The sequence below is a fragment of the Pseudomonas sp. LD120 genome (assembly GCF_009861525.1).
In the GTDB taxonomy this organism is placed as follows: domain Bacteria; phylum Pseudomonadota; class Gammaproteobacteria; order Pseudomonadales; family Pseudomonadaceae; genus Aquipseudomonas.
This window is the reverse complement of the sequence record NZ_WVHL01000003.1, coordinates 55,689-286,374: the sequence shown is the minus strand read 5'-3', so window position 1 is coordinate 286,374 and position 230,686 is coordinate 55,689. Positions and strand designations below refer to the sequence as shown.

Sequence of the window (230,686 nt, the reverse complement as noted above, 5' to 3'; positions counted from 1 at the left end):
CCCAGTTCAATACGGATAGTGATCTCTTCCTGCTGCATGACCGCCGCGCCTTGGGCTTCGGTATAACTTGCAGCCCGCGCACCGCGGCTGGCGATACAGACGTCGCCAAGGAACACATCGATTTTGCTGACATCCAGGTCCGGCACGCCGGCGCGACCTACCGCAGCCAGAATGCGCCCCCAGTTTGGATCCGAGGCGAACAATGCGGTCTTGATCAGCGGCGAATGAGCCACGGTGTACCCCACATCCAGGCACTCCTGATGGGTGCCGCCGCCGTTGACTTGCACCGTGACGAATTTGGTCGCCCCCTCACCGTCGCGGACGATGGCTTGGGCAACTTCCATGCAGACGTCAAACACCGCCTGCTTCAAGGCGGCAAACAGCGGCCCAGTGGCTTCGGTGATCTCCGGCAGGTTGGCCTGACCGGTAGCGATCAGCATGCAGCAATCGTTGGTCGAGGTATCGCCGTCGATGGTAATGCGATTGAACGACTTATTGGCGCCGTCCAGGAGCAGATGCTGCAGCACCTCGCGGGAGACTTTGGCGTCCGTGGCAATGTAGCCGAGCATGGTCGCCATGTTCGGACGGATCATCCCCGCCCCCTTGCTGATGCCGGTCACGGTGATGGTTACACCCTCATGCTGGAACTGACGACTGGCCCCTTTGGGCAGAGTGTCGGTGGTCATGATCCCAGTGGCGGCTTCAGCCCAGTTGTCCTCGGACAGATCATCCAGCGCCGCTTGCAAGGCGCCTTCGATTTTTTCGACCGGCAGTGGCTCGCCAATGACCCCGGTGGAATACGGCAACACCGAACTGGCCTCAACCCCGGCCAACTCCGCCAACTTGGCACAGGTACGGCTAGCCGCAGCCAGACCCGGCTCGCCGGTGCCAGCATTGGCGTTACCGGTGTTGGTCAGCAGATAGCGCACCGTACCTTGCACGCGTTGCTTGGCCAGGATCACCGGCGCGGCGCAGAACGCATTCAGGGTAAACACCCCGGCAACGCTGGAGCCTTCAGCGCAGCGCATGACCACCACATCCTTGCGCCCCAGGCGTTTAATACCCGCCGAAGCGATACCGAGTTCGAAACCGGCAACCGGGTGCAACGTTGGCAAAGGACCAAGACCAACAGCCATGAATGCGCTCCTCTTATCAGGTGTCTGCACCGTCGTCACAAAAGACGGTGTCGCAAATGGAAAAACGCCGCGACGGCTGATGCCGTCACGGCGCGGGTGTTTCAGTGTCTGGCGGGGATCTTAGTTGATCTGGCCGTGACAGTGTTTGTACTTCTTGCCCGAACCGCAGTAGCACAGTTCGTTGCGGCCCAACTTCTGCTCGTTGCGCACTGGAGCGGAGGCCACCGCCACGTCGGCATCAGCGCCCTCTTCCAAGGCTTGCGGTTGGTCCAAGCCTGGGGCTTCAGCATGTTCAAACTGCATACGCTGGGCCAACGCCTCGGCTTCTTGACGCAGACGTGCCTCTTCCTCGACCGGATCTTCTCGACGGACCTGAACGTGAGACAGCACACGGATCGAATCGCGCTTGATGGAATCCAGCAATTCGGAAAACAGGGTGAAGGACTCGCGCTTGTACTCCTGCTTTGGATTCTTCTGCGCATAACCACGCAGGTGAATACCGTGACGCAGGTGGTCCATGGTCGACAGGTGGTCCTTCCACAGGTCATCCAGAACCCGCAGAACGATCTGCTTCTCGAAGCTGCGCAAGGCTTCGGCGCCGGCCTGGTCTTCTTTCTCGTTGTACGCCGCGATCAGCTCGTTGAGCAGTTTCTCGCGCAGGGTTTCTTCGTACAGGTGATCGTCTTCATCGAGCCATTGCTGGATCGGCAGGCTCACACCAAAGCCGCTCTGGATTGCTTCTTCCAGGCCAGCGACATCCCACTGCTCCGGCAGCGATTGCGGCGGAATATGAGCGCTGATGGTGGCGTTGAGCACGTCTTGACGGAAATCGGCAATGGTTTCGCCAATGTTGTCGGCAGCCAGCAACGTGTTACGCATGTGATAGATCACCTTACGCTGCTCGTTGTTGACGTCGTCGAACTCCAGCAATTGTTTACGGATATCGAAGTTACGGCCTTCGACCTTGCGCTGGGCCTTCTCGATAGCGTTGGTCACCATGCGGTGCTCGATCGCTTCACCGGACTGCATGCCCAGGGCCTTCATGAAGTTCTTCACCCGATCAGAGGCAAAGATGCGCATCAGGCTGTCTTCCAGAGACAGGTAGAAACGGCTGGAGCCGGCGTCACCCTGGCGACCGGCACGACCACGCAACTGGTTGTCGATACGCCGCGACTCATGACGCTCGGAAGCGATCACCTGCAAGCCGCCGGACTCCAGCACCTGCTGGTGACGCTTCTGCCAGTCAGCCTTGATTTGAGCGATCTGCTCCGGAGTCGGGTTCTCCAGGGAGGCAACTTCCACTTCCCAGTTACCGCCCAAGAGGATGTCGGTACCACGACCGGCCATGTTGGTGGCGATGGTCAGGGCGCCTGGACGACCCGCCTGGGCAATGATTTCTGCCTCTTTTTCGTGGAACTTGGCGTTCAGAACCTTGTGTTCGATGCCTTCCTTGTTGAGCAGGTTGGACATGTGCTCGGAAGTTTCGATGGTGGCGGTACCCACTAACACAGGACGGCCCTGGGCCATGCACTCCTTGATGTCGTTAATGATTGCGGCGTATTTCTCGTCCGCAGTCAGGAACACCAGATCGTTGTAGTCCTTACGAGCCAGCGGCTTGTTCGGCGGAATCACCATCACCTGCAGACCATAGATCTGATGGAACTCGAAGGCTTCGGTGTCAGCGGTGCCGGTCATGCCGGACAGCTTGGTGTAGAGACGGAAGTAGTTCTGGAAGGTCGTCGAGGCCAGTGTCTGACTCTCGGCCTGGATGTTGAGGTTTTCCTTGGCTTCGATGGCCTGGTGCAGGCCTTCGGATAGGCGACGACCTGGCATGGTACGGCCAGTATGCTCATCCACCAGGACCACTTGGCCATCCTGGACGATGTATTCGACGTTGCGATTGAACAGCTTATGGGCACGCAGGCCGGCATAGACGTGGGTCAACAGGCCCAGGTTATGGGCCGAGTACAGGCTTTCGCCCTCAGCCAGCAAACCAACCCGAGTCAGCATCTCTTCAATGAACTGGTGGCCGGCTTCGTTGAGCTCGACCTGACGGGTCTTCTCATCAACGGTGTAGTGGCCGGCCTTGGTGACCTGACCTTCCACTTCCTCGATGTGCTGCTCAAGGCTTGGAATCAGTTTGTTGATTTCGGTGTACAGGCGCGAACTGTCTTCAGCCTGACCGGAAATGATCAACGGGGTACGGGCTTCGTCGATGAGAATCGAGTCGACTTCGTCGATCACGGCAAAATTGAGCTCACGCTGGAATTTCTCTTCCATGCTGAAAGCCATGTTGTCGCGCAGGTAGTCGAAACCGAATTCGTTGTTGGTGCCGTAGGTGATGTCGGCGGCGTAGGCGGCGCGCTTTTCTTCAGGCGGCTGGAACGGCGTGACCACGCCAACAGTCAGGCCGAGGAATTCGTACAGCGGACGCATCCAGTTGGCGTCACGGCGAGCCAGGTAGTCGTTCACCGTCACTACGTGCACGCCCTTGCCGGACAGTGCGTTGAGGTAGACGCCCAGGGTTGCCACCAGTGTCTTGCCTTCACCGGTACGCATCTCGGCGATCTTGCCTTCATGCAAGGTCATGCCACCGATCAACTGCACATCAAAGTGACGCATACCCATGACGCGCTTACCGGCTTCACGGGCGACCGCGAAGGCTTCGGGAAGCAGTTTGTCGAGGGTTTCACCCTTGGCGATACGGGCCTTGAACTCGGCGGTCTTGGCACGCAATTGATCGTCCGAAAGGGCCACCATTTGCTCTTCGAAGGCATTGACGATTTGTACCGTCTTGAGCATGCGTTTGACTTCACGCTCGTTCTTGCTTCCAAAAAGTTTCTTTAACAAAGGCGCAAACATATCGGCAGGATCTTCCACACATAGGGTTGGAGGGCGGCCCCGTGAGTCGCCCGAGCAGCCCTCATGGCCGCATGCGAACGAGCATTCTACCCGGAAACGATGGTGAGGAAAGTGGCGTTATTCCACGATGCTGGCACAGCGCTGTGACGGGGCTTACTTAAAATAAGGGCTTTTGGCTGAACTTCAACCCCATTCACTACAGAAGTTAATGATAGCGATCAGCAAAACGTCACACAGTAGTCAACGTACGAAAAAGCAATGATCCCAGTGTAACGGGCACTTTCTGCTAACATGGCGGCTCTGTAACTTCAGGTTTCTGATCATGGCCTTTCGCCCCCTTACGGCACGTGCTCCCGCCGTTCTTCTTCGCGAAGCCAAGCCTCTAAAAGCCATACTCGGCCATGCTCAACGCCTAGCGCATTTGCAACGCTTGCTGGAGAGCCAGTTGCAGCCGGCCGCCCGCGAACACTGCCACGTTGCCTCCTGGCGCGAGGGCAGCTTGTTACTGGTCGTCACCGACGGCCACTGGGCCACGCGCCTGCGCTATCAGCAAAAGCGCCTGCAGCGCCAGTTGCTGGAATTCAACGAATTCAGCAACCTCACCCGCATCCTGTTCAAGGTTCAGCCGCCCACCGTTCAACAAGGCGCGACGGGACACACCATGGACCTCTCCAGCAGCGCCGCCGAAACCATCCAGGCCACCGCCGACGGCATCACCGATCCCAACCTGCGTGCCGCCCTGGAACGCCTGGCCAGCCACGCCAAATCACGGGGCTGACTCCGGCGCTACCGCTTTAGCGGCGCTTACTCCCGCCCAACAACGACCCCATCAAACCGCGGACCAATTGCCGCCCCAGTTGATTGGCTGCCTGGCGCATGGCCGATTTCAGCGCCTGCCCGGCCGCCGTGCCGAGGAACTCGCCGGCCCGGTCAGCCAGGCTTGGTTCTTCGGCCACCGCTTTGCCAGCTGTGGTTTGGGTCGGCGGCGCCAGCTCTTTGCGGCTCATCAGCACTTCATAGGCCGACTCACGATCAATAGGTTTGTCATAGCGCCCCAGTAGTGGCGATTGGGCGATCAGCGCCTTGCGCTCAGCTTCAGTGAGCGGCCCGATCCGTGATTGCGGCGGCGCCACCAGCACCCGCTGAACCCTCTCTGGCGTCCCCTTGTCTTGCAGGGTGCCCACCAAAGCCTCGCCAATACCCAGTTCGGTGAGCACTGACAAAGCATCAAAGGCCGGATTGGGACGAAAGCCATCTGCCACGGCACGCAATGATTTTTGTTCCTTGGCGGTAAACGCTCGCAAACCGTGCTGAATGCGCAAACCCAACTGCGCCAGTACATCGTCTGGCAGATCACCTGGCGATTGGGTCACGAAATACACCCCCACACCCTTGGAACGAATCAAGCGCACCACCTGCTCCAAGCGTTCCTGCAGGGCCTTGGGGGTGCCGGAAAACAACAGGTGCGCCTCATCGAAAAACAGCGCCAACAGTGGCTTTTCCGCATCGCCGCGCTCCGGCAACTGCTCGAACAACTCAGCCAGCAACCACAAGAGGAAGGTCGCATAGACCTTCGGCGCTTCGTGCACCAAGCGACTGGCGTCCAATAGATGAATCCGCCCGCGACCGTCAGCGGCCGGTTGCAGGATGTCCTCAAGCTGCAACGCGGGCTCACCGAACAGCGCCTGCGCGCCCTGCTGCTCCAGAGTGGCCAGGCGTCGCAACAGCGCCTGACTCGAACCTGTAGTCATCAGCGCGGCGTCATCGCCCAGCAATTGCGGATTGTCCTTGAGATGATTGAGCAACGCCTTGAGGTCCTTCAGGTCCAGCAGCAGCAAACCCTCACGATCCGCTACCTTGAATGCTGCATATAACGCCGACTGCTGACTGTCGGTCAGTTCCAGCAGACTGCCCAGTAGCAGCGGGCCCATTTCGCTCAAGGTGGTGCGCAAAGGATGGCCGGATTGCCCATGGATATCCCACAGCGTTACCGGATACGCCTGAGGCCTGTGTTCGAGCCAGGGCATGCCCGCGATGCGTTCAGCGACCTTGCCTTGAGGATTGCCGGCGGCCCCCAGCCCACACAGGTCGCCTTTGATATCCGCAGCGAACACCGCCACCCCGGCGTCACTGAAGGCTTCCGCCAGACGCTGCAAAGTCACGGTCTTGCCTGTGCCCGTGGCACCTGCTACCAGACCATGACGATTGGCCAGGCGCATGGCCTGGGTGATCGGTTGACCGCCTGGGTCGGCGCCGATTACGAGCTGCGATGCGTTAGACATTTTGTCACCTCTGGTTAATCTTTGGCCTTGCACGGTCGATATGAAGAAATGATGGATCAGAAGTATCTGAAATAAAGGTCAGGTAATTCCTTTGGGATAGATGGAGATATCAGCTTATTTATAACACTGCTTATTTTGCGCACCCTGCAACCCAATGCCCTGGACTCAAAGACCTTAGCGGACACCCCAAGCCATGAACAAAAATCTGCGCTTCAGCCACAAGATCCTGCTTGCCGCCTCGCTGATCGTCATAGCTGCCTTCGCACTATTCACGCTCTACAACGATTACCTGCAACGCAATGCCATTCGTGAAGATCTAGACAACTACCTTCAGGAAATGGGCGACGTCACGGCAAAAAATATTCAGACCTGGCTCACCGGTCGCGCGCTGCTGATCGAGAACCTCTCGCAATCGGTGGCCCTCAACCCCGAGCCGGCCAATGTCAGCAACCTGCTGGAACAGAAGGCAGTGAGCTCGACCTTCATGGGCGCCTACCTAGGCAGTCAGGATGGCAGCTTCATCATCCGCCCGGACAGCAAGATGCCAGACGGCTACGACCCGCGCGCGCGCCCTTGGTACAAGAGCGCCGAAAGCAGCAACGGATCAGCCCTGACCGAACCCTACATTGACCTGGCGTCCGGGGAACTGGTGATCTCCATCGTCGACAGCGTGCTCAAGGCCGGGCGGCGAATCGGCGTAGTGGGCGGCGACCTCAGCCTGCAAGTGATTGCCGACAGTATCAACGCCCTGGATTTCGACGGAATGGGCTACGCCTTTCTGGTCAGCGCCGACGGCAAGATCCTGGTACACCCGGACAAAAACCTGGTGATGAAAAACCTCAAGGACATCTACCCTCAGGACACCCCGCGCATCAGCAGAGACCTCAGCGAGATCAGCGTTGACGGTAAGCCACGTATCGTCACGTTCACGCCCATCAAGGGTCTGTCATCCGTGAACTGGTACATCGGCCTGTCGGTGGACAAGGACAAAGCCTTCGCGATGCTCAGCCAATTTCGCACCTCGGCCATCATCGCCACCCTGACCGCCGTGGCTCTGACCATTGCCCTGCTGGGCCTGCTTATCCGCCTGCTGATGCAGCCCCTGCACGTGATGACCCGTGCCATGCAAGACATCGCGGACGGCGAAGGCGACCTGACCCGACGCCTGGACATCCACACTCAAGACGAATTCGGCATCCTCGGCAGTGCCTTCAACCGCTTTGTCGAACGCATTCATGGCTCGATCCGCGAAGTCTCGTCTGCCACCGAGCACGTCAACGAAGTCGCCCTGCGCGTGGTCAGCGCATCCAACTCGTCAATGCTCAACTCCGACGAGCAGGCCAGCCGCACCAACAGTGTCGCCGCCGCCATCAACCAACTGGGGGCCGCGGCTCAGGAGATCGCCCGCAACGCCGCTCAAGCCTCACAGCAGGCTAGCGATGCCCGCAACCTGGCCGAAGACGGCCAACAAGTGGTGGACCGCAGCATCCAGGCGATGAACCAGCTATCGGACATGATCAGCACTTCCAGCAGCAACATCGAGACCCTCAACAGCAAGACTGTGAACATCGGGCAGATTCTCGAAGTCATCACCAGCATTTCCCAGCAAACCAACCTGCTGGCGCTCAACGCTGCCATCGAAGCCGCCCGGGCCGGTGAAGCCGGACGCGGATTTGCCGTGGTCGCCGACGAAGTGCGCAATCTGGCGCACCGCACCCAGGAGTCCGCGCAGCAGGTGCAGGGCATGATCGAGGAGCTGCAAGTGGGCGCCCGCGAGTCGGTGACCACCATGAGCAACAGTCAGCGCCACAGTCAGGACAGCGTGGAAATCGCCAACCAAGCAGGGGAGCGCCTGAACAGCGTGACTCAGCGCATTGGGGAAATCGACGGCATGAACCAGTCCGTGGCCACCGCCACTGAAGAGCAGACCTCCGTGGTGGAGTCCATCAACATGGACATCACCGAGATCAATACGCTGAATCAGGAAGGCGTGGAAAACCTGCAGGCGACCCTGCGAGCCTGTTCCGACCTGGAGCAGCAAGCGGCGCGTTTGAAGCACCTGGTAGGCAGTTTCAGAATCTAAAGGAACAGCCGAGCTGGCCCCAAGGCCAAACCCTCACCGCGATGGCGGCGGGGGTTCGCGCTGCAACTGCTCCCACAACTGGACGGCACCGGGAAACTCGGTACCGTCGTTCGCATCAAGCTCGTCAGGGTCGTAACGGCTCAGGCACCCTTCGCCGAGGGTAGCCGGTGCCTGGGAGGTGGCTTTATCCAGAGGATCGGTCATTGCACTGACCTCATGAGGCGAAGAACCAGGACCGGGACATAGCGCCCGCTCCTGTTTTTTTCAATCAGAACACCACGGTCTTGTTGCCGTGTACCAGCACACGGTCTTCCAAGTGATAACGCAGGCCGCGAGCCAGCACCATCTTCTCCACATCGCGACCGAAACGCACCATGTCCTCAATGCTGTCGCTGTGGCTGACCCGCACCACGTCCTGTTCGATGATCGGACCGGCATCCAGCTCTTCGGTGACGTAGTGGCAGGTGGCGCCAATGAGTTTCACCCCACGCAAGGAAGCCTGGTGATACGGCTTGGCCCCCACGAAGGACGGCAGGAAGCTGTGGTGGATGTTGATCACCTTGTGGGCATATTCGCTGCACAGTTCCGGCGGCAGAATCTGCATGTAGCGGGCCAGCACCACCACCTCGGCAGCGTGCTGTTTGACCAGACGCGAAACCTCGGCGAACGCCGGCTCCTTGTCCTGAGGATTGACCGGCACATGGTAATAAGGAATGCCATGCCACTCGACCATGCTGCGCAGGTCATCGTGGTTGGAAATCACACAGGCGATCTCACAGTCCAACTCATCGCTGTGCCAGCGGTGCAGCAAGTCGGCCAGACAATGGGATTCCCGGCTGGCCATCAGCACCACGCGCTTTTTCTCGGCAGTGTCGGTAATCCGCCAGTCCATCGAGAACTCTTCGGCGATCGGCGCGAAGGCCTCACGGAAGGCCTCCAGGCCAAAAGGCAGGGAATCGGCACGAATCTCGTGGCGCATGAAGAACCAGCCACTGAGGTTGTCCGAGTGGTGGCTCGCTTCGGTGATCCAACCGTTATGGGAGGCCAGAAAGTTACTGACTTTGGCAACGATGCCAACGCGGTCAGGGCAAGAAATCACCAACCGAAAGGTGCGCATGAGGGGAAAACTCCAGAACTTCGCAAAGGTCGCCATTCTAGCCATTACGCAGCAAAACTGCAGTATTCATTGCGCCACAGCTCCTGATTAGAGTGGCAACAGCGCCTTGCTCCTGCTTATCGAATGGCACTCACAGCAGCAACGCAGAGACTTGCAAATAGCGCATAACTAATTTGTGGATATCGCAACCGACTGCGTTCGGCTATTAAATTGCGAAATGGCTTTTACGTCTAAACACACTAAGAGGGGCGAATAAAGCGGCGGTATTTTGTTTACTTGCACAAACTCCGTGACTATTATTGCGACATTGTCACCCTGCCACTCAGCGCCCAATAAGGTAGTCCTCATGTCCCTGATCAACGAATACCGTGCTACAGAAGAAGCCATCAAAGAACTGCAAGCACGTTTGAAGAACCTGTCCCAAGACGACAAACTGAAAACCGAACTGGAGTTCGAAGGCAAACTGCGCAGCCTGATGGGCGAGTACTCCAAGTCCCTGCGCGACATCATCGCTCTGCTGGATCCGGATTCGAAAGTTAAAGCACCTCGCGCGGCTGTAAAAACCACTGGCACCAAGCGCGCACGTAAAGTTAAACAGTACAAAAACCCGCACAACGGTGAAGTGATCGAAACCAAAGGCGGCAACCACAAAACTCTGAAAGAGTGGAAAGCCAAGTGGGGCGGCGACGTCGTTGAAGGCTGGGCAACCCTGCTGGGCTAAGCCTTACGGCGTGTGCCCAGGCTTTTTCAGCCTATATAGAAAACGCCAGCTTGCTGGCGTTTTTTTGTCCCCCGCAGACGCGTTCAGGGCCTTGGACAGCCTCTCAAAGAGCCAGACGCTGGGCTAAGGCACGAACATATTCCTGCCACTCCTCCAAGACCTTACGTTGCATAGGGTCAGCACTTACCAAGGATTGTTCAAGGCCCTGCTGGAAACTTTCCAGGGTATTGGGCGCCCCGAACTGGGGATCTAGCAAACGCTGCCGACAGAATTCTTGCCAACGCTCTTGCTCGGCTTTATTCAATGTTTCTGCAAAGTTACGGGCACGGTAGCGGAAAAGTAGTTCCGGCAAGCGCCCATCATCGAAGGGCCATTGTTCCTGCGCCAAGTGCTGCGGATCCGCCGAACGCACTTGCTCACACAAACGCCGGTCACGATCGCCAATAAAGCCGTCGTACAACTGTTGCTCCGGGTCTTCACTGGCCGCGAATTCATCGGGGCCATAAACCAGAGAAAGTTTATCCCGCCAAACTTCTTGAGCCTGAGTCAACAGCAAAGCACGACGCTGATACAGCGCCATGTCCAACTGCAGTCGCTGTTGATCAGCGTCACGCAAGACACTCAAGGGCGCCACTACCGGGCAGCGATTGATGTGGATGAGTTTCAGCGGCACCGGCAACTCGCCAGCGGCCAGCTCTTCGCGGCGGGTATATAAACGCTGACGCAGCGTCTCGGCGTCCAGGTCCAGCAGACCCTGAGGGTCCATGTGCAGATCACAGACAATCAGCGCATTGCGGTTGCGCGGATGCCAGGCCAGCGGCAGGACCACCCCAACGTAATGTCGCGCTGCGGAGAAGCGTCCGGAAATGTGCACCAAGGGTTGCAGCAAACGGATCTGATCCATCACCCGTTGCTTGCTGCGCAGTTGGAACAGCCAGTCATAGAGCTTGGGCTGCCGGTCGCGAATCAGCCGTGCCAGGGCAATGGTCGCCCGCACATCGGACAAGGCGTCGTGCGCCTGGCCATGATCAATCCCGTTGGCCGCGGTCAGGCGCTCCAACTTCAGGGTCACCTGCCCCTGCTCCTCAGGCCAGACGATGCCCTCGGGACGCAGCGCATAAGCAGTACGCACCACATCAATCAGATCCCAGCGACTGTTGCCGCCCTGCCACTCCCGGGCATAAGGGTCGAAGAAGTTGCGATACAGGCTGTAGCGAGTCATCTCATCGTCAAAACGTAGGGTGTTGTAGCCAGCGCCACAGGTTCCGGGACGCGCCAGTTGCGCGTGGACCCGAGTCATGAAGTCCGCCTCGCTCAAAGCTTGCGCGGCCAGGCGGCTCGGGGTGATGCCGGTGATCATGCACGCGACGGGATGGGGCAGGATATCGTCGCTGGGCTGGCAGTAGAGGTTGACCGGCGCGTCGATTTCATTGAGCGCCAGGTCGGTGCGAATACCGGCCACTTGCAACGGACGATCACAGCGCGGATTGATGCCGGTGGTTTCGTAGTCGTACCAAAAGAGGGAAGTCACGGCCTGTTCCTGAACTGAAAGACCGCCGCAGTCTAGGCGCTCAAGCATCACCAGGGCCAGCCGCTCGTGGCCGCAACGGGTGCAAGAACAGGGCTAATTCGCAGTTAATGATGTCGTTAGCCCCCCAGACACTGCTAGCATCGGCGCTGGTTTTTTTCTCCACCAGGCCAGCCGACAAGTTGCCCATGCTTGAGACCACAGCAACGCCAAGGAATGCATCGCTGCACTCGCCACTGGATACGCGGTATCAGGTCGAAACCCCCGAGGGTATCGATCTGCCTCTGCGACCTGCAGGGTTGCTGGTCCGCACCCTGGCTTTCACCCTCGATCTGGGTATCCGCGGGCTGGTCATGGGCCTGCTGCTCATCGTCCTCGGCTTTTTCGGCAAAATCGGCATCGGTCTTGGTTCGATCCTGCTGTTTCTGATCAGCTGGTGGTACATGGTGCTGTTCGAGGTCTTGAACCAGGGCCGCTCCCCCGGCAAGCAACTGATGGGGCTGCGGGTGGTGCAAGACGATGGCACGCCGATTGGCTGGAGCGCATCCCTGACCCGCAACCTGCTGCGTTTCGTCGACATGCTGCCCTTCGGCTACTTCCTCGGCGCCATCAGTTGCCTGCAGCACCCCACCTTCAAGCGCCTCGGCGACCTCGCGGCCGGGACACTGGTGATTTACCGCGAGCAGCCCGGCAAACGGCCAGAGCTGCCCAGCGCCGAGCCCCGCGTAGCGCCTTTTCCCCTGAGCCTGCATGAACAGCGGGCGATCCTCGGTTTCGCTGAGCGCCAAGGTCAACTGTCGGCCGAGCGTACTCAAGAGCTGGCAGCCATTCTCGCGCAACCACTGCACGTACCCACCGCCCAGGCCGCCGCCGAACTCAATGGCATCGCCCGTGGTTTTCTGGGAGCCACATGAAACAACGCCTTTTTGAAAGCCGCCACCAGGCACAGTGGCAGCTCTTCGAGCAGTTGCTCGACCAACTTGAGCGCGGCGTGGCGAAAACGGCCGATTGCCAGACCTTTGTCCAGGACTATCGCCGCCTGTGCCAACACTTGGCCCTGGCCCAGGAACGTGGCTACAGCAGCTATTTGATCGATCCACTGCAACAACTGGCATTGCGCGGTCATCAGCAGCTGTATCGCCAGCGCAGCGCCATCAGCGGCCATGTTCTGAGTTTCCTGCTGGCCGGGTTTCCTCGTTTGGTGCGCCAGGAATGGCGTCTGGTGCTGGTCGCCAACCTGCTGTTTTTTGGTAGCCTGCTGGGCATCGGGCTGTTGGTGTACCTGTTTCCCGATTTGATCTACAGCCTGGTAAGCCCGCAGCAGGTGGCAGAAATGCAAGGCATGTATGACCCCAGTGCCGGGCACCTGGGACGCGCCGCCGAACGCGCCTCCAGCGAAGACTGGGCGATGTTCGGCTACTACATCATGCATAACATCGGCATCGCCTTTCAGACCTTTGCCAGCGGCCTACTGTTTGGCCTGGGCAGCGTGTTCTTCCTGTTTTTCAACGGTTTGATGATTGGCGCTATCGCCGGGCACCTGACCCAAATCGGCTTCGGCCAAACCTTCTGGCCCTTCGTCATCGGCCACGGTGCCTTTGAACTGAGTGCCATTGCCCTGTCCGGCGCGGCCGGCCTGAAACTGGGCTGGGCACTGATTGCTCCTGGCCGCCTGACCCGAGGCGAAGCCTTGTTGCAAGCCGCACGCATCAGTGTGCAGTTGATCTACGGCGTGATCGTATTCCTGCTGATCGCCGCCTTTATCGAGGCCTACTGGTCCTCCATGACCTGGCCCGCGGCGTGGATCAAATACAGCGTCGGCGCCGCCCTCTGGGGCCTGGTGCTGGCCTACCTGACCTTAGCCGGACGTAAATCCCATGCGCCTGAGTGACGCCAGTGTGGTGATCCGCCCACGCAACGCCTGGGAAGCCATGGACCTGGGGGTGCTGCTGAGCCAGCGCCACCGGCGCTTGCTGATGACCAGCTGGGCGATTGTCAGCCTGCCGGTCTTCGCCCTGCTGAGCCTGTTGTTATGGGAATCGCCGTCGCTGGCGGTGTTGCTGTTCTGGTGGCTCAAGCCAGCCTTTGAGCCCCTGCCGCTGTTCATTCTGTCCAAGGCCCTGTTCGGCGAGACACCCAGCCTCAAGCAGGCCCTGCGACAATGGCCGCGCCTGCTCAAACCGCAGTTGCTGGCGAGCCTGACCTGGCGTCGTTTCAGCATGAGCCGCAGCTTCATCCTGCCGGTGATGCAACTGGAAGGTTTGAGCGGCGATGCCCGGCAACAGCGCCTGGCAGTGCTGTTGCAGCGCAATGCCGGCGCCGCACGCTGGCTGACGCTGATTGGCATGCACCTGGAAGGCGCCCTGTGGATCGGCCTGATGCTGCTGTTCTACCTGCTGCTGCCGCAACAGATCGAGCTGGACTGGAACTGGCAGAGCTTGATCATTGCCGCCCAGCACGACTGGCTGTGGCTGGAGCACCTGACCAACGCGTTCTACGCCCTGGTCCTGGTGATCTGGGAGCCGATCTACGTCGCCTGCGGATTCAGTCTCTACCTCAACCGTCGCACCGAGCTGGAAGCCTGGGACATCGAGCTGGTCTTTCGTCGCCTGCGCCAACGACTGGCTGGCATTGCGGTACTGCTGCTGAGCGTGGGCCTGCTGCTCGCTCCCAGCCCGTCGCTCTGGGCCGCGGCCCCCAGCAGTTCCGTGGCCGGCCCCGAAGCACCGCGTCTGTTGCTGCAACCCCTGACCAGCAAGGCTTCGAAAGAAAGCATCCAGGGCATCCTGGACAAACCACCGTTCAAGAATCAGGAGTCGGTTACCCGCTATCGCTTCGGCGATGAACAAACAAAGGACAAAGACGCAAAGAGCACGTCGCCTGAACAGCTCAAGAGCGTGCTGGAAGGCCTCGACAAAAACAGTTTTTCCAGCCTCGCCACTGGCCTGGAAATCCTCCTCTGGGGCTTGCTGCTGGGGGCGCTGGGCTGGCTGATCTGGCATTACCGCGAGTGGTCACGGGCCTTCGTCAGTCGCCGTTCACTGCCGCGCAAAAAACGCCCAGCGGCCATGCCCCAGCAACTGTTCGGCCTGGAAGTCGGCAGCCAGACCCTGCCCGCCGATGTCGCTGCCCGCGCCGCAGAGTTGTGGTCCCGCCAGCCTCGGGAAGCCCTGGGGCTGCTCTACCGGGCGCTGCTCAGCCGCTTGCTGGAAGACTTCAATCTACCCCTCAGCGCGGCCGATACCGAAGGCCAGGTACTGCAACGGATCAAGCACCTGCAACAACCGCAACTGGAAGCCTTCAGCCGCAACCTGACCCTGCATTGGCAGAACATGGCCTACGGACATCAAGTACCCGACATCGAGTTGCAATCGCAGTTGTGTGATGGCTGGCGCGAGCTGTTTGGCCCCGGAGCACAATCATGAAGCGCTATCTGTGGGGGACCCTGGCGCTGCTGCTGGCCCTGGTGCTCGGTGCAACCGGTTACTACCTGTACCGTCAGGCCACGCCGTATCAGGAACAGGTCGATCATGGCCCCTCGCCGGAGGCCCAGGCCAATCCCTACTTGGCCGCCGAAATGTATCTGCGCCAACGCGGCCTCCAGGTAGAGCACACCAACGGCCTGGAAGTGCTGGCCACCTTGGAGCCCGCCGGCAACAGCCTGTTGATGCTCGCTGAACGATCGAACATGAGCCCGCATCAGGTCGATCAAGTACTGGACTGGGCCCGTGCCGGTGGTCACCTGGTGTTTGTCGCCGAAGCCCTGTGGGATGCGGACACCCAGCACAGCGGCGACCTACTGCTGGACCGCGTACAGATCCATCAACGATTGAGCGAGGACCTCGAGGAGCCGCCAGAACAGCAAGCCGACGATGCCTATCCGAAGCTGACCAAGGTCTATCTGGAAGGCGAACAAGCGCCCGCCTACATCGGCTTCGACACCGACTTTCACTTGGATGACCCGGAGCACCTTGCGCAATCCTGGGCCAACAGTGGCATGGCCACTCACATGATCCAGCTGGACTACGGCAAGGGCTCGGTCACCGTCCTGACCGACGCCGATATCTGGAAAACTCCGAACATTGGCTTGTACGACAACGCCTGGCTGTTGTGGTACCTGAACGCCGACACCGCGGTGACGCTGCTGTTCAACACCGATCACCCAAATCTTGGGCAACTGCTCTGGCGCAACTTTCCCCAGGCTCTGGTAGCCCTCGCCCTGCTGGTCGGCCTCTGGTTATGGCATTCGGGGGCCCGCCAGGGTCCGCTGCAGGCGCCCCCCGCCAAGGCCCGACGCCAATTGCTTGAGCACCTGCGGGCCAGCGCCAACTTCGTGCTGCGTCATGGTGGCCATGCTCCGCTGCTGCACGCTTTGCATGTGGATATCCGACGCCGGGCGCGACGCCGTCATCCAGGTTTCGAACAGTTGGACGAGCGCGCCCAATACGAGGTGCTCGCCCTGCTCAGCCAACAGCCCGTCAGCGCCGTTGAACACGCCTTGCAACCCTTGTCCGAAAAGCGCCTTAGCGCCGTTGACTTCAGCCACCAGGTCGCCCACCTGCAAACTCTCAGGAATGCCCTATGAGCGAACAACCCGTCGAACCCCTTGAGCCCTTAGCGTCCTCAGAGCCTACCGAACCGACTGAACGAACCGAGCCAACTGAGCCTAGCGAGCCGACTGAAGCGCAGGTACAGGCACAGGCAAAAGCCCATGCGGCGCAACAGCGGCAAAGGGCCAGCCAACTGGCCCAGGCGCTGCGCCTGGAGCTGCAAAAGGTGGTGATCGGTCAGGACACCGTGATCGACGATGTACTGACAGCATTGATCGCCGGCGGCCATGTGTTGCTCGAAGGGGTTCCTGGCCTGGGCAAGACCCTGCTGGTAAGAGCCCTGGCCCGGTGCTTCGGCGGTGAATTCGCGCGCATCCAGTTCACCCCGGACCTGATGCCCAGCGACGTCACCGGGCACGCGGTGTACGACCTGCAGACCGAGCAGTTCAAACTGCGCAAGGGCCCGCTGTTCACCAACCTGTTGCTGGCGGACGAGATCAACCGCGCACCGGCCAAAACCCAGGCCGCCCTGCTGGAAGCCATGCAGGAACGCCAAGTGACCCTCGAAGGCCGAGCCCTGCCGATTGCCCAGCCGTTCATGGTGCTGGCCACGCAGAACCCCATCGAGCAAGAGGGCACCTACCCGCTGCCGGAGGCCGAGCTGGACCGTTTCATGCTCAAGTTGCGCATGGACTACCCGGAAGCCGAGGAAGAATTGAACATGGTTCGTCAGGTGGCGCGCTCGACTCGCGCCGACATGCTCGACGTGCAGCCCCTGCGCACCGTGCTCCAGGCCAAGGACGTACTGGCCCTGCAGCGCATCGCCAGCGACCTGCCTCTGGACGACCAGGTGCTCGACTATGCCGTGCGCCTGGCGCGGGCCACCCGGAGCTGGCCAGGCCTGACCCTCGGCGCCGGACCGCGTGCCTCCATTGCCCTGGTGCGCGGGGCGCGGGCCCGGGCACTGTTACGCGGTGGCGAGTTTGTGATCCCGGATGACATCAAGGGCTGCGCCATGGCTGTGCTACGGCACCGGGTCCGGGTGGCCCCGGAACTGGACATCGAAGGCCTGTCGGTGGAGCAGGTCCTCAAGCAGATGCTTGAGCAGATCCCCGCACCGCGTCTGTGAGCGGCCAACACCCATGAAGCCAACCCGTCTGCTGCTGATCTGGCTGGGCACCCTGGCCGGCCTGGACATGCTCCTCGGCACCGCCCGCGCCCTGGGGGTGAACCTCACCCCACGCCTGGATTCCATTGCCTGGGGCCTGTTGCTGGCGCTGTTGCTGCTGGCCCTGCTGGACGCCCTGCGCCTGTTGCGCCTGGCCTCGCCAGACGTGCGTCGCCAATTGCCCGGCAGCCTGCCCCTGGGACGCTGGAGCGAGGTGCAACTGGAGATCCGGCACGGGTATCAGCAAGCCCTGGAGGTGCAGGTCTTCGACCACCCGCCTCAGGGCCTGAGTTTCGAGAATCTGCCGCAATCGGTCAGCCTCGAACCCGGTCACGTCAGTCGGATCGGCTATGGCGTGCGACCGCTGCAGCGGGGCCACTTCAACTTCGAGCAGTGCGAACTCAGCCTGCCCAGCCCCCTGGGCCTGTGGAGCGCCAAACGCCTGGTGAAGGTCCACGACAGCACTCGGGTCTACCCGGATTTCGCCCGCCTCTACGGCGCGCAATTGCTCGCGGTGGACAACTGGCTCAGTCAGCTTGGGGTACGCCAGCGCCAGCGTCGTGGCCTGGGACTGGAGTTCAATCAGCTAAGAGAGTTTCGCGAGGGCGACAGTCTACGCCAGATCGACTGGAAGGCCACCGCCCGCCAACGCACCCCGATCGCCCGGGAGTATCAAGACGAACGCGATCAGCAGATCATCTTCATGCTCGACTGTGGACGCCGCATGCGCAGCCAGGACGGTGAACTGGCGCACTTCGACCATGCCCTCAACGCGTGCCTGCTGCTCAGCTATGTCGCGCTGCGCCAGGGGGATGCCGTGGGCCTCTACAGTTTTGCCGGAGAACGCTCGCGCTACCTGGCGCCGGTCAAGGGATCGGCCCAATTGAGTGTGCTGCTCAATGGCGTCTACGACCTGGACAGCAGCCAACGCCCCGCCGACTACCAGGCCGCCGCCAGTGAATTGCTGGCACGCCAGAAGCGTCGGGCGCTGGTGGTGCTGGTCACCAACCTGCGGGATGAGGACGACGAAGAACTGCTGACCGCAGTCAAACGCATCGGCAGTCGGCATCGAGTGCTGGTGGCCAGCCTGCGCGAGGAAGTCCTCGACCAGATGCGCCAGACCCCGGTGCAGACGCTGCCCGAAGCGCTGACCTACAGCGCAACGGTGAATTACCTCAATAGCCGGACCGAGCTGCATGACCGGCTCAACGCCCACGGCATCGCCCTGCTCGACGCCCGACCGGGAGCGCTGGGGGCAGAACTGGTCAGCCGTTATCTGAGCTGGAAAAAAGCCGGCAGCCTGTAGCGGCCGCCGTACGCCTCAGGCGGACGTCTGCAACGGATGAAAGCTGAAGTAATGGTGCAGGACCTGTTCCAGTCCGGCGAACTCCGGCGAAGCTCGCAGCAAGCTGAAACCGCTGTCGTAATGGTGCGGTGTAAGGTCCTCGTGGCACCACAGGCAACAGGCACTGAAGTCAATGAACTGTAGCTGTCCATCCCCCGAGGGGACTTTGATCCGCAACTCGAATTCGGCGCCAATCAGCATCGGCAACTGGCTGATCAGCATCAGTCCATCAGCGGATAGATTGCCCAGGAAACCGACAGGCTTGTCAGTAAACCGATTGAAGACCTTCAAATAAGACGGCAGTTGATGCCGCTCAATCCGACGTTCCGTAAACATGCTGGGTATCGCTATGGAAAGGTCATTAAGCATGACCGCACTAGTGCTTCGGAACGGTCCGTAACTGCAGACTCGTTCTCCCGGATTCGATGTACGAGAAGATCGCCAGAAGAATTCCAACCCTTGCCACAGGCCAGGCTGAGACGGTGCTCGAACACCCTTTGCAAATGTTAGCTCAAGCGCGAGGGGCGATGATCACGCCCCGGATAAACATCCATCACAAGGCGGTGCGGCGAACCTGAGCGGCACCATTTGATGGGTAGTGTCCCAGTTGCTGCAACGTCTCCAGACGCGCCTTGGCCCGATAGGCATATTCGCTGGAAGGGTGCTGGGTAATGATGAACTGGTAGGTCTGGATCGCATCGACGTACAACTTCTGACGCTCCAGGCACTGCCCGCGCAACATCGACACTTCTGGCTGGATATAACGTCGCGCACGGCTGTCACGGTCAACCTGGCTCAACTCGAGCATCACACTCTCGCAGTTGCCGCGGTCATAGGCGCGGTAGGCATTGTTCAAGTGATGGTCCATGGACCAGCGGGTGCAGCCGACAACACTGACGGCCAGGATAGCAATGAGTACGAATCGCATGGGGTATCTCCTGTCTTGTGCAGTGTATCGACTCATTGGCAAAAATCTTCAAGGTTGTTGCAGTAAACAAACAAAGCAATAAGTAGTGCAAACGAACAATGACTACAACTTCGGAGCATAGTAGCCTCTCGCTGCGCTTGAACTCAGGAGTCCGTGCATGTCCGTTCGTCGTACCAAAATCGTTGCCACCCTTGGCCCGGCCAGTAACTCGCCGGAAGTTCTCGAACAGTTGATTCTCGCAGGCCTGGATGTTGCCCGTCTGAACTTCTCCCACGGCACGCCGGACGAGCACAAGGCTCGCGCCCAACTGGTCCGCGACCTGGCCGCCAAGCACGGCCGCTTCGTGGCCATCCTCGGCGACCTGCAAGGCCCGAAGATCCGCATCGCCAAATTCGCCAACAAGCGTATCGAACTGAAGATCGGTGACAAATTCACCTTCTCCACCGTGCACCCGCTGACCGAAGGCAACCAGGATATCGTCGGCATCGACTACCCGGATCTGGTCAAGGACTGCGGCGTCAATGATGAGCTGCTGCTGGACGACGGCCGTGTGGTGATGCGCGTGGAAACCGCCACCGCCACCGAGCTGCACTGCGTGGTGACCGTCGGCGGCCCGCTGTCCGACCACAAAGGCATCAACCGTCGTGGCGGCGGCCTGACCGCTCCGGCCCTGACCGAAAAAGACAAGGCTGACATCAAGCTGGCCGCCGAAATGCAAGTCGACTACCTGGCCGTGTCCTTCCCTCGCGACGCTGCCGATATGGAATACGCGCGCAAACTGCGTGACGAATCCGGTGGTACGGCCTGGCTGGTGGCCAAGATCGAACGCGCCGAAGCCGTGGCCGACGACGAAACCCTCGACGGCCTGATCAACGCCAGTGACGCGGTGATGGTGGCCCGTGGCGACCTGGGCGTGGAAATCGGTGATGCCGAGCTGGTGGGCATCCAGAAAAAAATCATTCTTCACGCGCGCCGCCACAACAAGGCCGTGATCGTCGCGACCCAGATGATGGAGTCGATGATCCAGAACCCGATGCCGACCCGTGCCGAAGTGTCCGACGTGGCCAACGCCGTGCTCGACTACACCGACGCGGTGATGCTCTCGGCGGAAAGCGCCGCCGGTGCCTACCCGCTGGAAGCGGTCCAGGCCATGGCGCGGATCTGTGTCGGTGCGGAGAAGCACCCCACCAGCAAGACCTCCAGCCACCGCATGGGCAAGGTGTTCGAAAGCTGCGACCAGAGCATCGCCCTGGCCGCTATGTACACCGCCAACCACTTCCCGGGCGTGAAGGCGATCATCGCCCTGACCGAAAGCGGCTACACCCCGCTGATCATGTCGCGCATCCGTTCCTCGGTGCCGATCTATGCCTACTCCCCGCACCGTGAAACCCAGGCGCGTGCAGCCATGTTCCGCGGCGTCTACACCATCCCGTTCGACCCGGCTTCCCTGCCGCCAGAGCAGGTCAGCCAGGCTGCGATCGACGAGTTGCTCAAGCGCGGCGTAGTAGAGAAAGGCGACTGGGTGATTCTCACCAAGGGCGACAGCTACCACACCACCGGCGGCACCAATGGCATGAAGATCCTGCACGTTGGCGACCCGATGGTCTGAGCCCTGGCTCGCTGAACGCAAAAGCCCCGGTGGTGGAAACCCCGGGGCTTTTTTCTGTCCGTCCTTCCCTGTAGCGACAGCTATCAGCCTTTGGCGAAAAAACCCGACAAGGCGGCGATGGCTTCTGGTGAACGCAGGCGCTGAGTGAACTGCGCGCCCTCTTCTTCTATTACCTGGCGCAGTTGCTCACGATAGGGAGCCTTCATCAGGCGCTTGCTCACCTGCACCGCTTCCGGCGCCAGTTGGCTGAAACGCAAGGCGGCCTCCCTGGCTTTGGCCAGGGCTGCCGCGCCATCTCCCAGGGCCGCAGTGGCAATACCCCAGGCCGCCGCCTGTTCACCACTGAAGCCTTCGCCGAGCAGTAACAACTCAGCGGCCTTGGCCTGCCCCAACAAGCGCGGCAGGAGCAGGCTCGAGCCAAATTCCGGGCACAGCCCGAGGTTGACGAACGGCATGCGCAGCCGTGCGTCACGGCTGACATAGACCAGATCGCAATGCAGCAACAAGGTGGTGCCAATGCCCACGGCCGCTCCGGCCACCGCAGCCACCACCGGCTTGCGGCAATCGAGCAGGTTGCGCATGAACTGGAACACCGGGCTGTCGAGGTCCCTGGGCGGCTGTTGCAGGAAGTCGGCGATGTCGTTGCCGGCGGTAAAGCATTCGCTGCTGCCACAGATCAGCAGGGCATTGATTTGCGGATCGGCGTCCGCCTCGGCCAGGGCTTGCGCCAGACGACTGTACATGGCGCGGGTCAGGGCGTTTTTCTTCTCGGGGCGGTTCAGGCGCAGGGTCAGCAGCCCGCCCTCGCGTTGCAGCTCGATGGCATCGGTCATGGAGATCTCGCTTTGGAAAAATCAGTGCTCAACCACGAGGCAGGAACACATCGGCCAGCAGTTGATTGCGCGGCAGCCCCGCCAGATACAGACGCCGGGCAAAGGCCTCGACACTGTCGGGGTGCCCGCAGAGTAAGGCCTGGGTTTGCCGGGAAACAAGCCGCAGTTGCGCCAACGCCGCCGCCAGCTGCGCCCCCTGCCACAGCTCGACGGACAACTGAGGACGGTTCGCCGCCAGGGCTGCCAAGGGTTTGGCCAGGTAATGCTCGGTGGCGTCATGGGCCAGGTGAATGATGCGGATAGGGCCTTGGTGATCCTGACGCAGGGCCTCGCGCAGTACGCCAAACAACGGCGCCAAGCCGGTCCCAGACGCCAGCAGCCAGAGCGGTCGCTGCTGCCAGTCCGGATCGTAGTGCAAGGCGCCGCCGCGCAACTCACCCAGGCGAATCGGATCGCCCAGTTGCAACTGGCGTGCGGTGTCGCTGAATTGTCCCGGATGCCGGCAGTCCAGATGAAACTCCAGGAAGCGGTCCTCTTCCGGCAGGCTGGCCAGGGAATACGGCCGGGCGATCTGGCTGGTGGTCCACAGCACCAGGTGCTGGCCGGCGCGATAACGCAATGGCCGCTCAGGTTGCAGACGCAAGCGCAGGACTGTGGGCGATAGCCAGTCGAACCCGACCACCTGGGCCGGCAGGCCATCGCGCAGCGGATCGAACGTCTCGACCTGCAGGTCCTCCACCACCTGGCACTGGCAGGCCAGGCGCCAGCCTCGGCGGCGCTGTTCATCGCTCAGGGCATCCGGCCGACTGTCGTTGGGCAGGCCCTGGACGCAATGCACCAGGCAAGCATGACAACTGCCGGCGCGACAACTGTAGGGCACCGCCACACCGGCCTGATTCAAGGCATCCAGCAGGTTGCTTGCAGGGGCCACCGACCAGCGCCGGCCGCCCACGGTCAATTCAGGCATCGAGGTTTTCCCAGGCGGCGGAACAACGATTGCGGCCGTCGCGCTTGGCCCGGTACAGCGCCTGATCGGCGCGTTGCAGGGCATTGTCCAGATCATCGCCGGCCTGCAGTAGGGTCATCCCTGCCGACAGGCTCAGGTCACGCACATTCAGGCCCACCAGTTGCACTTCCATGAAGGCCTGGCGCAGGCGCTCGCAACAGGAGGTCAGGCGCTCGGCATCACACTCGGGCAGTAGCACCACAAACTCCTCACCGCCGTAGCGGGCCAGTACATCACCGTCCCGCAGGCAGGCCGTGGCCACCGCGGCGAACGCCTGCAGCACCTGATCGCCTGCCGCATGGCCGTGAAGATCGTTGATGCGCTTGAAATGATCCAGGTCGATCAGCGCCAGCCCATGCATCTGCTCCTGGTCCATGGCCTGCAACTCACGGCTGGCGATACGCAGGAAGTGCCGGCGATTGAACAGCCCGGTCAACTCATCGGTAGCCACCAGATCCTCCAGTTGCCGCATCATCCCCCGCAGGGTGTCCTGATGGGCCTGCAAGGCAAAACGCCGCTGCCGCATGCGCGAGCGCGAGGCTTGCACATAGGCCGCGTATAGGCACATCCACGCCAGCATCACCAGCAGCACACAAACTTGCAGCGCCGCCAACTGGGGATCGTCGAGGGCAAAGCGATACCCGTCCCACAGGTTGACCCCGGCAAAACAGAAGAAGATCAGCGCCGCGCAACGCAGGTAGGCCCGGCGGGATAAATGAAACAGGCCGAACAGCAGCGGCAGAATGTAGAACACCAGGAAAGCCCCCCGGGCCTGATCCAGGTGGGCGATCAGCCAAGTTTGCCAGGCAATGCCCAGGACCACTTGGACTTCAGTCAGGCTGGGATCGGCAAAGCGCAGGTTGCGCCCGCTGGTGAACACCCAGCACAGCAGGCCCTGAGTGGCCAACACCAACCCCGAGGCTAACAGCGCGCTGCTGGTGGAGGCGCGATAGTGCCCCGCGAGAACCGCCAGCCAGAACAGCAGCAGGATCAGTCCGTAAGTGCCCGCAGCAATGGTGAAGCGCTTGAATAACAAGCTCTGGATGGCTTTATGGGTCAATCGTTGACTCACCGTGAGAAAGGAGGCTTAAGGAGTTTCCTACCCTGCAGGCCAGTTGCAACTTTAGTGCTGCGCCCGGCAAATGACTATCCAAATTTTAAGCCGTGTTCTGCGGTTTTACCGCTGATTCACGCAAGAACAGTGCCCATCCGATAGGCGACTTTCGTTTGCCAGGCTGGCGGGTGTGCCGGGCCCCCAGGCGCGGTATACTGCCGCGCCTTTTTAGCCTCGCGCCAGTTGTCTGTCCGGCGTGCCTTAGAAGGTGCCTGCAACCGACCGATACACCCTGCTGCAGCCACCTTATTAAATGTTCCCGTCTTTTAGAGGAGCGCGACTCATGACCGTGATCAAGCAAGACGACCTGATTCAGAGCGTTGCCGACGCCCTGCAGTTCATTTCCTACTACCACCCCGTGGACTTCATCCAGGCGATGCACGAGGCCTACCTGCGCGAGGAATCGCCAGCCGCTCGTGACTCCATGGCACAGATCCTGATCAACTCGCGCATGTGCGCCACCGGCCACCGGCCGATCTGCCAGGACACCGGGATCGTTACCGTGTTCGTGCGCGTGGGCATGGATGTGCGCTGGGACGGCGCCACCATGAGCCTGGACGACATGATCAACGAAGGTGTGCGTCGCGCCTACAACCTGCCGGAAAACGTCCTGCGCGCCTCCATCCTGGCCGACCCGGCAGGCGCACGGAAAAACACCAAGGACAACACCCCGGCGGTGATCCACTACTCCATCGTTCCCGGTAACACCGTGGAAGTGGACGTGGCGGCCAAGGGCGGCGGCTCCGAGAACAAATCGAAGATGGCCATGCTCAACCCGTCCGACTCCATCGTCGACTGGGTACTCAAGACCGTACCGACCATGGGTGCCGGCTGGTGCCCACCGGGCATGCTGGGCATCGGCATCGGCGGCACCGCCGAGAAAGCCGCAGTGATGGCCAAGGAAGTGTTGATGGAGTCCATCGACATCCACGAGCTCAAGGCTCGCGGCCCGCAGAACCGCATCGAGGAAATGCGCCTGGAGCTGTTCGAGAAGGTCAACCAACTGGGCATCGGCGCCCAGGGCCTGGGTGGCCTGACCACCGTGCTCGACGTGAAGATCATGGACTACCCGACCCACGCCGCCTCCCTGCCGGTGTGCATGATCCCCAACTGCGCCGCCACCCGCCACGCGCACTTCGTACTCGACGGCTCCGGCCCGGCTGAACTGGAAGCGCCGCCCCTGGATGCCTACCCGGAAATCGTCTGGGAAGCCGGTCCGTCGGCGCGTCGGGTCAACCTCGACACCCTGACCCCGGAAGACGTGCAAAGCTGGAAGCCGGGCGAGACCGTGCTGCTCAACGGCAAGATGCTCACCGGCCGCGACGCGGCGCACAAGCGCATGGTGGAGATGCTGAACAAAGGTGAAACCCTGCCGGTGGACCTCAAGGGACGCTTCATCTACTACGTGGGCCCGGTTGATCCGGTGGGCGACGAAGTGGTGGGCCCGGCCGGTCCGACCACCGCCACGCGGATGGACAAGTTCACCCGGCAGATCCTCGAGCAGACCGGCCTGCTGGGCATGATCGGCAAGTCCGAGCGTGGCCCGACCGCCATCGACGCGATCAAGGACAACAAGGCCGTGTACCTGATGGCCGTCGGCGGCGCCGCCTACCTGGTGGCCCAGGCGATCAAGAAGTCCAAGGTCCTGGCCTTCGCCGAACTGGGCATGGAGGCGATCTACGAGTTCGAGGTCAAGGACATGCCAGTGACTGTCGCCGTCGACAGCAAGGGCGAGTCGGTCCACATCACAGGTCCCGCCATCTGGCAGAAAAAGATCAGTGACAGCCTGGCGGTAGAAGTGCAGTAAGCCCTTCACCCGTTTGGCCAAAGCGGCGGCGCTGTTGCGACAACAGCCCGCCGCTTTTTTTGTGCCGCCACCTGGCATGGGACTGTCGACGATCAACGCGGCGTCCGGCGCTCATGCTATCGTTCCCGCCCCCTTTTTCAGCCTGCCCTGACTCATGGCCCAGATCTCACGCCCCCTCCGCCTGACGTTCTACATCCTGGTGATTCTCGCTGGCACCGTTATCAGCGCCGGTTTAGCCATGCGCCATGCCGAACGGCAGACGCTGGTGGAAGATGCCGCCCGAGCCAATGAACAGCTAGGGCTGTATGCCAACTCCCTGCACACCTTGATCGAACGCTATCGCGCCCTGCCGGCCGTGCTGGCCCTGGACCCGGAACTGCGCGCGGCGCTGCAAGGACCGGTGACCGCGCCGACCCAGGATGCACTGAACCGCAAGCTGGAAAAAATCAACGGCGCCGCCCGTTCCTCGACCCTGGAATTGCTCAACCATGAAGGCCTGGCGGTGGCCGCCAGCAACTGGCAGTTGCCCAGCAGCTACGTGGGCCACAACTACGGTTTCCGCCCCTACTTCAAGCAGACCCGCAGCCAGGGCAGCGGACGCTTCTACGCGGTGGGCGTGACCAGCGGGATTCCCGGGTATTTCCTGTCCAGCGCGGTCAAGGACGACAACGATGACTTCCTCGGGGCCATGGTGGTCAAGCTGGAGTTCCCTGAACTGGAACATGAATGGAGCCAGGGCAGCGACACCCTGCTGGTGAGCGACGCCCGGGGCATCATTTTCATCGCCAACCAAACCGGATGGCGCTACCGGCTGTTGCAGCCACTGTCCGCAAACGACCTGGCGGAAATCAAACTGACCCGCCAATACGACAAGCAACCGCTGACGCCGCTGCAACACTCGACGCTGCAAACCTTTGACAACAACAGCCGCCTGACCCGGGTCGACGGCCCCGAAGGCATCGCCAATTACCTCTGGGAATCCCTGCCGCTGAGCGCCGAAGGCTGGACCCTGCACTTGCTGCGCAAACCGGCGAGTGCCTTTGAAGAAAGCCGCAATGCCGGCCTCGCCGCTGCCGGTACCTGGCTGACCCTGGTGTTTCTGTTGCTGTTTCTCAGCCAGCGCTGGCGCCTGGGGAAAATACGCCAGCGCAATCGCGAGGAATTGGAACAACTGGTACAGGAGCGCACCCGAGACCTGCGCACCGCCCAGGAAGGCCTCGTGCAATCGGCCAAGCTCGCTGCGCTGGGGCAGATGTCCGCTGCCCTGGTTCATGAAATCAACCAACCCCTGACCACCCAGCGCATGCAGTTGGCGACCCTGCGCCTGCTACTGGATCACGGGCGAGTGGATGAAGCCTACAAAGCCCTGCGCCCGCTGGACGATATGCTGACCCGCATGACGGCCCTCACCAGCCATCTCAAGACCTTCGCTCGCAAAAGCCCCAGCGGCCTGCGCGAACGCCTGGATCTGGCCGCGGTGGTGGATCAGTCATTGCATTTGCTGGAGGCTCGGCTGCGCGCCGAGGAGGTCGACGTACACCTGCACTTGACCCGTCCGGCCTGGGTGCGCGGCGATGCCATCCGCCTGGAGCAAGTGCTGATCAACCTGCTGCGCAATGCCCTCGACGCCATGCAAGACAAGGCTTGCAAACGCCTGGAGATCCACCTCGAAGCCGAAGAGCAACTCTGGCAATTGCGGGTCATCGACAACGGCGGCGGGATCGCCGAGGAACACCTGTTGAGCGTGTTCGACCCGTTCTTCACCACCAAGCCGGTGGGCGATGGCCTGGGGCTGGGGTTGGCGGTGTCCTACGCCATCGTCCATGAACTGGGGGGACGCTTGAGCGCCGCCAACCAGGATCAGGGCGCGGTGTTCACCCTCAGCCTGCCCATCGATCTGGAGGCGCACATCCAATGCTGAACTCGGTAATCGTGGTGGATGACGAGGCCAGCATCCGTACCGCCGTCGAACAGTGGCTGAGCCTGTCGGGGTTCGAGGTCCAGCTGTTCAGCCGCGCCGAGGATTGCCTGGCGCAACTGCCGAAGAACTTCCCCGGGGTGATCCTCAGCGATGTGCGCATGCCCGGTATCAGCGGCCTGGAGCTGCTGGCCCAGGTCCAGCGCCTGGACCCCGACCTGCCGATCATCCTGCTGACCGGTCACGGTGACGTGCCCATGGCGGTCGAGGCCATGCGCGACGGTGCCTATGACTTCCTGGAAAAACCCTTCAGCCCCGACACCCTGCTCAGCAGCCTGCGCCGGGCCCTGGACAAACGCCGCCTGGTCCTGGAGAACCGTCGCCTGCACCAGCAGGCTGACAGCCGGGCCAAGCTCGACACCACCCTGCTCGGCATGTCCCGGGCCCTGCAGACCCTGCGCCGCCAGGTACTGGATCTGGCCGCCTTGCCCGTGAATGTGCTGATCCGAGGTGAAACCGGCAGCGGCAAGGAATTGATCGCCCGCTGCCTGCATGATTTTGGTCCCAGGGCCGCCAAGCCCTTCGTGGCCTTGAACTGCGCAGCGATCCCCGAACAACTGTTCGAGGCCGAGTTGTTCGGCCATGAAAGCGGCGCCTTCACCGGCGCCCAGGGCAAGCGCATCGGCAAGCTGGAGTACGCCCATGGCGGCACGCTGTTTCTCGACGAGATCGAAAGCATGCCCCTGGCCCAGCAGGTCAAGCTGCTGCGGGTGCTGCAGGAGCAGAAACTGGAACGCCTGGGTGCCAACCAGAGCATCAAGGTCGACCTGCGGGTGATCGCCGCCACCAAGCCCGACCTGCTGGAGGAGGCCCGGGCCGGACGCTTTCGCGAAGACCTGGCCTATCGCCTGACCGTCGCCGAACTGCGCCTGCCGCCACTGCGTGAGCGCCGCGAGGATATTCCACAGCTCTACGAACACTTCGCCCGGGCCGCCGCCGAGCGCCTGGGGCGCAACGTCGCGCCCTTGAGTGGCCCGCAGTTGAGCCGCCTGCTCAGCCATGACTGGCCGGGCAACGTGCGCGAACTGGCCAACGTCGCCGAGCGTCAGGTGCTGGGCCTCGGAGAGCCGGAGGCCGAAGTCCTCGAAGCTGGCCAATCCCTGGCCGCGCAGCAAGAGGCCTTCGAAGCCCAGTGCCTGCGCGCTGCCCTGACTCGCCACAAGGGCGAGATCAAGGCCGTGCTCAACGAACTGCAACTGCCTCGCCGGACCCTGAATGAAAAAATGCAGCGTCACGGCCTGACCCGGGAAATGTTCCTCAAGGACAACTGAAGCAACAACAGCAGCAGAAGCGACAAGCGGCAAGCCAAACGCCAAACGCCAAACGCCAAACGCCAAGCTTGCGGCTTGCGGCTTGCGGCTTAAAGCTTGCCACTGCCCCCATCTGGCAGATTTCCGCTCATGAGATCGCTGCCAATCGGCGGATTTCCGCTCATCATTTTCGCCAAACCCTTGTATTCCGGGCTTCCCGGCCCTGGCACAGGTCCTGCTATAGCCCCAGCAGGCTGCGCTTGCGCGCGCTCCACAAAAACAATGAATAGAAGGGTCCGTCATGGATATCTCTAATACCCTGCCTGCCGGGTCGGCGGCTGCGCCCGCCCAAGAAAAAACCACCGCTGGCCGCTTGAAATCAATCTTCAGTGGCTCTGTGGGCAACATGGTCGAATGGTACGACTGGTACGTCTACGCCGCGTTCTCGCTGTACTTCGCCAAAGTCTTCTTTCCCAAGGGCGACACCACCGCACAATTGCTGAACACCGCCGCGATCTTCGCCGTGGGCTTCCTGATGCGTCCGATCGGTGGTTGGCTGATGGGGCTGTATGCGGACCGCAAAGGCCGTAAAGCCGCGCTGATGGCGTCGGTGCTGCTGATGTGCTTCGGCTCGCTGATCATCGCCCTGACCCCGGGTTACGAAACCATCGGCGTCGGTGCACCGGTCCTGTTGGTGCTGGCGCGCCTGATGCAGGGCCTATCGGTGGGCGGCGAATACGGCACCTCGGCCACTTACCTCAGTGAGATGGCAACCAAGGAGCGTCGCGGCTTCTTCTCCAGCTTCCAGTACGTGACCCTGATCTCCGGCCAGCTCATCGCCCTGGCGGTGCTGATCGTGCTGCAGAACGTGCTGACCACCGAAGAACTACAGTCCTGGGGCTGGCGGATTCCGTTCGGCATCGGCGCCCTGTGTGCGGTCGTGGCCCTGTACCTGCGTCGCGGCATGGAAGAAACCGAGTCCTTCACCAAGAAGAAAGAGAAGCCCAAAGAAAGCCTGATGCGCACCCTGATGCGTCATCCCAAGGAACTGATGACCGTGGTCGGCCTGACCATGGGCGGCACCCTGGCCTTCTACACCTACACCACCTACATGCAGAAATACCTGGTGAACACTGTCGGCATGAGCATCTCCGACTCCACCACCATTTCTGCCGCGACCCTGTTCCTGTTCATGTGCCTGCAACCGGTGATCGGCGCGCTGTCGGACAAGATTGGACGCCGGCCGATCCTGATAGCCTTCGGCATTCTCGGCACCTTGTTCACCGTGCCGATCCTCACCACCTTGCACAGCGTTCAGTCGTGGTGGGGGGCGTTCTTTTTGATCATGGCGGCGCTGATCATCGTCAGTGGCTACACCTCGATCAACGCCGTGGTCAAAGCCGAGCTGTTCCCGACGGAAATTCGCGCGCTGGGCGTGGGCCTACCGTACGCCCTGACCGTGTCGATCTTCGGCGGCACCGCCGAATACATCGCCTTGTGGTTCAAGAGCATCGGCATGGAAACCGGCTACTACTGGTACGTCACCGCCTGTATTGCCTGTTCGCTGCTGGTCTACGTGACCATGAAAGACACCCGCAAGCACTCGCGGATCGAGACTGAGTGAAAAAAAACGCCCGGGCGCAAGGCCCGGGCGTGCGTTGCTATCCAGGGTCAGGACAGTTCTGCCGCGCTCTGGCGCGAATAACGGTTCTGCACCCAGGAGGCGCCGACGATCAACACCAGCAGAATACCCGCCAAGACCGCCGACGAGCCGACGGTGCCGAAGTCCAATCCGCCCTGTTGGTGAGACTTGGTGAGGAAATCACCCAGGGTCGCCCCGAACGGCCGGGTCAGCACGAACGCGACCCAGAACAACAGCACCGACGAGAGTCGGGTGAAGTATTTGAGCAGGACCACTGCCGCGATGGTCGAGCCAATCAACAACGCCCCGCCGGCAAACCCCAACCCTGAGTCGTCCGCCAGGTAATCACCCAATGCGGTGCCCAGGGTGTTGGAAAACAAGATCGCCAGCCAATAGAACAGTTCGCCACGAAGGCTGCGGATCTGATTGACGTTGAGTGAGTCGCCGCTTAAACGCCAAGCCGCGAAGATCACCAACAAGATCCCGATCAGGATCAGCGAACCACTGGCATAGCCCAAGCCCAACGTGCGATCCATGAAATCCGACATCGTGGTGCCAGCGGTGCTGGTGGCGAGGATGACCACCCAATACAACAGCGGGTTGTAGGTTCTCGAAAACAGCTGGGTCACCAGCGTCAGCAAAAACACGCTGATGAGAATCATCGAGCTGATGGCATACCCCACGTTCAGGGTCATCGACAGCAAATCACCCGCGGTTTCACCGAGGGTCGTCGCACATATTTTCATCACCCAGAAGGCCAGGGTGATCTGAGGAAGTTTGTTCATTAGCAAGGAAGCTCCAAGGGTCACATTCAAGATCGCCTGTCTTGGGTTGCAGGCTTGCGCGAAGGCTGAACGCCGCGGAGTGAAAAATAGGTAAGGCTTGAATGAAAAAACCGTTGGAGTGTTTCGCGACCCAACAACGGGTCAATTAATGAACAATTAATGCCCGGCATTCAACCTGCGACTGAATCCAGGTTGAGACTGGATCCGTATACACAGTGAGGCTTGAACGCGGCAACTGACCGTGCATGGCGACCCCTTACACATCGATAAAAACGATATTAACAAGCATATATTTGCGCTTTTTAATCAATTTATCGGGAGTAAGATTCATCCCATGCACAACGCGCACACCTCAACGAACTCCGGAGTCACCCTCATGAAAAGCACACTGATCCTCGCCCTGACCCTCTCGGTACTGGCTGCCAACACCTTCGCCGCTGATGGCTACGACCGCACCGGTTCCGCCACCCTCGCCGCCGATGGCTACGACCGCACCGGTTCCGCCACCCTCGCCGCCGATGGCTACGACCGCACCGGTTCCGCCACCCTCGCCGCCGATGGCTACGACCGCACCGGTTCCGCCACCCTCGCCGCCGATGGCTACGACCGCACCGGCTCCGCCACCCTCGCCGCCGATGGCTACGACCGCACCGGTTCCGCCACCCTCGCCGCCGATGGCTACGACCGCACCGGTTCCGCCACCCTCGCCGCCGATGGCTACGACCGCACCGGTTCCGCCACCCTCGCCGCCGATGGCTACGACCGCACCGGTTCCGCCACCCTCGCCGCCGATGGCTACGACCGCACCGGTTCCGCCACCCTCGCCGCCGATGGCTACGACCGCACCGGCTCCGCCACCCTCGCCGCCGATGGCTACGACCGCACCGGCTCCGCCACCCTCGCCGCCGATGGCTACGACCGCACCGGTTCCGCCTACATCGGTTGATCAATCCCACTGACTTCACAGCCCGGCTTAGGCCGGGCTTAGTTTTTCCAGTCTGGACACCTCCTGCGCCCCTTGCTCATCCCGTTAGCGCCACGCTGGAATTGGACGAATGCACACTGCACTATGGCGCCCTTCACTCGTACCCAAGCAGGAACCTTGCGCTATGCCCGACGATATCCATTTTACCAACCCGCCCTGGGCCACGGCCTGCCCCACGACCCATTCAACGCCATCGTCGGCCCGCGCCCTATCGGCTGGATCTCTTCCCAGGATGAACAAGGTCACCTGAATCTTGCGCCCTACAGCTTCTTCAACGCCTTCAACTACATTCCGCCGATCATTGGTTTTTCCAGCGTCGGACGCAAAGACAGCCTGAACAATATCGAAAAGACCGGTGAGTTCGCCTGGAACCTGGCCACCCGCCCCCTGGCCGAACAGATGAATCAGAGCTGCGCCGCCGTACCCGCCGAGGTCGATGAGTTTCAGTTGGCCGGGCTGACAACGGTGGCTTCAAAAGTCATCAGCGTGCCCCGGGTCGCCGAGAGCCCGGTGTCCTTCGAGTGCAAGGTGACGCAGATCATTCAACTGCAGCGGGCGGACAAGGAGCTTGTGCCGAGCTGGCTGATCCTCGGCGAAGTGGTGGCGGTGCATATCGCCAAATGGCTGCTCAAGGACGGGGTCTACGACACCGCCGCGGCAGAACCCATTCTGCGCGGCGGTGGACCGGCGGATTACTTCCAGTTGGGGCCAGAGGCCCTGTTCAAGATGCACCGCCCGGGGGCGCTCAAGTAGCGTTCAGATCACTGGGCACTCCAGCTCAGTTGACCGTCTTGATCGACATCGACCAGCTGTTCGAGTTGCTGCGCGGCCGCCTGGTCGGCGTCATGGGCGGTCTTGAACGTCTGTCCATCCAGGACTTTGTGAAAACGCGGAGCCCCCGAGGCACCCAGGGCCTTGACGGCGATGGCGGCGCTGTATCCCCCTTCCCCCGGAACCACAGCGGAAACTGCTTCGTAGTGTGCAAACTCTTTGCGTGCCATGTTGCTGATCCTGGCCAATGAAAAGTCGGCCATTCTAAACCCTCAACTGGCCAGCCGCTGCAGCGGTGCACATTGTGGTTGCGAGTATTCGCCATGGGCCTCAAGTGCTGAAACCGTGCTGAAGGTGTGGAAATCCAGGCTGTTGACCACCAGGTCCTGGACCAGCTCGGCGAAGATCGCCATGGCCGGCGAACTGAAGTAAGCCGTCATGGTGTGCTGACTGCTCCAAAAGCCCGACACCAACCACAGATCGGCATCGCATTGCGAATGCTGCAAGGCAAAATGCAAACAGCCGGTGGCTTGGCGCGACGGTTCGATCAGGCTGCTCAAGCGCGCTCCCAACTCCGTGGAGCGCCCGCTGCGGGCACGAACAAAAGCCATGTGGCTGACGGGACTCTGCGTGAACATGTACAACCCTCCCAGGGTGTTGACGAGGCAGCCATGGAACGGGCTGCGACAGGGTCAACGATACGGACGGGACGGCCTACGGCGTTAGTCGATTTCTGCTGCGGATTTGCCCAATCCTGCGATAAGGCATGGCAGCGGCCGATGATTTCGCGGCCAGCCAACAAAAGCGCTACAGCGACGTTTCAAGCAAGCGAGTCGCCCTGCCATCAGTGCCTGTTGTCTATCGCGCGTACAAGCAGCAGGATCAGGCAAGTTTTACGCAGGAATCGCCTAGCTCGACCTCTTGCACAAACTTATGCTGTGCCGATTGATCCCCCCCGGAGGCTGCCCCCATGTCATCACTGCCGAACCTGCAGGCGCCCCTCGCCCCGGAGATGGAAAGACAACGTGTGGAGCTGGCCGCGATCATCGATCGCCACACCGTCGAGGACGGCAGCTACGCCACGGCCATCGACTCGCTGCTGGTTTCGCGCCACAGCAGCTCCCATCATTTCGCCCCGGTACTGGCCCAACCGGCGCTGTGCATCATGGCCCAAGGTCGCAAGGAAGTGCACCTAGCCGATGAAACCTACAATTACGACCCGTTGAATTACCTGGTGGTATCGGTGGCCGTGCCCTTGAGTGGCAAGGTGGCGATAGTCTCGCCAGAGGAACCGATCCTGGCCTTGCGCCTGGACATCGACCCGGGCGAGATCAACGCGCTGATTGCCGATGCCGGTCCCCTGGGCGTTCCCACCCGTCCCACCGGGCGCGGCCTGTATGTCGAGCGCCTGGATCCGGCCATGCTGGATGCGGTGCTGCGCCTGACCCGGTTGCTGGACACTCCCAAAGACATCGCCATGCTGGCGCCATTGGTGCGTCGGGAGATTCTCTATCGCCTGCTGCGCAGCCCTCAGGGCCACCGCCTGTATGAGATTGCCACCACCAACAGCCAGAGCCACAGGGTCAACCAAGCGATCAAGTGGCTCAACAGCCACTTTGAACAGTCCTTGCGCATCGATGATCTGGCTCGGGAAGTGAACCTCAGCGTGTCGACCCTGCACCACCGCTTCAAGGCGATGACCGCCATGAGTCCGTTGCAGTACCAGAAGCAACTGCGCTTGCAGGAAGCCCGTCGGCTGATGCTGGCCGAAGGCCTGGAAGCCTCGGCGGCCGGCTACCGGGTGGGCTATGAAAGCCCATCGCAGTTCAGCCGCGAATACAGCCGGCTGTTCGGCGCGCCGCCCTTGCGGGACATGGCGCGCCTGCGGCTTGGCGGATAAGGCCCGCGACTATCGGGCGCGGATCACGTGCTTGATTTCCTGGAATGCGTGCAGCCCCCAGGGGCCCAGTTCACGACCGATACTGCTCTGTTTATAACCACCCCAGGCGGTCTGGGGAAAGATCACCTGAGGCGCGTTGATCCACACCAGGCCCGCCTGTAGGGCATTGGCCACGCGCTCGGCGTGCTCGACATCAGCGCTCACGACGCTGGCCACCAGCCCGAACTCGCTGTCATTGGCCAAGGCAATGGCCTCCTGCTCGCTGCTGAAACGACGCACGCAAAGCACCGGACCAAAAATTTCTTCGCACCACAGGGCACTGTCCAACGGCACCTCGGTGAACACCGTGGGCTGGATGAAATACCCCTGCGCCAACCCGGCCGGCCGCGCGCCACCGCACAGCAGCTTGGCGCCGATATGCAGACCACGATCGATATGCGCCTGCACCCGCTGATATTGCGCCTTGCTCACCAGCGCGCCCATTTCCACCTCGGGGTCCAACGGCTCGGCCACGCGAATAGCTTCGGCCCGGGCCTTGAGCCGCAGGAGGAACTCATCGGCCAGTTCATCGGCCACCAAAACCCGACTGGTGGCAGAGCACATCTGCCCGGCGTTGAAAAACCCGCCGCCGCAGGCCAGTTCCACCGCCCGATCCAGATCTGCGTCTGCCAGCACCAACAAGGACGACTTGCCCCCCAGTTCCAGGCTTACGCCCTTGACCGTTTCCGCCGCCCGTTGCATGACTTGAACGCCCACCGCGTTGCTGCCGGTGAAGGAAATCTTCGCCACCCGTGGGTCCGCCGCCAACGGTGCGCCGACCGCCAGCCCGGTGCCACAGACCAGGTTGAACACCCCCTGAGGCAATCCGCTTTGGGCAATGATCGCCGCCAGTTCCAGCTCCGGCAGAGGCGTCACCTCAGACGGCTTGAGCACCACGCTACAACCTGCCGCCAAGGCAGGGGCGAGTTTCCAGGCAGTGGTGACCATGGGAAAGTTCCACGGCACGATCAGCCCGACGATGCCACAAGGCTCACGCCGCAGGCGGGCGCTGAACGCCTCACTGGGCAAGGGCACATTCGCATTCTGGGCGGCGTCCAGGCCCTCGGCGAGCCCGGCGTAATACTCGAAGGTGGCGATCACATCGTCCACATCCATGGCAGCCTCGAACAGCGGCTTACCGTTGTTGCTCGACTGCAAGTGCATCAGTCGCTGACGACGCTCGGCCACCCCAGAAGCGATCTTGCGCAGCACCGCGGCACGTTCGGCAGCGCTGCTGAGCGACCACCGCGCAAGCCCCGCCGTGGCGGCGTGCAGCGCTTGATCCACGGCCTCGGGACCTCCAGCGGCCACCTGTGCCAAAGGCGCCTCGGTGGCGGGATTGATCACCTGTAGACGTTCACTGCCCGCCGACCACCGACCGTCGATGTACAGCCCGTCCAGCAATGTTGGCGTGCTCATGCCGGTACTCCCAGGGTCCAGCGTTGCTGATCAATCTCAATCAGTGTCGGCCCCTGGCGATCGACGGCCCTGCGCAGTGCCGCTTGCAGTTGCTCGACCTCATCGATGCGTTCGGCGGCGCAGCCCAGGCCCTTGGCCACAGCAATGAAATCGGGGGTGTAGATATCGACCCCCACCGGTTCAATGGCGCGATTGACCATGTATTTCTTGATCTCTTCATAGCCCTGGTTATTCCACAGCAGGACGATGACCGGGATCCGCGCCTCCACGGCACTGGCCAGCTCCGACAGGGTGAACTGCAAGCCGCCATCGCCGATCAGGCAAGCCACCGGCCGACGCTGACTGGGTTGCACCGCGCCGCCGAGCCAGGCTCCGATGGCGGCAGGCAGGGCATAACCCAAGGTGCCGTAGCCGGTGGAGGCATTGAACCAACGGCGTGGTTGCTCGGGATTGAAGGTCAGATTGCCGCTGTACACCGGTTGGGTCGAGTCCCCCACCAGAACGATCTCCGGCAACGCCTGGACCACCCTGTTCAGGAACAGGGTTTGGGCCCGGGTCGGTGCGTCCCAGAGGCCCTCCAGCTCAGCGCGCAAGGCAGCGGCTCGAGACGCTCCCCAATCACTGCGGCGCGGTGCCAATGCGAGCCGGGACAGTTCGCTCAGCAAGGCTTGGGCGGCGATCTGCGCATCCGCCACCAGGGCCACGTTCGGCGCATAGTTACGCACCGTCTGATCGACGTCGATGTCGATCCGCAGCAAGGTGCCGGGGATCTCGAAGCCACCGGCAAAGGTCACGTCATAGTCGGTCTCCGCCAATTCAGTGCCAATGGCCAGCACCACATCGGCCTCGGCCACCAGGGCTCGGGTCGCCACCAGCGACTGGGTGGAACCGATCAACAACGGGTGGGCCGAGGGCAGCATGCCCTTGGCATTGATAGTCAGGGCCACCGGCGCCTGCAACAGCTCCGCCAACCGGGTCAGGGATAGCGCTGCGTCGATGGCGCCGCCGCCGGCGAGAATCAGTGGCCGCTCGGCCTCCGCCAGCCATTGGCTCATCTGTGCTACAGCCGCCGGCGCAGCGCCGGCCCGAGTGACATTCACTGGCTCACAGGTCAGCAGGTGATCGGCTGGCTGCACCAGCACGTCGAGGGGGATTTCGATGTGCACCGGCCGTGGACGACCGGCCTGGAACAAGGCAAAGGCCCGGGCCAGCACCGCGGGCAGCTCGTCAGCGGACATCAGGGTATGAGAGAACGCCGCCACGCCACTGACCAACGCGCTCTGGTTCGGCAACTCATGGAGTTTGCCGCGCCCGCCGCCCAGTTGACTGCGGGTCTGTACGCTGGAAATCACCAGCATGGGAATCGAGTCGGCATAAGCCTGGCCCATGGCGGTAGTAATGTTGGTCATGCCGGGGCCGGTGATGATGAAACACACACCCGGCTTGCCACTGGTGCGAGCGTAGCCGTCGGCCATGAAGCCGGCACCCTGCTCATGGCGCGGAGTGACATGGTTGATGGGCGAGCGGGCCAGACCGCGATACAACTCGACAGTGTGCACCCCGGGAATGCCGAACACCTGATCGACCCCATAACCTTCAAGTAACTTGACCAGTACTTCGCCGCACGTCGCCATCACAATCGCCCTTCTTATTGGTTGAACACCATACGTCTGACGCCAGGCTTGTAAACGCCATCAGACGCAAGAGGGGGCTATTGGAACGGCGGCCCGGTAGCCGCAACAATGGATAAAAAGTCATACTAGCCATGTCCTTACGTCATGCCTTGGCTGCCCATGAAACGCCTTCCTCCCTTGCCCGCGCTGCACACATTTCTGATCACTGCCCAATGCTGCAATTTCACCCGCGCCGCCGAGCAGTTGCACATCACCCAAGGCGCCGTGAGCCGACAGATTGCCGGCCTGGAAAGCCATCTGGGTTATCCATTGTTTCAGCGTCAAGCCCGGGGTCTGAGCCTCACCGCCGAAGGCCTGGAATGGCTGCCGCGCGTGCAGCAGGTGTTCGAATTGATCCATGGCGCGGTGGATGAGATCGGCGTGCAGAACCGCAACCTGCGCCTCAAGGCGCCAACCTGTGTGATGCGCTGGCTACTGCCCCGGCTGTTGCAATGGCAGAAGGAGCGCCCGGATGTGCCAGTGCAGTTGACCACCACCATTCAGCACGGCGTGGACTTCAGTCGCGAACCCTTCGACGCCGCGGTCATGTATGGCGCCCCGCCGACACCGACCCTGGGCTCGCGGCACTTGTTCAACGAACAACTGACGCCCGTCTGCTCTCGCCCGCTGCTGGAAAGTTCAGTACCCCTCACGACCCCGGCGGACCTGCAACAGCACCTGCTGCTGCATCCCTCCCATGATCAGCGGGACTGGCAAACCTGGCTGAAAGCCGCAGGCACGCCGCTCAATACCTTGGGCAAGGGTCAGCACTTCGAAACATTGGACCTGGCAATGTCCGTGGCGTCCCAGGGAACGGGCGTGGCGATTGGCGATTGGGCGTTGATTGGCGATGACCTGAGCGCCGGGCGGCTGGTCATGCCGTTTGAACTGAAGGTCGCCACGGGACAGGCGTATTACCTGGTCTACCCGGAGCGTCCGGGGCCTTCGGCGTCCTTGCAGCAATTGCTCGACTGGCTGGTGGAGCAGGCTCAGCGGCGCTGAATGCACCGAGTATGACGTAGCCACCGCCGCAAGCGGCAGTGGCTAAGGCGTGATCAGTATCCGACCGTGAAACGCTGGCGGCGGTGAGCCGGGTTTTCCAGTTCGTCGATCAGGGCAATGGCGTAATCGGCGAAGGTAATCCAGCTACGCCCTTCGGCGCTGACCAGCAGCTCGTCCTGGCCCAGGCGGAAATGCCCGGTGCGCTCACCCTCGACAAACTCCGCCGATGGCGAAAGGAACGTCCAGTCCAGATCCTGTTCCTGGCGCAAGGCGTCGAGGTACTGGCTTCCGGCGCTGGCTTCGGCCTTGTACTCCTCGGGAAAACCGGGGCTGTCGATGACTTGGGTGCCGCCCGGCAACAGCAGTGAACCGGCGCCGCCGACCATCAGCAGGCGTCCGACACCGGCTTTTTTCAGCGGCTCGATGATGGCGTTGTAGGGGATGCTGGAAAAGTGCGCGGCACTGATCACCGCGTCATGACCGACCACCGCCGCTTGCAGCGCGGCACGGTCGGCCACATCCACATCACGCTTGAGTACGCCAGCGCGCTGGCCGAGCTTTGCGGTATTACGGGCGATGGCGGTGACGCTATGACCGCGACGCAGGGCCTCTTCCAGCAGTTGGCTACCGGCGCGGCCAGTGGCACCAATGATTGCGATCTTGCTCATGACATGTCTCCAGTTGGCTGAGCGCTGTACGAAAACTGCCCGCGCTTCGATCATGCTGCGTACTGCACGCCTTCAGCGCTACCTAGAAACAGGCTCGGGCGCGAGTCCGACCGGAAGGCTCAGGTAGGGCTCTACAATCGAACACGCCCCTGGCCGGTGCTCGCCTATTTTTACCTTGCCTGATCTTTGTTCGGCGAGTTTTCGTACAGGCCCTGAAAGAGTACAGGGGCATCCGCTCCCGAAAGGGAGCGGGTCAAACCGGTTTCACCACTTCATTTCGCCCTTGGCGACCTTGGCGCTCAGCTCCAGGGAACTGTCTTCGCCCAGGTCCGGGTAACGCTTCTTCATGGCCGCGATCAGCTCGGCGGAATCCTTGGCCTTGGCGGTCTCCTCGTCGAAGGCCTTGATGTAGTCCGCCGTAAAGCGCACCGGGGCCAGGGAACGCGCGCTGTCACCGAGGAAGTGCCCCGGAATCACGGTCTTGGGCTGCAGGCCCTCGATGGTTTTAAGGGTGCTCAGCCAGTCCTGATGAGACTGCGCAGTCTGGGTGTCGGCCATCCATACGTGGATATTTTCCGCAACCACCACGCCACCGGCCACGGCCTTGATCGACGGAATCCAGACAAAGCTGCGGTCCGGCTGCTTGCCGTCCAGGCCGATGATTTCGAGCGTTTGCCCTTCCAGGGTCAGGCTGTGACCCTTGAGCACGCTGGGCACGATGGTTTTGGCAGGCACGTCAGCACCCATTTTCGGGCCCCAGAACGCCAGCTTGCCATCCACCGTGGCCTTGATGTGATCCACCGTTGGCTGCGAGGCCACGACCTTGGCGTCGGGGAAGGCGGCGGTCAGGGTGTCGAGGCCGAAGTAGTAGTCCGGGTCACCGTGGCTGATGTAGATGGTGGTCAGGTGCTTGCCGCTGGCGCGAATCTTGTCTACCAGTTGCTGGGCCTGGGACTTGCCGAACTGGGCGTCCAGCAAAATCGCGTCCTGCTTGCCGCTGACCAATACCGAGGTCACCGGGAAGATAGCGTTGGCCCCCGGGTTGTAGACATCCAGGTTCAGGGTGGGCTCGGCGGCTGCGGCATGGGCGGCAAAGCCCAGGGTAGCGGTGGCTAGCAACAGGCGTTTGAGTGAGGTCAATCCGATCATGAAAGCAGCTCCAGCAGGTGTTGACTTGGTTGGGAATGGACAAAGCTTAGTTGCCTGACTCGTTACAAAAAATGCGATGCTTGAACATAGTTTGTTTCTGAAAGCGGGCAAATCATGGATCGTCTCCAAGCAATGCGGGTCTTCGTCAGCGTCGTCGACCTGGGCAGTCAATCGGCCGCCGCCGACCACCTGGACCTATCGCGGCCGGTGGTTTCACGCTATCTGGCGGAGCTGGAAAACTGGGTCGGCGCCCGGCTGATGCACCGCACCACGCGCAAGCTCAGCCTGACCACCGCTGGCGCCGAGATCCTGCCGCGCTGCCGGCAGATGCTGGAGCTGTCCAATGACATGCAGGCAGCGGTCGGCGAACCTGATGATGTACCGCGCGGGCTGCTGCGTATCAGCGTCAGCACCTCGTTCGGCCAGGCGCAACTGGCAGATGCCATGGCTGACTACGTCAAACGGCATCCCGGGGTCAGTATTGATCTGCAAATGCTCGATCGCACGGTGAATCTGGTGGACGAACGCATCGACTTGGCGATCCGCACCAGCAACGACCTGGACCCGAACCTGATCGCCCGGCGCCTGACGGTGTGCCGGTCGGTGATCTGTGCGTCACCGGCCTATTTGCGAGAACACCCGGTCCCCCAACGGGTAGAAGACTTGAGCCGGCACAACTGCCTGACCCACTCTTACTTCGGCAAGAGCCTGTGGCATTTCGAGCAGGACGGCGAACCCGTGTCGGTGCCGGTACAGGGCAACATCAGCGCCAACGAGGCCAGCACCCTGTTGCGCACTACCATGGCCGGCGCCGGCATCGCCATGCTGCCCAGCTATCAGGCAGGGAAATACATCAAGCGTGGAGACCTGGTGCGCCTGCTGGCCCATGCCGAACCACGCACGATGAACATGTATGCGGTCTATGCCTCGCGCAAACACATGCCGACGGCCTTGCGCAGCATGCTCGATTTCCTGGTCCTGAGATTTCCCCAGGAACCGCTCTGGGACGAAGGTTTATAGGGCGTCGCGCAGCGCTGGTCGGGCAACTCGACCCCACTGCTGAATACCTTGCCAACCAGGCCACGCGCGGGTCTGGCAAGCCCCCACTACTGACCTATGCTGATAGCAGTACCCCCTTAAAACAAAGGGGTATCGGTTAAGAGGTCGTTACCATGAACGTCAAAACAAGACGCTACCTGGCCATCTTCATGACCTGCACCATCACCTTGGCGCTGTACGGCACTGCCGCTTATCGCGTTGAACAAGCCCGCATGCAACCGCGTAACTACGCCAGTTGCAGCTTGGAACACTGCATTCCCCACAACGCCACGTTGAATGCCCTCAGGTAAATGATGATGTTTCGGGATCGCTGGTTTGATCGGCCTTCAAGCGGTCCCGAAACACTTTGGGCGAGATCCCTTCCCGACGCCGGAACAGCCGGGTGAAGTTGGTCGGGTCGGAAAAGCCCAGGTCCTCGGAAATCTCATAAATGGTCATCCCGGTGTAAGTCAGCAGGCGCTTGGCTTCCAGTAACTGGCGATCGTGGATGATCTGCAGCGCCGGTTGTCCCGCCAGTTCGCGGCAAGTGCCATTGAGGTGCGACACAGAAATGCCCAGCTTGTGAGCCAGGGCCTCCACCTTCACATGTTCGCGATAGTGGGTTTCCACCAACTGGATAAAACCGTTGAAATACTCCCGGGCCCGCTGCGGACGCTGATGAGCACTGCTGCGCCGCAATGCCTGACGTACCAACCAGACCACGATCATGCTCACCTGCGCATGCATGAGCATTTCCCGGGACGGTTGCTGCCCCTGGTATTCATGCTGCAAGGCCGCGAACAGGGTGTTCAGGTAATCCTCGTCAGTGCCGGCCGGATAGCTGGCGGACTGCTCCAGGATGTTCTCCGAATACCCTGACTGGCCTTGCAGATGGCTGACCAGCGGCGCCGCCAGGGTCAGCACATAACCTTCAATGTCTTCGGAGAAACGAAACACGTGCGCCGACAACGGCGGTAGAACCTGGACCGCCGATTGCGCCAGCAAGGTCCGCTGGCCTTCCACCTGCAACTGCACCTGCCCCCGGCGTACAAACAGCAACTGGCACAGGTCGGCCTGTCGATGGGGCTTGATGTCCCCATGATGCTCGCGACTGCGCTGGCTGATGGGCTCGCAATGCAACAGGTCGGGAGTGGGCCACTCAAGACTCTCGTCATAGCGTTTGAACAGGGGAATGGCAGTCGGGGCAGGCTTGTTCATCACTGCAGTCCAGGCCTCAGCGGGGCGGGTGCTCATCGCACCGACAGGAAGGGATGAGCGGATACCCGCCGGATTGTGTCGCTCAATGGATAGGGTCACCCAGGAAGCATGCAAGCAGCGACAAGATAAATGAACCTCCATCCTGTCGCTTCCAGGAACATAACGCACTATACAGAATGCTTCCCATTTCGCATTCAAAGAAACATGCAGAGCCATTTACTGGCGCAATGCACTGACCGGCAAAAGCCTGGAAAATCCACAGACCACTTCCTTGCAAGGCTATCTAGTAGGCACCTATCTAGTACACTGGCGCCCATTCCAGCCGGCCTTGTCCTGGCGAATCAATCACTGCACGCAGGTTCTTTCGTGTCCCACCTCCAGCAACCTGACCCGCCCAAACCGGCAATTCGCAGCGTGCTGATCGCCCTGATGCTGGCGATCTTTCTCGGCGCCCTGGACCAGACCATCGTCGCTGTCTCCATGCCGGCCATTTCCGCCCAGTTCGAGGATGTCGGCCTGCTGGCCTGGGTGATCTCCGGCTACATGGTGGCCATGACCGTTGCCGTGCCCATCTACGGCAAGCTCGGCGATCTCTACGGCCGCCGCCGCTTGATGCTGTTCGGCATGGGGGTGTTCACCCTGGCCTCGCTGTTCTGCGGCCTGGCTCAGAACATGGAACAACTGGTGCTGGCGCGGATTGTCCAGGGCATCGGTGCCGGCGGCATGATTTCAGTGAGCCAGGCGATCATCGGTGACATCGTCCCGCCCCGGGAACGCGGCCGTTACCAAGGCTACTTCAGCAGCATGTACGCGGTGGCCAGCGTCGCTGGCCCGGTACTGGGCGGCTACATGACCGAATTCTTGTCCTGGCGCTGGATGTTCCTGATCAATCTGCCCCTGGGCCTGGGCGCTTGGTGGGTGGCCCATCGCACCTTGCTGGGGCTGCCAGTGCCGCAGCGCAAGCCGATCATCGACTACCTGGGCACCGTCCTGCTGATCACGGGCCTAAGCGCCCTGTTGCTGGGCATCACCCAGGTAGGCCAGGGTCATTCCTGGCGCAGCGCCGAAGTGTTCGACCTGCTGGCCATCGCCCTGGTCGTCCTGACGACCTTTGTCTGGCATGAGCGTCGGGCTCGCGAGCCGCTGCTGCCAATGCACCTGTTCACCAACCGCAACGCCCTGCTGTGCTGGTGCACGATCTTCTTCACCAGTTTCCAGGCGATCTCGCTGATCGTCTTGATGCCCCTGCGCTTTCAAAGCATTACCGGCGCCGGAGCCGACAGCGCCGCCCTGCACTTGCTGCCGCTGGCCATGGGCTTGCCCATGGGCGCGTACTGCGCCGGACGCCTGACGTCGGTCACCGGACGCTACAAGCCGATGATCCTCGGCGGAGCGTTACTGATGCCGTTCTCGATCCTTGGCATGGCCTTGGCGCCCCCCCAGGCGGAACTGCTCAATAGCCTGTTCATGCTGCTCTGCGGGATCGCCAGCGGAATGCAGTTTCCCACTTCGCTGGTGGGCACCCAGAACGCGGTGGCGCAACGGGACATTGGCGTCGCCACCAGCACCACCAACCTGTTTCGCGCCCTAGGCGGCGCCGTCGGCGTAGCGCTGATGTCGGCACTGTTGCTGGCCTTGCTGCAAGGCTCCAGCCTGGCGCATTTGAGCGGATCAACGCTCAGCGAAGGGCACTCTGGCAACGCCCTGCTGGAAGGTCTGAATGCCGCCCCTGGAGCGGCGCGAGAGGCACTGCGGGGCGAGTTACTGCAGACCTTCCAGCATCTGCTGCTGATCAGCGCCGGCGTTTCCCTGCTGGGGCTGGCGGCCGCAATCGCCATGCCCGACAGGTTGCTACGCGGTCGTGAAGATAAGGCGCGTTGATCGCGCCGCTGGCTTGATGTCGCGTCAGGGACTGTAATACCCCACCGCCACCAGCAAGTGCCCGACCTTGCGCAGATAGGCGTGCTTGTCCTCAATCTTGCCGGTCACCGGATTCTTCCAGCGGTATTCATACTCCCCCTGATTCTCTCGGGCCATGAGCGCCAGCATCGGTTCCCCCACCGGTTTGCCCTGGGGGTCCTTGATCTTGCCGAAGTCGGTATTGAGCAGACGCAGATTGGTGCCGTGGGCCAGGTAACGCCGGCTGTCCAGATCCACCACGAATACATACAGGTCATCCTGAAGAAAACCGCCCTTTAGATCATTGATGGCCTTGAGCGTGCCTGCTTGATCCTTGTTCAAGGCCGTGGCCGCCCGATCCAGCAAGGCCTTGGCCTGTTCCGCCGAGGCGCGGGGCAGGTAGTACCCGACGGCCAGGATGCGTTCGCCGATGCGCTGGAAATACACGTGTTTGCGTTCGATCTTGCCATCCGCCCAGTTCTGCCAACGGTATTCGGCTTGCTGGATGCCATCGGCCTCGGGAACCTTCAGCGCGTCCTTGAACGCCTTGCGAACATCCGGCCCCAGTACCTCGGAGACATCACGGCCGATCAACGCCGAAGAAGGACCGCCACTGGCCAGCATCACCCCTCGGGTGTCCACCACGAACACATAACGGTCATGGTCGACAAACTCGCCCTGGCGACTGAACGCGGCAAACGCCTTGTCGCCCCGGTCGTGGTAATAGCGCAAGGCCTTTTCCAGCAGCGCCCGAGCCGCTACGCCATCATCCACCACCGGTGCCGCCTGGAGCGTGCTGACACACAACAACAGCAGCCAGCCCAGCCAGGTTTTTTTATGCAACAGCCTCATCGTCCGCTCCTTGTTCTTGTTGGCGTTTGAAGAGCGTAGACGGCCGTGGAGCAGATACGAGCTAAACGGTGCTCAGTGCTGCGCAGATTACCGCTTGGGTGACGCAATAATCTGTTCCTGCAAATTCCGGATCTGGCTCTGCAGGGTGTTGATGTTGCGGGTGACCTGACCACGAAACACATCGAACTCGGCGGTGCTGGCCGCGCTCTGCACAGGCGCCGGACGACTGTCCAACTGACTCTTGAGCACGATCATCTCTTGCTCCAGGCGCTCGATGGCGGCGCTCGGATTGCCCTGTTTCTTCAGCACCGCCAGTTCGCTGCCCAAGCTCTTGAGCTGGGCATCGACCTTGCCGTCATCGGCCTGTGCGTTTTTCAGGCTGGCCAACTCGCCACTCAAGGCCTTCACCTGAGCCTGCAACTGGGTGTTGGCCGTCTGCTGCTCGGCGGTCTGTGCAGCCATCTGCGCCAAGCGCTTGTCCAGGTCCGTAGCCTGCCCCACGACACCCTGCTGCTGTCGGCGCTGGTCCTGCACCTGGTTCTCCAACTGCTTGATCTGCAGCTTCAGCGCTTCGCTGTCGGTGGTGACATAGGTCTGGCTGGCCACCACTTTGCCGGAGATGTCCTGCAGACGGCCAGCGGCCTCCTCGCTGATCCTGGCGAAGCTTTCCTGGGTCGCCACCAACTGCTGCTCCATCAGCGAAATCTGCTGAAAGCTCCACCACGCAAGACCCATGAAGGCAAAGAACAGAGCACCGACCAACGCCCACAACGGCCCGGTACTGGGGCCTTTGACCTTGACCAACGGGGCACTACGTGAATGCACCGTGGTGCGCTCACGAGCACCGCTGGTAAGGGGGAAAACATCGTCATCGAGGGGGTCGGCGCGCAGACTTGGAACATCATCGAAGTCATCGTGTGCATCGTTACGCATGGGGAAACCTTTCTCAAACGCGGTAATAGCTGAGTGCGGCGAGTATAAACCGCCAATTCGCCCGGCCAATGGACCGGACCGATGCACACTCGGTTCAGTTTTGATGTCAGCTCAAGTCCTGAGCCTTCCACCAAGCGCAGAATTCATCCAGGGCGGCCCACAGACTGACTTTAGGCTCATAGCCCAGATAATGCCGGGCCCGGCTGATGTCGAGGGTGAAATTTTTGTGCATCACCAGCATCCCCAGACGCGACAGGGTCGGCTCCGGGCGCCCCGGCCACACCTTGCACAGCCCCTCGTTGAGCGCCGCCATGCTGTAGGCCAGGCCAAAGGAGCGGTATCGAGTGACTTGCGGCACCTGCATCTGGCGCATGACGTAATTGACCACGTCCCACACCGGCACCGGCGCGCCGTTGCTGATGTTGTAGACCTTGCCCAGGGCCGAGCCCGTGGCATGCAGGCAGCTGAACAGCGCGTCGTTGAGGTTGTGCACGCTGGTGAAGTCGACCTTGTTCAAGCCGTTGCCAATGATCGCCAGACGGCCCTTGCGCTGCAGCTTCAGCAAGCGCGGGAAGATGCTCATGTCGCCGGCACCGGTCACGAAACGCGGGCGCAAGGCAATCACTTCCAGACCGAACTCCTGAGCGCCAAAGACCTTCTGTTCAGCCAGGTACTTGGTGGCGGCGTAAGGGTGCTTGAAACGCTTGGGTACTTGCTCTTCGGTCAGCCGCAAATGGTCACGGCCATCGAAATAGATCGACGGTGAGGACAAATGCACCAAGCGCCGCACTCGTTGCTTGAGGCAGGCCTCGACCACGTTTTCGGTCACCAGCACGTTGCCCTGGTGGAAGTCCTGGTAGCGCCCCCACAACCCCACGGCACCGGCGCAATGCACCACCGTGTCGACATCGTGGCAAAGTTCGCGCACCCGTTGCGCATCCTCCAAGTCGCCCGGGACAAACTCCGCGCCACGCCTCACCAAATGCTCCACCGCTTCGGCGCGGCGTCCATTGACGCGCACCTCCAGGCCCTGCTCAAGGGCAAAACGGGCGAAGCGCCCGCCAATGAAGCCGCTTGCGCCGGTAACCAGAATTTTCATGAGTTTTCCTAAAAAACAGTGACGCGTTAAAGGCCACAAACCGCACGTTAAAAATCACAGTGCAAGCGCTCTGCTTGCAGCTTGTCGCTGACGCCTACGGCTGCTGCCAAGGCACCAGCCATTGTGCGGATAAGCGTGCCAGGTGCTCGGTCAGCAAGCCCAGCAGTTGCCCGCCGTTGCGCCAATGATGCCAGTACAGCGGCACATCAATGGGTTTATCAGGCAAAAGCTCCAGCAGCACACCCCGCTCCAGTTGCTCGCGAACCTGCAGTTCAGGCACCAATCCCCAACCAAGACCGGCTTCAGTCAAGCGGATGAAGCCTTCGGAAGACGGGCACAGATGATGCTCGAAACCGCCATCGACCCCCAGGGACGCCAGGTAGCGATGCTGCAGGAAATCATCGGGGCCGAACACCAGCGCCGGCGTCCTGGCCAACTGCTCGGCGCGCACGCCCTGAGGAAAGTGCCGGGCGATAAAGGCCGGACTGGCCAGGGCACGGTAACGCATGGCCCCCAGCAATAGACTGCGTGCCCCGGCCACCGGGCGCTCGCTGGCGCAGACGCAAGCCGCTACTTCCCCGGCGCGCATGCGCTTGAGGCCAACGGTCTGGTCTTCTACCACCAAGTCCAGAAGCAAATGCTGCTCGGCACAAAAATCGCCCACCGCCTCGGCCCACCAGGTAGCCAGACTGTCGGCGTTGAGAGCGATGCGCAAGCGCTCCGGCCCCCCTTCCTCGTCCAGCGCCGGCACCAGGCTCTGCAAGTCGCGCTCCAGCAAGCGCACCTGTTGCACATGGTTGAGCAGGCGCCGGCCGATTTCGGTGGGCGCCGGAGGGGTCGCCCGTACCAGCACCGGCTGCCCGACCCGCGCCTCAAGCAATTTGACCCGCTGGGAAACCGCCGACTGCGACAAGCCCAGTACCTGCGCCGCCCGCTCAAACCCTGCCTGTTCGATCACCGCGGCCAGCGCGGAGAGCAACTTGTAGTCGAACATCAGTTTTCCTAATGAGAGATCAGCAATATTGGTTTTTCTTATACAGCGGCGCGGCGGAAAATAGCCAGCGTAAAGCCTCTGCAATACCTCTTCGTTCAAGGATCATCTTCATGGCTGGTGAAACCTCCCTCGCAACCCTGCTGCGCAGCATGAGCCCGCAGCTCAATGACGGTCAGTACGTGTTCTGCTCCATCACTGACCGCAGCCTGCTGCAGGACTGCGAAGTGCTGGGCAGCTTTCAAGAGCGCGAGGGCCTGACGGTGATTCTCCAACGCCAACAGGCCGAGCGCCTGGGCTTGAGCTTCGACTACGTAGCCGCCTGGATCACCCTTGACGTGCATTCAGCCCTGGATGCCGTGGGCCTGACCGCAGCCTTCGCCGGCGCTCTGGGGCAGGCCGGAATCAGTTGCAACGTGATCGCCGGCTACTACCACGATCATCTGTTTGTCGGTCAGGCGGACGCCACGCGGGCCATGACGGTCCTGCAACAACTGGCCGCCGGCGAGGAGCAATAACCATGTGGCAAAGCTATGTAAACGGCCTGTTGGTGGCCGCGGGACTGATCATGGCCATCGGCAGTCAGAACGCCTTCGTCCTGGCCCAGAGCCTGCGACGCGAACACCACTTGCCAGTGGCGGCGTTGTGCGTCACCTGCGATGCGCTGCTGGTGGCGGCAGGCGTTTTTGGTCTGGCGACCCTGCTCGCCCAAAACCCGACACTGCTGGCGGTGGCCCGCTGGGGCGGCGCAGCATTTCTGATCTGGTACGGCGCTCAGGCCCTGCGTCGCGCTTGCGCAAAACAGAGCTTGCAGCAAGGCCAGGGCCAAACCTTGCGTTCACTGCGGGCGGTGATGCTCAGCGCCCTGGCAGTAACCCTGCTCAACCCCCACGTTTACCTGGACACCGTGCTGCTGATCGGCTCGCTGGGGGCGCAGCAAATCGAACCCGGCGCCTACGTGGCTGGCGCCGCCAGCGCTTCATTGCTGTGGTTCTTCACCCTGGCCCTGGGCGCCGCCTGGCTGGCTCCGTGGCTGGCTCGCCCCAGCACTTGGAGGATTCTCGACCTATTGGTGGCGGCAATGATGTTCAGCGTGGCATTCCAACTGATCAGCGCTGCATGACTTATTCCAAAAGGCTCTGGAACCTCTATCCCACACAGTTGTTGCGTGGTTAAGCCGCCCCCCCGGTGCTATGATCCGAGCCCTGCGCCGCAAAGAGTACAAACTCCCCGGCGCTTGTCTGGCCGCCCGTGATCGGCCTTGCGCTCACCGCAACTGACCTGATTAGGAGAATCATCATGGCTTTCGAATTGCCGCCGCTGCCTTATGCACACGACGCCCTGCAGCCGCACATTTCCAAGGAAACCCTGGAATACCACCACGACAAGCACCACAACACCTATGTCGTGAACCTGAACAACCTGGTGCCAGGCACCGAGTTCGAAGGCAAGACTCTGGAAGAGATCGTCAAAACCTCTTCGGGCGGCATCTTCAACAACGCAGCCCAGGTCTGGAACCACACTTTCTACTGGAACTGCCTGGCGCCAAACGCCGGCGGCCAACCTACCGGCGCCCTGGCTGAAGCCATCAACGCTGCGTTCGGTTCGTTCGACACGTTCAAAGAAGAATTCACCAAGACTTCCGTTGGCACCTTCGGTTCCGGCTGGGGCTGGCTGGTGAAAAAGGCTGACGGTTCCCTGGCCCTGGCCAGCACCATCGGCGCCGGCAACCCGCTGACCAGCGGCGACACCCCGCTGCTGACCTGCGACGTCTGGGAACACGCCTACTACATCGACTACCGCAACGTTCGTCCTAAATACGTCGAGGCGTTCTGGAACCTGGTCAACTGGAAATTCGTCGCTGAGCAGTTCGAAGGCAAGAACTTCGTCGCTTAAACGCATTTGCAGTGCAAAAAACCCGGCCTCGCCGGGTTTTTTTTGCCTCTGACAAAGCGCGCATCTTGTCCCGCCGAGCTGAGACGCTAAGATTCACTGCAGGTAAAAATCAACGCCGCCCCTCAAGTTGCAAGGCATCGTTACCGACACACTGTCCACGGCTATCGCAATCCTGAATCTGATCACCCCGGCCAGCCCTGTAGACATCCTGTACTCAGCAGTCATGTCACTTTGACGACCATCATGGGATTGCCAATACTCATGGCCACTTGACGCTACACGCACGGAACAAGGAATAGCCCTTTGAAGCTGGAACTCAAAAACAGCTTGTCGGTGAAGTTGCTCCGAGTTGTGCTGCTGTCGGCGCTCATCGTCGGCGTAGTGCTGAGCTGCGCCCAGATCGTCTTCGATGCCTACAAGACTCGACAGGCGGTCGCCAATGACGCCCAGCGCATTCTCGACATGTTTCGCGATCCATCGACCCAGGCGCTCTATAGCCTGGATCGGGAAATGGGCATGCAAGTCATTGAGGGCCTGTTCCAGGATGAGGCTGTGCGCATGGCCTCTATCGGCCATCCCAACGAAACCATGCTCGCGGAAAAAAACCGAGACCTGCAGAAATCTTCCAGTCGCTGGCTGACCGACCTGATTCTGAGCAAGGAACGCACCTTCACCACCCAACTGGTGGGACGCGGGCCTTATAGCGAGTATTACGGCGACCTGAGCATCACCCTGGACACGGCGACCTACGGCGAGGACTTCATCGTCAGTTCGGTGATCATCTTCATCTCCGGAGTCCTGCGCGCCCTGGCCATGGGGCTGGTGCTGTACCTGGTCTACCACTGGTTGCTGACCAAACCGCTGTCACGGATCATCGAACACCTGAGCAACATCAACCCCGACCGCCCCAGTGAACACCAACTGCCCCTTCTCAAGGGCCACGAAACGAACGAACTGGGGATCTGGATCAACACCGCCAACCAACTGCTGGTGTCCATCGAGCGCAACACCCACTTGCGCCACGAAGCAGAAAACAGCCTGTTGCGCATGGCCCAATACGACTTCCTCACCGGCCTGCCTAACCGCCAACAACTGCAACAGCAATTGGACAAGATCCTGATAGATGCCGGGCGCCTGCAACGTCGGGTGGCGGTGCTGTGTGTTGGCCTGGATGACTTCAAGGGCATCAACGAACAGTTCAGCTATCAGACCGGTGACCAGTTGCTCCTGGCCCTGGCTGACCGCCTACGCAGCCACAGTGGCCGTCTTGGCGCCCTGGCGCGCTTGGGTGGCGACCAGTTCGCCCTGGTCCAGGCCGATATCGAGCAGCCTTATGAAGCGGCGGAACTGGCGCAAAGCATTCTCGACGACCTGGAAGCCAGCTTCGCCCTCGATCACCAGGAAATCCGCCTGCGCGCCACCATCGGTATCACGCTGTTCCCGGAGGACGGCGACAGCACGGAAAAACTCCTGCAGAAGGCCGAGCAGACCATGACCCTGGCCAAAACCCGCTCACGCAATCGCTATCAGTTCTACATCGCCAGCGTCGACAGCGAGATGCGCCGTCGCCGAGAACTGGAAAAAGACCTGCGCGAGGCCCTGGCCCGGGAGCAGTTCTTTCTCGTCTATCAGCCGCAGATCAGCTATCGCGACCATCGACCTGTAGGCGTCGAAGCCCTGATTCGCTGGCAGCACCCGGAACACGGCCTGGTGCCGCCAGATCAGTTCATTCCCCTGGCCGAGCAAAATGGCACCATCATCGCCATCGGCGAATGGGTGCTGGACCAAGCCTGTCGCCAACTGCGCGAATGGCACGACATGGGCTTCAGCGACCTGCGCATGGCGGTCAACTTGTCCACCGTGCAACTGCACCACGCCGAACTGCCGCGGGTGGTCAACAACCTGCTGCAGATCTACCGTCTACCGCCCCGCAGCCTGGAACTGGAAGTCACCGAAACCGGCCTGATGGAAGACATCAGCACCGCCGCCCAACACCTGCTGAGCCTGCGACGCTCCGGGGCGCTGATTGCCATTGACGACTTCGGCACCGGCTACTCGTCCCTGAGCTACCTGAAAAGCCTGCCCCTGGACAAGATCAAGATCGACAAGAGCTTCGTCCAGGACCTGCTGGATGACGACGACGATGCCACCATCGTCCGCGCCATCATTCAACTGGGTAAAAGCCTGGGCATGCAGGTCATTGCCGAGGGCGTGGAAACCGCCGAGCAAGAGGCCTACATCATCGCCGAAGGCTGCCATGAAGGTCAGGGCTACCACTACAGCAAACCCCTGCCGGCTCGGGAGTTGAGCGCCTACCTGAAACAAGCGCAGCGCAGCAACGCAGCGATCCTTTGAACGGGTCCCTGCGCTGACCGCATTGACCTCGCGAATCCGTTCTGAATAAGAAATATTTGCAAGCGCGCCCTTTACACATAATGCAAATCTTTCGCATTATGTGGCAGCTTTTTGCGCGCCCCGCGCCGTCCACTCCCCTCTCGAAGCAGGATGTTCGCCATGATTCGTATGCCTCTGGCCACCGCCAGTCTGTTGGCCATCGCTATTTCCCTCGCCGGTTGCGGCGAAGGTAAAGACGACAAAGCGGCCGCCCAAGCGCCAACCCCGGCCACCCGCACGGCCACCCCAGCCAGCGACGCCGCCGGCAAGGTCGATGAAGCGGCCGCCAAGGCGGTGGTCGCACACTATGCCGACATGGTCTTCGCCGTTTACAGCGATGCCGAATCCACCGCGAAAACCCTGCAAACCGCTATCGATGCGTTCCTCGCCACGCCCAACGACGACACCCTGAAAGCTGCCAAGGCCGCGTGGGTCGCCGCTCGCGTGCCGTACCTGCAGAGCGAAGTGTTCCGCTTCGGCAACACCATCATCGATGACTGGGAAGGTCAGGTGAACGCCTGGCCACTGGACGAGGGCCTGATCGACTACGTCGACAAGAGCTACGCTCACGCGCTGGGCAACCCGGGGGCTACCGCCAATATCATCGCCAACACCCAGATCCAGGTCGGCGAAGACAAGGTCGACGTGAAGGACATCACCCCGCAAACCCTGGCCAGCCTGAATGAGCTGGGCGGCTCCGAGGCCAACGTCGCCACCGGCTACCACGCCATCGAATTCCTGCTCTGGGGTCAGGACCTCAACGGCACCGGCCCTGGCGCCGGCGCCCGTCCAGCGTCCGATTACCTGGAAGGCACTGGCGCCACCGGCGGGCACAACGACCGTCGTCGCGCCTACCTGAAAGCCGTGACCCAGTTGCTGGTCAACGATCTGCAAGAAATGGTCGGCAACTGGAAGCCGGACGTGGCTGACAACTACCGAGCGACCCTGGAAGCCGAACCGGCTGAAACCGGCTTGCGCAAAATGCTCTTTGGCATGGGCAGCCTGTCCCTGGGTGAACTGGCGGGCGAGCGGATGAAGGTGTCCCTGGAAGCCAACTCGCCTGAAGACGAACAAGACTGCTTCAGCGACAACACCCACAATTCGCACTTCTACGATGCCAAAGGCATTCGCAACGTCTACCTGGGCGAATACACCCGTGTCGACGGCACCAAGATGACCGGCGCCAGCCTGTCGTCCCTGGTGGCCAAGGCCGATCCGGCTGCCGATGAGACGCTGAAGGCCGACCTGGCCGCCACCGAGGCCAAGATCCAGGTCATGGTCGACCGCGCTAACAACGGCGAGCACTACGACCAACTGATTGCCGCTGGCAATGAATCCGGCAATCAGGTTGTGCGTGACGCCATCGGCGCCCTGGTCAAGCAGACCGGTGCGATCGAACAGGCAGCGGGCAAGCTGGGTATCGGCGACCTGAATCCGGACAACGCCGATCACGACTTCTGATCCGCGCCGCTTCCAGTAAAAGACGACCTTCGCAGGCGGTGTGAAAACACCGCGAGGCAAGACAGGGCAAAAAGGTGAGGAACGGCCAGGGTCGTATTCGACGTCTCTGGCTGTGAATGAGCGTTCCGATCGGGCTCGCTCACCCACCTGTTTTTAACCCCGCGTGGCCAAACACTGCCGTGTTCTCTGGCCTGTGCGGATCGTCTTTTCATGTTCTTTGCCGCCCTGAAGAAATTTGCCCTGAATCAAAGCAAACGATAATTCCTCTTATTCAAACTTCATCACCCTGTTAGACTTTGCGCCCTTATTTTGCTCGTCTTGCAGGATGTCCGATGCTTTCGTTGCTGATCCGCTGGTCCGCTCTGGTCTTCGCCTTGAGCCTGAGTGCCTGCAACGATGCTCCGCGCTTTACCCAGGCCGAACCTGGCGAAGCCCGCGCCGGCGGTGCGACCACCGTCAACAAAGCTGATCGCAATGCCTTCTCCCTCCCCTCGGCCAACCTGCCACCGACCCGTCGCCTGGACTTCAGCGTGGGCAACAGTTTTTTCCGCAGTCCCTGGGTGATTGCCCCTTCCACCACCACTGCCCGTGATGGCCTGGGTCCACTGTTCAATACCAATGCCTGCCAGAACTGTCACATCAAGGACGGACGCGGTCATCCGCCGACGCCGGATGCGCTGAACGCCGTGTCGATGCTGGTGCGTCTGTCGATCCCGGATGATCCGGCCTTCGCCAGGCTCATCGAGCAAGTCGGCGTGCTGCCAGAGCCGGTGTATGGCGGCCAGTTGCAAGACATGGCCGTTCCCGGGGTTCCCCCCGAAGGGCGCGTGCGGGTGGACTACGAGACAGTGCCCGTGCGTTTCAAGGACGGCACCTTGGTCGAGCTGCGCAAGCCAACGCTGCAGATTACTGACCTGGGTTACGGCCCGATGCACCCGGACACTCGATTCTCGGCCCGGGTCGCGCCAGCGATGATCGGCCTGGGGTTGCTTGAAGCCATTCCCGAAGAGGCGATCCTGGCCAACGCCAAACCGGCTAAGGGGGCTCAAAACGCTGTTGCCGGACGCCCCAATTGGGTCTGGGATGATGCCCAGCAAAAAACCGTGCTCGGGCGTTTTGGCTGGAAGGCCGGGCAACCCAACCTCAATCAACAAAATGTTCACGCGTTTTCTGGTGATATGGGCCTGACCACAAGCCTAAGGCCCTTTGATGACTGCACCGACACCCAGACCGCCTGCCGACAGGCCCCCAACGGCAATGGCCCGGACGGCGAACCGGAAGTCAGCGACAACATCCTGCGCCTGGTGTTGTTCTACACCCGCAACCTGGCAGTGCCGGCGCGTCGTGACGTTGACTCGCCGCCCGTGCTGGCGGGCAAGAACCTGTTTTTCCAGACCGGTTGCCAGGCCTGCCACACGCCAAGCTTCACCACCGCTGCCAATGCCGCGGAGCCTGAATTGGCCAACCAATTGATTCGCCCCTATAGCGACCTGCTGCTGCATGACATGGGCGAAGGTCTGGCCGACCACCGCACCGAATTCAAGGCCAGCGGTCGTGACTGGCGAACCGCGCCACTGTGGGGCATCGGCCTGACCGAAACGGTCAGCGGCCATACCCAGTTCCTGCATGACGGTCGCGCTCGCAACCTGATGGAAGCCGTGCTCTGGCACGGCGGTGAGGCGGAAGAGGCCAAACAACAGGTGCTGAACTTCGATGCCCAGCAACGCGCGGCGTTGCTGGCCTTCCTGAATTCTCTATAACGCTCGACCCATCTGCTTTCTCCACAATAAAGGGAGCCCGAACATGTTCCGCCCCAAACTGTTGTTCACCAGCCTTGCCGCACTCGCCCTGGGCGCCTGTTCGCCACAGGACCCACAAGCCGTTACATCGGCGGCCATCGCCAAGCAGGTGATCCTGCCAACGTACAGTCGCTGGGTCGATGCCGACCGCCAGTTGGCCATCAGCGCCCTGGCCTTCTGCGAAGGCAAGCAAAGCCTGGACACCGCCCGGGCTGATTTCCTCCACGCGCAAAAAGCCTGGGCCGAACTGCAGCCGCTGCTGATCGGCCCGCTGGCCGAAGGCAACCGTTCCTGGCAGGTGCAGTTCTGGCCCGACAAGAAGAACCTGGTGGGTCGCCAGGTCGAGCAGTTAGTCACCGCCACCGCCCCCATCGACGCCGCCAGCCTGGCCAAATCCAGCGTTGTGGTACAGGGCCTGTCAGCCTACGAATACATCCTCTTCGACAGCAAGATCGACATGGCCGACAGTGCGCAGAAAGCCCGCTACTGCCCCCTGCTGACGGCTATTGGTGAACGCCAGAAACACCTGGCCGAAGAGATTCTGGCGAGCTGGAACACCACTGACGGCATGCTCGCGCAGATGAGCAAGTTCCCCAACCAGCGCTACGCCGACTCCCATGAAGCCATCGCCGACCTACTGCGGGCTCAAGTCACGGCGCTGGACACGTTGAAGAAGAAACTCGGTACGCCGATGGGCCGTCAGACCAAGGGTATCCCCCAACCATTCCAGGCTGATGCCTGGCGCAGCCAGTCGTCCCTGCCAGGCCTGGAGGCCAGCCTCAGCGCCGCCCAGACTGTGTGGGCCGGGGTCGACAACCAGGGCTTGCGAGGCCTGCTGCCCGCCGATCAGAAGCCTCTGGCCGACAAGATCGACGCCGCCTACGCCGCGTCACTGAAGCTGTTTGCCAGCACCCAACGCTCGCTGACCGAAATGCTCGCCGACGATGCTGGGCGCCAGCAACTCAACGATCTCTATGACAGCCTCAACGTGGTCCACCGCCTGCACGAAGGCGAGCTGGCCAAAGCGCTGGGTATTCAACTGGGCTTCAATGCCAACGACGGTGACTGATGATGCTGCGACGTCAGGCTTTAGCACTGGGCAGCCTGCTGCTCAGCGCGGTGACCTTGGGCGGCTGGACGCTGTTCAAGCAAAAGGGCAAACAGCCCTTGCTGCTGTCGGCCAGGGACGATGCTGATGGCAAGCACTACGCCGTCGGTTATCAACTGGACGGTCAACAGGTGTTTGCCACCCAGGTCGGTCAGCGTTGCCACGACATCATCAATCACCCGCACCTGCCGATCGCACTGTTCGTCGCCCGGCGACCGGGCACCGAAAGCTACCTGATCGATCTGCGCGACGGTGCTCTGCTGCAGACGCTGGTGTCGCAACCCGACCGGCATTTCTATGGCCACGCGGTGATCCACAAGGACGGCCAGTGGCTGTATACCACCGAGAACGACACCCGTGACCCGGGGCGTGGCCTGCTGGGTGTCTATCGCTTTGAAGGTGAGCGCCTGGTGCACAAGGGCGAGCTGTCGACCCACGGCATCGGCCCGCATCAGGTGTCGTGGATGCCGAATGGCGAAACCCTGGTGGTGGCCAACGGCGGTATTCGCACTGAAGCGGAAAGCCGGGTGGAGATGAACCTCAACGCCATGGAACCCAGCCTGGTGCTGATGCAGCGCGACGGCACTCTGCTGAGCAAGGAAACCCTGGCCCAGCCGATGAACAGCGTGCGCCACATGGGCATTGCCAGCGACGGCACCATCGTCACCGGCCAACAGTTCATGGGCGCGGCCCACGAGTCTTCGCAGTTACTGGCCATCAAGCGGCCGGGTCAGCCGTTCGAGGCTTTCCCGGTGCCCGAGCAGCAGTTGCAAGCCATGGGGCACTACACCGCCAGCGTCGCGGTGCACAGTGACCTGCGGCTGGTGGCCCTGACCGCCCCACGGGGCAATCGCTTTTTCATCTGGGACCTGGACAGCGGTGCGGTGCGGGTCGACGCGCCACTGCCTGACTGTGCCGGCGTCGGCGCAGTGGCCGATGGCTTCGTGGTGACCTCGGGACAGGGCCGTTGCCGCTTCTACGACTGCCGCCAGACGTCAATTGTGGCCCAGCCCCTGGACCTGCCTGCCGGGCTCTGGGACAACCATCTTCACCTGATCTGAAGCCTGCCGCCCGGTGCGAGAGCGCCGGGCACGGCGCCAGATGGCAGGACGCTCGTCTGGAATCGCCCCGTGACTCGGAGTAATGTCTAGCGGACTGGTTATCCTGGGCCTTCCAAGGAAACGGAATATGCTGCGTCGCCGCATGCTGATCATGTTGGGTATGGTTCTGTTGGTCGTGCTGTTACTGGCCGGCTATAAGGCATTCTCGATCTACACAATGGTCCAGGTCTTCGCGGCCCCCAAGCCCCCCATCAGTGTCGCGGTCATCACTGCCGACGAAAGACTGTGGCAGAGTCGCCTGCCCAGCATCGGCACCCTCAAGGCCCTGCAAGGGATCGACCTCAGCCTGGAGGTCGCCGGTACGGTCAAGGAGCTGCACTTCGAGTCTGGGCAGGAGGTCAAGCTTGGCCAGCCGTTACTGGCCCTGGACAGCGCGGTGGAACGCGCCCTGCTGCAAACCGCTGAAGCCGACCTCGGACTGGCCCAGCTGGATTTTGGACGCGGCCGCCAACTGGTGGGCAGCCAGGCCATTTCCAAAGGCGAATACGACCGGCTTTCCGCGCAACTGCAAAAGGACAAGGCCACCGTCAACCAGCTCAAGGCCTCACTGGCGAAAAAACGCATCAACGCGCCGTTCAGTGGCACCATCGGTATTCGTCAGGTCGACATCGGCGACTTTCTGGCCAGCGGTACGGTGATCGCCACCCTGCAAGACCTGAGCAGCCTGTATGTGGACTTCTACATTCCCGAGCAGTCGGTGCCGCAAATCGGCCTCGGGCAGACAGTACACGTCAGCGTCGACGCCTTCCCCGGGCAGCTGTTCCCAGGCACCCTCAGCGCCATCAACCCCAAGGTCGAAAGCAGCACACGCAACGTCCTGGTGCGCGCCACCCTGGCCAACCCGGAAGGCCGCTTGTTGCCAGGCATGTTCGCCGACCTGCAAGTGCTGCTACCCAACCCGCAACTCAAGGTCGTGGTACCGGAAAGCGCCATTACCTACACCCTCTACGGCAATTCGGTGTACGTGGTGGCACAGAAGAAAGCCGCCGACGGCAGCCTGGAAAAAGACCACCTGGGCCAACCTCTGCTGATCGCCGAACGGCGCTTCGTCGAAACCGGCGACCACCACGACGGCCTGGTGCTGATCAACAAGGGACTGAGAAAGGGCGAACAAGTGGTCAGCGCCGGCCAGATCAAGCTGGATAATGGCGCCCACATCAGCCCCACTGCGGACAAGTTGCAGCCGGCTCAGCCGAACAGCGCGTCCAGCGCCGACTGATCAAGGAATCTCCATGGCCTTTACCGATCCGTTCATTCGCCGTCCGGTGCTCGCCACTGTGGTCAGCCTGCTGATAGTGCTGCTGGGGTTTCAGGCCTGGAGCAAGCTGCCCTTGCGCCAGTACCCGCAACTGGAAAACGCTCTGATCACGGTCACCACCGCCTACCCCGGGGCCAACGCCGAAACCATTCAGGGCTACATCACCCAGCCCATGCAGCAGAGCCTGGCCAGCGCCGAGGGCATCGACTACATGACCTCGGTCAGCCGGCAGAACTTCTCGGTGATCTCGATCTACGCGCGGATCGGCTCCAACAGCGACCGTTTGTTCACCGAGCTGCTGGCCAAGGCCAACGAAGTCAAGAACAAACTGCCCCAGCAGGCCGAAGACCCAGTGCTGAGCAAGGAGGCCGCCGACGCCTCCGCGCTGATGTACATCAGCTTCTCCAGCCCGCAACTGAGCAATCCGCAGATCACCGATTACCTGTCGCGCGTCATCCAGCCCAAGCTGGCCACCCTGCCGGGCATGGCCGAAGCGGAGATTCTTGGCAACCAGGTATTCGCCATGCGGCTGTGGCTGGACCCAGTGAAACTGGCCGGCTACGGCCTCTCGGCCAGCGACGTGAGCAACGCGGTGCGCCAGTACAACTTTCTGTCCGCCGCCGGCGAGGTCAAGGGCGAATATGTAGTCACCAGCATCAACGCCAACACAGAGCTGAAATCCGCCGAGGCGTTTGCCGCCATTCCCCTGAAAATCGACGGCGACAGCCGGGTACTGCTCAGGGATGTGGCGCGCGTGGAAATGGGCGCGGAAAACTACAACGCCATCAGTTCCTTCGGCGGCGTGCCTTCGGTCTATATCGGTATCAAGGCCACCCCCGGCGCCAATCCGCTGGAGGTGATCAAGGAGGTGCGCAAGCTCCTCCCGGAGCTTGAGGCGCAATTGCCGCCGAACCTCAAATCGGCTATTGCCTACGACGCCACGCTGTTTATCCAGGCGTCTATCGACGAGGTGGTAAAGACCCTGTTCGAGGCCGTGCTGATCGTGATCGTCGTGGTGTTCCTGTTCCTCGGTGCCTTGCGTTCAGTGGTGATCCCGGTGGTCACCATTCCACTGTCGATGATCGGCGTGATGTTCTTCATGCAAATGATGGGCTACTCGATCAACCTGCTGACCCTGCTGGCGATGGTTCTGGCGATCGGCCTGGTGGTGGACGATGCGATCGTGGTGGTGGAGAACATCCACCGGCACATCGAGGAGGGCAAGACGCCGCTGGATGCCGCCCTCGAGGGAGCCCGGGAAATAGCCATGCCAGTGGTGTCGATGACCATCACCCTGGCGGCGGTGTACGCCCCCATCGGTTTTCTTCAGGGGCTGACCGGGGCGTTGTTCAAGGAGTTCGCCCTGACGCTGGCCGGGGCCGTGGTGATTTCCGGGATCGTCGCCCTGACCCTGTCACCGATGATGTGTGCCCTGTTGCTGCGCCACGACGAAAACCCCAGCGGCCTGGCGCACCGCCTGGACCGGATTTTCGATGGCCTCAAACAGCGCTACCAACGCCTGCTCCGAAGCACTCTGGATACCCGCCCGGTGGTCCTGGTGTTTGCACTGATCGTGCTGTGCCTGATTCCGCTGCTACTGAAATTCACCAAGGCAGAGCTGGCACCGGATGAAGACCAGGGCATTATTTTCATGCTGGCCACGGCGCCGCAACCGGCCAACCTGAATTACCTGAATGCCTACACCGATGAGTTTCTGACGATTTTCAAGGCGTTCCCGGAGTACTACTCATCGTTCCAGATCAACGGGTTCAGCGGCGTGCAATCAGGCATCGGTGGCTTCCTGCTCAAGCCCTGGAACCAGCGTCAGAGAACCCAGATGGAAATCCTCCCAGAAGTCCAGAGCAAGCTGTCGGGCATCGCCGGGCTGCAAGTCTTCGGTTTCAACCTGCCGGCCTTGCCCGGTACCGGGGAGGGCCTGCCCTTCGCTTTCGTGATCAACACCCCCAACGACTACGAGTCACTGCTGGAGGTGGCCAACCGGGTGAAGCAGCGCGCGATGGCGTCCGGCAAGTTTGCCTTTGTCGACATCGACCTGGCCTTTGACAAACCCGAAGTCGTGGTGGACATCGACCGCGCCAAAGCAGCGCAGATGGGGGTGACGATGCAAGAGTTGGGAGGCACCCTGGCAACCTTGCTCGGAGAAGCGGAAATCAACCGTTTCACCATCGATGGACGCAGCTACAAGGTGATCGCCCAGGTAGAGCGCGCCTACCGTGACAACCCTGGCTGGCTGAACAATTACTACGTAAAAAACAACAAAGGCGAATCCTTGCCACTGTCGACGCTGATCACCATCAGCGACCGCGCCCGCCCGCGACAGTTGAACCAGTTCCAGCAGCTCAACGCCGCGACCCTCTCTGGCGTGCCCATTGTCAGCATGGGCGAGGCCATCGACACCATGACGCAGATCGCCGCGCAAGAGGCCCCCGCCGGTTACGCCTTCGACTACGCCGCCGCCGCACGCCAATACGTTCAGGAGGGCAATGCCTTGTGGGTAACCTTCGGCCTGGCCTTGGCCATCATTTTCCTGGTCCTGGCGGCGCAGTTCGAGAGCTTCCGTGACCCGGTGGTGATCCTGGTGACGGTACCGTTGTCGATTTGTGGAGCCCTGATCCCACTGTTTCTCGGCTGGTCGAGCATGAACATCTACACTCAGGTCGGCCTGGTGACACTGATTGGCCTGATCAGCAAGCACGGGATCCTGATCGTCGAATTCGCCAACCAGCTACGCCGGGACAAAGGCCTGAGCCCACGGGCGGCAGTTGAAGAGGCTGCGGCGATCCGTCTGCGCCCGGTGTTGATGACCACTGCGGCGATGGTCTTTGGCATGGTGCCACTGATCCTCGCCAGCGGTGCCGGAGCGGTGAGCCGCTTTGACATCGGCATGGTCATCGCCACCGGTATGTCCATCGGCACGCTGTTCACCCTGTTCGTCCTGCCCTGCATCTACACACTGCTGGCCAAACAGGACGCGTGAACCTCGGACAAAACAAGACCTCGCAATGCGAGGCCTTCTGGTGATGGGGCCAACGTCTCAACTCTGAGGTTTCAAGCCCTGGGTCATACCGAACATGAACAACAGCAAATCATGGTCGGGCCTGGCCACCGCCGAGGCTTTCGCCACTCGCGGCAATGGACAATGATCGCCTTGGGCGGCACTGAGCACCTGCGTTCGCGGCTCCTCCCAGACAACCACGGCCAAGGAAGCAACTGCCAAGGCTCCTGCCAGGAACAAACCTCGTGCAATTTCTAGCTTCATCGCTATAAACCTTTGATGGGGCTGCCAAACACCGTTGTATAAAAATAGTAGAGCTTTCGCCAGTCCGTCTCACTCCACGACGAGTGGCGGCGCAGTTGCTTGAGATCATGGGCAGCGGCCCGTTGACTGCTCAAGCGCTGGCGGCACTTCTCGAAATCCAGCAAGGCGATCCTCACCTGGGCTGTGTCACCCTCACCGTCCACCCGCACGAACACATGCTTGGCGTAGAGGCAGCCATGCTGCCAGCGACCCTTGTGCATGCGCGCCAGGGTCCCCGCCAGTGCTTGCAACACGCGATCGTGAAGCGCTTCGCCCTGCCGTTCACGCTCACCGGCGGCATACCAGGCGTCGATCTCCACAAAGCCATCCAGGGCTGCGGTGACCAACAAGGCTTGCCAGTGGCTCTGAGAATCTCGCCGGGAACCACAGAACACCAACTCCGGTACTTCGACATCGAGCAACCGCAGCCCCATGATCGCGTCCTGTTCACGTAAAGCCGTCGGTCGCCCCAAGGGATGGCGCCAACTGCGATAAATATGACCTGTCTGTCGCTTGGCGTAGAGCAGGCGACCGCTGGTGCTCAGAATTCGTTGTACGCCGCTCTCTCCGCCTCGACGCTGGTTGGGCTCCTCGACCCACTCACCTTGTATATTCCAGAAGTACTCAAAGCGATCTGTGGGCGCGGCATCCATCTCCGAAGCACATTCAACAGCCATCCTTTTACCTCTTGCGTAATACGTAAACTCGCCACATGGCGTAGAGCGGAAAGAAGTCCAGGTGCTCCTGAACACGAAAACCGGCTTGCCTGAATTCTTCTTCGACCGTAGCCGCCGGTAACACGAAACGATTCTGGTAACCCTCCTGCCCACCTTCGGACAATCGCTCACGCTCCATGCGCTTGCGTTTCCAGGCCTTGAAATTGCCATCGACCCACAACGAAATGATCACGCTATCACGGCTCACCCGTTGAAACTCACGTAACAGCGCCATCCGGTGCTCGGCCTGACCAATGTGGTGCAGCAAGCGCATGGAGAAAATGCAGTCCACAGCGTTATCCGGCAAATCAATGGCAAACGCCGACGTCTGCAAGGGTCGTACCCGTTTCACCACATCGGCCGGTTGCGCCACTATGGCGGTGTTGAGCATAGCCGCCGAATTATCGGCGCCGATAATTACGCGATTGGCCTTCTCCGCCAGCAACGGCCAGAAACGCCCGGCACCGCACGGCAGATCCAGAACCAGACCCGGCTCGCCCACCGACGCCAGCGCGGTACGGGCGAGCTGTTCATCACGCCAATGAGACAAGCGCCGCGCCAGACCATCCTGGTGCTTGAGCCAATATTCCTGAGCATGCTGGGCATCGTACTTGTCGGAGAATTCCAGCTTGATTGGTTTAGCCATCATCAAAGTCTCCCGTAACTGATGCCCCCACCTTAGGCAGCGGCATGTCAGCGACAGGTCATCCCTTTGTGAAAACTTCGTACTGGCCCACGTAGAAATATTTCAGCGTTTTACAGTGCGCAGACAGTGGCCTCGGGCCACTTGAGAAAAAAATCGACAGGCAACAGGCCCTGCGAAACAGGGTCAGGCATATGCAGTCAGGGCTTGGCCGCTTGCAGCTGCACGTGAAAACGACAGCCATTAGGGGTCATGGTGCTGAGGCTGACGCTCCAACCCTGGTTCTCGCAAATACGCTGCACCAGGGACAGGCCCAAGCCCAAGCCTTCGCCACGTTTTTCATCACCGCGTACGAAGGGCTGGAACATCGCCTCGCGTTTTTCCTCAGGAATCCCCACGCCGCTGTCTTCCACGACAAACCCATCCACTTGGAGGCTCAAGCGGATAAAACCCTGTTCGGTGTAGTGCAAGGCATTGCGCAACAGGTTGCCCATCACCGCATGCAGGAAGGTCGCGTTATACAGGGCCTCACCCGGCTGACCGGGTTCGAAGATCAGCTCGATTCCCTTGGCGTTGATGGCATCGCTCCACACCCCGATCAAGTCATCGGCAGCCTGACGCAGCGTCAGTTGCGGCGACATGCTGGCGTCCTCCCGCTGGGCCCGCGCCAACATCAGGAAGGTTTGCACCAACTCCCGCATTTCCTCACAGGCACGGGCAATGCGTTCGACCTGAGCCCGGCCGCGCAGGTCCAGTCCGGGGTTTTCCAGCAGCAGCTCACAGGAGGAGGCCAACACCATCAACGGCGTGCGCAGCTCATGACTCACGTCGCTGGTGAACAGCCGCTCACGACTCAATGCCTGACGCAGACGCCCCAAGGTGGCGTCGAAGGCGACAGCCAGCTCACCCACTTCATCCGCCGCATAATCGGGTGCCAACGGGGGTGCCAGTCCCAGCAACTGATCGCGGTGACGCACTTGTCGGGCCAAGCGCACCACCGGTGCCATCACCCGGCGCGCAAGGATCCAACCCAGGAAGACCGCCAGCGCCAGGCTGAGGAAAAAGCCCACCAGCACCACGGCGAATAGCACTCGCTCACGTTCTTCGAAATCGCTCTGATCCTGCAGCAGCACATAACGCCGGCCATCCACCACTTCGACCATGGCGTGATAGGACAACTGCTCGCGAAACACTTCATGGAAGCCCGGGTCCAGATGACGCAGATCTTTCGGCAACTCGAAATCACCCGGCCCACCGCTGTAATAGAACAATTGGTCGGGCTCGGGACGGTGGCTCCAGTCAGCAACGTTATCCATCAGCAGCAGGCGCTGCAGATCCCCGCCCAGGCCAGCGGAGATGAGTTTCTCTTCCACCAGGTGCACGGTGGCTACGATGCCCATGGCGAACGTGCCCGCCACCAACGCGCTCATCAGCGCAAAGGCAATGATGATGCGCTGGGCAAGGCTTTGCTTAAACTCCATCTCGGCCCTCGGCCAAGCGGTAGCCAACCCCGTGCACCGTGTGCAGCAGCGGCTTGGCAAAGGGCTTGTCGATCACTTGGCGCAATTGGTGAACGTGACTGCGCAGGCTGTCACTGTCCGGGCAATCATCGCCCCACAGGGCTTCTTCGAGGACTTCCCGACGCAGTACATGAGGGCTCTTCTGCATCAGCACCGCCAACAGTTTGAGGCCCACGGGGTTGAGCTTGAGCAGCCGACCCTCGCGGGTCACTTCGAGGGTGTCCAGGTCATAACTCAGGTCGCCAACCTGCAACGCCCGGCGACCGCCGCCCTGAGAGCGGCGCATGACCGCCTCGATACGCGCGGCCAGCTCCGAGAGGGCAAAAGGCTTGATCAGGTAATCGTCGGCCCCGGATTTGAACCCCTGAAGCCGGTCGTCCAGTTGGTCGCGAGCGGTGAGCATGATCACTGGCGTGTCACGCCGGGCGTCTTCACGCAAGCGCTTGCACAGGGTGTAGCCGTCGATTCCCGGCAGCATGATGTCCAGCACGATCAGGTCGTAATGCTCGGTGGCGGCCAGGTGCAACCCCGACAGACCATCCTGGGCGCAGTCGACGGTATACCCCTTGAGCCCCAGGTAATCAGCTAGGTTGGCGAGAATATCGCGGTTGTCTTCAACCAATAGAATTCGCATCGGCACTCTCTCTGTACACAGTTACCGCCGTCTTGGCACGCGCAGCTTAAGGCCAAGTCCGGCTCGCCGCCAGCCTTGTCGGACGGCGCCTGGATGACATTTCCCAAGTGGCGGGGCTTAACAATATTTTCACTACAGGTTCACAAGCCGACTACAGGGACAACCTCAGACTGCGGACCGTTTGCCCCCCCAAGGAACACCCCCTGATGGACCTTCTCAAGACCGCTCCAGCGCGCTTTGTGCTGCTGTTGACCAGCACCTGGCTGGCGATTTTCCTTCTGACCCGTGGCATTTTGCTGCTCACCCACCTCGATGAAGCCGGTAGCGGCTGGCTCCCCCTGTTCGGTGTCGGGCTGCTCTATGACCTGGGTTTCCTGGCCTACGCCGCCCTGCCCCTGGGCCTCTGCCTGCTGCTTTGCCCTCCCGCCCTGTGGCGCCGACGCGGATACCGCTGGCTGTTGCAGGGCCTGTTCAGCCTGAGCCTGTTTGCCATGCTTTTCACCGCCGTGGCGGAATGGTTGTTCTGGGATGAGTTCGGCGTGCGTTTCAACTTCATCGCCGTCGACTACCTGGTGTATTCCGACGAGGTTTTGAACAACATCCTCGAGTCCTACCCGATCGGTTTACTCATGAGCCTGCTGGCCCTGGCGGCATTGATGCTCAGCCTGTTGTTGCGCAAGCCCGTACAAGCCGCCATGGATGCCCCGCTGCCCGCCCCGCGCGGCCGCCTGATGGGTGCCCTGGGATTGCTCCTGTTGGCTGGCGCCAGCTTGCAACTGCTGAGCCAGGACAGCCCTCGAGCCCAAGGCGGCAACGCCTATCAGAATGAGCTGGCGAGCAATGGTCCGTATCAATTCTTCGCCGCCTTTCGCAATAATGAACTGGACTACCAACAGTTCTATCGCAGCCTGCCCGCCGAGGTGGTGGCCCGCCAGATGCGCGCCGAGCTGAACGAGCCCAATGCCCACTTCATTGGCCAGGACCCGCTGGACATCCGCCGCGCTATCGACAACCCCGGGACCCCGCGTACACCCAATATCGTCCTGGTGACCATAGAAAGCTTCAGCGCCAAGTACATGGGCAGCAACGGCGACGACCGCAACCTGACGCCCAACCTGGATGCGTTGCGCGCACAGAGCCTGTACTTCAATAACTTCTACGCCACCGGCACCCGCACCGACCGCGGCCTGGAAGCCATCACCCTGGCGATCCCGCCAACGCCAGGACGCTCCATCGTCAAGCGCATTGGTCGCGAAAGCGGCTTCGCAAGCCTTGGCCAGCAGCTGCATGCCGTGGGCTACGACAGCGTGTTCGTCTATGGCGGACGCGGTTACTTCGACAACATGAATGCCTTCTTCAGCGGCAACGGCTACCGGGTGGTAGACCAAAGCAGCGTCGAAGAGTCCGAGATCCACTTCAAGAATGCCTGGGGCATGGCCGACGAAGACCTCTATGCCCAGACGCTGAAGCTGGCGGACGCCGACTACGCCCAACAGCGCCCGTTTTTGCTACAACTGATGACCACCTCCAACCACCGTCCGTACACCTATCCCAACGGCCGTATCGATATCAAATCCGGCAACGGGCGTGACGGCGCGGTGAAATATACCGACTACGCGATTGGCCAGTTCCTCAAGGCCGCGCGGCAGAAACCCTGGTTCGACAATACAATTTTTGTGTTCGTCGCCGATCACACGGCCGGTAGCGCGGGCAAGGAAGACCTGCCCATCCGCAACTATCAGATCCCGCTGTTCATCTATGCGCCCAAGCTGATCCCAGCACGTGAAAGTGCGCAACTGGCCAGTCAGATCGACCTGGCACCGACGTTGCTGGGGCTGTTGAACCTGGACTACGAGTCGACCTTCTTCGGTCGCAACCTGTTGCAGGACAACCCGCTGCCTCCCCGCGTGCTGCTGGGCAACTACCAGCACCTGGGGCTGTTCGATGGCCAGAACCTGGCGATTCTCAGTCCGCGCCAAGGTCTGCGTCGGCATGACCAGGCACTGGCCGCCAGTCGGGAATTCCGAGTGGATGATAGCGACCCATTGATTCAACGCGGCATCAGCTACTACCAAAGCGCCAGTTATGGCTTCAAGCAACAGCTGCTGAGCTGGAAAGCGCCCAAGGCCCAGGCCGTGGAGCTCAGCGTGCGCTAGGCCAATACCGGGCAAACGAGCTCGCCCAGGACCGAGCGCTTGCCCGCGAAGGTGCAAGCGCTCCAAGTGCATTTCTCCAGGCAGAAAAAAACCCGCCGGTTTTCACCGGCGGGTTTTTTAGTACAGGGGGTGAGGCTGGCTTACATCATGCCGCCCATGCCACCCATGCCGCCCATGTCTGGCATGCCGCCAGCTGCAGGCTTGTCTTCCACGATTTCGGCAACAGCGGCCTCGGTGGTCAGGATCAGACCGCCGATGGACGAAGCAGCTTGCAGCGCGGAACGGGTCACCTTGGTTGGGTCCAGGATGCCCATTTCGATCATGTCGCCGTATTCGCTGGTGGCAGCGTTGTAACCGAAGTTACCAGCACCCTGCTTGACCTTGTCCACGACTACGCTTGGCTCGTCACCGGAGTTGGCAACGATCTGACGCAGTGGCGCTTCGATAGCGCGACGCAGAACAGCGATACCCACGTCCTGATCGGCGTTGTCGCCTTTCAGATCGTTGATGCCTTGCAGAGCACGGATCAGGGCCACGCCACCGCCAGGAACCACGCCTTCTTCAACGGCTGCACGGGTCGCGTGCAGGGCGTCTTCAACGCGGGCTTTCTTCTCTTTCATTTCAACTTCGGAACCCGCGCCAACCTTGATCACTGCAACGCCGCCGGACAGCTTGGCCAGGCGCTCTTGCAGTTTTTCACGGTCGTAGTCGGACGAAGTGTCGGCGACTTGTTGACGGATCTGGGTCACACGAGCCTGGATGTCCGCTTCAACGCCAGCACCGTCGATGATGGTGGTGTTTTCTTTGGACAGGATCACGCGCTTGGCGTTACCCAGGTGCTCCAGGGTGGTGCTTTCCAGGCTCAGGCCGATCTCTTCGGAGATCACGGTACCGCCGGTCAGAACGGCGATGTCCTGCAGCATGGCCTTGCGACGGTCGCCGAAGCCTGGTGCCTTGACGGCAGCGACTTTGACGATGCCACGCATGTTGTTCACAACCAGCGTCGCCAGGGCTTCGCCTTCAACGTCTTCAGCCACGATCAGCAGTGGACGGCCGGCTTTGGCAACGGCTTCCAGCACAGGCAGCATTTCGCGGATGTTGGAGATCTTCTTGTCCACCAGCAGGATCAGCGGGCCGTCGAGCTCGGCGACCATGGTGTCCGGCTTGTTGATGAAGTAAGGGGACAGGTAGCCGCGGTCGAATTGCATGCCTTCTACGACAGACAGTTCGTTTTCCAGGCCCGAGCCTTCTTCAACGGTGATCACGCCTTCTTTACCGACTTTTTCCATGGCTTCGGCAATGATGTCGCCGATGGAGCTGTCGGAGTTGGCGGAGATGGTGCCGACCTGAGCGATAGCGCGCGAATCAGCGCAAGGCTTGGACAGACCTTTCAGCTCTTTGACGATGGCGATGGTGGCCTTGTCGATACCGCGTTTGAGGTCCATCGGGTTCATGCCGGCAGCGACGGCTTTCAGGCCTTCGTTGACGATCGACTGAGCCAGAACGGTAGCGGTGGTGGTGCCGTCGCCAGCGTCATCGTTAGCGCGGGAGGCAACGTCTTTGACCAGCTGCGCGCCCATGTTTTCGAAGCGATCTTTGAGCTCGATTTCTTTGGCTACGGAAACGCCGTCCTTGGTGATGGTCGGAGCGCCGAAGCTCTTCTCGATGATCACGTTACGGCCTTTCGGGCCCAGGGTCGCTTTTACTGCATCAGCCAGGACGTTGACGCCGGTGAGCATTTTCTTGCGGGCGGAATCGCCGAATTTAACTTCTTTAGCAGCCATGATCGATATTCCTTAAATACTGTGTAGTAGCGGGAAAATACGTGGGAAATCAGCCTTCGATAACAGCGAGAATCTCGTTCTCGGCCATTACCAGCAGATCTTCGCCATCGACTTTCACGGTGTTGCTGCCGGAGTACGGGCCAAACACCACTTTGTCACCCACTTTCACGGCCAGCGCACGTACTTCACCGTTGTCCAGCACACGGCCGGTACCTACCGCGACGATTTCGCCACGGTTAGGTTTTTCAGCAGCCGAACCAGGCAGAACGATACCGCCGGCAGTTTTCGATTCTTCTTCGCTGCGACGGATGACGACGCGGTCATGCAGAGGACGAAGCTTCATTGTCGATCTCTCCTAATTGTGGTTTTCAACGGCCGGTGTCGATACCGGCGGGTTAACAAATCCGGCTTTGCCGGGTGCGACTCGACCAGCGAGCCGCGGAAGTCTGTCTGGTGTCAGCACCAGAAACCTTGCGGTGACCGTTACATAAGGGCGCACAAGGTTATTACAAGGGCTGGGTGATGATTTTTTTTACATCGCCTGCACTTAAATCAAACACGGCACCCGAAGGTGCCGTGAAGCTGTGCCCGATACTTATGGATCGCGGTGTTCGAACTCACCTTCAATCACGTTGGGCTCGCGGCCCACCGGCTGCTGCGGCGCCGGGCCACCACGAGCGGCGCGCATATCATCGGCAAAGGCACGTTGGCGCTGCGCCTGCTGCTCGGCACGTTGACGCATTTTGTTGGCCAGCAGGCGACGGCTGATCGGCAGCAGCATCAGCAGGCCGAACGCATCACTGATAAAGCCCGGCAGGATCAACAGACCGCCGCCCAGTGCCAGCATCAGCCCTTCGAGCATTTGCTGGGCCGGCAACTCGCCGCGATTGAGACTTTCACGAGCACGCAGTGCCGTGGCCAGACCGGCCACGCGCAACACCAGCACTCCGAGCATCGACCCGAGAATGATCAGCAGCAGGGCCGGGAAAAACCCGATGGCCGCACTGACCCTGACGAAGACGAACAACTCAAGCACCGGGAACAGCAAAAAGAGCAACAGAAAAGGGCGCATCAAATGGTTTCCTCTGCGGAAGAATGCCTTCCAGTAGACCGTAAATGACGTCGCCCATTCGTGAATTCAAGCATCGGCGGGTGGATTTTTCGGCCACTGATCAGCGTGAGCCAGAAAAACCAGGGCTTCGCGTACTTGTGTCGGCGTGTTGCATGGGCCTGGAAATGCCAGCCAGTACAGCGCCTGGCCAATGCGCAAGTGCATGCCTTCGGGATCGATCCCGGCCATTTTCGCCGGCTCACCGTTGGGTAGCCCGGTCAGTTCGACGTAATGAGCAATGGCCTTGGCATGGTCGCTGTTCATGTGCTCCACCATGCTCAATTCGGCCTTGCCGGCGAAAGGATTGGCCAGGGTCAGTTGATCGATCCAGTGGATGGCCCCAAAACCACCGATGTACCGATGACGTACCGGCTTGAGCACCCAGAAATCAAAATCATGGGCTTTATGGTAGTTCTGCGATTCGGGAAAGTAGCGGTAGTAGCGCTCAGCCGCGACCTCGATTACGGCTTCGCCGTTGAGTTTCTCCGCCTCTGCCAGGTAAGTCAGGCGCCCCACCGCCTGCACGTCATCGGCATCGCGCTCGCCGACCAACAGCGAGCATTTGGCATCTTTGTGCAAATTGTGGGTGTGCTGAGCGATGCGGCTGATGAGAATCAGCGGCCGTCCCTCAGCGTCCAAGCAGTAAGGCACCACCGAGCCGAAGGGAAAGCCCGGCATGGCTTTGGAGTGCGTCGACAACACGCCGCGATATTCCTTGAGCAGCAATTCTCGTGCATTCTTGGCAGCATCAACGCTCACTTTATGACTCCTCCTGTAGAATCCGTCGAAAACGGACGGGCGCCTGGTGCATTGTTCCAGCTACGCCGACGGGCAATTCTCATCTGCAGCCAGACCAGATCCGGCAGCCGGCCGAGGTTTCCCCAAAAGGACCACCCCTCAAGACCTGCTAGCGAGACATGCGAATGCAACTCACTGACAAAGTAATCATTATCACCGGCGGTTGCCAAGGTCTGGGCCGCTCCATGGCCGAGTATTTCGCCACCAAAGGTGCCAGGCTGGCCCTGGTGGATCTGAACCAGGACAAGCTCGACCAGGCTGTCGCCGCCTGCAAGGCCCATGGCGTCGAGGCCCGTGCCTATGTGTGCAATGTGGCTAATGAAGAGCAAGTCAACCACATGGCGGCCCAGGTCGCCGAGGACTTTGGCGCCATCCACGGCCTGATCAACAACGCCGGGATCCTGCGCGACGGCCTCCTGCTCAAGGTCAAGGACGGCGAAATGACCAAGATGAGCCTGGCCCAGTGGCAGGCGGTGATCGATGTCAACCTGACCGGTGTGTTCCTGTGCACCCGGGAGGTGGCGGCAAAGATGGTCGAGCTGAACAACAGCGGCGCGATCATCAACATCTCGTCGATTTCCCGCGCCGGCAACATCGGCCAGACCAACTACTCGGCAGCCAAGGCCGGCGTGGCAGCAGCCACCGTGACCTGGGCCAAGGAACTGGCGCGTTATGGCATCCGCGTTGCGGGCATCGCACCGGGGTTCATCGAGACCGAAATGACCCTGGGCATGAAACCCGAAGCGCTGGACAAAATGACCGCCGGCATCCCCCTCAAGCGCATGGGCAAGCCAGAAGAAATCGCCCATTCAGCGGCCTATATCTTCGAGAACGACTACTACACCGGCCGTGTCCTGGAAATGGACGGCGGCTTGCGCATCTAAAGCTCAAGCCCATAAAAAACCGATGCGCGAGCATCGGTTTTCTTATCCTGCGGGCAGGGCGCTGACGACTGTCAGTCGTCGCTGACGGTGATGTTGGGCATCGCCGGAGCGGCAGCTTCCTGCAGCACAATGCGCGCGCCCACGTGCCGCGCCAGTTCCTGGTAGACCATGGCGATCTGGCTGTCGGGTTCGGCAATCACCGTCGGCTTGCCGCCGTCGGCCTGCTCGCGGATCAGCATCGACAACGGCAGCGAGGCCAGCAATTCGACGGCGTACTGGCTGGCCAGCTTCTCGCCACCACCTTCGCCGAACAGATGCTCGGCATGGCCGCAGTTAGAGCAGATGTGCACCGCCATGTTCTCCACCACCCCCAGCACCGGGATGTTGACCTTGCGGAACATCTCCACGCCCTTGCGTGCATCCAGCAGCGCCAGATCCTGGGGCGTGGTGACAATCAGCGCGCCGGCCACCGGGACTTTCTGCGCCAGGGTCAGCTGGATATCGCCAGTGCCTGGCGGCATGTCGATCACCAGATAGTCGAGGTTGCCCCAGTCGGTCTGGGTCACCAGTTGCAGCAGGGCACCGGAGACCATCGGACCGCGCCACACCATCGGCGTGTTGTCATCGGTCAGAAAGGCCATCGACATGACCTCGACCCCGTGGGACTCGATGGGCACGAACCATTTCTGGTCCTTGATCTTCGGCCGAGTGCCTTCGGCGATGCCGAACATGATGCCCTGGCTCGGGCCGTAGATATCGGCGTCGAGAATCCCCACCTTGGCGCCTTCCCGGGCCAGGGCCAGGGCCAGGTTGGCGGCGGTGGTGGACTTGCCCACGCCGCCCTTGCCGGACGCCACCGCCACCACGTTCTTGACGTTGGCCAGGCCCGGGATCTGCGCCTGGGCCTTGTGCGCAGCAATGACGCAGTTGATCTCGACCTTGGCCGAACTCACACCCTCCAGGCCCTCGATGGCCAGTTGCAGCATCTGCGCCCAGCCGCTCTTGAACAGACCGGCGGCATAGCCCAGTTCCATCTGGACCAGGACCCGGTCGCCCTGAACCTCGACGGCGCGTACACAGCCGGCGCTGACCGGGTCCTGGTTCAGATAAGGGTCGGTGTATTGGCGAAGGACGGTTTCCACCGCTGCGCGATTGACGGCGCTCATGGGCAACTCCGATAACAAGACTGGAAAATCAGCCGGCTATCCTACGCCGGCGACTCCTTCGTGGCGAGGGAGCGTGCTGCGCGCAATCGGTGCCGAAAGATGAAAAATCCGCGCCAGCGCTTTATAGTGGCCGACCTCCGTTTCATCAAGTAGCCGAGCCCCATGTCCGAGCCACGCAAGATCCTCGTCACCAGCGCCCTGCCCTATGCCAATGGTTCCATCCACCTTGGCCACATGCTTGAGTACATCCAGACCGACATGTGGGTGCGCTTTCAGAAGCATCGCGGCAACCAATGCATCTATGTCTGCGCCGACGACGCACACGGCTCGGCCATCATGTTGCGCGCGGAAAAAGAAGGCATCACCCCGGAACAGCTGATCGCCAACGTCCAGGCCGAACACAGTGCCGACTTTGCCGACTTCCTGGTGGACTTCGACAACTTCCACTCGACCCACGCCGAAGAGAACCGCGAGCTGTCGAGCCAGATCTACCTCAAGCTGCGCGACGCCGGGCACATCGCCACGCGCTCCATCACCCAGTATTTCGACCCGGAAAAGAAAATGTTCCTGGCCGACCGCTTCATCAAGGGCACCTGCCCGAAATGCGGCACTGAGGACCAGTACGGCGACAACTGCGAAAAATGCGGCGCCACTTACGCGCCAACCGATCTGAAGGATCCGAAGTCGGCAATCTCCGGCGCCACTCCGGTGCTCAAGGATTCCCAGCACTTCTTCTTCAAGCTGCCGGACTTCCAGCAGATGCTGCAAACCTGGACCCGCAGCGGCACCCTGCAAGACGCTGTGGCCAACAAGATCGCCGAGTGGCTGGACGCCGGCCTGCAGCAGTGGGACATCTCCCGCGATGCGCCGTACTTCGGCTTCGAGATCCCGGACGAGCCCGGTAAGTACTTCTACGTGTGGCTGGACGCGCCGATCGGCTACATGGCCAGCTTCAAGAACCTCTGCGCGCGCCGTTCGGAACTGGACTTCGATGCGTTCTGGGGCAAGGACTCCAGCGCGGAGCTGTACCACTTCATCGGCAAGGACATCGTCAATTTCCACGCCCTGTTCTGGCCCGCCATGCTCGACGGCGCCGGCTACCGCAAGCCGAGCGGCATCAACGTCCACGGCTACCTGACGGTCAATGGCCAGAAGATGTCCAAGTCCCGGGGCACCTTCATCAAGGCCCGCACCTACCTGGAGCACCTGTCGCCGGAATACCTGCGCTACTACTACGCCTCCAAGCTGGGGCGTGGCGTCGACGACTTGGACCTGAACCTCGAAGACTTCGTGCAGAAGGTCAACTCCGACCTGGTGGGCAAGGTGGTGAACATCGCCAGCCGTTGCGCCGGTTTCATCCACAAAGGCAATGCCGGCGTGATGGTGAACAGTAACGCCGCCCCCGAGCTGACCGAAGCCTTCCTGGCTGCCGCGCCAAGCATCGCCGACGCCTATGAAGCCCGCGACTTCGCCCGTGCCATGCGCGAGATCATGGCCCTGGCCGACCGCGCCAACGCCTGGATCGCCGATAAGGCGCCGTGGTCGCTGAACAAGCAGGAAGGCAAGCAGGATGAAGTCCAGGCCATCTGTGCCACCGGCATCAACCTGTTCCGCCAACTGGTGATTTTCCTCAAGCCGGTGCTGCCATTGCTGGCTGCGGACGCCGAAGCCTTTCTCAACGTTGCGCCGCTGACCTGGAACGATCACCAACAACGGCTGGTCAACCATCAGCTCAACGCATTCAAGCCGCTGATGACGCGGATCGACCCAGTAAAAGTGCAAGCCATGACCGACGCCTCGAAAGAAGACCTGACCGCCAGCCAGACCGACACCGGTGCAGCCACGCCAGCCGGCAACGGCGAACTGGCCAAGGACCCGCTGTCGCCGGAAATCGACTTCGACACCTTCGCCGCCGTCGACCTACGGGTGGCGCTGATCCTCAAGGCAGAACACGTGGAAGGCGCGGACAAGCTGCTGCGTCTGACCCTGGACATCGGTGATGAACAGCGCAACGTGTTCTCCGGGATCAAGAGTGCCTACCCGGACCCGTCCAAGCTCGATGGTCGCCTGACCATGATGATCGCCAACCTCAAACCGCGAAAAATGAAATTCGGCATCTCCGAAGGCATGGTGATGGCCGCCGGCCCTGGTGGTGAAGAGATCTACCTGTTAAGCCCCGACAGCGGTGCCAAGCCTGGCCAGCGGATCAAGTAAAACGTCACGCTGGACCCCATCCCCCCGTTGCGCCCAGGCGCAACGGGGGGATTTGCATATCTGGCGAGCCCTGCGCCCGCGCGGGAGTTTGCCTACTCTTGAGGGACTGCCTGCTCGCACCGGCCTCACCATGACCCACTTCCTGCTTGCCATTATCAGCACCACCCTGATCAACAACTTCGTGTTGCAGTGGCCCTTGGCCGTCGATCCGCTGCTCCAGGCCACGGTCACGCCCGAGCGACAGCGAATCCACGCACTGGGCCTGGCCACAACAGCGTTGGTGCTGCTCAGCTGCGTGCTGGGGCAACTTCTCTATCGTGGTCTGCTGGTGCCATTGGGCCTGGAGTCGCTGCAGTTATTCCTGTGGCTGCCCTTGAGCGCACTGCTGATCAAGCCCGTGCTGAGCCTGCTGTCGCGGGCCTTGCCCAAACTGCCGTTCGATGGCCTGCGGCTCTTGCTGCTGGGCAACGCCAGTGCCCTCGGTTTACTGTTGATTTCTACTCGGGAGAGCCTCGATCTGGCGACCTTGAGCGCCATGAGCCTGGGGGCAGGACTGGGTTTCTGGCTGGTCCTGAGCCTGTTCAGTGATCTGCGCCAACGTATTTCCACTAACGATATTCCGGCGCCCTGGCGCGGCCTGCCGCTCGACTTGATCAGCGCCGGCCTGCTGGCGGTGGCGTTTTTCGGCTTCAACGGACTGCTCAACACATGAGTCTGATTCAACGCATCGATGCCCTCCTGCCCCAAACCCAATGCGGCAAGTGCGGCCATCCGGGATGTCGGCCCTATGCCCAAGGCATAGCCAACGGCGAGGCCATCAACAAATGCCCGCCCGGCGGCCAGGAAACCATTGCCGCCCTGGCACAACTGCTCACCCTGCCAGTGCTGGAACTGGATCACGGTCGTGGCCACGCTCCCGCCCAGGTGGCGTACATCCGCGAGGCCGAATGCATCGGCTGCACCAAGTGCATCCAGGCCTGTCCGGTGGACGCCATTGTCGGTGCGGCTAAATTGATGCACACCGTACTCATTGCTGAGTGCACCGGCTGTGACCTGTGCGTGGCGCCCTGCCCGGTGGACTGCATCGACATGCTGGCGCTGCCGCAGGCCGCTGGGGTGCCGATTGTCGGCGGGTTGGCCCACAGCACCGAGCAACTGCAAGCCCGCAGCCGCAAGCGCGATCAGGCACGACGCCGCTTCGAACAGCGCAATGCGCGGCTGCAACGCGAAGAAGTCCGCCGCCAGGCCGAACGCCAAGCACGCGCGCAAACAACAGCACAAATCGCTGAGAACAGCCTGAATCCGGTCCAGGCCGCCATTGAGCGAGTCCGCGCACAAAAAGCCGCAGCCGCCGACGCCGCGCTGAAAAAAGCCAAGATCGAACTGGCCATGAGCCGCGCCCAGTTGAACAAGTCACTCAAAGCCTTCGGCCATCCCCCGACCTTCGAGCAGCAGTCGCAATTGGTCGTCTTGCAGCGGCAGTTCGACGCCGCCGAACAGGCACTGGCGCAGTTGGAGGTCCAAGCCCCGCCCGCCCCGGCGCCAGTGACCAAGGATGCCGACCTCAAGCGGGCGAAGATCCAATTGGCAATGCGCCGCGCCGAATTGAAAAAAGCCCAGGCGGCAGAAGCTTCGCCGCCGGAGTTGGCGGCCCTGGCTGCCGCGCTGGCCACCGCCGAACAGGCTTTACACGCCGCCGAAGCCGCCAGCGAGCAGCCGGCGCCAGTGCTCACGCGCACACAAAAACGGCCGATTGATCCACACCTGCGGCAGTTGAAAACCGAACTGGCTTACGCCCGCGCCGACCTGAGCAAACTCCAGCGCCAGGCCAACAGCAACGCCGATCAACTGGCCCAGGCCAAGGCGCGCGTGGCTGAAGCCGAGCGTCTGGTAAACAGCCATGTCCCTTCCTGAGGCCGTCGACTCGCGCCTGCGCCAAGCCATGCAGCGAGTGCTGCTGGCCACGCTGCCCGGTCTGTTGATGCTTATGTGGCTGTACGGTTGGGGCCTGTTGCTCAACCTGCTGCTGGCGATCAGCGCTGCGTTGGCCATGGAGGCCCTGGTGCTGCGCCTTCGCCGACGTCCCGTGCAACCGTCCCTCAGCGACGGCAGTGCGCTGGTCAGCGCTACCCTACTGGCTCTGGCGCTACCTCCCTATTGCCCCTGGTGGCTGCCACTGAGTGCCGCGGCCAGCGCCATTTTCTTCGGTAAACAGCTGTTTGGCGGGGTCGGACAGAACCCCTTCAATCCAGCCATGTTGGGGTACGCCCTGGCCTTGCTGTGTTTCCCACAGTCGATGACGCACTGGCCCGCGCCGCACGCATTGGACCTACTGGGCGGTCTGCAACAGGTCCTCGGCCTGGATGGCACCCCGCGACCGGACGCCTGGGCCCACGCCACCGCGCTGGACAGCCTGCGGATCAACCAAAGCCTGACCATCGAGGAACTCTTTGCCGGCAACCTCGCCTTCGGCCACTTCGGCGGGCGAGGCGTCGAATGGGTCAACCTGGGGTTTCTCGCCGGCGGGCTGTTTCTACTGCAGCAACGGGTCATCAGTTGGCAGGCACCGGTGGGCATGCTGGGAGCGCTAGTGTTCATCAGCCTGCTGTGCTGGAACGGCACAGGCTCCGACTCCCATGGTTCACCGCTGTTTCACCTACTCAGCGGCGCTAGCATGTTAGGGGCGTTCTTTATCGTCACCGAACCGGTGTCTGGCCCCAAAACAGCCAAAGCCCGGCTGCTGTTCGGCATCGGCGTCGGCCTGTTGACCTACCTGATCCGGACCTGGGGCGGCTATCCCGACGGCGTCGCCTTCGCCGTGCTGTTGATGAACCTGGCGGTCCCGGCCCTGGAACGGGTTAGTGTGGCTAAACATGAGGTGCGCCGATCATGAAAGGAATGCGCAGCCTGCTTATACTGCTGGCGCTTGGGGCCTTGGGAATCGGTGCAACCCTTTTACTGCAGCACGCCAGCGCCCCACGTATCGACGCCGAACAGCGCGCGCTACAGGCACGTAAACTGCTGGATGTGCTGCCGTCGGAGCGCTACGACAACCAGCCCCTGGATCACCCGCTGCCACTGACCAACGTGCAACTGAGTAATAGCCGCCTGCTGGATGGTTACCTGGCCATGCGTAATGGCCAGCCCAGCGCCTTGCTGTTGCGTAGCCAGGTCACCGGATATGCCGGCCCTATCGAACTGCTGATCGCAATCGACAACCAGGGACGCCTGCTAGGCAGTAAAACCCTCAGACAAGACGAAACCCCGGGACTGGGAGCGCGCATCGCCGAGCGGCCCAGTGCCTGGCTGCAAGGCTTTACGGGCAAATCCCGCGACCTACCGCAAGACAGTGCCTGGGCCTTGAAGAAAGACAACGGTCAGTTCGATCAAATCGCTGGCGCCACCATCACTTCACGCGCGGTAATCAGCGCCCTGCACGACGCCTTGCGTTACTTCGATGAGCATCGCACGCAGTTACTCAGCGGAGCCGCTCATGAATAAGCCGCTGGCTTGGCCGGGCCTGTTGATGTTGCCCCCTTTGATCGGGGTGACGAGCTCCTGGGTCACCGCCATCGGCTTGGCCCTGGCTGGCTGGCTGATGGTCGGCACCTTTGGCGGCGGCATGGGGTTGCTGCGACCAAGGCTTGAGGCTGGTGGCCAATGGCTAGCCAGCTTGCTGCTCAGCGCCAGCCTCGGCAGTTGCCTGTGGCTGGCGCTGCAAGCCTGGAGTTATGAGCTGCACCAACAACTGAGCCTGTACCTGGGCCTGCTGCCCCTGCAATGCGTGATCCTGGAACAGGCGGGCTGGTTCCAGCAGCGTGCCCGGTGGCGTGTGTTGGCGGGGTTCTGTGGCACCCTGATCGTGCTTGGCGCATTGCGTGAACTGCTTGGCACCGGCGCCCTGGGCAGCCACCTGGGCTGGCTCGCCGGAGTGCCTGATGACAGCAGTGGCTGGGTGCTGCTACCACAGGGTGGATTACGCCTGCTGACGCTGGCCCCCGGCGGCTTTATTCTGCTGGGCCTGCTATTGGCCGCGAAGCGGGCCTGGGCCAGCACTTCGACAATTAACCGACCGTCTTCGAGGAAATGACTCCCCCCATGAATGCCGCCAAACGCCTGGAAATATTTCGCCGACTTCACGAAGACAACCCCGAACCAAAAACCGAACTGGCCTATTCATCGCCGTTCGAGTTACTGATCGCGGTGATTCTCTCGGCGCAATCGACCGACGTCGGGGTCAACAAGGCGACCGCCAGACTCTTCCCCGTGGCCAATACGCCAGCGGCCATTCATGCCTTGGGCGTCGAAGGTCTGTCCGAGTACATCAAGACCATTGGCCTGTACAACAGCAAGGCAAAGAACGTCATCGAGACCTGCCGCTTGCTGGTGGAACGCCACAATGGCGAAGTCCCCCAAACCCGCGAAGCACTGGAGGCACTGCCCGGCGTTGGCCGCAAGACCGCCAACGTGGTGCTCAACACAGCATTTCGCCAGTTGACCATGGCCGTGGATACCCACATCTTCCGGGTCAGCAATCGCACCGGCCTGGCACCGGGAAAGAACGTCGTGGACGTTGAAAAGAAGCTGATGAAGTTCGTTCCCAAGGACTTTTTGCTGGACGCCCATCACTGGCTGATCCTCCACGGTCGGTATGTGTGCCTCGCCCGCAAGCCGCGCTGCGGAGCCTGTCGAATCGAAGATCTGTGCGAATACAAGCAAAAGACTTCTGACGATTGACTGAACATTGATTTTGCCAATCGATCGATTGAAAAAATCTTTTTTACCCGCCAGGAGAATGTCGATATAAGGAGCGCCAATGGCAGTCTTAGCCTGGAGTTGACCTTATGAGCACTGGCAAAGAACAACTGGACGTAGAAGACGACTTCATCGCAACTGAAACAGAGGACACCGAACCCGTAGTCGAGGTCGCGAAAACCAATCTGAGCAAACGTCGCACTATCGACAACCTCCTCGAAGAACGACGCCTACAAAAACAACTGGCCGACTATGACTTTGATCTCTAACAAAAGAAAAACCTCCCACTGGAGGTTTTTTTGTGCCACTCGCGCCTACTGAAACCTGACCGGCCAGCCTCATCGCCTGACCGGTCACCGCTGCACTCATAGCGCCATTCAAGCAATAACAGTGCTGTTGCTTAATAACCCACTGACGCTTCAGGCCAGTTGATGACGCTGAGCAAACTCAATCAGATCTACCAATGAACGCGCATTGAGTTTGGCCAAAAGACGGCGTTTGTAAGTGCTGACGGTCTTGTTGCTCAAACACAATCCTTCTGCGATTTCCTTGTTGCTCATGCCATTGGTAAGTTGCTTCAAGACGATCAGCTCGCGCCCCGAAAGAAGCTCGATCATCTCTTCTTCACTACCAACAGCCTGACTGGAACGAAACGTATGCAATGCCTCGTTGGGAAAGTAGCTGTAACCCGCCAGCACGGCACGCACTGCACTCATTAACTCGGTAATGTCCTGCTGTTTGCACACATAACCGGCAGCGCCGGCCTGCATGCAGCGCATGGAGAAAGGCCCGGGAACCTGCAAAGTCAAGACTAGAATTCTAATCGGCAGGGTTCTGGACATTAGCCGAGTTATAACTTCAAGCCCATCTAGCTGGGGAATTCCAATATCCAAAATCAAAATGTCCGGAACATGCTCAAGAGCCAACTTCAGCGCATCCATACCGTTATCCGTTTCCGCTACAACTTCAAGACCATGTCGCTCCATCAACATACGCACAGCCAAACGAACAACGGGATGATCATCCACGATCAATACTCTTTTCATAGGTACATCCAAGTCCTGAGAGTTATTTTTAGAGCACGCACAATACCCCAGAGACTTGACCCTGACACCGTGTATCAGGGGGCTACGACCTAACAAGGACGTTCCTTACAAACAATACCGATTTGCCTTACAAAATAATTTAGAGAACGGCTACTAAAGTAAAAAAAAGCGTCGGATTAATCGCCAGACAAGCTACTTTTCGTACTAAAAAACCATCAGCACTTTCACCCATCACTGTTATTCTCACCACGGACAGAACCACCTGCAATTCACCTTGCACCTATATATCAAGGGCAAAAAAAACCCCGCTTATCGCGGGGCTTCTTTAAATCACTCAAAGCATCAGATCAGAGTCCGACCTTTGTTTGCGGCAATACGCATGCGCAGAGCATTGAGCTTGATGAAGCCTGCTGCGTCTTCTTGATTGTAAGCACCGCCATCTTCTTCGAAGGTCGCAATGTTGGCATCGAACAACGACTCATCAGACTTGCGACCAGTAACGATCACATTGCCTTTGTACAGTTTCAGACGTACCACGCCGTTCACATGGGCTTGGGAGGCATCGATCATCTGCTGCAGCATCAGACGCTCCGGACTCCACCAGTAACCGGTGTAGATCAGGCTGGCGTACTTGGGCATCAACTCATCTTTGAGGTGAGCCACTTCACGGTCCAGAGTGATGGACTCGATAGCCCGGTGAGCGCGCAGCATGATGGTGCCGCCCGGGGTTTCATAGCAGCCACGGGACTTCATGCCCACGTACCGGTTCTCGACGATATCCAAACGACCGATGCCGTGCTCGCCACCAATACGGTTCAAGGTCGCCAATACGGTGGCCGGGGTCATTTCAACGCCGTCCAGCGCGACGATGTCACCGTTGCGGTAGGTCAGTTCCAAGTACTGCGGGGCATCCGGCGCGTTCTCCGGGGAGACGGTCCAGCGCCACATGTCTTCTTCGTGCTCGGTCCAAGTGTCTTCCAGCACGCCGCCTTCATAGGAGATGTGCAGCAAGTTTGCATCCATCGAGTACGGCGACTTTTTCTTGCCGTGGCGCTCGATCGGAATGCCGTGCTTTTCGGCGTAGTCCATCAGCTTCTCGCGGGACAGCAGGTCCCACTCGCGCCAAGGAGCAATCACTTTAACCCCTGGCTTGAGCGCGTAGGCACCCAGCTCGAAACGTACCTGGTCGTTACCTTTGCCGGTGGCGCCATGGGAAATGGCGTCGGCGCCGGTTTCGTTGGCAATCTCGATCAAACGCTTGGCGATCAACGGACGAGCGATGGAAGTACCCAGCAGGTACTCGCCTTCGTAGACAGTGTTGGCGCGGAACATCGGGAAAACGAAATCGCGCACGAACTCTTCGCGCAGATCGTCGATGTAGATCTCTTTGACGCCCATGGCTTGCGCCTTGGCGCGGGCCGGCTCGACCTCTTCGCCTTGGCCCAGGTCAGCAGTGAAAGTCACTACTTCACAGTTGTAAGTATCCTGCAGCCACTTGAGGATCACCGAAGTGTCCAGGCCGCCCGAATACGCCAGAACGACCTTGTTAACGTCCGCCATGCCATCACTCCACGGGGTTGTACGGAAAGGCGCCAAGTCTACCGATCTATGGGAATAATTTACAGGGGCGCGACAGCTTATGACGACCAAGCGACAGATTATGTCGAGCGAGCGACGACGACAGCCGTATCAGGACGTCGCCGCAGCGTTGGAGCCGGAAGCAGTCGGAGCTGCTGGAGCCGGCTTTTCGGTGGGGGCCACTCGCTCCAGGTGCACATTGACCCGGCGATTCTTAGCCCGATTGGCTGCATTGGTGTTGGGAACCAAGGGATAGCGCTCGCCATGGAAGCGCACAACGATCTGGTTCTCGGCAATACCGTTGGCCTTGAAGAACTCCATCACCGCCAGGGCCCGACGACGAGACAGATCACGGTTGGTCAAGCGATTGCCACTGTTGTCCGAATGGCCGTCCAACTGAATATGATTGACCGTGGGATCGGCCTTGATGAAGTCGACCATCACCTGCAGCTTGGCCTTAGCCCGGGCATCCAGTTCGATACCCCCGCCAGGAAAACCGATCTCGCTCTGTTTGACCTGGTCATAGTTCATCGGCAGCAGCTTGGTCATGCAGCTTTGATAGTCGCTATAGGCCTTGCCAAATTTCACCGGCAGCAAGCGCACCTCAGACACCCCGCCCTCGCGCGAGTAGTGCCTCACCACCGGACTGCGCCCTTCCAGCAACCCCATGATCAGGCGCCCGGCCTGCATCTGGTTACTGTTGAACAGCACCCCATCGGTCCCGGCCTTGACTGCCCCAAGGTTGATATCACCACGTCCCGGCTGCCAGGGCGCAGCCGCCGCAAGCAAAGTGGCCGAGCCACCGGCCTGCATCGGGTTGAAGCTCTTGAGGCGAAAAATCGCCTGCTCGCCGGCGCGGCGAACGAATTCGCCGGAACCGAAATCGGTGACCGGTTGAATGAGGCGGCACTCGAATTTGTCGCCTTCGACCGTCCACTCAATGCTCTCCAGGCGGGTCTGGAAAGTGAGAGCCATCGCAGGCAGGCTGGCAAACACACTGAGCAAGGCTAGATAACGCTGGCGCACGGGAGGCTCCACTGACGTGTACTGCTAAAAATCCACAGGCGTTAATACGCCATACCTTCGGGATATCGGTTGCTCGTCGCAAAACTTGATAGCGAGTGCCTGGAAGAGTCTTTTCCGGTAGCATTCCCCTGAGTTTTACCCGCCTGCCTGGAACCTCCAATGTCCGACCGCCTGACCCTACTGCGTCCCGACGACTGGCATATTCATCTTCGCGATGGTGCCGTGTTGCCCAATACAGTCGCAGATGTCGCGCGCACCTTTGGCCGCGCCATCATCATGCCTAACCTGGTACCTCCGGTGCGCAACGCCGCACAAGCCGACGCCTATCGCCAGCGAATTCTAGCTGCGCGTCCGGTCGGCAGCCGCTTTGAGCCGCTGATGGTGCTCTATCTGACGGACCGCACCCAACCGGACGAGATCCGTGCGGCCAAGGCCAGCGGCTTCGTACACGCCGCCAAACTGTATCCGGCCGGTGCGACCACCAACTCGGACTCGGGCGTGACCTGCATCGACAAGATCTTCCCGGCGCTCGAAGCCATGGCTGAAGTGGGCTTGCCACTGCTGATCCACGGAGAAGTGACCCGCGGCGACATTGACGTCTTCGATCGCGAAAAAATCTTCATCGACGAGCACATGCGTCGCGTGGTCGAACGTTTCCCAAGCCTGAAAGTGGTATTCGAGCACATCACCACCGGTGAAGCGGTGCAGTTCGTCAAGGAGGCCTCAGCCAACGTTGGCGCCACCATCACCGCGCACCACCTGCTGTACAACCGCAACCACATGCTGGTGGGCGGTATTCGTCCGCACTTCTATTGCCTGCCGATTCTCAAGCGCAACACCCACCAGGAAGCCCTGCTGGATGCGGCCACCAGCGGCAGCGAGAAGTTCTTCCTCGGCACCGACTCCGCGCCACACGCCCAGCATGCCAAGGAAGCCGCTTGTGGTTGCGCCGGCTGCTACAGCGCCTATGCCGCAATCGAGCTGTATGCCGAAGCGTTCGAACAGCGCAATGCCTTGGACAAGCTGGAAGCTTTTGCCAGCCTCAACGGCCCGCGCTTCTACGGCCTGCCGGCCAACACCGATCGCATCACCCTGGTTCGTGAAGAGTGGACCGCCCCTGCCAGCCTGCCGTTCGGCGAGCTGACTGTCATTCCGCTGCGCGCCGGCGAAAAACTGCGCTGGCGCCTGCTGGAGGATCACTCGTGAGTGACGACCATTTCGACGACGAACAAGAAGGTAGCGGCGGCGGCCCTCGCCACCCCATGGCTGCACGTTTTCGCGGTTACCTGCCGGTAGTCGTCGACGTTGAAACCGGTGGTTTCAACTCGGCCACCGATGCACTACTGGAAATTGCCGCCACCACTATCGGCATGGATGAAAAAGGCTTTGTGTTCCCCGAACACACCTACTTCTTTCGGGTCGAGCCTTTTGAAGGTGCGAACATCGAAGCGGCGGCCCTGGAGTTCACCGGGATCAAGCTCGACCACCCGCTGCGCATGGCCGTCAGCGAAGAAACCGCGCTCACCGATATTTTCCGCGGCGTACGCAAGGCACTGAAGGCCAATGGCTGCAAGCGCGCCATTCTGGTGGGCCACAACGCCAGCTTCGACCTAGGCTTCCTCAACGCCGCTGTGGCGCGCCTGGACATGAAGCGCAACCCGTTCCACCCCTTCTCCAGCTTCGACACCGCGACCTTGGCAGGACTGGCTTACGGTCAGACCGTTCTGGCCAAGGCTTGTCAAAGCGCCGACATCGACTTCGACGGCCGTGAGGCCCACTCGGCCCGTTACGACACCGAGAAGACCGCCGAGCTGTTCTGCGGCATCGTCAACCGCTGGAAGCAAATGGGCGGCTGGCAGGACTTCGACGACTGATTAACTCTTCGCCGAGTTGAACTGCCCCATAAAAAAACCGGCCCTGAGGCCGGTTTTTTTGAGCGTGACGCCAAGCCTTACAGCTTGCCGGCGTTCTCGCTCAGATAAGCAGCAACGCCTTCTGGCGAAGCAGTCATGCCTTTGTCGCCTTTCTTCCAGTTGGCCGGGCAGACTTCGCCGTGCTCTTCGTGGAATTGCAGGGCATCGACCAGACGGATCAGCTCTTCCATGTTACGGCCCAGCGGCAGGTCGTTGACGATCTGCGAACGAACAACACCTTTGTCGTCGATCAGGAACGCGCCACGGAAAGCCACGCCACCTTCGGACTCAACGTCATAGGCCTTGGCGATATCGTGCTTCATGTCAGCCGCCATGATGTATTGAACCTGACCGATGCCACCGGCATTGATCGGGGTGTTGCGCCAGGCGTTGTGGGTGAAGTGCGAGTCGATCGAAACAGCGATCACTTCTACGTTGCGCGCCTTGAAGTCAGCCATACGGTGGTCCAGAGCGATCAGCTCGGACGGGCAAACAAAGGTGAAGTCCAGTGGGTAGAAGAACACCAGACCGTATTTGCCTTTGATGGCCGAGGACAGGTTGAAGCTGTCAACGATTTCGCCATTGCCGAGAACGGCCGGGACGGTGAAGTCAGGGGCTTGTTTGCCGACGAGTACGCTCATTGGATATCTCCTGGTGTGGACGTAGTAATAGAAGAAGAGGATTGGTCTTGAGTCTGCAACGCGGATGCGACAGCTCTGTGACCAGCCCCCACTTCGCAAGGACCGGACATCATACACCGCGTTTTTGAGCTGTCCTTAACGGTTTTTCGCCAGCGCGGCTTACAAGGCGCAAAATACGGTTGATCTGTCATAAACCGAAACAGAACCGTTCGTCACCACGGCAATAAACAGCAATCAAGGCCGCCGAAACCACTTTGACAATCATTCTCGTTAACATTAAGATCCATCGCAATTGAGCCCTAACCAGCGACGGTTCTGATCTTATGTATGTCTGCCTCTGCACCGGAGTCACCGACGGACAAATTCGCGAAGCCATCTACGAAGGTTGCTGCAGCTACCGCGATGTGCGCCAGGCGACCGGCGTTGCCAGTCAATGTGGTAAATGTGCTTGCCTGGCCAAACAAGTGGTTCGCGAAACCCTGACCGAATTGCAGAACAGCCAAGCAGCCATTCCCTACCCTGTGGAATTTAATGTTGCCTGATAGACCGAATAAGTAGCACTGTTTCAAACAACCGGACCTGATGTCCGGTTTTTTATGCCTGTAATTCAATCGCTTAGGGTCAAAACGCGGAATACAAACATTCTTATTCCGATTAATTTTTATATATTATTCAACAACTTAGGTTTGACAGTAATGTATATGCGGCTCAGACTCCGCGCTTATTCCGCTAATTACAGGGCAGGACCCCATCATGAAAGGCGACGTTACAGTCATCCAGCATCTCAATAAAATCCTTGCCAATGAACTGGTCGCGATCAATCAGTACTTCCTGCATGCGCGCATGTATGAAGATTGGGGCCTGAACAAGCTGGGCAAGCACGAGTACCACGAATCCATCGACGAGATGAAGCATGCGGACAAGCTGATCAAGCGCATCCTCTTCCTCGAAGGCCTGCCGAACGTTCAGGACCTGGGCAAGCTGCATATTGGTGAACACACCAAGGAAATGCTCGAGTGCGACCTGCGCATCGAACGCACCGGGCACACGGACCTCAAGGCTGCAATCGCTCATTGCGAGTCCGTTGGCGACTACGGTAGCCGCGAACTGTTGGAAGATATTCTTGAATCCGAAGAAGAACACATCGACTGGCTGGAAACTCAACTGAGCCTGATCGATAAAGTAGGTATCGAGAACTATCTGCAATCGCAGATGGGCGACGAATAACTTAATTCGTCATACCCGAGCAATAAAAAACCCCGCTCTCGCAAGAGAAGCGGGGTTTTTATTGCGTGACTATATTTGCGTCAGGCTTCAGTCTTGGCAGCGGCTTTTTCGGCTGCGGCCTTGATCAAGGCCTGCAGCTCACCGTTGGCAAACATCTCAGCCATGATGTCGCTGCCACCGACCAGCTCACCCGCTACCCACAGCTGTGGGAAAGTTGGCCAGTTGGCGTACTTGGGCAAGTTGGCGCGAATTTCTGGGTTCTGCAGGATGTCCACGTAAGCGAACTTCTCACCACAGCCCATTACGGCCTGAGCAGCTTTCGCGGAGAAGCCACACTGAGGGGCATTCGGCGAGCCTTTCATGTAAAGCAGAATGGTGTTGTTGGCAATCTGCTCTTTAATAGTTTCGATGATATCCATGGAACACCTCGGCTGAACTTTCCGACTCTGTTGTCGGCACGGTGGCGCATTGTAACGGAATCCTGAGCGCCCTGCTCGGCCTCTCCGACAGACATCTCAGGCGGCCTCCACCTTGACCGGAATCCCGTTCAACACGGCATTGCCCGACAACTCATCCAGTTGACGCTCGTCGGTCAGATCATTGGCGCTACAACCCGGCTGTTCCACGGCAATGCTCATCTGCACCCCGGGGCGAGCATGCCCCCAGCCATGGGGCAGACTCACGACCCCGGGCATCATGTCCTCACTGGCCAGGACTTCCACCTCCACCGCGCCGACCCGAGAGCTGATTCGCACTCGCTGCCCATCACTCAGATCACGGCGCGCCAAGTCATCAGGATGCATCAACAATTGATGCCGCGGCTTGCCCTTCACCAGCCGGTGATAGTTGTGCATCCAGGAATTATTACTGCGCACATGCCGGCGCCCGATCAGCAACAGCTCCTCCAGCGGCGGTGCCCGCAGCGTGGCAAACCGCTGCAGATCCGCCATGATCGCCGCCGGCGCCGCTTGAACCCGTCGGTTATCGGTCTTCAAGCGTGTCGCCAGATTAGGCTGCAACGCTCCCAGATCGATGCCATGAGGATGCTGATCCAAGGTTGCCAGCGACAGCTTGAACGACGAGGCATCACCGTAAGGACCTGCTCGCAAGCCCATGTCGATCATCTGGGCAGGCGCGATGGTCGGCTTCAGCGTGCTCTGGGTTCGCGCGGCAAACGCCTTGGCCAGCCCCACAAAGATTTCCCAGTCGTGCAATGCGCCGTCAGGCTTGGGCAAAATGGCCCGGTTGAAACGACTGACATTGCGCACCGCGAACAGGTTGAACGTAGTGTCGTAGTGATCGTTCTCAAGCGCTGAGGTGGACGGCAGAATCAAGTCCGCATAGCGAGTGGTTTCATTGATGTACAGATCAATGCTGAGCATGAAATCCAATCCACCCAACGCTTGCTCCAGCTGCCGGCCATTGGGCGTGGACAGCACCGGGTTGCCCGCTACGGTGATCAAGGCCCGCACCTGCCCTTCGCCTTCGGTAAGCATTTCCTCGGCCAGCGCCGACACCGGTAGCTCGCCGCCGTACTCCGCAAGCCCGGAGACGCGACTCTGCCAGACATTGAAGTGACCGCCGGAGGTTGCTGCCACCAAATCCACTGCTGGTTGAGTACAGAGCGCCCCGCCCACTCGGTCGAGGTTACCGCTGACCAGGTTGAGCAACTGCAACAACCAATGACACAAGGTGCCGAACGCCTGGGTCGAAACCCCCATGCGCCCATAGCAGACGGCCTTGTCCGCAGCCGCGAAATCCCGGGCCAACTGGCGAATCTGCGCTGCCGGAATGCTGCACAGCGGGCTCATGGTCTCCGCAGTGAAAGCAGAAATCGCCTGTTGCACGTCTGCCAGCCCGTCCACCGGCAAATGACTGTCGCGAGTCAAGCCCTCCTCGAACAACGTATTGAGCAAGCCGAACAGCAACGCCACATCGCCTCCCGGCCGCACGAACAGATGCTGATCGGCCATCGCCGCCGTCTCGCTGCGCCGAGGATCGACCACCACGACCTTTCCGCCACGCTCCTGAATCGCCTTCAAGCGCTTTTCCACGTCCGGCACGGTCATGATGCTGCCGTTTGAGGCCAAGGGATTAGCGCCAAGAATCAGCATGAAATCGGTGTGGTCGATGTCCGGGATCGGCAGCAGCAAGCCATGGCCGTACATCAGGTAACTGCTCAGGTGATGGGGCAGTTGGTCGACCGATGTGGCCGAGAAGCGGTTGCGCGTTTTGAGCAGCCCCAGAAAGTAGTTGCTGTGGGTCATCAAGCCATAGTTGTGGACACTGGGATTGCCCTGGTAGATCGCTACCGCGTTACGGCCATGTTGCTCCTGAATCGCCGCCAAACGCTCAGCCACCAGGACAAAGGCGTCTTCCCACTCGATCGGCTGCCACTGATTGCCGATACGCCGCATCGGTTGGCGCAGGCGATCGGGGTCATTCTGAATATCTTGCAAGGCCACCGCCTTGGGACAGATATGGCCGCGACTGAAACGGTCCTGGGGGTCGCCCTTGATCGAGGTGATGCGCGGACCGCCATTGCGCTCTTCAGTGATTTCCAGGGTCAGCCCGCAGATGGCTTCGCACAGGTGGCAGGCACGGTGATGGAGAGTCTTGGTCATGGCCAGCTTCTATTGTTTGATGACGGCCTGTCAGGACCGCTGGGAAAAAAACTATGGCGACTGCGCCAGCAACACACCAGCGACGTTTGCCCTATGAATTCAGCGCCATCAGCCTAGCCCATGATCGCTGCGCTCAATGGGCAGGCGCCTTTGGCCGGCGGGTCAGAAAGCGACCAACAGCGGACCACAGCCGCCGCGTACGATTGCCAATCCGCGTCGGGGCAGTGTACAAATGCCCGGCTGCTGCCTGGAAACTGGTCTCAAAAGCGTCAGCGCATTCGCGTCCTGACCTCTCTGAATGCCCATGAACGTCGTAGCACTATTGGTAAGACGCGACATTTAATTATAAGATCGCGCCTTCCCCCATTTCGTCGCCCCGTGCGGCTTTCGCCGCAGGTCCAGCCCGTTTTTTGATTAAACAAGGCGTTGAGAATCTGCGGTCCGTTGCAAAAAGGTAGTTAATGATGAGCGCAAGGCACTTTCTCTCCCTGATGGATTGCACGCCCGAAGAGCTGGTCAGCGTGATTCGTCGAGGCATCGAGCTGAAGGACCTGCGTAACCGCGGCGTACTCTTCGAGCCCTTGAAAAATCGTGTACTTGGCATGATTTTCGAGAAGTCCTCGACCCGTACCCGACTGTCCTTCGAAGCCGGCATGATCCAGTTGGGCGGCCAGGCCATCTTCCTTTCGCCACGGGACACTCAGTTGGGTCGCGGCGAGCCCATCGGCGATTGCGCCATCGTCATGTCGCGCATGCTCGACGCCGTGATGATCCGTACCTTTGCCCACAGCACCTTGAGCGAATTTGCTGCCAACTCCCGAGTACCGGTGATCAACGGTCTGTCCGATGACTTGCATCCGTGCCAGTTGCTGGCCGACATGCAGACCTTCCTCGAACACCGCGGCTCGATCCAGGGCAAGACCGTGGCCTGGATCGGCGACGGCAATAACATGTGCAACAGCTATATAGAAGCGGCCATCCAATTCGACTTCCAACTGCGCATCGCTTGCCCGGAAGGCTATGAGCCAAACCCAGAATTTGTCGCCATGGCCGGCGATCGCGTGACTATCGTCCGCGATCCTTGGGAGGCTGTAACCGGCGCCCACCTGGTGAGCACTGACGTCTGGACCTCCATGGGCCAGGAAGAAGAGACCGCCAAGCGCCTGCAGCGCTTCGCCCCGTTCCAGGTAACTCGGGCCCTGCTCGACCTGGCAGCTCCGGACGTCCTGTTCATGCATTGCCTGCCCGCCCACCGTGGCGAGGAGATCAGCCTGGACCTGCTGGATGACCCACGCTCGGTGGCCTGGGACCAGGCAGAGAATCGACTGCATGCGCAAAAGGCCCTGCTGGAGTTTCTCGTCGAGCCGGCGTACCACCACGCATGAGCCAGCCATTACTGCTGAACCTGCGCAATCTGGCCTGCGGCTATCAGGACCAACGGGTGGTGCAGAACCTCAACCTGCACCTCAACGCCGGGGACATCGGCTGCCTGCTGGGCTCATCCGGCTGCGGCAAGACCACTACCCTGCGCGCCATCGCAGGCTTTGAGCCGGTGCATGAAGGCGAGATCCAGTTGGCCGGCGAGACCATATCCAGCGCCGGCTTCACCCTGGCCCCGGAAAAACGCCGGATCGGCATGGTGTTTCAGGATTACGCGCTGTTTCCGCACCTGAGCGTGGCGGACAACATTGCCTTTGGTATCCGCAAACACCCGCAGAAAGACCGGGTGATCAACGAACTGCTGGAGCTGGTGAACCTGAAGAACCTCGGCCAGCGCTTCCCCCATGAGTTGTCCGGTGGCCAGCAGCAGCGAGTGGCGCTGGCTCGCGCCCTGGCGCCAGAGCCGCAATTGCTGCTGCTGGACGAGCCCTTCTCCAATCTGGACGGCGAACTGCGGCGCAAGCTCAGCCACGAGGTGCGCGACATTCTCAAGGCCCGCGGCACCAGCGCGATCCTGGTCACCCACGACCAGGAAGAAGCCTTCGCCGTGAGCGATCAGGTCGGCGTGTTCAAGGAAGGCCGCCTGGAGCAGTGGGACACCCCCTACAACCTCTATCACGAACCACAGACACCCTTTGTCGCCAGCTTCATTGGCCAGGGCTACTTCATTCGCGGCCAGCTGAACACGCCGGAATCGGTGCAGACCGAACTGGGTGTATTGCAAGGCAACCGGGCCTATACCTGGCCGCCAGGCGGCGCGGTGGACGTCCTGCTGCGCCCGGACGACATCGTCCACGCGCCGGACAGCGACTTGAAAGCCCGGGTCGTCGGCAAAACCTTCCTCGGCGCCTCGACCCTGTATCGCCTGCAACTGCCTACCGGCAGCCAACTGGAGTCGATCTTCCCCAGTCACGCCGACCATCAGGTCGGCGCGGATGTGGGCATTCGGGTCGCGGCGGAACACCTGGTGCTGTTCCAGGCTTCAGGCAGTACAGCGGCGCAAATCCCCCATAGCGACTCAGGGGTACGGCGCTACAGCAGCGCTCATTGAGCCGCCTTCGCCGGCAAGCCAACGCCTACAACAGCACACTGTAGGAGACGGCTTGCCGGCGAGTCACAACGCCGTCATTGCAGATGCAAACGCCCACTGGCAATCAGGCGGGCATGCCCGCCGATCTTCACCCGTTCCCCCTCCAGGCGACAGAACAGCTCACCACCGCGCGCGGAACACTGAAAGGCGCTCAACTGCTGCTTGTCCAACTGCTGCGCCCAATAAGGGGTCAGGCAGCAATGGGTCGAGCCAGTCACCGGGTCCTCGTCGATGCCGATGGCCGGTGCAAAATACCGCGAGACAAAGTCATGCCGCTGGCCCCGCGCGGTGACGATCACTCCCGGCCAGGGCAACTTGGCCATGGCTGCCAGATCGGGCCGACAATCACGGACCGCCTGCTCCGACTCCAGCACCGCCAACAGCTGATTGGCACCTTGCAGATCGATGACCCTGGCACCGAGTATCTGCGCCACCTGCTCCGCATCGGCCTGGCGACAGGGGGTGTGCAGAGGAAAGTCCAGCCACAACAGGCCGCCTTCACGGATAACGCTCAAGGGCCCCGAGCGGCTGAGAAACTCAACACGTGGCCCCGGCTCCCCATACACCTCGAACAGCACGTAGGCACTGGCCAGAGTGGCGTGCCCGCACAGGGGCACCTCGGTGGCCGGGGTGAACCAGCGAATCCGCCAGCCTTGGGTTTCGCGCACCACAAACGCGGTTTCCGCCAGATTATGCTCGGCGGCGATCTGCTGCATCAGTGCGTCGTCAAGCCATGCTTCAAGCCGGTAAACCATGGCCGGGTTGCCGGCAAAGGGTTGATCACTGAATGCATCGATCTGTTGAAACTCAAGCGGCATAGCCCTTCTCCTTGATCAGTCGGCGGCCAGCATGGCCTGTGTGACCGGGAGCGCGACAGGCACAGACGAGAAGATTTTCCGGCATACAGCAGCCTGTTCAACCGCCGACGCCCTAGCTCAAGGGCGGCCGATGTCGGCGAACCTGGCCTGGGTATGCTCGGCCAGCACCGCCGCCGACAATTCCACTTCCAGTCCGCGACGACCGGCACTGACAAAAATACTGGCCAAAGGCTGAGCACTGCTGTCGATGAAGGTCCGCAGACGCTTCTTCTGCCCCAGCGGACTGATCCCTCCCAACAGGTAGCCGGTGGCACGCTGGGCAGCGGCCGGATCGGCCATTTCGGCTTTCTTCACCCCGGCCGCGTGGGCCAGGGCCTTCAGGTCGAGACTGCCGACGACCGGCACCACCGCCACCAGCAATTCCCCTTTCTCGCTGCTGGCCAGCAGCGTCTTGAACACTTGCGCCGGATCGAGACTGAGCTTCTCCGCCGCCTCCAGACCATAGGAGGTCGCCTTGGGATCATGTTCGTAACTGTGGATGCGATGTTCGGCGCGAACTTTTTTTAGCAGATCCAGTGCAGGGGTCATGGCAGCTCCAAGAGGGACGAAAAAGCAAAACCGAGCGCGCGAATTTTAGGCCATTAATCGACAAAAGGCTCTATTCCAGGCCTTGATAAGCCCTGGCCACAGACACCAGCGCAGCACCGCCTGTCACTCCCGGGACTATCGCCCCGGATCATTCATCTGATTGATATGTATAAAATGACCAGCCGTTCACTTTCGACCTTTGACAGCAGTGTTTCTTGTCTATATTTTTTCGTTTATGAATATCATGCAATAGATACACAGCAGCACCCAGCAACAAGGCGAGGCCGGAATGGGGATTCCGTCTTCGTTGCAAGTCGCGCTTCATGCCTTTTGCAGCAGCGCCAGACAACAACAAAAATCGAGGTTCACGATGACAACTGCTCTGCAACAACCGTCGCTATCGGGCCAGTGCATGGCCGAATTTCTGGGCACTGCACTGTTGATCTTCTTCGGCACCGGATGTGTCGCCGCGCTCAAGGTCGCGGGCGCCAGCTTCGGTCTGTGGGAAATCAGCATCATCTGGGGGATCGGTGTGAGCATGGCGATCTACCTCACCGCCGGCGTTTCCGGCGCGCATCTGAACCCGGCCGTAAGCATCGCCTTGTGCCTGTTCGCCGACTTTGAAAAACGCAAACTGCCGTTCTACATCCTGTCGCAGATCGCTGGCGCCTTTTGCGCAGCGCTATTGGTTTACACGCTGTACAGCAACCTGTTCTTCGATTTCGAACAAGCCCACCAAATGATCCGAGGCTCCCAAGCAAGCCTGGAGCTGGCGTCGGTGTTCTCCACATTCCCTAATCCGGCACTGTCCACCGCCCAGGCGTTCTTGGTGGAAGTGGTGATCACAGCGATCCTGATGGGCGTGATCATGTCCCTGACCGATGACAACAACGGCTTGCCCCGTGGCCCGATGGCACCACTGCTGATTGGCCTGCTGATTGCCGTGATCGGCAGCGCGATGGGTCCGCTGACCGGCTTTGCAATGAACCCAGCGCGGGACTTCGGCCCTAAACTGATGACCTTCCTGACCGGCTGGGGTGAGATTTCCTTCACCGGCGGCCGTGACATTCCTTATTTCCTGGTGCCAATCTTTGCCCCGATCCTCGGTGCCTGCCTGGGTGCTGCAGCTTATCGCGGGCTGATTGCCCGCCATCTGCCCAACGCCGTCGCCGCCGCGCCCGAAACCAACCAGGTCGTAGAAGGCAAAGTCAAAATTTCCTGAATCCACAGGCGCGAGCCCCCTGCCCAATACGGTCTCGCGCCCGTTCTCTCTCCCATATTTCGTCCAAGGCAATCGACATGACCGACATTCAGAACAAGAACTACATCATTGCCCTTGATCAGGGTACGACCAGTTCGCGGGCGATCATTTTCGACCGCGACGCCAACGTGGTGTGCACCGCTCAGCGTGAGTTCGCCCAGCACTACCCTCAGGCTGGCTGGGTTGAACATGACCCGATGGAAATTTTCGCCACCCAGAGCGCGGTAATGGTCGAGGCCCTGGCGCAAGCCGGCCTGCATCACGACCAAGTGGCCGCCATCGGCATCACCAACCAGCGTGAAACCACAGTGGTCTGGGACAAGACCACCGGCCGCCCGATCTACAACGCCATCGTCTGGCAATGCCGCCGCAGCACCGAGATCTGCCAGCAGCTCAAGCGCGACGGCCACGAAGACTACATCCGCGAAACCACCGGCCTGGTCACCGACCCGTACTTCTCTGGCACCAAGCTCAAGTGGATCCTCGACAACGTCGAAGGCAGCCGCGAACGCGCCCGCAGCGGCGAGCTGTTGTTCGGCACCATCGACAGCTGGCTGATCTGGAAATTCACCGGTGGCAAGACCCACGTCACTGACTACACCAACGCCTCGCGCACCATGCTCTTCAACATCCACACCCTGGAGTGGGATGCGAAGATGCTGGAAGTCCTGGACATCCCGCGGGAAATGCTCCCGGAAGTGAAGTCTTCGTCGGAAATCTACGGGCGCACCAAAAGCGGCATCGCCATCGGCGGCATTGCTGGCGACCAGCAAGCAGCACTGTTCGGCCAAATGTGCGTAGAACCGGGTCAGGCGAAAAACACCTACGGCACTGGCTGCTTCCTGCTGATGAATACTGGCGACAAGGCCGTGAAATCCCAACACGGCATGCTCACCACCATCGCCTGCGGCCCTCGCGGCGAAGTGGCCTACGCCCTGGAAGGCGCGGTCTTCAACGGTGGCTCCACGGTGCAGTGGCTGCGTGATGAACTGAAGATCATCAACGACGCCCACGACACCGAGTACTTCGCCAACAAGGTCAAGGACAGCAATGGCGTGTACCTGGTGCCGGCCTTCACCGGCCTCGGCGCTCCCTACTGGGACCCCTACGCCCGTGGCGCGCTGTTCGGCCTGACCCGAGGCGTGCGCGTGGATCACATCATCCGCGCCGCCCTGGAATCCATCGCCTACCAGACCCGCGACGTGCTCGACGCCATGCAACAGGACTCCGGTGAACGCCTCAAAGCCCTGCGCGTGGACGGCGGCGCCGTGGCCAACAACTTCCTCATGCAGTTCCAGGCCGACATCCTCGGCACTCAGGTGGAGCGCCCGCAAATGCGCGAAACCACTGCCCTGGGCGCGGCCTACCTGGCAGGCCTGGCCTGCGGTTTCTGGGGCAGCCTGGAAGAGCTGCGGGGCAAGGCGGTGATCGAGCGCGAATTCGAACCACAACTGGCGCAAGAGGAGAAAGAAGGCCTGTACGCAGGCTGGAAGAAGGCGGTCAGCCGCACTCGTGACTGGGAACCCCACGAAGAGGTCAAATAAGCCAACCGCCGGTTTCGTATCCGGTTGTAACTGGCAGGGAGCAGATTCGTACGGCATCATGGGCAAATTTCGCACGGCAGCCCAAAGGAAGCCCATGAATCTGCCTCCCCGTCAGCAGCAAATCCTCGACCTGGTCCGCGAGCGCGGCTATGTAAGCATCGAGGAATTGGCCCAACTGTTCGCTGTGACCCCGCAAACCATCCGCCGCGATATCAATCAACTGGCGGAAGCCAATCTGCTGCGCCGCTACCACGGCGGCGCGGCTTATGACTCCAGCGTAGAAAACACCGCCTACGCCATGCGCGCCGATCAAATGCGCGATGAGAAGCAACGCATTGGCGAAGCCATTGCCGCACAAATCCCTGATCACGCCTCGCTGTTCATCAACATCGGCACCACCACCGAATCCATTGCCCGCGCCCTGCTCAACCACAACCACCTGAAAATCATCACCAACAACCTGCACGTGGCTTCGATGCTCAGTGCCAAGGATGATTTCGATGTGCTGCTCACAGGCGGCAATGTGCGACGCGACGGCGGCGTGGTGGGCCAAGCGAGTGTCGACTTCATCAATCAGTTCAAAGTGGACTTCGCCCTGGTGGGCATCAGCGGCATCGACGAAGACGGCAGCCTACTGGACTTCGACTACCAGGAAGTGCGGGTCTCCCAGGCGATCATCGCCAATGCCCGCCAAGTGATCCTGGCCGCCGACTCCAGCAAGTTCGGGCGTAACGCCATGATCCGCCTCGGCCCCATCAGCCTGATCGACTGCCTGGTTACCGACCAGCAGCCGGTACCGGCCCTGACCCAGTTGCTCAACCAACACAAGATTCGCCTCGAAGTGGTCTGACCCCCCTCTCTTCGGAACGGCCCGCGCTCAGACGCTTGCGCTCAAGGATTGATGGTTGTCGAAACCATCATGGCCGTTCCGAGCTATCAACCAAGCATCGCCCTGCCAGCAACTTCAGCCTGTCGCCTAACCTTTGATAATGTTCGGAAACTTTCCTTTCAGAGGGATCCGATCAGTTTTTTCAATCGAAACTCGCTGGATACGCGGTTATTTATGCGCTAGTATTTTCGAAAATGAACATTAATGTTCGAATTCAAATACCAAAGAAACACGAGGCTTGCCGATGCCCACTTCTACCTTGCCCGCGCGCCCTCTCTCCGAGGTTTACGATATCGCCGTCATTGGCGGTGGGATCAACGGTGTTGGAATTGCCGCCGACGCGGCAGGTCGCGGCTTGTCCGTGTTCCTTTGCGAAAAAGACGACCTGGCCAGCCACACCTCGTCGGCCAGCAGCAAGCTGATCCACGGCGGCCTGCGCTACCTCGAACATTACGAATTCCGCCTGGTGCGCGAAGCCCTGGCCGAGCGCGAAGTGCTGTTGGCCAAGGCACCGCACATCGTCAAGCCCATGCGGTTTGTCTTGCCCCATCGCCCGCACCTGCGACCGGCCTGGATGATCCGCGCCGGCCTGTTCCTCTATGACCACCTGGGCAAACGGGAAAAGCTCCCTGGCTCGCGCAGCCTGAAGTTCGGTGCCGACAGCGATCTGAAACCCGAGATCAGCAAAGGCTTCGAATATTCCGACTGCTGGGTCGACGATGCGCGCCTGGTGGTACTCAACGCCATGGCCGCCCGTGAACAAGGCGCCCATATACACACCCAGACCCGTTGCGTCAGTGCTCGCCGTAGCAAAGGCCTGTGGCAACTGGAGCTGGAGCGGAGCGACGGCAGCCTGTTCTCCATCTCCGCCAAGGCCCTGGTGAACGCCGCCGGCCCCTGGGTCGCCCAGTTCATCAAGGATGACCTGAAACTAGAGTCGCCATACGGCATCCGCCTGATCCAGGGCAGCCACCTGATCGTACCCAAGCTGTACGAAGGCGAACATGCGCACATTCTGCAGAATGAAGACCAACGCATCGTCTTCACCATTCCTTACCTCGACCAGTTCACCCTGATCGGCACCACCGACCGTGAGTACACCGGTGATCCGGCCAAGGTCGCAATCACCGAAGGCGAAACTGACTACCTGCTGCAAGTGGTCAACGCCCACTTCAAGAAGCAGCTGAGTCGCAGCGATATCCTGCACAGCTACTCCGGTGTTCGTCCGTTGTGCAACGACGAATCCGACAACCCTTCGGCGGTGACCCGCGACTACACCCTGGCCCTGTCTGCCAATGGCGACGAAGCGCCACTGCTGTCGGTGTTCGGCGGCAAGCTGACCACCTACCGCAAGCTGGCGGAATCGGCCATGGCCCAGTTGGCGCCCTACTTCAAACAGGCCAAACCGAGCTGGACCGCCACCGCGACATTGCCCGGCGGGGAGAATATGAGCACGCCACAGGCCCTGTCCGAAGCCATCCGCAAGAAATTCGACTGGCTGCCCAGCCAGATCGCCCGCCGCTGGGCCAGTACCTACGGCAGCCGTACCTGGCGCCTGCTGGAAGGTGTACAGAGTTTGAGCGACATGGGCGAGCACCTGGGGGGCGGCCTCTATACCCGCGAAGTGGATTACCTGTGCAGTGAAGAATGGGCGACAAAGGCCCAAGACATTCTCTGGCGCCGGAGCAAACTGGGCCTGTTCACCACGGCATCGCAACAGCAGCAGTTGGAAGATTACCTGCAGAAAGTCGAACACAATCGCAGCAAGATCAAAGCGGCCTGATCGCACAAGCCAATAAACGCCCCTGCGCCGCAAGGTTCAGGGGCGTTTTTTATGAAAGCGTGATCCGCGCCGAGGCGGCGACACAGGCCAAGACCGTTCGGTTTTCCGAACTACCGGCCGACAGGGATTCGGATAACCGGATAAAACGCCTCAAAAACCTTGCCAATCGATATTTAATTCCCTTTAAAATCAATGATTTGATCAAGATCAACAGGACTGGCACGACTCATGCTCTACACTGAGCGACGAATGTCTGTCGTGCCAACACGTCAGGAGCCGTCAAGGCATTCGCTGTATAAAAGAGCCGTCGAACTGGCTTCATAAAAAAAACAAATGTCGAGGAAATACTGATGCGCATTGTTCCCCACCTGTTGGGCGCAGCTATCGCTGCCGCTCTGATTAGCACTCCAGTTTTCGCTGCCGAACTCACCGGCACACTGAAGAAAATCAAAGAGTCCGGCACCATCACCCTCGGACATCGCGACGCTTCCATTCCGTTTTCCTACATCGCTGATGCTTCCGGCGTGCCAGTGGGCTACTCCCACGACATCCAGTTGAAGATCGTCGAAGCCATCAAGAAAGACCTCGACATGCCTGACCTCAAGGTCAAGTACAACCTGGTGACCTCCCAGACCCGCATCCCGCTGGTACAGAACGGCACCGTGGACATTGAGTGCGGCTCCACCACCAACAACGTCGAGCGTCAGCAACAGGTCGACTTCTCTGTCGGCATCTTCGAAATCGGTACCCGCCTGCTGTCCAAAAAGGACTCGGCCTACAAGGATTTCGCTGATCTCAAAGGCAAGAACGTCGTAACCACCGCCGGTACCACGTCCGAGCGCATCCTCAAGTCGATGAACGCCGACAAGCAGATGGGCATGAACGTGATCTCCGCCAAAGACCACGGTGAGTCGTTCCAGATGCTGGAATCGGGCCGCGCCGTGGCCTTCATGATGGACGACGCACTGCTGGCTGGTGAAATGGCCAAGGCCAAGAAGCCGGGCGACTGGGCCGTGACCGGTACCCCACAATCCTACGAAATCTATGGCTGCATGGTTCGCAAGGGCGATGCCCCATTCAAGAAAGCCGTGGATGACGCCATCGTCGCCACCTACAAATCGGGCGAGATCAACAAGATCTACGACAAGTGGTTCCAGTCGCCGATTCCACCAAAAGGCCTGAACCTGATGTTCCCGATGAGCGACGAGCTCAAGGCCCTGATCGCTCATCCGACCGACAAAGCGGCTGACGAAAAAAAGTCCTGATACCTGACTAACCTTATCTCCTGAAGGGGCCCCTGCCCCTCCAGGAGTCTGTCACTACCTGCTGGCATATTTTGGAGACACTCGAACCGGTGGCTGTCGAGCCGATCGTGTGTGCCTGACCGTCATGGTCAGGCGGGAACGGACGTCCCCAGGCGGGTGCTTGTACATCGAACGATTTGAGGGGTAACCCTAATGAATTACAACTGGGACTGGGGCGTGTTCTTCAAGTCCACCGGCGTGGGCAGCGAGACCTATCTCGACTGGTTCATTTCCGGCCTGGGCTGGACCATCGCCATCGCCGTGGTGGCCTGGATCATCGCACTGCTGCTGGGCTCGATCCTGGGTGTCATGCGTACCATGCCGAACCGCTTGGTGTCGGGCATCGCCACACTCTACGTGGAGGTTTTCCGTAACGTCCCCCTGCTGGTGCAACTGTTCATCTGGTACTTCCTGGTGCCCGACATGCTCCCGCAGAACCTTCAGGATTGGTACAAACAGGACCTCAACCCGACCACCTCGGCCTACCTGAGCGTGGTCGTGTGCCTGGGCCTGTTCACCGCCGCCCGGGTTTGCGAACAGGTCCGCACCGGTATCCAGGCACTGCCTCGTGGCCAGGAATCCGCCGCTCGCGCCATGGGTTTCTCGCTGGCGCAGATTTACTGGAACGTGCTCTTGCCCCAGGCCTACCGGATCATCATTCCGCCGCTGACCTCGGAATTCCTCAACGTCTTCAAGAACTCCTCCGTGGCGTCGCTGATCGGCCTGATGGAACTGCTGGCCCAAACCAAGCAGACCGCCGAGTTCTCGGCCAACCTGTTCGAGGCCTTCACCCTGGCCACGTTGATCTACTTCACCTTGAACATGAGCCTGATGCTGCTGATGCGCCTGGTAGAGAAAAAAGTCTCGGTCCCCGGCTTGATCTCCGTGGGAGGTAAATAATGGAACTCGACTTCTCAGGCATCATCCCGGCCATTCCCGGCCTGTGGAACGGCATGCTGATGACCCTCAAGCTGATGGTCATGGGCGTGATTGGCGGGATCATCATTGGCACCGTGCTGGCCCTGATGCGCTTGTCCCACAACAAGCTGCTGGCGAACCTGGCGGGCGCCTATGTCAACTACTTCCGCTCGATCCCACTGCTGCTGGTGATCACCTGGTTCTACCTGGCCGTGCCATTCGTGCTGCGCTGGATCACCGGCGAAGACACCCCGATCGGCGCATTCACCTCCTGCATCGTGGCCTTCATGATGTTCGAAGCGGCGTACTTCTGCGAAATCGTCCGCGCGGGCGTGCAGTCGATTGCCAAAGGCCAGATGGGGGCCGCCCAGGCGTTAGGCATGAGCTACGGTCAGACCATGCGCCTGATCATCCTGCCCCAGGCGTTCCGCAAGATGACCCCTTTGCTGCTGCAGCAGAGCATCATCCTGTTCCAGGACACCTCCCTGGTGTACACCGTGGGCCTGGTGGACTTCCTCAACGCCTCGCGTTCCAGCGGCGACATCATCGGCCGCTCCAATGAATTCCTGATCATCGCTGGTCTGGTCTATTTCACAATCAGCTTTGCCGCCTCGCTGCTGGTCAAGCGTCTGCAAAAAAGGTTCGCCGTATGATCTCTATCAAGAACATCAACAAGTGGTATGGGGACTTCCAGGTGCTGACTGATTGCAGCACCGAGGTCAAAAAAGGTGAAGTGGTGGTGGTCTGCGGACCCTCCGGCTCCGGCAAATCCACCCTGATCAAATGCGTCAACGCCCTTGAACCCTTCCAAAAAGGCGACATCGTGGTCGACGGCACATCGATTGCCGATCCGAAGACCAACCTGCCGAAACTGCGTTCTCGCGTGGGCATGGTGTTCCAGCATTTCGAGCTGTTCCCGCACCTGACCATCACCGAGAACCTGACCATCGCGCAGATCAAGGTGCTGGGCCGCAGCAAAGAAGAGGCCACCAAGAAAGGCCTGCAACTGCTGGATCGCGTCGGCCTCGCCGCCCATGCCCACAAGCACCCGGGCCAGTTGTCCGGCGGTCAGCAACAGCGCGTGGCCATCGCCCGCGCCCTGGCCATGGACCCGATCGTCATGCTGTTCGACGAACCCACCTCGGCCCTCGACCCGGAGATGGTTAACGAAGTGCTGGACGTGATGGTGCAACTGGCCCAGGAAGGCATGACCATGATGTGCGTGACCCACGAAATGGGCTTTGCCCGCAAAGTGGCGAACCGGGTGATTTTCATGGACCAGGGCCAGATCATCGAGGACTGCCAGAAAGAAGAGTTCTTCGGTGATATCAGCGCCCGCTCCGAGCGTGCGCAGCACTTCCTCGAGAAAATCCTCCAGCACTGAAGCGCTCGCGCGGCTACTACCCGTGTGGCAAGGGCGCTGGCTCTCGCTGGATCGCCTGGCGCCCCCCCACCGGCCAATGCGTACGAGCTGACACCTCGCATTGGCCGGTCTGCGGCGGCTTGGCAGCCGAGCGGGAGCCCGCGCCCTCGCCACGCTGGTTGACCCAAGGCATCTGTGATGAAATGCGACCCCACTCTCTATCGCGCCACGCCGCCATCACTCGCCGTGAAACCCCGTTTGATCCGCCACCTGTTCCTACCGCCCCTGGTTATCGCGCTGATGATCGGCCTGGGCTATGCCGGTTTCTGGATCAGTGAACACAACGGTATTCGCAACCTCAGTGAAAATGGCCAGCGCCAGTTGGAGCTGCATGCCCGTGCCGTAGAAAGTGAGATCAGCAAGTACACCTACCTGCCCAGCTTGCTGGAACTGGAATCCAGTGTGTCGCGGCTGCTGGCCGATCCCTCGCCGGAACACCGGCAAACCGTCAACCAATACCTCGAAGGCTTGAATCGCCGCAGCCGCAGCCGGGCCATCTATGTCATGGACACCACCGGCCGGGTGCTGGCCACCAGCAACTGGCGCGACGTCGACAGCTACCTGGGTGAAGACCTGTCGTTCCGCGCCTATTTCCAGAACGCGGTGCGCGGCCACCCCGGGCGCTTCTACGGCATCGGCAGCACCAGCGGCGAACCCGGCTACTACCTGGCCCATGGCCTGGAAGAACAAGGCAAGATCATCGGCGTGGCGGTGGTCAAGGTGCGCCTGGAAGCCCTGGAGGAGCGCTGGCAGCGGGCGCGCCTGGAGGCCTTCGTCAGTGACGAGAACGGCATCATCATCCTCTCCAGCGATCCCGCGCGGCGACTGAAGTCGGTCCGTCCCCTGAGCGATGCAACCAAAGAGCGCCTGGCCCGCAGCCTGCAGTACTACTGGTTTCCCCTCAACGAACTGGAGCCCCTGGCCCGCGAACGCCTGGACGAAGGCGTGGAGAAGCTGACCTTCCCGGCCAACACCGAGCTGGTGTCCAACGAACAGGAAATCAGCTACCTGTCCCAGACCCGCCCACTGAGCGACACCCCCTGGAATTTCACCCTGCTCACGCCCCTGCAAGACCTGCGCCGCGAAGCCATCAACCAGGGCATCCTGGTGGCCGTGGCCTTTGCCCTGGTGGCGTTCCTGCTAATCGCCTGGAATGAGCGGCGCAAGGTCATCGCCACCCGTCTGGCCGCCCGTGAAGCCCTGCAACAAGCCAACAGCCAGCTGGAGCGGCGGATCACCGAACGCACCGCCGACCTGCGAGCCAGCAACGAACGGCTCAAGGGCCAGATCCGCGAACGCCGCCAAGCCGAGGAAACCCTGCGCCGGGCCCAGGACGAACTGGTCCAGGCCGGCAAGCTGGCGGCTATCGGCCAGATGTCCACCAGCATCGCCCACGAACTCAACCAACCGCTGGCGGCGTTGCGCACCTTGTCCGGCAACACCGTGCGCTTCCTTGAGCGCGGCGCCCTGGACACCGCCAGCGCCAACCTCAAGACCATCAACGAGCTGATCGACCGCATGGGCCGCATCACCGCCAGCCTGCGCTCCTTCGCCCGCCGTGGCGACGACCAGGGCCAGGCCAGCCTCGACAAGGCGGTGGATGCGGCCCTGCAAATCCTCAATGCACGCCTGGAACCCTTGCCCCTGCAACTGCACCGCGACTTCAGCGAACAGACCCTGCAGATCGACCAGACCCGCCTGGAGCAAATCCTGGTCAACCTGATCGGCAACGCCCTGGATGCCATGCAGGCGCAGCCGGCGCCGGAACTGTGGCTGGAAGGCGAACCCGGCGACGGCAAATACCGCCTGCGAGTGCGCGACAACGGCCACGGCATCGACGCCGAAGCGCGCAAGCACCTGTTCGAACCGTTCTTCACCACCAAACCCGGCGAGCAGGGCCTGGGCCTGGGCCTGACCCTGTCCGCCAGCCTCGCCGCCGCCACCGGCGGCAGCCTGGGGGTGGAACATCCGGCAAGCGGCGGCAGCGCCTTTGTCCTCAGCTTGCCCCTGGCAAGCCCCACTCAAGCCGAGTCGATATGAACAACGAGCTGACCGTGCTGATCGTCGAAGACGACCCCCATGTCCTGCTGGGTTGCCAGCAGGCCCTGGCCCTGGAAGACATTCCCTGCATCGGTGTGGGCAGCGCCGAAGAAGCCCTGGCCCAAGTCGGAGACAACTTTCCCGGGATCGTAGTCAGTGACATCCGCCTGCCGGGCATCGACGGCCTGGAACTGTTGACCCGACTCAAAGCCCGGGATCGCAGCCTGCCGGTGGTGCTGATCACCGGCCACGGTGATATTTCCATGGCCGTGGGCGCCATGCAGAAAGGCGCCTACGACTTCATGGAAAAACCCTTCTCCCCCGAGCGCCTGGTGGACGTGGCCCGCCGCGCCCTGGAACAGCGAGGCCTGGCCCGGGAAGTGAGCTCATTGCGCCGGCAACTGGCCGAGCGCGACTCCCTGGAGGGCCGGATCATCGGTCGCTCGCCGGCCATGCAGAATTTGCGCGAGTTGATCGCCAACGTCGCCGATACCTCGGCCAACGTGCTGATCGAGGGCGAAACCGGCACCGGCAAGGAATTGGTCGCCCGCTGCCTGCATGACTTCAGCCGCCGTCACCAGCAGCAGTTCGTCGCCCTGAACTGTGGCGGCCTGCCGGAGAACCTGTTCGAAAGCGAAATCTTCGGCCACGAAGCCAATGCCTTCACCGGCGCCGGCAAACGCCGCATTGGCAAGATCGAGCACGCTCACCAGGGCACGCTGTTCCTCGATGAAGTGGAGAGCATGCCGATCAATCTGCAGATCAAACTGCTGCGGGTGTTACAGGAGCGCACCCTGGAACGCCTGGGCTCGAACCAGAGCGTGGCGGTGGATTGCCGGGTGATCGCCGCCACTAAATCGGACCTGGACGACATGAGCCGGGCCAATGAGTTTCGCAGCGACCTGTACTACCGCCTCAACGTGGTGACCCTGGAGCTGCCACCGCTGCGCGAACGCCGCGAAGACATCCTGCAATTGTTCGAACACTTCCTGCAGCAGTCGTCCCTGCGTTTTGACCGCGCGGTACCGGAGCTGGACAACCAGACCCTGTCGACCCTCATGAGCCACGACTGGCCGGGCAACGTGCGCGAATTGCGCAACGTCGCCGAACGCTTCGCCCTGGGCCTGCCGGCGTTCAAGAAGTCCGGCAGCATCGCCACCCAGGGCCTGGGTTTCGCCGAAGCGGTGGAAGCCTTTGAACGCAACCTGTTGAACGATGCCTTGCAACGCAGCGGCGGCAACCTGACCCAGGCCAGCCAGGAGCTGGGCATGGCCAAGACCACGCTGTTCGACAAGGTCAAGAAATACGGCCTGAGCCACTGACCCAAGGCGCAACAACACATGGATCTATTGTTGAAGGCCGCCCTCGGCGCGGCGGTCGTGGTGATTCTGGCGGCCCTGGCCAAGACCCGGAACTACTACATCGCCGGCCTGGTGCCGCTGTTCCCGACCTTTGCCCTGATCGCCCACTACATCGTCGGCAAGGGCCGCTCGCTCGACGACCTGAAGACCACCATCGTGTTCGGCATGTGGTCGATCATTCCCTACTTCGTCTACCTGGCGACCCTGTACGTGATGGTCGATCGCCTGCGCCTGGAAGCTTCCCTGGCCGTGGCCGCGGTGGCCTGGCTGATTGCCGCCAGCCTCCTGGTGAGCGTCTGGGTACGCCTCCACGCCTGAGCGGCTTCGCGTCAGCTTGCACAGCACGCCGCCGAGGCGCCCCCGGGCCGGCAATCCGCGAGCTGGCCCAACCCTTGCATTTACCCGGCAAAGCCCGCCCAGCCTGCGTTACAGCTTGAACGCGGAGTTTCTGGAGGGCACTGCCATGGGTAAATACCACCTTGAATATCCTAGATCTCGACCACAGCCTGACCGCTCAGGAGCCTATCGTCCGGCGCTTGAACAGCGGCCAGGCACGGCGCCTGGACCTGCTGGACCTGGGGCCCAAACTGCGGCTCTGGTCCACCGAGCGCACCTACCGTCACTTCCGCGAACGCCTGCGCCAGCGCCCCAGGCACATAGGCCCGCAACCGGAAATCTTCTTTGTCGGTTCCGGTGACTATCACCACCTGACGCCGGCGTTTCTCAGCGACCTGCCGGAGCCGGTGAGCCTGATCCACTTCGACAATCACCCCGACTGGGTCCGCCTGGCCCCGCGCCGACATTGCGGTTCCTGGATCAACCGGGCACTGCAACTGCCGACTATCCAACGCATTGTCACCCTCGGCCCGTGCAGCGAAGACCTGCACAACCCGCAACTGCGCGGCGGCAACGTCGGCGCCCTGAAGCACGGCAAGCTGCAGCTGTTTCCCTGGCAACACGCGCCATCCAAAGTCTGGGGCCGGGTCGGCGACGGCGCCGGACACCAGCAACAGGAAAACCACCTGTACTGGCGCAATCTGGCGGAGCTGGACTGGCCCGCCTTCCTCACCCAGATGATCGACAGCCTGCCCACCGAAGCGGTGTGGATCACCATCGACAAAGACGTGCTGGCCAGCGAAGACGCCGCGACCAACTGGGACCAGGGCGGCATGCGCCTGAGCCACCTGTTGCAGGCGCTGCGCGAGTTGGCGGCAGGCAAACGGATTGTGGGCATCGACGTCTGCGGCGAATTCGCCCAACCGGCCTTCAGCAACGCCTTTAAACGCTGGGAAGCCAAGTCTGATCAACCTCCGGCCGAACGCTGGAGCGCGGACGATCTGCTGCGCAACTCAGTGACCAACGAAGCCCTGATCTCACTGTTTGAGGAGCTGTTTCCGTGACCTTGACCGTTGTCTTGCTGGTGGCCTTGTCCATTGCCCTGGATGTGATCGGCCAGCTGTGTTTCAAGCTCGGCCTCGACCGCCTGCCGGAACTGGAGGGTGGTTTTCGCCTGAATGCCTTCTGGGGGCAGGTATTCAACGCCCCGCTGTTATGGGCCGGTATCGGTGCCTATGTGATCGAGTTTTTTGTCTGGCTCGAAGCCTTGTCCCGGGCCCCGCTGAGCCTGCTGTTTCCGGCCGCGGCCCTGGCCTATTGCGGGGTGGTGCTGGCGGGCAAGGTGGTGTTGGGGGAAACCGTCAGCCGCCGCCGCTGGCTCGGCACCCTGGTCATCACCACCGGGGTGATGCTGGTTTTCATCGCCAGCACCTGAGCCTTATTCAACGACTAGAAGGATACATTTCATGAGTTCGAACCACTCCCACGACTGGCTGCATGGGCGCTTGGGCACACTGGTGCTCTGGGCCTTGCTGATCGGTTTCGAGAGCGCCGGCCAGATTGCCACCAAGGTGGGGGGCGACCAATTAGGGCAGATGGATTTCAACCTGCAATGGCTGGCAGCCGTGGCCCTCAACCCCGGCGTGCTGCTGGCGATTGCCTGCTATATCGGCGCATTTTTCGTGTGGATGCTGATTCTGCGGCGGAGCAGCCTGTCCCTGGCCTTCCCCTTGAGCTCCCTGGTCTTTGTCGTGGTGCTGCTGGGCTCCTGGCTGGGCCTGGGTGAGCAGATCAGCCTGCTGCACTGGGTCGGGGTCTTGGTGATCATCGGCGGGATTGCCCTCCTGGCCGAGGGCGAGGAGGCCTGAAGGCCCTCTGCCGAATGCCCCGGGCGCCAGGGGGGTGAGGGCTGCGCAGGCCGGGGGGGCGACCTGCGGCACCGCGCCTCAGAACTTGTAGCTGACGGCGGTCTGCACCTGGCCCTGGTTGACTTCGCCACGCTGGCGAACAATGGAGCTGTCCGCTGCGGAGTTGACCAGACGGATCCAACTGGCGCTGGCCACCAGCGACCAGTTGTTGCCCAGCGGCACCTGGATGTTCTGGCTCAGGCTGAAGTACTGCAGGCCACCACCAGCGCTGTAGCGATCGATACCCGAAGCCAGGGCTTCCTTGGCGTTGACGCCATAGAAGGTCTGACTCTGGCGGGCGTCGGCAAAGCGCAGGGTCAGGCTGTTGCTGCCGATGATGCCCATGCCCAAGGGATAGCCGATTTCGCCTCCGACCTTGCCCAGCATACCGCCCTGGCCACCGGCACCGCCGACGGCCTGGCCCACGGCGGCGAACACTCGCCAGAAGTCGTCCGGGGCGTATTGCACGAAAGCCCCGACATCGGCCATGTCGCGCACATCCCGCAAGCCGCGCAGCTCACCATCGGCGTGACGTCCCTGCAGGTAGTTGATATAGGGGCCGGCGCTGAAACCATTGCCCTTGAACGCATCCCAGGTCAGACCATCGTCGGTACTGAGGCTGACATCACCCCAGTCCAGATCCAGGTACGGCAGCGGCACAGTGTCATAACGGCTGCCCGTGGGGTCATGGGGTTGGTAGCCGACACCCAGACCGAGTTCGCCCGTGATGTCGGAATCGGCAAAGGCACTACAGGCAACGGTCAGCGACAGCAGGCCGGCGAGTAAAGCGGGAGAAAAAAGCCGAGGCATGAATACGTTTCCTTGATCTGAACAGGCGCGCATCAATCACCAGAGCCGCCCTCGGATGCAAGCACTGATGTTGTTTGTAGGGACCTACAAAATTTGTAGCAAGAACCTTAAAAATCCCCGACACCTAGGGCCAAAGCCCCAGCCCTGCTGGGTTTTCCAGACTTGGCACAGTCCCTGCTCTAACCCTGCCGCAAGCGCAAAACAGCGTTCTTATTCAACAGGTAACAGCAGATGATGCACTGGCATATCGTATGTGACTTCGACGGGACCATCTCCCGCGCCGACGTGATCGATAACATTCTCCAACGCTTCGCCGACCCCAGTTGGGAAAGCATCGAGCAGCAATGGCTGGACGGTCACATCGGCTCCCGAGAATGCCTCAGTCGCCAACTGGCCCTGGTCAAGGCTTCGCCCGCCGAACTGCTGGGCTACTTCGACAGTGTCGAAATCGACCCGGACTTCCCCGACTTCGTCGATCACGTGATCGGCCTGGGCGCTTCCATCGAAGTGGTCAGCGACGGCATCGAGCAAGGCATCGCCCGCATCCTGGCACGCAACTACGTGACCCTGCTGCCGATCCTCGCCAACCGCCTGCGCCAGGTCGACCACAACAGCTGGCGCATCGACTTTCCCTACGCCAGCGACGCCTGCCGCGCCGCCTCCGGCAACTGCAAGTGCAAATCCACCCCACGGGGCAAGCGCGTGCTGGTGATAGGTGACGGCCAGTCGGACATGTGCGTAGCCGCAAGCGCCGACTTCGTGTTCGCCAAGGATCGTCTGGCCGACTACTGCGAGCGCAACAAGATTCCTCACGCACGGTTCGACGCCTTCGCCGAACTGCCGGCGCTGCTAGCCAAGCTGCCGAACAACGCCGCCAACGCACCCCATTTCTCCCTTGAAACCCAGGAACTCTTCCACCATGTCTGATATCCGCATCGCGACCGCCGAAGACCAGATCCTTCTGGAAAAGGAAGCCAAGTACTGCTCCTACGGCGATACCGTTCACTACATCGAGCCCCCGCGCATTTTCAGCCGCTGCGAAGGCTCCTACGTCTGGGACACCAGCGACCAGGCCTACCTCGACCTGCAGATGTGGTACTCGGCGGTGAACTTCGGCTACGCCAACCCGCGCCTGAATAACGCCCTGAAACAACAGATCGACACCCTGCCGCAGATTGCCAGCCAGTACCTGCACAAAGGCAAGATCGAGCTGTCGGAAATGATCGCCGTGGACGCCAAGAAGAAGTTCGGCCTGGACGGTCGCGTGCACTTCAACGTCGGCGGTTCGCAGTCGGTGGAGGACTCGCTGAAAGTGGTGCGTAACGCCACCAACGGCAAGAGCCTGATGTTCGCCTTCGAAGGTGGCTACCACGGTCGCACCCTGGGCGCTTCGTCCATCACCTCCAGCTACCGCTACCGTCGCCGCTACGGCCACTTCGGCGAGCGCGCGCAGTTCATCCCGTTCCCGTACCACTTCCGCGGCCCTAAAGGCATGACCAAGGAAGAGTACGGCAGCCACTGCGTGCAGCAGTTCGCCCGGCTGTTCGAGACCGAATACAACGGCGTGTGGGACCCGAAAGTCGGCCAGAGCGAATACGCCGCCTTCTACGTCGAGCCGATCCAGGGCACCGGCGGCTACGTGATTCCGCCGATGAACTTCTACAGCGAGCTCAAGCAGGTGCTGGACCAGCACGGCATCCTGATGGTGGTGGACGAAATCCAGATGGGCTTCTACCGCACCGGCAAGCTGTGGTCGATCGAGCACTTCGACGTCCAACCCGACGTGATCGTGTTCGGCAAGGCGCTGACCAACGGCCTCAACCCGCTGGGCGGCATCTGGGCCCGTGAGGAGCTGATCAACCCGGGCGTGTTCCCGCCAGGTTCGACCCACTCCACCTTCGCCTCCAACCCGCTGGGCACCGCCGTGGGCCTGGAAATGTTCAAGATGACCAGCGAAGTCGACTACGGTGCGATGGTCATGGAAAAGGGCAAGTACTTCCTGGCCGGCCTGCAAGACCTGCAGAAGCGCTACCCGATCATCGGTGACGTCGACGGCCTGGGCCTGGCGCTGCGCTGCGAGATCTGCACCACCGACGGCTTCACCCCGGACAAGGCGACCCTGGACTTCATGGTCGAGGAAGGCATGAAGGGCGACATCGAAATCGACGGCCAGCGCCTGGGCCTGATCCTCGATGTGGGCGGCTACTACAAGAACGTCATCACCCTGGCCCCGTCGCTGGAAATCAGCTACGCGGAAATCGATCTGGGCATCGCACTGCTGGACCGCCTGCTGGATCGGGCCATGAAGCGATGAGCGCCGCTGAGATCGATCTGGGCGAAGGCGACGCCGGCTTCGTTCTCGGCACGGGTCCGGTCGGGGTCTTGTTGATCCACGGCCTGACCGGCACCCCGACGGAACTGCGTCGGGTGGCCCAGGGCCTGGCCAAGGACGGAACATGCACGGTGTACGTTCCGACCCTGCCCGGGCACTGCGGGGACAACAGCGACCTGCAGGCCACCGGCTGGCAGGACTGGTACGAGGGCGTGCGCAAGACCTTCGCCGGTGTGCGGCCGCGCCACGAACAGGTGTTCGTCGGTGGCCTGTCCATGGGCGCGGTGATGTCCATGTACCTGGCCTCCGAGCATCCGGGGCAGATCAGCGGTTTGCTGATGTACTCCACCACCCTCAAGTACGACGGCTGGAGCATCAACAAGCTGGCGTTCCTGACCCCGTTGCTGATGAAGATTCCCTTTGGCGTGCACATCTGCCGTTTTGAAGAGAAACCGCCCTACGGCATCAAGAACGAGCGCCTGCGGGCCATCGTCGAAAAGCAGATGAAGGCCGGCGAAAGCAGCAATGCCGGACTCCTGACCATGGAAGGCGTGACGGTGCGCGAGTTGCACCGGATGAACGCCGTGGTCAAGAAACGCATGCCCTCGATCATGACCCCGGCGCTGGTGCTGCACGCCAGCGAAGACGACATCACCAGTACCTGGAACGCCGATTACGTGGAGCGCAGGCTGGGAGGCGCGGTGACCAAGATCCTTCTGGACAACTGCTATCACATGATCACCGTAGACCTGCAGTACCAGCGCGTGATCGAGCTAAGCGCCGACTTCATCCAGCAACGCGTAGTCCTGCCCGCCGTGCGCGAAGACTACCGAAAACTGGCGTGAATTAAGGAAAAGACGTGATTACCGCCCAAGCCTTTTCAACCATCCAGGCCATCGAACGCGGTGCCTGGAATGACTGCTTTGTACAAGCCCTGGAGGATTGGGACTACTACCTGGCGGTGGAAAAAGCCGCCGTCGCCAACTTTCAGTGGCGCTACCTGGCGATCTATGAAGGCTCGACACTGGTGGCAGTGGCGCCGGCCTTCACCACCCAGTACCGAGTCGACACGACAGTCTCGGGGCTGGCCAAGCGCTTTACCGAGCGCCTGGAGCGCCAGTGGCCCGGGGTCTTGCAGTTGCGCCTGTACGCCATTGGCTCGCCGGTGGCCGAACAGTGCAACGTCGGCATCGCCAGCCATGTGCCCGACGAACGCCGCCCGGCCTTGTTCGATGAGTTGCTCAAACTGGCCCGGCGTGACGCCGACAACTGCGGCATCGGCCTGATGGCGATCAAGGATGCCCCACGACACGATCAACAATGGGCCGACCGTTGCCGGGCCGCCGGCCTGCAAAGCATGCCGAGCCTGCCCAGCGCGCTGCTGCCAGTGCCCTTCGCCTCGATCGACGCCTATCTGGGCACCCTGGGCAAATCCACCCGCAAGGATCTGCGCCGCAAGCTCCGGGCACCAGGACCGCGCATCGAATGGCGCCAGCAGATCGACGATGTGCTGCCGGACATCATGCGCCTGTACGAAGCGACCCTGAAGCGCAGCGACCTGCAGTTCGAGCGCCTGCCAGCGGGCTACTTCACCGGCATTCTCGAACAGTTGGGGCCGCGCGCGGCCTGCGTTCTGTACTGGGTCGGCGAGCAGCTGGTGGCATTCAACCTGGTACTCGTCGACCCACACCGACTGATCGACAAGTTCTTTGCCCACGACCTGAACCTCACGCGTGAGCACAACCTGTATGTGCGCAGTTGGCTGGCCAATGTCGACTACTGCATCCAGCAACGGATTCCACTCTACGAGTGTGGTCAGGCCGGCTATGCCAGTAAATTACGCCTAGGCTGCCGCTTCACCGCTAACATGGTGTTCTTCCAGCACCGCAATCCCTTGATCAATGGGCTGCTCAAAGTGATAAAACGCTTTGTCCGCCCGGATCGCTCCGACCCCGCCATGGCCGCTGCAATAAGCGAAAGTACATGACCAGAAAAGATCGTCGTCCGCCCCGCCCTTTCGCCATCTCCCGCTGGAGCTTGCAACGCAAGCTGGTGCTGGCGTTCTGGTTGGTCAGTGTGATTCCCACCATGATTGCCGCCGAGTTGGCGGCCACCACGCTGTCGGAAATTTTCGACAGCAACGTGCGCATCTGGCTGCAGGAATCGACCAAGATCGTCGAGGACGAGATCACCCAGATCCTTCATGACAACGCGCGGATCGCCCAGCTGTTCCTGCGTTACACGCGTCCGCCCACCGATCGCCAGGCGGCCAAGCACGACAAACTCACCGCCGACATCGCCGACTCCATGGGCATCGACGTGGTGGCGCTGATTCGCAAGAGCGACCGCAAGGTCATGTTCACCACCGCCGCCGACGACGTGATCGGCCAGATCAGCACCGCCTCCAATGCCGTCCTGCAGACCATTCAGGTCGGCGGCGTGGCCACCGGGGCGGTGGTCTCGACCTTTCAGACCAACCTCGAGGGGGTCGACTATCAACTGCTGATCGCCACGTACCTGGACGCCAGCTTCCTCACCAGCGTGGCCGATGTGCATTCCCTGGACCTGCGCCTGTACCTGGCCAAGGCCGATGATTTTTCGGAGATCTTCGCCACCCAGCGCTTCGAGAACCATCCAACGCGAGTGCCACAAAAGATCGAAGACGTCCTGCGCACCACGCGCCAGCCCACCGAACAGTTCACCAACCGCTACAGCGGCCTGTACCGCCCGATCTTCAATGACAATGGCGATTTGGTTGGGGTGATTTTCAGCGGCCTGTTGCGTCACAGCAGCCTGGTGGGGCTGATCAACCAGAGCAACCTGTTCATCCTGATCTTTCTGCTCAGCTCGGCCGCCTCGCTGTGCGTTGGCTGGCTGGTGTCGCAACGCCTGACCCGGCCACTGCGGGGCCTGTCCAAGGGCGTGCAAGCGGTGACCGCCGGCGATTATCGGCAGCGGGTGCCGGTCATCGGAGGCGACGAACTGGCCGAGCTGAGCAGCACCTTCAACCACATGACCGAACGCCTCGGCGAGTTGCAGCACCTGGAAGCTCAATTGCGCCGCCGCGACCGCCTGCACGCCCTGGGCGAGGTGGCCATGGGCCTGGCCCACGAAATCCGCAACCCGCTGGGCATTATCAAGACCGCCACACAACTGCTGCACCGGCGCTCCAACCTGCCGGAAAACGACAAGCGCCACCTGGAATACGTGATCAGCGAGGTCAGCCGGATCAACGACCTGATCACCGACTTCCTCGACTTCGCCAAGCCCAGCGCACCGCTTCGCGCCACCCAAGCGGCGCGCCCCTTGGTGGAAGAACTGCTGGGTTTCTGCACCCCGGAATTGGCGACCCACAACATCGATGCACGCATCGAGGATCACGCACCGGGCGCCACCATCCACGCCGACGCGCGGCAACTCAAGCAGGCCTGCCTGAACCTGATCCTCAACGCCATCGACGCCATGCCCGAAGGCGGCCGCTTGACCCTGGGCATCGCCCAACAGGACGACGAAACCATCATCAGCATCAGTGACACCGGCCAGGGCATCGAACCGGACATGCTTGAGCGCATCTTCACGCCGTTCGTCACCACCAAGGCCTCGGGCACCGGCCTGGGCCTGGCCAAGGTGTTTTCGATCCTGGAAAGCCATGACGGGCACATCGAATGCGTCAGCGAAAAAGATGCCGGCGCCACGTTCAGCCTGTACATTCCGGCCAACGGTGACGAAGACGACGAGGACAGTGATGACGCATAACCTGCTGGTGGTGGACGACGAACCGAAACTCTGCGACCTGCTGTCCTCGGCCCTGAGCCAGAACGGCGTCCAGGTATTCACCGCGAGCAACGGCCTGCACGCCCTCAAGGTGCTGGAACAGGAAGACATCGACCTGGTGATCAGCGACTGGCGCATGCCCGGCATGGATGGCCCGCAACTGCTGGCGGAGATCAAGCTGCGCTACCCACAGTTGCCAGTGATCGTGATGACCGCCTACAGCACGGTGAAAAACGCCGTGCAGTCCATGCGCAACGGCGCCTACGACTACATCGCCAAGCCCTTCGACATCGACGAGTTGGACATCACCGTCAGCAAGGCCCTGCAATTTCGCGACATTCTCAAAGACAACCAACGCATGCGCGCCGAACTGGAAGAGGCGCAGCAATTCGACAGCCTGGTGGGCGACAGCCCGAGCTTTCGCCGGGTGCTGCAGGCCGTGGACTCGGTGCGCGATAGCAATGCCACGATCCTGCTGACCGGAGAAAGCGGCACCGGCAAGGAAATGGTCGCCCGGGCCATTCACAAGCACGGCAATCGCGCCGACAAACCCTTTGTCGCGGTCAACTGCGCGGCGATTCCCGAAGGTTTGCTGGAAAGCGAGATGTTCGGCCATCGCAAGGGCGCGTTCACCGGTGCCGTGGCCGACCGGATCGGGCGCTTTCAGCAAGCCGACAAGGGCACCCTGTTCCTTGATGAAGTGGGCGATATGCCCCTGGCCTTGCAGGCCAAGATTCTCCGTGCCCTGCAGGAGCGGGTAATCGAACCGGTGGGCGACCCCCGAGAGCGCAAGGTCGATGTGCGAGTGATCGCCGCGACCAATAAGAACCTGCTGGAAGCCGTGGCCAACAAAGAATTCCGCGAAGACCTGTATTACCGCCTCAATGTGTTCCCCATTCCCTTGCCGGCCTTGCGCGAACGGGTCGAGGACATCGCCCTACTGGCCCGGCACTTCGCCCACAGCCTGGGTGCCGCCGCTGGCAAGCGCATCACCGGGTTCAGCGCGCAGGCCCTGCAAGCCATGGCCAACTACGCCTGGCCAGGCAACATCCGCGAACTGCAGAACTGCGTGGAGCGCGCGACCATTGTCGCCACCGGCCAGGTCATCGCTGAAAGCGACCTGCCGGGCTACCTGTTCGGCGCCCCGTCGGCAGCCGCGCAAAGCAGCGCCGACTTCAGCGTCGGCCCTCAGGTGCCCAGCGATCTGGACGCCGCCCTGGCCGACGTGGAAAAAACCTACATTCTTGCTGCTCTGCAGCAGAGCAGTGGCGTGCAGGCCGCCGCTGCGCAACTGATCGGAATTTCCGAACGCAGCTTCTGGTACCGACTGAAAAAGCTCGGCATTCAAGTGGACAAGATCGTCCGCTAGAACACTGGGCCCTAGCGTCGGTCAGAACGTCAGAGTACGTTGCCCACTTCCAACGCGTCGATCTGCGCCCAGTGGGAGGTGTCTTCCCGGTGGTTTTGCAGGTACGGCAGCACCGCCGCCAGCAACGGGGCTTTGAAGGCTTCCTGAAATCGATGGGCCAACCCAGGAATCAACTTCAACTGACTGCCCTGGATCTGTGCCGCCAGGTGCACCCCATGCATCACCGGCAACAACGGATCAGCGGTGCCGTGCACCACCAGGGTCGGCACCCGCAGTTGCTTGAGCAGTGGTACCCGGCTCGGCTCGGCGAGAATCGCCATGATCTGGCGCTTGACCCCTTCCGGGTTGAACGAACGGTCATAGGCCTGCGCCGCTTGATGCAACAACACCTGACGATCATCCCTGACGTTCGGACTGCCCAATGCCGCCAGCAAATCCGCCTGTTGCTCCAGGGCCGCCTCACGGTTCGGCGCATTGCGCCGCGACAACAGTTGTACCAGCGCCGCATTCGGGGCCGGCAGGCCCTCGGCGCCGGAACTGGTCATGATCAGGGTCAGGCTTTCGATCCGCTGCGGCGCCATGGCCGCCAGGTGCTGAGCAACCATGCCACCCATGCTCGCTCCCAGCACATGGAACTGCTCAACGTGCAGCGCGGCCATCAACCCCAGGGCGTCATCGGCCATATCGGTCAAGGTGTAGGGCGCGGCCACCGGCAGGCCAAGCTTGTAGCGCAGCATTTCAAAGGTCAGGTTGGCGCTGGCCGGCGCCTGGCGCCAAGTGGACAGGCCGACATCGCGATTGTCATAACGGATCACCCGAAAACCCTGCATGCACAGGGCCGTCACCACCTCGTCGGGCCAGTGAATCAGTTGCCCGCCCAGCCCCATGATCAGCAGCAAAGCCGGATCGGAAGGACGGCCGATGCTCTGGTAAGCCAGGCTCACCTGAGGCAGATCGACCCGTTGCGTGGGAACGTTGACATCGCAGCGCGCGGCCGCAAAAGACGGCTGGCCGAGCAATAGCCCGGCCAGCAGGATGACAATGGAAAATAATCTTGCCCGCATGGAAACACCGAAACGCAGAACCCCAGTAGAGCGCGAGTCTGATGAACTTCGATGATTCGCGCTGCCACAGTTGCGTGACAGTTTGATGAAGATTGCCCAGCGGTCTTCAGCTCACCGCCCGGCGAAGAGGACCGAATGATCGCCTTCGCCGGCCAGCGCCCATGCGGGGAGCTTCAAGCCAGTTGGCTGCGCAGTTGCCGTGCCGCGGCCACCATGTTCACCAAGGCGGCTTCGGTTTCCGGCCAGGCGCGGGTCTTGAGGCCACAATCGGGGTTGACCCACAAGCGCTCGGCGGGAATGCGCTTGACCGCCTTGCTCATCAGCTTGACCATTTCGGCGGTGTCCGGCACCCGCGGCGAGTGGATGTCATACACCCCTGGACCAATGTCGTTGGGGTAGTCGAAGGCCTCGAAGGCTTGCAGCAGCTCCATGTCCGAACGGGAAGTCTCGATGGTGATCACGTCGGCATCCATGGCAGCAATAGACTCGATCACGTCGTTGAACTCGCTGTAGCACATGTGGGTATGGATCTGGGTTTCGTCCTTCACCCCGGAGGCGCTCAGGCGGAAGGCCTGCACCGCCCAGTCCAGGTACTCCTGCCATTGCGCCCGGCGCAGGGGCAGGCCTTCGCGGAACGCCGCTTCGTCGATCTGCACGATCTTGATCCCGGCCTGTTCCAGGTCCTGCACTTCATCACGCAGGGCCAGGGCCAATTGTTGCGCCTGCACCTTGCGCGACACGTCCTCGCGAGGGAAGGACCACATCAGCATGGTGACAGGGCCGGTGAGCATGCCCTTCATGACCTTGTTGGTCAGGCTCTGAGCGTACTGGATCCAGTCCACGGTCATCGCCTGGGGCCGACTCAGGTCGCCATAAATGATCGCCGGTTTGACGCAGCGTGAACCGTAGCTCTGGACCCAGCCGAAACGGGTGAACAGGTAACCGTCCAATTGTTCGGCGAAGTACTCCACCATGTCGTTGCGTTCGGCTTCGCCGTGAACCAGCACATCCAGGCCCAGGCGCTCTTGGATCTCCACGGCGTGGCGGATCTCACGGTGCATGGCATCGGTGTAGTCGTTGAGTGACAGCTTGCCTTGCTTGTGCGCCTGACGGGCCAGGCGGATCGATGAAGTCTGCGGGAAGGAGCCAATGGTGGTGGTAGGAAAGATCGGCAATTGCAGCCGCGCCCGCTGTTGCTCGATACGCAGGGCAAAGGGCGACTGGCGCTGGCTGTCGGCGGCGGTGATAGCCTTGATCCGGGCCTGGACCTGCGCTTTGTGGATCCGCGGCGACTGTGCACGACTGGCCTGCACCGCACGGCTTTGCGTCAGCGCCGCTTGCACCGCCGGAGCCTGGGGGTCATTCAGGGCGTCACGCAAAACGGAAATCTCACCGCACTTCTGCACGGCAAAGGCCAACCAGCTTTTAAGTTCGGCATCCAGTTGATCTTCCCGAGACAGGTCCACCGGGCTGTGCAATAAGGAGCAGGAACTGCTGACCCACAGGTTGTCGCCAAAACGCTCCTGGGCCACCTGCAGTTGCTGTAAGGCCTGCTCCAGTTCGCAGCGCCAGACGTTGCGCCCGTTGACCAGTCCCACCGAGAGAATCTTGTAGGTCGGCAGGCGATCCAAGACCTGACCCAGTTGTTCCGGGGCGCGCACGGCGTCGATATGCAGGCCATCCACTGGCAGGCCAACCGCTAGGCCGAGGTTGTCCTCCAGGCCACTGAAGTAGGTGGCCACCAGTTTTTTCAAGGGCGAGTACTGAAGGATGTGGTAGGCACGCTCGAAGGCGCTCTTCCACTCCTGGGGCAGATCGAGGGTCAGGATCGGCTCGTCGATCTGCACCCATTCCACGCCTTGGGCCTTGAGCCGGTTGAGGATCTCGCCGTACAGCGGCAGCAGGCGCTCCAGCAGGTCGAGCTTGTTGAAGGCGTTGCCTTTGGCCTTGCCCAGCCACAGGTAGGTCAAGGGACCGATGATCACCGGCTTGACCTGATGCCCCAACCCATGGGCTTCGTCGACCTCGTCGAACAACTGCTCCCAGCTCAACTTGAAAGCCTGGTCGGCGCTGAATTCAGGCACCAGGTAATGGTAGTTGGTGTCGAACCACTTGGTCAGTTCCTGGGCGTATTGCGCCTGCCCCTGCTCGCCGCAGCAACCGGTAGAAGCGCCACGGGCCATGGCGAACAGGGTGTCCAGGGTCGGACGGCCCTGGGCATCGCGGGCGCTGTCGAAACGCTCGGGAATGACACCGAAAGTCAGGGAGTGACTGAGCACCTGGTCGTACCAGGCAAAATCCCCCACCGGCAACAGATCGATACCGGCGTCTTTCTGCAACTGCCAGTGCCGAGCCCGCAACTCACGGCCGACCTGCTGCAGCGCGGGCTGATCCAGGTCACCCTTCCAATACGACTCAAGGGCTTTTTTCAGTTCGCGGTCAGCGCCGATGCGGGGAAAACCGAGGGTGTGGGCCAGTGCCATGGGTAAATGCCTCCTTGTAAAAGATGGCGCTATTGTCGACAGCCCATGCAACATGAGACAAACTCAACATTTTCGTGTTCATCACAAAATTTACTCATGGAGAACCTGGTGCTCGAAATCCGTCACCTGAAGACCCTGCATGCCCTGCGCGAAGCCGATAGCCTGGTTGAAGCCGCCGAACGCCTGCATCTGACCCAGTCCGCCCTGTCCCACCAGTTCAAGGAGCTTGAAGAGCGCCTGGGCATGCCCTTGTTCGTGCGCAAGACCAAGCCGGTGCGCTTCACCAGCGCCGGCCTGCGCCTGCTGCAACTGGCCGATGCCACCCTGCCGCTGCTGCGCGGCGCCGAACGCGACATCGCCCGCCTGGCCGGTGGCACCGCCGGACGTTTGCACATGGCGATCGAATGCCACAGCTGCTTCCAGTGGCTGATGCCGACCATCGATCAGTTCCGCGACGCCTGGCCGGAAGTGGAGCTGGACCTGGCCTCGGGGTTTTCCTTCGCCCCGCTGCCCGCCCTGGCCCGGGGCGACCTGGACCTGGTGGTAACCTCCGACCCCGTGGAACTGAGCGGCATCACCTACGTACCGTTGTTTACCTACGAGGCCATGCTCGCCGTCGCCAACCAGCATGCCCTGGCGAACAAGCCGTACATCGTTCCGGAGGACTTGGTCAATGAAACCCTGATCACCTACCCGGTGGAGCGCGACCGCCTGGACATCTTCACCCGCTTCCTGGAGCCGGCGGACATCGAGCCGGCGCAAGTGCGCACCTCGGAACTGACGGTGATGATGATGCAACTGGTGGCCAGCGGCCGCGGTGTGTGTGGCATGCCCCACTGGGCCCTGCATGAATACAGTTCACGGGGTTATGTGAAAGCCAAGCGGCTGGGGGAAAAGGGCCTGTTCGCCACCCTGTACGCGGCGATTCGCGCCGACATGCTGGATGCGCCCTACATGCGCGACTTCTTGCTGACCGCCAAGGACACCTCGTTCTCGACCCTGGACGGCGTTAGCGCGGTGCGCTGATCCGCCAGGCGCGGGCTGGCCAGCGACCGGGCCCCAACGGCCTGGTTCAAGCTTCGACCGGCACTTCCCGCCACATATGGATCTTGTCGAAATAGTCCTCCCCCACGCGCACCGCATGGGGTTCCAGACCGAACTGGACGAAGCCGCAGCGCCGGTACAAGGACAGCGCCGGGTCATTGCCCGCCGTCACTGTCAGTTGCACCAGGCGCAGTCCTTCATACTCCGCCGCCTCGGCCAGCAGGTGCTGCACCAGTTGCCGGCCCAGGCCGCTGCCACGTTGCTCGGCCGTGACGTAGAGTCCGAACAGGGTCGCCTTGTGCCGGGCCTTTTCCCGCAGCTCGAAGGCCAGGCCGACGATCCCCGCCAGCCGCCCCTGGACAAAGACTCCCAGGATCAGGTCCAGCTCCCCGTCCAGACGGGCGCCCCACCAGGCCAGGGGCAGCTTCTCGCGCTCCCGGACAGTGGAGGTGAACGCCTGTGGATGGCGCTCGTAGGCCTCAAGCATCAAGGCCCGGTATTGCTCGGCATCGTCAGGCGTCAGGTGCTGGATCTGCAGGCTCATGCGGGATCGTCAGTGTGTGATATTCAGTTGGTACGGCGTTGTTCGAACATCAGGCGCACGGCCAGTCCCGCCAACACAAACCCCATGACATAACGCTGCAGCGCAAGCCACGCGGGGTTGTGGGCGAACCAGCCAGCGATGCTCGCGGCAAACACCGCGATCAGCAGGTTTACCGAAAAACTCACGCCAATCTGGGTCAGGCCGAGAATCAGGCTCTGGGAGAACACCGAACCGTGTTCGGGATGGATGAACTGCGGAAAGATCGACAGGTAGAACACCGCGATCTTGGGGTTCAGGGCACTGGTCAGAAACCCCATGCTCATCAGTTTGCGTGGCGAATCGGCCGGCAGTTGCCGGGCCTCAAAGGGCGAGCGAGCCCCCGGTTTAAGGGCCTGCCAGGCCAGCCACAGCAGGTACAGGGCACCGGCCCATTTAAGCCCTTCATAGGCCAGGGGCACCGCCATGAACACCGCCGTCAACCCCAACGCGGCCGCAAACAAGTGGACGAAGAACCCCGCCACCACGCCCAGCAACGAGGTCACTCCCGCCTTGCGCCCCTGGCAGATCGAACGGGAAATCAGGTAGATCATATTCGGCCCTGGAGTCAGCACCATCAGCAGGGAAGCGGCGGCGAAGATCAGGTAGTCGTGAAGTGGAATCATTGCAGTCCCTAGCAATCGGAAGGTTCAGAGCAGGCTCGCTTGGGCCTTGCGATAAAACGGCAGAATCAGATCACGTGTCAATGGCGCCAGGAACAATCCCCCATCACCGGCCGGATCTATCCAGCACACCTCCTCAATCTCCGCCGCCGGGGTCACCGGGCTGTCGATGCGCAGCAAAAACACCTCGGCGCGCACTTCATACCCCGGTTCGTTGGCCGCCGGTGCCGAGAACTGTTGCAGATAAAGGGCCTGCGCCGGATCGATGCGCAGACCCAGTTCTTCTTCCAGCTCGCGAGCCAGGGCGTGCACTGGTTGCTCGCCGGCTTCGATCTTGCCGCCAGGTTGCATAAAGGCTTGGGTACCGCGTTTGCGTACCAGCAGGGTGCGGCCGTCGGCACCGATCAACAGGGCCGCAGCGATGTAAATGAGGGAAGGTACAGCAGCGGTAGAAGGCGACATGGGAACCCGACCAGCATGAGAACGAAGGCGCAAGGATCCCATGGGCGGCGACACGACGTCATCTGCCAGCGGTGTTTTCCGGTGCCTGGTGGCCTGTGCTCAGGGCGCAGGCCTCCTCCCTGGGCAGTTTGACAAACACGCTGTAGCGCGCGCCCTCCATGGTTTCAAAGGCGATCAGCTTGTCCACCAGGGGCACGCTAAGCACCTTGCCGGCGTTAAGCAGCAGCATGCCGTTGTCGGCATTCAGGTTGCGCGCCAGGATCATGCCCGCTGCCAATTCACGAGTGCTCAGGACCTTGACCGATGGATCACCCAGGGTCACATCGCTGAGGTACACCGAGCACACCTGGATAAACCCTTCCACCAGTTCGGGGTCGTACAGCCGCCCGGCGTACTTGCGCAAAAATACCAAGGCCTCGTCGCTGTTCATGTGCCGTTCGAGTACCAACCCGCATTGCAACTCGATGAAATCCACCGCCAGCTTGAGCAGCCGCGACCCCAGGGGAATTGCCTCGCCCTTGAGGTGGTCGGGAAAACCGCTGCCGTCCCAGTGTTCCTGGTGATGGCGGATCAGGCGTGCAGCATCCTGCACCGGTTCCAGGGTCATCAGCAGCGATTCGCTTTGTGCCGGATAGGCCCGATAACGCTCACGCTCAGCGTGATGCAGTAAGTCCGCCGGAGTGATCATCATGCTGTCACTCCAACTCAGCTTGCCGATGTTGTGCAGCGCCGCGGCCATGCCCAGGTCACGCTGGGTCGCCGCGTCGATGCCCTGGATCTTGCAGTAGGCGCGTACCAGCTCGATGATTCGGCGGTTGGTCTGTTTGTCCGGCGGCAGACGCTGATTGACCAGCAGCGAGAACAGCTCGGCGCCAGTGGCGTAACTGTGTTTGAGCTCCTCGTATGCCAGGTCGAGCATATCGGCGGTTTGCTGCAACTCGGCGGTGCGTGCCGCGACGCGTTTTTCCAGTTCCACATTGAGGACCTTGAGCTCGCTGTTCTGCTGTTGCGCCAGAACCTCCAGACGCTGGCGCTCACGCTCGGAATGCTGATGCTCCAGGGCCTGACGCAAGGTCAGTAGCAACTCCCGATCGTCCCAGGGTTTGCTCAGGTATCGGTAGATCTCGCCTTCATTGATGGCCTTGGCGAGCAACTGCAAGTCCGGGTTGCCGGTCAACAGAATGCGCGTCGTGGCCGGGTAGTGCTGGTGAATGCGCGCCAGCAGGGTCGGACCATCCATTTGCGGCAGGTGGGCGGCGCTGACCACCAGATTGATGTCCTCGCAGGCCATGATGCGCAGAGCCTCAGCGGCGTCGCGAGCAAAATACAGGGTGTAGGGATGGGGACTGAGCAACTGGCGCAGACGCTGCAGGATCGTGTCCTGAGCATCCACCAGCAATACTCCGGGTCGGCGTGTGACTGTGGCAACGTTTAGCTCACCCATAAGGCACCTCGGGTCAACGTCGGTGCACGCATCCCTTATTGTGTGCAGGTAACTTATCCCTGTTGCCTGACTCAAGCTTAGAAGAGTTTCCCGCTGCGATGATGGCTTTTTAATGCCATTGATCTGTTGGAGAAACGCCAGCAAACGCTGGCGATGGCGCCAACAACTTCAGTTGGCAGCGGCTTTAGCGCTGGAACTGAAGGAGGCGAAACGCTTGTTGAAGCCTGCAATACGGCCTTCGGACTGAGTCTTGCGTTGCTGGCCGGTGTACACCGGGTGCGAGGCGCTGGAAACGTCCAGGGCTACATAGGGATAGGTCTTGCCGTCGCGGTATGGATGGGTGCGGTCAGTCTCGACAGTGGAGCCGATCAGAAAATAAACGTCAGCGGCGGTGTCGTGAAACAGCACGGTGCGGTATTCGGGATGGATATGGGGCTTCATGGGAACCTCCAGCGGTTCGGCTCAAAGTAATTGTTATACAGTAACAATAAACCTCAGCTAAAACGAGAAGCTTTCGCAATAAAGAGCTTCGACAATCGTCTAACCTCGCCCTCGCCGCGCCGTTTCAGGCTTGCCCGCACGCCCCCGGCGCGCCAGTATGCTGGGTTGCAACGCTCTGACACCGCCCTGAATTCCTATAAGCACTACCACCGTGGCCCGCCCGGCGCTGCGGTGTATGACCCGTTATTCAGGCAGCAGATGCCTGATAGACCTGATAAGTCCGAACCAAGGAAACCGTATGAGCCTGTCACTTCTGAGCCGCTACGCCTTCTTTGCTGCCTGCGTGATATTCACCCTCGCCAGCCTGCCCTTTCTCGAACACGACTGGCTCTGGCCATTCACCCTGGTCACCGGCCTGCTGAGCCTGCTGGGGATCTTCGACCTGCTGCAAAGCCCCCACGCGGTGCGGCGCAACTACCCGATCCTGGGCAACATCCGCTACCTGGTGGAAGGCATTCGCCCAGAGATCCGCCAGTACCTGCTGGAGTCCGACAGCGACGCCCTGCCCTTTTCCCGCGCCCAGCGCTCGCTGGTGTATTCCCGGGCCAAGAATCAAAGCGCCGACAAGCCCTTCGGCACCCTGATCGACGTGTATCAATCGGGCTTCGAGTTCATCGGCCACTCCATGCGCCCGGCGCCCCTGAGCGACCCCAGCAGCTTTCGCGTGACTGTCGGCGGCCCGCAATGCACCCAGCCCTATTCGGCCTCGGTATTCAACATCTCGGCCATGAGCTTCGGCTCCCTGAGTGCCAACGCCATCCGTGCCCTGAACCAGGGTGCCAAGCTCGGCAACTTCGCCCACGACACCGGTGAAGGCAGCATCAGCCCCTACCACCGCGAACACGGTGGCGACCTGACCTGGGAACTGGGCAGCGGCTACTTTGGCTGTCGCACCGCCGAGGGCCGTTTCGACCCCGAGCGCTTCGCCGCCCAGGCGCAGAACCCACAAGTGCGGATGATCGAAATCAAGATGAGCCAGGGCGCCAAGCCCGGCCACGGCGGCATCCTGCCCAAGCACAAGGTGACCCAGGAAATCGCCGACACCCGCGGCATTCCCATGGGCCAGGACTGCGTCTCGCCATCGAGCCACAGCGCCTTTTCCACCCCAATCGAAATGATGCATTTCATCCAGCAACTGCGTGAGCTGTCCGGCGGCAAGCCGGTGGGCTTCAAGTTCTGCCTGGGTCACCCGTGGGAGTTCATGGGCATTGCCAAGGCCATGCTGGAAACCGGCATCCTCCCGGACTTCATCGTGGTCGACGGCAAGGAAGGCGGCACCGGCGCAGCCCCCGTGGAGTTCACCGACCACATCGGCGCACCGATGCGCGAGGGCCTGCTGTTCGTCCACAACACCCTGGTGGGCCTGAACCTGCGGGACAAGATCAAGCTCGGCGCCAGCGGCAAGATCGTCAGCGCCTTCGACATCGCCAGCGTGCTGGCCATTGGCGCCGACTGGGCCAACTCCGCCCGCGGCTTCATGTTCGCCATCGGCTGCATCCAGTCGCAAAGCTGCCACACCAACAAGTGCCCGACCGGCGTGGCCACCCAGGACAACCTGCGCCAACGCGCGCTGGTGGTGCCGGACAAGGCCCAGCGGGTCTACAGTTTCCACCGCAACACCCTCAAGGCCCTGGCGGAAATGCTCGCCGCCGCCGGCCTGCAACACCCCTCGCAATTGGAAGCCAAGCATCTGGTACGGCGCATGTCGGCCACCGAAATCAAACTGTTCTCCCAGTTGCATGTGTTTCTCAAACCCGGTGAATTGCTCACCGGCGAGGTCAATGGCGAGTTCTACTCGCGCATGTGGCAACTGGCCCGGGCCGACAGCTTCGAACCCAACACCCAAGCCGCAGCTTAAACCCGCCGCTCCAGCGTTCCCCTACCGCCGGGGGAGCCTGAGCGACTCACCGGAAGACGCAAATGCTCAAGGTTATCGCTGAAGACTTCATCCTCCCTGAACACCTGGAAACCGTGCGCCCGTGGTACGCCGAGCTGGTGGAAAAGACCCGCCAAGAGCCACTGTGCATCGCCTACGATCTGTTCGTCGATCAGAAAGACCCCGGGCACTTCATCTTCGTCGAACAGTGGCCTGACCGCGCCGCCCTCGACGCCCACTGCCGCAGCGAGCACTTCACCCGCCTGGTGCCACAGATCAACGCCTTCCAGGCCCGCGAGTGCCGCGTGTTGTTGATGGACGCGTTCTAGCAGCTGCTCCCCCCTCCCGCCACGGATGCCCCCCTTACCAGGGACATCCACGCCCGCCATGATGCATAAACGCATAATTAACTTGCATTGACGCATACGCCATCTAAGGTTGCTTGCAGACCCGATCAGCGCACGTCATCGAGGCTGGCAACGCGCCGCGTCACGTATCCGGGTCCGCTTACAGGCTTGATCGAAACACGCGACCACGACATGCCGTTGGAAGCGGGCTTTCACTCATGGAGGATGAACATGCTCAGTACCACCTTGACCCACTCCGGCACCCCGCAAGCACTCCCACGGTGCATCGCCAGTGCCCTGATCGACCCGGCGCTCAGTGATGTCGACCCTTACGTCGAAGCCGCGCCTCTGGCCGGCGCCCGACTGAACTTCAGTATCCAGCCACAGACCCAGAGCAATTGGTGCTGGGCGGCGTTGTCCGCTTCGGTCGGCAACTACTACGGCACCGGTTCCTGGACCCAATGCGCTGTGGCCAATGCTGGACTGGGGCGCAACACTTGCTGCAGCCAGCCTGGGCCCTGCAACGTCTACGGCTACCTGGACTCGGCGCTCAGGACCACCCGCAGCTATGGCGGCATGCGTGAAAGCCGCATGCAAATGCCCGCCATCGAGAACCAGATCGGCATGGGCCGTCCCATCGGCTTACGTTGCGCCTGGTACGGTGGCGGCGCGCACTTTTTGACGATCTACGGCACTGACGGCGGCTACCTGCTGGTGGCCGATTCAATCTTCGGGTATTCGACCCGGGCCCTGAACAGTTTCCCCAGTTCCTACAACGGCGGCGGCACCTGGACCCACACCTACTTCACACGCAAAAACTAGGAGGCGTCATGCAACTGACTTATCCCAAGGCGCCAGCCAACGGCGTCCAACAACTGCGCCCGGCATTGCAGGCCGCCCTGCAAACCCGGGGCTTTGGCATCAACCGCTTGTTTGCCAATGCGCGCGCCAACACCCTGAGCCTGTCCGAGGCGTTTCGCGGCTATGCCCTGAGCCTGGAGGACTTGGCCAGTGGCAAGGGGCTGGACCAAGCCTGCGCAGGTGACTGGCACTACCTGGTGTTCGCGGCGGGCATGTCGATTGCCGACGCGCAACTACGCGAGGTCGCCGGCATGGTCGAATTCAGCGCGCTGAACCACGGCGCTCTGGCCGCGTCCACGGTCAGCGCCCTGAACCTCGCGGAGCAACACCCTCGACTGCAGGGAAAAGCCTATGAACTGCGCTTGCTGTTTGTCCCGGCACTACAGGTGACGGCGATCTGGCTGCACGGAATCAATGAAGCGTTGTTGATTCCCCTGCAGCCGACGCCCAAAAGCCTCGCCACCCACCAGTTGTACAGCGAAGCGGCGCTGCTCGGCCTGCTGGCCCCGGCGGCCCGGCACACCAAAGCGGCCTTTGATGCCGATACCAGCGGCACCCTGAGCGGCTGAGTCGGGCTAAAAAAAATCCGGCGGCCCTTTCAGGACGCCGGATGTGTGCTGCCAGACCCACCACCCACGATGCTTACACCAGAAGCATCGGCAGGTCCGCCATTACGATGCCGGACGCGTCGCACCTTGCTGGACATTGGTCGGTTGCAGCTTGAACACATAGAACAGTGCCGTCAGCAGCACCAGGAACGCCGGGCCGATATACAGCGCTACACGGGTATCGGGGAAGTAGGCCATCAGCGCCACCACCAGTACCAGGAACGCCAGCGCCAGGTAGGAGCTGATCGGGTACAGCCACATGCGGTATTTCAGCCCCGCACGCTCGGCCGGGGTCAGGCCCTTACGGAACTTGAGCTGAGCCAGAAGGATCATCACCCAGGTCCAGATCGCCCCAAAGGTGGCGATGGAAGTGACCCAGACAAACACCTTCTCAGGCACCAGGTAGTTCATCAGCACGCCCAGCAGCAAGGCGAAGATCGACAGCAACAGCGCGCGACGGGGCACACCGTTGCTCGAGGTCTTGGCGAAGCCGGCCGGGGCCTGACCGTTCTGCGCCAGGCTGTAGAGCATGCGCCCGGTGCTGAAGATGCCACCGTTGCAGGAGGACAGCGCGGCGGTGATCACCACAAAGTTGATGATGCCAGCGGCGGTCTTGATCCCCAGACGCTCGAAGGTCATCACGAAGGGGCTGCCCTGAGTGCCGATCTCGTTCCACGGGTAGATCGACAAGATCACGAACAACGCGCCCACGTAGAACAGCAGAATGCGCCAGAACACCGAGCCGATGGCGTTGGGAATGGTCTTCTGCGGGTTGCGCGCTTCACCGGCGGTCAGGCCGATCATCTCTACGCCCAGGTAGGCGAACATCACCATCTGCAAGGACATCAGCACGCCGGTCATGCCGTTGGGCATGAAGCCGCCGTGGGTCCACAGGTTGGAAATCCCCAGGGCCACGCCGTCATTGCCGAAACCGAAGGCGATGATGCCGACGCCACCGATCACCATGGCGATAATGGTGACGATCTTGATCAGGGCGAACCAGAACTCGAACTCACCGAAAGCCTTGACCGCGATCAGGTTGATCGAACCCATGCTCACCAGGGCCGCCAGGGCCCAGATCCAGCGTGGCACATCGGGGAACCAGATCCCCATGTACACCGCCACCGCGGTGATTTCCGCGACGCAGGTCACCAGCCACAGGAACCAATAGTTCCAACCGGTGAGAAACCCAGCCAACGGGCCTAGGTAGTCTTGCGCGTAACGGCTGAAGGAGCCGGCGACAGGATTGTGCACCGCCATCTCACCGAGGGCGCGCATGATCACCAGGATCGCCAGGCCGCCGATGATGTAGGACAGCATGATGGCCGGACCGGCCATTTCAATCGCCTTGGCCGAGCCGAGGAACAGGCCGACACCGATACAGGCGCCCAGCGCCATCAAGCGAATATGCCGTTCGCCGAGTTCGCGTTTCAGTGGGCCGCCCTGAGCGGTCTCGCCGTGGGGCAGTTGGTTGCCAACTGGCATAGAGATACAACCTCATTTTGTTATTGGATATGAACCACCGAGTAGGCGAAGCGGCGACGGATAACCGACGCTTGCGCAACCGTGCCGGCCTTGTGGGACGACGCGCCTGTAGGACAAAACCTGCCAGGTCAGCGGGGCGTGCAGTATAAAAAGCTCAAGACAGGGCTTTTCACTCTATAAACAGCTAAATTCAGAGAGAAATCTCGGCACAAAGCGCTTTCACGGAGAAGCATTACCTACTTTTTGCCCCAAGACCTCATTCCGAAAGGGCCGGGAGTATTGCACAGCCCTGGTGCATCGTCATGCCCCTACCTAGGGCGTATTTACCTTGGTAAAGGCTCTATTACCGCACTCTCCCGCCGGTCGTGGGGAACGTGCCTCCTCCGGCCCCGGCCACCGCGCCCCCCCACTGAACGCCCCGCCGACGACACGCCGTCACGCCCCATTCAGCGAAGCAGCACGAGCAGGCGAACTGGCCGGCGACCGCCATTGACAATTTTTTCATCTGTGGCCACCACCGACTAAGCTTCAGGCAAGTCCGATCAATCTAGGTCAATGGATCAATCGACTATGGGCGCTTCGTGGCAAACCGATTCGCGTAAAAACGCAGTGCCCGGCCACAGCGAGGAGCAAGCACCGTCACCAAAACCTCGCAAACCCCGGCGCAGGGGCTGGCGTTTGTTCTGGCTGCTGTTGCTGATTGCCTTGATCGTCCTGGGATTTGCCGCCGCCCGGGAAATACACACCTCGGCCCTCCAGGCCCGTGAATTCAGCCGACTGGCCAGTGATCTGAGCTACACCCTGCATGCCGGCCCCAGTAATGCCGTGTTCTACCCCGGCGCAGGCCCATTCGATCGGCGCCTGGGTTACAGCAACCTGGGGGAGTTCCTGCCGCGCCTGGTCAAGCGCGGCTACCTGATCGAGGCCCAGACGCGGTTCTCGCCCGCATTGATGGACTACAGCAAGAACGGCTTTTTCGTGCCCTACAGCGAAAAAATCCAAGCGGGCCTGTCGATCACCGACTGCCGCGCCGCGCCCCTGTATCAGTTCAATTACCCGCAACAGCTGTACACCCGTTTCGCCCGCATTCCGCCCCTGGTGGTGCACAGCTTGCTGTTCATCGAAAACCGCGACCTGCTGGACCCGAAAACGCCCCAGGCCAACCCGGCGGTAGACTGGCCGCGTTTTGCCAAGGCAGCCTGGTCGCAGTTGGCCAAGCTCCTGCACCTGCCCGGACAGACCGCTGGCGGCAGCACCCTGGCCACCCAGTTGGAAAAATACCGCCACTCGCCCGACGGCCTGACAGTGTCTGGCGGCGAGAAGATCCGTCAGATGATTTCCGCCAGCGTGCGGGCCTACCAGAATGGCCCGGAGACTTTGCAAGCCCGGCAGCGGATTGTGCGTGACTACCTCAACAGCGTGCCGCTGTCGGCGGTTCCCGGCCACGGTGAAGTGCACGGTATGGCCGAAGGCCTGCGGGTTTGGTTCGGCGCCGACTTCGATCAGGTCAATCAGGCCTTGAGCGACACCGCCACCGATGCGAACAGCCTGGCTCTGCGCGGACTGGCCCTGCGCCAGATGCTGTCGCTGATGATCGCCCAGCGCCGTCCGTCCTATTACCTGGCCCGAGGTCGCGCGGCGCTGGCCGATCTGACCGACAGCCACATCCGCCTGCTGGCTCAGGAGGGCGTCATTGACCCCGCACTCAGCGCTGCCGCCCTGGCCAGACAAGTGACCTACCGTGACTGGCAGCAACAACCGACGATCCAGCCGATCGAAACCAACAAAGGCATCAGCGTGGCCCGCAACCGCCTGGCGAGCCTGCTCAATCGATCGCTGTATGACCTGGATCGCCTCGACCTGTCCGCCACCAGCACCCTGCAGAGCGACCTGCAACAGCAGAGCACCGCGTACCTCAAACAACTCGCCGACCCGGTGTTCGCCGCCCAGATCGGCGTGCTCGGCGACCGCCTGCTGACCGCCAGCAGCACCCGTCAGGTGCGCTACAGCTTCACCCTGCTCGAACTCACCCCCGACGGCTCACGGGTGCGGGTGCAAACCGACAGTACCGACCAGCCCTTCGATATCAACGAAGGCAGCAAACTCGAATTGGGCTCCACCGCCAAGCTGCGGGTGCTGACCACCTACCTGCAGATCATCGCCGAGCTGCACGAGCAGTACGCCGGACAAACGCCGGCGCAACTTAAAAAAGTCACGGTGAACGATCAAGACCGCCTGAGCCTCTGGGCCCTTGACTACTTGATGCAAAACAGCGACCGCAACCTCTCGACAATGCTCGAAGCAGCCCTGGAGCGCACTTATTCCGCCAGCCCCGGCGAAGCCTTTTTCACCGGCGGCGGCGTGCACCGCTTCCATAACTTTCGCAACGCGGACAACGGTCGCAACCCAAGCCTGCGCGACGCCCTGCGTGAGTCCATCAACTTGCCGTTCATTCGCCTGATGCGCGATCTGGTGCGCTACAGCACCTACGGTGGCGACAGCAGTAGCGCCCAATTGCTCAAAAACGACGAGGACCCGCGACGTCAGGAATACCTGGCACGCTTCGCCGACCGAGAAGGCATCTCGTTCCTACTGCGCTTCTGGAAAAAGTACCGCCACAAAGACACCCAATCGCGCCTGGAAACCTTCCTCGACAGCATGCACCCCACCGCGATCCGCCTCGCCGCCGTGCATCGCTACCTGCTACCCAGCGCCAGCCAGGAGAGCTTCAAAAGCTTTGTCCGAGCTCATTTGGAGGGCACCAAGGCCGGCGCCAAGCTCAGCGATGAACGCCTCGACAAGCTCTATGCCAGCTACGGCCCGGGGGCCTACAACCTGCCGGATCAGGGTTACATCGCCAAGGTCCACCCGCTGGACCTGTGGCTGCTGGGTTACTTGATGAACAACCCCGACGCGACCTTCAGCCAGATCGTCAAAGCCAGCGAATTCGAGCGCCAAGAAGTCTACAGCTGGCTGTTCAAGAGCCGTCATCGCAGCGCCCGGGACAGCCGTATCCGCACCATGCTGGAGATCGAAGCCTTTCTCGATATTCATCAACGCTGGCAAAGCGTCGGTTATCCGTTCGACCACCTGGTGCCGTCCCTGGCCACCGCCATCGGCAGTTCCGGCGACCGTCCAGCAGCCCTGGCCGAACTGGTGGGCACCATCCTCAACGACGGCGTACGCCTGCCCACCTTGCGCATCGACAGCGTGCGGTTTGCGACGGGCACGCCCTATGAAACCCACTTGCGCAATGACCCCGGCAAAGCCAAGCGGGTGATGCCTTCGGAGGTCGCCACGGCGCTGCGCGGCGCCTTGTCCCAGGTGGTGGATGCCGGCACTGCGAGACGGGTGTCCGGGAGTTTTCAACTGGCGGACGGCACGCCGCTGGCCATGGGCGGAAAAACCGGCACCGGCGATAACCGCATCGAGGCCGTTGGCGCCGGCGGCCGGGTGCTGAGCTCAAAATCCATCAACCGCACGGCGACCTTTGTGTTCTACATCGGCGATCACCATTTCGGCACGCTCACCGCCTATGTCCCCGGGGCTTCGGCCCAAGCCTTCAAATTCACCTCGGCCCTGCCGGTGCAAGTGCTCAAGGGCATGGCACCGATTCTCATGCCCTACCTGCAACCGGGCAACGGCACCCAGTGCCTGGGCCACCTCACGCAACGCTGACGGCTCATCGCTCAGCGCAACTGATGGCCCGAAGCGGCGCGACCTCGGGCCACCTCTGCTCTGCGACCAACGGCTGCTTTATACGGCGTAGAAACACTTACGCAGTCTTAAGATATATCTTAAGTTATGTCTTACTCAGCGAGGAGAAAGAGAAAATGAACGAACATCATCAACGGCCCCATCGTGAACAGGCTGACGGCCAGGAGGCTTTTGAGCGGCGGCCCAATCGTGAACGCGGCGGCCGAGGCCCCCGCGTATTTGCCCCTGGCGACCTGAAACTGCTGCTGTTGGCGCTGATCGCCGAGCAGCCCTGCCACGGTTATGACTTAATCCGCCAGATCGAGGGCATGTTCGACGGCGCCTACAGTCCAAGCCCCGGAGTGATCTACCCGACCCTGACCTTTCTGGAAGAGAGCGAAATGATCGAAGGTGACGCCCAAGGCGGAAAAAAACGCTACCGCGTGACCGAGGCCGGGCGTCGTTCCCTGGAGCAGCAGGCCACCGCCCTGGATGGCGTGCGCATGCGCATCGAGGTCAGCAAGCGCTCGCTGCGCGGCCACGATCGACCGGAACAAATCCATGAAGCGGTGCATAACCTGCGCCACGCCCTGCAAATGCACCACGGCCGCTGGAGCCCGGAAGAAATCCTTCGGGTACGCGACCTGCTGAACAACACCGCCAAGGCCATTGTCGATGGTCCGGTCCACCCCGCTGCCCAGGAGCCATCCGAATGACTGCAACCTCCGAACTCTCGATTCACCGGGTCAGCCACGAGATCAAGCGCCGACGCCTGGACGTCTTGCGCGTTGTCGACCTGACCCCGCGCATGCGTCGTATCACCCTCGGTGGACCCGAGCTGGCCGGTTTCATCAGCCTGGGCAGCGACGACCATGTGAAGCTGCTGTTCCCACAGAACGCCGAGCAACAAGCCGCCCTGGAAACCTTGGTGCTGGGCTCCGGCAAGGACGACGTTGCGATGCCCGCCATGCGTGACTACACCCCACGCCGCTACGACTCGGAACAGGGCGAACTGGACATCGACTTCGTTATCCACGGCGAGGGGCCGGCGTCGACCTGGGCCGAACAGGCCAAACCCGGCCAGCACCTGCACATTGGCGGGCCACGGGGCTCGATGATCGTGCCGGACATCTTCGACAGCTACCTGCTGATCGGCGATGAAACCGCCCTGCCGGCCATTGCCCGACGCCTGGAAGAACTGCCGGCCGGACGCCGGGTGCTGGCGGTCATCGAAGTGCACAACGCGGCAGAGCGTCAGGCACTGCACAGCGCCGCCGAAGTCGAGGTGATCTGGGTCGAGCGCGAGACAGGCCAGCAAGACTTGGTCCGTTGCGTGCGCGAGCTGCAGGTGCCCGCAGGCAAGCTGTATGCCTGGGTGGCCACCGAAAGCAAGCTGTCGCGGCAGATTCGTCGGGTGCTGCTGGATGAGCACCGGCTCGACGAAGGGTTGGTCAAGGCTGCCGGCTACTGGCGCCTGGACAGCAGCGAAGAGGCCTAAACCCTCGCGATGTGAGCGGGCTTGCCAGCGAAGGCGATCTGCAAGGCCCTTCGCTGGCAGCCGGCTGCAGTGCTAGGTTTTTCGGCCGAGCCAACGGTCCAGGCCCAGCAAGATCAGGGACACACCCACAAACCCCGCCAAGATGCCCAGAGCATTGAGCAACACCTGGGGGTAACCCAGCGTGTCCACGGCAATAAAGGGATAGGGGTACAGCCCCAGCAAATGCCCGCGTATCAGCAAATAGGCGAAGTACAGCGTCGGGTAGAGCATCCACAAGCCCAGGTGCCTGAAGCGCAAATGCCCCTTGGGTACGCAGCGCCACCAGTAGATCAGGAACAGCACCGGCATCACGTCATGCAGCAGCTCATCGGCCAACCATTGCCAGCCCTGGGGATGCCACAGATGCCGCAGCAACAGGCTGTAAGCCAGCCCCACCAGCACAATGCTCGCCGCCACCGCGCCACTCACCGAAGGGCGCAACAGGAACGCAGTTCCCCGCCCCCTACGCAGCTTCAGGGCGCAGGTCAGTACGCAAGCCACCAGGGTGTTACTCAGCACGGTGAAGAAGCTGAAGAAGCTCACCACCCCGCCCAGCAGGCTGTCGCCAGCGTCCCAGCGCAGCAACAGGATCAGATACAACTGAACCGACAGGCCCAGCCAGCCCAGCATGGCGGCCACGGCAATCAGGCCTTGCCGGCTGAACAGCCTTTGCAGCGATCCAGTGGCCATGGGGTTCCTCAGAGCGGGCGCTTGGTGCGCTGCAACTTGACGTAGAGCTTTTCGACTTTCTCCCGGGCCCACGGGGTCTTGCGCAGAAAGGTCAGGCTCGACTTGAGGCTCGGGTCGCTCTTGAAACAGCGAATGTCGATGCGCTCGGCCAGCCCCGACCATTGGTAATGCTCCACCAGCGCTTTAAGGATCTGTTCCAGGGTTACGCCATGCAGCGGGTCGGTGTGGGTGTCGGTCATGCCAGGCCTTCGAGCGAAGAAAGAAAAGAAGTCGCGCACCTTATCCGAGGGCATGCGTGCGCGCCAGAGCATCGGTTTTAACTGTAGTCGCTAGCAGCACTGGGGACGGTTTCAGGCAACCTTCAGCGCGAATCGGCGATCGACGCCTTCACCGGCGTCTAGCACAGAGGCGGAGCAGACAAGCGGAAAGTTCCTGGCATTCCAAAACAAAAGAGATGTTATATTGTATCAACAAACAACCACTCCCCCGCATTCAGGGGCCCGTGTCCCGCCTGTTTTCTGACTCAACGCGCACTGCGCAACGCTTGCCAAGGAATCACCGATGTCCCTCTCTATCCCCCGCCCTGCTCGCTCTTTAGTGTGGCGCTTGTCGCCGTTGCCCGCCGCCTTGCTGATCGCATCCCAGGCCCAAGCCCTGGATTTGCCTCAGCAGGTCATCACCGCCAACCCCTTGGGCCGTTCGCAACTGGCCGCCCCCACTACGGTGCTGGAAGGTGAGCAACTGACCCTGGAACAAAAGGGCAGCCTCGGTGAAACCCTGAACAAACAACCTGGCGTGTCCTCGTCCTACTTCGGCCCGGGGGCCAGCCGCCCGGTGATACGCGGCCTGGATGGCGACCGCATCCGCATTCTGCAAAACGGCGTTGGCGCACTGGACGCCTCGTCGTTGTCCTACGACCACGCCGTGCCACTGGACCCGGTCAACGTCGAACGCATCGAAATCGTCCGAGGCCCGGCAGCGCTGTTGTATGGCGGCAACGCCATTGGCGGGGTGATCAACAGCTTCGACAATCGCATTCCTACCGACGCCATCGAGGGCATTCAGGGGGCCGGAGAGCTGCGTTACGGCGGCGCCGACACCACCCGCAGCAGCGCCGGCAAACTGGAGGCCGGCAACGGCACCTTCGCCCTGCACCTGGACGCCAATTCGCGCCAGTTCAATGACCTGAAGATTCCGGGTGACGCCCGCAGCCGCCATGCTCCGGCCAGTGAAGAGGGTGACGGTAAGAAAGGTCGCCTGGGCAACAGCGACGGGCGCCAGGACGGCGGCGCCATTGGCGGTTCCTACACCTGGGATGACGGTTATGCCGGCCTGTCCTACAGCAACTACGACGCCAACTACGGCTCCCCCGCCGAAGACGACGTGCGTATCCGCATGAAGCAGGACCACTACGCCTTCGCCTCGGAACTGCGCAACCTCCAGGGGCCGTTCAGTGCGCTCAAGTTCAACGCCGGCTACACCGATTACCAACACCGCGAGATCGAAGGCGGCGAAACCGGCACCACCTTCAAGAACAAAGGCTACGAGGCCCGGGTCGAGGCCCGGCACCAACCCATCGGCCCGCTGGAAGGGGTGATCGGCGCCCAGGTCAATCGCAACGAGTTCTCCGCCCTGGGCGAAGAAGCCTTCGTCCCGCAGACCGACACCAACAGCGGCGCGCTATTCATTCTTGAAGAACTGCAAGCCACCGAGCGCCTGCGACTCAGCCTCGGCGGGCGCCTGGAACACACCACTGTGGACCCGGACGGCAAAGGCAACGAGCGTTTTGCCCAGGCCGACAAGTCCAACAGCTTCACTGCCGGCAGCCTGTCCTCGGGCGCGGTCTATACCCTGACCCCGGTCTGGTCCCTGGCCGCGACCCTGGGCTACACCGAACGCGCCCCAACCTTCTATGAGCTGTATGCCAACGGCGCCCACGTCGCCACCGGCACCTATGAAGTGGGCAGCGCCAAGCTGTCCAAGGAAAAGGCGGTATCCAGCGACCTGGCCCTGCGTTTCGACAACGGTGTGCATAAAGGCAGTGTCGGAGTGTTCTACAGCCACTTCTCCAACTACATCGGCCTGCTGGGCACGGGACGGACCCTCAACGATGAAGGCGAAGAAGCCGCAGACGGGGTTCCCGAATATGCCTATTCCGGGGTCCGGGCACGCTTTACCGGGATCGAAGCTCAGGATCGCTGGGCGCTGGGGGAAAGCGCCTACGGCAAGTTCGCCCTGGAGCTGTCCGGCGACTACACCCGGGCCAAGAACCTCGACAACGGCCAGGACCTGCCGCGCATTGCTCCGCTGCGCCTGAACAGCGGCCTGCTGTGGGAACTGGATCGCTGGCAGGCACGCCTGGACGTGCAGCACGCTGCCGGCCAGGGCCGCGTGCCGGACCACGAAAGCAGCACCGATGGCTACACCACCTTTGGCGCCAGCGCCGGCTATCGCTTCGACATCGGCCATAGCCAGTGGCTGGCCTTCGTCAAGGGCGAGAACCTGACCAATCAGACCGTGCGCTACGCCAGCTCAATCCTGCGGGACATCGCGCCGGCCGCCGGGCGCAGTGTCCAGTTGGGCTTGCGCACGACCTTCTAAGGTCGTGCCGTGGGAGCAGGCTTGCTCAACACAGCATCTGTCCTGTGCCGAGCACGCCTGCTGCATTGAACGGCGCAGCCGCTCATCGGGCCGACTCAGAAGTAACGCCGGGGGTCGGTCTCTATCAGGCTGGCCAATTGGGTCAGGGCAAAACGCAACTCGTCCTGGGTCGTCGGCGACATCAGCACCACCCGTACACAACGGGAGCTGGCGCCACGCTCCACCTGGAACTGGCTGCCACTCATCACCCGCACGCCATTGGCCCGGGCCAGGGTGGCGAACTCATCACCGGTCCAGGGCGCTGGCAAGGTCAGCCACAAGTGATAGCTGTGGGGCTGGGTCTGCATCTGCAGGCCGGCAAACACCTCCCGGGCAATCGCCTGGCGCGCCGCCGCCTCGCTGCGCTGGGTCTGCACCAGCTTGCGATCCAAGCCTTCGACAATCACATTGCTGGCCATCTGCGCCGTCAGGGGCGACGGCATCCACACGCTGCTGCGTACCATGGCACTCAGGCGCGACAGTAACTTCGGCGGACTGTACAGATAACCGATCCGCAACGCCGGCATGATCGCCTTGGACAGGCTGGTGAGGTACACCGAGCGCTCCGGTGCATAGGTCGACAGCGGCTTGATCCCCGGATCGGTGGCAAGGAAACCGTAGATATCGTCGTCGACGATCAGAAAGTCGAACTCCTCGGCAAGCGCTGCGATCTGCGCCCGACGCCGCGGCGACATGATCGCCGTGGTGGGGTTCTGGCAAGTGGCGACGCACACCAGCAACGCCGGTTTTTCCCGTAGGCACTGCTCGCGCAAGGCCTCGGGCAGCATGCCTTCCTCATCCATCGCCACGCCTCGCAGGCGCCGCTCCAGACCATGGGCCACGGAGATGATGCCCGGGTACGTCAACGACTCACAAAGCACCAGGTCACCGGCATTACTCAGGGCGCTGATGGCCACCATCAGCCCGTGCTGGGCGCCGGCAGTCATCACCACCTGTTGCCAATGGACCTCGGGCAAGGAGTGTCGCAACCACTGGGCACCGGCTTCGCGGTGGGCCGGATGACCGCCGTCGGGGGCGTAGTCCAGGGCACGACCAAAGTCGCTGCTGCGGGCCATGCCCACCAGAGCGCCGCGCAACCAGTACTCCAGGGTTTCGCTGTAGGGCTTGATGATCGACAGGTCGAGGGTTTCGGACTGCCCAAGGGACAAGGACGGAGCACTGGAGCCTTCAGGCAACCCCTGCGGCGGTTGCGCCAACACATAAGTACCGCGCCCCACCTCACCTTGCACCAGGCCGCGACGCTGGGCTTCGCTGTAGGCACGACTGATGGTGCCGGGGGTGACGTTGAGGGTCACCGCCAGCTCCCGCAACGTCGGCAGGCGATCACCGTCGTTCAACAGGCCGCTGCTGATATCACGCGCCAAGGCGTCGGCGATGGACAGATAGACCGGCTGGTTGAACTCGTTTAACTGGGGAACCCACATGGAGGCTGATGACCATCGGCTGCGTGAAGTGGACCGAAGCATATCACAGGCCTTTACCCACCATTAACGTCGAACCAATGAAAGCATTGATTCGATCAAAAAATACTAAGAAAGGCATTCCGACGATGCAAGATAATTTTTTAAAGCAAAAAATCATTAAAAATCAATATCTTATTAATGAAATCGACGTACGTGAGGCAATATTCGGACTCCTTCGCTCGAGAATAAATTGAATCGATTCAATTGATTGAAATACACTCCACAAGCGCCAACCCAATCGACTCAATCCCCCTTCCCCCACGCCCAGTCGAGATGCCATGCACAGCCTCAGCAAGGACCTGTCCCTCTCCGCCGTGATCGCCGGCCTGATCGCCGTGATCATTTCCTACGCCGGCCCCTTGATCATCGTGTTCCAGGCCGCCCGCGAAGCCCATATGCCCAGTGACCAGGTGTCGTCCTGGATCTGGGCCATTTCCATCGGCAGCGGCCTCACCGGCCTGCTGCTGAGCTGGCGCCTGAAAGTGCCGGTGATCACCGCCTGGTCCACTCCCGGCGCAGCGCTGCTGGTGTCGATGCTGCCCACGGTGTCGCTGCCCCAGGCCATCGGCGCCTATGTCGTGGCTTCGCTGATCATCGCCGCGCTCGGCCTGTCCGGGGCCTTCGACAAGCTCATGAGCCGCCTGCCCAAAGCCATTGCCGCCGCCATGCTGGCGGGCATCCTGTTCCGCTTCGGCGCCGGGCTGTTCACGTCGGTCACCCTGCAACCGGCCCTGGTGCTGGCAATGATCGCCGCTTACCTGCTGGGCAAACGCTTCTCGCCACGCTACGCGATTCTCGCCGTGCTGCTGGTAGGCTGCGCCGTGGCCACCGGCCTTGGCGAGTTCGACGGCGGCTCCATCACCCTGGCCCTGGCCGAACCGATCTTCATCGCCCCCGAGTGGAACTGGCACGCCATCGTCAACATCGGCCTGCCCCTGGCCCTGGTGACCCTGACCGGGCAATACGTGCCGGGCATGGCGGTGATGCGCAGCGCCGGCTACACCACCCCGGCGCGCTCGATCGTGTCCTGGACCGCCATCACCTCAGCGCTGCTGGCGCCGTTCGGCTCCCACGGCATCAACCTTGCCGCCATCACTGCCGCCATCTGCACCGGTCGCGAAGCCCACGAAGACAAGGACAAACGCTACATCGCCGGGATCGCCTGCGGTCTGTTCTACCTCCTCATGGGGATTTTCGGCGCGACCCTGGCCTCGGTGTTCGCCGCCCTGCCCAAGGAGTTGATCGCGGCCCTGGCCGGCCTGGCCCTGTTCGGCGCCATCAGTGCCGGCTTGAGCGGCGCCATGGCCGATGAGAAACAACGCGAAGCCGCCTTGATCACCTTCCTGGTGACCGCCTCGGGCATGAGCTTCCTGGGCCTGGCCGCTGCGTTCTGGGGGCTGATTTTCGGCCTGGTGGCGCACTTCGCACTGAGCTACACCCGGCAAAAAAACAGCCTCGCCGAGGCCGTCACGCCTCGCTGAGCGCGGATCGTGCCCGATCACTGTTACCGAATCCGAAACGGTTCATGTCAATAAAAGCGCTTTCTCTTGGCGAGACAGCGCTTTATCCTTGGCTCCCTGAAGCTGAATCGCTTCATCTTCCCTTTTGAAATCAGCGGCGTGCCGCCTCGATCACCTGTGATCAAGGCCAGATGCCCTGCCCTTGCTTCTGCCTATTCCTAGAAAAAGACCTGACTCGAATGCCTATGCCGATTTTCCAGCGCCCAAAAGACAGCGCTGTCCTGATTCCCGTTGCCTTGCCCAAAACCCTGAGCCTGATCAGCGCCCTGGGGTTTGCCGCCTGCGCCCAGGCCGCACCGGCATTCGACAACGACTCGCCCTGGATGCTCGGCGACTGGAATGGCACGCGCACCGAGCTGGCGGAAAAAGGCTACGACTTCAAGGTCGATTACGTCGGCGAGATGGGCGCCAACCTGCACGGTGGCTACGACCACGACCGCACCGCGCGCTACAGCGACCAGTTTGCCTTCGGCAGCCACCTGGACCTGCAGAAGATCCTCGGCTGGGATGACGCCGAGTTCCAACTGACCGTGACCAAGCGCGACGGTGACAACATCAGCAACGACCGGATCAACGACCCACGGGTCGGCGGCTTCACCTCGGCCCAGGAAGTCTGGGGCCGCGGCCAGACCTGGCGCCTGACGCAGATGTGGTACCAGCAGAAATTCTTCGACCAGAAGCTCGACATCAAGGCCGGCCGCTTCGGCCAGGGCGAAGACTTCAACAGCTTCCCCTGCGACTTCCAGAACCTGGCGTTCTGCGGCTCCCAGGTAGGCAACTGGGCCGGCAGCGTCTGGTACAACTGGCCCGTCAGCCAGTGGGCCCTGCGGGTCAAATACCACCTGACGCCTGAGGTCTATGCGCAGATCGGCGCCTATGAGCAGAACCCGTCGAACCTGGACCGCGACAACGGCTTCAAGCTCAGCGGCAGCGGCACCCAAGGCACTCTGTTGCCGGTGGAGCTGGTGTGGACCCCCAAGCTCAACGGCCTGGCCGGTGAGTACCGCGCCGGCTACTACTACAGCAGCGCCAAGGCCAGCGACGTGTACAAGGACAGCAACGGCCAGAGCGCGGCCCTGAGCGGCGAAGCCTACCGCAGCAGCTCAAGCAAGCACGGCCTGTGGTTCGGTGCGCAACAGCAAGTCACCAGCGTCGCCAGCGACCATTCCCGCGGCCTGAGCCTGTTCGCCAACGTCACCGCCCATGACAAGAAGACCAACGCCATCGACAACTACGTCCAGGCCGGCCTGGTCTACAAGGGCCTGTTCGATGCCCGAGCCAAGGACGACATCGGTTTCGCCCTGGCCCGGGTCCACGTCAACCCGGCGTACCGCAAGAACGCCCAGGCCCGCAACCAGGCCCGCGCGATCTACGCCTACGACAACCCCGGCTACCTACCGCCCCAGGACACCGAATACAGCGCCGAGCTGTACTACGGCGTGCACCTGGCCAACTGGCTGACCGTGCGCCCCAACCTGCAATACATCCGTCATCCCGGTGGCGTCAGCCAGGTGGACGACGCCCTGATCGGCGGGATCAAGATCCAGAGTTCGTTCTAAAGCCGCTTGGCAAAAACGACGCCACTCACAACTTTCGCTGAACCAAGCCCGCGCCTGATCGTCATCTACAGTGAACAGGCGCGGGAACATTCTTAACGTCACGGAGAACCACACTATGAGCACAGAGGGTGCTTCAAGTCCGAGCCGCTGGCTGCCAAGCCTGCTCGGGATCTTGCTGCTACTAATGGGCCTGGCCTTGCTGGCCGGGGGGATCAAGCTGAGCCTGCTCGGCGGCTCGCTGTATTACGTCCTGGCCGGCATCGGCCTGACGTTGACCGGCCTTCTGCTGCTGGCCGGCAAACGCGCGGCGCTGGGTCTGTATGCCCTGGTGCTGTTCGCCAGCACCGTCTGGTCATTGTGGGAAATCGGTCTGGACTGGTGGCAACTGGTGCCACGCCTGTCGCTGTGGTTCGCCCTCGGCGTGGTCCTGCTGCTGCCCTGGTTCCGTCGCCCACTGCTACGCGATGGCCCGGCGCCCATGGGTACTGCGGCCCTGAGCGTGGCCGTGGTCCTGGCCGGTGGCGCCGCCATCGGCAGCCAGTTCACTCACCCTGGGGAAATCTCCGGCGACCTGGGCCGCGACAGCGCCGACATGACCAGCACTGCGCCAGCCATGCCTGATGGTGACTGGCAGGCCTACGGCCGCACCGAGTTCGGCGACCGCTACTCGCCGCTGAAGCAGATCACCCCGGACAACATCGGCAAGCTGCAGGAAGCCTGGCGCATCCGCACCGGCGACATGCCGACCGCCAAGGACCCGGTGGAGATCACCAACCAGAACACCCCGCTGAAGGTCAACGGCATGCTTTATGCCTGCACCGCCCACAGCCAGGTGCTGGCCCTTGACCCGGACACCGGCAAGGAAATCTGGCGCTTCGACCCGCAGATCAAAGGCCCCAACGGCGACGACTTCCGTGGCTGGGCGCACATGACCTGCCGTGGCGTGTCGTACTACGACGAAGCCAACTACAAGAACTCCGATGCCATCAGCCAGCCGTCCGCCCTGTCTCCCGCAGGCCAGGCCATCGCTGCCAGTTGCCCGCGTCGTCTGTTCCTGCCCACCGCCGATGCACGCCTGATCGCCATCAACGCCGACACCGGCAAGGTCTGCGAAGACTTCGGCAACCAAGGCGCCGTCGACCTTAAAGCCGGTATCGGCCCGTTCACCCCGGGCGGCTACTACTCCACCTCGCCAGCCGCCATCACCCGCAACCTGGTGATCATCGGCGGTCACGTCACCGACAACGAATCGATCAACGAACCGTCCGGCGTGATCCGCGCCTTCGACGCGCACGACGGTCACTTGGTGTGGAACTGGGATTCGGGCAACCCCGACGAAACCGCGCCACTGGCCGAAGGCCAGACCTACACCCGCAACTCGCCGAACATGTGGTCCCTGGCCAGCGTCGACGAGAAACTGGGCATGGTCTACCTGCCACTGGGCAACCAGATGCCGGACCAATGGGGCGGCAACCGCACCGCAGGCGCCGAGAAATTCAGCGCCGGCACCGTGGCCCTGGACATCGACACCGGCAAGCTGCGCTGGAACTACCAGTTCACCCACCACGACCTGTGGGACATGGACGTGGGCAGCCAGCCGACCCTGCTCGACATGAAGACCGCGGACGGCGTCAAGCCCGCGCTGATCCAGCCGACCAAGCAAGGCAGCCTGTATGTGCTGGACCGTCGCGACGGCACCCCGATCGTGCCGATTCGTGAAGTACCGGCCCCGACCGGCGCGGTCGAAGGCGACCACACCGCCCCGACCCAGGCCCGCTCGGACCTGAACCTGCTGCCACCGCCACTGGATGAAAAAGCCATGTGGGGCGCCACGCCGTTCGACCAGATGCTGTGCCGCATCCAGTTCAAGGAACTGCGCTACGAAGGCCAATACACCCCGCCGTCGGTGCAGGGCAGCCTGATCTACCCGGGTAACGTCGGCGTGTTCAACTGGGGCAGCGTCTCGCTGGACCCGGTGCGTCAGTTGCTGTTCACCAGCCCGAACTACATGGCCTTCGTGTCCAAGCTGGTGCCGCGCGCCGAAGTCGCCGCCGACAGCAAGCGCGAAAGCGAAACCTCGGGCGTGCAACCCAACGCTGGCGCGCCTTACGCGGTGATCATGCACCCGTTCATGTCGCCGCTCGGCGTACCCTGCCAGGCACCGGCCTGGGGCTACGTGGCCGGTATCGACCTGACCACCAACAAAGTGGTGTGGAAACACAAGAACGGCACCAGCCGTGACAGCTCGCCGATCCCGATCGGCCTGCCAATCGGCGTACCGAGCATGGGTGGCTCCATGGTCACCGGTGGTGGCGTGGGCTTCCTCAGCGGCACCCTGGACCAGTACATCCGCGCCTATGACGTGAAAAACGGCAAGGAACTGTGGAAATCCCGCCTGCCAGCGGGCGGCCAGGCCACGCCGATGAGCTACACCGGCAAGGATGGCAAGCAGTATGTGCTGGTGGTCGTGGGCGGCCACGGCTCGCTGGGCACCAAGATGGGCGACTACATCATTGCCTACAAACTGGCGGAATAAGCTTTACCGGCAGGCATGAAAAAGGCGGCTACCTTGGGGTAGCCGCCTTTTTTTGTGCTCTGGGTAGAGGGGGATCGTGTGTATATCCGGTATGGGCGACTACATCATTGCCTACAAACTGGCGGAATAAGCTTTACCGGCAGGCATGAAAAAGGCGGCTACCTTGGGGTAGCCGCCTTTTTTTGTGCTCTGGGTAGAGGGGGATCGTGTGTATATCCGGTGATGCGGAGGGGGCCATTTGTGGTTGCGCTTTTACAGCGGGGGTTGGGGTACATATCCGGTGCTGCGGGTGTGGCGGCTGGCGGTTCCGCTCTTACAGCCATCCCTTTCAAGGTCTTAGGTAAAATCCCCTGAATTTCAGTCAGGAAGACCCGAACGATGTGGACCGATGTACTCGCGCGATTCGAGAAAAAGGCACCCGCCAGTGTCATGGCCAAACTCGCCTTGGAGCAGGCTATCGCGCCAGAATGGGTCGATCAGGTTTTCGAAGAACATCGGCAAAGGCAGTACTCCCGCGAACTGCTGTTCTCGACCATCGTCAAGCTCATGTCCCTTGTTTCATTGGGCTTGAAGCCGTCCCTGCATGCCGCAGCCAGGCAACTGGAGGATCTTCCAGTCAGCCTGGCCGCCCTCTATGACAAGATCAGCCGTACCGAACCTGCTTTATTGCGCGCGTTGGTCACAGGCAGCGCGCAACGTCTGGCGCCGACGATCAAGGAGCTTGGTTGCCCAGCCATGCTTCCCGGCTGGCAAGTTCGAGTGGTGGATGGCAGTCACCTGGCCTCTACCGAAAAGCGCCTTGGCGCGCTGCGCCAAGAGCGCGGGGCGGCACGCCCCGGATTCTCGGTCGTGGTCTATGACCCCGACCTGGATCAGGTGGTTGATCTGCAACCCTGCGAAGACGCCTATGCAAGCGAGCGAGTCTGCGTGTTGCCCCTGCTGGCCGATGCCAAGGCCAATCAGGTTTGGATCGCGGATCGGCTCTACTGCACGCTTCCTGTAATGGAGGCTTGTGAGCAGGTGAAAACTTCATTTGTCATTCGCCAGCAAGCCAAACATCCACGCCTGATTCAAGAGGGTGAATGGCAAGCACCGATGCCTGTTGCAACAGGTACGGTGCGCGAGCAAACCATCGAAGTGAAAGGTGGCCATCAGTGGCGACGCATCGAACTGACGCTCCATTCGCCAAACGACTCGGGTGACAGCAGTTTGCTGTTCTGGAGCAATCTGCCCCAGAGCGTCAGCGTGCAGCAAATCGCAGATCTCTATCGCCGTCGCTGGAGCATTGAAGGAATGTTCCTGCGGCTGGAAGCCATCTTGGAGAGTGAGATTGAAACCTTGGGCAGCCCGCGAGCTGCATTGCTCGGATTCACCACTGCGGTGCTGGCATACAACGTTTTGGCCTTACTCAAACGCAGTGTTGAGCAGGCGCATCGAGAGACTCAGCCTGAAGGCTGGGAGGCCTCGATCTATCACTTGGCAATCCAGATCCGAAGCGGATATGAGGGCATGCAGATTGCCCTGCCATCCGAATACATGCCGGTAGTTCCAGTTGAAAACCTGGCCCAGCACTTGCTGGAGCTGGCTAGAAATATCCTACCCAAGCAAGTCGCCAAAAGCCCACGAGGACCCAAGGTGTCCAAGCCCAAAACATGGGTGCAAGGGACGGCCGTGAATGCACATGTTTCAACCGATAGGGTCATCAAAGCAGCCAAAAAGAAAAGACCTTGAAAGGGATGGCTCTTACAGCGGCTCACTTTTGAAAAGCGCAAAAGTAAGCAAAACGCTCTGCCCCTCCACTCGGTGCCTCGCATAGCGAGGCATGCCCGAACTCCGGCATTGATCCGTGGGCCGCCGCCACCGGCCATCCATGGCCGGGTGGCGGCTAACCCGGCATCCCTGCCGGGTTACCCACGGCTCAATGCCTGCGTTCGGCCATCGTGGTTTACGGGGCGTTCAGATCAAAATCAAAATCAAGAGCGCGACGGCGGCCTTGCGGCCGGCCTGAAGATGGGACGGTGTGTATCTCCCCCCCGTGTAGAAGCTGGCTTGCCAGCGAAGGCGCCCGCCCAGGCGCTGCATGTCTCACAGGCCTCTTCGCCGGCAAGCCGGCTCCTACGGACAGCGCGTAAAACGGGCTTGGCTCTGGCTTTTGATCTTGATCTTCAGGCCCCTTCCCAGCCGGCCGAACGCAGGCGTTGCGCAGGGGGCAGCTCGGCAGGGATGCCGAGCTAGCCGCCATCAGGCCATGGATGGCCTGTGGCGGCGTGCCCCCGGAGCAGCGCCGGAGCGAGGGAACCCCGAGCCCCAGCGAGGTGCCCATGGAGGGGCAAGCGTTTTTGGTTCCTTTTTAGGCGTTTGTAAAAAGGGACTCGCCGTAAGGGCGAAACCGCCAGCCGCCACCCCCGCAGCAACGGATATGTACACAAAAAGATCCCGGTTTTACGACTAGCTTCCCCACCGCTCAAGACCAAACCCTCCCCCCTTCCCCTCAAACCGCGATCACCGAAAATTCCTACAACTCGCGTCCAATTGCATCACCTTGTCCCTCCAAGGCGATGCCCTTAAGGTCTGGGGGTCATTGCAAATTCAGTGACAGGGCGTAGGAACCCTTCGAGAACCCTTGGCGCATAAGCGCCCGTCTGATTGCGGAGCATCTGTCGCATCCGTAAGATCAGCCGCGGCGGCCGTGCGCGGGCACGCTTCGGCGTGGCCGAGTCCAAGGGTATTCGGTATTCCTACCCCGCGCGCGGCTGCCACCCAAGCCCGTAGGAAGGCCGTTGGCAGCTCTCATGCCTACCCGGAGCTCGATCAAATGAAAAAGGTCAAACCCAACAAATCTGACACCACTGCGACGGAGCCCAACTCTCGTCACATGCCATTGACCAGCAACGACTACAACATCCCCGCCCTGCTGGTGGACACCCTGGCCCCGCTGGACGCCCTCCACGAAGCCGCCGCCCACCGCATCCGCGCGGCCACCCAGTTGCTGGAAAACATCGCCAGCCACGACAACCTGCAGAGCAACCCGGCCCTGCTTCAGGATTTCGCCCAACTGTGCGTCATTCCCCTGCGCGACGGCTGCGACCTGCTGGATGTGCTCGGCCGGCGCCTGCAGGAACAACTGCTCACCTGAGCCTGATCCGGGCCCGGCAGCGTCAAACCGGGCCCATCAAACCCGCTGATCTGCGCCCCCACCCCTTCGTCATTGCAAAGCGACATTAGCCCATTTGTGCTAATCGACCCTCCCCCACCCCGGGGCTATAGTGCCGAGCAACCACCCGTTCTCTTCAACACCGCCGTTCTGCGGTGACGGGAGCGGCTGCGCCGTTGAAAACACAACAACACCAAGGAAGAGCCATCATGAAACTCCAGTCCAGCCTCCGTCCCCTTGCCCTGCTCAGTGTTCTAGCCTTCGCCCTGGGCGGTTGTGCTATTGCCAAACCGAGCAACGATGATCTGAAGAACCGTGCCCAGATCACCCTCGGCAAGCCGGTTTCCACGGTGTCCAACGTACGCAGCGACGCGTCCCAGACCTACTTCACCGCCAGCACCAGCGCCGGCGAATACAACTGCGTGTTGCCCAGCGGCGGCATGGTCGCCTTCGCCACCATGGGCGGAGCAGTTGCGCTGCCGGCCGAGTGCAGCAAGCAATAAAACGCTAGCCCCTGGCCAAGCAGGCTCGCCACGACGGGCTGCCCCGGTGCAGCAGCGGGACAGCGTCGTGCGAGCAACGCTCCCTCCTGAAAAGGTCTTGAGTTGATGAAATCCCGTCTTTTCATGGTGACAGGCCTGGCCCTGCTCGCCTGTACCCTGATGGCCTGTGCGCCGCGCCAAGGGCGAACCCTGGCCGAATACCCGCCGGTGAAGCTTCCCAGCGTGCAGTACCCCGATACCCCCTTCGACACCCAGGCCGCGCGCGCCGCCCTGCAACCGGGCACCGCCACGCTCACCGGCAAGTTCTGCATCGTCGGCAACGATGGCATCGAGGACAGCCGCAACGTCGAGATCTATCTCTACCCGGTTACCCCACACTTGCAGGCCTGGCACAAGTTGCGCGCCTCCCAGCCCGAAGGCGCACCGGTGAGCATGGTCCCCGAGGCCCTGGCCGTGCACCGGGTGACCCGGACCGACGGCAACGGCCTCTTCCAGTTCACGGGGCTGCAACCGGGCCGCTACTTCGTCCAGGGCCAAGACATGGTGTACGGCACCAGCCGCTGGAATGAGTACGTGGGCACCGGCCAGAGCAACACCAACTACGGGCCGGTGACCACCCACTACTACACCGAGCGCAGTTCGATCTCTTCGTACTCAGGGATGCTGGATGACTTCGTCGAACTCGCCAGTGGCGAGAACAAGAAGCTGACCATGACCAACTATCCCCTGCTTATCCCGTGCCGGACCTGGTAACCGCCGCTTGCGTCACGGCCCTGTGACTGGACGCCAGCGGCGTCTCGCGCAGGGCCCGCAAGGTGCCCCGCAGTTCCACCGGACGCACCGGCTTGGCGAGGATGGCGATATTGCGGTCATGCAGGGCCGCGTGGATTTTCTCGAGGTCGTGCCCGGTGATGATCAGCGCCGGCACTTCCCAGCCCCGCTGCCGGCGGATGCTGTCGATGCATTCGATACCCGAGGCACGGGTGCCCAGGTCATAGTCGGCGACGATAATGTCGCAATCGGTCAGCAGGTTCTCTCCGCTCGACTCGGCCTGGACCACGCAGCCCCAGCGTTCCAGCAGCGCCGAGGTGGCCAGCAAGACGTTGCGGTCATCCTCCACCAGACAGACTCGCAGCCCGGTCAGCAAGCCGCTCTGCAACGCCTCGTCACGATCGTGCAACCGCTGTGGTGTGGCCAGTGACAGGCCGTGCAGGCTGACCGTGGTGCCGTGATCGACCCGCGAACGGATCGTCACCTCAAGGTCGGTCAACTGACCCAGGCGCTTGACGATGGACAGGCCCAGGCCGACGCCCTCGACGTCCTTGTCCCGTACTTGGCGAACCCGATAGAACTCCTCGAAAATCTTCGGCAGGTGCTCCTCGGCAATCCCCCGGCCCTGGTCATAAATGACAATGGCCAGGCCCGCACCTCGCCGGCGCACGCCAATCAGCACTGGCCGCTGCCCGGCGTACTTGAAGCAATTGGACAGTACGTTCTGCACCATGGTCGCCAGCAATCCAGGATCGACCCGCACCCAATGGACGCAAGGGCGCAGCCGCAGTTCGACACCCGCCCAGCGCGCCGCCTCGCAATTCTGGCGCACCAGATCACGCAGCAGTTCGCCCAGGTGCACAGTTTCGTACTTGGGTTGCACCCGCCCGTTGTCCAGGGTGTAAAGGTCGAGGATCGAACGGAACAACTGCGACACGTTGAGCAGCGATCGGTCGATGTTGTCCACCAGCCGCCGCTCATCCAGCCCCAGGCTGGCTTCGCGCAGGCAGGCAGTGAACAGGCCGATGGAATGGATCGGCTGGCGCAGGTCGTGGCTGGCCTGGGCCAGGAACCGGGACTTTTCCAGATTGGCGGCAATCGCCTCTTCGGATGCCAGGCGGGTGCGCTTGAGCAGGATATGGGCGTACACCGGAATCACCGTGCTGGTGATCATCAGCATCAGCACCATATAGGGCTGGGCCTGCCAATAGGGGGTCAGCAGGTAGACCATGAACAGCGCAACCTGCGCCAGCACGGTGGCAATGGCCAGGTAACGCGAGCCGAAGCGCATGCCATTGCCCAGGTTGACCCAGACCATCACCGCATAAATCGGTAGCGCCCCCTCACCGCCTACCACCAAGCCGTAACAGGTGCCGCTGTAGTCGTAGATCATGCCCAGGATGCGCCGCGCCGGGTAATGCCCGGGCCAGCGGGCAATGGCCATGCGCAGCACGATCGAACCCAGCATGAACAGGGCAATGTAGATCATCACGGGCACATAAGGGTCGACCTGCTGCCCCGGGAGAAAGCCGATCACGGTAAACCAGACCAGGGCGCACCCGGCCACGACAATCCGCAGGGTGGCCTGGTCGAGTTCGCTGTCCTTCTCAACGTTCATGCAATCACCTCCTTGTGCAATCCGTGTTGCCGTGGTCTTTTGCCGCTCGGCAATACCGCGTATCGAACACGACCAGCGGGCAGTTACAACGCCGCGCGTCAAGTTAGCATGGGCACAGGACTGGATGTTTCAAGGAGTTTCACGACATGACGTGCCGGATTATCGTCGCCGACGACCACCCGTTGTTCCGCGAAGGCATGCTGCGCACCCTCCAGCGCCTGCTGCCCGACGCCCAGCTGGAAGAGGCCGGCGACCTGGCCGCGGTGCTGGCCCTGGCCGAGAGCGGCGAGGAACCGGATTCGCTGATTCTCGACCTGCGCTTTCCCGGCCTGACCTCGGTCAGCCTGATTGCCGACCTGCGCCGCCAACTGCCCCGGACCTCGATCATCTTGGTGTCGATGGTCGACAACCAGGACCTGATCGGCGAAGTCATGGCCGCCGGGGCCGACGGTTTTATCGGCAAGAGCATCAGCCCGGAGGAGATCGGCCAGGCGATCCAGGCCATTCGCCAGGGCGAAGTGGTGGTCAAGTACGCACCTTCCGGCTTGCTGCTGCCCCTGGATGCCGGCGCCGAAGTGAGCCAGCTGACCACTCGGCAACAGGAAGTCCTGCGGCTGATCGCCCAGGGCAAGACCAACAAGGAAATCGCCCGGGAACTGGATATCTCGCCGTTCACCGTGCGCATCCATGTGTCGTCCCTGTTGCATATCCTCAAGGTGCCCTCGCGCGCCGCGGCCGCGGTGAAGTTCGCCGCCACCTGGTAAACCGCGACCCGGGCAAGGGCTGCTGCGGACCAAGCGCTGCCCGGAGTCGGCCGCGGCCATTGGTCCCGCCAGCTCCTTTAATGCTGGGAAGCCCTGCGCAAATAAGGCAGCATCGATCCTGGCACGCCTGAATAAACCCCATGGTATTGGGCGGCAGGCCAGGAACAGCGTGCTGGCGCGGCCGCCCCACGCAGGAGAAAGACATCATGAATACGGATAAACGTGATGAATTGTTTGATCGGTTGCACCACTGGTTCGGTGACTCGGAAGCCGCCAACTGGAACGAATACATCGCCGAACAGGTGGCCAAGGGCGTGCTTGGCGCCTTTAACCCAGCGCAATGGCAACGGCTCGGCGAAACCCTGCTGTCGCGCCCCGAATACTGGCAGCACCGCTGCGCGGTGTCCCTGGGCGAGTTGCGAACCCCACCGGCCATCACCTTGTTAAAACGCCTGCTGGCAGAATCGCCCTACCTGGATGTGCGGGTCATGGCGATCTATGAGCTGGACTGGGCGGAGGCTGCCATCGAACGGCGCTACGCCTCCTGCATCCTGGAAATCATGGACAACCTCACTGAGGAAGGCATTGAACCGGAGCTGCACAGCCTGTTGACCAAGGCCGAGTCGGCCACTCTCTGAAATACCCACCCTAGACGCCGGCCGGCGTGTTCCGGCCGGCTCTGCAACAACGTCAGATCGTCGCTCGCAACGTCTGTATCCAACGTTCGAAAGCCTCGGTCGGCAATGGCCGGCTGATCAAATAGCCTTGTACCGTGTCACACCCCCAGCTCTCCAGCAGCCTCAGGCAATGCTCGAACTCCACCCCTTCGGCGACCACCTTGAGCCCCAGCTTGTGGCTCATCTCAATGGTCGAACGCACGATTACCGCATCGCCACTGGTGTCATCCAGGTGGCGGATAAAGGACTGATCGATCTTCAACTCCTGGACCGGCAGACGCTGCAATTGCGCCAGGGATGAATAACCGGTGCCAAAGTCATCCACCGACAGGCTGATGCCGCAGCCGCGCAAACGCTGCAGCACCGCCAACGACTGTTCCGGATCGCGCATGATCGCGCTCTCGGTGATTTCAAACACCAGTTGCTCGGCCGCCACCTGATAGCGCTCCAGGCACTCTTTGACGCGGAGCTCCAACCCATCGTCCTCCAGGTCACTGGCGCTGATGTTGAGTGACAAGCGCACCGACAAGGCCCGGCGATTCCATTGCGCCAACTGGCGGATGCAGGCCTCGATGACCCAGGACGTCAAGCTGTGCATGCTGCCGGTACGCTCGGCCAGGGGAATGAACTCCGTCGGCGATACCACGCCGAACACCGGGTGCTGCCAACGCAGCAGGGCTTCGGCCAAGTGCAGATCGTCCCGACGCAAATCGAGTTTGGGCTGGTACAACAGGAACAGTTCACCTTCGGCAGCGGCGCGCCGTAGATCGCGAATGAGGCTGATCTGCCGTTGGTGGGCCAGGTCGCGATCCTGCTGGTAGACCTGCAAGTAACCAGGCTTGATCGATGCGTCGTGACGAGCGATGGCGGCTCGGCTGATCAGTTCCTCCGCGGACTGACCATCGGCGGGATACACCGCCACGCCCATGCAGATCTGACGCCGGACTTCATCGCCCTGAATCAGTTGCGGTCGACTCAGCAGGCTATGCAAGCGATCCGCCATGGCGATGGCGCCATCCAGCTCAGTGTTTTCCAGCAGCAGCAAAAACTCGCTGGTGGTGATCCGTGCAGCTGTGTCGCCCCGGGACAGGACTTCGCGCAGTCGCCGGCTGAACTCGCCCATCATCTGCTCCAAGCCTTCACTGCCAAAACCTTCGTGAATCGTCCGATGATTGTCGATCCCCAAGTACAGCAACACCACGTTGCGCCGGGCGGTAATCGCGCGGCTCAAGCGCTCGATGGCCAAGGCGCGATTGGGCAAGCCAGTGAGTGGGTCGTGCAGGGCATTGTGGGCCAATTGCTGCTCGCGGGAGGCAATGGCGCTTTGCATGGCGTTGAAGGCATCGGCCAACACCCCGAACTCATCGCTGCGCTTGACGGTGACCGGCGCCTGATAGTTGCCAGCACCAATGCGCCGCGCCGCCAGGGCCAGATCTTCCAAAGGTCGTGAAACCCGCCGCGCCATCAGCAAGGCACCGACCAGCGAAATCACCAAGGCCACCGCAGAGATCCACAAAAACTCCCGATCCAACGGCGCAAACGCTTGCAGCGCCTGTTCAAGGGGACTTTGCAGCAAGGCCATGACCCGCGAATCGTCGGCATCGCCGGTGTTGGCCAGTTGCAACGCCTGATTGAGAAAACGCTGGCCATGCACCTCACTCATCGGTGGCAAGGATTGCCACAGGGAATCACTCAGGAGCTTGATGATCGAGGACCAGAAAAACGCCGGCTGAGTGCTGAACAGCTCCCCTGGATGCTGATGCTCGACGGTCAGGAATGACACTTCAAGGTTGCTCATCGAACGCAGTTCCCGGGCGAACGATTCATCCATGGGAACCCCCATTACCACCCGGGCGATGGGTAACGACTCCCAGACTTGTCCCTGAACCAGCAAATAAGGTCGCCCCTGGATGGCGACAAACAGCATGTGGGTGTTATGGCGCAAGGCTCGGTTCAGGGCCTGGCTGTAGGGAAAAGGCTGATTCTGGACAAACTCTGGCAGGGTGCTGGCAATGACCCGCCCCTCAGGGCTGAGGACGAACATCTCACTGGAGCGAATACCACCGCGATGCTGAGTCAGGGTCGCGAGGATATCCACCGGCTTGCCGCTGCGCACCGCGCGGCGAAACCCCGAATCCCCCGCCAGCCAGTCAATGCCGTACTGCAAGTGACGGCCCTGCAGGTCCAGCAGCCGTTCAAAAACTCGAGTACCGACCTTCAACTGCAGCTGTGCCTGCTTCTCCACCGCCTGATTGGTGGCGGTCTTGACCGAAAAATACACCGCTGCAATCAATACCAACAACAGCAGCGCCAACGCCCCGACAATTCTCGCCTGAAAGGTTAGTCCCCATTTCATGAGGCTACTCTCGGCCACCGCGGCGACCCGAAAAGCCCTGAAAACGACCGCGCGGATAAGCGCCGTCGGGAGCTGAAAAGTCCGTTCTTCATACCCATCCCTCCAAGGAGCTGAATGCACGCGTCAATAAAATGCCATTTTCATCCAGACATTTCGATCGCTGAGATTAATCCTACAAGCCTCGAAGATCACGCACTAAATCAGGCGACTTCACAGCCATTTTATTGACACATCTTCCTCCATCCCCCAAGAGCCGACGGCCGTTCTGCTCTGTCTGCGCGGTGGATCGGGCACCAGGCCCGTCCGGCCACGTTCAGAAAAAAGCTGAAACCTGTTTCCCATTGAAACCCGTCACGACCTGCCCCATCTAAGCTGCATAGACCATCGCGCAGGAGCCTCCATGAGCGACCAGCAAGCATTTCCCGAAGATCCACGAGAGTACGTCGATCCGGCAGAGACCGAACAACCGGCTGCCCATGGCACTGGCCTGGCCCTGCCCGGACAGAATCTGCCGGACAAGGTCTACATCATCCCGATTCACAATCGGCCGTTCTTTCCAGCTCAGGTGCTGCCGGTCATCGTCAATGAAGAACCCTGGGCCGAGACCCTGGAACTGGTGAGCCAATCCGACCACCACTCCCTTGCCCTGTTCTTCATGGACACCCCCGCCGAAGACCCGCGGCATTTTGATACCAGCGCGTTGCCGGAGTACGGCACCCTGGTCAAGGTCCACCATGCCAGCCGCGAGAACGGCAAGCTGCAATTCGTTGCCCAGGGCCTGACCCGCGTGCGCATCAAGACCTGGCTCAAGCACCACCGTCCGCCCTACCTGGTAGAAGTCGAATACCCACACCAGCCCAGCGAGCCCACCGACGAGGTCAAGGCCTACGGCATGGCGCTGATCAACGCGATCAAGGAGCTGCTGCCACTCAACCCGCTGTACAGCGAAGAGTTGAAAAACTACCTCAACCGCTTCAGTCCCAACGATCCCTCGCCGTTGACCGACTTCGCGGCCGCCCTGACCTCGGCCACCGGCAACGAACTGCAGGAAGTGCTGGACTGCGTGCCCATGCTCAAGCGCATGGAAAAAGTCCTGCCGATGCTGCGCAAGGAGCTTGAGGTCGCGCGCCTGCAGAAAGAGATTTCCGCCGAGGTCAACCGCAAGATCGGCGAACACCAGCGCGAGTTCTTCCTCAAGGAACAGCTCAAGGTCATCCAGCAGGAGCTGGGGCTGACCAAGGACGACCGCAGCGCCGACCTGGAGCAATTCGAACAACGCCTGAACGACAAGGTCCTTCCGCCCCAGGCGCAGAAACGCATCACCGACGAAATGAACAAGTTGTCGATCCTCGAAACCGGTTCACCGGAGTACGCGGTGACCCGCAACTACCTGGACTGGGCCACGTCGGTGCCATGGGGCGTGTTCGGCGCGGACAAGCTCGACCTCAAGCACGCGCGCAAAGTGCTGGACCAGCACCATGCCGGGCTCGACGACATCAAGAATCGCATCCTCGAATTCCTCGCGGTGGGCGCCTACAAGGGCGAGATCAGCGGCTCCATCGTGCTGCTGGTGGGTCCGCCCGGTGTGGGCAAGACCAGTGTCGGCAAGTCCATTGCCGAATCCCTGGGTCGGCCGTTCTATCGCTTCAGTGTCGGCGGCATGCGCGACGAAGCCGAGATCAAGGGCCACCGCCGCACCTACATCGGTGCCCAGCCGGGCAAGCTGGTGCAGGCCCTCAAGGAAGTCGAGGTGATGAACCCGGTAATCATGCTCGACGAGATCGACAAGATGGGCCAGAGCTACCAGGGCGACCCGGCCTCGGCCCTGCTGGAGACGCTCGATCCGGAGCAGAACGTCGACTTCCTCGACCACTACCTGGACCTGCGCATGGACCTGTCCAAGGTGCTGTTCGTGTGCACCGCCAACACCCTGGATTCGATTCCCGGCCCACTGCTCGACCGCATGGAAGTGATTCGCCTGTCGGGCTACATCACCGAAGAAAAACTGGCCATCGCCAAGCGCCACCTGTGGCCCAAGCAGTTGGACAAGGCCGGCGTGGCCAAAAGCAGCCTGAGCATCAGCGACAGCGCGCTGCGCACGGTGATCGACGGTTATGCCCGCGAAGCCGGGGTACGCCAGTTGGAAAAACAACTGGGCAAACTGGTGCGCAAGGCCGTGGTCAAGCTACTGGAGGATCCGGCAGCGAAGATCAAGATCGGGCCCAAGGACCTGGAAGCCGCCCTCGGCATGCCGGTGTTCCGCAACGAACAGGTGTTGAGCGGCACCGGGGTCATCACAGGTTTAGCCTGGACCAGCATGGGTGGCGCGACCTTGCCCATCGAGGCCACGCGGATTCATACCCACAACCGCGGCTTCAAGCTCACCGGGCAACTGGGGGATGTGATGAAGGAGTCGGCGGAGATCGCCTACAGCTACGTCAGCTCGCACCTCAAGCAGTTCGGCGGTGACAGCCAGTTCTTCGACGAAGCCTTCGTCCACCTGCACGTACCGGAAGGCGCGACCCCCAAGGACGGCCCCAGCGCCGGGGTGACCATGGCTAGCGCATTGCTGTCCCTGGCGCGTAACCAGCCACCGAAAAAAGGCGTGGCCATGACCGGCGAACTGACCCTCACCGGGCACGTACTGCCCATTGGCGGGGTGCGGGAGAAAGTCATCGCGGCGCGGCGGCAGAAGATCTTTGAGCTGATCCTGCCGGAGCCCAACCGCGGGCACTTCGAGGAGTTGCCGGAGTACCTCAAGGAAGGCCTCACCGTGCACTTCGCCAAGCGCTTTGCCGACGTGGCCAAGGTCCTGTTCTAACGCCCTGCGTCGACACGCCGACTCCTACAGCTTGTCCCTTGTAGGAACCGGCGTGCCGGCGAACACGCCATAACCGCCAACCTCCATCCCTCCCCCACACCGCCCATCATCTTCAGTTATGCTCGCCGTTCGTCATGAATGATCGGAGCTTCCTGACCCATGTCCGCACCTCGCCTACTTACCCTGCTCAGCCTTACTCTGCTGAGCGCCTGCGCCAGCCAGCCCAAGCAAAACGTCAGCGTGGAAAACCAGAACCAATGCCCGCTGCAACTGCACAACGGGCAAACCCTGACCCTGATCCTGCCGAGCAACCCCACCACCGGCTATCGCTGGGCGATCCAGGACTCGGCCGGCGGCATCCTGCGCAAGGTCAGCCCCGAGGTCTACAGCAACCCCGAGGACACCGGCCTGGTGGGCAACGGCGGCCAGTCGACCTGGCGCTTCCAGGCCTTTGCCAGCGGCCAGGGCCGGTTGTTGCTGACCTATCAACAGCCTTGGGCACCAGAAGAAGCCCCGGCGAAAGCCTTCGACTGCTCGATCACGGTCAATTGACATGGGCTGGCTGATTCTGGCCCTGATGGGCGCCGTGACCTTTATCTACGGGGTCAGCGTGCATGCCACGCTGCTCTGCCTGCTGGTCAAGCCGCTGCCGGTGCTGGCCCTGCTGGGCTGGCTGCATGATGCGCCGTCCGGGGACTACCGCCGCTGGATCATCCTCGGCCTGCTGTTCTCGCTGCTGGGTGACGTGCTGCTGGCCTGGCCTTCGGACCTGTTCGTGTTCGGCCTCGGGGCCTTCCTGGTGGCCCACCTGGCCTACCTCAAGGCTTACCTCAGCGACTGCCGACGCCCGGCGCTGCTGCCGATGGCAGTGGCACTGGCCATCGGTGCGGGGCTGTTGAGCATTCTGATCGCTCACGGCCTGGGCCCGCTGCTGATCCCGGTGATCGTCTATGCCCTGACCATCAGCGCCATGCTCTGGCGAGCCTGGGCGCGTCTGGGGAGCGAGGTGCCCAAGCGCTCGGCGCTACTGGCCGCCCTGGGGGCACTGAGCTTTGCCTTCTCCGACAGCCTGATCGGTATCAGCCGCTTCGTGGTGAGCTTCGATGCCGCGCCCTACCTGATCATCATTTTCTACTGGCTGGGCCAGTGGGGCATCGCCGCGTCGGCGTTCAAGCAAAGGGCACGCTAATCCACTTGCGCCGGTCAGCCGGCTCCTGCAAGAAGCCACCAGGGGCCGGCCAGGGCGAAGGAGCCCTGAGGACGAATCCACCTTGTGTCGCCCATCAGCCGCTGAAGGCCCTGCGGGCCTTATCGCAACCTGCGGCAGCGGCTACAATGCCGCCCTCTTTTTTATCTGCATCGCTGGAACCGCCGTGAGCAAACAACCTGACCGCCTATTCGCCCAGCCCCTGGCCCAGGTGCCCGACTTCGCCTTCAACGAGGATGTGGTGCGGGTGTTCCCGGACATGATCAAGCGCTCAGTGCCGGGTTACCCAACCATTGTCGAGAACCTCGGGGTGCTGGCGGCGCAGTTCGCTCAGCCCAACAGCGTGCTCTATGACCTGGGCTCATCCCTGGGCGCGGTGACCCAGGCCCTGCGCCGCCATGTGCGCACGGACGGTTGCCGGGTGATCGCCGTGGACAACTCGGCGGCCATGGTCGAGCGCTGCCGGGAATACCTCAACGGCCAGGATTCGATGTTCCAGGAGCTGCTGCCGGTGCAGGTGCTCGAAGCCGATATTCTGGCCCTGGAGTTCCAACCGGCCTCGGTGGTGGCGCTGAACTTCACCCTGCAGTTCATCGCCCCCGAGCAGCGCCTGGCCCTGCTCGGGCGCATCCGCCAGTCGTTGCTGCCCGGCGGTGCGCTGATCCTTTCGGAGAAGCTGCGCTTCAACGATGCCGAGGAACACGCCCTGCTCACCGACCTGCACATCGCCTTCAAGCGCGCCAACGGCTACAGCGAACTGGAAATTGCCCAGAAGCGCAGTGCCATCGAAAACGTCATGAAGCCCGACAGCCTCGAAGAACACCGCGAGCGCCTGCTGGCCGCCGGGTTCTCGAAAGTCGTGCCGTGGTTCCAGTGTCTTAACTTTGCCTCGTTGATTGCCCTGCCATGATTGATCTGTCCCCCCTCGCTCGCCGTCTGGCGGGCACGCCCCTGGCCGAATGGGCCAACGGCCTGCAAGCCCAGCTCGACGCCAAGATGGAAAAGGGCCATGGCGACCTGGAGCGCTGGCAGAGCGCCCTCGACGCATTGCCGAACATCCAGCCCAGCGACGTCGACCTGATCAACGGCCTGCGCCTGGACACCGACTGCGACGACGCCACCCGGGCGCAGATGCGTACCGCACTGATGGGCCTGTCACCGTGGCGCAAAGGCCCGTTCGACCTGTTCGGCGTGCACGTGGATACCGAATGGCGTTCGGACTGGAAATGGTCGCGGGTCGCCCCGCACCTGAACCTTGAAGGCAAACGCATCCTCGATGTCGGCTGCGGCAATGGCTACTACATGTGGCGCATGCTCGGCGCCGGCGCCCACAGCGTGATCGGCGTGGACCCCAACTGGCTGTTCTTCTGCCAGTTCCAGGCGGTGCAGCGCTACCTGTCGGAGCCCTCGGTGTGGCACCTGCCATTCCCCTTCGAAGACCTGCCGGCCAACCTGGAAGGCTTCGACACGGTGTTTTCCATGGGGGTGTTCTACCACCGCCGTTCGCCCATCGAGCATCTGCTGGCGCTCAAGGACTGCCTGGTCAAGGGCGGCGAACTGGTACTGGAAACCCTGGTGGTGGAAGGCGATCAGCATCAGGTGCTGGTGCCCGAAGACCGTTATGCGCAGATGCGCAACGTGTGGTTCCTGCCCTCGGTGCCGGCCCTGGAACTGTGGCTGCGGCGCGCCGGGTTCAGCAACGTGCGTTGCGTGGATGTCAGCGTGACCAGCGTCGAGGAACAACGCGGTACCGAGTGGATGAAGTACCAGTCCCTGAGCGACTTCCTCGACCCCAACGATCACAGCAAGACCATCGAGGGTCTGCCGGCGCCGATGCGCGCAGTGATTGTCGCCAGTAAATAGCGCCGCCCTCCCCTGCAGCTGGCTTGCCAGCGAAGGCTTGCGCCAGAGCGGCGTAGGGCTCAAGGGGCGGTTTGCCGGCAAGCCGGCTCCGTGTTTTTGCAGGAGCGAGCTTGCTCGCGAAAGCCGCGAACCGGTTTGAGATCAGCGCGCTCGGCGCGCCTTGAAGAACTCGCTCAACACCGCACCGCACGCTTCGGCCAGCACCCCGCCTTCGTACAGCACCCGATGATTGAGAAACCCCTGGGTGAAGAACTGGCCCTGGCTCTGCACGATGCCGGCCTTGGGCTCCAGGGCGCCGTACACCACGCGGGCAATGCGCGAATGGACAATCAGGCCGGCGCACATGCTGCAAGGTTCCAGGGTTACGTACAGGGTGCTGCCGGGCAGGCGATAGTTGTTCACTGCCTGGGCCGCCGCGCGGATCGCCACCATCTCGGCGTGGGCACTGGGGTCGCTGCCGCTGATCGGGCAGTTGTAGCCACGGCCGATGATCTGGCCGTCCAGCACCAGCACCGCGCCCACCGGCACTTCCCCCAGGGCTGCGCCTTGGGTGGCCAGGGCCAGGGCCTCGCGCATGAAGTCCTGGTCACGACTGCGGTCGATGATCGGCGCCGGGCGAATCTGCCGCATCACACCACCTCGATAGCGGCCATCAGCCCGGTTTCCATGTGATCGATCACGTGGCAGTGGAACATCCAGACCCCGGGGTTATCCGCCACCAGCGCCACGCGGGCACGCTCGTTTTTGCCCAGCAGGTAGGTGTCGGTGAAGTAGGGCGTGATCTTCTTGCGATTCGAGGCGATGACTTTGAAGCTCATGCCGTGCAAGTGGATCGGGTGTTGGTACTGAGTCATGTTCTTCAATTCGAAAATGTAGCTCTTGCCCTGTTTCAAGGTGGCAATCGGCCGGTCGGCGCAGGTCTTGTCGGTGATGTCCCAAGCCTGGCCGTTGATCTGCCACAGGCTCGGCGGTTTGCCATTGTCCACGTTCACCGAGACCGAACCAACCCATTCGAAATTGAAGTTGAGCTTCTCAGCGTTGTCGAGATCAGGCTCGGCCACCGGGTTGGCCGGCAACGCTGGCGGCCAGGCGGTGGGCGCATCGCTGTTGGCCACCGAACGTAAGGTGCCCAGGCGTACCGGGCCATTGCGCAACGACAGCTCCTCTCCCGCCGGCGGGGCCTTGATCGCCAGGCAAATGCGCATGCCCGGTCCCAGCCAGTATTCCTTGCCCAAGGGGCGCGGCTCGATGGGGTTGCCATCCAGCGCGTAGATCTGCGCTTCGACATTGGGAATGTTGATGCGGTAGGTCAGGGTGTTATCGAGGTTGAGCAAGCGCACCCGGGTGATCTGCCCCGCCGGCAGGTCGATCACCGCCTGGGACACGCCATTGATGGTGGACAGGCGCCCGGCGGTGCCACCGCGCGCGGCTTCCCGGGCAACGCTGAACGGCATGTAGGCGCCCTCTTCATCCACGTGCCAGTTCTTCAGGCTCAGGGTGCGCTCGTACTTGAAGCCGGTAGGCTCGCGCTCCTCGATGATCAGCGGCCCCACCAGACCACGCCCCAGCTCTTCGCTACTGCTCACGTGAGGGTGATACCAGTAGCTGCCGGCATCCGGCACGCGGAACTTGTAGTCGAAGTATTCGCCGGGCAATACCGGCAGTTGCGAAACGTAAGGCACGCCGTCCATTTCCAGCGGCAGGCGGATGCCATGCCAGTGGATGGTGGTGGCCACCGGCAGGTGGTTGATGAAGCGCACTCGCAACCACTCGCCCTGGCGCACCCGCAGTTCAGTGCCAGGCGCCGAAGGGCCAAAGGCCCAGGCTTCGGTCTTGTGCCCTGGCACCAGTTCCACGTCCAGCGGCGCGGCGATCAGCTCGTAGTCGTGGCCCGCTTCGGCGTCGGCCATTTTCCCCAGCCAGTAACGCGAGGCGCCGCCCGCTCCCACGCCCACCACTACCAGACCGGCCAGACCACCGAGTATTTGTCGACGGGTAAAGGACATGGACTCAACTACCTCACGTATGCACAGCGGGCCCTGGCCCGCAAAAGGCGAATACGATACACCCGCAGTTGAGAAACAGTAAGGCCTACGCGGCGACGGGACGCAGACGGGGTGGGGAAGCAGGGTGTGCTTTCAAGGGCCTGTTCGCCGGCCAGCCAGGACCTGGCGCCGGTTACATGGCGCTTGCTCAGGCTTCAGGCTGTGTGAAAACTACTGCGTTAAAAACAGGCTCGGACGCGAGTCCGATCGGAATGCTCATTTAGGCTCCTAAAGTCGAACGCGCCCCCCGGCCGTTCTTCGCCTTTTTTTGCCTTCACTCGCGACGTTTTCACGCAGCCTGTGCTGGAGCCCGGTGTGCCGGCGAAAAAGCCTTCAGCCCTGCAACCCCAACAACAGATGCACCACGCCACCGGCCAGGGGCATCACGGCCGGCACCCCCGCCACGCGCAAGGCACTGCTGTCCAGCAGCTGCGGATCATGCAACTCCAGGCGCAGCCGGGTCAGGGCCAATGGTTGCTGGCTCTTGATGTTGGCGCGCCCCCCCAACGCCGCCAGCATCGCCTCATTCAGAGTACGGCCGCAGGCCTTGGAGGCGGTCGGCTGATCCGGGATCAGGTCTGGAGTCAGGGCCTTCCAGAACGCCCGTTGCAATCTCTCGAACATCTTCAGTTCTCCAGAATCAGTGAGTCGGCGGCGACGTGCTGCTGTTGCAGGTATTCACGTACCTGAACTGCGTCTTCCAGGTCGATGATCCTTGCGGCCAAAGCCTGACACTCGCTCAAATCCAGTTCCCGGACCCGGGCCTTGATGGCAGGAATCAGCGGCACACTCACCGACAGTTCATCCACGCCCAGCCCCAGCAACAACGGCACCGCCAGGGTTTCGGAAGCCAGCGCGCCGCAGACGCCCACCCACTTGCCGTGGGCATGCGCGGCTTGCACCGTGCGGGCAATCAGGCGCAGCACCGAGGGATGGAAGCTGTCGGCCTGGCTGGCCAGGCGCGGATGATCCCGGTCCATGGCCAGGGTGTATTGGGTCAGGTCGTTGGTGCCGATGGAGAAGAAATCCACCTCTGGAGCGAAGCGATCAGCCATCAAGGCCGCCGAAGGCACTTCGATCATGATGCCCAACTTGGGCCGCTGCGCCAGGCCCAGAGCCCGAACCTCGTCATCGAGTAGTTGGCGCGCCTGGCGCAGCTCCGCCAGTTGGCTGACCATCGGCAACATGATGTGCAGACGGGTCTGTCCGGCGCTGGCGAGAATTGCTCGGAACTGCTCGCGCAGCAATTCGGGACGCGCCAGGCACAGGCGGATACCCCGCAGGCCGAGAAAGGGGTTGGCCTCGCGGTCCATGGGCACATACGCCAGAGGCTTGTCGCCGCCCACGTCCAGGGTGCGCACCACCAGATTGCGCGTCGGCCCCAAGGCCCGGGCAATGGCTTGGTAGGTGTCGGCCTGCTCCTCGGGACTGGGGGCGTGGCCACGGTCCTGGTAGAGGAATTCCGAACGCAACAGACCGACGCCTTCGCCGCCCAGACTCATGGCCTGCTCAGCCTCTGCCAGGGAGGCAATGTTGGCCGTGACCTCCAGATGATGACCGTCACGGGTCACCGCCGGCCACGCCGCCTGGGCCAGGTCCTGGCGCTGACGCAGACGTTGCTGCTGACGCTGCGACTGCAGTTGCTGCAGGTGCTGAGGGTCCGGGTCCGGGTGCAGCTCGCCGCGGTCGGCATCCAGCAGAATGCGGGTGCCATTGGCCAGCGACAGGACCCATGACGGCAGGCCACAGATGGCCGGCAAGCCCAGGGCCCGAGCCAGAATCGCCACGTGGCTGGTGGCGCCACCGCCGACGGTGGCAAACCCCAGTACCTTGGCCGTGTCCAGGCTGGCAGTCTGCGAGGGGGTCAGTTGCTCGGCAATCAGAATGGCCTGGTCCGGCAGGCTCAGGGCATGCTCTTGCAACCCGAGCATCCGCTTGAGCACCCGCTGGCCGACATCCGCCAGATCCACCGCACGCTCAGCCAGCAGCGAGCTGCCCAAGCCCTTGAACAGCTCGGCGGTGGCCTCGATGGCAGCGTTCCAGGCAAAGGCGGCGCTCTTGCCGGTGGCGATCAGGGCGTGGGCTTGCTCCAGCAGGCTCGGGTCGTCGAGGAGTTCCTGGTGGGCACGGAAGATTTCCTCTTGCGCCTCCCCCAGGGCGTTGTCCCGTAGCTGTTGCAGGTCCCGGACCGCTTCGCGCAAGGCCTGCTCCAGCACTTCGCGCTCCTGCTGCGGGTTCGCCGCGCACTCCGTTATCGGCAGGCGCTGTTCAGCCACCTGCACCACCTGGCCGACCGCTGAACCCGGGGACGCACAGACGCCCCGCAGAACCGTCCCCGGCGTCTCATCCAGCGCCGCTGCCGGCTGCAGACCGGGCGCCGCAGCCCGGACGTTCTCGCCACAACCGGAAGCCAGCAGTTGCACCAGAGCCTGAATCGCCCGCTCGGCATCCTCGCCGGCGGCGCTGACCTGCAAAACATCGCCCTGCACCGTCTGCAACGCCATGATCGACACCAGGGACTTGGCATTGGCCGAATCCTCACGCCGGTGCAGGCTGATACTCGCGGCAAAGCCCTTGGCGGCCTGGGCCAGCAACGCCGCCGGGCGAGCGTGCAGCCCCTGGGGATTGGCCAGGATCAACGGCTGGGAAAACACGGCTTCAGCGTCCTCGGCCTGGGGCTCGGCGCCGTTCTCCTCGCCGGCAGGCTCGATCTGCAACACCGGCTGCCCTGCTTCCACCAGCACGCTGTCGGTGACCAGCCCCGTCAGCGCCTCGCCACTGACCACCAGCATCAGGGTCAACAGGCTGCGGGCATGCTGGGCCAGGTAATCGGCATCGAACTCGATCAGCGGCTGGCCGGCCGCCACTTGCTGGCCTTCCTCGACCAGACAGGTGAAGCCCTTGCCCGCCAGGTTCACCGTGTCCAGCCCGATGTGCATCAGCACCTGATGCCCCTGTTCGCCGGTAATGCTCAGCGCATGACCGCTGTGCTGCAGGTTGCTGATCACTCCGGACAGCGGCGCGCAGAGGGTCTGGGTAGTCGGGTCGATGCACAGCCCGTCACCGATCACCCGGCTGGAAAACACCGGGTCCGGGACCTGATCCAGGGGCAGCAGCACCCCGGACAGGGGCGCGAGCAATTGCAAGGGTTGGGTTATGGCCATGACGTCACCTGCTAATGATTCCTTGAAGTGCCGATGGAGCGCGAGCCCCGACAGCATCGCTTATTTCCACCAGTACTCGACCTGCAAACCGACGTTCGCACCGTGCCGGGTGCTGCCGAACACACCGCCGTCGGACAGCGCGGAACCGGCCGCCAGTTCATTGGCCGCACGCTTGGCGGCCTCGTTCCAACTGGCATAGGTGTAGTACAGGCGCACCTCGGGTCGGGCCCAGAAGTCCGGGCCCTTGGGTGACCAGGTGGGCGCGAAGGTGAACTTGCTGAGTTTGCGGGTGCCCCCGGGCGCCTCCACCTGATCGTGGCCGAACTCGGTCACCAGCTTGAACTGCTCGGTGATGGCGTAGGCCGGGCGCACGCCCAGCGAGATCCAGTTCTGGTCCTGGCCGTCGGGGCGAATGTCCTTCTGATAGACCGCTTCCACCTGGCCACCGAAGCGCGGGGTCAGTTGCCAGTCGAAGAACTCCACCAGGCGATAGCTCTTGTTACCGGCATCCAGATAAGTGTTGCCGGTGTAGCCCAGGCCGGTGCCGGGGCCTTCGCCGTATTGCAGGGCCAGTTTGTTCTTGCCGCCGAAAAAGCCCTGCTGCACATGCTGGGTGGTGATCGCCCAGCCATTGTGGGCACCACGGCGATCGGGCTTTTCCAGGTAGCTCAGGCCCAGCTCCAGCTCGCCGCCGGGGTTGGTCTGGAAGCCGGCGACGTTGAAGTCATGACGGCTCACGGCCTGCTTCTGATAGAGATTGTCCTTGCGGGAGAAGGCGTAGCTGTATTTCAGATCGCCGATGCGCACGTCCTCGACCCCGCCGCCGGTGGCGCTCTGGTTCCAGTAGTAGAAGTCGGAAATATGGATGTCGTTACGCTTGTAGTAACGGCGCCCGGCCCACAGCGAACCGCCATTGAGGCTGGGCAGGTTCGACCACTGAGCGTACAGCTGCGGCATCCGCGCCGAACCGTTTTCGCCCTGGAAGCTCAGGTTGCGGTCATAGCGGTTGTAGAGCGAGGCCATGCCGTCGACGCTGAGCACCGAGCCGTCGTCCAGGGTGTACAGGTCCTGGCGCAGTTCCAGCTCGGCGTACTGCTCGCACTCGTTGCCCAGGCGGTACTTGGACTGCGCGCCGGGCAACTGGAAGCAAGACTGCGAGCCACTGTTGACTGAGGTCCCCAGGCCGCTGCGCAGGTAACCGGCAAACTCCAGAGCCTGGGCCGGAAAGGGCAAGACCAGGCACAGGCAGGACGCCGCCAGAGCGCGATTTATTGTTGTGTTCATAAGCCACCGCATTATTTTTATTGTGTTGTTGGGATTCGTCGGAGCCGGCTTGGCGACGCATACGCTGGGCCAAAAATGCTCGTCTGGCCCGGTTCGCCGGCAAGCCGGTATCTACAGGGTCAAGTGCAGGACGAAGGACTCGTAAGGCCGCAGGTGCAAGTGCTGGCTGCGCGGCTCGTGGTCCGGGTAGTTGCTGATCAGCAGGCGCTGATGCATGCCTGCGCCGATTACCGCTTCCGGCAACTCGACCTCGCACGGGGCGCCGTAGAAGTTGTTCACCACCAGCAGGCGCTCGCCCTCGCCTTCGCGCAGATAGGCCCAGGCCTGCCAATGCTCGGGCAGCAGCTGGCGATAGAGGCCGTGCTGGATCAGCGCCTCATGGCGGCGCAAGGCAATCAGCCGGCGATAGTGATGCAGCACGGATTCTTCGTCGTCGAGTTGCGCCTCGACATTGATCTGGCTGGCGTTGGCCGGTATCCCGATCCAGGGCTCGGCGCTGCTGAAACCGGCATTGATCCCGGCATTCCACTGCATCGGCGTGCGCCCGTTGTCCCGGGATTTCTGCTGGATCGCCGCCATGATGGCCTGCGGGTCTTCGCCGGCCTCGCGCTTGAGGCGGTGGATGTTCAGGGTTTCGACATCGCGGTACTGCTCGATGCGCTCGAAGTGCGGATTGGTCATGCCCAGTTCTTCGCCCTGGTACACAAAGGGCGTGCCCTGGAGCAGGTGCAACGCCGTGGCCAGCATCTTCGCCGACACCACCCGATGCTCGCCGTCATCGCCAAAGCGCGAGACCACCCGCGGCTGGTCGTGGTTACACCAGAACAGCGCATTCCAACCGCCGCCGGCCTGCATGCCGGTTTGCCAATCCGAGAGGATGCGCTTGAGTTCGAGGAAGTCGAAATCGGCCCACAACCACTTCTGCTGGTTGGGGTAGTCCACCTTCAGGTGATGGAAGTTGAAGGTCATCGACAGCTCCTTCGACTCCGGATGGGAATAGCGGATGCAATGTTCCAGGCGGGTGGAGGACATCTCGCCGACATTCACCAGATCGTGGCCGGCGAACACTTCCCGGTGCATTTCCTGCAGGTACTGGTGAACGTTGGGGCCGTCGGTATAGAAGCGGCGGCCGTCACTCTGATCCTCGGGGAAATCCGCCGGTTTGGAGATCAGGTTGATCACGTCAAGGCGGAAACCGCCGACGCCCTTGTCGCGCCAGAAGCGCATCATCTTGAACACCTCGGCGCGCACCTGGGGGTTGTCCCAGTTGAGGTCGGCCTGGGTGTGATCGAACAGGTGCAGGTAGTACTGCCCGGTCTGGGCCTCGTATTCCCAGGCGGAGCCGCCGAACTTGGATTCCCAGTTGTTGGGTTCGTCGCGCCAGATGTAGAAGTCCCGGTACGGGTTGTCCAGGCTGCTGCGGGCTTGCTGGAACCAGGTGTGTTCGATGGAGGTGTGGTTGACCACGATGTCCAGCATCAGCTTGATCCCGCGCTTGCCGGCTTCGGCGATCAGCAAGTCGCAGTCGGCCATGCTGCCGTAGCTGGGATCGATGGCGTAGTAATCGCTGATGTCATAGCCATTGTCCCGTTGCGGCGAACGCAGGAACGGGGTCAGCCACAGGCAATCGACCCCCAGCCATTGCAGGTAGTCGAGCTTGTCCACCACCCCCAACAGATCGCCGGTGGCCTGCCCTGAGTGGCTGTGAAAACTTTTCGGGTAGATCTGATAGATCACCGAACGCTGCCAGTCTTGCATGGGGATTCCTTGGAAAGAGGTGAAGGCACTCGCCGGCGAGCCGGCGCCTGAAGAACCGAGTCAGGCCACGCGGTAGCCGGGGCGGATGATCTTCATACTCAGGCCGCAGGTCAGGACGAAGGGCACCACCAGGGCGATGACCATGCCCATGACGAACATCGGGATGTACTGCACAATGATCGAGATGAACCCCGGCAGCCCGCCCACACCGATGGCCGAGGCCTGGACCTTGTTCAGCGAAAGAAAGATGCTGCCCAGGGCCGAGCCGACCAACGCGGCGTAAAAGGGAAACTTGTAGCGCAGGTTGACGCCGAACATCGCCGGTTCGGTGATACCGAAATAGGCGGAAATCGCCGAAGTCGAAGCCATGCTGCGATCCCGGGCGTTGCGACTCATGATGAACACCGCCAGGGCCGCGCTGCCCTGGGCCAGATTGGACATGACAATCATTGGCCAGATGAAGGTGCCTCCCTGAGTGGAGATCAGTTGCAGGTCGACCGCGAGGAACATGTGATGCATGCCGGTGATCACCAACGGCGCGTAGAGCAGGCCGAAGATCGCGCCGCCGAGCACAGGCGCCAGGTCGAACAGCGTGACCACGCCTTCAGTGATCAAGATGCCCAGGTGCCGGGTCACCGGGCCGATGATCGCCAGGGCCAGCACACCCGTGACCACGATGGTGGTGATGGGCACCACCAGCAGGGTGATGGCGTTGGGCACCCGGGCCCGCAGCCACTTTTCGATCACGCTCATCACATAGGCCGCCAGCAGGATCGGCAGGATCTGCCCCTGATAGCCAACCTTCTCGATCTGGAACAGGCCAAGAATGTCGAAGTACGGCAGGCTTTGACCGTCCAGCCCGGCCACCGCCTTGCCGTAGTTCCAGGCGTTGAGCAGGTCCGGATGCACCAGCATCAGGCCCAGGACGATGCCGAGGATCTCGCTGCCGCCAAAGCGCTTGGCCGCCGACCAGCCCACCAGGGCCGGGAGAAATACAAAGGAGGTGTTGGCCATCAGGTTGATCAGGCTCCACAACCCGTCCAGCCCTGGGTAGGCCTCCAGCAGGGTCTTGCCCTCGATGAACATGCCCTTGGCGCCCAGCAGGTTGTTCACCCCCATCAACAGGCCAGCAATGATCAAGGCCGGCAGGATGGGCATGAACACATCGGAAAAGACTCGTACCAGACGCTGCATCGCGTTGGTTTTTTGCGCGCCCTTGTCTTTCACATCAGCAATGGTCGCCGCCGCAAGACCGGTCTGCTCGCGCAAGGCCGCGTAGACCTTTTCCACCTCGCCCGGGCCGATCACCACCTGGAACAAGCCGCCGGTGAAGAACGATCCCTTGACCAGGTCGATCTGGTTGAGGCTGGCGCTGTCGACGAGGTTCGGGTCCTTGAGGGCCAGGCGCAGGCGGGTCACGCAGTGGGCCGCCTGTTCGAGGTTGTCGGCACCACCGAGGCTGTGCAGCAACTCGCTGGCGATCGTTGAATAGTCGTGGCTCATGCTTGTTCTTCCACCTGAGGTTTTTTGTTATTGGCAGCACGCCGAGGGGCAAATTACTCGTCTGTACGAGTTAAATCAACAACTCGTACAGACGAGTTTGAAATTTTCTTCCGCCACCGCCTTGTGCCGGGCGGTTTGCGCCTGGGGAAGCCTGGCCCGGGCGCATGGACAAATGCCCCGTCCAGCCCTTAAGGTGCCTGCCTTGAGCACAGTCCGGCACAGAGCCATCCCATGAGCAAATACAACCAGATCTACAGCGATCTGCTTGCCAGCATCACCACCGAACGTCTTGAGCGTGGCGCCCGGCTGCCTTCGGAAAGCGAACTGATGGACAGCTACCAGGCCAGCCGCGGCACCGTGCGCAAGGCCATCGAACTGCTGCAGGAGCGCGGCTTCGCGCAGAAGATCCATGGCAAGGGCACCTTCGTGCTCTCGCCCAATCCCATCGAGTTTCAGCTGGGCGGCATCGTCAGCTTCCAGGAAACCTATCCGCGCCTGGGGGATGACGTCAGCACCGAGGTGGTGGAGTTCAGCCAGTTCCCCCTGCAAGGCGCGCTGCTCAATCACCTGCAGGCGCAAGAAGGCAGCCTGATCACCCGCATCAAGCGCGTGCGGCGAATCGACGGCAAGCGGGTGATTCTCGACATCAACCATTTCGTCGCCGAGCTGATTCCGGGGCTGGACCGAGAGATCGCTGAGCATTCGATCTACGCCTACATCGAACAGACCCTGCAACTGAACATCAGCTATGCCCAGCGCACCATCGAGGCCAGTCCGCGAAGCAAGGACGACCAGCAGTTGCTCGACCTGGACGGCCAGAGTCATGTGATCGTGGTGAGCAACCAGACCTTTCTGCAGGACGGGCGGCAGTTCGAATACACCGAATCACGGCACACCCTGGACAAGTTCTACTTCTCCGACGTGGCCCGGCGCTAAGCCCTGCCCCGTCAGCCCAACAGGGCCAACAGTTCACCACTGAGGGGGCCGATGCGCTGCGACTCCTTGGCGGTGTTCACCTGCTGTGCCACCCGCGCCACCTCGATCACCGGGTGCTTGAGGGGGTAGCCGCCCTTGCTGTCCAGCCAGCTCAGGACCTCCGCCAGATGCCACAGCGAGGTGCTGCCCTCATGGATCGCCAGGGGAAAGCTGTCGGCGTGGCCGAGCATCAGCTTGCGCATGTTCTGCCGCGACACCCCGACGATCTCGGCGATCTCGCTGAGGCCGACGAAATCCGGGCTGACCTCCACCAGCCGCGCCTCGGGGATGATCCGCTTGATATCCCCCAGGGCACTGAGCAGCGCCGCCTCGGCACTCTCGGCCTCGCGACTGAACTCCAGGGCCAGGCGCCCGGCCAGGCCGGTGCCGACCAGGGCGTCAGTGCACCCCGCCGCACCGAGGCGCTCCACCAATTGCAGCGGATCACAGCCCTCCAGCGGCAGCAGATAGTTGAGGGTGAACAGGTATTCCATGGTGCTTACTCCTGACGGGCTGCCGGCGCCTTGGCCCCACGCATCTGGTTCACGGTGCAGTTGTCGATCACCCGGCATAGCGCCCGGGCGTGCTGGGTCGGGTTCTTCGGCGTACGCCAGACACTGGTGATACAGAACTCGTCACAGCGACACACTTCGTTGTTGTACGGGCAGTAGATCCGCCCCCAGGCATGACCACCGCCAACCTCGATGCACCAGCCCTGCCATTCGGCGTAGCGCAGGGCCATCTCAATGTCCTTCTTGGGATGAATTGCACGAGCCATCCATAGCCTCCAGTATCGCCAGTCATACATGGTTGTCAACTGACAACCTTATGCAATCCGATCAAACCCGCGCCACGAACAAGCCGCAGCAAAAACAGCGGGGGGAGACCCAAGGGTAGAGAGAAGCCCGGGGCAGAGCGCCGAACATGTCTTACGTGATATTGCCGGAAGGTGAAAAAGCAGCGTTTCTAAAGGTTCTGCAACACAAATGCCGATGTGTAACGGATTCAATCTCCGCAGAAACGACAATGGCGATCGATCCCCGAAGGTCCCGATCGCCATTGGTTAAAGCCAGTGGATCAAGCGCCGATCACTCGGCCCCGATCATTCCCACTCGATCGTTGCCGGCGGCTTGCTCGACACGTCGTAAGTGACGCGGGAGATGCCTTCGATTTCGTTGATGATCCGGCCGCTGACGGTTTCCAGCAGCTCGTAAGGCAGGTGCGCCCAACGGGCGGTCATGAAGTCGATGGTTTCCACCGCGCGCAGGGCCACGACCCAGGCGTAACGGCGGCCATCGCCGACCACGCCGACGGATTTCACGGGTTGGAACACGACGAATGCCTGGCTGACCTTGTGGTACCAGTCGGCCTTGCGCAGTTCTTCGATGAAGATGTGGTCGGCGCGACGCAGCAGGTCGGCGTATTCCTTCTTCACTTCACCGAGGATGCGCACGCCCAGGCCCGGGCCCGGGAACGGGTGACGGTAGACCATGTCGTACGGCAGGCCCAGTTCCAGGCCCAGACGGCGGACTTCGTCCTTGAACAGCTCGCGCAGCGGTTCAACCAGCTTGAGGTTCATTTCTTCCGGCAGGCCGCCCACGTTGTGGTGCGACTTGATCACGTGGGCCTTGCCGCTTTTCGCGCCAGCCGACTCAATAACGTCCGGGTAGATGGTGCCCTGGGCCAGGAACTTGATGTTTTCCAGCTTGCAGGATTCGGCATCGAACACGTCGATGAAGGTGCGGCCGATGATCTTACGCTTCTTCTCGGGGTCCGACTCGCCGGCCAGGTTATTGAGGAACTGCTCCTCGGCGTTGGCGCGGATGACCTTGACGCCCATGTTCTCAGCGAACATGGCCATCACTTGCTCGCCTTCGTGCAGGCGCAGCAGGCCGTTGTCGACGAAAACGCAGGTCAGCTGGTCGCCGATGGCCTTGTGCAGGAGGGCCGCCACGACCGAGGAGTCGACGCCACCGGACAGGCCCAGCAGGACGTTGTCGGTGCCGACTTGTGCACGGATGTTGGCGATGGCATCTTCAGCGATCTTCGACGGCGTCCACAGCGCTTCACACTCACAGATATCGAGGATGAAACGCGACAGGATACGACCGCCCTGCTTGGTGTGGGTCACTTCTGGGTGGAACTGCACGCCGTAATAGCGCAGGTCGTCGTTGAACATGCCGGCAATCGGGCAGCTCGGGGTGCTGGCCAGGATGTGGAAGTCTTCTGGCATCTTGGTGACCTTGTCACCGTGGCTCATCCACACGTCGAGACCGAACAAGCCGTCAGCGTCGACGTGGTCTTCGATGCCGTCCAGCAGGCGGCTCTTGCCCACCACGTCAACCCGGGCATAACCGAATTCACGCAGTTCGGAACCTTCAACCTTGCCGCCCAGTTGCTCGGCCATGGTCTGCATGCCGTAGCAGATGCCGAAGACCGGTACGCCCAGGTCAAACACTGCTTGTGGGCAGCGAGGGCTGTTGGCTTCGTGCACGGATTCGGGACCACCGGCGAGGATGACGCCTTTGGGGGCGAATTCGCGGATCGCTTCGTCGTCCATGTCGAACGGATGCAGTTCACAGTAGACACCGATCTCGCGCACGCGGCGGGCGATCAGTTGGGTGTACTGGGAACCGAAGTCGAGGATCAGGATGCGGTGGGCGTGAATGTCGAGGGCCATGGTCAGTCTCGTCTAATTTCAGAAACGACACGGGGCTGAAAAACACAGCCCCGGTTACTAAATTCGTCAATCGCCTCCGGGCCTGGGCCTGGAGACGATCACTATCAACCTACGCGATAGTTTGGCGCTTCCTTGGTGATCTGCACGTCGTGGACGTGGGATTCAGCCATGCCGGCGCCGGTGATGCGGACAAACTCCGGCTTGGTGCGCATTTCTTCGATGTTGGCGCTACCGGTGTAGCCCATGGAAGAACGCAGGCCGCCCATCAGTTGATGGATGATCGCGGTCAGGGTGCCCTTGTACGGCACACGACCTTCGATACCCTCCGGCACCAGCTTCTCGGCACCCGCGGAGGAGTCCTGGAAGTAGCGGTCGGAAGAGCCCTGGGCCTGGGACATGGCGCCCAGGGAGCCCATGCCACGGTAAGCCTTGTAGGAACGGCCCTGGAACAGTTCGATCTCGCCCGGGGCTTCTTCGGTACCGGCGAACATCGAGCCCATCATCACGCAGGACGCACCGGCCACGATGGCCTTGGACAGGTCACCGGAGAAACGAATACCGCCGTCGGCGATCAGCGGAACGCCCGTGCCGACCAGTGCCGCTGCAACATTGGCGATCGCACTGATTTGCGGCACGCCGACACCGGCGACGATACGGGTGGTGCAGATCGAGCCAGGGCCGATACCGACCTTGACCGCATCAGCGCCCGCTTCGGCCAGGGCCTTGGCGGCAGCGCCGGTGGCGATGTTGCCGCCGATCACCTGTACTTGCGGGAAGTTCTCTTTGACCCAACGAACGCGGTCGATCACGCCCTTGGAGTGACCGTGAGCGGTGTCTACCACCACCACGTCCACACCGGCGTTGACCAGCGCAGCAACGCGATCGCCGGTGTCTTTACCGGTACCGACCGCCGCACCAACGCGCAGGCGACCTTGGTCGTCCTTGCTGGCCAGCGGGTAAGCCTTGGCTTTTTCGATGTCGTTGACGGTCATCATGCCCTTGAGAACAAAGGCGTCGTCGACGATCAGTACGCGTTCGATACGGTGTTTGTGCAGCAACTCGCGGACGGCGGTCTTGTCGGCGCCTTCCTTGACGGTGACCAGACGCTCTTTAGGCGTCATCACTTCGCGAACACTGACGTCCAGGCGGCTTTCGAAACGCACGTCGCGGGAGGTCACGATGCCCACCAGGTCGCCGTTGTGCAGCACCGGCACACCGGAAATGTTGTGCATGCTGGTCAGTTCCAGCAGGTCACGCACGCTGGCGTCGGCTTCGATGGTGATGGGGTCTTTGACCACACCGGCTTCGAAACGCTTGACCTTGCGCACTTCGGCAGCTTGCTGCTCGATGGTCATGTTCTTGTGGATGATGCCGATGCCACCTTCCTGAGCCATGGCGATTGCCAGACGGGCTTCAGTGACGGTGTCCATGGCGGCGGAAACCAGTGGAATATTCAGCTCGATGCCACGGGTCAAACGGGTCTTAAGACTGACTTCATTAGGCAGTACTTCGGAATAACCGGGCACTAAGAGGATGTCGTCGAAGGTGAGGGCTTCTTGGCTGATACGCAGCATCGCGGGGGCTCCCGGGCGGGAAAATGGAAGCGCGCCATTATACTCAGACACCTACCCGGGCTCAATGTAAAACTCTGTCTAATATCGCTGGAGTGATAGATGGAGATATCACTACTCTACAACTCGACCTTGACCCAACTTATCGGTTGATCCAGCCAGTCGGCGAACTCGTCGATAAAACTCTGTTTGAAGCCCGCCTCGGCCCAGTTGTTGAAGATAAAGCCCAAGTTCGAAAAGCCGCACTCCTGAAGAAACAGGAAACCGTTGATGTCATCTTCATGACCGCATTCAGGGCAGGTGAAGTTATCGGTGCGCCCCGGCATCCAGTCTTCCAGGCTCTCGAACAGCGCTTCACCCACTTCCTGGCGGCATTCGGCACAACCGGCTTCTTCGAGAAAGCCCTTGGCCGGGGTATAGATGCAGCGCTTGGTGATGATCTCCAGACCATTGATCGGCTCGCCGAAGGGCAGCGCCTCTGGCCGCAGCACCACCTCCCGTGCCCCCGGCGCGATCGCATGGCCCATGCGATTGCCGGTGCGCCCGCAGGTGCTCAGGGTTTCCTCGACGATGTTCTTGCGCACCAGCCAACGCACAATGGCCCGAGCCCGGGGCTCGTGCACCGGTAGGGTGGAAATTTTCGGGACGAGGATGCTTTGCGAGTTCATGGATAAGCCTGAAACGTGCGGGACAGTACGAACGCTTTCGCCGGCAACCGGCTCCTAGCGTCAATTTTAGGAGCCGGCGTGCCGGCGAACGAATTTAAAGGCCCGCAGCTTAATCCCTGCCCCCGGCAGGTCAAGTACTCAGGTAGCGCCCGATCAAGGCAACGCCGCTGGCCAGCACCAGCCAGGTCACCAGACGCACAAAAGCTTCCCGAGACAACCTCATGGTCAAGCGCCGCCCGACCCACAAGCCCAACGCCATCGCCGGCAACAAGCACACCGACAACAGCAACAGCGGCAACTCGGCATAGACCCCGGCCAAGGCAAACAGACTCAAGCGCACCACGGTACTGCAACTGATCAACGCACTTTGAGTGGCCCGTGCCGGGTCCTTGGGCAAACAGCTGTTCAGGTAAATCGCATATAGAAAGCCACCACTGCCGAACAAAGCGCCAAACATTCCTCCCACTATTCCCATCGGCACCGACCAGCCGGCCGCCAGCTGAGCCGGGCGTACCTTCACCCACAAGCTGTAGATGGCGTAGGTACTGATAAACAGCCCCATTAATAGAAGCAGCAGATCGGACTTGAGGTTGAGCAGAAAGATCACCCCCAAGGTGCAGCCCAGCGCCATACAGGGCAGCAAGCGCAACAGCTCCGGCTTGGCCACGTCCTTGCGCGACGGCAACAGGTTGCCGAAGGCCGCGACAAAGTCGAGCAGCACCAGCAGCGGCACGATCTTCGACAACGGCATGAACAGGATCAGCACCGGTCCCGCCACCAGCGCCGTGCCGAAACCGGCAATGCCAAACACGATGTACGCCAGCGCGATGCCCAAGCCGATCGCCATCCAGGCACCCGGACCAAACGACCACTGACTCAGGCCCTCGATGATCACGCTCATTACTGCGACTTCCCCAACCAAATCAGCAACGACTTTAGCCAGCGGCGAGCCTTGCGACTAATATCGTCAAAGCCTTCAACCCATCGCAAAAAGGCATGTCTTGTGATTTCAATCCGTCAACTGCGCTATTTCGTGGAAATTGCCGAGAGCGGCAGTTTCAGCGCTGCGGCAGAACGCCTGTTCGTCGCCCAGTCAGCCCTCAGCCGGCAGATCAAGGAACTGGAAAACCAGTTGCAAACCCCACTGTTCCAACGCACCGCCCGCCAGCCTCGACTGACCGCCGCCGGTGAAGCCTTCCTGCCCAAGGCCCGCAACCTGCTGAACGAACTGCACAAGGCCGCCGAGCTGGCCACCCAGGTCGGCCAGGGGCAACTGGGCACGCTGCGCCTCAGTCACTCCAGCACCGTGCCCATGAGCGGTCGCCTGCTAAGGGGCATCAGCGAGTACCTGCAGGCGTGCCCCGGAGTTTCGATGGACATCGCCAAGCTGTCGTCCGAGGCGCAGTTGCAAGAACTCGCCGAAGGCCGGCTGGATGCTGGCCTGCTGCGCCTGCCGGTGCTGCGCCAGCGCGAGGGCGTGCAAATCGTGCCCTTGTTCAGCGAATCCCTGCTGCTGGCCTTACCCCCGCAGCATCCGCTGGCCCTTGATCCGCCGGCCCACGGGGTGGAACTGGCGCAACTGCGCAACGAAGCCTTTATCTCCATTCCCCATCCCCAGCGTGGGGGCTTGAGCTATCTCTCGGCGCAGCTGTGCATGCGCCAGGGTTTCTTTCCCAAAGCAGCGCGGGTGATGTCACGCAAGACCACTCAATTGCAGTTGATCCAGGCCGGTTTCGGCGTTGCCCTGCTGCCCGAATCGATGCAGGACATCGCCCCGGCTAGCGTACGTTTCCTGCCTCTGGCCGATAGCGATTGCCAGAGCACCGTCGCCCTCGCCTATCGGCAAGACCCCACACCGCTGGTGGCGCAGTTTGTCGAACAGCTGCGCAATCATTGGCAATCGAATTGCGTTGTTCCATGGACTGACAGCCCCTTAAACTGCGCCCCATGATTAAAGATCCCTTTGCACGACTTGGCCTGGACCGCGAGGTCCTCACCGTCACCCAGCTCAACGGCCGCGCACGGGTGCTGCTCGAAGACGTGTTCAGCAATATCTGGGTCGAAGGCGAGATCTCCAACCTTGCCCGCCCGGCGTCCGGCCATGTGTACTTCACCCTCAAGGACAGTGGCGCCCAGGTGCGCTGCGCGCTGTTCCGGCAGAATGCCGCGCGGGTTCGCCAGGCACTGAAGGACGGCCTGGCGGTCAAGGTTCGCGGCAAGGTCTCGCTGTTCGAGGGGCGCGGCGACTATCAGTTGATTCTCGACACCGTGGAACCCGCCGGTGACGGTGCCCTGCGCCTGGCCTTCGACGCGCTGAAGGAAAAGCTCAGCGCTGAGGGATTGTTCAGCGCCGAGCGCAAAGTACCGCTGCCGGCCCATCCACAACGCATCGGCATCATCAGCTCACCCACCGGCGCGGTGATTCGCGACATCATCAGCGTGTTCCGCCGCCGGGCGCCCCAGGTGGCACTGACGCTGATCCCCACTGCCGTGCAAGGTCGCGAGGCCACGGCGCAGATCGTCCGGGCCCTACAACTGGCCGATGCCCGGGGCTTCGATGCCTTGATCTTGGCTCGGGGCGGCGGCTCTCTGGAAGACCTCTGGTGCTTCAACGAAGAGGCAGTAGCCCGCGCGGTGGATGCCTGCGTGACGCCGATCGTCAGCGCCGTCGGCCATGAAACCGATGTCTCCATCAGCGATTTTGTCGCTGACGTACGGGCCCCCACCCCTTCCGCCGCCGCTGAACTGCTGGCACCCGACGCCAGTGACCTGCAACACCGCGTCGACAGCCTGCAGCGGCGCCTGGTGATGCGCATCCGCGACCGGCTGATGCGCGACCGCTTGCGCCTGGATGGGCTGGCCCGGCGCCTGCGCCATCCCGGCGAACGCCTGCGCCAGCAAGCCCAGCGCCTGGATGACCTGGACATGCGTCTGCGCCGGGCCTTCGAGCGCAGCCTGAACACCCGCCGCGAGCGCCTGATCCGCCTGGAAACTCGCCTCGGCGCTCAGCATCCGGGACGACAACTGGCCCTGTTGCGCCAGCGCCTGGACAGCCTCGCCAATCGCCTGCCCCGTGCCATGGGCGAAGGCCTGAAAGCCCGGCGCCTGCAGTTGCACAGTCAGATGCAAACCCTGCATGTAGTCAGCCCGCTCGCCACCCTCGGCCGGGGCTACAGCATCCTTCTGGACGACCGTGGCCAGGCCATCCGCAGCGCCGCGCAGACTCACAATGGCCAGCGCCTTACCGCCCGCCTGGGCGAAGGCCAACTGCAGGTCCGCGTCGAAGACAATCACCTGACGCCTGTCACCCTTTCTCTACTGGACTGATCCATGCCGCGTTTTCTTTGTGCCCTGCTGTTGCTGTGTCTGACCCTCAATGCTCAGGCTGACAGCTACATCACCCGTATGTTGAACAAACCTGTGCCCGGTGGCGTGGCGGTGATCGATCTGGGCAGCACCGCCCAGGCCCCCAAGGCCAGCTATCAGGGCAGACCGGTGCTGGTGGTGAAGGAACAGAACAACTGGCTGGCGATTGTCGGTATCCCGCTGACAGTGAAACCTGGAACTCAGCAGATCACTGCGGGCAACCGCAGCCTGAACTTCGTGGTGGGCAACAAGCAGTACCCCGAGCAACACATCACCCTGAAGAACAAGCGCCAGGTGAACCCCAACCCGACAGACCTGAAGCGCATCGATGGCGAGCTGGCAGAACAGCTTCGTGCCTATCGCAGCTTCAGCGCCAGGACACCCAGCAATCTGCTGCTGGACAAACCGGTCCAAGGACCACTGTCGAGCAAGTTCGGCGTGCGCCGGTTCTTCAACGGTGAGGAGCGTAATCCCCACGCCGGCCTGGATTTCGCGGTGCCCGCCGGCACGCCGATCAAAACGCCGGCAGCGGGCAAGGTGATTCTCACCGGGAACTATTTCTTCAACGGCAACACGGTGTTCGTCGATCACGGCCAGGGCTTTATCAGCATGTTCTGCCACATGTCGAAGATCGAGGTGAAAGTCGGCCAGTCACTCGCCCGTGGCGCCGTGGTGGGCAAGGTTGGCTCAACCGGTCGCGCCACCGGGCCGCATATGCACTGGAACGTCAGCCTGAACGATGCACGGGTCGACCCGGCTATCTTTATCGGCGCCTTTGCGCCCTGATCGGCAAACCCGATCCGGGCAAAAAACGGATCGACAAGGATTGCGCAGCTCATCCCGACTGCGCAATCCTCAGTATTCTTTTAAAGAGTGCCCAGCATAAAATCTCGATATCGCTTCAATTTCGAGTATTCCTCTCAATTTTTTTCGACTGCTTGCCATCTCTCATCTCAGTGGTTAGGGTTGAACACATGAAAACCTCTCACACCCTCATTCAGCGTCGTCAACACCGGAGCCTCTGTCTCGTCAGCGCACGACTGCCAGGCTGAATCGCGGTGCCTCATCCCCCTGCGTCAACACCCCACTCTTGACTCACAGGCAGGCCGCCTTTCTTCGGCCCGGACCATAAGGATTTCTCCATGAGCATGCTCAAAGACCCCTCCTCCAAGTACCGCGCGTTTCCGACCATCAACTTGCCGGACCGCACCTGGCCATCGAAGACCATCACTCGCGCGCCGATCTGGTGCAGCTCGGACCTGCGTGATGGCAACCAGTCGCTGATCGAGCCGATGGATGCGGTCAAGAAGCTGCGCTTCTGGAAAACCCTGGTGGCCGTTGGCGTGAAAGAGATCGAAGCCTCGTTCCCGGCGGCCTCGCAAACCGACTTCGACTTCGTGCGCACGCTGATCGAAGACGGCCATATCCCGGACGACACCACCATCCAGGTATTGACCCAGGCCCGTGAAGACCTGATCGCCCGTACCTTTGAATCCTTGCGTGGGGCGAAGAAAGCCATCGTCCACCTGTACAATGCCACCAGCCCGTCGTTCCGCCGCATTGTCTTCAATCAGGACAAAGCCGGAGTGAAAGAGATCGCAGTGAACGCGGCCAAGCTGTTCGTCAAATACGCCGCCCAGCAGCCGGAAACCCAGTGGCAATTCGAATACTCGCCGGAAACCTTCAGCGCCACCGAATTGGAGTTCGCCAAGGAAGTCTGCGACGCCGTGGTGGAAGTCTGGAACGCGACCCCAACCAACAAGGTGATCCTCAACCTGCCCGCTACCGTTGAAGTGGCGACACCAAACATCTATGCCGATCAGATCGAGTGGTTCTGCCGCCACATCAACCGCCGTGACAGCGTGCTCATCAGCTTGCACACCCACAACGACCGTGGCACCGGCGTGGCCGCCACCGAACTGGGCCTGATGGCAGGTGCCGACCGTGTTGAAGGCTGCCTGTTCGGCAACGGCGAGCGCACCGGTAACGTCGATCTGGTCACCGTGGCCTTGAACCTCTACACCCAGGGTGTGAACCCGGAGCTGGACTTCTCCGACATCGACGGCGTACGCAAAGTCGTGGAGGAGTGCAACCAGATCCCAGTGCACCCGCGCCATCCTTACGTTGGCGACCTGGTCCACACCGCATTCTCCGGTTCCCACCAGGACGCGATTCGCAAGGGCTTTTCCCAGCAGAAAGCCGATGGCTTGTGGGAAGTGCCGTACTTGCCGATCGACCCGGCCGACATCGGTCGCAGCTACGAGGCAGTCATCCGCGTCAACAGTCAGTCGGGCAAAGGCGGTATCGCCTACCTGCTGGAGCAGGAATACGGCATCAGCTTACCGCGCCGCATGCAGATCGAGTTCAGCCAGGTCGTACAGCGGGAAACCGACCGCCTGGGTCTGGAGATGACCGCCCAGCAAATCCACGCGCTGTTGCACAGCGAATACTTGCAGGCCAACACTCCATACGCACTGGTCAGCCATCGCCTGCAGGAAGAAAACGGCCACAGCGCCGTGGAAGTGGAAGTGTCGAGCAAGGGCCAGGGCGAAACCAACCTGCACTGGCGCGGCAAGGGCAACGGCGCCCTGGAAGCTCTGGTCGCTGGCTTGCCGGTGCCGGTGGAGATCATGGACTACAACGAACACGCCATCGGTGCTGGCACCAACGCCAAGGCAGCGGCCTACATCGAGCTGCGGGTCAACGGTGAACGTGCGGTGCACGGCGTGGGTATCGACGAGAACATCACCACCGCCAGCTTCAAGGCGCTGTTCAGTGCCCTGAACCGCTCCCTGAGCGAACAGGAAGCCAAGGCGGCTTAAACAGCGCTGATCAAAAAGGCCCCGGGGAGTTCTGCTCCTCGGGGCCTTTTTGATCACGCTAAAAGCGCGCGGCGGCGCTTCAGGCATGAACATCGACACTGAACATGGCTTGCAGCAAGGCCGCCTGCAACACCTGCAAGGTGCTGCTGGTCACGGCGATCTGAGTCTGGATCTCCATCATCTGCTGGGCTTTCTGCTCGTCGCTGGCCTGCCCCTTCTGGGTACTGGCCAATTGCGCCTGTTGTTGCTCAAGGATCTTCTGGGTTTGCTCGATCTGCTTCTGCAGTTGCGCGACCGGATCCCCCCCGCCTCGCACCGCATCGATGCTGGCATCGGCAGAGTTGACCCGCAGCTCCTTGTCCTCGCCATCCTTGCCCTGGGCCGCCGGCGCCAGCGGGCTGGTGTCTTCGGCTTCCCTGGTCACGACTTTCGGCGCGGACAATGGATAAGGATTGACGGCATTGGCGTTGATGATGGTCATGCTTGATTCCTCCTGGATATCCGTCCTATCGGCGCTCGTCCCTGAAGCTTGATATCTGCAATCTGTAAAAAAGTGTGCGGCGACCTGCCCCTAAGTGAACATGAAAGTGTCGGCATCAAGGTTCGCGGGAAAGCGTGAGCGGTAGCCCGCGAGCTCGCCAGCACTCAGGCGCACCTGGAACACCCCGTCCGCCTCCCCGGCGCTGAGCAGCGTCTCGCCCTGAAAATCCAGCACCTGGCTGTCACCGGTATAGGCAAAACCCTTGCCATCGGTGCCTATCCGGTTTACCGCCGCGACGTAGCAAAGGTTTTCAATGGCCCGGGCCGGTAGCAGACGGTTCCAATGCAAGCGCCGAGCACCGGGCCAATTGGCGGTGTACAGCAGCAGATCAGTGTCCTGAGCATCGCGGCTCCACACCGGAAAGCGCAGGTCATAGCAGATCAGCGGACGGATGCGCCAACCCTTGAGCTCAAACTGCACCTGACGCTCACCCGGGGTGAAGTGATTGTGCTCGCCGGCCATGCGGAACAGGTGGCGCTTGTCGTAATACCAGACTTCGCCCTCAGGACGCGCCCACAACAAACGGTTGCGGTGGCTGCCATCTGCCGCCTGGACGATCACGCTGCCAGTGATCACCGCGTCGAGTTTCTTCGCCTGACTGCGCAGCCACTTGCTGGTGGGGCCATTCTCGGCCTCCGCCAGGGTGCTGGACTCCATGGAGAAGCCAGTGGTGAACATCTCCGGAAGTATGATCAGATCGGCACCACGAGCCTGCTCCAGCAGTTGCTCGAAGTGCTCGAAGTTGGCCTGACGATCGTGCCAGGCCAGGGTGGTCTGAATCAGTGCCAGATTCAGATCGGGTAACGCACTCAAATCACGCATAGTTTCTCCGCTGCCTGACGCAGCGTCTCCTCGCGTTTAGCAAAACACAGACGCACCAGACGCTGTCCCTGAGGTGGGTCCTGATAGAACACCGACACTGGAATGGCCGCGACGCCATATTCGCGGGTCATCCAGATCGCCATGTCGAGATCATTCAGATCTGGACGAATCTGCGAATAATCCATCAATTGAAAATAAGTACCGGCTACCCGGGTAAAGCTGAACCGCGAAGGACGTAGCAAATCGCAGAACAAATCGCGCTTGGCTTGATAGAACGCCGGCAATTCATCGACATGCTCCGGGTGTTCGGCCATGAAGTCCGCCAGAGCGTACTGCAAAGGGGTCACTCCGCAGAAGCTGACATATTGATGCACCTTGCGCAGCTCGCTACTCAAGGTCGGCGGCGCCACTACATAGCCAGTCTTCCAGCCAGTCACGTGATAGGTCTTGCCGAACGAGCTGACCACGAAGGCCCGTTGGTAAAGCTCTGGATGCGCCAGCACACTGACATGGCGTACGCCATCGAACACCAGGTGTTCGTAGACCTCATCGCTGACCAGATAAATGTCGCGATCACGGATCAAGGCCGCCAGTTGATCCAGCTCAGCCCGGCTGATCAGTGCACCACTGGGATTGTGTGGCGCATTGAGGATGATCATTCGCGTACGCGGGCTCAGGGCATCGCCAAGCTTCTGCCAGTCAATGGCAAAATCATCCCGATTCAATTGCACGTGCACGCAACGACCGCCGGCCAGCGCCACTGCCGGCTCGTAGCTGTCATAACTGGGGTCGAAGACAATCACTTCATCGCCGCGTTGAACCACCGCCTGGATCGCACAGAAGATCGCCTGGGTCGCGCCCGGAGTAATGGTCACCTCGGTATCGGCATTGACTTCAACGCCATAGCAACGGGTAATTTTGGCCGCCACTTGCTGGCGCAACGTCGGTAGACCGGTCATCGGCGCGTACTGGTTATGACCACTGGCGATATGCCGTCCAACCGCGTCGCGCAACGCTTGCGGGCCATCAAAATCAGGAAAGCCCTGGGATAAGTTGAGTGCCCCGGCTTCCACCGCGAGCTGGGACATTTGCGTGAAGATGGTGGTGCCGACATTCGGCAGCTTACTGGTGATCATGGGGATTTCCTGCTGAACACCCGGCTCTACGGCGGCGCGGGAGGTCCCGAGAATAGCCCAAAGCGCAGCGATTAAAAACGGAGCCCTAACAGACTGTGTGAAAACACACTGACAGGCCTTAGACCAAACGCCCCGACTTGTTCAGCGCGTTTGTTTTTGTTTTGCGGTCGTCACCATCTTGCGTCACCTCATGGTGCAAAATCAGACCGTGCCCTGCGTTCACGGCTGTTTGCACGTTATAGGCAACACGCGCCCCCCCCCCTTTGGCGTGCGCATCATTCGGGCATCGCTTTCGTGCGTGTTGAGTTGCTCCAGCCCCATCGACTTCATCAAAGCTTGGCAACTACGGTTGTCTTGCTGCTTGGCCTCAAGCTTCGCCAGTGCCGCCTTGATCGCAGTGCGATCGACCACTTGCTCGCCCTGTGCTTTATCAGCGGCATCCAGGTCAGCCAGGTATTGTCCGCTTATCCAGCGTCTCCTCCTGACGCTTGAGCTGATTCAAATTCAGGTGGCGTCGCGAGGAAGCGACTGCCTGAAACTTACTGCCGTCGATCGCAACCAGATCACCCGCAATCAAGCCGACGGATCGGCAGAACTGCACAAAAGCTCGGCACGTCGTAACGAAAGCTACTTTGTTGTTCTTGCGAAAGTCGGCGATGGTCTTGAAGTCGGGTTTAAGCCGGTTGATCAACCACATCACTTCGATGTTGCGCTGGCACTCAGCTTCCAGGCGCCGCCACGAGCGAATGCGCTGAAAATATCCATAGCCATAGCCATAGCCACAGAGATAGAGCTGATCGGCGGGGTCGTAAGCAGGGCGCCCAGTGGCCTTGGGCTGAGCGTTCTCAAAACCGAGTTGGCCCAGATCGAGCTTGGCGACATACAGGTCGATGACCCGTACGAGGTGATCTTCAGGGATCAACTCCTCCAGCGAGACCGGGAACAGACTGGTCTGGCTACGGGACTCTCCTTGTATGTAGGCCATAACGAAAAATGCTCCGTATCTTTCGATACGGAGCATTCTCTATAAAGGGCCGGACAGATTGCTAGGTTTTCACACAGTCTGCCAAGGCCCCTTTTTCAGTCGCTGCTTTAAGCTGCAAGCCACGAGCGGCAAGACTTCCCTACCCTCACTTGCAGCTCGTACCTTGTAGCTCGCTGCTGCTTTTTAGCGCTTGTCGCGGCGCTTCTTGTCAGCCTTCTTGTGGTGCGACATCAAACGACGCTTCTTGTTGACCTGGCGGTCGGTGAGCGTGTTCTTGTTGCCTTCGTACGGGTTCTCGCCACCTTTGAACTCGATACGGATCGGCGTACCCACCAGCTTCAGCACTCGACGGTAGGTATTTTCCAGGTAACGCACGTAGGACTTGGGTACCTTCTCCACCTGGTTGCCGTGGATCACGATCAGCGGAGGGTTGGCCCCCCCCAAGTGGGCGTAACGCAGCTTGATCCGACGGTTGTTGACCATGGGCGGCGCGTGCTCGCCAACGGCATCTTCGAGAATCTGGGTCAGGCGGCTGGTGGGCCAGCGGGTGACCGCCGACTTGAAGGAGTTCTGCACCGACTGGTAGAGATTGCCCACGCCAGTACCGTGCAAGGCCGAGATGAAATGGATATCGGCGAAGTCAACGAAGAACAACCGGCGTTGCAGCTCGGTCTTCACGTAATCGCGCTCGCTGGGCTGCATGCCGTCCCATTTGTTCAGGGCAATGACCAAGGCCCGGCCGGCTTCCAGGGCAAAGCCCAGCAGGTTCAGGTCGTGGTCCACCACACCTTCGCGGGCATCCATGACGAAGATCACCACGTTGGCGTCTTTAATCGCCTGCAGGGTTTTGACCACCGAGAACTTCTCGACTTCCTCATGGATCTTGCCGCGCTTGCGCACACCGGCGGTGTCGATCAGCGTGTACTTCTCGTCGTTGCGCTCGAACGGGATGTAGATGCTGTCGCGGGTGGTGCCGGGTTGATCGTAGACGATGACCCGGTCTTCACCGAGCATACGGTTGACCAGCGTGGATTTACCCACGTTGGGACGACCGATGATGGCAATCTTGATCCCGTCTTTCTCGCTAGGGCCCGGAATGCGCTTGGCTTCCTCGCCTTCGGCGACGATCTCTTCCTCGCCCTCTTCCGGTTCATCGGCATCATCCTTGGGGAATTCACTCAGGGCGATTTCCAGCATCTGAGTGATGCCGCGGCCGTGAGCACCGGCGACCGGGATAGCATCCCCCATGCCAAGGGGCGCGAACTCAGCGCGAGCCATGTCCGGGTCGATGTTGTCGACCTTGTTGGCAACCACGTAAGAGGTCTTGTTACGTTTGCGCAGGTGCTCACCGATCATCTGGTCGGCCGCGGTAAACCCGGCCTTAGCGTCCACCAGGAACAACACCACATCAGCTTCTTCAATGGCCAGCAGCGACTGCTCGGCCATCTTTTCATCCATGCCATGCTCATCACCGGAGATACCGCCGGTGTCGATCAGAATATAGGTACGCCCTTGCCACTTGGCCTCACCGTATTGGCGATCACGGGTCAGACCGGACAGGTCGCCGACGATGGCGTCGCGAGTCCGAGTCAGGCGGTTGAACAAGGTGGACTTGCCGACGTTAGGTCGGCCCACCAGGGCGATTACGGGAACCATGCGGCTCTCCACTGCGTTAATTGCGAAAATACAAAAGCCGCTGCGAGGCAGCGGCTGGTGCTCGGGGCAACACCTTGAAGTGCTGCGAACCTTGTCGAAACAAGGCCGCTTGGGGAGTCAACCCCAAGCATAGTCAAACCATTACTTGATGGTCAGGGCTTCCAGTTTGCCGCTGTTGCCATACACATAGATCATGTCGCCCACCACCAGCGGACGGGCCCGCAGGCCATCGCTGTCGATACGCGTACGGCCAACGAAACGACCGTCAACCTGGCTCAGCAGGTGCAGGTAACCTTCCAGGTCGCCCACCGCTACGTAGCTGGAAAAAACTTCTGGTGCCGACAGTTGACGGCGAGCCAGGGAGTCGTTGCTCCACAGGGCAGTGGTCGAACGCTCGTCCACACCTTCCACGGTACCCGAGGCCAGGCTGACATAGACGCTGCCGAAACCCTGGGCAACACCAGCGTAGCTGGAAGCGTCACGCTGCCACAGCGGACGGCCGCTCTCCAGGTCCAGCGCTACAACACGCCCCTGGTAGCTGGCGACATAGAGGGTACCGCCGGACAACAGCAAACCACCGTCGATGTCCACCACGCGTTCCAACTCGGAACGACCTTGTGGAATCGCTACGCGCTGCTCCCACACCGGTACCCCGTTGCGAATATCCAGCGCCACGACCTTGCCAGTGGAAAGGCCTGCCAGGGCCAGACGGTTGGTCGCCAACGGGGCACTGGTGCCACGCAGGGTCAGAACCGCCGGCGTACTGTCATAGAGCCAAAGCTGGTGGCCAGTGTTGGCGTCAAGGCCGATAACCCGGTCATCCTGGGTTTGAACCACCACGACATCACCATTGGTGGCAGGCGGAGCCAGCACTTCGCTGGATACGCGAGCGCGCCATTTCTCTTCACCGTTGGACGTATCCAGCGCAACCACTTCGCCTTTCAACGTGCCGATCATGACCAGGCCATAACCCACGCCAACGGCGCCGGAAACAGGCAGTTCAAGATCTTTTTTCCATTTGACGTCGCCGTTCATGCGGTCCATGGAAACCACCACGCCGGTCACGTCGGCGGCGTAAATGGTGTCACCATCTACGGCCGGCACCAACATGTTGTAGGTTTCACCCTGACCATCGCCGATCGAACGACTCCACTGCTTCTGCAGGACCACTTCTTCTTTGAAGTCGACCAGTTCGGCTGGCGGCAGTTCTTTCTTGCTGTTGCTGCTGCAACCCGCGGCCAACAAGGCCAGAGCCAGCAATGCTGCATGTTTCCAACGGATCACGTCATGCATCCCCTTTGGCCAAGTCGTCCAGCTTGATTTGTAAACCACCGACCGCTGCTTCATCCGAGAGCGCCGCCTTGGCTTTTTTGTATGCCGCATGGGCTTCATCCACACGGCCCAACTGGACCAGCAGATCGCCCTTGAGTTCTTCACGGGTCGCCAGGAACGCCTTATCGGCATCACCGTCGAGCAGTTTCAGGGCTTCATCGGCCTTGTTCTGTGCCGCCAGAACCTGGGCCAGGCGCTGACGCGCCACTTCACCCAAAGTCGGATTCGCCGGTTTGTCGGCCACGGCCTTCAGTTGTGCCGCCGCGTCGTCCAGCTTACCGGTGTCCACCGCCACTTTAGCCACGAACAGGCTGCCGTACTGCGCATAGGCCGTGCCGCCGAACTCACTGTTGAGCTTGCCGGCCAGATCCGCAACGCGGGCGGCGTCAGGTTTTCCATCCGGTGTCAGGGTGGTTTCCAGCAATTGCTGATAGAGCACCGAGGCGCCTTGCGATTGATTGCTCTGATACTTGTGCCAGGCTTGCCAGCCGAACACGATAACCAACGCCAGCAGGCCGCCAGTCACCAGGGGTTTGCCGTTGCGCTGCCACCAGTCTTTCAGTTCCGCCAGCTGTTCATCTTCGGTACTCGACACCCCAATACTCCTTATTCGCTAATTCGGCTGTTGGACAGCTTCAACCCTGCACGACGCAGGTGGCCAAGTGCGCTGCGAGCGCATCCCAGGCAATACTGTGTTGTTCACCCTGGCCACGCAGGGGTTTGAAACCTACCACTTGCTGGGCCAGCTCGTCGTCACCGAGGATCAGCGCGTACAACGCACCGCTCTTGTCGGCCTTCTTGAATTGGCTCTTGAAGCTGCCGCCACCGGCATTGACCTGCAGGCGCAGGTTGGGCAGTTGATCGCGTACCCGCTCGCTCAGGGCCAGCCCCGCCAATTCGGCAGCCTCGCCAAAGGCGCAGAGGTAGACGTCCACCTGGCGGGAAATTGATTCCGGCACCTGCTCCAGGGTTTCCAGCATCAGCACCAGACGCTCGATACCCATGGCAAAACCCACGCCCGAGGTCGGCTTGCCGCCCATTTGCTCCACCAGACCGTCGTAACGGCCACCGGCGCAAACGGTGCCTTGGGCACCAAGCTTGTCGGTTACCCATTCAAAAACGGTCTTGCTGTAGTAGTCCAGGCCGCGGACCAGCTTCGGATTGATCACGTATGGAATCCCTGCAGCCTCCAAACGAGCCTTGAGGCCCTCGAAATGCACACGGGACTCTTCGTCCAGATAGTCGGCCAGCTTCGGTGCATCCACTAACACGGCTTGGGTTGCCGGATCCTTGGTGTCCAGAACCCGCAACGGGTTGGTTTTCAGGCGGCGCTGGCTGTCTTCATCCAACTGATCGTGGCGCGCCGACAGGAACTCCACCAGTGCATCGCGATAGCGCGCACGGGCTTCGGAGGTTCCCAGACTGTTGAGTTCGAGCTTCACCGCATCGCGGATACCGAGTTCGCCCCACAGGCGCCAAGTCAGCACGATCAACTCGGCGTCGATGTCCGGACCGTCGAGGTTGAACACCTCCAGACCGATCTGGTGGAACTGGCGATAACGACCTTTTTGCGGACGCTCGTGACGGAACATCGGGCCGATGTACCACAACTTCTGTACCTGCCCGCCGCCGGTGAGGCCGTGCTCCAGGGCTGCACGCACGCAGGCCGCAGTGCCCTCGGGACGCAGGGTCAGGGAGTCGCCATTACGGTCCTCGAAGGTGTACATCTCTTTTTCGACAATATCGGTCACTTCACCGATGGAGCGTTTGAACAACTCGGTGAACTCAACGATCGGCATGCGGATCTGCTTGTAACCGTAGTTATCCAGCAGGCGCGCCACGGTGCTCTCGAAATAACGCCACAGCGGCGTCTGCTCGGGCAGGATGTCATTCATGCCACGAATGGCTTGCAGAGACTTGCTCACAAAAAATCCTTAAATACGTTCGGTTAGCCGCGAGCGATCAGCGCTGCGTCGGCTTCGACCTTTTCGGCCGCCTTCTGCCGGATGAGTTTTTCAAGCTCGTCCACCAGATTGTCATTGGTCAGTTTCTGCGCCGGCTTACCATCGATGTAGATCAGGTTCGGCGTACCACCGGTCAGGCCGATATGCGCCTCTTTGGCTTCACCCGGGCCGTTGACCACACAACCGATTACCGCAACATCCAACGGCACCAGCAGGTCTTCGAGACGCCCTTCCAGTTCGTTCATGGTTTTGACCACATCGAAGTTCTGCCGCGAACAGCTCGGGCAAGCGATGAAGTTAATACCGCGGGAGCGCAGGTGCAGGGACTTGAGAATGTCGTAGCCGACCTTCACTTCTTCGACCGGGTCGGCCGCCAGCGAGATGCGAATGGTATCGCCAATGCCTTCGGCCAGCAGCATACCGAGGCCGACGGCGGATTTCACTGTGCCTGAACGCAATCCGCCGGCTTCAGTGATTCCCAGGTGCAATGGCTGGATGATTTCCTTGGCCAGCAAGCGATAGGCTTCCACGGCCATGAAGACATCCGATGCCTTAACGCTGACCTTGAAATCTTTGAAATTCAGGCGTTCAAGGTGCTCAACGTGACGCAGTGCCGACTCGACCAGTGCAGCCGGGGTCGGTTCGCCGTATTTCTTCTGCAGATCTTTTTCCAGCGATCCGGCGTTGACGCCAATGCGGATCGGGATGCCTCGGTCACGGGCTGCATCCACCACCGCACGCACGCGATCTTCGCGGCCAATGTTACCCGGGTTGATCCGCAAGCAATCAACACCCAGTTCCGCCACGCGCAACGCGATCTTGTAGTCGAAGTGAATGTCCGCCACCAGCGGCACCTTGACCTGTTGCTTGATCCGACCGAATGCCTCAGCGGCATCCATGTCCGGCACCGAGACTCGCACGATGTCGACACCGGCGGCTTCCAGGCGATTGATCTGGGCAACGGTTGCCGCCACATCGTTGGTGTCGCTATTGGTCATGCTCTGTACCGCGATCGGGGCATCGCCACCGACCGGCACCGGGCCGACCCAGATCTTGCGGGACTCGCGACGTTTGATTGGAGATTCGCCGTGCATGACTTATTGACCTAACTTCAGGCGAGCAGTCTCGCCAGTGGTAAACGGGGCGACATCCACCGCCTGACCGTTGTAAGTGATTTGTGCGCCACGGGCATAACCCAGACGCACGGCAAAAGGCGGCTTGCCGCTGACATCAACGCTTTCACCCTTGCGCTTGAGGGCACTGAGCAGGAGCTTGCCGTTGCCATCGGAAACCTGAGTCCAGCAGTCAGCGCTGAACTGAATGTTTACCTGTGCCGAACCGACAGCTGACGCGGCGGTGTCCGGCGCGCTGACAGCGCTTGCAGGTGCAGCAGGTGCCGGTGCGGCGGCTGGCGCCTGAGCGACCGGCGTAGCTTGCACTGGCGCGGTATTCATAGGTGCTGCAGATCGCGCCACAGGCGTTGGTGCTGCTGGCGTCGCAGCACTGGCAGGCGCTTCACTCTGCGCCTGACTCTCGACTTGCGCGGTACTGGCGTCCGCTTCGCTCTGCCCTTCGGCAACGGCCTGATCTTCAGGTTCGTCGATCGGATGAATCTGCGTGGTACCGTCTGCGCCTTCGACCTCGACATGCTCAGGCGTCAACGACACGGCCTCTTTGCCACGCTGGGAGGACTGATCTTGCCACCAGACAAAACCGACACCGACCACTGCCACCAGCAACAGCAAACTGACAATACGCAGGATCGCATGGGAAACCCGCACGGGCTCCTCAATACGGCCCAATGCGTGGACACTGCTGCCCTGTGAGTCGGTACCGGTGTACTGATCGAACTCCTGGACCAGAATGGCCTGATCCATGCCCAGCAATTTGGCGTAAGCACGGATATAGCCGCGGGCGAAGGTATGCCCCGGCAGTTTGTCGAACGCGCCAGCTTCCAGGTTACTCAGGGAACTCACGGTGAGGTTGAGCTTTTGGGCCACTTCAGCCAGCGACCAACCATTGCTTTCGCGGGCCTGTCGCAGGGTCTCTCCGGGGTTTACGCGAGTCACTGCTTGAACTTCGGGATGCGCCGCTTTCATCATTGCTCCGACAGGTATTGCTGATATTCCGGCGTGCCGGGATAAAGTCGTTTTAGTTGCAGACCGTAACTGGCGGCCTTGTCGCGATCTTCGAACACCGTTGCCAGCCGAACGCCGAGCAATAGACTACGTGCATTTTGCTCGCCAAGCAGGCTAAAACGATCGTAATAGTTGCGCGCGGGCACATAATGCCTGTCTTCGTAAGACAACTCAGCCATTTCCAGCAACGCACGGGGCTGTTGGTGATTCAGACGCAGAGCCTTTTCCAGTTGCAACTGGGCCAGCTCGCGCTGGCCCAGCTTCGAAGCGGTCATACCCAGGTTTTCGAACACCCGGGAGCGCTCGGGGTAGAGAGTATCAGCAGCCGCTTGCTCGAAACGCTGATAAGCCTCTTTGTAACGTTTTTCTTCGAAGAGAAAGCTGCCGTAGTTGTTAAGAATCCGGGCACTGTGCGGAGCCGCCACCAGGGCCTTGCGAAAATGCTCATCGGCGAGCGCAGGCTCCATCTCAACCTGGAACACCAGCGCCAAGGCGGCATGGGCATCGGCATCAGCCGGGCTCAGCTCAAGGGCTTTTTTCAGTGGCACCTTGGCTCGCTCGCTCATGCCCTGCTGCAGATAACCCAACCCCAACTGCACGTACGCTGCACGCGCCTCATCACGGCCCTTGCTGGTGCTCATCGGGCTGGAATCACCCGAAAGAACACAGCCAGCACACAGGCTGGCAACAAGCAACAGCAGCGCGAAGCGCAGGGCCATGGAGTTCCTCTCTCAGGTTCGAGTCGCAGCGCTTTGCGGCATATCGGTGTCGGCGCTCAACTCGCGCACGGCGATATAACGCTCGCTGCGACGGGTGCGGTCCAGCACCTGCCCGACCAACTGACCGCAAGCAGCATCGATGTCCTCACCCCGGGTAGTACGCACGGTGACATTGAAACCTGCGTGGTGCAGTTGATCCTGGAAGCGACGAATGGCGTTATTGCTCGGGCGCTCGTACCCCGAATGAGGGAACGGGTTGAACGGGATCAGGTTGATCTTGCAAGGAATGTCCTTGAGCAACTCGATCATTTCAACGGCGTGTTCCAACTTGTCGTTAACATCCTTGAGCAGGGTGTACTCGATGGTCAGCACACGTTTCTCGCCCAAGGCGGACATGTAGCGCTGGCAAGACTCAAGCAGCATCTTCAACGGGTACTTCTTGTTGATCGGTACTAGCTGGTTGCGCAGCGCATCGTTGGGTGCGTGCAGCGACAACGCCAGGGAGACGTCGATGTGCTTGGCCAGCTCATCGATCATCGGCACCACGCCGGAGGTCGACAGGGTCACCCGGCGCTTGGAAATGCCGTAGCCCAGGTCGTCCATCATCAGGTGCATGGCCGCGATGACGTTGTCGAAGTTCAGCAGCGGCTCACCCATGCCCATCATCACCACGTTGGTGATGGCACGGTCGACTGTCGCCGGGACGCTGCCAAAGGATTTGTTGGCAATCCACACCTGGCCGATGACTTCGGCGGCGGTGAGGTTGCTATTGAAGCCTTGCTTGCCGGTGGAGCAGAAACTGCAGTCCAGGGCACAGCCTGCCTGGGACGAAACGCACAGAGTGCCGCGCTTGCCCTGGGGAATGTACACGGTCTCGACACAACTGCCGGACGCCACGCGCACCACCCATTTACGGGTGCCGTCGCTGGAGATGTCCTCGCTGACCACTTCGGGACCGCGAATTTCGGCAACGGTCTTGAGCTTTTCGCGCAGGACCTTGCCGACATTCGTCATGGCGTCGAAATCATCGACGCCAAAGTGGTGAATCCATTTCATTACCTGACCGGCACGGAAGCGCTTCTCCCCGATTGAGTCGAAGAATTTCTCCATTTCCGGTTGAGTCAGACCCAACAGGTTAGTTTTGCCGATCGATGCAGTCATGGTTTCACCCCTCACGCGCAAGCCTTACTCAGCGAGCGGTTACTTCAGTAGCTGCGAAGAAGTAAGCGATTTCGCGAGCAGCGGCAGCTTCGGAGTCCGAACCGTGAACGGCATTGGCGTCGATGGACTCGGCGAAGTCAGCACGGATGGTGCCGGCAGCCGCTTCTTTAGGGTTGGTAGCGCCCATCAGCTCACGGTTGCGAGCGATGGCGTTTTCGCCTTCCAGAACCTGAACAACAACTGGACCGGAAGTCATGAAGGCAACCAACTCACCGAAGAAGCCGCGCTCGCTATGCTCAGCGTAGAAGCCTTCAGCTTCAGCCTTGGACAGCTGCTTCATTTTCGAAGCTACAACGCGCAGGCCGGCTTCTTCAAAACGGGAAACGATCTTGCCGATAACGTTTTTTGCAACAGCGTCAGGCTTGATGATGGAGAAAGTACGTTGAACAGCCATGGTGTAACTCCAGAAACGGTGATTAAAGCGAAAAATTAAACCCGCGAATTATACGCGGGTTTATAGGGATTGCCTAACGGCGTAGCCCGCGGATTCAGTCCGCTTCGTCGATCCAGGCAGCTTGAATTGCTTCAAGAACCTTCTCGCCTCCGCGAGCCGGATCGTCGTTGAATTCCGGCAGGGCCAGAACCCATTGGTGCAGATCGACAAAGTTCACATAACGCGGATCCACATCGGGCTTGGACTCAGCCAACTGGATCGCGATTTCCAGTACATCAACCCACTTCAGACTCATGACGACTCCTTGAATCAGTGCGGCGCTTCGGCGGCGTGGTTGAGCGAGTACTTGGGAATTTCAACGGTCAGGTCTTCGTCGCCGACGATGGCCTGGCACGACAGCCGCGATTGCGCCTCCAGCCCCCAAGCCTTGTCCAGCAAGTCTTCTTCCAACTCGTCCGCCTCATTCAGCGAGTCGAAGCCTTCGCGAATGATGCAGTGACAGGTGGTACAGGCACAGACGCCGCCGCAGGCGCTCTCGATCTCGATGTGGTTGTCATGGGCCACTTCGAGCACCGAAACCCCGGGCTCGACCTCGACAACCAGACCGTCCGGGCAGAACACGGCGTGTGGCAGAAAAATGATCTGCGGCATCAGTTATTCCTCAATTTCATTCAGGTTGCGCCCCGCCAGAGCGGCTTTCACCGTCGAATCCAGGCGGCGGGCAGCAAAAGCATCGGTCACCTGCGACAGACGCTTGGTCTGCTGCTCGATGGCGTAACCATCGGTACCACGCATCAATTCACTCAGTTCCTGCATCTGCAGCTCGATGACCATGCGCTCTTCAGCGTCCAGCAGGCGATCACCGTCCGCATCCAGAGCGCCTTGCACGGCCTCGATCAGCCGCTGAGCATCAACCTGCTGCTCCCGCAGCACACGTGCCACCTTGTCGTCGCCGGCGTACTGGAAGGAGTCCTTGAGCATCTTGGCGATTTCGCCGTCGGTCAGGCCGTAGGACGGCTTGACCTGGATGCTGGCTTCCACGCCCGATCCCAGCTCACGCGCGGAAACGCTGAGCAGGCCGTCGGCGTCGACCTGGAAGGTCACGCGGATTTTCGCCGCGCCGGCCACCATCGGCGGAATGCCACGTAATTCGAAGCGCGCCAGGGAGCGACAGTCGCTGATCAGCTCACGCTCGCCTTGCAGCACATGAACCATCATGGCCGTCTGGCCATCCTTGTAGGTGGTGAAGTCCTGGGCACGGGCAACCGGGATGGTGGTGTTGCGCGGGATCACCTTCTCCATCAGCCCACCCATGGTTTCCAGCCCCAGGGACAACGGAATCACATCCAGCAGCAGCAATTCGCCGCCTTCACGCTTGTTGCCGGCCAAGGTATCGGCCTGGATCGCAGCACCGATGGCCACCACTTGATCCGGGTCGATCTCGGTCAGCGGCTGGCGCCCGAACATTTCAGCGACCGCTTCGCGCACACGCGGCACGCGAGTCGAACCACCGACCATGACCACCGCCTGCACTTCGTCCAATTCGACATTGGAGTCACGCACCGCACGACGGCAAGCCTTGAGGCTGCGCGCCACCATGGGCTCGATCAACGCATCGAAGGCCTCCCGAGTCAGGGTTGCGCGCCAGGCGCCATGCACCACCTCCACCGAAGCAGCGCTGGTCAGGGCTTCCTTGGCCGCACAGGCGGTTTGCAACAGATTGCGCTGGGCGCCCGGATCCAGGTCAGCGGACAAACCCGCGCCCTCAATGATCCAGTTGGCAATAGCGTGGTCGAAATCATCGCCGCCCAGGGCCGTGTCGCCACCGGTGGCCAGGACTTCGAAAACACCGCCGGTCAGGCGCAAGATGGAAATATCGAACGTACCACCACCCAGGTCATAGATAGCCACCACGCCCTCGGCGTGCTGATCCAAGCCATAAGCGACCGCCGCTGCGGTCGGTTCGTTGAGCAAGCGCAACACATTCAGACCGGCCAGCTTGGCCGCATCCTTGGTGGCTTGACGCTGGGCATCATCGAAATAAGCCGGAACAGTGATCACCGCCCCCACCAATTCACCACCCAGCGCCGCTTCAGCACGCTGACGCAACACCTTCAGCACTTCAGCGGAGACTTCCACCGGGCTTTTGGGCCCCTGGACAGTCTCGATGAACGGCATATGCGACTCACCGCCGACAAAGCGATAAGGCAGTTGCTCACCCAATTGCTTAACGTCGGCCAAACCACGCCCCATCAAGCGCTTGACCGAAAGCACGGTATTCAAGGGATCGGTGGGCGCAGCCTGGCGGGCGGACTCGCCCACTTCGACGCGGTCGGCGTGATAACGCACGGCAGACGGCAGAATCACCTGACCCTGCGCGTCGGCCAGAGGCTCGGAAAGACCACTGCGCAAGGCAGCGACCAGCGAATTGGTAGTACCCAAGTCGATTCCCACAGCCAGGCGACGCTGGTGCGGTTGAGGACTTTGGCCGGGTTCGGCGATCTGCAGTAGGGCCATGCTTATCTGGACTTATCTGTATATCAGGCGTGCGACCGGAGCGGCACTGGGTTAATCGTCGAGGCGCTCTTCTAACTGGCGCACTTCGTAGGTGAGCTTGTCGAGGAACTGCATGCGTCGCATCAGGCGCTCGGCCTGCTCACGCTGCACTGCATCGTCCCAACAAACTGCGAAGCTTTCGTTCAGTTCATCCTGGGCAGTCTTGAGCCGACGCTTGAATGCCGCCACGCCAGCCAGATCCGCGCTGTCCTGCAAGTCCTCGAGCTCTTCGCGCCACTGCATCTGCTGCAGAAGAAACTCCGGGTCATGCACCGTGACCTCAAGCGGCAACTCGCCCCCCTTCAAGGCCAGCAAGTAACGGGCGCGCTTGGGCGGACTCTTGAGGGTTTGATATGCCTCATTGAGGCTCGCCGACTGCTCAAGGGCCAAACGCTGCTCGCGCTCGGAAGCATCGGCAAAACGGTCCGGATGAACCTCACGCGCCAACTCACGGTAGCGCGCGGCCAACTGCTCGAGATCCAGACGGAAGCTCGGCTGCAGCTCAAATAAAGCGAAATGACAAGGAGTACCCACAAGAAGCCTCAGATGTTGAAGCTTTCGCCGCAGCCACATTCACCGCGCACGTTGGGGTTGTTGAACTTGAAGCCTTCGTTCAACCCTTCCTTGACGAAATCAAGTTCGGTGCCATCCAGATAGGTCAGGCTTTTCGGGTCGATGATCACTTTTTCACCGTGACTTTCGAACACCTGATCGTCCTCGCCGATCTCGTCGACGAACTCCAGCACATAGGCAAGGCCGGAACAGCCCGTGGTGCGAACACCCAGGCGAATCCCATCACCCTTGCCGCGCCCGTTGAGGGAGCGTCGCACGTGTTGAGCAGCCGCTTCTGTCATGCTGATAGCCATCGTGACTCCTTACTTGTCGCCAAATCTGTGAAAGCCGATCGATCAGATCAGGCCTTTCTTCTGCTTGTAATCGCGAACGGCGGCCTTGATGGCGTCTTCGGCGAGTACCGAGCAGTGGATCTTCACTGGCGGCAGAGCCAACTCTTCAGCCAGCTGGGTGTTCTTGATGGTCTCGGCTTCATCCAGAGTCTTGCCCTTCATCCACTCGGTGGCCAGGGAACTGGAGGCGATCGCCGAACCGCAGCCGTAAGTCTTGAACTTGGCGTCCTCAATGACGCCCTGCTCGTTGACCTTGATCTGCAGACGCATTACGTCGCCGCAGGCTGGAGCGCCGACCATGCCGGTGCCGACATCAGGGTCTTCCGCATCCATCTTGCCGACGTTGCGCGGGTTCTCGTAGTGGTCGATGACCTTTTCGCTGTAAGCCATGATTCTTAATCCTCACTCATCAGAGAGTCGCTCTTGGGGTCCGCAAACCGCCGTTATCGGCACGCTCCACAGAACCCTGTGCGGCGACTTAAATTCAGTGCGCCGCCCACTCGATCTTCGAGATATCGACGCCATCTTTGTACATGTCCCACAGCGGCGACAGAGCGCGCAGCTTGGTAACGGCTTCGCAGACTTTCTGCGCCGCGTAATCAATTTCTTCTTCAGTGGTGAAGCGGCCGAAGGTGAAGCGGATCGAGCTGTGAGCCAGCTCATCGTTGCGACCCAGGGCGCGCAGCACGTACGAAGGCTCAAGCGAAGCCGAAGTACAGGCCGAACCGGAAGACACCGCCAGGTCCTTGAGGGCCATGATCAGCGACTCGCCCTCAACGTAGTTGAAGCTCAGGTTCAGGTTGTGCGGCACGCGGGCTGTCATGCTGCCGTTGACGTACAGCTCTTCGAGGTGCTCGACCTGCTTGAAGAAGCGATCGCTCAGGGCCTTGATGCGCAGGTTCTCGGCCGCCATGTCTTCCTTGGCGACGCGAAAAGCCTCGCCCATGCCGACGATCTGGTGAGTGGCCAAGGTGCCGGAGCGCATGCCACGCTCATGACCACCGCCGTGCATGGTGGCCTCCAGGCGCACCCGCGGCTTGCGGCTGACGTACAGCGCGCCGATGCCTTTGGGGCCGTAGGTCTTGTGGGCCGAGAAGGACATCAGGTCGACTTTCAGAGCCTGCAGGTCGATCTCGACCTTGCCGGTGGACTGAGCGCCGTCGACGTGGAACAGGACGCCTTTGGAGCGGGTCAACTCGCCGATGGCGGCGATGTCGTTGATAGTGCCGATCTCGTTGTTCACATGCATGATCGAAACCAGGATGGTGTCGTCACGCAGGGCCGCTTCAACCATGGCCGGAGTGATCAGACCGTCTTCGCCCGGCTCGATGTAGGTCACTTCGAAGCCTTCACGCTCAAGCTGGCGCATGGTGTCCAGGACAGCCTTGTGCTCGATCTTCGAGGTGATCAGGTGCTTGCCCTTGGTGTGATAGAAATGCGCGACGCCCTTGATTGCCAGGTTATCGGACTCGGTGGCACCGGAAGTCCAGACGATTTCACGCGGGTCGGCGTTGACCAGGTCTGCCACTTGGCGACGGGCATTTTCCACCGACTCTTCGGCTTTCCAGCCAAACACGTGGGAGCGGGACGCCGGGTTACCGAAGTTTCCGTCGACCAGCAGGCATTCACTCATCTTCTGCGCCACCCGTGGATCAACCGGGGTGGTTGCAGAGTAATCAAGGTAAATCGGCAATTTCATGGACTCTCTCCTAAATCAGGCTGGCTGGCGTGCCGCTAGCTCTTTGGCTGTCATTCGACGGCTGACGCTTCAATCTTGTCCAGACGCGGCGCCTTGCCATTACAGCGGCGCTGGTCCTGACGCTGGGCGACCTCTTGTACCTCACGGCGAGTGACAAGGTCTGCCAAGCTGATACCGCTCAGAAATTCGTGGATCTGCAGGCTCAGGTCGCACCACAGGTGGTGGGTCAAACAGGTGTCGCCGGCGTGGCAATCACCCAATCCCTGGCATTTGGTGGCATCGACCGATTCATTCACCGCATCGATCACCTGGGCCACCTGGATCCCCTGCATGTCACGGGACAGCTGATAGCCGCCGCCGGGACCCCGGACACTGGATACCAAGTTACTGCGGCGCAGTTTGGCGAAAAGCTGTTCGAGATAGGACAGGGAGATGCCTTGGCGCTCAGAGATATCGGCCAGGGAGACCGGGCCATGTTGCGCGTGCAACGCCAAATCGAGCATGGCGGTCACCGCGTATCGGCCTTTAGTAGTCAGTCGCATGGACAAGTACCACGGAGTTTCGGAATAGGGACGAGTATGCAATACCCGAGTAATCAGGTCAACTATAAGACCCACTACCTTAGTCGGGTTTACCCGCAAAAGAGCGCGCGAATCATAGCAAAGTCTGCGATGCAATGGCACAGCACAGTGCCAACGCCTGACTCGCGGGTCGCTTATGCGGTATTACGACCTACCTGCCGACAGGACTGTCACCCTCGCCTTTGACTTCCGCGAAATCCTCTTGCCGCAGCTCAGGCAGATCCTTGGCGCAATAATCACTGCCCAGATCTTTCAGCGCACCACACATACCTTCCAGACGACCGTCGACGGCCTGCAGGTGATCAAGCAACTGACCAATGGCGCGAGCCACCGGGTCCGGCATGTCTTCACTGACACCATAAGCATCGAAGCCGAGCTTTTCCGCCATCGCCTTGCGCTTGGCCTCCTGCTCATCGCTGGACTTCATAATGATCCGCCCAGGAATCCCCACCACCGTTGCCCCCGCCGGCACCGCCTTGGTCACCACGGCATTGGAACCAACCTTGGCTCCAGCCCCGACAGTGAAGGGACCCAGCACCTTGGCGCCCGCCCCCACCACCACACCGTCTTCCAGGGTCGGATGGCGCTTACCCTTGTTCCAACTGGTACCGCCCAGGGTCACCCCCTGATAAAGCGTTACGTCGTCACCGATCTCCGCTGTCTCGCCAATGACGATACCCATGCCATGATCGATAAAGAAACGACGACCGACCTTGGCCCCGGGGTGAATTTCGATTCCGGTCAACCAGCGACCGAAGTTCGACACCAACCGCGCCAGCCATTTCCAGCCCATGCCCCACAGCGCGCCGGAGAGGCGATGAATCCAGATCGCATGCATGCCCGGATAGCAGGTCAACACCTCAAAGGCGTTGCGCGCCGCCGGGTCACGATGGAATACGCTTTGAATATCTTCACGCAGGCGCTCGAACATCACTGATCCTTCCGCTTTTGTAGCTCCCCACGGGCCGCTTTCTGGGTTTCCGTGAGAATGCCACGCAATATATTCATTTCCGCTCGACTGACCGAGCTACGACCGTACAAGCGGCGTAGGCGCGCCATCAAATGCCTTGGTTTTTCCGGATCGAGGAAGTCGATGGCTACCAATGTCTGCTGCAGATGCTCGTAGAACCGCTCCAACTCATCCATGGTCGCCAGTTCCTCACTGCGCGGCGAAGCCACTTCATCCTTCTCCACCTTGCTTGGCTGACCTTGCGCCGCCAACCAGGACATGCGCACCTCATAGGTCAGCACCTGCACCGCCGTGGCCAGGTTCAGCGAGCTGAACGCTGGATCCGACGGGATGTGCACATGGAAATGACATCGCTGCAGCTCGTCATTGGTCAGGCCGGAATCTTCACGACCGAACACCAGGGCGATCTGCGCACCCTGCCCCGCCTCCTCCACGACCTTGAGACCAGACTCGCGAGGATCAAGCAAAGGCCAGGGAATACGTCGATCGCGGGCACTGGTGCCAAACACCAGGGTACAGCCCGCCAACGCATCTTCCAGCGTCGCGACCACCTGGGCGTTTTGCAGGATATCGGTAGCACCGGAAGCCCGCGCATCTGCCTCATGGGACGGGAACACCCGTGGCTCAACCAGCACCAGACGCGACAGGCCCATGTTCTTCATGGCACGCGCAGCACCACCGATATTGCCGGGATGACTGGTATTGACCAGGACGACACGAATGTTCTGCAGCAAGGGAAGCGCTCTCGGACACGGGAAAGGGGAGCAAATCTTACAGAACGAACACCACTCCCGCCTCAAAAATAACCGCTACACAATTCCCACGCCTCTGTAGAGAGACGCCACAACCGCCACAAACACAGCACCCCGAAGACTGCCACACAGCAGATCAATGCAATCAAAGCGAACACTGACCTTCATCTGCAAAAGTTTTCTGCTAGAATGCTCGGCTTTCTTTAACAACCTTAGGTGACCTATCCATGCAGCCAATGCTGAATATCGCGCTGCGCGCCGCCCGCAGCGCCAGTGAATTGATTTTCCGCTCCATCGAGCGCCTGGATACCATCAAGGTCGACGAAAAAGACGCCAAAGACTACGTATCCGAAGTTGATCGCGCTGCCGAGCAGAAGATCATCGACGCGCTGCGCAAAGCCTATCCAACCCACGCCATTCTCGGTGAAGAAACCGGCCTGCACGCAGGCAGCGGCGAAGGCGAGGACTACCTGTGGATCATCGACCCACTGGACGGCACCACCAACTTCCTGCGCGGCATCCCGCACTTTGCCGTAAGCATTGCCTGCAAATACCGTGGTCGCCTGGAACACGCCGTAGTCCTGGACCCGGTTCGCCAGGAAGAATTCACAGCCAGTCGTGGCCGTGGCGCACAACTCAACGGTCGTCGCCTGCGGGTGAGCGGTCGCACCAGCCTCGACGGCGCCCTGCTGGGTACCGGCTTCCCGTTCCGTGACGATCAAATGGACAACCTGGACAACTACCTGGGCATGTTCCGCGCCCTGGTTGGCCAGACCGCCGGCATCCGCCGCGCTGGCGCTGCAAGCCTGGACCTGGCCTACGTGGCCGCCGGTCGTTTTGACGCCTTCTGGGAGTCGGGCCTGTCCGAATGGGACATGGCAGCAGGCGCCCTACTGATTCAAGAAGCCGGCGGCCTGGTGAGCGACTTCACCGGCGGTCACGACTTCCTGGAAAAAGGCCACGTGGTGGCCGGCAACACCAAATGCTTCAAAGCGGTCCTGACCGCCATCCAGCCGCACCTGCCGGCTTCGCTGAAGCGCTAAGCGCCAGCGACAAAAAAGGCACCCCAAGGGGTGCTTTTTTTATACCTGCAACCTGCGCAGGAACCGACTTACCAACAACCGGGATCTTGAGATCACCCTCACTGGCAAGCCAACGCCCACCAAGAGAGCTATTGGCCGGACTGATTCTGGTTCTGACCAAGAATCAAGCGACCTTCTTTATCAACTGGAATCTGGTTACCCGGATCACGATCCATGCGCACCTGACCTTGCTTGCCATCCAGGTCGTACTTCACGTCATAACCCACGACCTTCTCGCTGATGTCATTGACTGTATTACAGCGAGTCTGGGTAGTGGTGTAAGTGTCACGCTCCTGCATGCCTTCCTGCACCTTGTTGCCGGCATAGCCACCACCAACAGCACCCGCCACAGTGGCGATCTTCTTGCCATTACCACCACCAATCATGCTACCCAGCAGGCCACCGCCCACCGCACCCGCCACAGTACCCAGGATCTGATGCTCATCCTTGACCGGGCGCTGGCGAGTCACGGCGACGTCCTTGCAGACCTCACGAGGAGTCTTGATCTGTTGTTTGACCGGCTGTACGGCCAGCACTTGCGCATACTCAGGGCCGCTTTTAACCAAGCTGTAGGTGGCAACAGCACCCCCGGCTGTGACACCGACAGCACCCAATACTGCACCAACCAGCAACGACTTGTTCACGTGAACCTCCTGACCATACAAACGGGACCCGGCCCGCGCTTCTCCCAGCGTTGGAGCAATAAAAAAGGCGCGAGTTCAACACTCGCGCCTTTTTGACTGACAGCCGGAAAAGGGTTAGATCCTCACGGACGCTCGTCCACTTCCTTCTCGGTATTAGCCGGAGGAATCAGGTCCTCGCTGCTCAGGTTCAGCCAGATCAGCACCACGTTGGCGATGTAGATCGACGAGTAAGTACCCGCCAACACACCCACAAACAGGGCGATGGAGAAACCATGCAAGTTATCGCCCCCGAAGAACAGCAGCGCCGCAATCGCCAGCAACGTGGAGACCGACGTCGCCATGGTGCGCAGCAAGGTCTGGGTGGTCGAGATGTTGATGTTCTCGATCAGGCTGGCCTTGCGCAGCACCCGGAAGTTCTCACGCACCCGGTCGAACACCACGATGGTGTCGTTGAGCGAATAGCCGATGATCGCCAGCACCGCCGCCAGCACCGTCAAATCGAAGGTGACCTGAAAGAACGACAGAATACCCACGGTCACGACCACGTCATGGATCAACGAGACGATGGCACCCACAGCGAACTTCCACTGAAAGCGAAACGCCAGGTAGATCAGGATGCCGCCCAGCGCCATGAGCATGCCCAGCCCGCCTTGGTCGCGCAGCTCTTCACCCACTTGCGGCCCCACGAACTCGACGCGCTTGACCTGCGCCGGGTTGTCGCTGCCAGCCTTCTGCAACGCTTCGGCCACCTTGTGGCCCAGTTGCGGATCTTCACCCGGCATCCGCACCAGCAGATCAGTGGTCGCACCGAAGCTCTGCACGACCGCTTCGTGATAACCAGCATCGCTCAACTGCGAGCGCACCTTCATCACATCCGCCGGACGCTCGTAGGTCAGCTCGATCAGCGTGCCGCCAGTGAAGTCCAGACCGTAGTTCAAGCCCTTTTGGAACCAGCTGAACAACGCCAGAACGGTGAGGAGCACGGTAACGCCGAACGCGACGTTGCGCACACCCATAAAGTTGATAGTACGTAACATGGCAGCCCCTTAAATCCACAACTTCTTGAAGTCACGACCGCCGAAGATCAGGTTGACCATCGCACGGGTCAGCCAGATGGCCGTGAACATCGAGGTAAAGATCCCGAGGGACATGGTCACCGCAAAACCCTTGACCGGGCCGGTGCCCATGGCAAAGAGGATGCCGCCCACCAGCAAGGTGGTCAGGTTGGCATCGAGAATCGCAGTGAATGCCCGGCCGAAGCCTTCGTTGATTGCCCGCTGCACACTCAGGCCAGCGTTAATTTCTTCACGTATGCGCGAGAAGATCAGTACGTTGGCGTCCACCGCCATCCCCATGGTCAAGACGATACCGGCGATACCCGGCAGGGTCAGCGTCGCCCCCAGCAGAGACATCAAGGCCAGCAACAGCACCATGTTCAATGACAGCGCCACCGTGGCGATGAGACCGAAGAAACGGTAGATGAAGATGATAAACAGCGACACGAATAGCATGCCCCACAGGGACGCATCGATACCCTTGGTGATGTTGTCAGCACCCAGGCTTGGGCCGATTGTGCGCTCTTCGGCGAAGTACATCGGCGCCGCCAGACCACCGGCACGCAGCAACAGCGCCAGTTCGGAGGACTCGCCCTGGCCGTTCAGGCCCGTAATACGGAACTGACTGCCCAGCGGCGACTGGATGGTCGCCAGGCTGATGATCTTCTTCTCTTCCTTGAAGGTCTGCACCGCCACATCTTTCTCGACACCGTTCACCATTTGCTTGGTGTAGGTGGTGGTCGGCTTCTGCTCAATGAAGATCACCGCCATGCTGCGACCCACGTTGCTGCGGGTCGAACGGTTCATCAACTCGCCGCCGTGACCATCGAGCTTGATGTTCACCTGTGGACGACCCTGTTCATCAAAGCCGGCCTGAGCATCGGTCACCTGATCACCAGTGATGATCAGACCTCGCTCAATGAGCGCTGGAGGGCGATTACCCTCACGGAACTCAAAAGACTCGGAAGTCGCCCGGGTAGCACCCGGATCAGCAGCCAGACGGAATTCCAGGTTGGCGGTCTTGCCCAGGATCCGCTTGGCTTCAGCAGTGTCCTGCACGCCCGGCAGCTCAACCACGATTCGGTTGGCGCCCTGACGCTGAACCAGAGGCTCAGCCACACCCAGCTCGTTGACCCGGTTACGCACGGTGGTCAAGTTCTGCTTGATGGAGTATTCGCGGATTTCCGCCAGCTTTGCCGGGGTCATCGCCAGACGCAGCACCGGTTGACCATTGAGATCGGCCGGTACGATGTCGAAATCATTGAAATTCTTGCGGATCAGCGAACGAGCCTGTTCACGGCTGTCCTCATCACTGAAACCCAACTGGATGGCACCATTGAGCTGCGGCAGGCTGCGATAGCGCAGACGCTCTTTACGCAACAGACTCTTGACGTCGCCTTCGTAGACCTTCAGGCGGGCATCAAGGGCTTTATCCATGTCCACTTCCAACAGAAAGTGCACACCACCGGACAAGTCCAGGCCCAGCTTCATCGGATGCGCGCCGAGGCTGCGCAACCATTGCGGAGTGGTTTGCGCCAGGTTCAACGCCACCACATAGTCATCACCCAACGCCTTGCGCACTACATCCTTGGCCGGCAGTTGGTCTTCCTTATTGGTCAGACGCAGCAGGCCACCCTTGCCATTAGCGGCCACGGACGAAGCCTTGACCTTGATACCGGCGTCGGTGAGCGCTTTGCTCGCACGATCCAGATCCGCCTGAGTGACCTGCAACGCAGTACTCGCACCGCTGACCTGAATGGCCGGATCATCAGGGTATAGATTGGGAGCGGAATAAATAAAACCGATCGCCAGCACCGCCAGGATCAGTAGGTACTTCCACAGAGGGTATTTGTTCAGCATCACGCCGCCCGTTTATGACGCGGGGCGCCTTGCGCGCCCCGTCGATTGGTAAAAGATGAAACTTAGATGGCTTTCAGCGTGCCTTTTGGCAGCGTGGCAGCGATCGCGCCCTTCTGGAATTTCAGCTCAACGGAGTCCGATACTTCCAGAACCACGAAGTCGTCGGTCACCTTGTTGATCTTGCCGGCGATACCGCCAGTGGTCACAACTTCGTCGCCTTTCTGCAGGCTGCCGAGCAGGTTCTTCTGCTCTTTGGCGCGCTTGGCCTGTGGACGCCAGATCATCAGATAGAAGATGGCCAGGAAGCCGAGCAGGAAAATCCACTCGAAACCAGTGCCGGCAGGACCGGCGGCGGCAGGTGCAGCGGCGTCCGCATACGCGGCAGGGATCAAAAAGCTCATTTAACACTCCGATAATTGCAGAATTGGTGGCTTAACGTCTTTAGAACTTATTCTAAAGGCGGCACGGGTAACCCGCGTTTGGCATAGAAGGAATCGACAAAGGCGGCCAATGTACCTTGTTGAATAGCCTCGCGCAAACCAGCCATAAGACGCTGGTAATGGCGCAAATTATGGATGGTATTGAGCATACTCCCGAGCATTTCCCCGCACTTGTCCAAGTGATGCAGATAGGCACGAGAGAAGTTCTGGCAGGTGTAGCAATCACAAGTTGGATCCAGCGGCGAATCATCATGGCGATGGAACGCGTTACGGATTTTCAGCACGCCCGTATCGATGAACAGATGCCCGTTGCGGGCATTGCGGGTTGGCATCACGCAATCGAACATGTCCACACCGCGGCGCACACCCTCAACCAGATCTTCCGGCTTGCCAACTCCCATAAGGTAACGAGGTTTGTCGGCAGGCATCTGGCCTGGCAGGTAGTCCAGGACCTTGATCATTTCATGCTTGGGCTCGCCCACCGACAGGCCGCCGATGGCCAGGCCGTCGAAGCCGATCTTGTCCAGGCCTTCCAGGGAGCGCATGCGCAGGTCCTGGTGCATGCCACCCTGGACGATGCCAAACAGCGCCGCCGTGTTGTCACCGTGGGCATTCTTGGAACGCTGAGCCCAGCGTAGGGACAGCTCCATGGAAATCCGCGCCACGTCCTCATCAGCCGGGTACGGGGTGCACTCGTCGAAGATCATCACGATGTCCGAACCCAGGTCGCGCTGCACTTGCATCGACTCTTCGGGGCCCATGAACACCTTGGCACCGTCCACCGGCGAGGCGAAGGTCACGCCCTCTTCCTTGATCTTGCGCATGGCGCCCAGGCTGAACACCTGGAAACCACCGGAGTCGGTAAGGATCGGGCCGTTCCACTGCATGAAGTCATGCAGGTCACCGTGAGCCTTGATCACCTCGGTGCCCGGACGCAGCCACAGGTGGAACGTGTTGCCGAGGATGATCTCGGCGCCAGTGGCGACGATATCCCGCGGCAGCATGCCCTTGACCGTGCCGTAGGTGCCCACCGGCATGAAGGCCGGGGTTTCCACCGTACCGCGAGGGAAGGTCAGGCGACCGCGACGAGCCTTGCCATCAGTGGCCAGAAGCTCGAAGGACATACGACAAGTGCGACTCATACAGTTTCCTCGGGGGCCAGATCCTTGGGAGCGGTCGGCGCGGGATTACGGGTGATGAACATCGCATCACCGTAGCTGAAAAAGCGGTATCCATTTTCCACCGCGGCGCGATAGGCGGCCATGGTCTCGGGATAACCGGCGAACGCCGAAACCAGCATCAACAGCGTGGATTCCGGCAGATGGAAATTGGTCACTAGGGCATCGACCACATGGAACGGCCGGCCCGGGTAGATAAAGATATCGGTATCGCCGCTGAACGGCTTGAGCACGCCATCGCGCGCGGCGCTTTCCAGGGAACGCACACTGGTGGTGCCCACCGCCACCACCCGGCCACCGCGAGCCCGGCACGCGGCAACCGCATCCACCACGTCCTGGCCGACTTCCAGCCACTCGTGATGCATATGGTGATCTTCGATGCGCTCGACCCGCACCGGCTGAAAGGTTCCGGCGCCGACATGCAGGGTCACGAACGCCGTCTCCACGCCCTTGGCGGCAATGGCGTCCAACAGCGGCTGGTCGAAATGCAGGCCGGCGGTCGGTGCTGCCACCGCCCCCAGGCGCTCGGCGTATACGGTCTGGTAACGCTCACGGTCCGCGCCTTCGTCCGGACGGTCTATATAAGGAGGCAACGGCATGTGCCCGACCCGATCTAGCAGCGGTAGCACTTCTTCGGCAAAACCCAATTCGAACAACGCATCGTGACGGGCCAGCATCTCAGCCTCGCCACCGCCGTCGATCAGGATCTTCGCCCCCGGCTTGGGCGACTTGCTGGAGCGCACATGAGCCAGCACACGATGACTGTCCAGCACCCGCTCGACGAGAATCTCCAACTTGCCGCCCGAGGCCTTCTGGCCGAACAGGCGCGCCGGAATCACTCGGGTATTGTTGAACACCATCAAATCGCCGGGGCGCAAATGCTCCAGAAAATCAGTGAATTGACGGTGGGCCAAGGCGCCAGTTGGCCCATCCAGGGTCAACAAGCGGCTGCCGCGACGCTCGGCCAGTGGGTGGCGGGCGATCAGCGAATCAGGGAGTTCGAAGGTAAAGTCAGCAACGCGCATGATGGAGTTCGTCTAGCAGGGCCGGAAAGTTTAGCGGAATAAGTGAAAATTGACCATGAAAGCCGATTGACCAACGGCAACCTCATCTCTATACTTCGCCGCCATTGAGCCCTGATGGCGGAATTGGTAGACGCGGCGGATTCAAAATCCGTTTTCGCAAGAAGTGGGAGTTCGAGTCTCCCTCGGGGCACCAAGTACATACCTCAAGATGCCGCTCAATGCATCTTGAACCCAAAAGAACCGGCCACTTGAGCCGGTTTTTTTGTGCCTGGCGGTCTGCCCTGCCCAAGACTCGGTGTTTCCCGGCTGCTACCCTGAGCAGCCCCATCCGGAATACAAGGGCGCGCTGCTCACTCGATCTGAATCGGCCCTTTGGTTCCGGCATCGACATCCATCCAGACGTCTTCATTTTGCACGCGCCGGTCACCTTGAATCGTGAACAGGATCGAGCCTTGTCGGAATTGCAAAGTGCCGTCCGTGCGTTTGGCGTCGACCTGCTTGCCGTTCACCCAGACATGCTCTTGGGCATCGATACGAATGGTGGCGACGGTCGCGCCAGCGTCACTTGTGGCCGTCCACTGCCCCGCATACGGGGTCTGCTCTTTCCCGCTGTCGGCGGCGGGGGTGTAAGGATCGGCAAACCCGGCCTTGGCGTTTTCCGCCTTGCTCTTGTGGATGTCGCAGCCCTGAAGCTCGCTCATCTGCGTACAGCCCGATTGCTCAAGTTGCTGACGGTACTTTTCGTTGATGGCGTAAGCCGGCGACTGGGCCAACAACAAAATTGCCAGTGCCGGCCAAACGATCTTGTTCATCTTGTCCTCTCTTTTGATCTGCGCATTGCTAAACAATAGACACCACACACTCAGGTATATCTACATCGCTATTAGAAAAGCCCAAAACCGTTGCGGACTTTTCTCTACTCCCAAGACCGCTGAAACCGCCCTCACCAAGCAATCTCGTTGCCGATAGCCTGTATCACCATGCTCGCCAGCCGCTCGGTCAGCGGATCAGGATTCGCCTCTCGCCGGTGCAACGTCAAGGCGATAGCGGGTAATGCCGGCAAGCCGCGGTCGCCGGCCTGCAGAAGCTCGGTGCCGGGCTGCAGGCCCAGGGCCGTGCGGATGGTGTAGCCCAGGCCGGCCTCGGTCGCCGCCGACAAGCCGGTGAGGCTGGAACTGGTGAACGATAGCAGCCAGGGAATCCCTTCACGGTTCAGCGCCTCGGTGGCCATTGAATGAAAAGGGCAAGGCGCTTCGAAGGCAATGATCGGCAACGGCGTACCTGACTCGGCGTGCCAGTCCAGGTGCTGGAGCGCGGAGCCGATCCATTGCATCGGCAACTGCGCCAGCACTTCCTGATTGCCTCTGCTCATGTCCGCCCCCCAGGCCACCGCAAGGTCGAGGGAGCCGTTATCGATCCGACTCAACAGATCGGCATTGCGCGCGATGCAGGCTTCAACCCGAACGTCGGGATGAGCCCTGGCAAAACGGCCAAGCACCGCGGGCAGGAAAGCGCCCAGGTCCTCCTGCAGCCCAAGGCGCACCCAGCCTTTGAGCGCGAGTCCGGCAACGGCGGTGAGCGCTTCGTCATTGAGGCTCAACAACCGTCGAGAATAATTGAGCAGTACCTCTCCAGTCTCCGTCAGCGCCAGCCCGCGCCCAGCCTTTTTGAACAAGGGAGAGCCCACCTGAGCTTCCAGCTTCTTCAACTGGGCGCTAATGGCGGATGTCGAACGTGCGAGTTTGTGCGCCGCCTTGGCAAAGCTACCCAGATCGACCCCAGCGACAAAACTGCGCATGGCATCCAGGTCCAAATTTATCGGCCTCATAACAATCCTGTTTTTCGGGATCAACACAACAAATTACCTGATATTCAGAACAATACTCCCGTGAGAATCTTTTAACCCACAACTATCTGCCCAGTGAGGATCCTAATGCCTGTAAATAACGGTCACCGGTGGAACGTGCTCGGCGTCGGCGTTGCGGCCAACGCCAGTTTTTCCAGTGTGATAGGGGGACTGCCCGCTACAGCGGTCTATATGCGCGCCACCTATCAGCTGGACAACGCCGAGCTGGGATTGGTCCTGGGGGTGCTCGGACTGGGCATCGCCCTCAGCGAAATTCCCTGGGGCCTGCTCACCGATCGCTGGGGGGATCGTCCGGTTCTGCTGACCGGGCTTTTGACCTCCGGCATCGCCTTGCTGATCCTGGCCATACTGGCCTTTTATGCCCCCACGGTGGGCCTGCTGGCGGCGGGGCTGTTCACCGTGGGCCTGTTGGGCAGCAGCGTCAACGGCGCCAGCGGCCGGGCCATCATGGCCTGGTTCAAGGAAGGCGAGCGCGGGCTGGCGATGAGTATTCGGCAGACCGCTGTACCCGGGGGCTATGCCTTGGGCGCGATGGTATTGCCCTACCTGGCGCATACCTACGGTTTTATCGAAGTATTCACGGCATCGGCGCTGTTCTGCCTGGTGGCCGCCCTGTTTGCCTGGTTATGGCTGTACGAGCCGGACTTCTCCAGCAGTGCGGCAAAAAAACAGCGCCTGGAGAGCCGCAACAGCCCCTTGAAAGACCCAAGAATCTGGCGAATCGTCCTGGCCATCGCCCTGCTCTGCGCCCCGCAATTTGCCATTCTCACCTATGCGGCGGTGTTCTTTCATGACGTTGGCAACATCGACATCACCCTGGTTTCCGCGACTCTGGCAGTCATCCAGATTGGCGCGATCGTCAGCCGGATCTGGAGCGGGCGCTGGACCGACAAAAACAAGAACCGGCGCCGCTACCTCAAGGCCTGCGCCTGGTTGAGCACCCTGACCTTCCTGCTCTTGAGCGCAACGGTAGCGGCCGCCAGCTTCTATGGCATCAGCCAAACCCCGCTGGCCAGCGCCCTGACCATCGGTGTGATGATCATCGCTGGAATCAGCGTGTCCGCCTGGCACGGTGTCGCCTACACCGAGCTGGCGACACTGGCCGGCGCCAGTCGGACGGGCACGGCTCTGGCCATGGGCAATACCTGCGTCTTTGTAGTGCTGTTCGCAACCCCGATTGCCGTATCAGCCCTCATGACGCACTTCTCCTGGGGCCTGGTGTGGCTGGCCGCCGCCCTCTGTGCACTGTTGGCGGCAGGGCTGTTTCCTCGCGTTGAAAAAAGCCATGCATGGGCTCTGGGCTCGACTTGAAGTCGAACACAGGCCGGCGCTCAGACAGTCACCTGCCCGCGTTCTATTGTTTAAAAAACGCCTTCGACCAGCCTGACGACACTCCAGGCGCTGCGATCATCCAGCTCCCGCGCCGCACCTCCCAAGCCAGATAACCCTGAAGTGAGTGCATGAAAAAATCTCAACTCAATAGCGAATTTTCCTTATTACAAATTTGATCGAGATCAACGGCCCCTCGCCCCCCAACCCTAAAAATGACCGAAGGACATTGAACGCAACCACAGGCCCCTCTCATGAGTGAAGAATCCACCGCCCACCCCCTGCCTCCCGCCCAAGTGAAACACGCCTCAGCCAGTACCAGCCCGGCCAGCACCAAGGTCGCCCCGCGCAAAGCCGCCACACCGCGCACCCGCCGCCCACGCACCGCCAGCAAAGCGGCGCCGGTGAAAACCGTCGAGGCCGAAATCGGCGCCATCAGCCAGAAACCCATGGCCCTGCAAGTGGCCATGGCGCCTCGCGGCTCCAATGAAGACAGCATGTCGGCCGCGCTGCCGGGCAACTACCCGTATCGCAACCGCATGCGCCGCGCCGAGTACGAAAAGGCCAAGAACGAGCTGCAGATCGAGCTGCTCAAGGTGCAAAGCTGGGTCAAGGAAACCGGGCAGCGCATCGTGGTGCTGTTCGAAGGCCGTGACGCGGCCGGTAAAGGCGGCACCATCAAGCGCTTCATGGAACACCTCAACCCCCGTGGTGCGCGGATCGTGGCCCTGGAAAAGCCCTCGGAACAGGAAAAGGGCCAGTGGTACTTCCAGCGCTACATCCAGCATTTGCCCACCGCCGGGGAAATGGTCTTCTTCGACCGCTCCTGGTACAACCGCGCCGGAGTCGAGCGCGTGATGGAGTTCTGCTCGCCCCTGCAATACCTGGAGTTCATGCGCCAGACCCCGGAGCTGGAACGCATGCTGTGCAACAGCGGCATCCTGATGTTCAAGTTCTGGTTCTCGGTGAACCGTGAAGAACAACTGCGACGGTTTATCTCGCGCCGGGACGATCCGCTCAAACACTGGAAGCTCTCGCCCATCGACATCAAGTCCCTGGACAAGTGGGACGAATACACCGCCGCCAAGCAGGCGATGTTCTTCCACACCGACACCGCCGATGCACCGTGGACGGTAATCAAGTCCGACGACAAGAAGCGCGCGCGGATCAACTGCATCCGCCACTTCCTCCACGAATTGGACTACCCGGACAAAAACCTGAAAGTCGCCCACGCCCCGGACCCACTGCTGGTCGGCCGTGCCTCCCGGGGGCTGGAAGAAGACGAGCACACCCAAGCCCAGGCGACGGCAGATGCCGACGCTACAAAACTGGCCCTGTCGGCCTGAGTAACATTGCAACACGCTACGGGGCGCCGACCTTGAGGTTCACGTCCCGTTTGCCACCGCAACTTCTGGCCACCTGCCCTCTTTCAAACGGTTTGATCACCCCGCCTCCACTGAAACCGCCTACACACCACGCCCCCATGACCGAACCTTGCAGAGCAACGCCGTCCTTGCGCGCCGCCAACGGATTGTTCATTCGTCAGCAACCCCGCAAAATCGCGACCGCGCTTGCGCGCTATACATGCCCAATCATCAAGGACTCGATCAATGCCCACCGTCGCCACCGCGCACTACACCCAACTGCCTCCCGGCGCCATCGCCTTTCCCAACGCCAAAGATGTGTTCGTCGCCGACCAGCAAGAGCTGGCCGAGCACCTGCTGCCGCTGCTGTCCATAGACGCCAGCCTGATCAACCCTGAGTGGGCCGGACGCCTGCACCTGTTAAGCCCCATCGAACCTCACGAGGGGTTGGTGGGCGAGTTGACGGAACACTGCGACTTTGGCAGCGAGCTGCTGAAAACCAACTGGATCGGCTTCAAGATCGAGCACGGTCGCTACCGCCTATGCGGCGATCCGCGCTACTTCTTTCTGCACCCGGACAACGCCCAGTTGCCCGAACCACAGCGTAACTTACGCAGCGAGCTGCAACGCCATTACGCCGAGCAACACGCCGCCTACCAGACCGCGCGCCAGCGCTACCAGCAATTGGGCTACCTGACCTGGCCGGAAGATGACGAGCAACGCCTGACCTTTATCGATGAGATCGGCGGTATCGCCGAGGGTTACGGCAACTGGGTGGAAACCGTAGAGTTCCCCATGGACATCGTCGAGGCCACCGATGACAGCGGCGACATCGACGTCTGGCCCTTGAGCCCTGCGGGGCGGCGTTTTCAACACGTGCTCGGGGTTCCGGCCTACCACTACGGCATCAGCGGCGCCGACCTGATCGTGATGTTCTACGAGCCGGTGGAAGGTCTGGTGCTGTTCTGCTTCGACTGGTCCTGAACCACAACGGATTGTGAGCCCAGGCCGGGATCGGCCGGCCTGGGCACTCGAAGGGCTTCGCAAGGCCCTTCGGGTCTTGTCGCAGCCTGCGGCAGCAGTTACAGCGGCAATTCCACCCGTGCTTCCAAGCCACCACCGTCACGGTTGAACAGGCGCAACTCACCGCCATGCTCGCGAACGATGGCCCGCGCCGCCGACAGCCCCAGGCCCACGCCACCGGTGCTCTTGTTGCGCGAACTCTCCAGCCGGTAGAACGGCGCAAATACCTGCTCCAGCGCCTCGGGCGCAATTCCCGGGCCACGGTCCAGCACCCGCACCCGCAATTGATCGGCGCCCTGCTCCAGCACGATGGCCGGCTCGCCCCCGTACTTGATCGCGTTATCCAGCAGGTTGGTCATCACCCGCTTGAGCCCCAGGGGCCGGCCGCAATACACCAGGCGTGGCGGGCCGCTGAACAGAATCTCCATGGACTGGTCGCGATAGTCGTCCACCAGGGTCTGCAGCAACTCCGCCAGATCAAAATGGGTCGCCTGCTCCAGCCTGGCATCGTCGCGAAAGAACTCCAGGGCCGAATTGATCATGGCCTGCATTTCGTCCACATCGCGAAACAGGCGCTGCTGTTGATCGGCATCTTCGATGAACTCGCCGCGCAGGCGCATGCGGGTCAGCGGTGTGCGCAAGTCATGGGAAATGGCCGCGAGCATCTGCGTGCGGTCCTTGATGAAGTGCTGCAACTGCGCCTGCATGGCGTTGAACGCGAGGGTCGCCTGGCGGATTTCGTGGGGCCCCACCGGCTCGATGGGCGGCGCGCGAAAGTCCACGGCAAAGCGCCGTGCGCCCTGGGCGAACTGCTGCAGCGGCTTGGCCAACCGGCGAGTAGCGATCAAGGCCACCAGGCCGGTGGAGATCAGCACCAGGGCGATCACGATCAGGTTGCGCGTGCCCTCCTCCAGCCCCCAACGGCGCGACGTCGAAGAAAACATCAGCCAGCTTTGATCGGTCAACTGCACCAGCAACGCGTAGCGGCCTTTATCGCCTCTCCAGTCGCTGGGCTGATAGGCCTCGATGTGCCGCTGCGGTGGGCCGAGCAAGGCGCGAAACGCCTCGGAGCCATCGCGGTATTCGGAGTCTTCCAGCAGCGGCAGATCCAGGCCCTGCCGCGTTGCCTGCCAGGCAATGCTCAAGTGATCACTGCTGACCGCCGCCGCCAGTTGCCGGCGCTGGCCCGGTTCCGAGGCTTCGATCATGCGCACGATGGCCGCGGACTTTTCCAGCAACCCGGTTTCCGCCAGGGGCGGATAGGCCCAGACTCCGGCCAGTTGCACGAACAAAGCGTTGAACGCCAGGGCGGTGAGCATGGCCATGATGATGGTCAGGGCGATCCAGCGCGCCACGGTATCGCGCAGGCGATAGCGCCACAGGGGCTTGATCAGCTTCACTGGCGGGTCACGCTGGGGGTGAACAGATAACCGCCATTGCGCACGGTGCGAATCATCGCCGGGCGCTTGGTGTCGAACTCCAGCTTGCGCCGCAAGCGGCTGACCTGGACATCGATGCTGCGATCAAAAGCGTCATGGGCCTGGCCCCGGGCCAGGTCCAGCAACTGCTCGCGGGTGAGGATGCGCTGCGGGTGCTCGACAAACACCAGCAGCAGGTCGAATTCCCCCGCCGACAACGGAATCATCACCTGGTCCGGCGAGCGCAGCTCACGGCGAGTCAGGTCCAGTTGCCAGTCGGCGAACTTGATCAACGGCCGCGGCACCTCGCCGCTCACCGGCCGGCTCTCCCCAGCGCGGCGCAGCACCGCCCGCACCCGGGCCAGCAGCTCACGGGCATCGAAAGGCTTGCTCAGGTAATCGTCGGCCCCCATCTCCAGGCCCACCACCCGGTCGCTCAACTCGCCCATGGCGGTGAGCATGATCACCGGCGTGGCGTGCTGCTGGCGCAAGCGCTGGCACAGGGTCAGGCCGTTGTCGCCGGGGAGCATCAGATCGAGGATGATCAGGTCCGGCACCTCCCGCTCCAGCGCCGCCCACAGCGACGCGCCATCAGTGGCCACCGCCACCTGATAACCCTGTTGGACAAAGAATTTCTTCAGCAGCGCGAGGACTTCAATGTCGTCGTCCACGATCAAGAGACGGCTCACCAGCGGACATCACTTCAAGTCGGAATAAGCGGTTATCTAAAACCATTCGCCGCCCGGCGTCATATATTTCAACGCCGTAATAAACCTTCAGCAACGCAATAAAGCAGACATCTTTGCGCAAGGTTTGCCTGCCAGCATCGGCTTCCCCTTGCTGGAGAACCCTGACCATGCGCCTGATCAACCCCGCCCCGGCCCCCCTCGTCGCCAACGAGCTACCCATATCCACCTCCGATCAACAGGCCCTGATGCTGCTGCAACGGGTGACCAAACTCGCCGACGCCAGCCTGCATTGCCGCGAAGTCAGCCTGCGCCTGTCCGACGACCAGCATTACCTGGTGCTGACCCGCTACAGCGAGCACTACAGCCCCGAAGGCATGGAATGGGTGGAGCGCAAGCACCGGGTGTCGGTGACCGAACTGTTGCGCTGGGTGATTGAACAGGGGCAGCCGCAGAGCATTGAACGCGGCGAAGAACGCCAGGCATCGGCTTGAGGCCTGTAGCAGCGAGCTTGCTCGCGATGGACGTCAACGATGACGGGAAACGCGGCGTTCTCAGGTTTATCGCAAGCCAGCTCGCGCCTACAGAATCACAGGCGGGGAGCAACTCACCTCCGGGCTCCCCTCCTGCACAGACCTTTAGAGCTTCACCTCAACCGGCGCGCTGCCCTTCCCCGGCCGCCGGCCAGCTCCCCCGGCACAAATCATCGACAATCGCCTTGCCCATCTCGCTGAAGTAATGAGCGGCCCAGGCATAGCGGTCATCCCGCTCCAGCGCCGCGTCCCGAGCCAGATGCTTGGCGTGAAACAGCAATTGCGACACCTGCTCCAGGGCTTCACGCAGCGGTACGCCTGGATTGACCCGGAACAGCGGATGCTGGGCTTCGCCACTGGCGGCGAAAGTGACATGGCCGAGGGTCTTGATGGTCATTGCGCACCTCCGGCGTGGGCCTGGGTACGAGCTGTGGTGGGGTGAAGATACTGAGTCGAAACGTCCATGGAACTCACTCCTATTTGAAGTGCTGCCACGTTCGTTTCCAGGCGAAAGGGTGGCAGCTGTGCGCAGGCTGGAAACCGGGACAATAGGAAACCCGGCAGGCCCGAAGACCTCCCGCGCACAGCCGCCATGACAAGAAATGCGTGTGCAAAAAAACGCCAGCAGTCTAATGCATGGTGGCGCCTGTGCGCCTATTGTTTCCTCGGATTTCCAGGCCCGGTCGCTGAATTGGCAGCGACAGTCCAAGCCTAGCGAGATACCCGAAGTGTTCAATCCAGGCTTTGGCGCGAGATGTTTCGTGGATTCTATTGGGGAACTGCCTGGTGCCTTTGCCAAGGCTCTGGCCCTCACTATCTCCGACCATGCTGAATGTCAGTGACTCATGTTGGAGCGAGCTTGCTCGCGATGGACGTTAACGATGTGGCACTGACAAACGCTTTTATTACGCCGTATAGGTGACTAAATTAGACACATGATCACTGACCTTCCCCCCTTGAACGCCGTCCGCGCCTTTGCCGCCGCCGCTCGCCACGAGAGTTTCAGCCGCGCTGCTGAAGAACTGCACGTGAGCCACAGCGCGGTAAGCCGCCATATCAAACGGCTGGAAGAGCACCTGGGCGTGTTGCTGTTCGAGCGGCGCATTCGCCAGTCGGTGCTGACCCCGGCCGGGCAAGCCTTCTATGAACAGGTCAGCGTGGCCCTGACCCAGATCGCCGCGGCCGCGGTTTCACTGCGCCGCGGCGCGGCCTTGCGCAAGGTGACGGTCAATGTGCGGCCGTCCTTCGCGGTGCGCTGGCTGATTCCGCGCTTGCCGCAGTTCATGGCGCTGTACCCGCAGATCCAGCCGGAAGTGGTGACCAGCACCCTACTCCCCGACCCGGCCAAGGAAACCTTCGATCTGGTGATTCGTCGCGGGCGTTCGGGCTGGGCGCCATCGCTGCAGCCTCAGCGCTTGCTGGAGGATGAAATCCTGGTGGTGGCCGCGCCCTCGCTGTTGCAAAGCGCAGCGCTGAACAGCCCCAAGGATCTGGGACGCCATACCCTGCTGGTCAGTCGTACCCGCGCCAACGACTGGCAAAAATGGCTGGAACACTGCAGTCTGAAGCCACTGCGCCAGCCACCGACCTTGCATTTCGACCATCTGCACTTCGTGCTCCAGGCCTGTGTCGACGGCCTGGGGCTGGCGCTGTGCCCGGCCTCGTTGCTGGCCAAGGATCTGAACAGCGGCCGGCTGGTCTGCCCGTTGCCGGAACTGCACCAGCCACTGACCCGCTATTACTACGCGCTCGCCGCCGATGCCGCCCCCGAAGCCCAGGTGTTTATCGAGTGGATGCTGGCGCAGATTCAGCAGGACGCGATGACTAATCGGACCCAGGTGCCCGCTCGGGCCAGCGGCGCCTGACAGACTTTGTAGAGCCTGTGCATGGATCTGATTTAGGCACATCAGCCGTGCAATTAAAGCGTTTGTCAGGCCGCCAACCGCGGAGCAGGCTGCGCCCCTTCAATGGCTCATTTCTGGAGTGTTGCATGGCAAGTTATGGACTGTTTTTACTGCTGGCCACCTTGACCATTCTCAGCCCCGGCCCCGGGGTGGTGCTGACCCTGTCCAACGCCCTGCGCCACGGCTGGAGCGGGGCACTGCCGGGTATTTTCGGTATCGCCCTGGGCGCCTTTGTGGTGGCGGGGATTTCCGCCAGCAGCCTGGGTCTGGTCCTGGCGGCCTCAACCACCGCCTTTACCCTGCTCAAGTACATCGGCGCCCTGTACTTGCTGTATCTGGGGGTAAAGATGTGGCGCACGCAGAGTTTCATTCCGCCACTCAAGGACACTAAAAGCCGCCCCGGACGGCGCTTTGTCGAGGCCCTGTCGATCCAGTTGCTCAACCCCAAGGCCGGTTTTTTCTTTCTCGGTGTTCCCGCAGTTCATCCAGCCGCAAGGCGATGACTACAGCCAGTTCTTTGTGCTGGTGGCGTCCTACAGCCTGTTGGTGATTGCGCTGCACAGCGGTTACGCGCTGATGGCCAACGGCGCCCGGGGCTGGCTGTCCAGTGGCAGGGGGGCCAGGATCGTCGGCAAACTGTCGGGGATAACCTTTCTCGGATTCGGTGTGATGCTGGCCAGCGCCCATAAATAATCGGATACAAAAGCCTTGCTGCCGCCCCCGCAGCCGACGTTTCTTCGACATCGGCTGCGCTACCATTGCGCCCCCTTTGCTACCGCTAGAGACCCCGCTGCAGATGCCACTGACTAAGCCCGCCCCAGCCCTGCCCCCCGTTCTCGCTGGCCCGCTGCTGCGCCGCCTGGAGCCAACGCGGCTGGTGCTGTGGCTGGTGGGTTCAAGGGCGTTGCCGCTGACCCTGCGCTTGCAACCCACGGGCGGCCCGGCCCTGGAACGGCCCCTCGATCAGCAGCAATGCCAGGTCATCCCCGTCGGGCGCCAGGCCTTTATCCATCTGATCGATGTGCCCCTGGACGCCGCCCTGCCCCAGGACGTGACGATTGCCTATGACCTCTTGATCAACGACGCCGAGGACGGCGCCCGATCCATTGCCGACTGGGCGCCGCACCTGCTGTATGGCGATGCCAGGACTGCGGAGTTCGTGCTCCACAGCCGCATCGACAACCTGCTCCACGGCTCCTGCCGCAAGCCCCATCACCCGTCCACTGATGGCCTGCTCTGCGTCGACCGCCTGCTGGCGCAACAGCCCGAGCCCGCACAGCGCCCGGCCTTGTTGATGATGAGCGGCGATCAGGTGTATGCCGACGATGTGGCCGGGCCCATGTTGCGGGCAGTTCACGCCCTGATCGAGCGCCTCGGGCTGTTCGATGAAGAGTTGGAGGGCGCGGTGGTGGCCGACAGCCAGGCGCTGTACCACCATGGCGCCAGCTACTACCAACGGGCCGAATTGCTCCCGGCGCTGAAGAGCAATGAAACCCTGCGCGAGCGGTTTTTCGGCGGGGTGAAAAAGCCGATCTTTACCAGCAGCAACGCCGACAACCATCTGGTGACGTTCGCTGAGGTGCTGGCCATGTACCTGCTGGTGTGGTCACCGCTGCCCTGGACCCTGATCGCGCCACAGCCGCCGCAACTGACGCCGGAACAGCAAACGCGCTACACCCGGGAGCAGCAGCGCATCGACGATTTTATCCAGGGCCTGAAGGGGGCCGCGCGGGTCTTCGCCCACCTGTCGTGCCTGATGATCTTCGACGACCACGACATCACCGACGACTGGAACCTCAGCGCCCAGTGGGAAGAAACCGCCTACGGTCACCCCTTCTCCAAACGCATCATCGGCAACGCGCTGCTGGCTTACATGCTGTGCCAGGGCTGGGGTAACAACCCGGACGCCTTCACCCAACTGCTGGACCACACCCGCGCCTTGAGCACCACGGCACAAACTCCGGAACGCATGCTGGAATGTCAGGCCCAAAACGACCTGATCGACCAGTTGCTGGGTTTCCAGCAGTGGCAATACGTATTGCCCAGCACCCCGGCCCTGGTGGTGCTGGACACCCGCACCCGGCGCTGGCGCAGCGAGTCCAACCTGGGTCAGCCCTCAGGCCTGCTGGACTGGGAAGCCCTGAGCGAACTGCAACATGAACTGCTGGATCACCCCTCGGCGATCATCGTTTCACCAGCACCGATCTTCGGCGTCAAGCTGATCGAGACGGTGCAGAAGGTCTTCAGCTGGTGCGGTTACCCGCTGCTGGTGGACGCGGAAAACTGGATGGCCCATCGCGGTTCGGCCCAGGTGATCCTGAACATCTTCCGCCACTCGCGAACCCCGGGCAGCTACGTGATTCTCTCCGGCGATGTGCACTATTCCTTCGTCTACGAAGTGCTGATCCGTCATCGCCAGGGCGGCCCGCGCATCTGGCAGATCACCAGCAGCGGCATCAAGAACGAATTCCCTGCCGCCCTGCTGGAATGGTTCGACCGCCTCAACCGCTGGCTCTACTCGCCGCGCTCGCCGTTGAACTGGTTCACCAAGCGCCGGCGGATGAAGGTGATACCCCACGTGCCCGAGCATGCCGAAGCCGGCGAGCGGCTGTGGAATTCGTCGGGGATCGGCCAGGTGTTTTTCAATCAGCAGGGCCAGCCGGTGACCATCCTCCAGCACAATGCCAATCGCGCGGCGCCGACCCGGATGATCGCGCCGAGATAGAATCTGCTGTCGCCGGCCACCAGGAAGGACCCGCCCGATGGAAAAACAACCGTTGTATCGCAAGGTCAACACCCGGACCCGGGGCGTGGGGCACAAGAACTCACCGTCCTACGCCAAACAGCGTCACAGCAAGGCCCTTCTGGCCAGGGAACAGCAACGCGGCAGCATGCACTCCGACAAGCGCCTGGGGCTGGATTACACGCCATTGTTTCGTTTTCTGCTCAGCCGGGTCGGCCAGCCGTGGGATGAGGTGTTCAGCGAAGCGAAAGGCCGGCTGGATCGGGAGGAACCGATTTTCTGGTTGGTGGCCCTGCATGAGCACGAACAACAGGATTACGTGGGGCTCAGCGGCTGCGCCTATTTCAGCGGTCTGTACGTCGATACCCAGGGCCTGCTGCAGAAGGTCAATCCCCAGCTGAGCGCAGCCACCATGAGCCCCAATTGCCCTTGCTGCACTCACACCTTGAACGGGGTTCCCTTCGGCCACCCCTATCGTCGCTGGTGAGCCCGTCGCAGCGCGCCTCATCCGGCGCGCAGATTGCCTCAGATCGATTGCCAAAGCCCCAGGAAGGAGCGCTCCGTGTCATCAGCAATCACCCCGGAACAGCTGGCCGACATTCGCTACGTACTGTCGGACGCCTTTGTGGATAACGAGGTGGACTACGCCTACATCGCCCGCGAAACCCAGGCCTTTGACCGGGCCGAGGTGGAGCGCATTCTCTACGAAGAGGTGGCGCCGGTGTGCTACATCAACCTGATGGCAGTGATCCCGGAAATCTGGATGGGCTTTGCTCGCGAGCCCTTGCTGGAGGAGATCGAGGCAAGCCTGGCGCTAAGGCGCCGCAGCCGCTGGCAGGCGTTTCGCGTGCGCTTGTTGATCCGTTGGATCCGCTTTCGCGGGGCCTATATCTGGGCGGAAATATGCAAACACTATGCGCCCTAGGTTCGCGCCCTAACGCGCATCGGCGCTGCAGTAATCGGTAGGCCGCAGCGCCACCCGCTCCGACAGTACCTCGCCCTGATCGTCGATCTTGCGCAGCATCGCTGTGCACATCTGGTCCTGGAGAAAGACCATCTGATAGGTCGCACCGGCCTCAGGCACGAAGGTCACGCTTTGTTCGCAGACAAAGCGGTAGTCCTTATCCATCCCGGGCTCGGTGTTGTAGAACATGAAGGCGAACGGACGCTTGGCCGGGATCTTCAGCTCGTTGGCGCCAAAGCCTTCCTGACGGCGCATGCGGTCGGTGGCGGCGGTCATGGGAATGCCCAGGTTGCGGAAGTTGGGATGGGCGATGCCACGATGGGGGCGAACCATCAGCCCGGAGCTCGGTTTGCGCCAGTCGATGCAATCGCTGTAGGGGACGCCACGCACCAGCCCCTGGGCAACGATGCGGATCAGCGCGGTGTCACCGGCATCGGCCGGCACCCGGTAACTCACGGTGGTGGCCTTGAGGGTGGAGACAAAGGTACAGCCACCAAGCCCCAGGGACAGGCTCAGCAACAGGATCGAATGCAGCCGCATGATTCATCCTTGATGGGACCGCCAGCGAAGGCTGAGGCAAAGGATGGCAATCTTACCTCGGCGCCACGGAGCGTCGGCAGGTTTTTCTCCGGTTCTTTTACCCCCCCACAAGGAAGAATTATGAACACCGACTGGCAACAGATCCGCGACATGATGAACACGGTGATCGACAGCTGCGAGCAGATTGAAGCTGCCGGCTACCGTGAGGAATATCGCTCAGCCAAGGTACAGATCGAAGAGCAAGACTATTCGGTGCATGAATTTCTAATCAGCGCCTGGACCCTGCCAGAGAACCTGCGATATCGGATCATCCAGGAACGTCACGATCAAGGCGCATCAGTACCTTATGTACCCGAATCAGCGCGAGCACTGGTGGCCATGGCTCAAGCCTGCGCTGAGCTGATTGGTGCCGCAGATACTGCACCGGCAAAGCAGGCCATCAGCGGCATGCAGCATTGGTATACACATTACGCCGTGCCGCATATCAAGACAGCGATTGAGCAGGCCAAGAAAGCCGAGGCCTGATCAACCTTGCAGGCACTTTTGGCAATCAGTAACGAGCGTCCACCGGGCGGCCACCGTTGGGCCAGTCCTTGACCTTGTCCGGGAAGTCCGGACGCGGTTGGTGGGAGAAGTACTCGGCCACGTCCAACGCCTCCTGGTCCGACAGGCCGCCCTGGCCCAGGGGGAATTTCTCGTGGAAGCCAATCGGCATGTTGCGTTTGACGAAGGCCGCGGCGGTGTAGGTACGGGACATGCCGGCGCCGATGTTGAAAGACTGATCGCCCCACAGCGGCGGGAAGATCAGGCTGCCGTCGGCCCGTTTCAGGCCTTCGCCATCCGCCCCGTGGCACACCGCGCATTGCTTGGCATAGACCTGCTTGCCGTTGTCGGCGTTGGGCTTGAGGGCCGGGTCGATCTTGCCCACGCCGCGTCCGGCTACCTTGTCTTCGGGGCGAGTGTTCATTTTCATCCACTCGAAGTAGGCCACCATGGCTTGCATGTCGGCACCGTTCACCGGCAGCGGCTTGCCGTGCATGGAGCGGCGGAAGCAGCCGTTGATGCGTTCTTCCAGGGTGATGCGCTTGCCGGCCCGTGGCGCATAGCTGGGGAAGAAGGCCGAGACGCCGACAAAGGGTGAACCGTCGGCCACGGTGCCGGCGTTGAGGTGGCAACTGGTGCAGCTCAGCGAGTTGCCGACGTTGTCTGGCAGCAGGGCCTTGGTTTCCAGGTGCAAGCGCATGCCGCGCACTACTTGCTCGGCATTCGGCGCCGCCAGCAGGTTGGCCAGACGCGGGGTTTCGAACAGCGTGCTGTCCACTTGCGGGCTCAATTGTGCACGCATTTTTTTCACCTGCTCGGCGCTGATGGCCGAGCCGTTGTTGCCCCAACTGCTGCGGACAAAGCTGAGGATCTCGGCGATTTCGCCATCCGCCAGTTGGGCGAAGCCGGGCATGGTGTAGACCCGTGGATGCGCCGCGGTCTGCGCGGTCTGCCAGCCGGTCAGGGTGATGTGCAGCAAGGAGGTCGGATTGGCCGAGGCGACACTGGGGTTACCGGCCAGAGACGGAAACATTTGCGGCACACCGGCGCCGTCCTGGCGGTGGCAGTCGGAGCAGAACTGCGCGTAGCCCAGGCCGCCGCGGGAGGTGAACAGGTTGCTCGGCGGTGCCGCCGGGGTCTGGGCCACCGAAGGCATCGGCAGGTCATCTTGGCCTGGGGGCAGCGACTTGAGGTAGGCGGCGATGGCGGTCAGGTCGGCGTCGGTGAAGTGTTGGGTGCTGTGGTGGATGACCTCGGCCATGTTGCCAGACACCGTGGCGAAGCGGTTCTGCCCGGTCTTGAGCAGTTGCACCGTGTCTTCCACGGTCCACAGGTTGCGCAGGCTCAGGGCGCGCCACGCTTCCACCGTCTCGCCGGCCAGGTAGTGCTGGCCGCCGGACTCGGTGTCGCTCATGGCCTTCTCCTGGAAGGCAATGCCCCGCGGGGTATGGCAGGCGCCGCAGTGGCCCAGCCCCTGGACCAGATAGGCACCGCGATTGAGCTGGGCGTCCTTGGCCGGATCGGGCTTGAACGGCTGCTTGTCGACGAAGGCCAGGTTCCAGAACCACAAGCCCCAGCGCTGGTTGAAGGGGAAGCCCATGTCGGCGTCCAGGTTGCCCTGGGCCACCGGCTCCACGCCGTGCATCAGGTAGGCGTAGAGCGCGCGCATGTCCTCTTCAGTCATTTTGGCGTAGGACGGATACGGCATGGCCGGGTACAGATGGCTGCCGTCTGGGGTGATGCCTTCGCGCATGGCACGGTCGAATTGCTCAAAGCTGTAACTGCCGATGCCAGTGCCTTTATCCGGGGTGATGTTGCTGGAGTAGAGAGTACCCATGGGCGTCTTCAGCTCCAGACCACCGGCCATGGTGGCGCCGCCCTTGGCGGTGTGGCAGGCAATGCAATCGCCCAGCTGGGCCACATACTGGCCGCGCTGGATCAACTCGGAGTCGGGAGTGGAAAGCGCCGCTGCCGGGGTCGGCTCGCTGGCATGCAAAAGAGGTACGCAGAGCAACGCGGCGCCCAGCAGGGACAGGCGCGACAAAGAGAAAGCCATCAGGTTATTCCTTTAAAATCCGCCTGGGGTGGTCCCCTCGGCCGATATCCACAAAGGTTCTTATTAGTGATCCCGGCCCTCAGGGTGCGGGCCCGGGGCTCGGTACCTTGTGGGTCCAAGCCTGTTGCCCTTGTAGCGGATTTTTCTGAGAACCCTGTTGATATGGATCATGGCGCCCTAGGCAATGTCCTCTATGCCGGCCCAGGTGGCGCTTTTACTCGCAGGTTTCCACCCCCCATCCCGCCGCTTGCCAATCGGTGAACCCCTGGTCCAGACGCCGCACCTTGAAGCC

General features: G+C 61.3%; 209 protein-coding genes, 1 tRNA gene and 4 pseudogenes (2 of these 214 only partly in view). 108 read left to right on the top strand and 106 right to left on the bottom strand.

Going from position 1 to position 230,686, the window contains the following annotated elements; genetic code table 11:
• Window positions 1-1,136, bottom strand: the 5' portion of a protein-coding gene (argJ, locus tag PLD_RS07490; protein ID WP_159891327.1) for a bifunctional glutamate N-acetyltransferase/amino-acid acetyltransferase ArgJ. It extends 82 nt beyond the left edge of the window; only the first 1,136 of its 1,218 coding nucleotides appear in the window; it begins with the start codon at window positions 1,134-1,136; its stop codon lies beyond the left edge, outside the window.
• 120 nt (window positions 1,137-1,256) lie between these two features.
• A complete protein-coding gene (gene secA / locus PLD_RS07485; RefSeq protein WP_159891325.1) occupies window positions 1,257-3,998 on the bottom strand; it encodes a preprotein translocase subunit SecA in 2,742 nt (913 codons plus the stop codon).
• A gap of 322 nt (window positions 3,999-4,320) precedes the next feature.
• Between secA and PLD_RS07480 the strand changes: the two genes are divergently transcribed.
• Window positions 4,321-4,776, top strand: a complete 456-nt coding sequence (locus tag PLD_RS07480; RefSeq protein WP_159891323.1) for a DUF721 domain-containing protein — start codon at window positions 4,321-4,323, stop codon at window positions 4,774-4,776.
• Between the two features lie 16 nt (window positions 4,777-4,792).
• On the opposite strand, the gene PLD_RS07475 is transcribed toward PLD_RS07480, so the two are convergent.
• A complete protein-coding gene (locus tag PLD_RS07475; RefSeq protein ID WP_159891321.1) occupies window positions 4,793-6,280 on the bottom strand; it encodes a helicase HerA-like domain-containing protein in 1,488 nt (495 codons plus the stop codon).
• Between the two features lie 193 nt (window positions 6,281-6,473).
• Here PLD_RS07475 and PLD_RS31040 point away from each other — a divergent pair.
• Window positions 6,474-7,505 (top strand): annotated as a pseudogene (locus tag PLD_RS31040) (cache domain-containing protein); the annotation flags it as partial.
• 93 nt (window positions 7,506-7,598) lie between these two features.
• Window positions 7,599-8,363 (top strand): methyl-accepting chemotaxis protein, encoded by a 765-nt coding sequence (locus tag PLD_RS31035; protein ID WP_371929001.1) that lies wholly within the window; start codon window positions 7,599-7,601, stop codon window positions 8,361-8,363.
• Between the two features lie 33 nt (window positions 8,364-8,396).
• Here PLD_RS31035 and PLD_RS30420 read toward each other — a convergent pair whose 3' ends face one another.
• Together PLD_RS30420 and purU are read right to left on the bottom strand one after the other, a co-directional pair.
• Window positions 8,397-8,567: a hypothetical protein gene (locus PLD_RS30420; protein ID WP_178116135.1), complete on the bottom strand. Its 171-nt coding sequence runs from the start codon at window positions 8,565-8,567 to the stop codon at window positions 8,397-8,399.
• Between the two features lie 64 nt (window positions 8,568-8,631).
• Window positions 8,632-9,480, bottom strand: a complete 849-nt coding sequence (purU, locus tag PLD_RS07465) for a formyltetrahydrofolate deformylase (protein ID WP_159891317.1) — start codon at window positions 9,478-9,480, stop codon at window positions 8,632-8,634.
• A 346-nt stretch (window positions 9,481-9,826) separates the two neighbouring features.
• On the opposite strand from purU, the gene mvaT reads away from it, so the two are divergent.
• Window positions 9,827-10,201 carry a histone-like nucleoid-structuring protein MvaT gene (mvaT, locus tag PLD_RS07460; RefSeq protein WP_102860539.1) on the top strand — a complete coding sequence of 125 codons (375 nt, stop codon included), beginning with the start codon at window positions 9,827-9,829 and terminating at the stop codon, window positions 10,199-10,201.
• Between the two features lie 103 nt (window positions 10,202-10,304).
• On the opposite strand, the gene sbcB is transcribed toward mvaT, so the two are convergent.
• On the bottom strand, window positions 10,305-11,780 hold the full coding sequence (gene sbcB / locus PLD_RS07455) for an exodeoxyribonuclease I (protein WP_371928952.1): 1,476 nt from the start codon (window positions 11,778-11,780) through the stop codon (window positions 10,305-10,307).
• 137 nt (window positions 11,781-11,917) lie between these two features.
• Here sbcB and PLD_RS07450 point away from each other — a divergent pair, with 137 nt between their 5' ends.
• Genes PLD_RS07450 through PLD_RS07425 form a run of 6 tightly spaced genes read left to right on the top strand, consistent with a single transcriptional unit; the run spans window position 11,918 to window position 18,753 of the window.
• Window positions 11,918-12,643 (top strand): RDD family protein, encoded by a 726-nt coding sequence (locus PLD_RS07450; protein ID WP_159891313.1) that lies wholly within the window; start codon window positions 11,918-11,920, stop codon window positions 12,641-12,643.
• Complete coding sequence (locus PLD_RS07445; protein ID WP_159891311.1) at window positions 12,640-13,620, top strand: stage II sporulation protein M; 981 nt, start codon at window positions 12,640-12,642, stop codon at window positions 13,618-13,620. The genes PLD_RS07450 and PLD_RS07445 overlap by 4 nt, the downstream gene beginning before the upstream one ends.
• Complete coding sequence (locus PLD_RS07440) at window positions 13,607-15,154, top strand: DUF4129 domain-containing protein (RefSeq protein ID WP_159891309.1); 1,548 nt, start codon at window positions 13,607-13,609, stop codon at window positions 15,152-15,154. The genes PLD_RS07445 and PLD_RS07440 overlap by 14 nt, the downstream gene beginning before the upstream one ends.
• Window positions 15,151-16,314, top strand: coding sequence for a DUF4350 domain-containing protein (locus PLD_RS07435; RefSeq protein WP_159891307.1), 1,164 nt, complete (start codon window positions 15,151-15,153; stop codon window positions 16,312-16,314). The genes PLD_RS07440 and PLD_RS07435 overlap by 4 nt, the downstream gene beginning before the upstream one ends.
• Entirely contained in the window at window positions 16,311-17,408 is a 1,098-nt protein-coding gene (locus PLD_RS07430; RefSeq protein ID WP_159891305.1) for a MoxR family ATPase, read from the top strand. Before PLD_RS07435 ends, PLD_RS07430 begins: the two co-directional genes overlap by 4 nt.
• Window positions 17,409-17,421: 13 nt before the next feature.
• The gene (locus PLD_RS07425; protein ID WP_159891303.1) at window positions 17,422-18,753 is read left to right on the top strand and encodes a DUF58 domain-containing protein; all 1,332 of its coding nucleotides are present in this window, start codon (window positions 17,422-17,424) and stop codon (window positions 18,751-18,753) included.
• A gap of 15 nt (window positions 18,754-18,768) precedes the next feature.
• On the opposite strand, the gene PLD_RS07420 is transcribed toward PLD_RS07425, so the two are convergent.
• Together PLD_RS07420 and PLD_RS07415 are read right to left on the bottom strand one after the other, a co-directional pair.
• A complete protein-coding gene (locus tag PLD_RS07420) occupies window positions 18,769-19,128 on the bottom strand; it encodes a PilZ domain-containing protein (protein ID WP_159891301.1) in 360 nt (119 codons plus the stop codon).
• 217 nt (window positions 19,129-19,345) lie between these two features.
• The gene (locus tag PLD_RS07415) at window positions 19,346-19,720 is read right to left on the bottom strand and encodes a tetratricopeptide repeat protein (RefSeq protein WP_159891299.1); all 375 of its coding nucleotides are present in this window, start codon (window positions 19,718-19,720) and stop codon (window positions 19,346-19,348) included.
• A gap of 157 nt (window positions 19,721-19,877) precedes the next feature.
• Here PLD_RS07415 and pyk point away from each other — a divergent pair, with 157 nt between their 5' ends.
• Window positions 19,878-21,329 (top strand): pyruvate kinase, encoded by a 1,452-nt coding sequence (pyk, locus tag PLD_RS07410; RefSeq protein ID WP_016963242.1) that lies wholly within the window; start codon window positions 19,878-19,880, stop codon window positions 21,327-21,329.
• 83 nt (window positions 21,330-21,412) lie between these two features.
• On the opposite strand, the gene PLD_RS07405 is transcribed toward pyk, so the two are convergent.
• From PLD_RS07405 to PLD_RS07395, 3 genes are read right to left on the bottom strand one after another with little or no spacing between them, the layout of a single operon-like run.
• Window positions 21,413-22,162, bottom strand: a complete 750-nt coding sequence (locus tag PLD_RS07405; RefSeq protein WP_159891297.1) for an enoyl-CoA hydratase-related protein — start codon at window positions 22,160-22,162, stop codon at window positions 21,413-21,415.
• 28 nt (window positions 22,163-22,190) lie between these two features.
• Window positions 22,191-23,129: an iron-sulfur-binding ferredoxin reductase gene (locus tag PLD_RS07400; RefSeq protein WP_159891295.1), complete on the bottom strand. Its 939-nt coding sequence runs from the start codon at window positions 23,127-23,129 to the stop codon at window positions 22,191-22,193.
• Entirely contained in the window at window positions 23,122-24,228 is a 1,107-nt protein-coding gene (locus tag PLD_RS07395) for a diguanylate cyclase (RefSeq protein WP_159891293.1), read from the bottom strand. Before PLD_RS07395 ends, PLD_RS07400 begins: the two co-directional genes overlap by 8 nt.
• A gap of 337 nt (window positions 24,229-24,565) precedes the next feature.
• Here PLD_RS07395 and PLD_RS07390 point away from each other — a divergent pair, with 337 nt between their 5' ends.
• The 4 genes from PLD_RS07390 to PLD_RS07375 all read left to right on the top strand — a co-directional run bounded on the left by PLD_RS07390 (window position 24,566) and on the right by PLD_RS07375 (window position 30,941).
• On the top strand, window positions 24,566-26,089 hold the full coding sequence (locus PLD_RS07390) for a fumarate hydratase (protein ID WP_159891291.1): 1,524 nt from the start codon (window positions 24,566-24,568) through the stop codon (window positions 26,087-26,089).
• 154 nt (window positions 26,090-26,243) lie between these two features.
• Window positions 26,244-28,010 (top strand): ATP-binding protein, encoded by a 1,767-nt coding sequence (locus PLD_RS07385; protein ID WP_159891289.1) that lies wholly within the window; start codon window positions 26,244-26,246, stop codon window positions 28,008-28,010.
• Window positions 28,004-29,338, top strand: a complete 1,335-nt coding sequence (locus tag PLD_RS07380) for a sigma-54 dependent transcriptional regulator (protein ID WP_159891287.1) — start codon at window positions 28,004-28,006, stop codon at window positions 29,336-29,338. Before PLD_RS07385 ends, PLD_RS07380 begins: the two co-directional genes overlap by 7 nt.
• Window positions 29,339-29,618: 280 nt before the next feature.
• Entirely contained in the window at window positions 29,619-30,941 is a 1,323-nt protein-coding gene (locus PLD_RS07375) for an MFS transporter (protein ID WP_159891285.1), read from the top strand.
• Between the two features lie 47 nt (window positions 30,942-30,988).
• Here the strand turns inward: PLD_RS07375 and PLD_RS07370 are convergent, their stop codons facing one another.
• A complete protein-coding gene (locus tag PLD_RS07370; protein WP_159891283.1) occupies window positions 30,989-31,744 on the bottom strand; it encodes a hypothetical protein in 756 nt (251 codons plus the stop codon).
• Between the two features lie 376 nt (window positions 31,745-32,120).
• Here PLD_RS07370 and PLD_RS07365 point away from each other — a divergent pair, with 376 nt between their 5' ends.
• Window positions 32,121-32,690 (top strand): heme utilization protein, encoded by a 570-nt coding sequence (locus tag PLD_RS07365; RefSeq protein ID WP_159891281.1) that lies wholly within the window; start codon window positions 32,121-32,123, stop codon window positions 32,688-32,690.
• A 163-nt stretch (window positions 32,691-32,853) separates the two neighbouring features.
• Window positions 32,854-33,482, top strand: a pseudogene (locus PLD_RS07360) (flavin reductase family protein).
• Window positions 33,483-33,490: 8 nt separating this feature from the next.
• Here PLD_RS07360 and PLD_RS07355 read toward each other — a convergent pair.
• Window positions 33,491-33,763, bottom strand: a complete 273-nt coding sequence (locus PLD_RS07355; RefSeq protein ID WP_159891277.1) for a hypothetical protein — start codon at window positions 33,761-33,763, stop codon at window positions 33,491-33,493.
• 9 nt (window positions 33,764-33,772) lie between these two features.
• Entirely contained in the window at window positions 33,773-34,138 is a 366-nt protein-coding gene (locus PLD_RS07350) for a putative quinol monooxygenase (protein WP_159891275.1), read from the bottom strand.
• Between the two features lie 332 nt (window positions 34,139-34,470).
• Here PLD_RS07350 and PLD_RS07345 point away from each other — a divergent pair, with 332 nt between their 5' ends.
• The gene (locus PLD_RS07345; RefSeq protein ID WP_159891273.1) at window positions 34,471-35,400 is read left to right on the top strand and encodes an AraC family transcriptional regulator; all 930 of its coding nucleotides are present in this window, start codon (window positions 34,471-34,473) and stop codon (window positions 35,398-35,400) included.
• A gap of 9 nt (window positions 35,401-35,409) precedes the next feature.
• On the opposite strand, the gene PLD_RS07340 is transcribed toward PLD_RS07345, so the two are convergent.
• Together PLD_RS07340 and PLD_RS07335 are read right to left on the bottom strand one after the other, a co-directional pair.
• The gene (locus PLD_RS07340; RefSeq protein WP_159891271.1) at window positions 35,410-36,858 is read right to left on the bottom strand and encodes an aldehyde dehydrogenase family protein; all 1,449 of its coding nucleotides are present in this window, start codon (window positions 36,856-36,858) and stop codon (window positions 35,410-35,412) included.
• The gene (locus tag PLD_RS07335) at window positions 36,855-38,492 is read right to left on the bottom strand and encodes a 5-guanidino-2-oxopentanoate decarboxylase (protein ID WP_159891269.1); all 1,638 of its coding nucleotides are present in this window, start codon (window positions 38,490-38,492) and stop codon (window positions 36,855-36,857) included. The genes PLD_RS07340 and PLD_RS07335 overlap by 4 nt, the downstream gene beginning before the upstream one ends.
• A 159-nt stretch (window positions 38,493-38,651) precedes the next feature.
• Here PLD_RS07335 and PLD_RS07330 point away from each other — a divergent pair, with 159 nt between their 5' ends.
• Window positions 38,652-39,533 (top strand): LysR substrate-binding domain-containing protein, encoded by an 882-nt coding sequence (locus PLD_RS07330; protein ID WP_159891267.1) that lies wholly within the window; start codon window positions 38,652-38,654, stop codon window positions 39,531-39,533.
• Between the two features lie 53 nt (window positions 39,534-39,586).
• Here the strand turns inward: PLD_RS07330 and PLD_RS07325 are convergent, their stop codons facing one another.
• On the bottom strand, window positions 39,587-40,201 hold the full coding sequence (locus PLD_RS07325) for an NAD(P)-dependent oxidoreductase (RefSeq protein ID WP_159891265.1): 615 nt from the start codon (window positions 40,199-40,201) through the stop codon (window positions 39,587-39,589).
• Window positions 40,202-40,465: 264 nt separating this feature from the next.
• The gene (locus PLD_RS07320; RefSeq protein ID WP_159891263.1) at window positions 40,466-41,350 is read right to left on the bottom strand and encodes an MBL fold metallo-hydrolase; all 885 of its coding nucleotides are present in this window, start codon (window positions 41,348-41,350) and stop codon (window positions 40,466-40,468) included.
• A gap of 114 nt (window positions 41,351-41,464) precedes the next feature.
• Between PLD_RS07320 and PLD_RS07315 the strand changes: the two genes are divergently transcribed.
• Together PLD_RS07315 and PLD_RS30415 are read left to right on the top strand one after the other, a co-directional pair.
• Window positions 41,465-42,370: a LysR family transcriptional regulator gene (locus PLD_RS07315; RefSeq protein WP_159891261.1), complete on the top strand. Its 906-nt coding sequence runs from the start codon at window positions 41,465-41,467 to the stop codon at window positions 42,368-42,370.
• A 152-nt stretch (window positions 42,371-42,522) separates the two neighbouring features.
• Complete coding sequence (locus PLD_RS30415) at window positions 42,523-42,699, top strand: hypothetical protein (protein ID WP_178116134.1); 177 nt, start codon at window positions 42,523-42,525, stop codon at window positions 42,697-42,699.
• On the opposite strand, the gene PLD_RS07310 is transcribed toward PLD_RS30415, so the two are convergent.
• Window positions 42,692-43,606, bottom strand: a complete 915-nt coding sequence (locus PLD_RS07310; RefSeq protein WP_159891259.1) for a helix-turn-helix domain-containing protein — start codon at window positions 43,604-43,606, stop codon at window positions 42,692-42,694. The genes PLD_RS30415 and PLD_RS07310 overlap by 8 nt on opposite strands.
• A gap of 366 nt (window positions 43,607-43,972) precedes the next feature.
• Between PLD_RS07310 and PLD_RS07305 the strand changes: the two genes are divergently transcribed.
• The gene (locus PLD_RS07305; protein WP_159891257.1) at window positions 43,973-45,487 is read left to right on the top strand and encodes an MDR family MFS transporter; all 1,515 of its coding nucleotides are present in this window, start codon (window positions 43,973-43,975) and stop codon (window positions 45,485-45,487) included.
• 24 nt (window positions 45,488-45,511) lie between these two features.
• Here the strand turns inward: PLD_RS07305 and PLD_RS07300 are convergent, their stop codons facing one another.
• The 4 genes from PLD_RS07300 to PLD_RS07285 form a co-directional block, all read right to left on the bottom strand.
• Window positions 45,512-46,357, bottom strand: coding sequence for a cache domain-containing protein (locus PLD_RS07300; protein WP_159891255.1), 846 nt, complete (start codon window positions 46,355-46,357; stop codon window positions 45,512-45,514).
• An 87-nt stretch (window positions 46,358-46,444) separates the two neighbouring features.
• On the bottom strand, window positions 46,445-47,290 hold the full coding sequence (locus PLD_RS07295) for an ATPase (RefSeq protein WP_159891253.1): 846 nt from the start codon (window positions 47,288-47,290) through the stop codon (window positions 46,445-46,447).
• 106 nt (window positions 47,291-47,396) lie between these two features.
• Complete coding sequence (locus PLD_RS07290; RefSeq protein WP_159891251.1) at window positions 47,397-48,389, bottom strand: NAD(P)-dependent oxidoreductase; 993 nt, start codon at window positions 48,387-48,389, stop codon at window positions 47,397-47,399.
• Between the two features lie 94 nt (window positions 48,390-48,483).
• Window positions 48,484-49,383 (bottom strand): LysR family transcriptional regulator ArgP, encoded by a 900-nt coding sequence (locus PLD_RS07285; RefSeq protein WP_159891249.1) that lies wholly within the window; start codon window positions 49,381-49,383, stop codon window positions 48,484-48,486.
• Window positions 49,384-49,493: 110 nt separating this feature from the next.
• On the opposite strand from PLD_RS07285, the gene PLD_RS07280 reads away from it, so the two are divergent.
• The 10 genes from PLD_RS07280 to PLD_RS07235 all read left to right on the top strand — a co-directional run bounded on the left by PLD_RS07280 (window position 49,494) and on the right by PLD_RS07235 (window position 63,415).
• A complete protein-coding gene (locus tag PLD_RS07280) occupies window positions 49,494-49,898 on the top strand; it encodes an ACT domain-containing protein (RefSeq protein ID WP_159891247.1) in 405 nt (134 codons plus the stop codon).
• A 2-nt stretch (window positions 49,899-49,900) separates the two neighbouring features.
• Window positions 49,901-50,503, top strand: coding sequence for a LysE/ArgO family amino acid transporter (locus PLD_RS07275; RefSeq protein WP_159891245.1), 603 nt, complete (start codon window positions 49,901-49,903; stop codon window positions 50,501-50,503).
• A 176-nt stretch (window positions 50,504-50,679) separates the two neighbouring features.
• Window positions 50,680-51,276 (top strand): superoxide dismutase, encoded by a 597-nt coding sequence (locus PLD_RS07270; protein ID WP_159891243.1) that lies wholly within the window; start codon window positions 50,680-50,682, stop codon window positions 51,274-51,276.
• Between the two features lie 303 nt (window positions 51,277-51,579).
• Window positions 51,580-53,631 (top strand): bifunctional diguanylate cyclase/phosphodiesterase, encoded by a 2,052-nt coding sequence (locus PLD_RS07265; RefSeq protein ID WP_159891241.1) that lies wholly within the window; start codon window positions 51,580-51,582, stop codon window positions 53,629-53,631.
• Window positions 53,632-53,790: 159 nt separating this feature from the next.
• A complete protein-coding gene (locus PLD_RS07260) occupies window positions 53,791-55,131 on the top strand; it encodes an imelysin family protein (RefSeq protein ID WP_159891239.1) in 1,341 nt (446 codons plus the stop codon).
• A 332-nt stretch (window positions 55,132-55,463) separates the two neighbouring features.
• Complete coding sequence (locus PLD_RS07255; protein ID WP_159891237.1) at window positions 55,464-56,891, top strand: di-heme oxidoredictase family protein; 1,428 nt, start codon at window positions 55,464-55,466, stop codon at window positions 56,889-56,891.
• 43 nt (window positions 56,892-56,934) lie between these two features.
• Window positions 56,935-57,999, top strand: a complete 1,065-nt coding sequence (locus PLD_RS07250; RefSeq protein ID WP_159891235.1) for an imelysin family protein — start codon at window positions 56,935-56,937, stop codon at window positions 57,997-57,999.
• Window positions 58,000-58,001: 2 nt separating this feature from the next.
• Window positions 58,002-59,099, top strand: a complete 1,098-nt coding sequence (locus PLD_RS07245) for a DUF1513 domain-containing protein (RefSeq protein WP_159893430.1) — start codon at window positions 58,002-58,004, stop codon at window positions 59,097-59,099.
• A 127-nt stretch (window positions 59,100-59,226) separates the two neighbouring features.
• Complete coding sequence (locus tag PLD_RS07240; RefSeq protein ID WP_159891233.1) at window positions 59,227-60,378, top strand: efflux RND transporter periplasmic adaptor subunit; 1,152 nt, start codon at window positions 59,227-59,229, stop codon at window positions 60,376-60,378.
• Between the two features lie 13 nt (window positions 60,379-60,391).
• A complete protein-coding gene (locus tag PLD_RS07235) occupies window positions 60,392-63,415 on the top strand; it encodes a multidrug efflux RND transporter permease subunit (RefSeq protein WP_159891231.1) in 3,024 nt (1,007 codons plus the stop codon).
• 57 nt (window positions 63,416-63,472) lie between these two features.
• On the opposite strand, the gene PLD_RS07230 is transcribed toward PLD_RS07235, so the two are convergent.
• The 5 genes from PLD_RS07230 to colR all read right to left on the bottom strand — a co-directional run bounded on the left by PLD_RS07230 (window position 63,473) and on the right by colR (window position 67,249).
• The gene (locus PLD_RS07230) at window positions 63,473-63,697 is read right to left on the bottom strand and encodes a hypothetical protein (RefSeq protein ID WP_159891229.1); all 225 of its coding nucleotides are present in this window, start codon (window positions 63,695-63,697) and stop codon (window positions 63,473-63,475) included.
• 2 nt (window positions 63,698-63,699) lie between these two features.
• Window positions 63,700-64,413 (bottom strand): lipopolysaccharide kinase InaA family protein, encoded by a 714-nt coding sequence (locus PLD_RS07225; protein WP_159891227.1) that lies wholly within the window; start codon window positions 64,411-64,413, stop codon window positions 63,700-63,702.
• A 4-nt stretch (window positions 64,414-64,417) separates the two neighbouring features.
• Complete coding sequence (locus PLD_RS07220) at window positions 64,418-65,098, bottom strand: class I SAM-dependent methyltransferase (RefSeq protein WP_159893428.1); 681 nt, start codon at window positions 65,096-65,098, stop codon at window positions 64,418-64,420.
• Window positions 65,099-65,295: 197 nt separating this feature from the next.
• Window positions 65,296-66,576, bottom strand: coding sequence for a HAMP domain-containing sensor histidine kinase (locus PLD_RS07215; protein WP_159891225.1), 1,281 nt, complete (start codon window positions 66,574-66,576; stop codon window positions 65,296-65,298).
• Window positions 66,566-67,249 (bottom strand): two-component system response regulator ColR, encoded by a 684-nt coding sequence (gene colR, locus PLD_RS07210; protein ID WP_159891223.1) that lies wholly within the window; start codon window positions 67,247-67,249, stop codon window positions 66,566-66,568. Before colR ends, PLD_RS07215 begins: the two co-directional genes overlap by 11 nt.
• Before the next feature lie 206 nt (window positions 67,250-67,455).
• On the opposite strand from colR, the gene PLD_RS07205 reads away from it, so the two are divergent.
• Window positions 67,456-69,405 (top strand): LTA synthase family protein, encoded by a 1,950-nt coding sequence (locus tag PLD_RS07205; RefSeq protein WP_159891221.1) that lies wholly within the window; start codon window positions 67,456-67,458, stop codon window positions 69,403-69,405.
• 140 nt (window positions 69,406-69,545) lie between these two features.
• On the opposite strand, the gene groL is transcribed toward PLD_RS07205, so the two are convergent.
• From groL to PLD_RS07185, 4 genes are all read right to left on the bottom strand, one after another.
• The gene (gene groL, locus PLD_RS07200) at window positions 69,546-71,189 is read right to left on the bottom strand and encodes a chaperonin GroEL (RefSeq protein WP_159891219.1); all 1,644 of its coding nucleotides are present in this window, start codon (window positions 71,187-71,189) and stop codon (window positions 69,546-69,548) included.
• Between the two features lie 49 nt (window positions 71,190-71,238).
• Window positions 71,239-71,532 (bottom strand): co-chaperone GroES, encoded by a 294-nt coding sequence (locus PLD_RS07195; protein WP_011063093.1) that lies wholly within the window; start codon window positions 71,530-71,532, stop codon window positions 71,239-71,241.
• A gap of 252 nt (window positions 71,533-71,784) precedes the next feature.
• Window positions 71,785-72,261, bottom strand: a complete 477-nt coding sequence (locus PLD_RS07190; protein WP_159891217.1) for an FxsA family protein — start codon at window positions 72,259-72,261, stop codon at window positions 71,785-71,787.
• A gap of 66 nt (window positions 72,262-72,327) precedes the next feature.
• Window positions 72,328-73,059: a HugZ family protein gene (locus tag PLD_RS07185; RefSeq protein ID WP_159891215.1), complete on the bottom strand. Its 732-nt coding sequence runs from the start codon at window positions 73,057-73,059 to the stop codon at window positions 72,328-72,330.
• 164 nt (window positions 73,060-73,223) lie between these two features.
• Here PLD_RS07185 and PLD_RS07180 point away from each other — a divergent pair, with 164 nt between their 5' ends.
• Entirely contained in the window at window positions 73,224-73,982 is a 759-nt protein-coding gene (locus PLD_RS07180) for an SDR family oxidoreductase (protein WP_159891213.1), read from the top strand.
• A gap of 71 nt (window positions 73,983-74,053) precedes the next feature.
• On the opposite strand, the gene apbC is transcribed toward PLD_RS07180, so the two are convergent.
• The gene (gene apbC, locus PLD_RS07175) at window positions 74,054-75,148 is read right to left on the bottom strand and encodes an iron-sulfur cluster carrier protein ApbC (RefSeq protein WP_159891211.1); all 1,095 of its coding nucleotides are present in this window, start codon (window positions 75,146-75,148) and stop codon (window positions 74,054-74,056) included.
• Between the two features lie 162 nt (window positions 75,149-75,310).
• Between apbC and metG the strand changes: the two genes are divergently transcribed.
• From metG to PLD_RS07135, 8 genes are all read left to right on the top strand, one after another.
• Window positions 75,311-77,362: a methionine--tRNA ligase gene (gene metG / locus PLD_RS07170; RefSeq protein ID WP_159891209.1), complete on the top strand. Its 2,052-nt coding sequence runs from the start codon at window positions 75,311-75,313 to the stop codon at window positions 77,360-77,362.
• A 130-nt stretch (window positions 77,363-77,492) separates the two neighbouring features.
• On the top strand, window positions 77,493-78,074 hold the full coding sequence (locus PLD_RS07165; protein WP_159891207.1) for an Rnf-Nqr domain containing protein: 582 nt from the start codon (window positions 77,493-77,495) through the stop codon (window positions 78,072-78,074).
• Complete coding sequence (rsxB, locus tag PLD_RS07160) at window positions 78,071-79,276, top strand: electron transport complex subunit RsxB (RefSeq protein WP_159891205.1); 1,206 nt, start codon at window positions 78,071-78,073, stop codon at window positions 79,274-79,276. The genes PLD_RS07165 and rsxB overlap by 4 nt, the downstream gene beginning before the upstream one ends.
• Window positions 79,263-80,255 (top strand): RnfABCDGE type electron transport complex subunit D, encoded by a 993-nt coding sequence (locus PLD_RS07155; RefSeq protein WP_159891203.1) that lies wholly within the window; start codon window positions 79,263-79,265, stop codon window positions 80,253-80,255. Before rsxB ends, PLD_RS07155 begins: the two co-directional genes overlap by 14 nt.
• On the top strand, window positions 80,252-80,863 hold the full coding sequence (locus PLD_RS07150) for an RnfABCDGE type electron transport complex subunit G (protein WP_159891201.1): 612 nt from the start codon (window positions 80,252-80,254) through the stop codon (window positions 80,861-80,863). Before PLD_RS07155 ends, PLD_RS07150 begins: the two co-directional genes overlap by 4 nt.
• On the top strand, window positions 80,856-81,452 hold the full coding sequence (locus PLD_RS07145) for an Rnf-Nqr domain containing protein (RefSeq protein WP_159891200.1): 597 nt from the start codon (window positions 80,856-80,858) through the stop codon (window positions 81,450-81,452). Before PLD_RS07150 ends, PLD_RS07145 begins: the two co-directional genes overlap by 8 nt.
• Window positions 81,453-81,460: 8 nt before the next feature.
• On the top strand, window positions 81,461-82,099 hold the full coding sequence (nth, locus tag PLD_RS07140) for an endonuclease III (protein ID WP_159891198.1): 639 nt from the start codon (window positions 81,461-81,463) through the stop codon (window positions 82,097-82,099).
• A gap of 107 nt (window positions 82,100-82,206) precedes the next feature.
• Complete coding sequence (locus PLD_RS07135) at window positions 82,207-82,386, top strand: PA3496 family putative envelope integrity protein (RefSeq protein WP_159891196.1); 180 nt, start codon at window positions 82,207-82,209, stop codon at window positions 82,384-82,386.
• Window positions 82,387-82,536: 150 nt separating this feature from the next.
• On the opposite strand, the gene PLD_RS07130 is transcribed toward PLD_RS07135, so the two are convergent.
• The 3 genes from PLD_RS07130 to PLD_RS07120 all read right to left on the bottom strand — a co-directional run bounded on the left by PLD_RS07130 (window position 82,537) and on the right by PLD_RS07120 (window position 85,767).
• Complete coding sequence (locus PLD_RS07130; protein WP_159891194.1) at window positions 82,537-83,163, bottom strand: response regulator transcription factor; 627 nt, start codon at window positions 83,161-83,163, stop codon at window positions 82,537-82,539.
• Between the two features lie 342 nt (window positions 83,164-83,505).
• Window positions 83,506-84,723: an argininosuccinate synthase gene (locus PLD_RS07125; protein ID WP_159891192.1), complete on the bottom strand. Its 1,218-nt coding sequence runs from the start codon at window positions 84,721-84,723 to the stop codon at window positions 83,506-83,508.
• A 129-nt stretch (window positions 84,724-84,852) separates the two neighbouring features.
• Window positions 84,853-85,767 carry an OmpA family protein gene (locus tag PLD_RS07120; RefSeq protein WP_159891190.1) on the bottom strand — a complete coding sequence of 305 codons (915 nt, stop codon included), beginning with the start codon at window positions 85,765-85,767 and terminating at the stop codon, window positions 84,853-84,855.
• A gap of 159 nt (window positions 85,768-85,926) precedes the next feature.
• On the opposite strand from PLD_RS07120, the gene pyrC reads away from it, so the two are divergent.
• Window positions 85,927-86,973 carry a dihydroorotase gene (pyrC, locus tag PLD_RS07115; RefSeq protein WP_159891188.1) on the top strand — a complete coding sequence of 349 codons (1,047 nt, stop codon included), beginning with the start codon at window positions 85,927-85,929 and terminating at the stop codon, window positions 86,971-86,973.
• On the top strand, window positions 86,970-87,641 hold the full coding sequence (gene rnt, locus PLD_RS07110; protein ID WP_159891186.1) for a ribonuclease T: 672 nt from the start codon (window positions 86,970-86,972) through the stop codon (window positions 87,639-87,641). Before pyrC ends, rnt begins: the two co-directional genes overlap by 4 nt.
• Before the next feature lie 77 nt (window positions 87,642-87,718).
• On the opposite strand, the gene PLD_RS07105 is transcribed toward rnt, so the two are convergent.
• Window positions 87,719-88,321 carry a peroxiredoxin gene (locus PLD_RS07105; protein ID WP_159891184.1) on the bottom strand — a complete coding sequence of 201 codons (603 nt, stop codon included), beginning with the start codon at window positions 88,319-88,321 and terminating at the stop codon, window positions 87,719-87,721.
• Between the two features lie 323 nt (window positions 88,322-88,644).
• Between PLD_RS07105 and PLD_RS07100 the strand changes: the two genes are divergently transcribed.
• Complete coding sequence (locus tag PLD_RS07100) at window positions 88,645-88,863, top strand: bacterioferritin-associated ferredoxin (protein ID WP_159891182.1); 219 nt, start codon at window positions 88,645-88,647, stop codon at window positions 88,861-88,863.
• 211 nt (window positions 88,864-89,074) lie between these two features.
• Entirely contained in the window at window positions 89,075-89,548 is a 474-nt protein-coding gene (gene bfr / locus PLD_RS07095; protein WP_159891180.1) for a bacterioferritin, read from the top strand.
• Window positions 89,549-89,628: 80 nt separating this feature from the next.
• On the opposite strand, the gene grxD is transcribed toward bfr, so the two are convergent.
• Both grxD and PLD_RS07085 read right to left on the bottom strand, forming a co-directional pair.
• Window positions 89,629-89,967, bottom strand: a complete 339-nt coding sequence (grxD, locus tag PLD_RS07090; RefSeq protein WP_159891178.1) for a Grx4 family monothiol glutaredoxin — start codon at window positions 89,965-89,967, stop codon at window positions 89,629-89,631.
• Between the two features lie 96 nt (window positions 89,968-90,063).
• A complete protein-coding gene (locus tag PLD_RS07085) occupies window positions 90,064-92,172 on the bottom strand; it encodes a molybdopterin oxidoreductase family protein (RefSeq protein WP_159891176.1) in 2,109 nt (702 codons plus the stop codon).
• Between the two features lie 464 nt (window positions 92,173-92,636).
• Between PLD_RS07085 and argF the strand changes: the two genes are divergently transcribed.
• On the top strand, window positions 92,637-93,557 hold the full coding sequence (argF, locus tag PLD_RS07080; RefSeq protein ID WP_159891174.1) for an ornithine carbamoyltransferase: 921 nt from the start codon (window positions 92,637-92,639) through the stop codon (window positions 93,555-93,557).
• Complete coding sequence (locus tag PLD_RS07075) at window positions 93,554-94,663, top strand: ABC transporter ATP-binding protein (protein WP_159891172.1); 1,110 nt, start codon at window positions 93,554-93,556, stop codon at window positions 94,661-94,663. Before argF ends, PLD_RS07075 begins: the two co-directional genes overlap by 4 nt.
• Before the next feature lie 74 nt (window positions 94,664-94,737).
• Here PLD_RS07075 and PLD_RS07070 read toward each other — a convergent pair whose 3' ends face one another.
• Together PLD_RS07070 and ybaK are read right to left on the bottom strand one after the other, a co-directional pair.
• Window positions 94,738-95,520 (bottom strand): PhzF family phenazine biosynthesis protein, encoded by a 783-nt coding sequence (locus tag PLD_RS07070; protein WP_159891170.1) that lies wholly within the window; start codon window positions 95,518-95,520, stop codon window positions 94,738-94,740.
• 117 nt (window positions 95,521-95,637) lie between these two features.
• Window positions 95,638-96,108, bottom strand: a complete 471-nt coding sequence (gene ybaK / locus PLD_RS07065; RefSeq protein ID WP_159891168.1) for a Cys-tRNA(Pro) deacylase — start codon at window positions 96,106-96,108, stop codon at window positions 95,638-95,640.
• A 370-nt stretch (window positions 96,109-96,478) separates the two neighbouring features.
• Between ybaK and PLD_RS07060 the strand changes: the two genes are divergently transcribed.
• From PLD_RS07060 to PLD_RS06995, 14 genes are all read left to right on the top strand, one after another.
• Window positions 96,479-97,330: an MIP/aquaporin family protein gene (locus tag PLD_RS07060; RefSeq protein WP_159891166.1), complete on the top strand. Its 852-nt coding sequence runs from the start codon at window positions 96,479-96,481 to the stop codon at window positions 97,328-97,330.
• 77 nt (window positions 97,331-97,407) lie between these two features.
• On the top strand, window positions 97,408-98,913 hold the full coding sequence (gene glpK / locus PLD_RS07055) for a glycerol kinase GlpK (protein ID WP_159891164.1): 1,506 nt from the start codon (window positions 97,408-97,410) through the stop codon (window positions 98,911-98,913).
• Between the two features lie 94 nt (window positions 98,914-99,007).
• Window positions 99,008-99,763, top strand: a complete 756-nt coding sequence (locus PLD_RS07050) for a DeoR/GlpR family transcriptional regulator (protein ID WP_159891162.1) — start codon at window positions 99,008-99,010, stop codon at window positions 99,761-99,763.
• A gap of 283 nt (window positions 99,764-100,046) precedes the next feature.
• The gene (gene glpD, locus PLD_RS07045; protein ID WP_159891160.1) at window positions 100,047-101,585 is read left to right on the top strand and encodes a glycerol-3-phosphate dehydrogenase; all 1,539 of its coding nucleotides are present in this window, start codon (window positions 100,047-100,049) and stop codon (window positions 101,583-101,585) included.
• Window positions 101,586-101,935: 350 nt separating this feature from the next.
• Window positions 101,936-102,850: a glutamate/aspartate ABC transporter substrate-binding protein gene (locus PLD_RS07040; protein ID WP_159891158.1), complete on the top strand. Its 915-nt coding sequence runs from the start codon at window positions 101,936-101,938 to the stop codon at window positions 102,848-102,850.
• 192 nt (window positions 102,851-103,042) lie between these two features.
• Window positions 103,043-103,789, top strand: coding sequence for an amino acid ABC transporter permease (locus PLD_RS07035; protein ID WP_159891156.1), 747 nt, complete (start codon window positions 103,043-103,045; stop codon window positions 103,787-103,789).
• On the top strand, window positions 103,789-104,460 hold the full coding sequence (locus PLD_RS07030) for an amino acid ABC transporter permease (RefSeq protein ID WP_159891154.1): 672 nt from the start codon (window positions 103,789-103,791) through the stop codon (window positions 104,458-104,460). The genes PLD_RS07035 and PLD_RS07030 overlap by 1 nt, the downstream gene beginning before the upstream one ends.
• Entirely contained in the window at window positions 104,457-105,191 is a 735-nt protein-coding gene (locus PLD_RS07025) for an amino acid ABC transporter ATP-binding protein (RefSeq protein ID WP_159891152.1), read from the top strand. Before PLD_RS07030 ends, PLD_RS07025 begins: the two co-directional genes overlap by 4 nt.
• A gap of 177 nt (window positions 105,192-105,368) precedes the next feature.
• The gene (locus PLD_RS07020; protein ID WP_159891150.1) at window positions 105,369-107,270 is read left to right on the top strand and encodes a sensor histidine kinase; all 1,902 of its coding nucleotides are present in this window, start codon (window positions 105,369-105,371) and stop codon (window positions 107,268-107,270) included.
• Window positions 107,267-108,592 (top strand): sigma-54 dependent transcriptional regulator, encoded by a 1,326-nt coding sequence (locus PLD_RS07015; protein WP_159891148.1) that lies wholly within the window; start codon window positions 107,267-107,269, stop codon window positions 108,590-108,592. The genes PLD_RS07020 and PLD_RS07015 overlap by 4 nt, the downstream gene beginning before the upstream one ends.
• A gap of 27 nt (window positions 108,593-108,619) precedes the next feature.
• Entirely contained in the window at window positions 108,620-108,949 is a 330-nt protein-coding gene (locus PLD_RS07010; RefSeq protein WP_178116159.1) for a GlpM family protein, read from the top strand.
• Between the two features lie 161 nt (window positions 108,950-109,110).
• On the top strand, window positions 109,111-110,031 hold the full coding sequence (locus PLD_RS07005; protein ID WP_159891144.1) for an arginase: 921 nt from the start codon (window positions 109,111-109,113) through the stop codon (window positions 110,029-110,031).
• Complete coding sequence (locus PLD_RS07000; protein WP_159891142.1) at window positions 110,028-110,402, top strand: transporter; 375 nt, start codon at window positions 110,028-110,030, stop codon at window positions 110,400-110,402. The genes PLD_RS07005 and PLD_RS07000 overlap by 4 nt, the downstream gene beginning before the upstream one ends.
• Window positions 110,403-110,433: 31 nt before the next feature.
• Window positions 110,434-110,835, top strand: coding sequence for an EamA family transporter (locus PLD_RS06995; RefSeq protein ID WP_159891140.1), 402 nt, complete (start codon window positions 110,434-110,436; stop codon window positions 110,833-110,835).
• Between the two features lie 78 nt (window positions 110,836-110,913).
• Here the strand turns inward: PLD_RS06995 and PLD_RS06990 are convergent, their stop codons facing one another.
• On the bottom strand, window positions 110,914-111,684 hold the full coding sequence (locus PLD_RS06990; protein WP_159891139.1) for a MipA/OmpV family protein: 771 nt from the start codon (window positions 111,682-111,684) through the stop codon (window positions 110,914-110,916).
• A gap of 231 nt (window positions 111,685-111,915) precedes the next feature.
• Between PLD_RS06990 and PLD_RS06985 the strand changes: the two genes are divergently transcribed.
• Genes PLD_RS06985 through PLD_RS06960 form a run of 6 tightly spaced genes read left to right on the top strand, consistent with a single transcriptional unit; the run spans window position 111,916 to window position 119,159 of the window.
• Complete coding sequence (locus PLD_RS06985) at window positions 111,916-112,611, top strand: HAD-IB family phosphatase (protein WP_159891137.1); 696 nt, start codon at window positions 111,916-111,918, stop codon at window positions 112,609-112,611.
• Window positions 112,604-113,998, top strand: a complete 1,395-nt coding sequence (locus PLD_RS06980) for an aspartate aminotransferase family protein (RefSeq protein ID WP_159891135.1) — start codon at window positions 112,604-112,606, stop codon at window positions 113,996-113,998. Before PLD_RS06985 ends, PLD_RS06980 begins: the two co-directional genes overlap by 8 nt.
• Window positions 113,995-114,861: a carboxylesterase gene (locus tag PLD_RS06975; protein WP_159891133.1), complete on the top strand. Its 867-nt coding sequence runs from the start codon at window positions 113,995-113,997 to the stop codon at window positions 114,859-114,861. Before PLD_RS06980 ends, PLD_RS06975 begins: the two co-directional genes overlap by 4 nt.
• Window positions 114,862-114,875: 14 nt before the next feature.
• A complete protein-coding gene (locus PLD_RS06970) occupies window positions 114,876-116,003 on the top strand; it encodes a GNAT family N-acetyltransferase (RefSeq protein ID WP_159891131.1) in 1,128 nt (375 codons plus the stop codon).
• The gene (locus PLD_RS06965) at window positions 116,000-117,772 is read left to right on the top strand and encodes a HAMP domain-containing sensor histidine kinase (RefSeq protein ID WP_159891129.1); all 1,773 of its coding nucleotides are present in this window, start codon (window positions 116,000-116,002) and stop codon (window positions 117,770-117,772) included. Before PLD_RS06970 ends, PLD_RS06965 begins: the two co-directional genes overlap by 4 nt.
• A complete protein-coding gene (locus PLD_RS06960; RefSeq protein WP_159891127.1) occupies window positions 117,762-119,159 on the top strand; it encodes a sigma-54 dependent transcriptional regulator in 1,398 nt (465 codons plus the stop codon). Before PLD_RS06965 ends, PLD_RS06960 begins: the two co-directional genes overlap by 11 nt.
• Before the next feature lie 29 nt (window positions 119,160-119,188).
• On the opposite strand, the gene PLD_RS06955 is transcribed toward PLD_RS06960, so the two are convergent.
• Window positions 119,189-120,223, bottom strand: coding sequence for an alpha/beta fold hydrolase (locus PLD_RS06955; protein ID WP_159891125.1), 1,035 nt, complete (start codon window positions 120,221-120,223; stop codon window positions 119,189-119,191).
• Between the two features lie 173 nt (window positions 120,224-120,396).
• Window positions 120,397-122,706, bottom strand: a complete 2,310-nt coding sequence (metE, locus tag PLD_RS06950; RefSeq protein WP_159891123.1) for a 5-methyltetrahydropteroyltriglutamate--homocysteine S-methyltransferase — start codon at window positions 122,704-122,706, stop codon at window positions 120,397-120,399.
• Between the two features lie 108 nt (window positions 122,707-122,814).
• On the opposite strand from metE, the gene metR reads away from it, so the two are divergent.
• Entirely contained in the window at window positions 122,815-123,732 is a 918-nt protein-coding gene (metR, locus tag PLD_RS06945; RefSeq protein WP_159891121.1) for a transcriptional regulator MetR, read from the top strand.
• A 46-nt stretch (window positions 123,733-123,778) separates the two neighbouring features.
• On the opposite strand, the gene PLD_RS06940 is transcribed toward metR, so the two are convergent.
• From PLD_RS06940 to PLD_RS06920, 5 genes are all read right to left on the bottom strand, one after another.
• Window positions 123,779-124,288, bottom strand: coding sequence for a GNAT family N-acetyltransferase (locus tag PLD_RS06940; RefSeq protein ID WP_159893426.1), 510 nt, complete (start codon window positions 124,286-124,288; stop codon window positions 123,779-123,781).
• Window positions 124,289-124,317: 29 nt separating this feature from the next.
• On the bottom strand, window positions 124,318-124,956 hold the full coding sequence (locus PLD_RS06935; RefSeq protein WP_159891119.1) for a LysE family translocator: 639 nt from the start codon (window positions 124,954-124,956) through the stop codon (window positions 124,318-124,320).
• A gap of 24 nt (window positions 124,957-124,980) precedes the next feature.
• Window positions 124,981-125,415, bottom strand: a complete 435-nt coding sequence (locus PLD_RS06930; RefSeq protein WP_159891117.1) for an NUDIX domain-containing protein — start codon at window positions 125,413-125,415, stop codon at window positions 124,981-124,983.
• Window positions 125,416-125,473: 58 nt separating this feature from the next.
• The gene (locus PLD_RS06925; protein ID WP_159891115.1) at window positions 125,474-126,859 is read right to left on the bottom strand and encodes an HD domain-containing phosphohydrolase; all 1,386 of its coding nucleotides are present in this window, start codon (window positions 126,857-126,859) and stop codon (window positions 125,474-125,476) included.
• A gap of 168 nt (window positions 126,860-127,027) precedes the next feature.
• On the bottom strand, window positions 127,028-127,300 hold the full coding sequence (locus PLD_RS06920; RefSeq protein WP_159891113.1) for a type B 50S ribosomal protein L31: 273 nt from the start codon (window positions 127,298-127,300) through the stop codon (window positions 127,028-127,030).
• 298 nt (window positions 127,301-127,598) lie between these two features.
• On the opposite strand from PLD_RS06920, the gene PLD_RS06915 reads away from it, so the two are divergent.
• From PLD_RS06915 to PLD_RS06900, 4 genes are all read left to right on the top strand, one after another.
• Window positions 127,599-129,218: an FMN-binding glutamate synthase family protein gene (locus tag PLD_RS06915; RefSeq protein ID WP_159891111.1), complete on the top strand. Its 1,620-nt coding sequence runs from the start codon at window positions 127,599-127,601 to the stop codon at window positions 129,216-129,218.
• Window positions 129,219-129,280: 62 nt separating this feature from the next.
• Window positions 129,281-129,565, top strand: coding sequence for a putative quinol monooxygenase (locus PLD_RS06910; RefSeq protein WP_159891109.1), 285 nt, complete (start codon window positions 129,281-129,283; stop codon window positions 129,563-129,565).
• A gap of 249 nt (window positions 129,566-129,814) precedes the next feature.
• Window positions 129,815-130,405, top strand: coding sequence for a papain-like cysteine protease family protein (locus PLD_RS06905; protein WP_159891107.1), 591 nt, complete (start codon window positions 129,815-129,817; stop codon window positions 130,403-130,405).
• Window positions 130,406-130,413: 8 nt separating this feature from the next.
• A complete protein-coding gene (locus tag PLD_RS06900) occupies window positions 130,414-131,013 on the top strand; it encodes a hypothetical protein (protein WP_159891105.1) in 600 nt (199 codons plus the stop codon).
• Window positions 131,014-131,115: 102 nt separating this feature from the next.
• On the opposite strand, the gene PLD_RS06895 is transcribed toward PLD_RS06900, so the two are convergent.
• Window positions 131,116-132,537 carry an amino acid permease gene (locus PLD_RS06895; protein WP_159891103.1) on the bottom strand — a complete coding sequence of 474 codons (1,422 nt, stop codon included), beginning with the start codon at window positions 132,535-132,537 and terminating at the stop codon, window positions 131,116-131,118.
• 570 nt (window positions 132,538-133,107) lie between these two features.
• Between PLD_RS06895 and PLD_RS06890 the strand changes: the two genes are divergently transcribed.
• The 3 genes from PLD_RS06890 to PLD_RS06880 all read left to right on the top strand — a co-directional run bounded on the left by PLD_RS06890 (window position 133,108) and on the right by PLD_RS06880 (window position 137,731).
• On the top strand, window positions 133,108-136,215 hold the full coding sequence (locus tag PLD_RS06890) for a transglycosylase domain-containing protein (RefSeq protein WP_159891101.1): 3,108 nt from the start codon (window positions 133,108-133,110) through the stop codon (window positions 136,213-136,215).
• A gap of 155 nt (window positions 136,216-136,370) precedes the next feature.
• On the top strand, window positions 136,371-136,949 hold the full coding sequence (locus PLD_RS06885; RefSeq protein WP_159891099.1) for a PadR family transcriptional regulator: 579 nt from the start codon (window positions 136,371-136,373) through the stop codon (window positions 136,947-136,949).
• Window positions 136,946-137,731 carry a siderophore-interacting protein gene (locus PLD_RS06880; RefSeq protein ID WP_159891097.1) on the top strand — a complete coding sequence of 262 codons (786 nt, stop codon included), beginning with the start codon at window positions 136,946-136,948 and terminating at the stop codon, window positions 137,729-137,731. The genes PLD_RS06885 and PLD_RS06880 overlap by 4 nt, the downstream gene beginning before the upstream one ends.
• Window positions 137,732-137,803: 72 nt before the next feature.
• Here PLD_RS06880 and PLD_RS06875 read toward each other — a convergent pair whose 3' ends face one another.
• Window positions 137,804-138,460: a Pr6Pr family membrane protein gene (locus tag PLD_RS06875; protein WP_159891095.1), complete on the bottom strand. Its 657-nt coding sequence runs from the start codon at window positions 138,458-138,460 to the stop codon at window positions 137,804-137,806.
• Window positions 138,461-138,468: 8 nt separating this feature from the next.
• Window positions 138,469-138,699 carry a VF530 family DNA-binding protein gene (locus PLD_RS06870; RefSeq protein ID WP_159891093.1) on the bottom strand — a complete coding sequence of 77 codons (231 nt, stop codon included), beginning with the start codon at window positions 138,697-138,699 and terminating at the stop codon, window positions 138,469-138,471.
• A gap of 322 nt (window positions 138,700-139,021) precedes the next feature.
• Here PLD_RS06870 and PLD_RS06865 point away from each other — a divergent pair, with 322 nt between their 5' ends.
• The gene (locus PLD_RS06865; protein ID WP_159891091.1) at window positions 139,022-141,061 is read left to right on the top strand and encodes a TonB-dependent receptor; all 2,040 of its coding nucleotides are present in this window, start codon (window positions 139,022-139,024) and stop codon (window positions 141,059-141,061) included.
• Window positions 141,062-141,156: 95 nt separating this feature from the next.
• Here the strand turns inward: PLD_RS06865 and PLD_RS06860 are convergent, their stop codons facing one another.
• The gene (locus tag PLD_RS06860; RefSeq protein WP_159891089.1) at window positions 141,157-142,545 is read right to left on the bottom strand and encodes a PLP-dependent aminotransferase family protein; all 1,389 of its coding nucleotides are present in this window, start codon (window positions 142,543-142,545) and stop codon (window positions 141,157-141,159) included.
• A gap of 317 nt (window positions 142,546-142,862) precedes the next feature.
• Between PLD_RS06860 and PLD_RS06855 the strand changes: the two genes are divergently transcribed.
• The 7 genes from PLD_RS06855 (at window position 142,863) to PLD_RS06825 (ending at window position 152,609) form a co-directional block, all read left to right on the top strand.
• Window positions 142,863-144,065, top strand: a complete 1,203-nt coding sequence (locus PLD_RS06855; protein WP_159891087.1) for a benzoate/H(+) symporter BenE family transporter — start codon at window positions 142,863-142,865, stop codon at window positions 144,063-144,065.
• 224 nt (window positions 144,066-144,289) lie between these two features.
• Window positions 144,290-145,663: a carbohydrate porin gene (locus PLD_RS06850; RefSeq protein WP_159893424.1), complete on the top strand. Its 1,374-nt coding sequence runs from the start codon at window positions 144,290-144,292 to the stop codon at window positions 145,661-145,663.
• 115 nt (window positions 145,664-145,778) lie between these two features.
• Window positions 145,779-148,199 carry a glucose/quinate/shikimate family membrane-bound PQQ-dependent dehydrogenase gene (locus PLD_RS06845; protein ID WP_159891085.1) on the top strand — a complete coding sequence of 807 codons (2,421 nt, stop codon included), beginning with the start codon at window positions 145,779-145,781 and terminating at the stop codon, window positions 148,197-148,199.
• 429 nt (window positions 148,200-148,628) lie between these two features.
• Window positions 148,629-149,930 (top strand): IS4 family transposase, encoded by a 1,302-nt coding sequence (locus tag PLD_RS06840; RefSeq protein WP_159893422.1) that lies wholly within the window; start codon window positions 148,629-148,631, stop codon window positions 149,928-149,930.
• Window positions 149,931-151,014: 1,084 nt separating this feature from the next.
• On the top strand, window positions 151,015-151,335 hold the full coding sequence (locus PLD_RS06835; RefSeq protein ID WP_159891083.1) for a hypothetical protein: 321 nt from the start codon (window positions 151,015-151,017) through the stop codon (window positions 151,333-151,335).
• A gap of 227 nt (window positions 151,336-151,562) precedes the next feature.
• Entirely contained in the window at window positions 151,563-151,856 is a 294-nt protein-coding gene (locus tag PLD_RS06830) for a hypothetical protein (protein ID WP_159891081.1), read from the top strand.
• A gap of 105 nt (window positions 151,857-151,961) precedes the next feature.
• Window positions 151,962-152,609 carry a carboxypeptidase-like regulatory domain-containing protein gene (locus tag PLD_RS06825; protein ID WP_159891079.1) on the top strand — a complete coding sequence of 216 codons (648 nt, stop codon included), beginning with the start codon at window positions 151,962-151,964 and terminating at the stop codon, window positions 152,607-152,609.
• On the opposite strand, the gene PLD_RS06820 is transcribed toward PLD_RS06825, so the two are convergent.
• Entirely contained in the window at window positions 152,587-154,245 is a 1,659-nt protein-coding gene (locus tag PLD_RS06820; RefSeq protein ID WP_159891077.1) for a hybrid sensor histidine kinase/response regulator, read from the bottom strand. The genes PLD_RS06825 and PLD_RS06820 overlap by 23 nt on opposite strands.
• Before the next feature lie 146 nt (window positions 154,246-154,391).
• On the opposite strand from PLD_RS06820, the gene PLD_RS06815 reads away from it, so the two are divergent.
• Window positions 154,392-155,009 carry a response regulator transcription factor gene (locus tag PLD_RS06815; protein WP_159891076.1) on the top strand — a complete coding sequence of 206 codons (618 nt, stop codon included), beginning with the start codon at window positions 154,392-154,394 and terminating at the stop codon, window positions 155,007-155,009.
• Window positions 155,010-155,215: 206 nt separating this feature from the next.
• Window positions 155,216-155,647 carry a HEAT repeat domain-containing protein gene (locus PLD_RS06810; protein WP_159891074.1) on the top strand — a complete coding sequence of 144 codons (432 nt, stop codon included), beginning with the start codon at window positions 155,216-155,218 and terminating at the stop codon, window positions 155,645-155,647.
• Window positions 155,648-155,699: 52 nt separating this feature from the next.
• Here the strand turns inward: PLD_RS06810 and PLD_RS06805 are convergent, their stop codons facing one another.
• Window positions 155,700-158,042: a bifunctional diguanylate cyclase/phosphodiesterase gene (locus PLD_RS06805; protein ID WP_159891072.1), complete on the bottom strand. Its 2,343-nt coding sequence runs from the start codon at window positions 158,040-158,042 to the stop codon at window positions 155,700-155,702.
• Window positions 158,043-158,442: 400 nt separating this feature from the next.
• Here PLD_RS06805 and lon point away from each other — a divergent pair, with 400 nt between their 5' ends.
• The 5 genes from lon (at window position 158,443) to cmoB (ending at window position 163,933) form a co-directional block, all read left to right on the top strand.
• On the top strand, window positions 158,443-160,863 hold the full coding sequence (gene lon / locus PLD_RS06800; protein ID WP_159891070.1) for an endopeptidase La: 2,421 nt from the start codon (window positions 158,443-158,445) through the stop codon (window positions 160,861-160,863).
• Between the two features lie 159 nt (window positions 160,864-161,022).
• On the top strand, window positions 161,023-161,415 hold the full coding sequence (locus PLD_RS06795; RefSeq protein WP_159891068.1) for a protease inhibitor I42 family protein: 393 nt from the start codon (window positions 161,023-161,025) through the stop codon (window positions 161,413-161,415).
• Between the two features lies 1 nt (window position 161,416).
• Complete coding sequence (locus PLD_RS06790) at window positions 161,417-162,052, top strand: lysoplasmalogenase (protein ID WP_159891066.1); 636 nt, start codon at window positions 161,417-161,419, stop codon at window positions 162,050-162,052.
• A 184-nt stretch (window positions 162,053-162,236) separates the two neighbouring features.
• A complete protein-coding gene (gene cmoA, locus PLD_RS06785; protein WP_159891064.1) occupies window positions 162,237-162,980 on the top strand; it encodes a carboxy-S-adenosyl-L-methionine synthase CmoA in 744 nt (247 codons plus the stop codon).
• The gene (cmoB, locus tag PLD_RS06780; RefSeq protein ID WP_159891062.1) at window positions 162,977-163,933 is read left to right on the top strand and encodes a tRNA 5-methoxyuridine(34)/uridine 5-oxyacetic acid(34) synthase CmoB; all 957 of its coding nucleotides are present in this window, start codon (window positions 162,977-162,979) and stop codon (window positions 163,931-163,933) included. Before cmoA ends, cmoB begins: the two co-directional genes overlap by 4 nt.
• Window positions 163,934-164,074: 141 nt before the next feature.
• Here cmoB and tadA read toward each other — a convergent pair whose 3' ends face one another.
• The 7 genes from tadA to treP form a co-directional block, all read right to left on the bottom strand.
• Window positions 164,075-164,563, bottom strand: coding sequence for a tRNA adenosine(34) deaminase TadA (gene tadA / locus PLD_RS06775; protein ID WP_159891060.1), 489 nt, complete (start codon window positions 164,561-164,563; stop codon window positions 164,075-164,077).
• Entirely contained in the window at window positions 164,563-165,939 is a 1,377-nt protein-coding gene (locus PLD_RS06770) for a multicopper oxidase family protein (protein ID WP_159891058.1), read from the bottom strand. The genes tadA and PLD_RS06770 overlap by 1 nt, the downstream gene beginning before the upstream one ends.
• 372 nt (window positions 165,940-166,311) lie before the next feature.
• Window positions 166,312-166,602: a PTS transporter subunit EIIB gene (locus tag PLD_RS06765; protein WP_159891056.1), complete on the bottom strand. Its 291-nt coding sequence runs from the start codon at window positions 166,600-166,602 to the stop codon at window positions 166,312-166,314.
• Between the two features lie 2 nt (window positions 166,603-166,604).
• Window positions 166,605-169,142, bottom strand: a complete 2,538-nt coding sequence (gene ptsP / locus PLD_RS06760) for a phosphoenolpyruvate--protein phosphotransferase (protein ID WP_159891054.1) — start codon at window positions 169,140-169,142, stop codon at window positions 166,605-166,607.
• Window positions 169,143-169,202: 60 nt separating this feature from the next.
• On the bottom strand, window positions 169,203-170,426 hold the full coding sequence (locus tag PLD_RS06755) for a carbohydrate porin (RefSeq protein ID WP_159891052.1): 1,224 nt from the start codon (window positions 170,424-170,426) through the stop codon (window positions 169,203-169,205).
• Window positions 170,427-170,537: 111 nt separating this feature from the next.
• Window positions 170,538-172,184, bottom strand: coding sequence for an alpha,alpha-phosphotrehalase (gene treC / locus PLD_RS06750; RefSeq protein WP_159891050.1), 1,647 nt, complete (start codon window positions 172,182-172,184; stop codon window positions 170,538-170,540).
• Between the two features lie 60 nt (window positions 172,185-172,244).
• Complete coding sequence (gene treP / locus PLD_RS06745) at window positions 172,245-173,687, bottom strand: PTS system trehalose-specific EIIBC component (RefSeq protein WP_159891048.1); 1,443 nt, start codon at window positions 173,685-173,687, stop codon at window positions 172,245-172,247.
• A gap of 231 nt (window positions 173,688-173,918) precedes the next feature.
• Between treP and treR the strand changes: the two genes are divergently transcribed.
• Window positions 173,919-174,623, top strand: coding sequence for a trehalose operon repressor (gene treR / locus PLD_RS06740; protein ID WP_159891046.1), 705 nt, complete (start codon window positions 173,919-173,921; stop codon window positions 174,621-174,623).
• Between the two features lie 11 nt (window positions 174,624-174,634).
• On the opposite strand, the gene PLD_RS06735 is transcribed toward treR, so the two are convergent.
• From PLD_RS06735 to PLD_RS06710, 6 genes are all read right to left on the bottom strand, one after another.
• Window positions 174,635-175,156 (bottom strand): AlpA family transcriptional regulator, encoded by a 522-nt coding sequence (locus PLD_RS06735; RefSeq protein WP_159891044.1) that lies wholly within the window; start codon window positions 175,154-175,156, stop codon window positions 174,635-174,637.
• A gap of 5 nt (window positions 175,157-175,161) precedes the next feature.
• Window positions 175,162-175,440 carry a hypothetical protein gene (locus PLD_RS06730; RefSeq protein ID WP_159891042.1) on the bottom strand — a complete coding sequence of 93 codons (279 nt, stop codon included), beginning with the start codon at window positions 175,438-175,440 and terminating at the stop codon, window positions 175,162-175,164.
• Between the two features lie 324 nt (window positions 175,441-175,764).
• On the bottom strand, window positions 175,765-177,342 hold the full coding sequence (gene guaA / locus PLD_RS06725; RefSeq protein WP_159891040.1) for a glutamine-hydrolyzing GMP synthase: 1,578 nt from the start codon (window positions 177,340-177,342) through the stop codon (window positions 175,765-175,767).
• A 104-nt stretch (window positions 177,343-177,446) separates the two neighbouring features.
• The gene (guaB, locus tag PLD_RS06720) at window positions 177,447-178,916 is read right to left on the bottom strand and encodes an IMP dehydrogenase (protein WP_159891038.1); all 1,470 of its coding nucleotides are present in this window, start codon (window positions 178,914-178,916) and stop codon (window positions 177,447-177,449) included.
• Between the two features lie 116 nt (window positions 178,917-179,032).
• Window positions 179,033-179,581: a sugar ABC transporter ATPase gene (locus tag PLD_RS06715; RefSeq protein ID WP_159891036.1), complete on the bottom strand. Its 549-nt coding sequence runs from the start codon at window positions 179,579-179,581 to the stop codon at window positions 179,033-179,035.
• A gap of 130 nt (window positions 179,582-179,711) precedes the next feature.
• Window positions 179,712-180,482 carry a sulfite exporter TauE/SafE family protein gene (locus tag PLD_RS06710; RefSeq protein ID WP_159891034.1) on the bottom strand — a complete coding sequence of 257 codons (771 nt, stop codon included), beginning with the start codon at window positions 180,480-180,482 and terminating at the stop codon, window positions 179,712-179,714.
• Window positions 180,483-180,584: 102 nt separating this feature from the next.
• Here PLD_RS06710 and PLD_RS06705 point away from each other — a divergent pair, with 102 nt between their 5' ends.
• From PLD_RS06705 to leuA, 4 genes are all read left to right on the top strand, one after another.
• A complete protein-coding gene (locus PLD_RS06705) occupies window positions 180,585-181,532 on the top strand; it encodes a LysR family transcriptional regulator (RefSeq protein WP_159891032.1) in 948 nt (315 codons plus the stop codon).
• Window positions 181,529-182,908, top strand: coding sequence for an exodeoxyribonuclease VII large subunit (xseA, locus tag PLD_RS06700; RefSeq protein ID WP_159891030.1), 1,380 nt, complete (start codon window positions 181,529-181,531; stop codon window positions 182,906-182,908). The genes PLD_RS06705 and xseA overlap by 4 nt, the downstream gene beginning before the upstream one ends.
• Before the next feature lie 3 nt (window positions 182,909-182,911).
• The gene (locus tag PLD_RS06695; RefSeq protein ID WP_159891028.1) at window positions 182,912-183,733 is read left to right on the top strand and encodes a peptidoglycan DD-metalloendopeptidase family protein; all 822 of its coding nucleotides are present in this window, start codon (window positions 182,912-182,914) and stop codon (window positions 183,731-183,733) included.
• Window positions 183,734-184,089: 356 nt separating this feature from the next.
• Complete coding sequence (gene leuA, locus PLD_RS06690) at window positions 184,090-185,769, top strand: 2-isopropylmalate synthase (protein ID WP_159891026.1); 1,680 nt, start codon at window positions 184,090-184,092, stop codon at window positions 185,767-185,769.
• 79 nt (window positions 185,770-185,848) lie between these two features.
• Here the strand turns inward: leuA and PLD_RS06685 are convergent, their stop codons facing one another.
• The 23 genes and pseudogenes from PLD_RS06685 to trmJ form a co-directional block, all read right to left on the bottom strand.
• Window positions 185,849-186,250 carry a hypothetical protein gene (locus PLD_RS06685; protein ID WP_159891024.1) on the bottom strand — a complete coding sequence of 134 codons (402 nt, stop codon included), beginning with the start codon at window positions 186,248-186,250 and terminating at the stop codon, window positions 185,849-185,851.
• A gap of 90 nt (window positions 186,251-186,340) precedes the next feature.
• Complete coding sequence (locus PLD_RS06680) at window positions 186,341-187,132, bottom strand: amidohydrolase (RefSeq protein ID WP_159891022.1); 792 nt, start codon at window positions 187,130-187,132, stop codon at window positions 186,341-186,343.
• Window positions 187,120-188,268: a pyridoxal phosphate-dependent aminotransferase gene (locus tag PLD_RS06675; RefSeq protein ID WP_159891020.1), complete on the bottom strand. Its 1,149-nt coding sequence runs from the start codon at window positions 188,266-188,268 to the stop codon at window positions 187,120-187,122. Before PLD_RS06675 ends, PLD_RS06680 begins: the two co-directional genes overlap by 13 nt.
• Window positions 188,269-188,428: 160 nt before the next feature.
• Window positions 188,429-189,253: pseudogene (locus PLD_RS06670) on the bottom strand (transposase); the annotation flags it as partial.
• A 183-nt stretch (window positions 189,254-189,436) separates the two neighbouring features.
• A complete protein-coding gene (gene der, locus PLD_RS06665) occupies window positions 189,437-190,909 on the bottom strand; it encodes a ribosome biogenesis GTPase Der (RefSeq protein ID WP_159891018.1) in 1,473 nt (490 codons plus the stop codon).
• A 141-nt stretch (window positions 190,910-191,050) separates the two neighbouring features.
• Window positions 191,051-192,202 carry an outer membrane protein assembly factor BamB gene (bamB, locus tag PLD_RS06660; RefSeq protein ID WP_159891016.1) on the bottom strand — a complete coding sequence of 384 codons (1,152 nt, stop codon included), beginning with the start codon at window positions 192,200-192,202 and terminating at the stop codon, window positions 191,051-191,053.
• Window positions 192,195-192,836 carry a YfgM family protein gene (locus PLD_RS06655; protein ID WP_159891014.1) on the bottom strand — a complete coding sequence of 214 codons (642 nt, stop codon included), beginning with the start codon at window positions 192,834-192,836 and terminating at the stop codon, window positions 192,195-192,197. The genes bamB and PLD_RS06655 overlap by 8 nt, the downstream gene beginning before the upstream one ends.
• A 40-nt stretch (window positions 192,837-192,876) precedes the next feature.
• Entirely contained in the window at window positions 192,877-194,166 is a 1,290-nt protein-coding gene (gene hisS, locus PLD_RS06650) for a histidine--tRNA ligase (RefSeq protein ID WP_159891012.1), read from the bottom strand.
• 23 nt (window positions 194,167-194,189) lie between these two features.
• Window positions 194,190-195,299 carry a flavodoxin-dependent (E)-4-hydroxy-3-methylbut-2-enyl-diphosphate synthase gene (gene ispG, locus PLD_RS06645; RefSeq protein WP_159891010.1) on the bottom strand — a complete coding sequence of 370 codons (1,110 nt, stop codon included), beginning with the start codon at window positions 195,297-195,299 and terminating at the stop codon, window positions 194,190-194,192.
• Between the two features lie 3 nt (window positions 195,300-195,302).
• Window positions 195,303-196,304, bottom strand: coding sequence for a RodZ family helix-turn-helix domain-containing protein (locus PLD_RS06640; protein WP_159891008.1), 1,002 nt, complete (start codon window positions 196,302-196,304; stop codon window positions 195,303-195,305).
• Window positions 196,304-197,062 carry a type IV pilus biogenesis/stability protein PilW gene (gene pilW, locus PLD_RS06635; protein ID WP_159891006.1) on the bottom strand — a complete coding sequence of 253 codons (759 nt, stop codon included), beginning with the start codon at window positions 197,060-197,062 and terminating at the stop codon, window positions 196,304-196,306. The genes PLD_RS06640 and pilW overlap by 1 nt, the downstream gene beginning before the upstream one ends.
• A 12-nt stretch (window positions 197,063-197,074) precedes the next feature.
• Window positions 197,075-198,223, bottom strand: a complete 1,149-nt coding sequence (rlmN, locus tag PLD_RS06630) for a 23S rRNA (adenine(2503)-C(2))-methyltransferase RlmN (protein WP_159891004.1) — start codon at window positions 198,221-198,223, stop codon at window positions 197,075-197,077.
• 28 nt (window positions 198,224-198,251) lie between these two features.
• Complete coding sequence (ndk, locus tag PLD_RS06625; protein ID WP_025129556.1) at window positions 198,252-198,677, bottom strand: nucleoside-diphosphate kinase; 426 nt, start codon at window positions 198,675-198,677, stop codon at window positions 198,252-198,254.
• Between the two features lie 94 nt (window positions 198,678-198,771).
• On the bottom strand, window positions 198,772-198,972 hold the full coding sequence (gene iscX / locus PLD_RS06620; RefSeq protein ID WP_041119732.1) for a Fe-S cluster assembly protein IscX: 201 nt from the start codon (window positions 198,970-198,972) through the stop codon (window positions 198,772-198,774).
• A gap of 14 nt (window positions 198,973-198,986) precedes the next feature.
• A complete protein-coding gene (gene fdx / locus PLD_RS06615) occupies window positions 198,987-199,328 on the bottom strand; it encodes an ISC system 2Fe-2S type ferredoxin (protein ID WP_011063213.1) in 342 nt (113 codons plus the stop codon).
• A gap of 3 nt (window positions 199,329-199,331) precedes the next feature.
• Window positions 199,332-201,194 carry a Fe-S protein assembly chaperone HscA gene (gene hscA, locus PLD_RS06610; RefSeq protein WP_159891002.1) on the bottom strand — a complete coding sequence of 621 codons (1,863 nt, stop codon included), beginning with the start codon at window positions 201,192-201,194 and terminating at the stop codon, window positions 199,332-199,334.
• A gap of 51 nt (window positions 201,195-201,245) precedes the next feature.
• Window positions 201,246-201,767 (bottom strand): co-chaperone HscB, encoded by a 522-nt coding sequence (gene hscB, locus PLD_RS06605; protein WP_159891000.1) that lies wholly within the window; start codon window positions 201,765-201,767, stop codon window positions 201,246-201,248.
• Window positions 201,768-201,775: 8 nt separating this feature from the next.
• Window positions 201,776-202,099: an iron-sulfur cluster assembly protein IscA gene (iscA, locus tag PLD_RS06600; protein WP_007929524.1), complete on the bottom strand. Its 324-nt coding sequence runs from the start codon at window positions 202,097-202,099 to the stop codon at window positions 201,776-201,778.
• A gap of 42 nt (window positions 202,100-202,141) precedes the next feature.
• Window positions 202,142-202,528, bottom strand: coding sequence for a Fe-S cluster assembly scaffold IscU (gene iscU / locus PLD_RS06595; protein ID WP_027619655.1), 387 nt, complete (start codon window positions 202,526-202,528; stop codon window positions 202,142-202,144).
• A 94-nt stretch (window positions 202,529-202,622) separates the two neighbouring features.
• Complete coding sequence (locus PLD_RS06590) at window positions 202,623-203,837, bottom strand: IscS subfamily cysteine desulfurase (RefSeq protein WP_159890998.1); 1,215 nt, start codon at window positions 203,835-203,837, stop codon at window positions 202,623-202,625.
• 50 nt (window positions 203,838-203,887) lie between these two features.
• Window positions 203,888-204,379 (bottom strand): Fe-S cluster assembly transcriptional regulator IscR, encoded by a 492-nt coding sequence (gene iscR, locus PLD_RS06585; RefSeq protein WP_011063217.1) that lies wholly within the window; start codon window positions 204,377-204,379, stop codon window positions 203,888-203,890.
• Window positions 204,380-204,569: 190 nt separating this feature from the next.
• Window positions 204,570-205,349 (bottom strand): serine O-acetyltransferase, encoded by a 780-nt coding sequence (gene cysE, locus PLD_RS06580; protein WP_159890996.1) that lies wholly within the window; start codon window positions 205,347-205,349, stop codon window positions 204,570-204,572.
• A complete protein-coding gene (trmJ, locus tag PLD_RS06575) occupies window positions 205,349-206,122 on the bottom strand; it encodes a tRNA (cytosine(32)/uridine(32)-2'-O)-methyltransferase TrmJ (protein ID WP_159890994.1) in 774 nt (257 codons plus the stop codon). The genes cysE and trmJ overlap by 1 nt, the downstream gene beginning before the upstream one ends.
• A 245-nt stretch (window positions 206,123-206,367) precedes the next feature.
• Here trmJ and suhB point away from each other — a divergent pair, with 245 nt between their 5' ends.
• Window positions 206,368-207,183 carry an inositol-phosphate phosphatase gene (gene suhB / locus PLD_RS06570; protein ID WP_011063220.1) on the top strand — a complete coding sequence of 272 codons (816 nt, stop codon included), beginning with the start codon at window positions 206,368-206,370 and terminating at the stop codon, window positions 207,181-207,183.
• A gap of 128 nt (window positions 207,184-207,311) precedes the next feature.
• On the opposite strand, the gene PLD_RS06565 is transcribed toward suhB, so the two are convergent.
• From PLD_RS06565 to queA, 6 genes are all read right to left on the bottom strand, one after another.
• Window positions 207,312-207,866 (bottom strand): glycine zipper 2TM domain-containing protein, encoded by a 555-nt coding sequence (locus PLD_RS06565; protein WP_159890992.1) that lies wholly within the window; start codon window positions 207,864-207,866, stop codon window positions 207,312-207,314.
• Between the two features lie 122 nt (window positions 207,867-207,988).
• The gene (secF, locus tag PLD_RS06560) at window positions 207,989-208,903 is read right to left on the bottom strand and encodes a protein translocase subunit SecF (RefSeq protein ID WP_159890990.1); all 915 of its coding nucleotides are present in this window, start codon (window positions 208,901-208,903) and stop codon (window positions 207,989-207,991) included.
• 9 nt (window positions 208,904-208,912) lie between these two features.
• Window positions 208,913-210,781, bottom strand: coding sequence for a protein translocase subunit SecD (gene secD / locus PLD_RS06555; protein ID WP_159890988.1), 1,869 nt, complete (start codon window positions 210,779-210,781; stop codon window positions 208,913-208,915).
• Between the two features lie 62 nt (window positions 210,782-210,843).
• Entirely contained in the window at window positions 210,844-211,182 is a 339-nt protein-coding gene (yajC, locus tag PLD_RS06550) for a preprotein translocase subunit YajC (protein WP_159890986.1), read from the bottom strand.
• A 47-nt stretch (window positions 211,183-211,229) separates the two neighbouring features.
• On the bottom strand, window positions 211,230-212,345 hold the full coding sequence (gene tgt, locus PLD_RS06545) for a tRNA guanosine(34) transglycosylase Tgt (RefSeq protein ID WP_161799191.1): 1,116 nt from the start codon (window positions 212,343-212,345) through the stop codon (window positions 211,230-211,232).
• A 14-nt stretch (window positions 212,346-212,359) separates the two neighbouring features.
• Complete coding sequence (queA, locus tag PLD_RS06540) at window positions 212,360-213,424, bottom strand: tRNA preQ1(34) S-adenosylmethionine ribosyltransferase-isomerase QueA (protein WP_159890984.1); 1,065 nt, start codon at window positions 213,422-213,424, stop codon at window positions 212,360-212,362.
• A 108-nt stretch (window positions 213,425-213,532) separates the two neighbouring features.
• Between queA and PLD_RS06535 the strand changes: the two genes are divergently transcribed.
• A tRNA-Leu gene (locus tag PLD_RS06535) sits at window positions 213,533-213,617 on the top strand.
• A gap of 157 nt (window positions 213,618-213,774) precedes the next feature.
• Here the strand turns inward: PLD_RS06535 and PLD_RS06530 are convergent.
• Together PLD_RS06530 and PLD_RS06525 are read right to left on the bottom strand one after the other, a co-directional pair.
• Window positions 213,775-214,236: a hypothetical protein gene (locus tag PLD_RS06530; protein ID WP_159890982.1), complete on the bottom strand. Its 462-nt coding sequence runs from the start codon at window positions 214,234-214,236 to the stop codon at window positions 213,775-213,777.
• A 131-nt stretch (window positions 214,237-214,367) separates the two neighbouring features.
• The gene (locus tag PLD_RS06525; RefSeq protein ID WP_159890980.1) at window positions 214,368-215,252 is read right to left on the bottom strand and encodes a LysR family transcriptional regulator; all 885 of its coding nucleotides are present in this window, start codon (window positions 215,250-215,252) and stop codon (window positions 214,368-214,370) included.
• Between the two features lie 105 nt (window positions 215,253-215,357).
• Here PLD_RS06525 and PLD_RS06520 point away from each other — a divergent pair, with 105 nt between their 5' ends.
• The gene (locus PLD_RS06520) at window positions 215,358-216,602 is read left to right on the top strand and encodes an MFS transporter (RefSeq protein WP_159890978.1); all 1,245 of its coding nucleotides are present in this window, start codon (window positions 215,358-215,360) and stop codon (window positions 216,600-216,602) included.
• Window positions 216,603-217,069: 467 nt separating this feature from the next.
• Window positions 217,070-217,966, top strand: coding sequence for a polyphosphate kinase 2 (gene ppk2, locus PLD_RS06515; protein ID WP_178116158.1), 897 nt, complete (start codon window positions 217,070-217,072; stop codon window positions 217,964-217,966).
• Window positions 217,967-217,982: 16 nt separating this feature from the next.
• Here ppk2 and PLD_RS06510 read toward each other — a convergent pair whose 3' ends face one another.
• Window positions 217,983-218,159 (bottom strand): hypothetical protein, encoded by a 177-nt coding sequence (locus tag PLD_RS06510; RefSeq protein ID WP_159890974.1) that lies wholly within the window; start codon window positions 218,157-218,159, stop codon window positions 217,983-217,985.
• Between the two features lie 71 nt (window positions 218,160-218,230).
• On the opposite strand from PLD_RS06510, the gene PLD_RS06505 reads away from it, so the two are divergent.
• Window positions 218,231-218,968 (top strand): hypothetical protein, encoded by a 738-nt coding sequence (locus PLD_RS06505; protein WP_159890972.1) that lies wholly within the window; start codon window positions 218,231-218,233, stop codon window positions 218,966-218,968.
• Between the two features lie 98 nt (window positions 218,969-219,066).
• On the opposite strand, the gene PLD_RS06500 is transcribed toward PLD_RS06505, so the two are convergent.
• Both PLD_RS06500 and PLD_RS06495 read right to left on the bottom strand, forming a co-directional pair.
• The gene (locus PLD_RS06500) at window positions 219,067-220,407 is read right to left on the bottom strand and encodes an ATP-binding protein (protein ID WP_159890970.1); all 1,341 of its coding nucleotides are present in this window, start codon (window positions 220,405-220,407) and stop codon (window positions 219,067-219,069) included.
• Complete coding sequence (locus PLD_RS06495; RefSeq protein ID WP_047305971.1) at window positions 220,404-221,114, bottom strand: response regulator; 711 nt, start codon at window positions 221,112-221,114, stop codon at window positions 220,404-220,406. The genes PLD_RS06500 and PLD_RS06495 overlap by 4 nt, the downstream gene beginning before the upstream one ends.
• A 167-nt stretch (window positions 221,115-221,281) precedes the next feature.
• Between PLD_RS06495 and PLD_RS06490 the strand changes: the two genes are divergently transcribed.
• A complete protein-coding gene (locus PLD_RS06490) occupies window positions 221,282-221,605 on the top strand; it encodes a hypothetical protein (protein ID WP_159890968.1) in 324 nt (107 codons plus the stop codon).
• A gap of 157 nt (window positions 221,606-221,762) precedes the next feature.
• On the opposite strand, the gene PLD_RS06485 is transcribed toward PLD_RS06490, so the two are convergent.
• Complete coding sequence (locus tag PLD_RS06485; protein ID WP_159890966.1) at window positions 221,763-222,041, bottom strand: DUF3077 domain-containing protein; 279 nt, start codon at window positions 222,039-222,041, stop codon at window positions 221,763-221,765.
• A 538-nt stretch (window positions 222,042-222,579) separates the two neighbouring features.
• Between PLD_RS06485 and gcvA the strand changes: the two genes are divergently transcribed.
• The 5 genes and pseudogenes from gcvA (at window position 222,580) to PLD_RS06460 (ending at window position 227,216) form a co-directional block, all read left to right on the top strand.
• Entirely contained in the window at window positions 222,580-223,509 is a 930-nt protein-coding gene (gene gcvA / locus PLD_RS06480; protein ID WP_159890964.1) for a transcriptional regulator GcvA, read from the top strand.
• A 125-nt stretch (window positions 223,510-223,634) separates the two neighbouring features.
• A pseudogene (locus PLD_RS06475) lies at window positions 223,635-224,241 on the top strand (LysE family translocator).
• Window positions 224,242-224,344: 103 nt separating this feature from the next.
• A complete protein-coding gene (locus PLD_RS06470; RefSeq protein ID WP_159890963.1) occupies window positions 224,345-226,273 on the top strand; it encodes an alkaline phosphatase D family protein in 1,929 nt (642 codons plus the stop codon).
• A gap of 37 nt (window positions 226,274-226,310) precedes the next feature.
• On the top strand, window positions 226,311-226,778 hold the full coding sequence (locus PLD_RS06465; protein WP_159890962.1) for a hypothetical protein: 468 nt from the start codon (window positions 226,311-226,313) through the stop codon (window positions 226,776-226,778).
• A gap of 75 nt (window positions 226,779-226,853) precedes the next feature.
• A complete protein-coding gene (locus PLD_RS06460) occupies window positions 226,854-227,216 on the top strand; it encodes a hypothetical protein (RefSeq protein ID WP_159890961.1) in 363 nt (120 codons plus the stop codon).
• Window positions 227,217-227,225: 9 nt separating this feature from the next.
• Here PLD_RS06460 and PLD_RS06455 read toward each other — a convergent pair whose 3' ends face one another.
• The gene (locus PLD_RS06455; RefSeq protein ID WP_159890960.1) at window positions 227,226-227,795 is read right to left on the bottom strand and encodes a hypothetical protein; all 570 of its coding nucleotides are present in this window, start codon (window positions 227,793-227,795) and stop codon (window positions 227,226-227,228) included.
• A 120-nt stretch (window positions 227,796-227,915) separates the two neighbouring features.
• On the opposite strand from PLD_RS06455, the gene PLD_RS06450 reads away from it, so the two are divergent.
• Window positions 227,916-228,320: a hypothetical protein gene (locus PLD_RS06450; protein WP_159890958.1), complete on the top strand. Its 405-nt coding sequence runs from the start codon at window positions 227,916-227,918 to the stop codon at window positions 228,318-228,320.
• 25 nt (window positions 228,321-228,345) lie between these two features.
• Here the strand turns inward: PLD_RS06450 and PLD_RS06445 are convergent, their stop codons facing one another.
• Together PLD_RS06445 and PLD_RS06440 are read right to left on the bottom strand one after the other, a co-directional pair.
• Window positions 228,346-230,394, bottom strand: a complete 2,049-nt coding sequence (locus tag PLD_RS06445) for a c-type cytochrome (RefSeq protein WP_159890956.1) — start codon at window positions 230,392-230,394, stop codon at window positions 228,346-228,348.
• Between the two features lie 214 nt (window positions 230,395-230,608).
• Window positions 230,609-230,686 carry the end of a metalloregulator ArsR/SmtB family transcription factor gene (locus tag PLD_RS06440; protein ID WP_159890954.1) on the bottom strand. The gene runs 588 nt beyond the window's last position, so 78 of the gene's 666 nt are visible here — the last part of the coding sequence; its start codon lies off the right edge, out of view — the gene reads right to left on this strand; the stop codon is at window positions 230,609-230,611.

Bases quoted from the DNA above. Each gene is read 5' to 3' on its own strand.
- secA (WP_159891325.1), bottom strand. From the start codon at position 3,998: ATGTTTGCGCCTTTGTTAAAGAAACTTTTTGGAAGCAAGAACGAGCGT.
- PLD_RS07480 (WP_159891323.1), top strand. From the start codon at position 4,321: ATGGCCTTTCGCCCCCTTACGGCACGTGCTCCCGCCGTTCTTCTTCGC.
- PLD_RS07475 (WP_159891321.1), bottom strand. From the start codon at position 6,280: ATGTCTAACGCATCGCAGCTCGTAATCGGCGCCGACCCAGGCGGTCAA.
- PLD_RS31035 (WP_371929001.1), top strand. From the start codon at position 7,599: ATGCTCAACTCCGACGAGCAGGCCAGCCGCACCAACAGTGTCGCCGCC.
- PLD_RS30420 (WP_178116135.1), bottom strand. From the start codon at position 8,567: ATGACCGATCCTCTGGATAAAGCCACCTCCCAGGCACCGGCTACCCTC.
- purU (WP_159891317.1), bottom strand. From the start codon at position 9,480: ATGCGCACCTTTCGGTTGGTGATTTCTTGCCCTGACCGCGTTGGCATC.
- mvaT (WP_102860539.1), top strand. From the start codon at position 9,827: ATGTCCCTGATCAACGAATACCGTGCTACAGAAGAAGCCATCAAAGAA.
- sbcB (WP_371928952.1), bottom strand. From the start codon at position 11,780: ATGCTTGAGCGCCTAGACTGCGGCGGTCTTTCAGTTCAGGAACAGGCC.
- PLD_RS07450 (WP_159891313.1), top strand. From the start codon at position 11,918: ATGCTTGAGACCACAGCAACGCCAAGGAATGCATCGCTGCACTCGCCA.
- PLD_RS07445 (WP_159891311.1), top strand. From the start codon at position 12,640: ATGAAACAACGCCTTTTTGAAAGCCGCCACCAGGCACAGTGGCAGCTC.
- PLD_RS07440 (WP_159891309.1), top strand. From the start codon at position 13,607: ATGCGCCTGAGTGACGCCAGTGTGGTGATCCGCCCACGCAACGCCTGG.
- PLD_RS07435 (WP_159891307.1), top strand. From the start codon at position 15,151: ATGAAGCGCTATCTGTGGGGGACCCTGGCGCTGCTGCTGGCCCTGGTG.
- PLD_RS07430 (WP_159891305.1), top strand. From the start codon at position 16,311: ATGAGCGAACAACCCGTCGAACCCCTTGAGCCCTTAGCGTCCTCAGAG.
- PLD_RS07425 (WP_159891303.1), top strand. From the start codon at position 17,422: ATGAAGCCAACCCGTCTGCTGCTGATCTGGCTGGGCACCCTGGCCGGC.
- PLD_RS07420 (WP_159891301.1), bottom strand. From the start codon at position 19,128: ATGTTTACGGAACGTCGGATTGAGCGGCATCAACTGCCGTCTTATTTG.
- PLD_RS07415 (WP_159891299.1), bottom strand. From the start codon at position 19,720: ATGCGATTCGTACTCATTGCTATCCTGGCCGTCAGTGTTGTCGGCTGC.
- pyk (WP_016963242.1), top strand. From the start codon at position 19,878: ATGTCCGTTCGTCGTACCAAAATCGTTGCCACCCTTGGCCCGGCCAGT.
- PLD_RS07405 (WP_159891297.1), bottom strand. From the start codon at position 22,162: ATGACCGATGCCATCGAGCTGCAACGCGAGGGCGGGCTGCTGACCCTG.
- PLD_RS07400 (WP_159891295.1), bottom strand. From the start codon at position 23,129: ATGCCTGAATTGACCGTGGGCGGCCGGCGCTGGTCGGTGGCCCCTGCA.
- PLD_RS07390 (WP_159891291.1), top strand. From the start codon at position 24,566: ATGACCGTGATCAAGCAAGACGACCTGATTCAGAGCGTTGCCGACGCC.
- PLD_RS07385 (WP_159891289.1), top strand. From the start codon at position 26,244: ATGGCCCAGATCTCACGCCCCCTCCGCCTGACGTTCTACATCCTGGTG.
- PLD_RS07380 (WP_159891287.1), top strand. From the start codon at position 28,004: ATGCTGAACTCGGTAATCGTGGTGGATGACGAGGCCAGCATCCGTACC.
- PLD_RS07375 (WP_159891285.1), top strand. From the start codon at position 29,619: ATGGATATCTCTAATACCCTGCCTGCCGGGTCGGCGGCTGCGCCCGCC.
- PLD_RS07370 (WP_159891283.1), bottom strand. From the start codon at position 31,744: ATGAACAAACTTCCTCAGATCACCCTGGCCTTCTGGGTGATGAAAATA.
- PLD_RS07365 (WP_159891281.1), top strand. From the start codon at position 32,121: ATGAAAAGCACACTGATCCTCGCCCTGACCCTCTCGGTACTGGCTGCC.
- PLD_RS07355 (WP_159891277.1), bottom strand. From the start codon at position 33,763: ATGGCCGACTTTTCATTGGCCAGGATCAGCAACATGGCACGCAAAGAG.
- PLD_RS07350 (WP_159891275.1), bottom strand. From the start codon at position 34,138: ATGTTCACGCAGAGTCCCGTCAGCCACATGGCTTTTGTTCGTGCCCGC.
- PLD_RS07345 (WP_159891273.1), top strand. From the start codon at position 34,471: ATGTCATCACTGCCGAACCTGCAGGCGCCCCTCGCCCCGGAGATGGAA.
- PLD_RS07340 (WP_159891271.1), bottom strand. From the start codon at position 36,858: ATGAGCACGCCAACATTGCTGGACGGGCTGTACATCGACGGTCGGTGG.
- PLD_RS07335 (WP_159891269.1), bottom strand. From the start codon at position 38,492: ATGGCGACGTGCGGCGAAGTACTGGTCAAGTTACTTGAAGGTTATGGG.
- PLD_RS07330 (WP_159891267.1), top strand. From the start codon at position 38,652: ATGAAACGCCTTCCTCCCTTGCCCGCGCTGCACACATTTCTGATCACT.
- PLD_RS07325 (WP_159891265.1), bottom strand. From the start codon at position 40,201: ATGAGCAAGATCGCAATCATTGGTGCCACTGGCCGCGCCGGTAGCCAA.
- PLD_RS07320 (WP_159891263.1), bottom strand. From the start codon at position 41,350: ATGATCGGATTGACCTCACTCAAACGCCTGTTGCTAGCCACCGCTACC.
- PLD_RS07315 (WP_159891261.1), top strand. From the start codon at position 41,465: ATGGATCGTCTCCAAGCAATGCGGGTCTTCGTCAGCGTCGTCGACCTG.
- PLD_RS30415 (WP_178116134.1), top strand. From the start codon at position 42,523: ATGAACGTCAAAACAAGACGCTACCTGGCCATCTTCATGACCTGCACC.
- PLD_RS07310 (WP_159891259.1), bottom strand. From the start codon at position 43,606: ATGAACAAGCCTGCCCCGACTGCCATTCCCCTGTTCAAACGCTATGAC.
- PLD_RS07300 (WP_159891255.1), bottom strand. From the start codon at position 46,357: ATGAGGCTGTTGCATAAAAAAACCTGGCTGGGCTGGCTGCTGTTGTTG.
- PLD_RS07295 (WP_159891253.1), bottom strand. From the start codon at position 47,290: ATGCGTAACGATGCACACGATGACTTCGATGATGTTCCAAGTCTGCGC.
- PLD_RS07290 (WP_159891251.1), bottom strand. From the start codon at position 48,389: ATGAAAATTCTGGTTACCGGCGCAAGCGGCTTCATTGGCGGGCGCTTC.
- PLD_RS07285 (WP_159891249.1), bottom strand. From the start codon at position 49,383: ATGTTCGACTACAAGTTGCTCTCCGCGCTGGCCGCGGTGATCGAACAG.
- PLD_RS07280 (WP_159891247.1), top strand. From the start codon at position 49,494: ATGGCTGGTGAAACCTCCCTCGCAACCCTGCTGCGCAGCATGAGCCCG.
- PLD_RS07275 (WP_159891245.1), top strand. From the start codon at position 49,901: ATGTGGCAAAGCTATGTAAACGGCCTGTTGGTGGCCGCGGGACTGATC.
- PLD_RS07270 (WP_159891243.1), top strand. From the start codon at position 50,680: ATGGCTTTCGAATTGCCGCCGCTGCCTTATGCACACGACGCCCTGCAG.
- PLD_RS07260 (WP_159891239.1), top strand. From the start codon at position 53,791: ATGATTCGTATGCCTCTGGCCACCGCCAGTCTGTTGGCCATCGCTATT.
- PLD_RS07255 (WP_159891237.1), top strand. From the start codon at position 55,464: ATGCTTTCGTTGCTGATCCGCTGGTCCGCTCTGGTCTTCGCCTTGAGC.
- PLD_RS07250 (WP_159891235.1), top strand. From the start codon at position 56,935: ATGTTCCGCCCCAAACTGTTGTTCACCAGCCTTGCCGCACTCGCCCTG.
- PLD_RS07245 (WP_159893430.1), top strand. From the start codon at position 58,002: ATGCTGCGACGTCAGGCTTTAGCACTGGGCAGCCTGCTGCTCAGCGCG.
- PLD_RS07240 (WP_159891233.1), top strand. From the start codon at position 59,227: ATGCTGCGTCGCCGCATGCTGATCATGTTGGGTATGGTTCTGTTGGTC.
- PLD_RS07235 (WP_159891231.1), top strand. From the start codon at position 60,392: ATGGCCTTTACCGATCCGTTCATTCGCCGTCCGGTGCTCGCCACTGTG.
- PLD_RS07230 (WP_159891229.1), bottom strand. From the start codon at position 63,697: ATGAAGCTAGAAATTGCACGAGGTTTGTTCCTGGCAGGAGCCTTGGCA.
- PLD_RS07225 (WP_159891227.1), bottom strand. From the start codon at position 64,413: ATGGCTGTTGAATGTGCTTCGGAGATGGATGCCGCGCCCACAGATCGC.
- PLD_RS07220 (WP_159893428.1), bottom strand. From the start codon at position 65,098: ATGGCTAAACCAATCAAGCTGGAATTCTCCGACAAGTACGATGCCCAG.
- PLD_RS07215 (WP_159891225.1), bottom strand. From the start codon at position 66,576: ATGGAGTTTAAGCAAAGCCTTGCCCAGCGCATCATCATTGCCTTTGCG.
- colR (WP_159891223.1), bottom strand. From the start codon at position 67,249: ATGCGAATTCTATTGGTTGAAGACAACCGCGATATTCTCGCCAACCTA.
- PLD_RS07205 (WP_159891221.1), top strand. From the start codon at position 67,456: ATGGACCTTCTCAAGACCGCTCCAGCGCGCTTTGTGCTGCTGTTGACC.
- groL (WP_159891219.1), bottom strand. From the start codon at position 71,189: ATGGCTGCTAAAGAAGTTAAATTCGGCGATTCCGCCCGCAAGAAAATG.
- PLD_RS07195 (WP_011063093.1), bottom strand. From the start codon at position 71,532: ATGAAGCTTCGTCCTCTGCATGACCGCGTCGTCATCCGTCGCAGCGAA.
- PLD_RS07190 (WP_159891217.1), bottom strand. From the start codon at position 72,261: ATGCGCCCTTTTCTGTTGCTCTTTTTGCTGTTCCCGGTGCTTGAGTTG.
- PLD_RS07180 (WP_159891213.1), top strand. From the start codon at position 73,224: ATGCAACTCACTGACAAAGTAATCATTATCACCGGCGGTTGCCAAGGT.
- apbC (WP_159891211.1), bottom strand. From the start codon at position 75,148: ATGAGCGCCGTCAATCGCGCAGCGGTGGAAACCGTCCTTCGCCAATAC.
- metG (WP_159891209.1), top strand. From the start codon at position 75,311: ATGTCCGAGCCACGCAAGATCCTCGTCACCAGCGCCCTGCCCTATGCC.
- PLD_RS07165 (WP_159891207.1), top strand. From the start codon at position 77,493: ATGACCCACTTCCTGCTTGCCATTATCAGCACCACCCTGATCAACAAC.
- rsxB (WP_159891205.1), top strand. From the start codon at position 78,071: ATGAGTCTGATTCAACGCATCGATGCCCTCCTGCCCCAAACCCAATGC.
- PLD_RS07155 (WP_159891203.1), top strand. From the start codon at position 79,263: ATGTCCCTTCCTGAGGCCGTCGACTCGCGCCTGCGCCAAGCCATGCAG.
- PLD_RS07150 (WP_159891201.1), top strand. From the start codon at position 80,252: ATGAAAGGAATGCGCAGCCTGCTTATACTGCTGGCGCTTGGGGCCTTG.
- PLD_RS07145 (WP_159891200.1), top strand. From the start codon at position 80,856: ATGAATAAGCCGCTGGCTTGGCCGGGCCTGTTGATGTTGCCCCCTTTG.
- nth (WP_159891198.1), top strand. From the start codon at position 81,461: ATGAATGCCGCCAAACGCCTGGAAATATTTCGCCGACTTCACGAAGAC.
- PLD_RS07135 (WP_159891196.1), top strand. From the start codon at position 82,207: ATGAGCACTGGCAAAGAACAACTGGACGTAGAAGACGACTTCATCGCA.
- PLD_RS07130 (WP_159891194.1), bottom strand. From the start codon at position 83,163: ATGAAAAGAGTATTGATCGTGGATGATCATCCCGTTGTTCGTTTGGCT.
- PLD_RS07125 (WP_159891192.1), bottom strand. From the start codon at position 84,723: ATGGCGGACGTTAACAAGGTCGTTCTGGCGTATTCGGGCGGCCTGGAC.
- pyrC (WP_159891188.1), top strand. From the start codon at position 85,927: ATGTCCGACCGCCTGACCCTACTGCGTCCCGACGACTGGCATATTCAT.
- PLD_RS07105 (WP_159891184.1), bottom strand. From the start codon at position 88,321: ATGAGCGTACTCGTCGGCAAACAAGCCCCTGACTTCACCGTCCCGGCC.
- PLD_RS07100 (WP_159891182.1), top strand. From the start codon at position 88,645: ATGTATGTCTGCCTCTGCACCGGAGTCACCGACGGACAAATTCGCGAA.
- bfr (WP_159891180.1), top strand. From the start codon at position 89,075: ATGAAAGGCGACGTTACAGTCATCCAGCATCTCAATAAAATCCTTGCC.
- grxD (WP_159891178.1), bottom strand. From the start codon at position 89,967: ATGGATATCATCGAAACTATTAAAGAGCAGATTGCCAACAACACCATT.
- PLD_RS07085 (WP_159891176.1), bottom strand. From the start codon at position 92,172: ATGACCAAGACTCTCCATCACCGTGCCTGCCACCTGTGCGAAGCCATC.
- argF (WP_159891174.1), top strand. From the start codon at position 92,637: ATGAGCGCAAGGCACTTTCTCTCCCTGATGGATTGCACGCCCGAAGAG.
- PLD_RS07075 (WP_159891172.1), top strand. From the start codon at position 93,554: ATGAGCCAGCCATTACTGCTGAACCTGCGCAATCTGGCCTGCGGCTAT.
- PLD_RS07070 (WP_159891170.1), bottom strand. From the start codon at position 95,520: ATGCCGCTTGAGTTTCAACAGATCGATGCATTCAGTGATCAACCCTTT.
- ybaK (WP_159891168.1), bottom strand. From the start codon at position 96,108: ATGACCCCTGCACTGGATCTGCTAAAAAAAGTTCGCGCCGAACATCGC.
- PLD_RS07060 (WP_159891166.1), top strand. From the start codon at position 96,479: ATGACAACTGCTCTGCAACAACCGTCGCTATCGGGCCAGTGCATGGCC.
- glpK (WP_159891164.1), top strand. From the start codon at position 97,408: ATGACCGACATTCAGAACAAGAACTACATCATTGCCCTTGATCAGGGT.
- PLD_RS07050 (WP_159891162.1), top strand. From the start codon at position 99,008: ATGAATCTGCCTCCCCGTCAGCAGCAAATCCTCGACCTGGTCCGCGAG.
- glpD (WP_159891160.1), top strand. From the start codon at position 100,047: ATGCCCACTTCTACCTTGCCCGCGCGCCCTCTCTCCGAGGTTTACGAT.
- PLD_RS07040 (WP_159891158.1), top strand. From the start codon at position 101,936: ATGCGCATTGTTCCCCACCTGTTGGGCGCAGCTATCGCTGCCGCTCTG.
- PLD_RS07035 (WP_159891156.1), top strand. From the start codon at position 103,043: ATGAATTACAACTGGGACTGGGGCGTGTTCTTCAAGTCCACCGGCGTG.
- PLD_RS07030 (WP_159891154.1), top strand. From the start codon at position 103,789: ATGGAACTCGACTTCTCAGGCATCATCCCGGCCATTCCCGGCCTGTGG.
- PLD_RS07025 (WP_159891152.1), top strand. From the start codon at position 104,457: ATGATCTCTATCAAGAACATCAACAAGTGGTATGGGGACTTCCAGGTG.
- PLD_RS07020 (WP_159891150.1), top strand. From the start codon at position 105,369: ATGAAATGCGACCCCACTCTCTATCGCGCCACGCCGCCATCACTCGCC.
- PLD_RS07015 (WP_159891148.1), top strand. From the start codon at position 107,267: ATGAACAACGAGCTGACCGTGCTGATCGTCGAAGACGACCCCCATGTC.
- PLD_RS06995 (WP_159891140.1), top strand. From the start codon at position 110,434: ATGAGTTCGAACCACTCCCACGACTGGCTGCATGGGCGCTTGGGCACA.
- PLD_RS06990 (WP_159891139.1), bottom strand. From the start codon at position 111,684: ATGCCTCGGCTTTTTTCTCCCGCTTTACTCGCCGGCCTGCTGTCGCTG.
- PLD_RS06985 (WP_159891137.1), top strand. From the start codon at position 111,916: ATGATGCACTGGCATATCGTATGTGACTTCGACGGGACCATCTCCCGC.
- PLD_RS06980 (WP_159891135.1), top strand. From the start codon at position 112,604: ATGTCTGATATCCGCATCGCGACCGCCGAAGACCAGATCCTTCTGGAA.
- PLD_RS06975 (WP_159891133.1), top strand. From the start codon at position 113,995: ATGAGCGCCGCTGAGATCGATCTGGGCGAAGGCGACGCCGGCTTCGTT.
- PLD_RS06965 (WP_159891129.1), top strand. From the start codon at position 116,000: ATGACCAGAAAAGATCGTCGTCCGCCCCGCCCTTTCGCCATCTCCCGC.
- PLD_RS06960 (WP_159891127.1), top strand. From the start codon at position 117,762: ATGACGCATAACCTGCTGGTGGTGGACGACGAACCGAAACTCTGCGAC.
- PLD_RS06955 (WP_159891125.1), bottom strand. From the start codon at position 120,223: ATGCGGGCAAGATTATTTTCCATTGTCATCCTGCTGGCCGGGCTATTG.
- metE (WP_159891123.1), bottom strand. From the start codon at position 122,706: ATGGCACTGGCCCACACCCTCGGTTTTCCCCGCATCGGCGCTGACCGC.
- PLD_RS06935 (WP_159891119.1), bottom strand. From the start codon at position 124,956: ATGATTCCACTTCACGACTACCTGATCTTCGCCGCCGCTTCCCTGCTG.
- PLD_RS06930 (WP_159891117.1), bottom strand. From the start codon at position 125,415: ATGTCGCCTTCTACCGCTGCTGTACCTTCCCTCATTTACATCGCTGCG.
- PLD_RS06925 (WP_159891115.1), bottom strand. From the start codon at position 126,859: ATGGGTGAGCTAAACGTTGCCACAGTCACACGCCGACCCGGAGTATTG.
- PLD_RS06920 (WP_159891113.1), bottom strand. From the start codon at position 127,300: ATGAAGCCCCATATCCATCCCGAATACCGCACCGTGCTGTTTCACGAC.
- PLD_RS06915 (WP_159891111.1), top strand. From the start codon at position 127,599: ATGAGCCTGTCACTTCTGAGCCGCTACGCCTTCTTTGCTGCCTGCGTG.
- PLD_RS06910 (WP_159891109.1), top strand. From the start codon at position 129,281: ATGCTCAAGGTTATCGCTGAAGACTTCATCCTCCCTGAACACCTGGAA.
- PLD_RS06905 (WP_159891107.1), top strand. From the start codon at position 129,815: ATGCTCAGTACCACCTTGACCCACTCCGGCACCCCGCAAGCACTCCCA.
- PLD_RS06900 (WP_159891105.1), top strand. From the start codon at position 130,414: ATGCAACTGACTTATCCCAAGGCGCCAGCCAACGGCGTCCAACAACTG.
- PLD_RS06895 (WP_159891103.1), bottom strand. From the start codon at position 132,537: ATGCCAGTTGGCAACCAACTGCCCCACGGCGAGACCGCTCAGGGCGGC.
- PLD_RS06890 (WP_159891101.1), top strand. From the start codon at position 133,108: ATGGGCGCTTCGTGGCAAACCGATTCGCGTAAAAACGCAGTGCCCGGC.
- PLD_RS06885 (WP_159891099.1), top strand. From the start codon at position 136,371: ATGAACGAACATCATCAACGGCCCCATCGTGAACAGGCTGACGGCCAG.
- PLD_RS06880 (WP_159891097.1), top strand. From the start codon at position 136,946: ATGACTGCAACCTCCGAACTCTCGATTCACCGGGTCAGCCACGAGATC.
- PLD_RS06875 (WP_159891095.1), bottom strand. From the start codon at position 138,460: ATGGCCACTGGATCGCTGCAAAGGCTGTTCAGCCGGCAAGGCCTGATT.
- PLD_RS06870 (WP_159891093.1), bottom strand. From the start codon at position 138,699: ATGACCGACACCCACACCGACCCGCTGCATGGCGTAACCCTGGAACAG.
- PLD_RS06865 (WP_159891091.1), top strand. From the start codon at position 139,022: ATGTCCCTCTCTATCCCCCGCCCTGCTCGCTCTTTAGTGTGGCGCTTG.
- PLD_RS06860 (WP_159891089.1), bottom strand. From the start codon at position 142,545: ATGTGGGTTCCCCAGTTAAACGAGTTCAACCAGCCGGTCTATCTGTCC.
- PLD_RS06855 (WP_159891087.1), top strand. From the start codon at position 142,863: ATGCACAGCCTCAGCAAGGACCTGTCCCTCTCCGCCGTGATCGCCGGC.
- PLD_RS06850 (WP_159893424.1), top strand. From the start codon at position 144,290: ATGCCGATTTTCCAGCGCCCAAAAGACAGCGCTGTCCTGATTCCCGTT.
- PLD_RS06845 (WP_159891085.1), top strand. From the start codon at position 145,779: ATGAGCACAGAGGGTGCTTCAAGTCCGAGCCGCTGGCTGCCAAGCCTG.
- PLD_RS06840 (WP_159893422.1), top strand. From the start codon at position 148,629: ATGGCCAAACTCGCCTTGGAGCAGGCTATCGCGCCAGAATGGGTCGAT.
- PLD_RS06835 (WP_159891083.1), top strand. From the start codon at position 151,015: ATGAAAAAGGTCAAACCCAACAAATCTGACACCACTGCGACGGAGCCC.
- PLD_RS06830 (WP_159891081.1), top strand. From the start codon at position 151,563: ATGAAACTCCAGTCCAGCCTCCGTCCCCTTGCCCTGCTCAGTGTTCTA.
- PLD_RS06825 (WP_159891079.1), top strand. From the start codon at position 151,962: ATGAAATCCCGTCTTTTCATGGTGACAGGCCTGGCCCTGCTCGCCTGT.
- PLD_RS06820 (WP_159891077.1), bottom strand. From the start codon at position 154,245: ATGAACGTTGAGAAGGACAGCGAACTCGACCAGGCCACCCTGCGGATT.
- PLD_RS06815 (WP_159891076.1), top strand. From the start codon at position 154,392: ATGACGTGCCGGATTATCGTCGCCGACGACCACCCGTTGTTCCGCGAA.
- PLD_RS06810 (WP_159891074.1), top strand. From the start codon at position 155,216: ATGAATACGGATAAACGTGATGAATTGTTTGATCGGTTGCACCACTGG.
- PLD_RS06805 (WP_159891072.1), bottom strand. From the start codon at position 158,042: ATGAAATGGGGACTAACCTTTCAGGCGAGAATTGTCGGGGCGTTGGCG.
- lon (WP_159891070.1), top strand. From the start codon at position 158,443: ATGAGCGACCAGCAAGCATTTCCCGAAGATCCACGAGAGTACGTCGAT.
- PLD_RS06795 (WP_159891068.1), top strand. From the start codon at position 161,023: ATGTCCGCACCTCGCCTACTTACCCTGCTCAGCCTTACTCTGCTGAGC.
- PLD_RS06790 (WP_159891066.1), top strand. From the start codon at position 161,417: ATGGGCTGGCTGATTCTGGCCCTGATGGGCGCCGTGACCTTTATCTAC.
- cmoB (WP_159891062.1), top strand. From the start codon at position 162,977: ATGATTGATCTGTCCCCCCTCGCTCGCCGTCTGGCGGGCACGCCCCTG.
- tadA (WP_159891060.1), bottom strand. From the start codon at position 164,563: ATGCGGCAGATTCGCCCGGCGCCGATCATCGACCGCAGTCGTGACCAG.
- PLD_RS06770 (WP_159891058.1), bottom strand. From the start codon at position 165,939: ATGTCCTTTACCCGTCGACAAATACTCGGTGGTCTGGCCGGTCTGGTA.
- PLD_RS06765 (WP_159891056.1), bottom strand. From the start codon at position 166,602: ATGTTCGAGAGATTGCAACGGGCGTTCTGGAAGGCCCTGACTCCAGAC.
- ptsP (WP_159891054.1), bottom strand. From the start codon at position 169,142: ATGGCCATAACCCAACCCTTGCAATTGCTCGCGCCCCTGTCCGGGGTG.
- PLD_RS06755 (WP_159891052.1), bottom strand. From the start codon at position 170,426: ATGAACACAACAATAAATCGCGCTCTGGCGGCGTCCTGCCTGTGCCTG.
- treC (WP_159891050.1), bottom strand. From the start codon at position 172,184: ATGCAAGACTGGCAGCGTTCGGTGATCTATCAGATCTACCCGAAAAGT.
- treP (WP_159891048.1), bottom strand. From the start codon at position 173,687: ATGAGCCACGACTATTCAACGATCGCCAGCGAGTTGCTGCACAGCCTC.
- treR (WP_159891046.1), top strand. From the start codon at position 173,919: ATGAGCAAATACAACCAGATCTACAGCGATCTGCTTGCCAGCATCACC.
- PLD_RS06735 (WP_159891044.1), bottom strand. From the start codon at position 175,156: ATGGAATACCTGTTCACCCTCAACTATCTGCTGCCGCTGGAGGGCTGT.
- PLD_RS06730 (WP_159891042.1), bottom strand. From the start codon at position 175,440: ATGGCTCGTGCAATTCATCCCAAGAAGGACATTGAGATGGCCCTGCGC.
- guaA (WP_159891040.1), bottom strand. From the start codon at position 177,342: ATGGCCCTCGACATTCACGCCCACCGCATCCTGATCCTCGACTTCGGT.
- guaB (WP_159891038.1), bottom strand. From the start codon at position 178,916: ATGCTGCGTATCAGCCAAGAAGCCCTCACCTTCGACGACATCCTCTTA.
- PLD_RS06715 (WP_159891036.1), bottom strand. From the start codon at position 179,581: ATGAACTCGCAAAGCATCCTCGTCCCGAAAATTTCCACCCTACCGGTG.
- PLD_RS06710 (WP_159891034.1), bottom strand. From the start codon at position 180,482: ATGAGCGTGATCATCGAGGGCCTGAGTCAGTGGTCGTTTGGTCCGGGT.
- xseA (WP_159891030.1), top strand. From the start codon at position 181,529: ATGATTAAAGATCCCTTTGCACGACTTGGCCTGGACCGCGAGGTCCTC.
- PLD_RS06695 (WP_159891028.1), top strand. From the start codon at position 182,912: ATGCCGCGTTTTCTTTGTGCCCTGCTGTTGCTGTGTCTGACCCTCAAT.
- leuA (WP_159891026.1), top strand. From the start codon at position 184,090: ATGAGCATGCTCAAAGACCCCTCCTCCAAGTACCGCGCGTTTCCGACC.
- PLD_RS06685 (WP_159891024.1), bottom strand. From the start codon at position 186,250: ATGACCATCATCAACGCCAATGCCGTCAATCCTTATCCATTGTCCGCG.
- PLD_RS06680 (WP_159891022.1), bottom strand. From the start codon at position 187,132: ATGCGTGATTTGAGTGCGTTACCCGATCTGAATCTGGCACTGATTCAG.
- PLD_RS06675 (WP_159891020.1), bottom strand. From the start codon at position 188,268: ATGATCACCAGTAAGCTGCCGAATGTCGGCACCACCATCTTCACGCAA.
- der (WP_159891018.1), bottom strand. From the start codon at position 190,909: ATGGTTCCCGTAATCGCCCTGGTGGGCCGACCTAACGTCGGCAAGTCC.
- bamB (WP_159891016.1), bottom strand. From the start codon at position 192,202: ATGCATGACGTGATCCGTTGGAAACATGCAGCATTGCTGGCTCTGGCC.
- ispG (WP_159891010.1), bottom strand. From the start codon at position 195,299: ATGCACGGCGAATCTCCAATCAAACGTCGCGAGTCCCGCAAGATCTGG.
- PLD_RS06640 (WP_159891008.1), bottom strand. From the start codon at position 196,304: ATGAAAGCGGCGCATCCCGAAGTTCAAGCAGTGACTCGCGTAAACCCC.
- pilW (WP_159891006.1), bottom strand. From the start codon at position 197,062: ATGGCCCTGCGCTTCGCGCTGCTGTTGCTTGTTGCCAGCCTGTGTGCT.
- rlmN (WP_159891004.1), bottom strand. From the start codon at position 198,223: ATGACTGCATCGATCGGCAAAACTAACCTGTTGGGTCTGACTCAACCG.
- ndk (WP_025129556.1), bottom strand. From the start codon at position 198,677: ATGGCTGTTCAACGTACTTTCTCCATCATCAAGCCTGACGCTGTTGCA.
- iscX (WP_041119732.1), bottom strand. From the start codon at position 198,972: ATGAGTCTGAAGTGGGTTGATGTACTGGAAATCGCGATCCAGTTGGCT.
- fdx (WP_011063213.1), bottom strand. From the start codon at position 199,328: ATGCCGCAGATCATTTTTCTGCCACACGCCGTGTTCTGCCCGGACGGT.
- hscA (WP_159891002.1), bottom strand. From the start codon at position 201,194: ATGGCCCTACTGCAGATCGCCGAACCCGGCCAAAGTCCTCAACCGCAC.
- iscA (WP_007929524.1), bottom strand. From the start codon at position 202,099: ATGGCTATCAGCATGACAGAAGCGGCTGCTCAACACGTGCGACGCTCC.
- iscU (WP_027619655.1), bottom strand. From the start codon at position 202,528: ATGGCTTACAGCGAAAAGGTCATCGACCACTACGAGAACCCGCGCAAC.
- PLD_RS06590 (WP_159890998.1), bottom strand. From the start codon at position 203,837: ATGAAATTGCCGATTTACCTTGATTACTCTGCAACCACCCCGGTTGAT.
- iscR (WP_011063217.1), bottom strand. From the start codon at position 204,379: ATGCGACTGACTACTAAAGGCCGATACGCGGTGACCGCCATGCTCGAT.
- cysE (WP_159890996.1), bottom strand. From the start codon at position 205,349: ATGTTCGAGCGCCTGCGTGAAGATATTCAAAGCGTATTCCATCGTGAC.
- suhB (WP_011063220.1), top strand. From the start codon at position 206,368: ATGCAGCCAATGCTGAATATCGCGCTGCGCGCCGCCCGCAGCGCCAGT.
- secF (WP_159890990.1), bottom strand. From the start codon at position 208,903: ATGTTACGTACTATCAACTTTATGGGTGTGCGCAACGTCGCGTTCGGC.
- secD (WP_159890988.1), bottom strand. From the start codon at position 210,781: ATGCTGAACAAATACCCTCTGTGGAAGTACCTACTGATCCTGGCGGTG.
- yajC (WP_159890986.1), bottom strand. From the start codon at position 211,182: ATGAGCTTTTTGATCCCTGCCGCGTATGCGGACGCCGCTGCACCTGCC.
- tgt (WP_161799191.1), bottom strand. From the start codon at position 212,345: ATGTCCTTCGAGCTTCTGGCCACTGATGGCAAGGCTCGTCGCGGTCGC.
- queA (WP_159890984.1), bottom strand. From the start codon at position 213,424: ATGCGCGTTGCTGACTTTACCTTCGAACTCCCTGATTCGCTGATCGCC.
- PLD_RS06530 (WP_159890982.1), bottom strand. From the start codon at position 214,236: ATGAACAAGATCGTTTGGCCGGCACTGGCAATTTTGTTGTTGGCCCAG.
- PLD_RS06525 (WP_159890980.1), bottom strand. From the start codon at position 215,252: ATGAGGCCGATAAATTTGGACCTGGATGCCATGCGCAGTTTTGTCGCT.
- PLD_RS06520 (WP_159890978.1), top strand. From the start codon at position 215,358: ATGCCTGTAAATAACGGTCACCGGTGGAACGTGCTCGGCGTCGGCGTT.
- ppk2 (WP_178116158.1), top strand. From the start codon at position 217,070: ATGGCCCTGCAAGTGGCCATGGCGCCTCGCGGCTCCAATGAAGACAGC.
- PLD_RS06510 (WP_159890974.1), bottom strand. From the start codon at position 218,159: ATGAACAATCCGTTGGCGGCGCGCAAGGACGGCGTTGCTCTGCAAGGT.
- PLD_RS06505 (WP_159890972.1), top strand. From the start codon at position 218,231: ATGCCCACCGTCGCCACCGCGCACTACACCCAACTGCCTCCCGGCGCC.
- PLD_RS06490 (WP_159890968.1), top strand. From the start codon at position 221,282: ATGCGCCTGATCAACCCCGCCCCGGCCCCCCTCGTCGCCAACGAGCTA.
- PLD_RS06485 (WP_159890966.1), bottom strand. From the start codon at position 222,041: ATGACCATCAAGACCCTCGGCCATGTCACTTTCGCCGCCAGTGGCGAA.
- gcvA (WP_159890964.1), top strand. From the start codon at position 222,580: ATGATCACTGACCTTCCCCCCTTGAACGCCGTCCGCGCCTTTGCCGCC.
- PLD_RS06470 (WP_159890963.1), top strand. From the start codon at position 224,345: ATGCCACTGACTAAGCCCGCCCCAGCCCTGCCCCCCGTTCTCGCTGGC.
- PLD_RS06465 (WP_159890962.1), top strand. From the start codon at position 226,311: ATGGAAAAACAACCGTTGTATCGCAAGGTCAACACCCGGACCCGGGGC.
- PLD_RS06455 (WP_159890960.1), bottom strand. From the start codon at position 227,795: ATGCGGCTGCATTCGATCCTGTTGCTGAGCCTGTCCCTGGGGCTTGGT.
- PLD_RS06450 (WP_159890958.1), top strand. From the start codon at position 227,916: ATGAACACCGACTGGCAACAGATCCGCGACATGATGAACACGGTGATC.
- PLD_RS06445 (WP_159890956.1), bottom strand. From the start codon at position 230,394: ATGGCTTTCTCTTTGTCGCGCCTGTCCCTGCTGGGCGCCGCGTTGCTC.